The sequence below is a fragment of the Holophagales bacterium genome, assembly GCA_016719485.1.
Taxonomy (GTDB): domain Bacteria; phylum Acidobacteriota; class Thermoanaerobaculia; order UBA5066; family UBA5066; genus UBA5066.
Genome location: JADJZB010000020.1, coordinates 57,672 through 288,357 on the forward strand (window position 1 = coordinate 57,672; position 230,686 = coordinate 288,357).

Genomic DNA, 230,686 nt, shown 5'->3' on the forward strand with positions numbered 1-230,686 from the left:
GCTCACTTCCTGGTACCCGGTGGCCGCCGTGACGGACCTGGCCAGGGGGCTGTAGTCGATCGAACCGTGTATGTAGAGACCCCAGAGACAGTGGATCGCCTTGAAGCCCATCGAGTCCTCGTGGAGAGGGCCGAGCTTCGGGTTCCCGGGGCCTCCCCGGAGAAAGATCTCCGCGCCGTCCGCTCTCTTCCAGACGATGAAGAGGTGATGGGCGCCGGCGACCTCCGCGGCGCCTTTGATGGGTACCGCGCGGACGTCGATGCGAGTCTCCATGGTCGGTACTCCTTTTCGTGCGAGGTCTACCACGTCCGAAGCCGGCGGGCAGTGTCTCCCGTCACCGCCTTCAGAGGGACGCGGCGTCCTCGCAGATCGACTTGAGGGTCGCGAGCGCCTTCGGCCAGGTCTCGTTCATGAACGCCTCGAAGTCGGGGGGCATCTGCACCTCGACCGTCAGCTCGGTCGCTCCGTTCGTCTCTGCGAAGGCGTAGTTCTCGAACGAGGTCGCCCAGGCCGTGGCCGCCTCGCTCGTCGTGTCTTCGACCCCGTTCTTGACGATCCCGAGGTGCCGGATCGAGACGAACTCGGGGGGGCGACTTTCCGCGATGACGGACGACATCCCCTCCCCGTTCGACGCGAGAAACCGGATCCGGTCGCCCGTGTTCCACGAGCCCTCGTCGTACGAGCCCTCGCAGAACGGCGCGGTCCAGGCCCTGTAGGTGTCCGGGCCGAGCATCGCGGCCCAGACGGCCTCGCGCGGGGCGTGGATGGTGGTCGCGTAGCGAAGGGTCTTCATGGGCGCCTCCTTCGTCGGGGTCGGCCTCGGTACGTCCCGTCCGCTTCCTGTGCTTCCATTCATACCACGGCGCAGCGGGAAGGGGCCTCTCCGCGGGGTCTCGTCTTGACGCTCCCCTCGACGCAGCGCTACCGTTCGAACGCCTCGGACTCGATCCTCGGCTGGGGAGATGCGTATGCGCTGCTCACCTCGCGGATTCCGTTTCGTCGTGCTCGTCGCGGCGTCCCTTCTGCTCCCGGCCGGGAGCGCTCTCGCGCAGGTCCCAGCGTGCACGCCGCCGCCCCCGGGAATGGTGGCGTGGTGGCCGGGCGACGGGAACGCGAGCGACATCGCGGGGGTGCACCACGGCTCGGTCGTCGGAGGCGTGACGTACGCCGCAGGCAGGGTCGGCCAGGCTTTCCGCCTCGACGGCTCGACCGGCTGGGTGCAGGTGCCGGACTCGGCGGCGCTCTCCGTAACGGGCCAGATCACGATCGACGCCTGGATCAACCCGGCCACCACGGGGGGGCGCGTCGTCGACAAGATTACGGCCGGGGGAGCGGACGGCTACCTCCTCGACACGCACGGCGGCGTCGTCCGGCTGATCGTCGACGGACAATCGGTGAGCGGGGCGACGACCCTGCCGACCGGGGCCTGGTCGCACGTCGCGGGCGTTTACGACGGCGCCGAGATGCGCGTCTACCTCAACGGAACGCTGGACGGCTCGCTCGGCACGACCGTGGCGATTCCCGTGAACGCGCTTTCCGTCCGGATCGGCGCCGCGTCCGACGGAGGAAGCCTGTTCAACGGGCTGATCGACGAGGTCGAGGTCTTCGGCCGGGCGCTGTCGCAGCCCGAGATCCAGGCGATCGTGGCCGCGGGGAGCGCGGGGAAGTGCAAGCAGGCCGCCACCGCGGAGGTTCCGGCCGTGTCGATTCGGGGTCTCTCGGCCCTCGCCCTCCTGCTCGCGGCAGGCGCGCTCCGGGTCCTGCGGCTCCATCCGGTCTGAGTTCCGGCCCGGACACCGACCCTCGCTCTACGCGAACGGGGAGACGTGGCGGAAAAGGGCCACGTCCACGAGCCCCTTGTCCGTCAGCTTCAGCTCGGGGATGACGGGGAGGGCGAGGAAGGCCAGGGTCATGAAGGGGTGGTCGACCGAGGTGCCGAGGGCGCGGGCCGCCTCGTTGGCTCCGCGTTCGGCGAGGTCGACGTCTTCCATGCGCGCGTTCGACATGAGTCCCGCCACGGGGAGGGCGACCTCGGCGAGGACCTGGGCGCCGTCCGCGACGACGATGCCGCCGCCGATCTCGGCGGCGCGGCGGACCGCGGTCTCCATGGAGGTGTCGTCGCAGCCGCAGACGACGACGTTGTGCGAGTCGTGGGCGACCGAGGAGGCGATGGCGCCGCGGGCGAGGCCGAAGCCGCGCGCGAAGGAGACGCCGACGTTGCCGGTGCCGCGGTGCCGCTCGACGACGGCGAGCTTGGCGAGGTCGCGCGATGGGTCGGCGGCGGCGGCGCCGTCGACGGCGCGGGCCTCGGCGGTCGCGGAGCCGGTGGCGAGGGAACCGGGGTGGACCTCGATGACCCGGACGTGCGCACCGGGGGCCGCAGCGAGGCGCAGGCGCGTGGCGTCGAAGCCGTCGAGCCGGAACGAGGGTCCCTCGGAGATGCCGCGGGAGGGAACGTCGACGAGGAGCTCGCCGCCCTGCGCGACGCGCCTCCCGCCGAGGACGACGAGGTCGGGCCTGACGTCCTCGAGCGCGGCGAACGTGACGAGGTCGGCGCGGAAGCCGGGGGCGATGGCCCCCCGGTCGCGGAATCCGTAGTGCCGCGCGCACGACCACGACGCGAGCCGGAACGCGAGGACCGGGTCGAGGCCCATCGCGATGGCGCGGCGGACGTGGTGGTCGACGTGGCCGTGGGTGAGGAGGTCCCAGGGGTGGCGGTCGTCGGTGGCGAAGGCGAAGCGCTCGGAGTTCGTCGCGTTGACGAGCGGGAGCAGGTCGTCGAGGTTCTTGGCGGCGGTCCCCTCGCGGATCCAGATCGACATGCCGCGCCGCACCTTCTCGGTCGCCTCGTCGCGGCCGAGGCACTCGTGGTCGGTCCGGATCCCCGCGCCGACGTAGGCGTTGAGGTCGAGGCCGGTCAGGAGCGGCGAGTGGCCGTCGATGGGGAGCCCGCGGGAGACGGCGTCCTCGATCTTCGCGCGGACGCCGGGGTCGCCGAAGAGGAATCCGGGAACGTTCATCATCTCGGCGAGCCCGAGGACGTTCTTTCGCCCGTAGAAGGGGGCGAGGTCCTCCGCACCGAGGGTCGCCCCGGCCGTCTCGAGGTGCGTCGCCGGGACGCACGAGGGGAGCATGACGTGGATCTCGACGGGGAGGTCCGCCGCGGAGCTCAGGAACGCCTCGAGCCCCTCGGCGCCTCTCACGTTCGCGATCTCGTGCGGGTCGGTGACGACGGCGGCCGTGCCGTGCGCCGCGGCGAGGCGCGCGAAGACGGGGGGAGTCGTCATCGTCGACTCGATGTGGATGTGGGCGTCCCAGAAGGCCGGCGCGAGGAAAGCGCCCTTCAGGTCGATCTCGTCCTCGGGACGGGCCGCGCGGTAGGGGCCGAAGCCGAGGATCCGGTCGCCGGCGACGCCCACCGTCTCCTCGTGGATCTCGCCCGTCAGAACGTTGACGACCCGGGCGTTCCGGAAGACGAGGTCGGCGGGTACGGTGCCGCGGGCGGCATCGACGAACGCGGAGAGGGGGAGCTTTCCAGAGGGCATGGGAGCCTCCGACCCCTAGCCTAGACCGGGACGGGGCCGGAGGCGAATTGCCGGGTCGCATCGCGGGGAAGGCCGGACACTCGGAAGGTGATTCGCATAGGATCGGCACACATCTGAAGGAGGTTTCCCCATGTCCGAGCGCACGGAACTGCTGCCGGGTTCTTTCTGCTGGCCCGAGCTGGCCACCCCCGACTCCGCGAAGGCGAAGGCGTTTTATGCCGGTATCTTCGGCTGGACTGCCGTCGACGCCCCCTCGTCCGGCGGGACCTACACGTTCCTCCGGCTGCGCGGCCTCGACGTCGCGGCGTGCCGGACGCTGAGCGACCACGAGAAGGCCCAGGGGATCCCCTCGTACTTCATGACGTACATCTCGACAGCCTCGACGGATACGTCGGCCGCGAAGGCGGCCGAGCTCGGCGGAAAGGTCCTCTTCGGGCCGTTCGACGTCGAGGGGATCGGCCGGATGGCCGTCGTCCAGGACCCGGGCGGCGTCGTCTTCGCGCTCTGGGAGGCGCGGGGGCACATCGGGGCGCGCCTCGTCGGCGAGGAGAACACCCTCTGCTGGACCGAGCTCGTCACGAAGGACCCCGACGGGGCGAAGGCGTTCTACGGCGGCCTCTTCGGCTGGACCTGGAAGGAGTCGGAGGTCAGCGGTCCCTCCGAGTACCACGAGATTCATCGCGACGGACAGGCGATCGGCGGTCTCCTCCCGATGAAGGGGAAGTGGTGGGCCGACGTCCCGCCGCACTGGATGCCCTACATCTTCGTGTCGGACTGCGACGCGTCCGCCGCGAAGGCCACCGCGCTCGGCGGAGGAGCGGCCGTCCCGCCGATGGACATCCCGCACGTCGGCCGCTTCGCGGTCCTGCGCGACGACCAGGGGGCGCATTTCTCGGTCATCGCGATGGCGCCGATGCCTGTGACCGCCTGAGTTGACGGGAAGGAGGGGGACGGCGCTCCACCGTCCCCCTCCGCCGCCTCCACGCGCCGGTGCTACCGTCCCCCCCCGGAGGAGACACGGATGCGGGAGATCGACCTGAGGAGCGACACGGTGACGCGGCCGTCGGCCGCGATGCGGGTGGCGATGGCCGAGGCGGTGGTCGGCGACGACGTCTTCGGCGACGATCCGACGGTCCGGGAGCTGGAGGAGGTCGCGGCGGAGCTGCTCGGGAAGGCCGCGGGGCTCTTCGTTCCGTCGGGAACGATGTCGAACCAGGCGGCGCTCCTGGCGTGGACGGAGAGGGGCGACGAGGTCTTCCTCCACGAGCGGAGCCACATCCTCCTCTACGAGCGCGCGGGCGCCGCGGTCATCGGGTCGCTCCAGACGCACACCTTCGCCTCCGAGGACGGAATGCTCGACCCGGAGACGATGGAGGAGTTCGTCCACACGGGGGAGGACCCGCACAACGCGCCCACGCGCGTCGTCGCCCTCGAGAACACGCACAACCACTGCGGCGGCCGCGTCCTCGACCCGGCGGGAATCCTCGCGGTGCGCCTCTTCTGCGACCGGCACGGCCTCGCCCTCCACCTCGACGGTGCGCGGGTCGCGAACGCCGCGGTCGCGAGCGTCCGGTCGCTCGCCGAGCTGGCCGCGCCGTTCGACTCGGTGAGCCTCTGCCTCTCGAAGGGCCTCGGCGCGCCGGTCGGGTCGGTCCTCGCCGGGCCGGCGGAGTTCGTGAAGCGGGCCCGCCGCGCGCGGAAGATGCTCGGCGGCGGGATGCGCCAGGCAGGGATCCTCGCGGCGGCGGGGCTTTTCGCGCTCCGCAACAACGTCTCCCGCCTCGCCGAGGACCACCGCCGCGCCCGGGCGCTCGCGGAGCGGCTCGCGACGGTGCCCGGTCTCGCGGTCGAGCTTCGGACGGTGGAGACGAACATGGTCTTCGTCTCCACGCGGCCCTCGGGCCGCCGCGCCGCCGAGGTCGCGAAGCTCTTCTCCGAGGCGGGCGCTCTCTGCCTCGCCGAGTCGCCCTGGAGGATCCGGTTCGTCACGCACCTCGACGTCGACGACGCGGACGTGGCGGAAGCGGGCGAGACCGTCGCGCGGGCGATGGCCACCCTCGTGTGACGCGGGGCCGGCCGCTCGCGTGAGCCGGCCGGCTAGAACGCCCCGGAGTCGACGTCCCGAAGGAACCGGATCAGCCCCTCGAAGTAGCTCCTCTGGTCGTCGTAGATCGCCAGGTGGCTGCCGTCGGGGCAGTGGTGGTAGCGGCCGTGGGCGAAGGCCCCGGCCATCCACTCGAGGTGCGCCGGGTCCATCGTGTCGTGCCGGGCGCCGATGACGAGGGTCGGGACCGTGATCGACGCCAGGTCGGCCGTCCGGTCCCAGGCGACGAGCTTGCCGGAGGCGCCCAGCTCGCTCGGTCCCTGCATCGGCACGTAGACCTTCGGGTTCAGGTGACGGAACGCCCGGTTCACCGGCTCGGGCCACTCGGCGGCGGGCATCCGCAGGACGTGGTGCTCGTAGTGGTGGGGGACGAGGAGCTCCATGTAGCGCGGGTGCTCGTGGTTCCCCTCGGCCTCGAGCCGCTGGATCTCCTCGAGCGCCTCCGGGGGCATCGCCGGCATGAGGACGTCCCGCGCGTAGGCGTTGTAGGCCGGCACGCTCGCCATCATGTTGGACACGACGAGGCCGCGCAGGTGCTGCTGGTGCTTCAGCGCGTACTCGATGGCGAGGATGCCGCCCCACGACTGGCCTAGCAGAAAGAAGTCGTCGTGGTCGAGTCCCAGCGCCGTGCGCACCTGCTCCACTTCGTCCACGAACCGGGGGATCTCCCACAGGGCCGGGTCGTCGGGCTGGTCGCCGAAGTAGGAGCCGAGCTGGTCGTAGTAGTAGTACTCCACGCCGGCCGCCGGGAGCCAGCTGTCGCAGGCCTCGAAGTACTCGTGCGTGATGCCCGGCCCGCCGTGGAGGAGGAGGACCTTCACGCGCGGGTTGTTGCCGACCCGTTTCGTCCAGACGCGAAACGTCCCGGCGGGCGTCTCCACCGGGATCATCCGGGCGCCGCCGGTGAGCGCGTCGGTGCGGCCCGAGGAGTCGAGGTAACTCGCGAGGGATATGCCCCCGACGGGCTCGACTCCGTCAGCGCGCGACCCGTCCTTCGTCATGAAGCCTCCTGTGCCGGCGGAGAACGCCACCGGCCGGCTGGGCTGGCGGCGAGAGAGGGATGATGCGATTGGCCGGAGGGACGATACGGCAGGAACGGCCGAATTGCGATGGCCGCCTCGGCCGCAGGCGCGTCTGATCGCAGGACGGATCGCCTGCCCGTCCACTATCCTCGTGCGGCCGCGGGCGCTGGTGCCCGCGGCGCGGGAGGGCGGCATGAGCCACTTCTGGAGAGTCGCCGGGTTCGTTGCGCTGGCCACTCTGATCCTGGCCGGCTGCGCGACGGGGACGAGGAAGGCGGCGTCGTTCGCCGCGGCGCTGAAGGCCCGGCCCGAGGTGACGATCGTCGTCACCGACTCGGGCCTCGGCGGGCTCTCCGTCGTGGCCGACCTGGCGGCGCGGCTTCCGCAGAGCGGCATCGCCCGCTCGGCGCGCGTCGTCTTCGTGAACGCCCTCCTCGACGACGCCGTCGGTTACAACGACCTGAAGGACGAGGCCGACAGGATCCGCGTCTTCGACGCCGCCCTGGCGGCGATGGAGAGCCGCTACCGGCCCGACCTCGTCCTCGTTGCCTGCAATACGCTCTCGGTCTTCTACGGGAAGACGGAGCACGCCCGGCGGGGGACGACGGAGACCGTCAGCATCGTCCCGATGGGGGCGGACCTCATCGAGCGGACGTTGAAGGAAACGCCCGACGCCACGGCGATGATCTTTGCGACGAAGGGGACGATCGACTCGGGGGCCCACCGCCGGCTCCTCGTCGGGAAGGGCGTTCCCGACGCCAGGATCGTCGGGCAGGCGTGCCCGAAGCTCACCGGCGCGATCGAGCGGGGCGCCCACAGCGAGGAGACCGCCGGCCGGATACGCGGGCTTCGTCGAGGAGGCGCTCGCGCGGCTCCCGGGGAAGAGGGGCCCGCTGGTCGTGAGCCTCAACTGCACCCACTTCGGCTACGCCCGGCCGCTCTGGGAAGAGACCTTCGAGAAGCTCGGCTACCCGGCCGTGAAGGTCCTCGACCCGAACCCGCTCATGACGGATCTCGTCCTCGAAGGCGCGCCGCGCCGTTACCCGGAGACGCAGGTGACGGTCGAGGTCGTTTCGAAGACGCCGATTCCGTCCGGCGTGAAGTCCGCGCTCGGGGCGCTCCTCCGGACGACCTCGCCCGAAACCGCGGACGCTCTCGAGACGTACACGCACGCCCCGGACCTCTTCCACGTCGCGATCGAGCCGTCGGCGCTCGTGCGCTGAGGAGCCGGCCGGGTCTGGTGCGTCCGGTCCCCGGAGTCCTGGACGGTCGGGAGTGCAAACGGGCGTGATCGGCTAACCTCCGGGGACGATGTCGATGCCGTCCCGGGCCGTCCTCCTGCTCGGTCTCCTCGCGGGGCCGCTCGGCGCTGCCGAGCCCCCGTTCGCGACGGAGCTGTCGATCGGGTTCGGGTACGAGGGGAGCGCGACGGAGAGGCCCGTCGTCGTGCTCGACGGGACTCCCTCGGCGGCCTACGCGTACTCCGCCGACGGGAGGGCGCACACGGTCGACGTGGCGGCGACGCGCTGGCTGGCGCCGGTCGGTGACGACGGCCGGACTCCCCTCGCGCTTCTGCCGTACGTCGCGCGTTCCTCGAGCGTGACGGCGCGCTTCGCCCTGTCCGGGACGAGCCGCGACTCCCTGGGGAGCTTCACCGGTCGGGAGTCGAGCCTCGAGGTGCGCTTCGCGGGGGACGGGTCGCTTCGGGAGGCGGATCTCCACGCCGAGTGGTTCCTGGGCAGGGACCTCGCCGTGCGCGGGAGCTTCGAGTACGGCAACGAGCGAGAGACGGCCGCGTCGACCGGGGTGGAGCTTCCCTCGGGCCGGGCCGACGTCTCGACGGCGGGGACCCGCTCGTCGGCCGCGACGGGCTCGCTCGGCCTCGCCCTTCGCCTCGGCGAGCACGAGCTGAGCGCCAGGGGGAGCTACGGCGAGACGGACCTGACGCGCGAAGACGCGAGCGCCTTCACCGGGAGCGCGCAGCCCTTCTTTTCGGTCCTCACCTCGACGGGCAGCGTCTGGCGGGCGAGTCTCGGCACACGGCTACTCTTCCTCGAACGGCGCCTCGCCGTCGACGCCTCGGGGAGGTACGCCGAGACGACGTCCTCGTCGGATGTCACCACGTCCCTCTCGAGCCCCTTCGCGGAGGGGCGCGTGATCTCGCGGGACCTGGCCGTCGAGGCGACGTGGTTCGCGACGCGAACGCTCGGCTTCTCGGCCGGTTTCGGCTACCGGACGCAGGACGTCTCGTCCGGCTCACCCGGGCGGCTCCGGCCGGTCCGGTCGGAGACCGGACGCGCCTTTTCCGTGCGCGTGCAGTGGTTCGCGTCGGAACGCATCTCCGTCTCCCTCTCGGCGTCCCGTGCCGAGACCGGGGAGATCACCCCGCCCGATTCGAGCACCTGGCAGCGCTTCGACGAAACGGCCGACAGCGTGCTGCTGGGCGCGATGCTGAGGTTCTGACGTGCACGGGTCGGTCTTTCTCCGCGATCTCGCCTGGGTCCTCGCGGCCTCTCTCCCGGTGATCTTCCTCTTCCGCAAGCTGAAGGCGCCTTCCATCGCCGCGTTCCTCGTGACGGGGATGCTCATCGGCCCGCACGCGCTCGGCCTCGTGGAAGACCCGGCCCGCGTCAGCGGGATCGCCGAGCTGGGTGTGGCGCTGATCCTCTTCTTCGTCGGGCTGGAGTTCCCGCTCAGCCGCCTCAAGACGCTGGGACGGACGGCGTTCGTCGGAGGGGCGCTCCAGATGGTCTTCGCCGCCGGGGTGACGACGGCGGTCCTCCTCGCCTTTCAGGTGGTCGGACCCAGGGAGGCGCTCTTCGCGGGCCTTCTCGTCTCGGTCTCGTCCACGGCCGTCGTCCTGCCCGTCCTCGCGTCGCGGGACGAGCTCGGGTCGCCCTCCGGCAAGCAGTTCCTCGGCGTGGCCCTCTTCCAGGACCTCGCGGTCATTCCCCTCATCCTCCTCCTCCCCGCGCTCGCGCTCCAGGGGGCCGGGGCGCCCGGGACAGGGGCGGTCCTGACGAAGGTGGCCGTCGCAGTCGTCGGGTCGGCGCTCCTCATCGGCGTCGCCCGGTTCGTCGTGCCGAGGGTCCTCGACCGCTTCGTCCGCGTGGCGGGGCCCGAGACCTTCACGGCCGCGGCGCTCGTCGTCCTCCTCGGGATCGTCGCCCTCGTGGAGACCGCGGGCGCTTCGGCAGCGATGGGCGCCTTCGCGGCGGGGATCGTCCTGGCCGAGAGCGAGTCGATCGCGGACGTCTCCTCGACGTTCGCGCCGTTCCGCGACGTCCTTTCGAGCCTCTTCTTCGTCTCGGTCGGGATGCTGTTCGACGTCGGGTTCCTCGCGAAGCGCCCCTTCCTGGTCCTGGCTGGTGCGGTGTTCGTCATCGGTGCGAAGGGACTGACGGCCTACCCCGCGCTCCGGATCGCGCGGGCCGTGCCGAAGACCGCCGCGAGGGCCGCGCTCTCCCTGGCGAACGTCGGCGAGTTCTCGTTCGTCATCGCCCTCGCGGGCGGCAAGCTCGCGCTCCTCGCGGGCGAGGGGCAACAGCTCTTCGTCGCTGTCGCCGTCGTGACGATCCTCCTCGTCCCGTTCGTGATCTCTGCCGGTCCGGCCATCGCGGCCCGGCTCCCGGACGTCGCGACCGACCGTGAGCCGGTGACCTCGGAGCTGCGCCGCGGGCACGTCGTCGTCGTCGGCTACGGCCTGAACGGGAGCAACGTGTCGCGCGTCCTGGGAGAGACGGGGCTCAAGACGGTCGTCGTCGAGGCGGATGCCGACCGCGCCGACAACGCGCGGCGCGACGGGGTGCCGGTGCTCCTGGCCGACGCGACGGGAATCGAGGGGCTCCTGATGGCGGGCATCGTGCGGGCGCGCGCCGTGGTCGTGACGATTCCCGACCCGTCGGCCAGCCGGAAGGTCGTGCGGCTCTGCCGCTCCCGCAACGCCGACGTGCGGATCATCGTGAGGACGCGCTACATCCGCGAGGTGGAAGAGCTGCGCCGCGCCGGAGCGGACGAGGTGATCCCGGAGGAGTTCGAGACGTCGATCGAGATCGTCGCGCGCGTCCTCCGCTCGCTCCACGTTCCGGGCAACCTCATCGCGACCCAGATCCGGGTCCTGCGCGACGAGGCGTACCGCAAGCTTCGCGACCCGCAGGCGCGGCCCGAGGCGGGGCGGCGGCTCTCGGCGCTCATGGCGGCCGGCACCTCGGACCTCGTCCTCATCCTCCCGGAGATGGCGGCGGCGGGGAAGACGCTCGGGGAGATCCACCTCGAGGAGGAGCACGTCGCCGTCCCCGCGCTCCTGCGCGACGGCGTGCCCCTCGCCCCGCCCCCGCTCGACCTCACGATCGAGGCGGGGGACACGCTCCTGCTCGTCGGCGCCCACGAGGACCTCGTCCACGCCACGAAGCGGCTCGAGGGGTAGTGGGCCTCGGCCTTCTCGTCCTCCTCTACGCGGGCTCGGCGGCTCTGCTCCGTCTCGCGGCGGGCGGAATCGGCCGGCGGATCTCCCCGAGGACGGCGCTCGTCCTCGCGCTCCTTCCGCTCCCGTTCGTCGGCGGAGGCTTCCTCCCGGGGAAGGTCCTGGCCCCGACGAACGGGCTCGCGGGGAACGCGCCGTGGTGCTCGCCGGAGTTCCTCGAAGCGGCGCGCGGCGACTCCACGGCGCCGAACCCGCTCCTCTTCGACCCGCTGACCCAGGGCGAGCCCTGGCGGCGAGCGACACGAGAAGGGATCCTCTTCAACCCGTCGGCCGGCTCCGGGGCGGCGCTCCTGGGAAACGCGCAGGCGGCGCCTCTCTTCCTGCCGGAGCTCCTCGGACGACTCCTTCCTCCGACGCGGGCGGCGTCGTGGATCCAGGCGGCGAGGCTCCTGATCGCTGCCTTCGGGATGTTCCTCCTCGCGCGGACCCTGGGCATGAGGCGCGACGCCGCTCTCATCGCGGCAGCGTCCTTCGTGGCGGCCTCGTTCCTTCAGCTCTGGCGGACGCACGCCCTTTCATCCGTTGCGGCCATGACTCCCTGGGTCCTCGCGGCGGTCGTGCGCGTCGCGAGACGTCCTTCCCGCCGAAGCGCCGTCGCGCTCGGAATCGTGGGGGCGGTGGCCGTTTCGGCGGGACACCCGGAAACGCTCCTGCAGTCGGCCGGGTTGACGGCCTTCGCCGTCGCGCCGACGGTTCTCCTCGCTCTCGCGAGCCGGAGGCATCGGTCGCGCGGCCTCCGCGCGGTCTCATGGGGTGGTGTCGCGGCCCTGCTCGCCGGCCTTCTTGCGGCACCGGTTCTCTTGCCGTTCCTCGAGACGATGCGGGTATCGGAGTCGTGGGCTCTGCGGGAAGCGGGGAGCCTTCCTCCGGTCGAGGAGCCGTTCCGGAGAGCGGCGGGGCGCCTCGCGACGGCGGCCCAGCTCCTCGTGAGGGGCGACCCGATCAGCGGGACGTTCACAGGTTCCTCGAACATCGTCGAGTCGGGCGGCGCAGCGGCCGGGGCCGCGACACTCGTCCTGGCGGCGGCCGCGCTCTCCCTGCGTCGCCGCCGGCGTTTCGTTCTCGGATGGGTCGCGCTCGGGGTCGCGGGGCTGCTCGTGTCGGCGCACGTTCCCCTCGTCGCAAGGGTCGCGCTTCTCGTCCCGTGGCTCGGCCACTCGATCCTGGACCGGCTGGGCCTCTGGTGGGTCGTCTCTGCCTCGCTTCTCGCGGGGCTCGGCTCGATGGCGGTCGTCCGCCGGGTGGGCCGGCGGTGGGCGCTCGCCGGAGGCGCCGTCCTGCTTTCCCTCCTCGCCTTCCTCGCCGCGACGGCGCCGACCGCACGCCGGCCTCTCGCGCTCGGAATCGAGCTGGCCGGGCTCGCGGGGTTGGCCGCCGCGATCGGGCTCGGTCGCAGTCTCTCGCCGGCAGTCCGCACCGCGGCGATCCTGGCGGCCGTCGTCCTCCCGCGCGCGGCGTTCTTCGCCACCTGGGTCCCCGTATCGGCGGCCGCGACGTTCTACCCCGAGACGCCCGCGGTGCGATTCGTACGCGAGCGCGCGGCGGGCTTTCGCGTCGCCGGAATCGGGGCCGGGCTCTGGCCGTCGTCCGCCGCGTTCTTCGGGCTCGAGGATCCCCGAATCTGCGATCCGATGAACTTCGTCGACTACGCGCGCCTCACCCCGTGGATCGGGACGCCGCGAGTTGCGGCGTGGCCGGTCATCGAGGACCCGCTCGCGCCGGCCCTCGGGTTCCTCGGGGTTCGTTACCTTCTCGATGGGCCCGACGCACCGGCACGGCCCCCTCTCGTGGAGGTCTACCGGGGGAGCGATGCGACGGTTTACGAGAATCCCGCGGCCCAGCCGCGTGCCTTCGTTCCACGGCGCATCGTCGTCGCCCGAAGCACGGGGGCGGCCGCGGACGCAACGCGCCGCCTGGCGGATCCGGCCGTGGAAGCGATCCTGACGACGGACGCATACCCCGAGGGCACCGTCATCCCGAACGGCGAGGCGAGTCTTCGGGAGCTCGTCGTGGGAAGGGGGCGGGTCGGCTTCCAGGCCCGGGTGCATTCCCTCGCCCTCGTCGCGACGAGCCAGCCGGCGATCCCGGGGTGGAGGATGGAGGTGGACGGGCGCCAGGTGCAGCCCGTGCGCGTCGATACGGCCTTCCTCGGTGTCGTCCTGGCTCCGGGCGAACACCGCGTCACGGTTCGCTACGTGCCGTGGACCTTCGTGGCCGGCTTCGGGCTCTTCGCGGCGGGCCTTCTGGCGACCGTCGCGCTCTCCCTGCAGCGGAGCGCCTGGAGGGCGGTGGCCGCGCTGCTCCCCCGCGGCGGGGCGACCGCCTTCGGGGCGGTCGCGGCGGCCCTTACGGCCCTCTCGCTCTGGCTTCCGGCCGGACTTCCGCTCGTCGCGCTCTCCGACTTCATCTACGACGACGCCCTCTACGTGAGGCTTGCCGCTCACGTCGCCTCCGGGGAGTGGCTCGGGCCGTACGACGCCTCGACGCTCGCCAAGGGCCCGCTCTTCCCGATCTTCATCGCCGTGTCGTCGAGGCTGGGGATGCCCCTCCTCCTCGCGGGACGGCTTTTCTTCGCCGCCGCGGCTCTCCTCCTCGTCGCCGCGCTCGCACCGGTGGTCCGGGCGAAGCGGGTACGGCTCCTCCTCCTCGCCGTCCTCCTCCTGAACCCGGTCGTCGTCACGCGCGCCGCGCGCGAGGTGGTGTATCCGTCGGTCACGCTGCTCGCCCTCGCGGGAGCGTGTGGTGCGTTCTCGGCGCTTCCGTCGTCGCCGCGCCGGGCGTTCGCCTGGTCCGCGCTCTGTGGTGCGGCTCTCGGAGCGATCTGGCTCACGCGCGAAGAGGGCGTGTGGATCCTGCCCCCGGTGGCGCTCCTCCTGGCCGCCGCGGTCTTCCGCGAGACACACCGCAGCGGCCTGCTCGCGGGGCTGCGAAGGGCCGGAGGAGTCGCACTGCTCCCGTTCCTGGTCCTCGGCCTCGTGCTCTTCTGCGTCGCCCTCGCGAACCGGGGCGCCTACGGCGTCCTCTCGGTTCGGGAGTCGTCCGAGAGGCCATTCCTCTCTGCCTACGGTGCGCTCGTGCGCATCCGTCCCTCCGTGGCGCGACAGAGCGTCCCGGTGCCGGAAGACGTGCGCCGGCGGGCCTACGCAGAGAGCCCGGCCTTCGGCACGCTCGAACCCCTGCTCGAAGGCGAGGTCGGACGGGCTTTTTCTGCGCTGGGTGCGGAGCTCTCGCCCGAGGCCGGCGGGGACATCGCGGCCGGCTGGCTCCAGTTCGCGCTGCGCGACGCCGCGTCGCGGACGGGCCGTTACAGGGACGCCCGGACGGCCGCGGCGTTCTGGACGCGCGTCGCGGACGAGCTGAACGCCGCCTGCGAGGCAGGGCGGCTCGAGTGCCTGCCCGAGCGACACACGATGACGCCGCCCGGAGTCGGACGGTTCCTCCCGGAAGTCCTGCGCAGACTCCCCGGGGGGCTCGCCTTCCTCGCCTCTTCGGTCGATTCGTCACCGGCGCTGCGTGACCCGGGCTCGAGCAGCGGATCGGAGGCGGGCCGCGCCCTTTTCGCGAGGCTGACGCGCGAGCGGCTGGCGCCCGCCCCGGGCGAGCCGCGGTGGGTCGCCGTCTCCGGATGGGCCTTCCTCAGGGGAGGGGGCGCGCTCGGGTGGGCGGCGCGAGCGCCGGACGGGTCCCGCCTTCCGTCGGGCGTCACCTGGTCCCCCAGCGGGGACGTCGCGGCCCACCTTCGGGATCCCGAGGCCGGCCAGGCGCGCTTCGTCTTCCATGCGTCCTGCCCCGGGCCGTGCGTGCTCGAGCTCTCGGGCCCCTCGGGCACTCTCTTCACGTTCGACCCGGCCCACCCGGGGCGCCGGGTGGGGAGCTCTCCACCTGCACTCCTCGTCAGCCTCGACGAGGTCGCGATCACGCCGATCCCCGCGACACCCGGAGAGTGGGAGAGGAACGAAAGACGGCGGAAAGCGCAGCGGAGCCTCGCCCGCGGCTATCGCGTCGTTCTTCGCCTCGCGCTGCCGGCGGCCGTGGTCATCCTCGGCGTGGCGGCCGTCGCCGCGTTCGTGCGGCGGCAGGGCCGGTCCGCCGTCGTCGTCGCCGTCGCCTTCCTCGCGGTCATCTGCTCCCGCGTCGCGCTCCTCACCCTCATCGAGGTCACGTCCTTTCCGGCGCTCCACTACCTCTACCTTTCGGCGGCCTACCCGCCGCTCTACGCCTTCGTGGTCCTCTCTGGCGTGGCGGGATGGGAGGCGCTCGCCGCACGGACGCGGAGAGGTGCGACCGCCGGTACACTCGCGTCGTGACGCTGCTGGACAGGCTGGCGAGGCGCCTGGGGACGCGACCGCCGGAGGCGGGTGCGGTGACCGGTGCCGCGCGCTTCTGGGACGAGCGCGCGGGCGAGGCGCCCGTGTACTGGGCGTCGCTGCCGGACGTGAGGGAGTACGTCAACACGACGATCTGCGGCCTTCCGTGGCTCTTCCCGACCCACGCCTTCAAGAGCCTCCACGCGCTGCGCCCCCTGCGGAGGGCCCTCTCGATCGGGTGCGGAACGGGGGCGCTCGAGCGCGAGATCCGATTCCTGAGAATCGCCGAGGAGGTCGACGCATTCGACGTTTCTCCGGAATCGATCCGGATCGCCGTCGAGGAGGCCCGCAGCCAGGGAGTGGACGGCCTGCGCTACGAGGTCGCCGACTGTGACCGCCTCGCCCCGCCCGCAGGGACCTACGACGCCGTCTTCTTCCACCAGTCCCTCCACCACATTTCCGACCCCGACGCGCTTCTCGACCGCGTCCGGCTCGCGCTCCGGCCGGGCGGCTTCCTGTACGTCGACGAATATGTCGGGCCGTCACGCGACGAGTGGACGGACGAGCACCTCCAGGCCTCTCGCAGGGTCTTCGACGGGCTCGAACCGGCGCTGCGCCTGACCGAGGTGGCGGCTCCCGTCGACGCGCGCGACCCCTCCGAGATGATCCGGTCGAGCCGGATACTCCCCGCGATCCGGTCCCGCTTCGGGATTCTCTACGAGAGGCCCTACTGGGGAAACCTCCTCTTCCCGCTGATCTGTGCGCTTCGCGGCGAGGTCCTGTCGAGGCCCGAGAACAGACCGCTGGTGCGCGGTCTCGTCGAGGAAGAGCGCCGGCTGACGGCTGGCGGCCACTTCACGGAGCCTCTCTTCGCGGTCGTCGTCGCCACCCGCTCGCGGTGAGCCTACCTCTGGACGAAGGCCGCCACCTTCGGCTTCACGAGGCGCTCGAAGTCCGCGTAGGCGAGCTTCATCAGCTCGGTGTGCGACCCGGCGTTGAAGGCGATCTCGGCGTCCTCGGCGAGCTTCGGCGCGACGTAGACGTCCATCCCGTAGAGGTTGCCGAACGGCGGCATGGCGCCGGCCTCGCAGTCGGGGAAGAGCTCGCGGAACTCGGCCTCTCCCGAGAGGACGACGTTCTCGCCCCCCGTCACGTCGCGCAGGACCTGGAAGTCGACCCGCTGCGAGGCGGGCAGGACGACCATCACCGGCTTGCCGTCGACCTTCACCATGACGGTCTTGGCGAGCTCCTTCCCCTTGATGTGCGCGGAGGCGGCGATCTCCTGCGCCGTGTAGGCCGGCGAGTGGACGATCGATACCCAGCGGACGCCGTTCTGGTCGAGGAACTCCTTCAGCTTCCGGACGGGCATGGGGCCCTCCTTTCCGGCCGGACGGGGCACGCCCCTGCCGGCCCGTTCGCGGGCGCTCGGATCGTCTCGGTGTGGTGCGGCGCGCTCATGCCGTCACCTCCGAACCGGTGGGTGGCTCGTCCCGATTCTATTCCCGCGGCAAAGCCGACGCCCGCTGCGAAGCAGCGCAAGGAGGTTCAGTCCGCGCTCGCGAGTGTCTCGGCGTTCCTCACGAACCGCTCGAGCTGGATCTCCTCGAGAACGGCGGTGAGCTCGGGACGCTGGGCGAGGAGGGCGAGGAGGTCCGCACCGGCGAGCCAGAGGAGCTCCGTGTCGGTGACGGCGGTGACGCTCGCCGTGCGGGGGCGGGACCGCACGGTGGCGAGGTCGCCGAAGAAGTCGTGGGGCGTCAGGAGGGCGAGGGCCACGTCGCGGGCTCCCCGTTTCACCGTGACCCGGACGGCGCCGCGCCGGACGAGGTAGAGGCCGGCGTCGCTCGCCCCTTCGCGGATCAGGACCTCTCCCGGCTTCGCAGCGACGGGCTTCAGGCGCCGGGCGAGCGCGTCGCGGTCGGTGCGGGGCAGGCGGCCGAAGAGGCGCGACCGCGCGAGAACGCCGTCGAGGACCCTTTCGGCGTAGAGCCGCGACAAGGCGTCGGCGACGTGCCGGTGCTTCTTCACGAGCGGGGTGAGCGCATTCCGGTCGAGCTCGAGGAGATCGACGCGGGTCCGCGCGGAGACGGTGGCGGTCCGCGGGACGCCGCTGAGGAAGGAGATCTCCCCGGCGACGTCGCCCGGGCCGAGGAGCCCGAGGAGGACCAGTGCGCCGTCGTCGCCCTTTGCCGACACGACGAGCTCCCCCGCGGCGACGAAGGAGAGGGAGCTCCCGTCGTCGCCCTCGGCGAAGAGCGTCTGGCCGGGTGCGAGCGTCCGCAGGTGGATCTTCTCGAGGACGAGCTCGAAGAGAAACGGCGGGATGTCCTTGAGGAGCGGGATCTCTTTCCTCAGGGCGTGGACCCTTTCCGACTTCTTCCGCCGCTCGGCCACCCCGGCGGACGGAGGGGATGCCGGCCCGGGTGCAGGGGGCGCCGCCGCCAGCGCCTGCGCCTGGACCTTCGCCTGGGCTTTCGCCGTCGCCTCGAGGAGCTTCTTCAGCTCGATCTGCGAGAGGAAGCTGGACGTGACCTCGGCCTTCGGGTCGAGCTCTTCCACCTTCTTGTAGACGGCGATCGCCTCGACGAGCCGTCCGGCTTTCTGGAGCCGGGGCCCCGCACGGTTCAGCACCTGGACGGCCTCGCGGGGGTCGCCGCCCGATGCGAGGGCATCGGCGAGGCGCAGGACCGCGCCCGTGTCGGCCGGGTCGTCGCGCAGGCGGCGGCGGCACTCGTCGACGACTTCCTTCAGGCGTGCGTCACCGCTCGTCCGGCTTTCGAACAGGGTCACGACCTCATCGTACGACGGGAGCGGCCCGCCGGCAGTCCGCTCGGCCCGTACGCCGCATTGCTGCGTCGCAGTAGAATGGGGCTCGGACGGGCGTCCTCCCGCGGCGCCCGAGGAGGCCGACATGAGCGCCGATCCCCGCTCCCCCCGCCGCGCGAACCTCGTCCTGGTCGAGGAACCGGCTGCCACCTGCACCAGCTGCCCGGTCTGCGGAAGCGAGGAGTGCCTGATGCTCGAGGAGCTCGGGACCTACTGCAGGACGATGACGGCCGCGAGCCTCGCAACCCGGAAAGAGGAGGCCGAAAAGAAGCACTGAGGCGGCTCCCTCCGCGGGCGATGCAGGACGCGCCTATCATCGCCCCGTTGCTGTCCGTGTCCATTCTCCTGGAAGCCGCTCCCGGGTCGAGTGCGGTCTTCGAGGTCGCTGGTGGCCCTGCCCCCGGCGTGCCGGAACTCCTGCCGGCTCTCGTGGTACCGGCGGCGTCCGCCGTTGCCATCGCCACACTCGGCCTCGTCGCGCTCCTCTTCTTCGGCCGCGATCGGAGCCGGAGGGATCTCCTCCTCTACGCCCTCCTCGCCGCGGGCCTCGCAACCTACCTCGCCGCGGGTCTCCCGCTCTGGGAGGCGGGGTACCCACGGCTTCGGGGAGTTCTGGCCCTCGTGCTCCCGGCCCTCGCGTACCTCCTCCTCCTGCGTTTCCTCGAGCTGCCGCACACCGCGGCCCGTCTCGCGCTTCTCGTCTTTCCCGCCACGGGTCTCGTCTTCCTTCTCGCGGCTCCGGCGGAGGGGCGTCTGGCGGGTTGGTTCGACGCCGGGTCCCTCGTCCTCTTCGGCGGAGCGGCCCTCGTCGACCTTGCGAGGCTCCACCGGCCCGACGGCGCGCTTCTCTTCGCGGCGACGTCCGCGCTCCTGCTCGCGGCGCTCTTCGACGCCGCCGTCTCGAGCGACGTTCTCCTCCCCGGCCTGGCGCCTCCGCCGCTCGTCGGTCCTGCATTCCTCCTCTTCACGGCGCTCCTGCTCGTGGCCGTCGCGGACCAGGGGCGGCTGATCCTCGAGAGGGCGACGACCGACGCCCTGACCGGTCTTCCGAACCGCGTGACGTTCCTGGACCGGGCGCAGAGGGAGCTGGCGCGCGCGGAGCGGAGCGGGAGCTCGCTCGCCCTGGCGATGCTCGACATCGACCACTTCAAGCGCTTCAACGACCGCTACGGCCACCAGGCCGGGGACCGGGTCCTGTCGATGGCCGGCCGGGCGGTGGCGGGTGCGGTGCGCGGCATCGACATCGCGGGACGCTACGGGGGAGAGGAGCTCGTCCTCGTCCTCGTCGACGTGGAGGGAGACGCGGCCGTCGCCGCGGTCGAGCGAGTCCGCGCGGCCATCGCAGAGGTCCGTCTCCCGCACGTCCAGGAGAGCGTGACGGCGTCGGCGGGCGTGGCGCTGCACCACGGGGCCTTCGACAGCGCCGGCGTCTCCTCGCTGATCCGGAGGGCGGACGAGGCGCTCTACGCGAGCAAGGCGGCGGGACGGGACCGGACGACGGTGGAATCCCGCGGACCCGAGCGTCCGACGTCACCCGCCGAGGTCCGATACCGCTGACACCCCGTCAGGCGGCCTCCCGATCGCCGCTGATAAGATGCGGTTTCGATGTCTCCCGACACCGGAATTCGCGACGCGGTGACAGGGCTCTACGTCCGCGAGTACTTCGACGACGTCATCGCGCGAGACCTTGAGCGATCGCGCCGGCACGAGATCCCGCTGTCGGTCGTCTCGGTCGTCATCCGGGACTTCGACCGGCTCGCGGCGGCGGGCGAGGAGGCCACGGTCTCGGTTCTCGTGGAGATCGCGCGGGAGCTGGGACGCAACGTCCGCGAGACCGACCACCTCTTCCGCTGGGAGGACGACGAGTTCCTCCTCCTCCTGTTCGGCGCCGACGCCGCCGCCTGCGCGCAGAAGGTGCAGCAGCTCGACCAGCTCTTCAGGACGTGGCGCCAGGGGGGCGGGCCGATACCGGCCGCGGTCAGGATCCGGGTCGGAGGGGCCACGCACGAGAGCGACATCGTCTTCGCGTCGGTGCTCCAGGCCTCTCGCGCCATGGCGCGGCCCGGGGTCGCTTCGACGCCGGCAGCTCGGTCCTAGAGTAGAAAATCAAGACCTGACCCCAGGCTCCGGACGAGGCGGAGGGGGAGGCCGATGACGTTGGACGGCGTGCCGGAGATCCGTTCGACGAAGAGGCCGCCGAGGCCCTGGAGGGCGTAGGCGCCCGCCTTGTCGGAAGGCTCGCCGGAGGCGACGTAGGCGTCGACCTCCTCGTCGGTCATCGCGGCGAAGACGACCTCGGTCGTCTCGCGCCCGGAGACGAGCACCCCGTCCCGCGCGAGCGCCACGCCGGTGACGACGTCGTGCGCGCGGCCGCGGAGCGCGCGGAGCATCCGCCGGGCGTCCTCGTCGTCCCGGGGCTTTCCGAGAGCGGCGCCGTCGAGGACGACGATCGTGTCGGCGGCGAGGACGACCGCCCCCGGCGGCGCGGCGGGCGCCACGGCCGAGGCCTTGGCGCGGGCGAGCCGCTCGGCGGCGTCGTGCGGGTCCTCGCCCGGGAGGAGCGACTCGTCCACGTCGGCCGGGCGGACCTCGGGCTCGAGCCCGAGGGTGCGGAGGAGATCGAGGCGGCGGGGGGAGGAGGAGGCGAGGAGGAGCTGCGGCCGGCTCACGCGCGGAGCTAGGGGTAGTAGCCGCTTATGGTGCGCGCGTCGAGGTTCGTCGGGGTCATCTTCACCTCCACTTTCCTCCACGCCGATCCTTTTTTCACCGGGGGCGTGTAGGTGAGGAAGTACTGGCTCCGGAGCTCTTCGTCGATCTCCTTGTAGACGCCGGCGAGCCCCTTGGCCGAGTCGACGTAGTAGACGGCGCCGCCCGTCTCGCGGGCCATCCGGTTGAGCTTCGTCCGCACGTCGAACTGCGTTCCGCCGATCTTCAGCCCGATGAAGTAGATCGCCACGCCGGTCTTGCGCGCGTAGTCGAGGGAGGCCTCGAACGTGAACTTCGAGGCCCTGTCGGCTCCGTCGGACAGGATGACGTAGGCCTTGCGGCCCTTCGTCCCCTGGTACTGGTACAGGCCGTAGACGACCGCGTCCCAGAGGGAGGTCGAACCCTGGGCCCGGAGGCCGGCGAGCGCTTGCGCGAGCCGGTCGCGGTCCGTCGTGAAGCGCGACACGAGCTGCGGCTCGTTGTCGAACGTGACGAGGAAGGCGCGGTCGCGGGGCGTCATGATGCTCGCGAGGAAATCGTTCGCGGCCTTCTGAGCCTCGGGGAGGACCTCCTCCATCGAGCCCGACGTGTCGACGCCGATCCCGAGGGAGAGGGGGAGGTTCGTGACGACCTCGAAGCCGTCGATCGACTGCTCGACGCCGTCCTCCAGGACGCGGAAGTTCGTCTTCGCGAGCCCCGTGACGGGCCGACCCTTGTCGAAGACCGAGGTGTAGAGCTCGACGGCCTGGACGTCGACCTCGGAGAGGTACTTCGGCGCGTTGATGTAGCGCACGTCCTCGCTGACGTCCCCGTCCTCGAGCGTGGCCACGACGCGGAGGAACCCGATCTCCTCCTGGCGGGGCACGTCGACGATCTGCTGGAACGGAGGCTGGTAGAGGATCGCGGCACGGGTCTCGTTGACGTAGATCTCCAGCTTCTGGAGCTTCTTCGTCTCCGGGACGGCGAGGTCGGCGACGACGCGGACCGGGCCGAAGACGCTGATCCCCTTCTCCGGCGCGGTGATCTTGACCCGGAACGCTTCGCGCCCCTCGTTCAGGACGAGCTCGTCCTCGGAGAGCATCCGGCCGTCCTTCGAGAAACCGGCGACCTTGACGATCCGCTTGCGCGGGAGCTCGCCGAGGTCAAGGTCGGCCTCGAAAGGGGGCCGGCGGTCGGTGATGACCTTTCGGCCGTCGAGAAAGAACTCGGCGGAGGCGATGTCGTCGGAGCTGGCGCGCGTCTCGAACCGCACGACCCCGGTCGCGAACTCGCGCGCGATCGGCAGGAGCGTGAGGGCGCCCCGCTCGTTGGGGGAGGCGACGAGGCGGGCGAGGGCGGCCTTGGCCGCTTCCCGCGCCGCCTTCTCCTCGGGGGAGAGGCTCTGGTCGGGCGACTCGGGGACGACGACCTTCTCGTCGATGAGGGCGGCGCCGTTGCGGTTCGAGTCGGCGATCTTCACCTTCAGCCGGTACTCGCCGGGGTAGAGGTAGCGCTCGATGTTGAGGGGGAGGAACGCTCCCTTCACCGTCGAAGCCGGGAAGTCGAAGCGGTACCGGAAGTTGTCGACGAGCTTCCCTCCCTTCACGATCTCGCCGATGACGTCGAGGTCGTAGAAGGTCTCCTCGCCGAGCGCCTTCGTGCCGAGGGTCTCGCGCTCGAGGAGAACGGAGATTTCCATCCGGATCTTGCTCGCGACCATCTCGGGGAAGCGCAGGACGCGCTGGACCGGGAGCTTCGCCGCCGCCGGGTCGACGTCGGTCGTCATCAGGAGGATCTTGTCGACCCCCTCCACGTCCGGCTTCGGGCCCGTCTTGAGCTCGTCGACGATCTTCTGGGCGGTCATCGTCCCGAAGACGCCCGCGGCGGTCGCCATCGCGCCGTTGATCTCCCTCCACTCGGAGCAGCGCGTGACGTCGATCGTGCGGCCGGGGCCGATCCCCGAGAGGCCCGCGATGCCGCCGACGAGGAGGGCCTGGGGACCCTCGAGCGGCGTCCAGAGCCGGAAGTCGCCCGTCCCGAACGGCTGGTAGAAGAGGAGCGAGATCTTGCTCATCCGGAGCGTCTCGAGACGTTCGTAGTACCAGATCTCGATCGGGTTGTAGACGTCCTGGCAGTCGATCCGGCGGAAGCCGTCGGGGGGGCCGTTGATGAGGAAGATCCGTCCCTGGTCGGTGTTGACGTGCCGGAACCGCTGCTTGACGATCTGGAGCCTCAGCTCGTAGATGTCCTTGAAGGCGACCCTCTGCCCGTCGGCATCGACCGAGCGCCGCTTCCAGAAGTCCTCGACGAACTTGTCCCGCTGGTAGTCCGAGCCCAGGCGGAGAAGCGTCGCCTCTTCGACGTCGGTCAGGATCGGCTCGACATCGGACAGGAACTGGCGGTAGCGATCGGGCAGCGCCTCGATGGCCTGCTTGCGCTCCTTACCCGAGAGTTTCTTCGCCGAGAGGACGAGCGGCGCCGGCGCCCCGGACGGGGCCGAGACGGTGGGGCCTGAGAGGGGGACGGCCAGGGCGGCGCGCTCGCGGAGGCCCCCGGCCGTGTCCTGCTGGCGGGAGGAGATCGCCCGGTAGGCGGCCTGGACGAGGCCGGTGTCGGCGCATCCGAAGGCGCTCTCGGCGAGAGCGTCGAGCGGCTTGTCGGCCTGCGTCTTCGGTCCGAAGAGAACCGATTCGCCGTCGATGACGGTCCAGTAGCGGGAGATGCCGGTCCCGGGCTCGGGGAAGAACAGCATCCGGGTGTTCGTACCGAGGAGCCGGTGCGCCAGGTAGGTCCAGACCTCGATACGCGCGAAGAGGTTCGGGCAGGAGACGATGCGGCGGGCGTCGGGACCGCCGCCGGAGGCGACCCACACGGAGGCGCGGTCGTCGTCGAGGCGGCCAAAGAGGGTCAACGCCTCGGCGCGGAGCGCCTGGGTCGGGTCAGGGGCCTCCGCGGAGACGTCGACCCCCCTGGAGGGGTCGGCCGGAACGGCCGGCGGCGCCTGGGCCGGCGCTCCGGCAGCGAGGAGCGCCGAAGCCGCCATGGCGAGCCATCGAGCCTGGATCCGGGCCATCTCCGTCCTCCTTGGCATCCCTTCCCGACCTGGCAGGAAGCGGACCGTATCCGAAGTGTACGGCCCGCAACGGTCCGGGTTCGTGAGGAAGGACACCGGCGCCGGCGCGGGCCTCTCTAGAATCCCGGCGGATGCCTGTTCGACCGTCGGTCTACGTCGACCACCACGCAACGACACCGCTGCGGCCGGAGGCGCTCGAAGCGATGCTCCCGTGGCTCGCCTCCCTGGCCGCGAATCCGTCCTCCATCCACGGCCCGGGGCGGGCGGCGAGGGAGGCGGTCGAAGTGGCGCGCGAGGCGGTTGCGGCGGCCCTTGGCGCCCTTCCCGACGAGATCGTCTTCACCTCGGGCGGGACGGAATCGAACGCCCTCGCCGTGAGAGGCGCGGCCCTCGCTTGCCGGGAAAAGGTGCCGGGGAGAGGTCTCGTCGCCTTCTCCGGGGCCGAACACGCCGCGGTGCGCGAGGCGGGCCTCTCCCTGGCCGCGGATGGGTTCGATCCGGTCGAGCTGCCGGTCGACGGCGCGGGGCTACCCGATGAGGCCCGTCTCGCGCCCGCACTCGACGCGAGAACGGCGCTCGTCTCGCTCATCCTGGCCAGCAACGAAACGGGTGTCGTGAACGGGCGCCTGCCGGACGCGGCCAGGGCGGCGCACGAGGCCGGGGTCCTCGTCCACACCGATGCCGTCCAGGCGGTGGGGAAGATTCCCGTCGTGCCCGGGGCGCTCGGGGTCGACCTCCTCTCCTTCACGGCGCACAAGTTCGGCGGACCGAAAGGTGCCGGGGCCCTCTGGGTGAGAAAGGGCGTTCGCCTCCGGCCGCTCATGAGGGGCGGCGGGCAGGAACGGGGACGCCGGGGCGGGACGGAGAACGTGCCGGCCATCGTGGGCCTGGCGGCGGCCCTGAAGGCGGCTGTCGCCGGGATGGAGGCCGAGGCACGGCGACTCGGCGCCTTGAGGGACGCCTTCGAAGAAGGGCTCCTCTCCCACGTTCCCGGCGTCCGGATCAACGGGATCGTGGCGGGAACGGGAAGCCGCCTCCCCACGGCCAGCTCGGTCACCTTTCATGGCGCGGACGGCGAGACGCTCCTCGCCGCACTCGACCTCGAGGGGGTCGCGGCCTCTTCCGGGTCGGCGTGCGCCTCGGGAACTCCCTCGCCCAGCCGGGTTCTTCTCGCCTGCGGAATGCCGGTGGCCGAGGTCCGTGCGACGCTGAGGTTCTCCCTCGGGTGGACGAGCGTGGAGCGCGACGTCGCGGTGCTCCTCGAGCTCCTGCCGGGGCTCGTCGCCCGCGCCCGCAGCGCCTGAGATGACGCACGGCGCGCGATCCGGCGCCGGGCCGCCTTCGCGTGGCTTGATCCCCGGGACCGGGGAGTGTCTAATCGGGCAGGTTCCGGATCGGGTACGACCGCGGGGGAGATGCGTTGATCATCCAGTGCTCTGCCTGCAAGACGCGCTACCACTACGACGAGGCCCGCTTCGCGGGGGCCCCGGCGAAGAAAATTCGTTGCACCAAGTGCGCGACGGTCTTCGAGATCCGCAATCCGGCGCTGACGGCGCCTCCCCCGGCGGGATTCCAGCCCGAGGAGACGAGCTCCATCGGTCATCCGATGCCCGGCTCCGACGAGTTCAATTTCGACACCACGATCATGGGCTCTCACCGGAAGAAGCCGGCCGCGCCGCCGCCGGCCGGGCCCGGTGCGCCTCCCCCGCCCCCGCAGGCCCCGCAGCCCCGGACCGGCACGGCCGAGGTCCCCAAGCCTGCGGTGGCCGCGACCGCCGCAGCGGTCTCGGGTCGAAGGCTCAGGCTCCCCGACTGGGAGAAACTCTCGCTCGCCTGCATCGCCGGGCCGGAAGCCGGCCGGATCTTCGAGATCGACCGGGCGCGGATGGTGATCGGCAGGGCCGGGGTCGACATCCTCCTGAACGACCCGGAATGCTCGCGACAGCACGCCGCGATCGAGGTCTCCGACGACAAGGTCTTTCTCGTCGACCTCGGGTCGACGAACGGGACCTACGTCTCCGACAAGCGGATCTCGCAGCTCGAGCTCGAGAACCGCTCGGAGTTCGACGTCGGCTCCACGACGCTGATGCTCATCCGGACCCGGAAAGAGTAGGACCTACCCCTCCCCGAGCGCCCCGATCACCGCCTGGAGCGTGGCGGGAAGGCTCCGCGGCGGATTCGCGAGGCGAGCCCGGCTCCCGTGGTAGCGAACGGCGGACCCCGAGAACTTGATCGCGTGGGCCGTCGCGACGACGACGACCGTCTCGTCCCTTCCGATGGACCCCTCGCGCCGGAGCTTTCCGGCGGCCGCGAGGGCGACGGCGGAGTTGGGACAGATCGCGAGGCCGTGCCGGTTCGCGAGGGCGGCCGCCTCGAGGAGCTCGGCCTCCGTGACGCGGGCGACGAGGCCGCTGGAGAGCTCGATCTCGCGTCGCGCCCTCGGGTGCGAGACGGGGGCGCCGATCCGGATGGCCGACGCGTCCGTCTCGTCGGCCGTGCGGGTGACGTGCTCCGAGAAGCCGGTGAGCCACGAGCGGTAGAACGGGTCGGCCGCCTCGGCCTGCGCGCCCGCGATCCGCGGTCGCTTCCCGATGACGCCGAGGTCGAGCCACTCCCGGATTCCCTTGCCGATGGCCGAGACGTTTCCCGCGTTTCCGACCGGGACGACGAACCAGTCGGGGACCTCCCAGCCGAGGTCGTGGATGGCCTCCTGCCCGATCGTCTTCTGCCCCTCGATCCTCACCGGGTTCTTCGAGTTGAGGAGGTAGACCGGCCGCGTCCGCGCCAGTTCGGCGACGATCCGCATGCAGCCGTCGAAGTCCGTCGCGAGGCCGAGCGTGAGGGCGCCGTGGTGGAGCGCCTGCGACAGCTGCTCTCCGGTGATCTTCGCCTCGGGAAGGAGGACGACGGACCGCATGCCGGGAACCTCGGCGGCGTACGAGGCGAGCGCGGCCGAGGTGTCGCCCGTCGAGGCGCAGACGACGTCGGTTCGCCCGAGGTGGCGCGCCCACGAGACGCCGACGGTCATCCCGCGGTCCTTGAACGAGAGGGTCGGGTTCTCCCCCTCGTGCTTGACGAAGAGGCGCGTCAGGCCGAGCTCCTTGCCGAGCTCGACGCAGCGGTAGAGGTTCGTCGACCCTTCGGGCTTGCTGACGATCTCCGCCGGGGCGAGCGCGGGGAAGACGTGCTCGCGGTAGCGCCAGACGCCGCTTCGCTCGTACGCCGGGCTCTCGGCGTTCGGCAGCGCGCCCCGCCTGCGGTCGAAGAGGTCGCGCCACTCGCGTCCCGACAGGCCGAACGAGCCGAGGTCGTGCAGGACCTCGAGGAGGCCCCCGCAGGCGGGGCACTCGGTGAAGACCTCGCCGATGCCGTGCGAGGTCCCGCAGTCGAGGCAGGAGAAGCGGGAGAGGGGCGTCTTCACCTGCGCAGGCCCTACGCCTCCCGCGCCCCCCGCGGCGAGACCGCGTGGATGCTCGCGTCGGCCTCGACGCCGAGGGCCCTGAAGGCCCGCTCGGCCGCCTTTGCGATCTTCCCGGGGGCCGGCCCCTCCTCGGAGAGGGCGAGGATCGTCGGGCCGGCGCCGGAGAGCGCCCAGCCGAGGGCGCCCGCCTTCTTCATCGCGGCGGTCACCTCGTCCCAGCCCGGAACGAGGGCCCGGCGGCGCGGCTCGGCGATCCGGTCGCTGCCCATCCATCTTCCGGCAGCCGCCAGGTCTCCGCGATGGAGGGCGTCGACCAGGGCGGCCAGGGCAGCCGCCTGGCGCGTCGCGTCCGAGAGGGGTATCTCGCGCGGGAGGACGCGGCGGGCGTCCTTGGTCGGGAGCTCGGCGTCGGGGTGGACGAGGACGAGCCGGAGGCCGGGAGGGACGGGGAGAGAGATCGGAGAGACGAAGTCGGCGGGGTCGGACGACGGAACGAGGACGAGGCCTCCGAGGATCGAGGCGAACCCGTTGTCTCCGTGCCAGGAGCCGTCGGCGGCGTGCTCGCCCCTCAGGACCGCCTCGAGCAGGACCCGTTTGCGGGTCTCGCCGAGAAGGAGCGCGACGGCCTTCGCACCGGCCGCTGCCGAGGCCGCCGAGGAGCCGAGGCCGCTCGCCAGGGGGAGCCCCTTCTCGAGAGAGATCTCGATTCCCGTCCGCGGGGTGGCACGGCCGGCGACGATCGCCGCCTCGAGGACGTGGGTGGCGGCGACGGATGCGGTGTTCTTCTCGGAATCGAGGGGGAGCCGCCCCTGGTCGCCCGTGATCTCCACGATCCTCACGCCGGGCTTCTTCGAGCGCCACGCGGTGACGGTGTCGCCCGGCCCGTCCAGGGCGGCGCCGAGGACGTCGAACCCCGGACCGAGGTTCGCGACGGTCGCCGGGGCGAAGGCGCGGACGCGCGTCGTCACGGCGCCACCGCCGCGTGGAGCGCCTTTACGGCGGCCGCGCGGTCCTTCTCGTCGACGGCGAAGGAGATGTTGCACTCCGAGGAACCCTGTGCGATTGCTTCCACGTTCACTCCTGCGCGCGCGATGGCGGTGAAGACCGTCGCCGCGATGCCGACGGTCCCGCGCATGCCGTCTCCGACGGCGGCGACGACGGCGATCGGCGACTTCGCCGCCACGCCGTCGATCGCGCCGACGAGCTTCTCGTAACGGAATTCCTGCCCGAGCGCCGCCGCGGTCCGCGCGCGGTCGGCGTCGGGAAAGACGATGGCGATGTTCTGCTCGGAAGAGGCCTGCGAGAACATGACGACGGAGACGCCGAGCCGGGCCGTCGTGCCGAAGACGCGGGCCGCGATCCCCGGAATCCCGGACATCCCCTTGCCGTCGAGGGAGAGGAGGCAGAGGCCCGAGACCGCCGTCACGGCGCGGATTCCGGGCCTCGGGTCCCCCTTCTCCGAGATCGTCGTCCCGGGGCCTTCCGGTGCGAAGGAGTTCCGGATGACGAGCGGGATCTTCGCGGCGATGGCCGGGAGGACGGCGGGGAAGTGGAGGACCTTCGCGCCGAAGTAGGTCATCTCCGCCGCCTCGCGGTAGGAGAGCCGGGTCAGGAGCCGGGCCTCGGGGACGACGCGCGGGTCGGCGGTCAGGACGCCGTCGACGTCGGTCCAGATGACGACCTCCTTCGCGCCGAGCGCGGCGCCCAGGAGAGCGGCCGTCGTGTCGGAGCCGGAGCGTCCGAGCGTCGTCGTCTCGCCGGACGGGGCGCGCCCGATGAAGCCCGTGACGACCGGGACGATCCCCTTCGCGAGGAGCGCGCCGAGCGTGCGCCGCGCCCGCGGGTCGGTCTTCTTCCGGTCGCAGGTCGCGGTGCCGTGCGTCTCGTCGGTGACGAGGAACGTCCGCGCGTCGACGGCGCGCGCCGGGACCCCCGCGGCCGTGAGGGCCGCGGCGACGAGCGGGGCCGAGAGACGCTCGCCGAAGGAGGCGACGAGGTCGGTGACGCGCGGGGTCCGCTCGCGCAGGAGCGAGATGCCGGAGAGGGCGGTGTCGAGCTCGGCGAGCGCGGCGCTGTCGAAGGCCGTGCCCACACCGGTTGCGGCGGCGATGCCGGCGGCGGCCGCCTCGTGGCGCGCGCGCACCTCGGCCACGTTCTTCCGGGCCCGGGCGAGGTGGCCCCGTTCGGCTTCGTGCGCGGCGGCCAGGAGGAGGTCGGTGACCCCTCCCATCGCCGAGGCGACGGCGACGAGACGGCGGCGGCGCGACGCCGAGGCGAGGATCCGGGCCGCGCGAACGATCCGCCCGGCGTCGCCGAGCGAGGTGCCGCCGAACTTGTGGACGACGAGAGGTCTCTCACTCATTTTCGGCGAGGAGCCCTTTCTCCAGCTCGTCGAGCGCCGGACGGAGCGCTCTCCAGCGTCCCGTGCGGACGTCGCCGAGAACGTTGCTGACCCGGGCCTGTCTCACGCCGAACGCGGCGCCGACCTCGCTTCCCGACAGGCCCGTGAGGCGCCGGCAGAGCCAGATGGCCGCGACCTTGGCTTCGTGCGCACCCGGGTGCGCGAGCCGCGCCTCCGGAACGCCGAAGCGGGAGGCGACCGCCGTCCGCACCCTCGCGAGGTCGACGGCGCCTCGTATCGGCTTCTCTCCGGGTGCCGGCCCGGCGAGCAGGCGCAGCCGGACCTGCCGGGCGAATTCCGCGCTTCCGACGACGACCCGGGAGACGGCTCGCTCGCGGAGCGGGCGGATTCCGCGCGTATCCGACACGAGGCGGCGGAAGCGCTCACGGGCGCGTGGCCGGGCAGGAGATAGGCGGCGCAGCGTCGCTTCCACCGTGAGCCAGGCGGGGCGTTCGGCCAGGCCGGCCGTCGTCGGGGCGCTCGACCAGCGCCAGTCGAGGGCGGCCCGCGCGAGCCGGGCCCTCACGGGTGCGAGCGCGACGCTGCGGGCCGCTTCGAGGAACGCGCTCTCGGGGTCGACGAGGAGGGACCGGAACCGTCCGTCGAAGAGCGGCCCGGCCCGTCCGTGGCGACCGTTGAAGGCCTGCGCGTACCGCCCGCCGAGGGCCCGCATCCCGTCGGAGAGGTTCGGTGCCGGCGTCTCGAGGAGGAGCTCGAGGGAGCTTCCGAGGAGGGCGTAGGCGTGGACGAGCCAGCCCCGCTCCGCCGCGGTCCGCCCGAGCTCCACGAGGAAGCGCTCCCGGTCCGCGTCGTCGCGGAAGAGGGGGCTCCGCTCGATCGCCCTGAGCGAGACGTGGTGCAGCGCTCCCGGGAGGTCGATGCGGGGAGGTCGGGACATGCGCCGCGATTGTAGTGGCCCGCTACCGCGCCCCCCGCTCCTTCCATCTTTCGACGAGGGCCTGCGGGTCGTCGGTCCCCACGGCGTCGACGCCGACGGCCGCGAGGCGGTCCTGGTCGCGGGGGGCGTTGGCGGTCCAGGCGAAGACCTTTGCGCCCGCCCCGTGGACCGCCCCGACGGAAGCGGCGGTGAGAAGGCCGTGGCGGGCGCCGATCCAGGCGGCCTCCTCGCGCCGCGCCAGGGCGGCGAGGTCGGTTCCGGTGTCGACCAGAGGCATCGAGCGGAGCGCGGGCTCGAGCGACCGGACGGTGCGTAGCAGGGCATGGTCGAAGGAGAGGACGAGCGTCCTGTCCGCAAAGCCCCGCTCCTTCAGGAGGTCGACGACGAGGCGGGCGAAATGGTCCCGGCCGGGCGAAAGGGCCGGGGAGCCCTCCTCGCGCTTGAGCTCGAGAAAGAGCGTGGCCCGCCGCGCGGCCTCGGGCTCGGGGGCGGCGAGGAGATCGAGGACCTCGGCCAGCGTCGGGATCGGGGTTCCGCGGACGGCGCGCTGCGCGGGGAAGGCGGGGTCCGTGACGGCCCCGCAGTCGAAGCGGCGGAGGGCCTCCAGGGAGAGCCCTCGGATCGCGAGGCCCGTGGAGGCGCGGCGGCCGTCGAAGGTCCGGCAGCGGGCGGGCGGGAGGGTCGCGTCGTGAGAGAGGACGAGGACGTCGTCCGCGCTGACGCGCACGTCGATCTCGACGCCGTCGGCCCCGGCCGAAAGTGCGTGACTCACCGCCGGCAGCGTGTTCTCCGGGAAACGGGCGCGTGCGCCGCGGTGCCCGACGACGAGAGGGCGGGGCGAAGGGGGAGGGGCCGGCGCCGGGGCTCCGGCGAGGAGAACGAGGAGCGGAATCGGCATCCCGTCCATTCTGAACGAGCGCTTCGCGCTGGCGGTAGGATCCCGGGGCCGGGGGGCGATCCATGCCGGAGAAGCGCGCGATGGAAGTGCGGTGCGAGCCGCCGGTCGGCTGGAAGGAAGAGCCGCCGCGCAGGGCGGCGGAGCGCGACGCCCTGGCCGAACGGCTGGTGGCGGGGGGACGGCTCGTCCTCGCGCGGATCTTCCGGCTGTCGCCGCTTCGGGGCACGACCGAGGGGGGGACCGTCCGCATCGTCGTCCCCCAGCCCGGCGGAATGGACTTCGTCGTCGTCCTTCGCCAGCCCTCGGGAGCGCTTTCGATCCACCGTCCGGCCTCCCGGCCGGCGCGGCGCGCGGCCGGGCTCGTCCTGGAGCTGGCGCTGTCCGCCCCGGGTGTGGTGCGCGGGGCGGGAAGCGGAGCGGGCGCGGCGGTCGTCCTGGTCCTGCGCGCGGCCACGCGCATCGACGCGAGGGCCGCCCCTCTGCTCGGCCGTGCATTCGAAGAAGCCGCATTCCGGCACGCCGGACTGGCCGAGAGGCTCGTCCACGTCACCCCCGAGGGGCTCGGCGAGGGGCGGCTGCCGGGCGCCGCGCCCTCACTCCTCGCGCCTCCGCCGGAGCGGAACCTCCTGCTCCTCCACGGGACGTTCTCCCACACCGCCGCCGGCTTCGGCGACCTCGCCAGGGGCGGGTTCTTCGAGGCGCTCGCTCCCCTCTACGGCGGACGGGTCTTCGGCTTCGACCATTTCACCGTGAGCCGGACGCCCGAGGAGAACGCGCGGATGCTCGCCGAAGCGCTGCCGGGAGAGCTGCCGTTCCTCTTCGATGCCGTCGCCCACTCGCGCGGCGGCCTCGTCCTCAGGACGCTCCTCGAAAGGCCCGCCGAGGTGGGGCCCAGGGCGAGCCGCTTCGCCTGCGGCCGCGCCGTCCTCGCCGCCGTCCCGAACCTCGGGACGCCGCTGGCCTCCGCGGAACGCTGGGAGCTCGCGCTCTCCGGCTGGCTGAACCTCTTCGACCTTCTCCCACCCGCGCCCGCTCCGCTCCTCGGGGAGTTCGTCGTGGAGGCCCTCCTCTGGTTCGCGCGGCGTGTCACGACCTCGCTCGACGGTCTCTCGGCGATGGACGGGCGGAGCGCCACGGTCGCCGCGTTCGAGCAGAGCGCCCTGCCCGAGGCGTATTCGGCCCTGGCGGCGAGCCACCGCGCCAGCGGCCCGCTCGCGCTCCGCCTCCTCGAGTCGGGCGTCGACCGCTTCTTCGGCGAGCCGCACGACCTCGTCGTTCCGACGGAGGGGTGCTTCCTCCTCGACCGCAGGAGCGGTGCGCGGATTCCCGACGAACGGGTCGCGCTCTTCGGGGCGGGGGGACGGCTCGGCCGCTCGCTCCGCCGTCCGGCCCACCACCTCGACCTCTTCGCCCGCGAGGAGGCCGTGGCGTTCCTCGTCGCCTCGCTCGCCGGCGAGACGTTCGGGCACGCCGGGCGGGAGGCCCGGCGGGCCGGCCCGAAAGCGGCACGCACCGAAGCCGCTCTCCGCGCGGGCGAGCCCGGGAAGACGTCGCCCCGGGCTCGCCGGACGACGGCTCCCAGGCTGGGCGAGACGCGGCGGGAGGCGCTCGAGCTGACCCTCCTCCCGGGGGATCGGGGAGGGGGAACGGCCCTCCTCCTCGCGCGCTACGGGACGGCCCGCGTGGTGGCCGAGGTGCCGCGCAAGGGCGCGGCGTGGCGGGAGATCATCAGGGGGCACGAGCGGCTCCGTTCCGTGTTCGACGGCGACGGCCGGCCTCTGCCCTCGACGGCTTCGCTCGAGAGGTGGGGCGCGGTGCTCTTCGAGACGCTCCTGCCCGGTGAGACCCGGCGACTCTGGGATGCCGCGCGAGGCGCGTCGGGAGGCTCGGCCACCGACGTCGTCTTCACGTCGCTCCTCGACTGGGTGGCCGACAAGCCGTGGGAGCTGGCGTACGACCCGCACCGCCGCGCGTGGCTGGCCGCGACCGAGGCGAACTTCACGCGGAACGTCGTCACGGCGATTCCGTGCGAGTCGGCGCCGCCGCGGCGCCGGCCGCTCGCCATCCTCGTCGCCGCCGCGCAGCCGGCGGGCCTGTCGGCGCTCTCCTGGGAGGCGGAGGCCGAAGCCGTGGGCGCCGGCCTCGCGCCCCTCGTCGACCGGGGACTCGCGCGGGTGAGGGTCGAGAGGGCGGTGACGGTCGAAGCGCTTCACCGGCTCGTCGCCGACGGGCCGTGCGACGTGCTGCACTTCATCGGTCACGGGACCTGGGACGCCGAACGGCGTACGGGATCGCTCCTTCTGGAGTCGGCCTCGGGCGGCGTCGCGCCCGTCGAGGCGCCCGTCCTCAGGGCTCTCCTTTCCGGGCGCGGGCTCTCGCTCGTCGTTCTCAACGCGTGCCTGAGCGCGCGGGGAAGCCGTGGCGATCTCGCGCGCGGGGTCGCTCCGGCGCTCGTCGCCTCGGGAATCCCTGCCGTCGTCGCGAACCAGTTCAGCGTCCTGGATGCCGCGGCGCTCGTCTTCGCGCGCGAGCTCTACAGGTCCCTGGCCCTCGGCCGGCCACTCGGTGAGGCCACCCGCGAGGCCCGCCTCGCGGTGAGGTGCGACGCCGCCTGCGGTCCCGTCGACTGGGCCGTTCCGGTCGTCTATGCACGGGATCCGGGGGCCGTCCTCTGACGGACCGGACCAGATCGCGAGCCGGTGGCAAGATGGGCCCGGAGGGTCCGCCATGACGATCCAGGTCCGGCCGCTCCTGGAGAAGGAGCTCGGCGAGGCCGACGGGATCTACCGCCGCGCCTTCGGGACGTACCTTCACCTCCCCGATCCAGCCGCATTCGACGGCGACGCCCAGGTCCTGAGGTGCCGCTGGACCGCCGACCCCGAGGCGGCCGTCGCGCTCCTGGAGGACGGTGTTCTCGCCGGGTCGAACGTCGTCACGTCGTGGGGCAGCCTCGGCCTCTTCGGCCCGCTCACCGTCGATCCTCCGCGGCAGGGCCGGGGGCTCGCCCATCATCTCGTCGAGGCGGCCCTCCGGCTCCTCGAGGGGCCGCAGGTCGCGTTCCGGGGCCTCTTCACGTTCGGCGAGAGCCCCATGCACGTGGGCCTCTACCAGCGCTTCGGATACTGGCCGGCAGGCCTGGCGGCGGTGATGTCGAAACGGGTCCGGACGGGATCGAAGGCGCCCGAGGGCACCGCGTTCCTCCTGCGTCTCTCGCCCGACGACCAGGCCGAGGCGCTCTCGGCCTGCCGCGAGCTGACGGACTCGGTCTTCAGCGGCCTCGACGTGACGGGAGAAATCCTCACGGTCGGCGAGCAGGGGACGGGGGATACGGTCCTCGTCCGCGAGGGGTCGCACGTCTCCGGCCTGGCCGTCTGCCACTCGGGAGCCGGGAGCGAAGCGGGCTCGGGGCGGGCCGCCGTGAAGTTCGCGGCGGTTCGTTCGGGCGCGGGCGGAGAGGAACGGCTCCGGAATCTCCTCGGGGCGGTGGAGGCGTGGGCCGGTTCCGTCGGGGCATCGATCGTCGCCGCCGGAACCGGCTCCGGCCGGGTGGGGGCGTGGGAAACGCTGAGGGCCGCAGGGTACCGCCCCTTCCTTCAGGGGCTCGCGATGCACCGCGACCGGCACCCGGGCTACGACCGCGAGGACGTCTTCGTCCTCGACGACTGGCGGTAGGGGGCGGCCGCCGCCGCGGAAGCCGGCCTGGCGGAGGGCGCTACGCCCCGAGCGAGCCCTTCAGCGCGGCCAGCTCGGCCTCCACGGCGCCGAGCCTCTCCTCGAGCGCCAGGAGGCGACGCTCGATCGCCGAGGGCCCGGTCGGCGACGCCGTCCGTGGAGCGAAGGGTTCCTCCGCGGGCGCCCCGCCCGCGAGGTGCGTCCAGCGTGTCTCCTTCTGCCCCGGCCGGCGGGGCAGCTCGACGACGAGCGGCTCGGAGTGCGCGGCCAACGTCTCGAGGAGCTCCTCGGCCGCTTCGACCGAGGCGAAGTCGTGCATCCGCTCGGAGCGGGCCCTGAGCTCGGCCGCCGTCTGCGGCCCCCGGAGGAGGAGCAGGGCCACGAGCGCCTTCCCGGGCGTGCCCAGCTGCCACTTCGCGTCGAGGTTGTGCTCCCACTTGTCGGAGCGTCCTCCGGTCACCTTCCAGGCGAGAACGAGCTCGCGGAGGCGGTCGAGACCCCCCGTCACGTCGGCGGCGCTCAGGTCGGTCACCGGCTCGCGGGAGGTCCGCTGGTTGCAGGCCGCGACGAGCCCCTGCAACGTCATCGGATAGACGTCGGGGGTGAGGAGCTCCTTTTCCAGGAGCGCCCCGGCGATGCGGATCTCCACGGGGTCCAGGGGACGGGGGAGCTTCAAAGTCAGGCCCTTCGCGCGGCGACCGCGGAGACGAAGAAGCTGGAGTAGCTTCGGGCGATCGCCTCGGCGTCGGGCAGGAACGTCACGTCCGTGAAGCCCGCGCGGGCGAGCGACGCGCGCCACGCTGCGGGCGTCAGGAAGCCGTGTGTCGGGCGGGCGACGGGGTCGAGCTTCACCTGCGTGAAGCTCTCGAGGATGTCGAACACCAGCTCGACGTAGATCGGCTGGTCGTTCCCGAGCGGCCGCACGCACTCGGAGACGATGAGCCAGCCGCCCGGCGCCAGCGCGGTGCGCGCCTCGGCGAGGACGGCGTCGAGATCGGGGGCGACGTGGAAGCAGTTGACCGAGTAGACGGCATCGAACGCACCGGGCGCTCCCCCCTGCGCCTCCCACGGCTTCGTCATGTCGAGCTTCGCCGCATCGACCGTGACGCCGGGTGCGGCGGCGGCGCGGGCGGCTCTCTCGCCGCGGCGGAAGAACGTCGGCACGACCTCGGTGAAGAGGTACCGCGAAACGCGGGACCCGAGCCTCGCGAGGGCGGCCTCCGCCGCGCTCCCGGCCCCGCCGCCGATCTCGAGGACCCGCCCGCCCGTCTCCGGGAGGAGACGCGTCAGGGCGACGGCGCCCAGGTGGTTGTTGACCGAATAGAGGAGGTTGCGGTTCGAGAAGTAGCGGAACCAGAGCGGGAGCCGGTCCGGACGGAAGAGGATCTCCTCGCCCGTCCTCTCGCCCGAGAAGAAAAGCCCCGCCTCATCGACGAGGATCCGGACGGCCTCGCCCGCAACCGCGGCGTCGGGCTCGGCCGCGGCCAGCTCGGCTTCGAGGGCCTCGAGGTCGCCCGGCCCGGAGCCGGAGGGGCCGTAGGACCCCTCGGAGGCGACGAGGTGCCCCGCCGCGGCGAGCTTGGCGTGCACGAACGCGACGAGCGGCAGGCTCCTCGGAGCCCAGCCGCGTGCCGCGACGAGGCGTGCCGGATCGGTCCCGGCGACGACCGGCCAGGCCCCGGCCCTCCTCAGGATCTCGGCGGAGGCGGCGTCGACGAGCTCGTCGAAGATCTCGCTGACGCGCAGGAATGGCCAGGTGAAGAGCGCGCGGACCTCGGGATCCGGAATGCGCGCGGCGAGCGCGGGAAACTGCGCCTCGGTCGTCCTCGGCATGAAACCGGATGATACGGATTCGTAGAATCAGCGGAATGAAGATCTTCCTCGTTCGCCACGGAGAGAGCGAAGGGAACCTCGGCGGGACCCTCCAGGGCTGCCGCCTCGACACGCCGCTGACCCGGCGCGGCCGCCGTCAGGCCGAGGCCCTCGCCGTTCGCCTCGCCGAGGCCGAGTTCGACGACGTCGTGGCGAGCCCGATGGCCCGCGCCCGCGAAACGGCCGAGATCTGCGCCGCGCCGCACGGCCTCGGGGTGAGGCTCGACCTCGAGCTCGTCGAGTTCGACTGGGGCGTCTGGACGGGCCTGCCGCTGGACGACGAGATGGACCGCAGCGTCGCCGAGCTGCGCGCGAAGTGGCGTTCGGGCGACGTCGACGCCGGCCCGCCCCGGGGCGAGTCGCCCCTGACGGCGGGTGCCCGCGCGGCGCGCGTCCTCGGGCGGCTGAAGGCGGCACGTCCCGCGGCGCCGCTCGTCGTCGCCCACGGCCGGTTCAACCGGATCCTCATGGCGACCCTTCTCGGGCGGGACCTGGCGCGCATGGACGAGGTCCGCCAGAGGAACGGCTCGATCTCGGTCTTCGAGTGGGACGGCGAGAAGGCGGCGACGCCGCTCATTCTCGACGACGTCTCCCACCTCGGCGGGGACGTTTCGACGCCGACGGGCAAGGTCGACTGGGCGAGGGCCTGACCGGCGCCCGCTCGAGGGGAGGCGCCGCAGGCGCCGCGGGGAGGCTCGTGGCGAGCCTCCCCGATCCGATCAGGCCGAGAGGCGTGGGTTGAGCGCGATCGCCTTGTTGAGCGCCTCGATCGACGCCTCGAACTTCTTGAGCCCTTCGTACGTCGTCTTCATCGCGTACCAGGCCTCGGCGTAGTCGTGCTTGAGCGCGGTGGCCTTCTTCAGGTGGCCGAGAGCCTCGTCGAAGGCGAGGTTGCGGTTCGCGGCCAGGCCCAGGCCGCAGTGCGCATCCGCCCTGGAGGCGTCGCAGCCGAGGGCCGTCCGGAAGGACTCGGCCGCCTCGGGGAGCTTTCCCTCCTCGAGGAGGGCGAAGCCGTGGGCGATGTGGACGTCCGCGCTGCCCGGGTCGATCTCGAGCGCCTTCTCGAACGTCTTGTGCGCGTCGCGGAATCTCTTCATCTTCCCGTACGCCACGATCGCGCAGGCCGGCAGGAGCGGGTCCTTCGGGAACTTCCTCGAGGCGCCCTGGGCGACCTCGGTGGCCCGCTGGAAGTCTCCCGCTTCGAGGAGGGCGCGGGCCGTCAGCAGGTGGAGGCTGCCGTCTTCCTTGTGCTGCTCCAGGGCGACCAGCAGCGGTTTGACGGCGGCCGAGAAGTCCTTCGCGTCGAACAGGGCGAGCCCGAGCTTGCGGTGGACCGGCGAGGTCTCGGGGGCCGTCTTGGCGGCGATCTTGTAGTTCTCGAGAGCGGTCTTCACCTTCCCGTTGATGCGGGCCAGGTCGCCGAGGTTCTCGAAGAGGAGGGGATCGGTCGACGTGCGCGCCGCCTTGCGCAGGCGGAGCCTCGCCCTCTCGGCGTCGCCGCGGGAATAGTCGACGAGCGCGAGCGTGTGGAGCAGCGTGGCGTCCTCGACCCCTCCCTGCTCGGCCCACGATTCGACGTCCTTCAGGAGCTTGCGGGCCTCCTCTGTGAGCGTCTTCGGGTGCTCGCCGGTCAGCTCCTCGAGACGCTGGGGGAAGCCGTCCGCGACGAGACGCAGGCGGAGCGCCTCGAACCCTTCGCGTGCCTTGCGGCCGAAGAAGAAGCGCTGCGACGTCTGGTCCTGCTTCGCCTTGCTCGCGAGGGAGTCCCGCTCCGCGCTCGTGGCCTTCAGCTGGTCCTCGGCGGCGGCGAGACGGGTTTCGAGTTCGGCGGCCTTCTCCCGGAGCGCGTCCCGCTCCGTCGTCGCCGCCTCGAGCTCCCGGGCGAGTCGCGCTTTCTCTTCCTCGAGAGAGCCGGTCGCCTCCCTGAGGCGCGTCACCTCTTCCGCCGAGGAGGCTTTGAGGGCGGACAGGGAGCGGAAGAGGACGACGGCGGCGATCGCGGCAACGGCCGCAACGGCGAGGGCAACGAGCAGTCCTGTCGACAAGGGGGCTCCTCCGCGCGAAGGGAACGGCGCAGCGAGGGATTTTACCTCCGGGCGAGTCGGGGCAGAAATGAGACGCCTGTGGTCGGGTTCACCGCCTCGGCTCCGGTCCGCCGGGTCTCGCGAACGGGCATCGACCTGGAGGTGGAGCCCAGGGGCCGGGAGCGCCGGGAGGCCGCCGTTAGAATGTCGCGTGCCGCGCAATCGGATGAAGTCCAGCCGCCTCGTCCTGGCCGCCTTCGGAGCCCTCCTCCTGTCCGCCGTCGCCCCGCTCCGGGCCCAGGAGGTCAAGGGCCGCGTCGTCGTCCTCGGGTTCGACGGGGCCGACCACCGCCTGGTCTCGCAGTTCATCGCGGAAGGGAAGCTCCCGAACCTCCAGAAGCTCGCGACGGAAGGGAGCTTCTCCTCCCTGCGTCCCACGATCCCGGCCCAGACCCCCGTCTCGTGGTCCACGTTCTCCACGGGGCTCTCCCCGGGCCGGACGCAGATCTTCGACTTCCTGAAGCGCGACCCGAAGACCTACCGCCCGGAATTCGCCATCGCGACCGAGGGGAAGAAGAGCTTCCTTCTGGGCCGCTGGAATCGGGCCGGCTCGGCTGCGGGAGGCGCGCTCCTGGCGTTTCTCGTCGTGTTCGCCATCGGCCGGCTCACGGTGAAGAAGACCCTCCCGGCCGCCGTCGTGGCTCTCGTCCTCGCCGCACCCGCCGCCTTCTTCTCGTGGCGCTTCGGAGGCCTCCTCCCCGAATCGCTCCAGACGGTCCGGAGCAACCGTCGGGGGACGCCGTTCTGGGAAGTGGCTGGGGCGAAGGGGATCAAATCGGTCGTCCTGCACGTCCCGGTCACCTTTCCGGCCGAGGACTACGCCGAGGGGCGTCTCCTGGCGGGGCTGGGCGTCCCCGACGTGCGGGGACGGATCGGCACGCCGAGCTATTACACGTCGGACCCGTTCTTCGCGCCGAAGAACAAGAACGAGTTCTCCGTCGAGCTCGTCCGTCTCGAGTCGAACGTCGGGACGGTCCAGACCGAGGTCTTCGGCCCGTACAACAAGCTCTTCGGCGAGCCGCCGGTGATCAGGACTCCGATGACCCTCACGGTTCTCCCCGACGGCGGGCGCCTGAGGATCGCACCGAAGGGCAGCGAGCCCGTGACGCTGAAGCCGGGGGAGTGGTCCCCCTGGGTCACCTTCACGTTCGAGTTCAACGCCCTGGTGAAGCTCTCCGGCATCGGGCGTTTTCACCTGGCGGCCATCGCACCGGAGATCCAGCTCTACCTCTCGCCCATCAACTTCAATCCGCTGAAGCTCCCGCCGGGGATCAAGATCACCGCTCCGAACGGCCTCGCGAAGGACCTCGCGAAGCGGTTCGGCCTCTACAAGACGATGGGCTGGTCGATCGACACCTGGTCGATGAGCGAGGAGACGATCGACGAGCCGGCGTTCCTCGACGACGTGACGCACACCGTCCAGCAGTACCGGAAGATGATGGACGGCCTGCTCGCCGAAAAGGACGTGAGGCTCTTCGTCCAGGTCTACGAGTTCACGGACCGCGTCGGGCACGTCATGTGGCGATTCCTCGACCCGATGCATCCGGCCTACGACGCCCAGAAAGCGGCGAAGTTCGCCCCGTCGGTCGAGCGGAACTACGTCCAGATGGACAACATCGTGGGCGACGCCCTGAAGGAGCTCGGCCCCGACGATCTCCTCCTCGTCTGCTCCGACCACGGCTTCACCAGCTGGAGGCGGTCGATCAACTACAACACCTGGCTCGTCCAGCACGGCTTCATGGTGCTGAAGGGGGGCGACGAGAAGCAGGCCGATCTCGAGCAGCTCTTCGGCCAGGGAGAGTTCTGGCCGAACGTCGACTGGTCCCGGACGAAGGCCTATTCGATGGGTCTCGGCGAGATCTACGTCAACGTGAGGGGCCGCGAGGCGCAGGGCATCGTCGAGCCGGGGGCCGAGTACGACGCTCTGCGCCAGGAGATCCGGACGAAGCTGACGTCGCTGGTCGACGAGGCGACCGGGCGCAGCCCCATCGAAAGGGTCTACACGCGTGAGGAGGCGTACGGCTCCTTCGACCCGGACCTCATTCCCGACCTCTTCGTCGGCAACAGCGAGGGCTACCGGGTCTCCTGGCAGGCGAGCCTCGGCGTCGTGACGCCCGAGCTCTACGAGGAGAACAGCCAGGTCTGGTCGGGGGACCACTGCTCGGTCGACCCCGACGTCGTCCCCGGCATCCTCTTCTCGAGCCGGCCGCTCCGCAAGGAGCCCCGGCCGAACATGGCCGACGTTCCGGCGACGATCTACAAGGCGCTCGGCCTCACGCCGCCCGAGAAGCTGGACGGAGTGCCGCTCTTCTGAGGGCCCGAGCCGTCCTCCTTCTCGCGCTGCTCGCCGTCCCGCCGGCCGGGGCAGAGGAGGGGGCGTCGCCACCGCCTCCCGCCCGCCAGGCGGCGGACGCGGAGCGGCGCCGCGAGCTCGCCGTCCTGCGCCGCCGCCTCGCGAGCCTCAAGGCGCGATACGAAACGACCCGCCAGCGTGCGGTGGACACCCGCGAGCAGCTGGAGGCGGCGGAGGCGAACCTGGAGCTCCGGACGACCGAGAGGCGGGTCCTGGAGATCCGGGCTTACGAGGCCCAGCGCGACGCCGCGCGGGCGCAGGCCGACCGGGACGCAGCCCTGCGCCACAGCGGAGAGCTGCGGGGGGATCTCGCCCTCAGGCTCTCCGCCCTGTACCGGATGGGGCGGCTGGGGTACCTGCAGACCCTCGCCTCGGCCGACACGGAAGAGTCGTTCCTGCGGGGGCTCCAGCTCCTCTCGTTCCTCGCGGCCCGGGATGCCCGCCTCCTGCGCAGCTACGAGGGCTCCCTCGCCGAGCTCGCCGTGAAGGAGAAGAGCCTCGCGGCGCTCCGGGCTTCGATCGCCGTGGTGGCGGCCGAGACCCGCGAGGCCGAACGGGCGCTCCAGAGGGCCCGGGCCGAGAAGGCGGCCCTCCTGGCGAGGCTGGAGCGTTCCGCCGAGGAGCAGCGGACGAACGTGGCGGTCCTGGAAGACAAGACTTCGCGGCTCGCGGCGCTCCTCGAGCTCCTCGAGACGCGGGGCCGGTCCCTTCCGGCAGGGGCGGTGTCGATCCGGAGGTACAAGGGGGCCCTCGACTGGCCCGCACGCGGGAAGGTCGCCGTCCCTTTCGGCCGCATCGCGAATCCCCGGTTCCCCAGGACGTTCCTGCGCTCGAGCGGCTGGACGATCGACGTACCGACCGGGACCTCCGTGAAAGCCGTCTTCGCCGGGGACGTCGTCTACGCGCAGTGGCTCAAGGGGTACGGCAACCTCGTCGTCCTCGACCACGGGGACGGCGTCTTCACCCTGTACGGCCACCTGATGACCGGGACCGTTCCCCGGGGGACGCGCGTGGCCCTCGGGGAGGTCGTCGGACGCGTGGCCGATCCGCCCGAGGAGGAGGCGGCCGGGGTCTTCTTCGAGATCCGCGAGAGCCGGACCTCGGTCGATCCGCACGGGTGGCTCCGCTAGGCCCGGGAAACCGTCCTCTCGCGATCCCGTATCATCGACCCGTGACGAAGTCCCGGATCGCCCCGTTCCTCGCCTCCCTCGCCCTCCTCGGAACGCTCTTCTTCGTCCTTCCCGGCCTCGGGGCGGACGAGAAAAAGGAAAAGGGGGGGAAAGACGGCCTCTACCGGCCGCTCGGCCTGTTCACCGAGGTCCTCTCCCTCGTGAGGGGAAACTACGTCGAGAAGGTGGAGGTCAAGCCGCTCCTGGCAGGGGCCTTCTCGGGGATGACCGAGGCGATGGACCCCTTCTCCGAATACGTCCCGCCGGAGAAGCTGGCCGCCTTCGAGGCGGCGCGGGCGGCGCGCGAGAAAGCCGACTACGTGGATTCGGGTCTCGTTCTGGCCCGGCGGGCCGGTTACCCGGTCGTCGTGACGGCCGTTCCCGGGAGCCCGGCTGCAGCCGCTGGCCTCGAGACGGACGACCTCGTCGAGAAGGTCGGGACCGTCTCCGCCCGAAGCCTCGCCCTCTGGGAGGTCGAGGCGGCGTTGTCGGGAAAGCCGGGTGGCCGGACCAGCATCCTCGTCGTGCGCGAGGCCAAGCCGCGGCGGCGAACCCTCGAGATCGTCCGGGCGTCCTGGACGCCTTCCCTCCCGGCGGCCGAAAGGGTCTCCGGGGAGCTCGTCGTCAAGGTGCCCGCATTCGGCCCGGGTTCGGCAGACGCCCTCGCCGGGATCCTCGCCCCGCTCGACCGGTCCAAGGCCCTCGTTCTCGACCTTCGCGGGAACGCGTTCGGGTCCTGGGACGAAGCGGCCCGCGCCGCGGCGCTCTTTGGTCCGCCCGGGCTGATCGGCGAGCTGAAGGGACGCAAGATCGCATCGAAGAGCTGGCGGGCGGAGGCCGGACAGCGGATGCACCAGGGCAGCCTCGTCCTCCTCGTCGACAGTGGCACCGGCGGTCCGGCCGAGCTCTTCGCCGCGGCGCTGCGCGAGGGCGCGTCAAAGGAGCTGGGGGTCGACGTGGCGGCCGCGGTGCGGCGCGAGGAGAAGAAGGCGGAGCAGGACCTCGAGGACCAGGCTCCTCCGACTCCGGTCCCTTCGTTCGACCGCAAGAAGCTGCGCGTGCGCGTCGTCGGTGAGCCGACGTTCGGCATGGGCCTCACGCAGGAGGTCGTTCGCCTCGCGAGCGGCGGCGCGCTGAAGATCACGGTCGGGAAGGTCCGGACCGCCGCGGGGCGCTCGCTCTCCCCGCGCGGGCTCGAGCCCGACGACCGCGTCTTCCACGTCCAGCCCGAGGAGGGAGCGGAGGGCAAGCCCCCCGATCCGTTCCTGGAGCGGGCCCTCAAGGTCGTCGCCGAGCTCCCCGCCACGCCCGCCGCCGCCTCGTGACCGCTCTGCGGGCGCGCCGGCGCGGCGGTTGCGGCCGGACGGTCGGCCTGCTCGCCGGCCTCGTCGTCCTCTTCGCGCTCGCTTCCGGTGCGCTCTGGTATCTCCGCTCGCGGCCGCCGGCGCCCGCGCCCGCGGTCGCCGGGGCCCCTCCGGCGACGGCCGTGCCGTCGCCGACCGTCGCGCCCCTGCCGGCGGCGACGCCGCGGCCCTCGTCGGTTCCGTCCGACTTCGAGCCGGCCCGGGGGTCGGGCCGCGGCGCGATCGCCGTCGTCATCGACGACGTCGGGAACGCCGACGGTTCGCTCGAACGGCTCGCGCGGCTGGACGGGCCGCTTGCCATCGCCGTCCTGCCCGGCGCGCCGCGAGCAAGGGAGGCCGCGGCGCTCGCGAAGCGCAAAGGATGGGACCTCCTCGTCCACCTGCCGATGGAGGGGGCGAGGGGCCCTGCCGAGCCGGAGACGATCTCTTCCGGCGACGAGGATGCGGAGATCGCCAGGCGCGTCGCGGCCGCGATCGACCGCGTGCCCGGGGCTTCCGGCCTGAACAACCACCAGGGGTCCCTCGCCACGGCCGATCGCCGCGTCGTCCGCGCGGTCCTCTCCGTCGTCCGCGAGCGCGGGCTCTTCTTCCTCGACTCGAGGACGTCGGCCGCAAGCGTCGCCGCCGAGGAGGCGCGCGCGCTGCGCCTGGCGACGATCCCGCGGGACGTCTTCCTCGACGACGCCCGGGCCGAGGCGGCGGCCGAAGGGGGCGCCCCCGAGGCCCTCGCGGCCGCCTGGTCGCGCTCGCTCGCTCTCGCTGCCTCGAAGGGGCACGCCGTCGTCATCGGGCACCCGAGCGCTTCGACGGTCGACTTCCTCGCCGCGAGCCTCCCGGCGCTCGACGGGCGCGGGGTCCTCCGCGTGAAGGTCTCGGAGCTCGTCGACTGACGGCGCGCGACGCGGTGCGCCGCCCGCGCCGGTGGCGGGCTATCATCGCCTCGCTCCGCTGCACGGAAGAGACGATGGGGGTTGTCGCGATGGACCTTTTCACCGACGTGGACGTGACCGCTGGACAGGCAGAGGCGATGGGACGGGCGATGCTCGCCGTGGCGCGAGCCGACGGCGCGGCCGACCCGCGCGAGGTGGCGCTCATCGAGGAGCTCGCCCCCGTCGACGCGACGGCATCCGACCCGACCTCGGCGGAGCTCGCCACCGCTTTTCCCGACGCGGCCGGCCGGGACCTCGTCCTGAAGTCGGCCCTGCTCGTCGCCCTCGTCGACGGCGACTACAGCGAAGCGGAGAAGGCCGTCGTGGCGTCCTACGCCGAAGCCTTCGGCGTCACGCCGGACCGCCTCGAGGAGCTCGCGAGCTCGGTCAAGGCCTACCTCATGGCTCCGCTCCTCTCCCTCGCCAACACCGGCGCCGTCGTGGAGGTCTCCCGCAAGCTCAAGGTCTGAACTTGGGGTCAGGTCTTGATTTTCTAATATAGAGACCGTCGTCCGGCGCCCGTTTCGGGTCGGGAGTTTCCGGCCGGGGAGTCGCTCCCGGCTCGCGGCGGGAACGCGTTCGCGAGATTTCCCCGCGCGTAGACTCTCCGTCCATGCGCGTCCGCTCGTTCCTCCCCGTGCTCTTCCTCTCCGCGCTCCTCGTCCCGTCGCCCGCACCTGCGGCGACCGCACCCTCTCCGTCGGAGTTCCTGAAGCTGTCCGTCGGTGCGGACAGGACGCTCGCCGACTGGGGCCAGATCGTGTCGTACTTCCGCGCCCTCGACGCCGCGTCGGACCGCGTGGAGGTGTCGACGATCGGCAGGTCGACGCTCGGCGAGGAGATGATCCTCGCGGCGATCTCCTCCCCGGAGAACCTCGCGGGCAAGGACCGGATCCGCGAGGTGGCGCGGCGCCTCGCCGACCCGCGGGGCCTCTCCGAGGCCGACGCGGCCGCGCTCGTGAAGGACGGGAAGGTCGTCCTCCTCGTCACGTGCGCCATCCACGCGAGCGAGATCGCGTCGACGCAGATGGCGATGGAGTGGGCCCACGCCCTCGCCACGGCTGAAGACGCGGAGACGAAGCGGCGCCTCTCGGAGGTCGTCCTCCTCCTCGTTCCGTCCCTGAACCCGGACGGGCAGAGGATGGAGACCGACTGGTACAGGAAGAACCTCGGAACGCGGTGGGAGGGGAGCCGGATGCCGTGGCTCTACCACCACTACACGGGACACGACAACAACCGTGACTTCACCCAGCTGACGCAGGTCGAGACGAAGGCGATCAGCCGCGTCCTCTACCACGACTGGTTCCCGCAGGTGTTCCTCGACGAGCACCAGATGGGGGCGAGCGGCCCGCGGATGTTCGTGCCGCCCTACGCCGAGCCGCTCGACCCCGACATCCACCCGCTCGTCATCCGCGAGGTGAACCTGATCGGGTCGCTCATGTCGATGCGGCTCGAGCAGAAGGGGAAGAGCGGCGTCATCTCGGGCTGGGCCTTCGACGCCTCCTGGCCGGGCGGCTCGAAGAACACGGCGTGGTGGAAGAACGTGACGGGAATCCTGACCGAGGTCGCGTCGGTCCGCGTGGCGACGCCGGTCGAAGTTCCGGCCACGGAGCTGCGGGGCGGGGGGAAGGGCCTCGTCAGCTACGGGACCCAGGTGAACTTCCCGAACCCCTGGCGCGGCGGGGAGTGGCGGCTGCGCGACATCATGGACTACGAGCGCATCGCCTCCGACGCGATCCTCGAGTACTGCGCGACGCACCGCCAGGACGTCCTCTCGAACATGCTCGCCCGGGCGCGGGACTCGATCGCCGCGGCGGCCCCGGGTGAGGCGTACCGGATTCCGATGGGGCAGCGCGATCCGGCGACCGCCCGGGCGCTGGCCGCGCTCCTCGTCGAGCACGGCGTCGACGTGAAGGCGGACTCATCGGGCGACGTCTGGGTCCCGCTCGCCCAGCCGTACGGCCGCTTCGTCCGGGAGATGCTCGAGCCGCAGCGTTTTCCCGAAGTGAAGCTCGTCCCGGGGAAGGACATCGTCGCTCCCTACGACGTCACCGCCTGGAGCCTGCCGCTTTCCATGGGTGTGACGGTCGAAAAGGGAGCGCTCCCGCAGGGGCTCCGGCCCTGGGGCGCCGTGGGGCCCGTGGAGGCGCCGCCGGCCGGCACGGTGGCGTTCGCCCTCGGACCCTCGAGCCCGGAGCGGTGGAAGGTCGTGGCCGAGGCGCGGAAGGGGGGCGCGGTGTCGTTCCTCCCGAAGGCCGAGGGAGCGTTCGCGGCCGGCACCGTGTTCCTCGACGCCGCCGCGGCGCGGGCCGCGGCCCGAGTCGCCGCGGATCTCGGCCTCGACCTCGCGCCGCTCGCGGCGCTCCCGGAGGGTGCGACGAAGCTCGGTGCCCCGCGGGTCGGCCTCTACAAGCCGTGGCTCGCGTCCATGGACGAGGGCTGGACCCGCTTTCTCCTGGAGCGCTACGGCTTCGCGCCGGTGACGCTCGACAACGCGGCGATCCGTGCCGGGAAGCTCGCGGGGAAGGTCGACGTCATCGTCCTTCCCGACGTCGACAGGGAGGTCCTCGCGACCGGGACGCCGAAACGTGAAGAGGGCGAGATGAGGTACTTCCCGGAGCCGCGCCCCGAGTACGCGGGCGGTCTCGGGAAAGAAGGCGCCTCCGCCCTCCGCGAGTTCGTCGTCGGGGGCGGAACGCTCGTCGCCCTCTCCTCCTCGTCGGAGTACCTGATCGAGGAGCTCCAGCTGCCCGTGCGCAACGTCCTCTCACGGGTCAAGCCCGAGGAGTTCCTCTGCCCCGGAAGCCTCGTGCGGATCGAGGTCGACTCCACGCACCCGGTCACGTTCGGCATGCCGGCGACGACGCCGGCGTTCCTGAACGAGCCGCTCGCCTTCCAGACCGCCATGCCCGGCGCCGAGATGACGCGCCGGGTCCTCGCGTCGTACCCCTCCGAGGCGCGCGACGTCCTCGTCTCCGGCTGGATCCGCGGGGAAGAGAAGCTCGCGCGCAACGCGGCGGCGGTCGCCCTGACCTACGGGAAGGGGAAGCTCGTCCTCCTCGGATTCAGGGCCCAGCACCGTGCGCAGACGAACGCGACGTTCCCGTTCCTCTTCAACGCGCTCGCCTGGTCGGTCATGTAGCCGGGGAGCACGCCTGATCAGAATAGAAAATCAAGACCTGACCCCATGCTCAGAGGACCCCATGCTCAGAACCGGAGGGAGAGGCAGCTGAGGCCTCCGTCGAGCTTCCGGAATTCCGACATGTCGAGGGGGACGGTCGGGAGGCCGAGGGCTCGGACGGCCGCCTCGAATCGGGGGAAGCCGGCTGCGAGGAGAACACGCCCGTTCACGAGAACGGCGTTGGCGGCGTACTCCTCGCCGGGAGATACCGGGAGCGGCGTCCAGCCGGCGAACTCGGGGCGGCGCGCGAGGGCGTCGGTCAGGGCGAGAGTCCGTCCCCCGAGCCAGGCGATGCCGCTCTTGAGGTGCAGGAGGCCGGTCTCCTCGCGAATGTCGACGAGTGTCGACCCGAGGCCGCGGGAGAGAAGGAGCGCGGCGAGCTGGCGCGCCCCTTCCTCGTTCGTCCTCTCCGAGACACCGATGAAGACGTGGTCCCCCGCCTCGCAGACATCGCCGCCGTCTAGGGTGCCGGGGGCCCTGATGGCCGCGGGGGCGGGAAAGAAGGATGCGATCGCCGGGCGTATCGCCTCGACCTCGCCGGCGCGGCTCGGTGCCCCCGGCCGGCAGAGAACGGCGAGGCCCCGTGCGAGGACGGCCGTGTCTTCGACGAACGTCGCGTCGGGGAAGCCCTCCTCCGGCGGCAGGGGCGTGATCGCGAGGCCGCATGATTCGAGGGCGTCGACGTACGCCGCGTGCTGGGCGAGGGCGAGGGCGAGGTCCGGCAGGCCGAGGCCCGCCGTCGTCAGCCCATCGGCGAAGTTCGCGGCGGGGGGACGGACGATCGCGCGGGCGAAGCTCACGGCGCCTCGTCCTTCTTGACGTCGTCCCACGTCCGGTCGAGCTCGTCGAGCGGCGTCCCGGCGACGTCGCGCCCGGAAGCCTTCACCCGGCGGGCGACCTCCTCGAACCGCCTCACGAACTTCGCGTTCGTCGCCTGCAGGGCTGCCTCCGGGTCGACGCCGTGGCGGCGGGCGACGTTGACGACGGTGAAGAGGATGTCGCCGATCTCGTGCGCGACAGACTCTTTCGTCGCCCCCTCTGCCAGGAGCTCGGCCTTGAACTCGGCCACCTCCTCGTCGAGCTTGGCGAGGACGTCTTCGTCGCGCTGCCAGTCGAATCCGAGGTCGGCGGCGCGGGAGGTGACCCGGACGGCTTTCAGGAGGGCGGGCAGCGCCCGCGGGACACCCGCGAAGGGGGAGGGCGTTTCCTCGCCGGCGGCCTTTCCGGCCCGCTCCTTCTCCTTCAGCGCCTCCCACTGGACGCGTACGGCTTCGGCGTCCTTCACGGCGCTGTCCCCGAAGACGTGCGGGTGACGGGCGACCATCTTCGCGTGGACGCGGCCGGCGAGGGATGCGAGGTCGAAAGCGCCCCGCTCGCGGCCGAGTTCGGCGAGGAAGACGATCTCGAAGAGAAGGTCGCCCAGCTCCCCCTCGAGCTCGCCGAGGTCCTCCCGCGCGAGCGCGTCGAGCGCTTCGTAGCACTCCTCCAGCAGGTATCCGGAAAGGTCGGCGAAGGTCTGCTTGCGGTCCCAGGGGCATTCCGCCCTCAGGCGCCCCATGAGGCGGACGAGCTCGGAGGCCGCCTCGCCGGCGGCCTCGGGGCGCGGGGATCTCGTCTCGGACGGCACGCGACCTCCTTCTGCGGGCGGCGGCGGAAGGTTCCCTTTAGAATGAAGCGCCCGAACGAGGCCTTATGTCAGAAGCTTCAAAGACGATCAAGGTCGTCGACCGCAGGATGTTTACCGCCGAGGGAGACCTGCGGGACGACGTGATGGAAGAGCTCGCGAAGGCGCCCCCGGCGCCGGAGACGCCGCCGGAGGGAGCCGCGCCGGCTCCACCACCCGCGGAGGTGGTGCCGAGCAGCCCCGCGTTCCTGCGCCTCCTCGACATGCTCGCGCAGACGGCGTCCCTGTACCTGCAGGGGATCCCGGACCCGGCCACCGGGCGCCGCTCGGTGGACCTCGCCGCCTCGCGGGAGATCATCGACTCGCTGGTGGCCCTGCGCGAGAAGACGCGGGGCAGGCTCTCCTTCGAGGAGACCGACGCGCTCGAAGGCCTTCTCGGAGAGCTCCAGCTGGTCTTCACGCGACTTGCCGCGCAGGCCAAGGGGGCGCCGGGAATGCCCCCTCCGCCACGGCCGAGGGGCTGACCCTGCGAAAGCCGATGCACCGCGCGCCGGGGCTCGGCCGTTCCAGCCGCGGGCTGCGCCGCGGCGCGCTCGCGCTGCTTCTCCTGCTTCTCGTCCTGGCGGCGCCCTCGCCGGCTCAGGTCCTCCAGGCGCCGGGAGAAGCCACCGAGACCACTTTCCGGCGCGAGGTGCGGGGACAGTGGTTCGCGTGGCTCGCCGCCCACGAGGAAGGCGATCCGCTCCTCGCCGCCCAGAAGGTCGAGGAGATCGTCCGTCACGCCCACAAGATCGGCCTGAAACGCCTCACCGATCTCTCCCTCGCGGCCACGCTGATGGCGCGCAGGGAGATGACACAGGGGAGCCTGGAGAAGGCCCGCTGGGCGCTCGACTCGGCGATCCGCCTCGACCCCGACCTGCCCGAGGCGCGCTGGTCCCGCGTCGCGCTGGCGCTGAAGACCGACAAGCTCGGCGCGCCGCGCGAGCTCCTGGGCGCGGTGAGGGCCGTTTCCGTCGATCTCGAGGGCCGGCGTGTCCTGGTCGTCCGCTCGGCGCTCCTCGTCGTCCTGACCCTGGCCGCCGTGGGCGCCGCCTTCGTGATCCTGCTCGTGGCGAGCGAGGCCCGGCGGCTGTTGCACGACCTGACGGAGCTCGCGGGGCGCTGGATCACGAGGCCGGCCGATACGGTCCTCGCGGCCGCGGTCCTCGTCCTGCCCCTCTACGTCGCCCTGGACGTCGGGTGGCTCCTCCTCTGGCTCTTCGTCCTCACGTTCGGGTACGCGGAGCGCTACGTGAAGTGGGCGGCCCTCGCCGGGCTCGTCCCCCTCATGCTCGTCGCGCCGGCGCTGGACCGCGCTGCCGTGAGGCTGGCCGTCTCGGCGTCCCCGGTCCTGCGCGGGGCCGAGGCGCTCGAGGAGAAACGCTACGACCAGAGGGTCCTCGACGACCTCGAGGCCGTGAAGAACCTGTTCCCCGAGGATGCCGACCTGCGGTTCCTCCTCGGCTGCCTCTACCAGCAGCTCGGCCAGAACGACCGCGCCGTGGCCGAGTACACGGTCGCCGCTCAGGTTTCGACGGTGGAGGTGCGGGCGCTGATCAACCGGGGGGACATCCGTTTCGTGGACGGCGACTTCGGCGCCGCCCAGGAGGACTTCCAGGAGGCTCTCCGCCGCGACCCGCGGGACGTGCGGGCGCGCTACAACCTCTCCCTCGTCTACGGCGAGACGTTCCGGACCGTGGAGGCGCAGGAAAAGCTCGCCGAGTCCCGCGCGCTCGACAACGCCCTCGTCACCCAGTTCCTCGACAGTCCCACGCTCGTGAAGGTCGTCTCCGTCGGCTACACGCCCCGGGAGGCGCTGGAGAAGGTCCGTGCCCTGCAGGGTGACTCCCGCAGCCGCCGCGTCCTCGGGCACTTCCACGTCGGGAGCGAAACGCGCACCTGGGCCGTGCCCTTCGCCGTCGCCATCCCGTTCGCCGTGGCCGCGGCCTTCGGGCTCGACGCCTTCCGGAGGAGGAGGCGCGGCTACGCCCTCGCATGCGACAAGTGCGGGCGGACGTTCTGCCGCCTCTGCAAGCCGCCCGGCGAAAGCGCGCTTCTCTGCTCGCAGTGCATTCACGTCTACCTCAGGAAGGACGGCGTCTCGATCGAGACCAAGCTCCAGAAGGTCGAGGAGGTCCGGCGCCGGCAGGGATTCGAAGGGCGCCTGCGAGGGGCGTTGAACCTGGTCCTCCCCGGCGGCGAGTTCCTCTTCCAGGGACGGGCCGGGAGGGCGGCGGCGATTCTCCTCCCCTTCTTCCTCGGACTCTTCGCGGCGGTCCTCCGCCAGGACCTCGCTCTGTCGCCCCGGCCCGGGGGCGGGCCGCTCTTCCTCGGGACCGTCCTCTGGGCGACGCTGGCGCTCGCGGCCTGGATCGTGGGTCAGCTCACGGCGAGAAGGGGGTGACGGCGTGGCTCTCGAAGGGACCCTCCACGACTTCGCCCTTCCCGACATCCTCCAGCTCATCTCGCTGCAGAAGAAGACGGGCCTCCTGACGCTTCGCGGCCCCGAAGACACCGTCCTCCTCGGGTTCGACTCCGGGGCGCTCGTCTCGGCGGAGTCGCAGGCCCGGCGTCTCGACACGCGCCTCGGGACCCTTCTCGTGAAGACGAGGAGCCTCGCGCCCGAATCCCTGACGAAGGCGCTCGAAATCCAGGGCCAGACACTCCAGCGCCTCGGGTTCATCCTCCTCAAGAACGGCTTCTGCGACGCGGACCAGCTGCGGGCCGGTCTCGACGCCCAGGTGAAGAAGATCGCCTACGGCCTCTTCCGGTGGACCGACGGCGAGTACGTCTTCGACCAGCAGGACCGGATCGACTACGACCACGAGTATTTCCGGCCGATCCAGGTGGAGAGCCTCCTGATGGAGGGGGCGAGGATGGTCGACGAGTGGCCGATCATCCAGAAGGTCGTCCGCTCGCCCGAGCTCGTCTACCAGCGCGTGGCGGTCGGGCAGAGGGTGGAGCCGGCCGAGGTTGCCGACGACGCCGAGGAGATCGGGGACGCGACGCTCTCGAAAGCGCGCGATCGGCGCGACGGGTCGATCCGGATCTCGAAGGCCGAGTGGTCGGTCTACGAGCTCGTCGACGGGCGAAGAACGATCAGCGACATCGTCGACCGGACGTTCCTCTCCGATTTCGAAGGTGCGAAGGCGTTCTACGACCTCTTGAGCCGGGGGCTCATCGAGGAATCCCGGAGGACCGGCGTCGTGGACGAGACCGGGAGCATCTCGATCGAGATCCCCTCGGTCAGCCGGCGGCTGCCCGTGGGCGCGATCGTCCTCGGCCTCGTCCTGCTCGCGGCGCTCCTGGCGAGCCTGCGCCTGCAGCCGCGAAATCCTGCGAACACCTTTACGGTGCCGCGGCGGCGCGTGGCGGCGGTCGAGGGGTTCCAGAAGGCCGTCTCCCTGACCCGTCTTCGGCGACTGTCCGAGGCGATCGACGCCTACTACCTCACGCAGGGACGTTTCCCCGAATCTCCCGCGGCGATCGCGTCATCGGGTCTCCTGCCCCCCCGCGACCTCGACGACCCCTGGGGGCGACCCTACCGGTACATCCTCCAGAACGACACCGGGAAGTACTACCTCGCCGGGTTCGATGCGGAAGGGAAGACCGACACCGACCTCTTCTTCGCCCACGCCGCCCAGGGAACGGGGGCGGCCGGGGAGGTCCACACGAGCGGGAAGAAGGAAATCATTATTCTTAAATAGTTTGCGGAAAGTCTTCGCCGTTGATGAAGATTTCTGTAATCGACGACTTGACAATGTCGCGCTAATATTCTAGATTCCTCCCCGGGCCCGGTCAGGGTCCGGAGGGAATCAGGATGAGCAAGATCATCGGCATCGACCTCGGGACGACGAACAGCGTCGTCGCAGTTCTCGAGGGGGGCTCGGCGGAGGTCATCGCCAACTCCGAGGGAGGGCGGACCACCCCGTCCGTCGTGGCCGTCACGAAGTCGGGCGAGCGGCTCGTCGGGCAGGTCGCCAAGCGGCAGGGCGTCACGAATCCGGAGAACACCGTCTACTCGATCAAGCGGTTCATGGGCCGCCGCTTCGACGAGGTCAACGAAGAGATGAAGATGGTCCCCTACAAGGTCGTCCGGTCGGCCAACGGGGACGCTCGCGTGATCCAGGGCGGCAAGGAGATGTCGCCCCCGGAGATCTCCGCCCAGATTCTCACGAAGCTCAAGGAGGCCGCGGAGGCCCACCTCGGCGAGAAGGTGGACCGGGCGGTCATCACCGTCCCGGCCTACTTCAACGACGCCCAGCGCCAGGCGACCAAGGACGCCGGCCAGATCGCCGGCCTGAAGGTCGAGCGGCTCGTGAACGAGCCGACCGCCGCGGCCCTCGCCTACGGGCTCGACAAGAAGAACAACGAGACGATCGCCGTCTACGACTTCGGCGGCGGCACGTTCGACATCTCGATCCTCGAGGTGGGAGAGGGCGTCGTCGAGGTCAAGTCGACGAACGGCGACACGCACCTCGGCGGCGACAACATCGACCAGCGGATCGTCGACTGGCTTCTCGCCGAGTTCCGGAAGGACCAGGGGATCGACCTCGGCAAGGACCCGATGGCGACGCAGCGCCTGAAGGAAGCCGCCGAGAAGGCCAAGATCGAGCTCTCGACGACGATCGAGTCCGAGATCAACCTGCCGTTCATCACGGCCGACGCCTCGGGGCCGAAGCACCTGAGCCTGAAGCTCACGCGGGCCAAGCTCGAGCAGATGGTCGACGACCTGATCCAGCGCTCCGTCGGCCCGTGCCGGCAGGCGCTGAAGGACGCCGGCCTCGAGGCGAAGCAGATCGACGAGGTCGTCCTCGTGGGCGGCCAGACGCGGATGCCGAAGATCCAGCAGGTCGTGAAGGACTTCTTCGGCAAGGAGCCGCACAAGGGGGTCAACCCCGACGAGGTCGTCGCCATCGGCGCCGCGCTCCAGGGCGGGGTCCTCGCGGGCGACGTGAAGGACCTCCTCCTCCTCGACGTCACGCCGCTCTCCCTCGGCGTCGAGACGCTCGGCGGCGTCATGACGAAGCTCATCGAGCGGAACACGACGATTCCCGTGAAGAAGAGCGAGGTCTTCTCGACGGCGGCCGACGGCCAGACCTCGGTGGAGATCAAGGTCCTCCAGGGCGAGCGCGAGATGGCGGGGGACAACAAGCTCCTCGGTCTCTTCTCCCTCGTCGGGATCCCGCCCGCCCCGCGCGGGATGCCGCAGATCGAGGTGACGTTCGACATCGACGCGAACGGCATCCTCCACGTCACCGCGAAGGACCGCGGCACGGGCAAGGAGCAGAAGATCACGATCACCTCCTCCTCGGGCCTCGCCAAGGACGAGGTCGAGAAGGCGGTCAAGGAAGCCCAGTCGCACGGCGCGGAGGACAAGAAGCGGCGCGAGGCCGTCGAGGCGAAGAACCAGCTCGACTCGATCGTCTACGCGACGGAGAAGCTCCTCGCCGAGAACGCCGACAAGGTGCCCGCGGAGGACAAGACCGCCATCGAGGCGGCCGTGGCCGACGCGAAGAAGGTCCTCGAGACGAAGGCCGACGACGCCGACGCCCTGCGCAAGGCGGCGCAGGAGGTCCAGAAGGCGAGCTACAAGGTGGCCGAGGCGCTCTACAAGAACGCTCCGGCCCCGGAGTCGGGAACGGACCCGGCCGGGACGGCGTCCCAGGGTGGCGCGAGGCCGGCGGACGACGTGATCGACGCCGAGGTCGTCGACGAGAAGAAGTGACGTCGTGACGGGGGTGCGCGACGGATCCGGCCGCGGGAAGGCGCGGCGCGACGACTTCGTCCTCATCGGCGTCGTCGCCGACCGCTTCGGCGTCCACCCGCAGACGCTTCGCCTCTACGAGCGGGAGGGCCTCATCTGCCCTCCCCGCTCGTCGGGTAACACGCGGCTCTACGACCGCGAAACCGTCGAGCGGCTCGAGATCATCCTGACCCTGACGCGGGACCTCGGCGTGAACCTCGCCGGCGTGGAAGTCATCCTCGACCTGCGCGCACGGCTCTCCCGCATGGAAGGCGAGGTGGAGAGGCTGATGGACGCCTTCCGCTCCGTGGCGGCCGAGCACGCCTCCCGGGCGGCGGGGCGGCCCACCCCGCCGCAGAACGCCCTGGCGCTGCGCCCGGGGGCGCCGCTCGCCCGCCGCCCCGTCTAGGGGACGGGCCTGCACGCCGGCCGCCTGCCGGGATACGATGCACTCCAAGTGAACCGCAGGCGGACCGACGACGATTCGGGTCTTCTCCGGAGGTATCTCGAGGAGATCTCGAAGTACCAGCCTGTTCCGGCAGAGCGCGAGAAGGAGCTCGCCCGGATCATCCAGGATCGATGCGCGTCCGAAGGCAAGCGGAAAGAGGCGCTCGACGAGCTCGTGCGGGCGAATCTGCGTTTCGTCGTCTACCACGCCAAGGGATTCCACTCCCCCGACGTCCCGTTCATCGACCTGATCAACGAGGGCAACATCGGCCTGATCCAGGCCGCCAAGAGGTTCGACGCGAACCGCGGGGTCAAGTTCATCACCTACGCCGTCTGGTGGGTGAGGCAGGCCATCTCCCACGCGCTCGCCGAGCAGGCGGGGACGATCCGCATCCCTCACAAGCAGGCGGCCCACCAGCTGAAGGCGGTCCGCGCGCGGGCCGAGCTCCAGCGCGAGCTCGGCCGTGACCCGACCCACGAGGAGATTGCCGAGCGGACCGGCCTCGAGCCGGCCACGGTGGAGACACTCCTCGCGGTCTCGCGCACGGCCGAGTCCCTCTCCCAGGGAGTCGGCAACGACGAGCAGGAGCGGACGCTCGAGGACGTCCTCGAGCAGACGATGGTCGCCGCGGCCGACGACGACATGCTGCGTCGCGCGACGGTCGACCAGGCCCGGGAGATCCTGGGCGACCTGAAGCCGAAGGAGCGGGCGGTCCTCTGCCGCCGCTTCGGGATCCCGGAGGACGGGAGCGACGGTGAGCGGGAGCCGATGACCCTGCAGGAGATCGGCGCCGAGCTGAGCCTCTCGCGCGAGAGAGTCCGCCAGATCGAGGCCCAGGCGCTCCAGAGGCTCCGGCGCGGCACCAAGGCGCGCCGCCTCATGGCCGTCTTCCGCTGACGCCGCGCGCTTCGACCCCTACAATCGGCCGCGTGAGCGAGTCCGTCGAGACCGAGAAGTGCGCCCTCTGCCAGGGCTTCGGGAGGCTCGAACGCCCGAACGGCACCACCGTTCCCTGCGAGTGCCGGGCCGGAGAGATGGCCGAGGCGCGCCGGAGCGCCGCCCGGATCCCCGAGCGCTACCGGAACTGCCGGCTCAAGAATTTCGGGGACCTCCAGAACGACTCGTTGAAGAAGGCCAAGGCGATCGCGAAGCGTTTCGTCGACCACTGGCCGGCCGTCGACGCCGGCCTCCTCATCTCGGGTCCCGTAGGCGTCGGCAAGACGCACCTCGCCGTGGCCATCCTGAACGAGCTCGTCGACGCGAAAGGGGCGACCGCCCTGTTCTGCGACTTCTCCGACCTGCTCGACCGGATCCAGGCGAGCTTCGGGAAGGGGAGCGACGAGAACCAGGACGACATCGTCGCCCCGTACCGCGACGCGAACCTGCTCGTCCTCGACGAGCTCGGTGCGCGACGCCCCTCCGACTGGGTGCGGGAGATCCTCTACGGACTCCTGAACACGCGCTACAACCGGGGCCGGATCACGATCCTGACGACGAACTTCGGCGACGAGCCGGACGGGCGGGGCACGGAAACGCTCGAGATGCGCGTCGGTCCGCCGGTGAGGAGCCGCCTCTACGAGATGTGCCAGCTCGTCGTCATCGAGGCCGAGGACTTCCGCAAGAAGCACCGTGCGAAGGCGATCGGGTGAGCGCGTGAGGCGCGGCCCCGCAGCCGCCTTCCTGGCGGTCGCGCTCCTCCCCGCCTGCGCGCCGAGGCCGGCGCCGGTCACGGGCCGCCCTCCCGTGGAGACGCCCGCGCCCTCTCCGACCCCCACTCCGGCGCCGGCGCTCGCCCCGGCCCCCGTCCTCAGGGAGATCCCCGAGCCGCGACTCGACATCGGCGTCGCCGTGGACCGCGCCGAGTACCTGCTCCCCTCGGGCGACTGGATCGTCCGATCGGGAGCCGGGGCCCGGCGGCATCTCGGATCCCTCGCGATCCGGCCCGCGGCGGCCGCCGGTCCTGCCGCGGTGCCCGCCTTCCAGATCCAGGCGGGCTCATTCGCCCGGCGGGACCTCGCCGAGGCCGAGGCCGTGCGTCTCGGAGCCCTCCTCGCGCTCCCGGCGCTCGCGGCCGAGACGGGAGGGCGATGGGGAGTCCGGCTCGGCGAGCCAGGCGGCCGGGCGGCCCTGCAGCCTCTCCTGTCGCGCGTCCGGCGCGACGCCGTGCCCGATGCGTTTCTCGTCGGTCTTCCGGTTCCCGGAGCACCGGCCCGGACCCTCCTCGTCGTGGGCCCGGCCGGGGTGCAGGAGGTTCCTTCGCCCCTCGAGCTGCAGGCGGCGGACGGCTCGCTCCTCCCGGTGAACGACGCCCGCTATCGCGGCAACGTGCTCCTCGTCGCGACGCCGCGGGGAACGCTCCACGTCGTCAACCGGGTCGGCCTGGAGGAGTACCTCCTCGGCGTCGTCCCGCTCGAGATGGGGCCGCGCGTCTACGACGAGATCGAGGCCCTGAAAGCGCAGGCCGTCGCGGCGCGAACCTACGCCGTCAAGCGGCGCGGCGACTTCTCGGCCGAGGGCTACGACCTCTGCGCGACGGCCCGGTGCCAGGTCTACGGCGGCGCCACGGCCGAGCAGCCCCTCTCGAGCCAGGCGGTGAGCGCCACCGCCGGTCAGGTCCTCCTCTTCGCCGGGGCCCCCGCCGACACCCTTTTCACCTCGACGTGCGGAGGGCGGACCGAAGACGCACGGAACGTCTTCCCCTCGTACTCGCAGGCCGCGTTCCCCTACCTCCGGTCGGTGTCCTGCGCCGGGGAGGAGAAGCTTCCGATCGCGACGACGGCGCGCGCGCCGGCCCACGCCAACGCGCTCGGCGCGCTCGCGCTCAGGGGCCGCGCGCTGCTCCATGCGGCCGGGCGCCACGGGACCTCGTGGCCCGACCTTAAGTCCGCCCGCGCGCTCCTGACGGCGCGCCTCGGGCGGACCGCCGGCGCCCCGCCGCGGACGCTCGCCCCCGAGGCGGTCTACGCGAACCTCGCCGGGCTTCTCGGCGACGACGCGCTGCTGACCGAAGAGTCCGAACGCACCGCGGCGCCCCCGGCGTGGAGCGACGAGGCGCGTCGCGTCCACGCGGCGCTCGTTCGCTTCCAGATCGGTGGCCCGACACCGCTACCGACGACGCGCCCCTTCTCCGCCGAGGAGGCCGCGGGTCTCTGGGCCTCGCTTCTCCTGCGGGCCGGCGGACTCGAAGAAGTCGAGGGGCGGCTCGTCGCCGCGCCCGCCGGAAAGCTCGTCGTGAAGACTTCGAAGGGGCGCGAGGAGGAGACCCTTCCGGCCGACCCGCTCCTCTTCCGGGGCGGCGGCGAGGCGTGGACGCAGGTCGACGCGCTCGCGCCCTCGCCCGGAGACCGCGTGCGGCTCGTCCTGAGGGACGGGACGGTGATCGCCGTCGCGGCCGTCGTCCCTGCGGCGGAGGGAATCTACGAACGGGAGTCGTCGTGGATCCACTGGGTGCGGCGATTCACGGGCGCCGAGCTGATGGGAAAGCTCCTCGAGCGCGACGCCTCGAGGAAGGGGAGTGTCGTGAGGCGGCTCGACGTCCTCGCGCGAGGGACCTCCGGCCGCGCGGCGAAGGTCATGGTCACGACCGACCGCGAGGCGTTCGACCTCTCGGGCCTCGAGGTGCGGTTCGCCCTCGGCATCCCCGAGACGCTCTTTACGCTCGTCACCGGAAAGGACGAGACGGGAGCGCCCGTCCACACGTTCTTCGGCCGCGGCTGGGGGCACGGCGTCGGCCTCTGCCAGACGGGGACGTTCGGGATGGCGCTGGCCGGCCGGACACACGGCGAGATCCTCGCGGCCTACTACCCCGGGACCGTCCTCGGGCCCTGGCCCGTGCCCGCGCAGGTCCCCGAGCCAGGGCCGGGCGCGGCTCCGAGCCTGGCGCCAGCGCCGCCCGTCCCCGCCGGCGTGCCGCGCTAACGCGGTGTGCCGGTCCGGCGGATAGAATCGCCCCTCGCGGGCGATTTGCCCCAGGAGTCCCGACATGACGACGCTTCTCGAGAGCCCCGCGGCCGCCAGCGCCGCCTCTTCCGCCCCGTTCGGCTTCCAGCTCTCCGACGACCAGGTCGCCGTCCGGAAGATGGTCCGCGAGTTCGCCGAGTCGGAGATCGCGCCGCACGTCATGGAGTGGGACGAGGCCCAGGTCTTCCCCCGTGAGGTCGTCGCGCGCCTCGGGGACCTCGGGATGCTCGGCGTCATCATCCCGGAGGCGTACGGCGGTGCGGGTCTCTCGTACATCGACTACATCGGCGTCATCGAAGAGCTCTCGCGGGTCGACGGCTCGGTCGGCATCTCGATCGCGGCTCACAACAGCCTCTGCACGAACCACATCTTCATGTTCGGCACGGAGGAGCAGAAACGTCGCTGGGTCACGCCGCTCGCCCAGGGAAAAGCGATCGGCGCCTGGGGGCTGACGGAGTCCGAGGCCGGAAGCGACTCGAAAGGGACGAAGACGACGGCCGTCCTCGACGGAAACCAGTGGGTCCTGAACGGCTCGAAGAACTTCATCACCCACGGCTCCGTCGGCGACACGGCGGTCCTGATGGCCGTCACCGACAAGGCTGCCGGCACGCACGGCATCTCCGCCTTCGTCGTCGACCTCCACCAGCCGGGCATCCGCGCCGGGAAGAAGGAGAACAAGCTGGGGCTCAGGGCCTCCGACACGGCGACGCTCGTCATGGAAGACTGCCGGATTCCGAAGGAGAACCTCCTCGGTCCCCTCGGCACGGGCTTCAGCCAGGCGATGCAGGTCCTCGACGGAGGGCGGATCTCCATCGCCGCCCTCGCCCTCGGAATGGCGCAGGGGGCCTTCGACTGCGCCCTCGCCTACTCGCGGCAGCGGGAGCAGTTCGGCAAGCCGATCTCCGAGTTCCAGTCGATCCAGAACTACCTGGCCGACATGGCGACCGAGATCGACGCCGCCCGCCTCCTCACCTGGCGCGCCGGCTGGATGAAGGACCGCGGGATGAAGGTGACGAAGGAATCGGCCATGTGCAAGCTCCACGCGGCCGAGGTCTCGGTGCGGGTCGCGAACCTCGCCGTCCAGATCCACGGCGGCTACGGCTTCACGAAGGACTTCAAGGCCGAGAAGTTCTACCGCGACGTCAAGCTCTGCACGATCGGGGAGGGGACCTCGGAGATCCAGCGGATGGTCATCGCCCGGCAGCTCCTCAAGGGATGACGTTCCACGTCCCGCTCGAGACCCGGGTCCTTCCGAACGGACTCACGGTCGTCGTCTCCGAGAATCCCGCCGCCCCCGTCTTCGGCCTCTGCGTCCTCTACCGCATCGGCTCGCGCCTCGAGCCGCAGGGGCGCTCCGGCTTCGCGCACCTCTTCGAGCACCTGATGTTCGAGGGGACCCCGAACGCGGGCAAGGGTGTCTTCGACCGCGTCTGCGAGAGCTCCGGCGGGAGCAACAACGGCCAGACCCGTCCCGACGTGACGATCTACGTCGTCGACGCCCCGTCCTCGGCCCTCGACAGGATCCTCTTCCTCGAGGCCGACCGGATGGCCGCGCTCGCCTTCGGGCAGGAGTCGCTCGACAACCAGCGCGACGTCGTGAAGGAGGAGATCCGGGTCAACGTCCAGAACGATCCGTACGGCCTCTTCGAGTACGGCGAGCTGCCGCAGGCGCTCTTCGACAAGTGGGAGAACGCCCACGACGGCTACGGCGATTTCCACGACCTCGACGCGGCGACGCTCGGGGACGTCGAGAGCTTCTTCGCGGCCTTCTACCGCCCGAACAACGCGATCCTCGCGGTGGCGGGACACGTCGCGGCGGCCGACGTCTTCGAGAAGGCCGAGAGGCTCTTCGGCGGGATTCCGGCGGCGCGCCTGCCGCCGCGTCCCGACCTTTCCGAGCCGGCGCGTACGGGGCCGGTGCTCCTCGTGAAGGAGGCGCCGCTCGCGCGCACTCCCGCGATCGCCATGGCGTGGCGGATGCCGGAACGGACTCACGCCGACGCGATCCCGCTCCTCGTCCTGGGCGAGCTCCTCCACAACGGGCGCGCCTCGCGCCTGTACAGCGGCCTCGTCGAGGGACGCCAGATCGCCACCGACCTCTCGGGCGGCTTCAACCCGTTCCAGGGAGGGACCTGGTACGACGGGGCCACGCTGTTCCTCTCGCGGCTCGGCTACCGGCGCGACGTCTCCGAGACGACGGTCCTGGCCGCCTTCGACGAAGAGGTCGCGCGGATCGCGCGCGACGGTGTCGGCGAGGGCGAGCTCGCGCGCGTGAAGACGAAGGTCCTCACCGACTGGTATGCGGGTCTCGAGCCCCGCCTCGGCCTCGCCGTCGAGCTGGCGCAGGCGGTCGCCTTCTCCGACGCCCCCGAGTCGCTTCTCGAGTTTCCCGGACAGATCGAAGCCGTCACGAGCGAAGAGCTCCGGCGATCCGCCGCCTGGCTCGATCCACGGACGCGAGCTGCGATCGTGAAGGTCCCGCCGAGGGAAGACAAGGTGGCGAAGTGAGCTCCTTGGAGTGCCTTCCGCCCCTCGGGCCGCCGAGGCCCGTCCCGGCGCCACGCGTCGATAGGGCGGTGCTGCCGAACGGCCTCGCTGTGCAGGTCGTCCCGTACGCGGGGGTCCCGCTCGTGTCCGTCCGCCTCGTCACGCGCGGCGGACTGTCGGACGACCCAGCCGGATCTCCCGGCCTCGCGCGCCTCCTCGCCGCCAGCCTCCGCGAGGGGACGACGACGCGCACGAGCGCCGTCCTGGCCGAGCTCGCCCAGGAAGCGGGAGGCGACCTCTCGGCCGGAGCCGGGCCCGACTCCCTGTCGATCGGTGCGTCCGGCCTCGCGGCGAGAGTCCCCCTCCTCCTCGACCTCGTCGCCGACCTGGCGACGTGCCCCGCGTTTCCCGCGGACGGGGTCGCGCGGGTGAAAGACCTGGTTCACGAAGACCTCGAGACGAGCGAGTCGGAGCCTTCCTACCTCGCCGTCCGAGCTTTCGCCCGTGCGCTCTACGGGAGCCATCCCTACGGGACGATCTCGCCCACCTCGGCGTCGATCGACGCCGTCACGCCCGAGCTCCTCGCCGCCGAGGCCCTGCGGCGCCTTCGCCCCGAGAGGTCGCTCCTGCTCGTCGCGGGCGACGTCGACCCGGCCGCCGTCCACGCCGAGGCGGCACGCCTCTTCATCGGCTGGCGTGGCGCGGGTGAGCCGCCCGCCTCCGTTCCGGCCCCCGCCGCGCCCATCGGGCCGCGCCGCATCCTCGTACTCGACCGCCCCGGCTCCGTCCAGACGAACCTCCTCGTCGGAAACCTCGGCTTCCCGCGGACCGATCCCGACGCCCACCCGCTCGAGCTCGCCATGACGATCTACGGCGGCTCGTTCACGTCGCGCCTCGTCCAGAACCTGCGCGAGGAGAAGGGCTACACCTACTCGCCCGGCGCCGGCGCGAGCTGGCTCGCCGGCTGCGGCACGGTCCGTTCCTACGCGGCGGTGCGCACCGAGGTGACGGGCGCCGCCCTGAACGAGATCCTCTACGAGATGGAGAGGATGGCGACGACCCAGGCCACCGACGAGGAGATGGAGCGCGCCTTCCGGCGCGACGCCGGCTCCCTGGCGATCTCCCTCCAGACCGCCGCAGGCGTGGCCGACGAAGTCGCGCGCCTCTGGGTCCTCGGCCTCCCGCCGGAAGAGATCGGCCGCGAGGTGGACGAGCTCGCCAGGGTCACGAAGGCCGACGTGCGGCGCGCCTCCCGCCGCGTTTTCGGCACGGGCGCAGCCCGCATCGTCGCCGTCGGCGACGCTGCGGCGATCCGGGAAGAACTGGGGACGTTCGGGGAGCTCGAGGAGGTTTCGGCGGGGAAGTGAGGCGCGCCGCCGTCAGATCCAGCGCCGCCGCCGGAAGAAGTAGAGCATCCCCACCGTGATCAGGATCCAGAAGCCCCAGAGCGCCGGGTAGAACCAGCGGATCTTCAGCTCCGGGAGGAACTCGAAGTTCATTCCGTAGACGCCCGCGATGAAGGTGAGGGGCATCCAGATCGCCGAGAAGATCGTGAGGACCTTCACGATCTCGTTCAGCCGGTTCGAGGAGACGGAGAGCTGGGCCTCGAGGGCGCCGCTCGCGAGGTCCGTCAGGACCATCGTCGTCTCCTCCATCCGCGCCACGTGGTCGTAGACGTCGCGAAAGTAGTGCGACGTGCGCTCCTCGATGAAGGGGAGGTCGCGGCGGGCGAGGCGGCCCAGCATCTCGCGCTGCGGGGCGACGAGGCGCCGGATCGTCAGGAGGTGCCGCTTGAGCATCAGCAGCTCCTGCAGGACCTCGCTGGCCGGCTCGCCGGAGAAGACCGCCTCCTCCAGCGCCTCGAGACGCTCCTCGAAGCGGTCGAGGATGGGCAGGATCTCGTCCATCATCCGGTCGACGAGGGCGTGGAGGACCCGGTCCATCTGGCTCTCCATCGGCAGGTCCTTCTCGAGGACGAGCTTGCTGACCTCGCGGCAGGCCGCAACGGGGCGCCTGTGGACGGTGACGAGGAAGCCGGGCCCGAGGTAGACGGCGAGCTTGTAGCTGTCGAGCTCGAGTCCTTCCTCCGTGGGGCGCAGGCCCCGGAAGAGGAGGAAGAGGTATCCCCCGAACTCCTCCACCTTCGGCGGCTGGACGGGGGTCAGCGCGTCCTCCACGGTGAGGTGGTGGAAGCCGCAGACGTCGGCCAGCTCGCGCGCTTCCTCGTCCGTCGGGTTCTCCACGTCGACCCAGATGGAGCGTCCGGCGAGGCCGGGCCAGGCGGAGGCGAGGCTCGCGTGCTCGAGGAGGCAGAGCCCCTTCTCGTCCTCGTAGAGGTGTACGGTCATCATCGGGGCAAGTGTAGCCGCGCGGCGCACCCCGCGGCCGTCCGGAATAGGGGTGAGAATGCGGACGGGGCAGGGACCGGCGCGACGCGGCGCCCCGGATGCTCCAGAATCCGGCGGAGGCGCGACGTTTGAAGACGGGAACGAGGATCCTCCTGACGGGCGGCGGCACGGCCGGGCACGTGAACCCCGCGCTCGCCATCGGTGCCGCCCTCGCCGGGCCGGGGAGCGAGACGCTCTTCGTCGGCGTGAAGGGGCGGGCCGAGGAGCAGGTCGTCCCGCGCGAGGGAATCCCGATCCACTTCGTGAGGGCCTCGGGATTCCCCGGCGCGCGCCCTTCGCCCGCCTTCGCGCGCTTCCTCTTCGACCTCGCCGTCGGGACGGCGCAGGCGGCCGCGATCCTCCTCCGCTTCCGGCCCGACGTCCTCGTCGGGACCGGCGGTTTCGCCTCGGCGCCGGTCATCTTCGCCGCGACCATCCTGAAGAGGCTCCGGATGTCGAAGGCCCGGGTCTTCGTCCACGAGCAGAACGCGGTGCCGGGGAAGCTGAACCGGCTCGTCGGCCGCTACGCGGAGAAGGTCTTCGTCACGTTCCCGGAGACGCTCTCCCTCTTCCCGGGCAACGGCGCCCTCACGGGCTACCCGGTCCGCAAGAGGATCGGGCACGTGACGCCGGAAGAGGCCCGGGCGCGGCTCGACTTCACCGTGCCCGAGGGGCGGACGGTCGTCTTCGTTTTCGGCGGCTCCCAGGGCTCGCGTTCGCTCAACCGCGGCCTCGTCGACGCCCTCGGCGACCTGATGCCGCACGCCGGCCGGCTCTTCGTCGTCCACGGCACCGGCCTCTTCAAGGGGGGCGGATACGACGCGGAGGCCGACACCGCGGCGCGCCTCGCAACGCGCTACACCGAGGAGGAGCGGGCGAGGATCGCGACGTTCTACGCGTCGCGGTCCTACTTCCACGACATCGCCTCGGTCTACGCCCTGGCCGGCCTCGTCGTCATCCGCGGCGGCTCGGGGAGCCTCAACGAAGTGGCGCGGATGGGGATTCCCGCCCTCGTCGTCCCGAAGGCGAACCTGCCGGGCGACCACCAGGTCGCCAACGCCCGGGCCCTCGAGCGGGCCGGCGGTGCGGAGGTCCTCTACGAGGAGACGGTCCTCTCGGACGGGCACCTCGTCGAGGTCCTCGACGGCGCGCGCCTGGCGCGGCGCATCCTCGCCCTCGCGGAAGACCCGGAGCGGCTCGCCGACATGTCGAAGAGGGGCCGTGACGTCCTCGGGATCGACGCCGCGGGCGAGATCGCCCACCACGTCCGCCTCGGCCACGCGCGCAACGCCATCGATCCGACGCTCGTCCCGGCGCCCACGGTCGTCTCGAACGCAGCGCTCCTCACCCGCCTCGAGAAGGCGGCGGCGGCGGCGGGGCGAAGCTACCGCGTCGAGGACGTCGTCGAGCCGAGGGACCTCACCTGGTTTCGGAGCCGCGCGGCGTCGCTCCTCGTGAACGACGAGTGGGAGGCGCGCAACCGCGGCGTGAAGCTCCTCGGTCTCCTCGACGCGAGGGACAAGGTTCCCCTCCTCCTCGCCCTCCTGGCCGACCGGACGCCGGCCCCTCTTCTCCAGCGCGTGCTCGGCGGCGACTTCGCCCAGGTCGGCTTCGTCCGCCGGAACGTCTACACCGCCCTCGCGCGCCTCGACGTCCTCGACGCGGGCGTCGAGGAGGCCCTCCTCGCCGGGTTCTCCGACCCCTACTGGGAGGTGAGGGCGGAGGCGGCGCGGACGGCGGCGCGCTTCGCGGGCCGGCTCGCGAAGCACGCCGAGGTCGTCGCGGCGCTTCGCAAGGGGCTCTCGGACCGCAACCTCGAGGCCGCGGCTGCGGCGGCCGAGGCGCTCGGCATGATCGGCTCGGAGAAGGACGCGCTCCCGGCCCTCCTCGCCCTGGCCGACTACCGTTTCTGGAAAGTCCGTGCGGCGGCGCTGAGAGGGGTCCTCTCCCTCGTCGAGCGAGGCGAGGTACGCGATCGGGAGAGGCTGAAGAAGGCCCTTCCCGGATTTCTTCTGACCTCGACCGACTTCCGTCCCCAGTTCGAGATGAAGCTGTCGTACCGCCGCGTCGTCGAGGCCCTCTCGCGCGGCCAGGAGGCGGCCCGATGATCTTCTGGATCGGCAAGCTCCTCGCGCCGTCGCTCTCGTTCCTGCGCCTCGCCGAGTACCTCTCGGCGCGGTCCATCGGCGCGGCGCTCACGGCGGTCCTGCTGACGCTGTGGATCACGCCGAAGGTCATCTGGTGGCTCCAGCGGCGCGCCTTCGTCGACCAGGTGCGCGAGACGGGGATTCCCTCGGCGTTCGACAAGGCGGGGACGCCGGTGATGGGGGGCGTCGTCCTCGTCGGCGTCGTCACCGGCTCCAGTCTCCTCTGGTGCAACCTGGGGAGCGGCTATGCCCTCCTCGTCCTTCTCGGAATGGTCTGGTTCGGCGCGATCGGGTTCATCGACGACCGGGCCAAGATGATGGCGAGGTCCGGGGACAAGGGGATGTCGGAGCCGAAGAAGCTCCTCCTGCAGGGCACGTTCGCCGCGCTGCTCGTCGCGGTCCTGGCGAGCCCGTGGACGCCCCTGCCGGCGGCCGAGGCGGCCCGTCTCCATCTGCCGTTCCTGAAGACGGCGATCCTCGACAGCCCGTGGCTCTACCTCCCGTTCGTCTTTCTCTTCGTCCTCCTCGTCGGCAACTCGGTCAACATCACCGACGGGATGGACGGCCTCGCCATCGTTCCCTCGGTCTTCGCGATCTCCGTCCTCGGCGTCTTCGGCTACCTCCTCGGGAACGCCATCTGGTCGCGCTACCTCGTCTACCCGTTCCTGCCGGGTGCCGGGGAGCTCGCCGTCTTCGCCTCGGCGTTTGCCGGGGCGGGCATCGGCTTCCTCTGGTTCAACGCCTACCCGGCGCAGATCTTCATGGGCGACACCGGCTCGCTCTCCATCGGCGGAAGCCTCGCGGTGGCGTCGGTCCTCCTGAAGCAGGAGTTCCTCTTCGTCATCCTGGGCGGGCTCTTCGTCGCGGAGGCGTTCTCCTCCCAGGTGCAGGACAAGATCGGCATCAAGCTCCTGGGCCGGCGGCTCTTCGCGCGCGCGCCGCTCCACCACGCCATGGCGTACAACGGGCTGGCCGAGACGAAGGTCGTCGTGAGGCTCTGGATCGTGGCCGGCATCCTCGCCCTGGCCGCCCTCGCGACGCTGAAGCTCCGGTGACGGGGACGCGCAGGTCCTCGGCGGCGAACGCGCTTCTCGTCGGCGCGGGCGTCCTCCTGAGCCGGCTCGCCGGCTTCGTCCGCGAGAGGTTCTTCGCGCACTACCTCGGCAGCTCCATGGCGGCCGACGCGCTGCGGGCCGCGCTCCGGGCCCCGAACGTCCTCCAGAACCTCTTCGGTGAGGGCTCGCTCTCGGCCTCGCTCATCCCCGTCTACTCGCGCCTCCTGGCCGAGGGGAAGGAGGAGGAGGCGCGCCGCACGGCCCGCACGGTCGGCACGCTCCTGGCGCTGCTGGCGGTCCTCCTCTCGGCCCTGGGCGTCCTGGCGGCGCCGCTCCTCGTCGACGTCTTCACGCCGGGATTTTCCGGAGAGCGACGCGACCTGACGGTCCGTCTCGTGAGGATCCTCTTCCCCGGCACGGGACTCCTCGTCCTCTCGGCCTTCTGCCTCGGCATCCTCAACAGCCACCGCCGGTTCTTCCTGCCCTACGCCGCGCCCGTCCTCTGGAACGGCGCGATCATCGCGGCCCTCGTCGTGGCGGGTGCGAGAACGGGGGCGGGCGCAAGCAGCGTCGCCGTGTGGGCCGCCTGGGGCGCGGTGGCGGGGAGCCTGCTGCAGGTGGCGGTTCAGCTGCCGCAGGTGGCCAGCCTCGTCGGCTCGCTCCGGCCGTCGCTCGACACGCGCTCCACGCACGTGAGGACGATCTTCCGGAACTTCCTCCCGAGCGTCGGGAGCCGCGGCGTGACGCAGGTCTCGAGCTGGGTCGACCAGGTCATCGCGAGCTTCCTCCCGGCGGGGGCCGTCGCGCTCCTCGGTTACGCACAGACGCTCTACATCCTCCCGATCTCTCTGTTCGGGATGTCGGTCTCGAGCGCCGAGCTGCCGGAGCTCTCGAGCGGGCTCGGCGCGGAGAAGCTGCGCGAGCGCCTCGACACCGCGCTCCGGCGCGTCGCGTTCTTCGTCGTCCCCTCGGCGGTCGCCTTCGCCTCCCTCGGCGACCGGGTCGTCGCGCTCGTCTTCCAGACGGGCGCGTTCGGGGTGGAGGACGTCCGCATCGTCTGGGCGGTCCTCGCCGGCTCGGCGGTCGGCCTCCTCGCGATGACGCTCGGGAGGCTCTACGCGTCCGCGTTCTGGGCGCTCCACGACACGCGGACGCCGCTGAGGTTCGCGATGATCCGGGTCGCCTTGAGCGCCGCGCTCGGCGCGGGACTCGCCTTCGGGGGCCCTCGCCTCCTGGGTCTCGACCCGCGCCTCGGTCTCGCCGGGCTGACGCTCGGCTCGGGCGTCGCGGGCTGGCTCGAGATGCTGCTCCTGCGCCGCGCGTTGAACCGGCGCGTGGGTATGACGGGCCTGCCGGCCTCGTTCTCGATCCGGGTCTGGGGCGCCGCGCTCGGCGCCGCCGTGGCGGGCTTCGGCGTGAAGCTGGCGGCCGGACCGCTGGGACCGGTGCTCCTCGGTGTCCTCGTCTGTGGCGCGTTCGCCGTGGCCTACGGCGCTCTGGCCATCCTCTTCCGCGTCCCCGAAGCCTCGGCCCTCGCGGCAACGATCCGGCGCCGCCTGGGCGGCTCCTGATATGGGGTCAGGTCTACCTTCTACACTCTGCGCCGCAGCGCAGAGTGTAGAAGGTAGACCTGACCCCGTCGCGTGGGAGAATTGCGGCAACCCATGACGAAGGCTCTTCTCTTCGCCGTCGCGGCGCTCGTCTTCGGTGTCCTCGCAGTCGTCGTTCCCGACCGGCTCTTTCCGCCGGAGATGAACTACCGGACGATCAGCACGTTCGGCGAGGCGTTTCGCGGCTTCATCCTCGGTTCTTTCCGCTTCGCGATGGGCGCGTTCGCCGGCCTGGCGCTCGTCGCCGGGCTGGCCTCGCTCGGCGGAGCCGGTGCGAGGCGGCCTGTCGCGCTCGTCGTTTCGTCACTCTTCGCCATTGGCGTGATCGCGGTCTCGGGATTCGCCTTTCGCGGTTTCACGCACTTTCCCGCCGGCGGATCGCTCGAGGAGCGCCACCGCTGGGCCGAGATGAGACTCGATCGGCCCTACCGCGCGGTGGCGGTCTGGGTGGCGGCTTCACCGGCCTTGCGGGAGGCCCTCGGCGAGGCGCTCGGCTTCGGACCGGCGACGGACGCGAGAAACGTCGTCTTCGTCGGCAAGGAAGAGTGGAGCACGACGCTCACGCTCGACGTCGAGGGGGAAAAGGGGAGCGGGCGCCTCGTGCTGGAGGCGACGCTTCCGTTCTCGCCGGAGGATGCGCGGGCCGCCGTCGGCTCCGCCGTTCTCGAGGCTGCGGGCCGGCGCATCGTGCTCGATTCCTCGGGGAGCGCCGTCGGCCGCTGATCCCGGCTTCACACAACTTCACGTTCGGGAAGAACGCCGGAAACGGAGCGCGGCCATCTTTCCTCTCGACGGCAGGGAAACACCCCTCCCGTCCGAAGGAGAGAGAGATGAACGAGACCGCAACCCCCACCTCCTCCCAGAACGCGAATCGTCCGAAGTGCCGTCGCGGCCGGGGCCGCACGGTCCTTTTCGGCGCCCTCTTCCTCGGCGTCGCGGCCGTCCTCACGGCGGGAGGTCTCCAGGCGTTCGGCTTCGGACCGTTCCGGCACGGCTCCTGCGGCTCGATGGAGCCGGCGCAGGTGGAGAAGAAGATCGACCGGATCGCCGGCTGGATCGTCGAGGACCTGGGCGGTACGGCGGAGCAGCAGGCGAGGCTCGCCGCGATCGCGAAGGCGGCGGCAAAGGACCTCGCGCCGGTCCACGACGAGCTCGCCGCCGGCCGCAGGCAGGCCGTGGAGATCCTGACCGCGCCACAGGTCGACAGGGCGGCCCTCGAAGCGCACCGGGCCCGGCAGATGCAGCTCGTCACCACGGCCTCCGAGCGGCTGACGGTGGCCGTGGCCGACGCGGCGGAGGTCCTCACCCCCGAGCAGAGGGTGAAAGCCGCCGATCGCCTCGCCGGGCACATGGCACGCTTCGGTCACTGAGTCCGCGGCCGTCCCGTCAACGCTCCGGATGTCCGATGATGGGAGCATGTCGATCCGGATCCTGATGATCGAGGACGACGCGAGACTCGCCTCGATGGTCGCCGCGGACCTCGGTCGCAACGCCCTCGAGGTCCGGGTGGCCGCGACGGCCGAGGAAGGGCTCGCGCGCCTGGCGCGCGAGCCCTTCGACCTCGTTCTCCTCGACCTGATGCTCCCGGACGCCGACGGCCTCGACGTCTGCCGCCGCATCCGGGCCGCGGGCTCTGCCGTTCCGGTCATCATGCTGACGGCGAAGGGCGACCCGACCGACAGGGTCGTCGGTCTCGAGCTGGGTGCCGACGACTACGTCGGCAAGCCCTTCGACCCGCGCGAGCTTCTGGCGCGGATTCGCGCGGTCCTGCGGAGGCCCCCAGTCGCGTCCGGCAGCGCGCCGAGGGGCCTGCGCTTTGGCCGCCTCGAGGTGGATGCCGACGCCCGCGTGGCGCGCGTGGACGGAGTGGAGCGGCCGATGACGGCGCACCAGTTCAACATTCTCCTCGCGATGGCCGAGAGGGCGGGGCGGGTCCTCTCCCGCGAGCAGCTGATGGAGGCCGTGAAGGGCGAGGCGCTCGAGGCCTTCGACCGGTCGATCGACGTCCACGTGGCCCGCATCCGCGCCGCGATCGAGGACGATCCGAAGAGTCCCCGCCGCATCCTGACCGTCCGCGGCGCGGGCTACGTCTTCGCGAGAAGCCAGGACGCGTGAGGAGCGGCCGCTGGCACCCCGGCGTGCGCCTCCACGCGCGAATCTACCTCGCCGTCCTCGCGAGCGTCGGGATGGTCGCCCTCCTCTCCGGTCTCGCCTGGCACCTCTGGTACGGCCGAGAGCCCATCGAGAGCGGCCTCGAGCTCTCCGCCGAGATCGCGGGCGAGCTTCTGGTGCCCGCGAGCGCCCCGCCCGTCGAACAGGGGGCCGTCCTCGCCCGATGGGGTGCGAGGACGAACGCCCGGCTCACCCTCTTCACGCCGGCGCGCCAACGGATCGCCGCCTTCGGAGAGCCGCTCCCGCCGCCGCCGCTGGAGCGCACGGGAAGCGGGACCTGGCATGTCGGCCGGGGCGCGCCGGCGGTCATCCTCCGCCTGCCGGACGGACGCTGGCTCGTTGCCCGGCGGACGTTCCGTCGCGGCCCGCCGCTCGGCTTCCTCGGGATTCTCGTGCTCACGGCGGTCGCAGTCGCCATCGCGGCGTGGCCGATCTCGCGCCGGATCACGCGCCGCCTCGAGCGGCTCGAAGAAGGGGTGGAGGCGCTGGGGGCCGGGGAGCTGAGCTCCCGCGTGACGGTGGAGGGGAAGGACGAGGTCGCGCTCCTGGCCTCGAGCTTCAACCGGGCCGCGGGGCGGATCGAGGAGCTCGTCGGTGCGCAGCGCCGCCTCCTCGCGAACGCCTCGCACGAGCTGAGGAGCCCGCTCGGACGGTTGCGCGTGGCGGCCGGCCTGCTGCAGGGCGACGCGCACCTCAAGGAAGAGATCGCGCGCGACGTCGCCGAGCTGGACGATCTCGTGGAGGAGATCCTCCTCTCGAGCCGGCTCGAGGCGGGGGCCGGAGACGAGCCGTTCGAGGATGTCGACGTGACGGCGCTCGCCGCAGAGGAGGCCGCGCGCGCCGGGGCCTCGGTCGCGGGCGACGCCGTCACCGTGAAGGGGAGCCCGAGGCTCCTGCGCCGGCTGCTGCGCAACCTCCTCGAGAACGCCCGCGGGCACGGTGGCGCGGGCCCCGTCGAGGTGCATGTGCACCGGGGGACAGGGGGCAGCGCCGAGGTGGACGTCCTCGACAGGGGCCCTGGCGTTCCGCTCGACCTGGGGGAGCGGATCTTCGAGCCCTTCTTCCGCCTTCCCGGAGCCCCGAGCGGCGGAGCGGGCCTCGGCCTGTCGATTGCCCGGCAGATCGCCCGCCGCCACGGCGGCGGCATCGCCTGCCTCCCGCGCGACGGGGGCGGGACGCTCTTCCGTGTCACGCTCGAATAGATGGGGGTCTGGTCTACGCTCTACACTCTACGGACCCGTAGAGTGTAGAGCGTAGACCAGACCCCGGGGCGCAGGTCCTACTCGTTCATCCGGTAGGTGTCCCGCAGGGCGAGGACCTCGTCCTTCCAGATCCGCGAGAAGCGCCCAGCGTCGAAGACGGGTCGCTTCACGAGACGTAGGGCCATCGTCGCCTGCTTGTCCGTCGCGCCAGAGCGCTCGTGGAGCTTCAGGGCGTACGACGAGAAGTCGCGGACGAAGACGTCGAAGAGCTGATCGAGCGCATCGTCCGAGAGCGCGTGGTGCTCCGCCCCTTCGAGGACGAGGTGGGCGTAGACGGCGAGGGCGAAGAGATCGCCCACGGCGAGGACGAGGTCGACGTCCTTCGCCTGGCTCTCCGTCGGCGCCGCCGCGGCGACGAGCTCGCGGAATGCCCCGAGCTGCTCGCGGAAGAGGGCGACGTTCGGGATGCGCGCGTGTTTCTCGAAAGCCGGGGCCCAGTCGTGGAAGCGGATCTTCCCGAGGCCGCTCGCGGGTCCCTGGGTGAAGAGGAACGCGTCGTGCGCGGGCTCGGTCCTCCGCCCCACCTCCGGGCAGGACGTGGGCCGGAAGAGCCAGTTCGGGAGGAACTTGACGATGAGCGCGATGTTGACGTGGACCGTCCCCTCGAGCTTCGGCAGGGCGCGGATGTCGCGCGCGGCCATCTCGAAGACCATGTCCTTCTCGAAGCCCTTCGCCGCGATGACGTCCCAGAGGAGGTCGACGACCTTCTCTCCCTCCGTCGTCACCTTCATCTTCACGAGCGGGTTGTAGAGGAGGTAGCGCCGGTCTTCCAGGGAGGCGGCGCGCAGGTAGTCCGACGCGCGGAACGCGAAGACCTTCATGGCGACGAGCCGGGCCCAGGCGTCCACGAACATCCGCGCCACGTGCGGGAAGTCGGTCACGGCCATTCCGTAGAGGCGCCGCGACGCCGCGTGGTTCAGGGCCTCGTGGAAGGCGTGCTCGCAGATGCCGATCGAGGCCCAGCCGAGGTTGTACTTGCCGATGTTGACCGTGTTGAGCGCGGCGTCCCAGGCCTCTCGCCCGACCATCAGCATCTCGCCGGCCGCGACGGGGTATTCCGCCAGCTCGAACTCGGCCACGTAGGACTGGCTCGCGACGACGTTCTTCACGAGCCGGTAGCCGGGGCGCTTCGGGTCGGCCGCGAAGAAGACGTAGTCGTTCGACCCGGCCATCTTCCCGAAGACCGAGACGATGGCGGCCTCGTTCCCGTTGCCGATGTAGTACTTCGACCCGTTCGCCACGAACGAGCCGTCGTCCCGCGGGGTGAGCGTCATCGAGCTCGAATAGATGTCGGCCCCGTGCTCCTTCTCGGAGAGGCCGAACGCGAAGATGCCTCCGTCGGCGATCGCCGAAGCGGTCTTCTGCCGCATCTCTTCGTTCGCGCTCATCCAGAGCGGCCCGAGGCCGAGGATCGAGACCTGCCACGCGTACCAGTAGCAGAGGCCGTAGAACCCGAGGACCTCGTTGACGAAGCAGTTCCGAAACGTGTCCCACCGCCCATCGGGGCTGCCGAGCCCCGGAGGGGTGAGGAGGTCGGCGAAGACCTTCTCGCTCCTCACGAACTCGAGGAAGTCGGTGTACCAGACCCGGTCGATGTCGTCCTGGCGCAGCTTCCGCTTGCCCTTCGCCTCGAAGAATTCGATCGTCTTCGTCACGATCTCGCGAGAGCGGGCGTCGAGGGGGAGCTCACCGAGCCGCTTCGGGTTGAGCAGGAGCATGGCGTCCTCCGAGGATCCAGATTACCCTCTCGCGCCCCCGGCGGACCGCCGGAGATGCTCGAGGCGCCCGAAGCGCCATCCGGAGGATGCGACATGCCCTATCCCCCCGAGATCGTCCAGCCTGCACGCGACGAGCTGACCTGGGCCGGCTTCGCCCAGCTCCTCACCGTCGAGGCGGTGGAAGCGGAGCTCGCGAAGGATGGAACGCTTCTCGTGATCGTCAACTCCGTCTGCGGCTGTGCCGCCGGCTCGGCGAGGCCGGGAGCGGTGAGAGCCGTCTCCGGCACGGGCCCGAAGCCCCAGCGCCTCGCCACCGTCTTCGCGGGCGAGGACGTCGAGGCCGTCGGCCGCGTGCGGCGGCAGCTGGAAGGGTTCCCGCCGTCCTCTCCGTCGATCGCCCTCTTCGTCGACGGCGACCCCGTCTTCCTCATGGAGCGCCGGCACATCGAAGGTCTCCGCCCGGAGGACGTCGCCGCGGCCCTCGCCAACGCTTTCGCCACTCACTGCTGATCGCGCCGCCCTCCGGACGGGGTCTCTCAGGACGGGGTCTGGTCTACGCTCTACACTCTACGGGCCCGTAGAGTGTAGAGCGTAGACCAGACCCCGTCCCCGTGAACCTGGCGGCGCGCCGGGCGTATAACCCTGCGGCGGGAGGAACCGAATGAGCGAGCCCGGCCGGGGCGTGGAACGCGAGCTCGAGGAGAGCGTCCGGCGGGTTCTCGGGGCCCTCGAGAGGCTTCCGGTCGCGCGCGTCGGGGCGGTCACGGCCAGTGTCTCGGGCGCGTCGGGCTGGGTGGCCACGCGCGAACAGCGGCGGTTCGAGAAGCGGCTCCGCGAGGAGGACGAGGCGAGCGTGCCGCACGCCTTCGTGCTCGGCTTCGCGGCCGTCGTGGCGGCCGCCGTCGCGATCGCCCAGCCTCACCTCTTCTGGCTGCTGTTCGTGGCGCTCGGCTTCGGCACGGGGGCGGCCGACACGCTCGCGAAAGTGCGCCGTCGCGACAGGCGCCTCGCCGAAGAGGCGCAGGCCGCCTCTGCGGAGCGGGCGCGAACGGGCGTGGCGGGCTCGCAGCCGTCCGCGCTCCTCGGGCTCCCCAACCCGGACCAGGCGCCGGCTCCGCCCGAGAGCCCCGCGGTCGCCGCGATCAGCGCGCGGGAGTCGAGAGTCGACGGAATCTGTGCGCGGCTCCTCTCGGAGCTGAAGGGCGCGCCGCCGCTCGTGCGGGAGCTGCTGCGCCGTCCCGAGGAGGCGATCGAGGCGCTGCGCGCCGCCTCGAGAGAGCTCGCGCGCCGCGAGCGCAGCCTCCGGGCCACGCTGACCGACGAGGAAGGGGAGCGCCTCGACCGCGAGAGGGCCGCCCTCTCGGCTCGCGTCGCGTCGACGTCCGACGCGGTCGTGCGGGAGCGCCTCGCCGGAGCGCTCTCCGCGCTCGACGAGCAGCTCGCCCACCGCGCCCAGCTCGCGACGGCTGTCGCGCGGATCGAGGCGGAGGGAACGCGCATCCTCTACTCGCTCGAGAACCTCCGTGCCCAGGTGCTCCGCGCGCTCGCCGCCGACGCGGCATCGTCGGAGGTGACGCGCGAGAGCCTGAAGGGCGGCCTCGAGACGCTCAGCGCCGAGATCGACGCCGTCGCGACGGCCCTCGAGGAAGTCCACGGCGTCGGATCGGCCGCTTCGACGGGGACCTCGTCCGCAGGCGTTTCGCCCGGGGTCCGGGCCGCGTCGAGACAGGCCGGGACGACCTGACGCGCTGAGGTGTCGTTGCCGACGCTAGAATCGGGCTGTCTCGCGCCTCCCGCCGGGAACGGCGCCGGATCACAGATCCCTTCGCCATGCTTCGTCGCTGCTCGCTTCTGATAGCCCTGCTCCTCGTTCCTGCCGCTCCCGCGGAAGCCGAGCCGGTCACCGTGCCGGGCGGGCCGGAGAGCATCCGGCGGCTGGTCGGCCTCCGGGAGCACCCGGCGGGAGAGAACTTCATCCTGGAGGTCAGCCGCCTCCTTCACTCCGGATCGGATTCGAGCTCTTCGGCGGGAGGCTTCGACCGGAGGAGCGCCGTCGCCGCTTTCGCGAAGGACCTCGAGGAGTGGAGAGAACGTCAGGGCTGTCCCACGCTCCTGTCGACGAAGCCAGAGGCCTGGGACGGCACGCGCCGGGCGCTCCAGTGGCTCGGCTATCGGATCCGGGGTGAGGGCGCCGGATTCGAGGCGGAGCCGCTGGACAGCGCCGAAGCCCTGCGCCGGCAGGCCTTCCTCGACGTCCTCGGGTACTCGTCGTCCGAGACGCTGCGCCGGCTCGCGGCCGGGCAGGACGTCTCCGTGGCCTGCGGCGATGGAGAGGCCCAGCTTCCGTTCGGGCTCGCGGCGTGGAGGGAGACCCTCGACCTCGACGAGAAGCGCCTGAACTCCGGGAACGCCTTCCTTCACTTCGTGAAGAGCGAGCGGGCGTCGCGGATGATGGTGGCGCTCCACGCCGTCGATGCGCGCACCCGCGAGGCGCTCCGCGCGATCGCGCAGCCCGCCGGTGGTTATGCGGGCTGGAGGCTCCTCTACGACGAGGCCCTCGACGGGTTCGTTCTCTTTCCGGAGGTCCTCCGGATCCGGGATGGGCGTCTTCGTCTGCCGGGAGGCGACGCGGCCGATCCGGTGTGGGAAGCGGTCGTCGGCGAGCCGCCGTCCGACACGGCGAAGTTCGTCGTGAAGCTCTTCAACTCCGGAGGGGGGAAGGCCGCGTACGTCGTCGAAGCGCTTCGCCAGCTGCCGGAGCTGACGGCCCGTGCTCTCGTACTCGGTCGGTCGCGGGGCACCGACGAGAGCATCGAGCGGTTCCGCGGCCTCTACGACAGCATCGGCCCGGGTGGCCGGACGTTCTGGAGCAGTGCCCGCAATCCGTACGATTTCATTCATCTCACGGGTTTCCTGCCGAGCGCCACGGGCGGAGAGATCGTCCCTCCGGGCGGTCCAGATCTCTGGCTGGAGGCCCTTTCGAGGTCCCGGTTCCCGGCCGACGAACAGGATCTCTCCCGGATCCTCGCCGACGCTGCCGAGAGACGAGCGAGCCCGGACGAGTTCCTCGAGAAGCTCCTCCGCCGCGACGTGGCCGGAGCGGCGGGGTCGGTCCCGGCGGCGAAGCAGTTCATCGTCGTCTCCAGCCTGGTCCGGGGCAAGCCCGTCCTCGCCGACCCCGGCACGATCCTCCTCCTCACACGCGGCCTCGAACGTCTCCATGCGTTCTACGCGCCGCTCGAGGATCTCCCGCTCGACGACCCGGCGGTCGTCCGGAAGTACCTCTTCACCCTCGACCGCCTCGACACGAACGGGACCGACCGCGACGCCGAGCTCCGGGCCGGCCTGTTCCAGACGTCCGTGGAGCTTCTCTCGACGCTCTGCCGCAGCGGGTCGCTACCCGACGCGACGGCCCGGGAGCTCTTCCGCGCGTTCCTCGACCTCCCCCTGTTCGCGACGCCGAAGACGGATATCGCTGCGGGATTCGCCGACTTCGACGGCTGGCTCCGATCGGGGCTCCTCGGGGCGCTTCGCGAGGAGGAGGCCCGCTTCCTCGGGAAGATGCGCACGGCAGCGCTCGAGCGGGACCCCGAAGACGAAGGGCCACAGCCCTCCCGGACGGAGGACGGCCTGGTCGCTGCCGCGCTCGCGGGCTGGCGTCCGCCGGCCGTCTTCCCCTGGAGGGGCGGCTCGTACGTCTACGACCCGACGTCCGTCGGGGCCGCTCGCCGGCGCGCCTTCGCCGCGACCCAGGAGCACGTGCCGCTCGCGATCCTCGCGTACGTGGCTGCGCAGCGCGAGAAGGCGCTGGGCGCCGCACGCCAGGGAGACGTCGACGCGACCCGCGCGGCGCTCATGGAGCTCCTCGAGGGCCTCGCGGCGATGCCTCCCGACCGGGAGGCGGACGCGAGGGTTCGCGAGACCGCGGGCCGGGCCCGTCGCGTCCTCGCGGCGCTCCAGATCGCCTCTCCGGCCGACATCGGCCGTGTCGTCGAGGAGGGGTTGGCGCACCTCGATGCCCTGCGGGCCGAGCGGACCTTCGAGGCGCTGGCGGTCCACGTCTATTCGTCGAGCGTCCTCGACCCGGCAGACCTCGTCTTCACCGACTCCCTCCTCGTGAAGCGGCACTCCTTCTCCTGGGCGGGACGGACGGGTGTCGCCGCTCCATCCCCTTTCGAGACGGTCCGCATCGAGACGCCGGGGGACGGGGCGCCCCTCCGTCTGGCCGGGTCCTTCACCGGGCTCGCGGAGCCGCTCGGGCTGCTGCACGCCGAGGGCCTCGTCTACGAGGCGGGGAGCTTCATCGCGAACGACCGGGTGCGGGCCGGTCTCGTCGTCCCCGTTGCCCTCCTCACTCCGGCCCGGCTCCAGGACGACGCGCTGCACTTCGTCGCTCTCTCCTGCCGGGCGACCGAACAGCTTCCGGCGGCCCTCGCCAGCCTTCCAGACGCCGACCGGCACGAGGCGTGGAGAACGATCGCCGGCGATCTCGTCCCGGCGACGCGCTGGAACCGGCTGGTCGAAGAGAAAGCCCCACGGGCTGGCACGCACCTCTCCCCGTCGGACCTCTTCCGGATCGGCCGCCGCCTCGTCCTGCGGGCCGACGATGCGCTGCCCCGCGTCCCGGCCGCCCTCGAGGCCCGCGAGGCCTGGGGCCGGCTCGTCGGCCGCTTCGGCGAGGCCGGAGCGGTGGACCGGATCGCCGAGCTGGGTCCCCGGCCCTTCGACTGGACGGGTCGGGGCCGCCTGGCCGACGTCGACCTCCCCTCGTACGAGCGGCTCTCCGAGTACCGTCTGCCGCAGATCTTCGCCGATCGCCTCTACGACCTCAAGATCACCGTCGCGCGATCCATGACCGAGACGGGAGAGCCGGCCGAGCTCTTCCCGCTGTTCCTGGAGTCCGCCCTCGAGGGGCTCCTCCGCCGGGCGCGCATGGCCTTCGCTTTCGACTGGCGTCCTCTCGTGGACGGCGTGCCCGGCCCCTCTCCGGCGAGCCGGGACGAGCTGCTCGGCACGGCGCTCGAGAAGGGTAGGATCACGCGGTCGGAGGGGCCTGGAACGTGGTGAGGACGGTTCGGTTCGCGGTCGGTGTCATCGCCGCCGCCCTTCTCGCGGTGGGTGGGGGAGCTGCCCAGGCGGCGGACGGTACCGAGGTCCGGATCGTCGCTCCCGCTCCGAACGACATCCTCGTCGGAGTCACGACGATCGCGGTCCGCGCGACCGGGCTCGTCCCGGGAGACGTCGTGGAGATCTGGGTGGACGGCCGCCCCGCCGGGACGATCGCAGCCGAGCCGTGGACCCTCGTCTGGAACGCCGGAAGCCAGCCGCGGCCTCACAGCCTGCAGGCCGTCGTCCGGCGCGACGGCCGCGAAGTGGCGGTCTCCAGGGTTCGGACGCGGGGTCTCGGGTTCGCCGCGACCGCCGACGCCCGGGTCGTCTCGCTCTCTCCGATCGTGACCGACGCGAGCGGGGCCTACGTGAAGGGCCTCGTGCGCAAGGACTTCTCTCTCTTCGTCGACGGCCGGCCCCAGGAGATCGAGACCTTCGAGGCGGCGAACTCCGCTCTCTCGGTCGTCCTCGTCCTCGACGTGTCGACGTCCATGACGCTGAAGCTGCGGGAAGCGCGTGCGGCGGCGCTCGAGTTCCTCTCCGCGCTCAAGCCGGGCGACCGGGCGGCCGTCCTGACCTTCGGGACGAACGTCGTCGGCTTCACGCCCTTCTCGACGGACCGCGCGCCCGCGCAGAAGGCGCTGGAGGACGCGAGGGTGAGCGGCGAGACGGCGCTCTACGACGCGACGTCGGTGGCGCTGCGCCGGCTGCGGGAGGCGGGCGGAAGGCGGGCGGTCGTCCTCTTCACCGACGGCGAGGACAACCGGAGCCGGATGTCGATCGACCAGGTCATCGACCTGGCGCGCGCGACCGAGGCGAGCGTCTTCGCCGTCGCGCAGGTGAGCGCCGACGTGAAGGCCCTGCTCAGGGGGCTCGACCGCCTCGCGGAGGAGACCGGAGGGCGCGCCTGGACCATCTCGACGATCCGGAAGCTTCCCGGGGTCTTCCGCGAGGTCGTGGCGGAGCTGGAGAACCAGTACTTCCTCACCTTCACCCCGGCCGACCAGCGCCCGCGAACGTGGCACAAGGTGGAGGTCCGGATGAACCGGCCCGGCCTGACCGTCCGCGCGCGGAAGTCGTTCCGGATCGAGTGAGCAGGCGGCCCCGCGCCCAGGCGCGGCGCGGCCTCAGTCGAAGCGCACGCTCACGATTTTCGACACGCCCGGTTCTTCCTGCGTCACTCCGTAGAGGGCCTGGGCGGTCTCCATCGTCCTCTTGGAGTGGGTGATGAGGACGAACTGCGTCTCCTCGGAGAGCTCGTTGAGGAGCGCCGTGAAGCGGTCGATGTTCGCCTCGTCGAGCGGGGCGTCGACCTCGTCGAGGATGCAGAAGGGCGAGGGCTTGTAGCGGAAGATCGAGACGAGGAGCGCGACGGCGGTCAGCGCCTTCTCGCCCCCCGAGAGGAGGCCGATCGTCTGGTTCCGCTTGCCCGGGGGCTGCGCCATGATCTCGATCCCCGAGTCGAGCGGGTCGCTCTCGTCGAGGAGCTGCATCGAGGCGGTGCCGCCCCCGAAGAGCCGCTGGAACACCTGCGCGAAGCTCGCGTTGATGGCGACGAAGGCGTTCGTGAACCGCTCGGAGGAGGTGACGTTGATCGTCCGGATCGTCTCGAGGATCTGGTCGAGCGACTTCTCGAGGTCGAGCTTCTGCGTCGACATCTCCTGGTAGCGCTTGCTCTCGGCGTCGAACTCCTCGAGGGCCGCGTGGTTGACGGGGCCGAGCCGCTCGAGGGCGACCGTCTTCTGGACGACCTCCTCCTGGAGGGCGGCGAGGGCCTCGTCGTCGGGCTCGGGCTCTCCCTCGGCGCGGTCGACGGGCGGCAGCTCTTCGGGCGGGACGCCGAACTCGGCGCGGGAGGTCTCGGCGAGGTGCTCGCGGTCGCCGCGGCGCCTCTCGACGACGAGCTCGGCCTCGAAGCGGGCCCGGCGGGCGGCGTCGAGGGTCTCGCGCGAGGCGTGCGTCGCCTTGTCGAGCTCCTCGAGGGCGGTGCGCCGCTGCTCGGCCGACGCGTCCGCTCCCTTCAGCGCCACCTCGGCCTCCGAGACGAGCGCGACGGCGTATTCACGCCGCTCCCGGGCTTCCTCACCCGCGAGGAGAGCCCGCTCCTTCCGTTCGCCGAGGGAGGCCATCTGCTGCGAGAGCTCGGCGAGCCTGCGGGCGGCGGCGTCGGCACGGTTCCTGTGGGTCTGGAAGGCCTCCTGGGCGGCCCGGCGCCTCTCGCGCAGGACGTCGCGCGTCGTGCGCGCTTCGCCGTCCTTCTGCTGGGCCACGAGGCGCGCGGCGCGTGCCGACTCGAGTCCCGTCTCGAGGCCGGCGATCGAGGCCTCCATCGAGGTCATCTCGCCGGTCTTCAGGGCGGAGAGCTCGAGCGCCTTCGCCCGCTCCTCGCCCACGCGGGCCAGGTCGGCGCCCAGCTGCCTCTCCTCCTCCAGGATCGTCAGGACCTCGCGCTCGGCGCGGGTCGTCTCCTCGCGCGCGGCCGAGAGCCGGGCGAGGGCGTCGGAGTGCTCGCGCTCGGCGCGGCGGGAGGCGGCGACCTCGCGCTCCACGGCCTGGGCGGCCTCGCCGGCCTGCGCACCGGTGCCGGAGATCTCCTCCTCGAGCGCGGCGAGCCGCTCGCCGAGGGTGTCCTTCTGCGTGCCGACGGTCTTGAGGTCGCGCCGGACCGTGAAGAGCCCTTCTCCCGGGACCTCGGTCCCGGCGGCCTCGACGATCGATCCGCGGACGACGACACCGTCCTGGGTGACGAAGGTCCGCTCGGGAAGGAGCTGCGCGAGGGAGAGGGCGTCGTCGACGGAGCCGACGACGAGGGCATCGGGGAGGGCGGCGGAGAGCCCCTCGTCTCCGGGCCGGGCGGTCAGGAGGTCGCGGGCGAGACCGAGGACCCTTTCGTCGGCCGGCTTGAGGGGGAACGGCGTCTCGGGGATGGGGTGGACGAAGCGGGCCATCCCGAGGTGCGAGGAGCGGACCGTCGCAATCAGACGCTCGAGCGTGGCGCGGTCCTTGACGACCGGCGCCTCGAGCGCGCCGCCGAGCGCGGCGTCGAGCGCGTTCTCGAATCCTTCGGCCGCGTCGAAGTGGTCGGCGAGGACGCCGTCGGCGCCTCCTCCCGACGCCTGGAGCGCGCGGCGGGCCGCTTCGCCCCCCGCCTCGCGCGCGGCGAGGAGGGTCTCGAGACCGCCGAGCCGCTTGTCGAGGGCGTGGAACTCGCGCGTCGCGCGCTCCCGCTCCTCCTTCAGCTCGGCCAGACGCGTCTCGGCGCTCTTGCGGGAGACGCCGGCGTCCTCGAGGCGGCGGCGGGCCTCGGCGAGGCGGTCGTTCGTCTCGGCCTCGAGGTCGCGGGCGGCTTCCATGGCGGCGCGCCGCTCGGAGAGCTGCAGCTCGGCGCGGCCCTTGCGCTCCTCGACCTTCGTGAGGGCGAAGCCGAGGCGGTCGACGAGGAGGGCGGCCTCGCGCTCGCGGTTCGTCGCCTCGCTGGCGCGGGCGGCGGCGGCGAGGAGGTCGCGCCGGGAGGCTTCCCGGCGCGTCGTGGCGTCGCTCTCGTCGCGCGTGGCGGCGGCGAGCGCCTCGCCGGTTTCGCGCGCTCCCGCCTCGGCGGCGGTGAGCTCTTCCAGCGCCTCTGCGAGGAGCTGCTCGGCCTTCGTCGACTCCTCGACGGAGGAGACGTGGTCTTCCTCGGCCTCGGAGCGCTGCGAGGCGACGAGCTCCTTGCGGGCCTCGGTCTCCTCGGCCTCGCGGGCGGCGGCGGCAACGGCGGCCTCGGCGGAGAGCAGCGCCTCGCGCGCCCCGCCGAAGGCGTCGGCCCTCTCGCGGCGGATCCGCTCGATCTCCTCGTAGGCGTGCCGGGCCTCCTCGAAGGCGGCGTCGAGGCGGCCCGACTCGGCCAGGGCGGTTCCCTCCGCGTCGGTCGTCGTCTTCAGCGTGGTCTCGGCGGCGGCCAGCGCCGTTGCGAGCCTCTCGGACTTCAGGCGCAGGAGCCTCTTCTTCAGGCCCGAGAGGACGTCGGCCTGCTCCTTCCAGCGGGCCGCGCGGCCCGCCTGTCGCTTCAGCGAGGAGCAGGCGCGGTCGATCTCGGAAACGATGTCGGTGAGGCGCAGGAGGTTCGCCCGCGTCTCCTCGAGCTTCACCTCGGCCTGCTGCTTGCGGATCTTGTACTTCGAGATGCCCGCGGCCTCCTCGATGAGGCGCCGGCGGTCCTGCGGCTTGGCCGAGAGGATGAGGTCGATCTTCTGCTGCTCGATGATGGCGTAGGCGCGGACGCCGAGGCCGGTCCCGAGAAGGAGGTCCTGGACGTCCTTCAGGCGCGACTTGCGGCCGTTGACGATGTAGTCGCTCGTGCCGTCGCGCGTGACGCGGCGGGTGAGGACGACTTCTCCGCCCGTGTCGGCCCACTGGCCGCCCCGGGCCTCCAGCGTGAGCGACACCTCGGCCATGCCGAGGGGCCGGCGCCGGGCCGAGCCGTTGAAGATGACGTCTTCCATCGTCGTGCCGCGCAGGGCGCGGGCCGACTGCTCGCCGAGGACCCACATGACGGCGTCGCAGATGTTCGACTTGCCGGAGCCGTTCGGCCCGACGATGGCGGTGAGCCGCGAGGGGAGCGTGAGGGAGGTTCTGTCGACGAACGACTTGAACCCCTGGATCTCGAGTTTTTTCAGGCGAAACATGGTTACGTCCGGCGGGCGACCCTACCACGACGGCGGGGGGGCGTGCCGGAGGGGCGCTCGCGCCGCCGCATGCTCAGGAGACACGCGTCCTGGGTGGCTCGGGTACGGCGTGGAGGGTGCGCAGGAGCTCGCCGCGCGAGGCGACGGAGAGCTTGCGGAACGTGTGCTTGAGGTGGTCCTTCACGGTGTACTCGCTGATGAAGAGCTGGGCGGCGATCTCCGAGTTGCTGAGGCCCTGGAGGACGCCCGACACGACCTCGGCCTCGCGCCCGGAAACGCCGCGGGCGAGCAGGTGAGGGCGAACGTCGTCGATCGTCGGCGCGGCGCGCTCCTTCAGGAGGACGAGCTTCACCGGCGGGCGCGCGGGTGTCCCGTCGCCGCGAACCTCGACGACGCGGGCCTCGAGGCAGCGGCCGTCGGTGAGCGCGATCCGCTCGGCACGCGACGTCCCGGCCGTGGCGAGCTGCATCAGGTGGGACACGAGGGGTGTGGCGCGGCGGTCACCCGAGAGGACGGCGAGGCCTTCTTCGGTCTGCCGCGACATGAGGGTGTCGGCAGCCTCGTTGGCGAAGAGGATCGTTCCCGCGCGGTCGAAGAGGATCGCCGGCTCCTCGGTGGACTCCGCCAGGGCGAGGAGCCGCTCCTTCGCGCACTGGTCGGAGGTCGCCTGTACCAGGCGCGACAGGAGCTGGCCCGCGAGGGGGGCGAGGAGCGAGAACCGCGTCGTCTCGGCCCCTGTCCAGGGCCGCACGCGGCGACGGAGGAGGAAGAGGCGTCCTTCCCACGACCCTTTCTGGCCGAACGGCACCGTCAGGACGTTGCCAGTGGGGCTGTCGGCGGTGCGGGCGGCGGAGGCCGGGCGCAGGCCCGAGTCGCGGCCTGCGGCCACCCTCCGGCGGTAGCGGCGGCCGCTCTCGGGGCACCGGAAGAGGAGCTCGACGGCGTCGGGCGCCAGGGCGGCCTCGAGTGTCGCCACCAGCGCTTCGAGGTCGAGGTCGCGCGGTGCGCTGAACGGAATCGCGTCGATCAGGAGGCCGGGCATTTACTCACCGGGACGGCATTCTAGAGGCTCCGGGCCGTACAGAATTTGTCGACGGGGAGAGGACACTCGGCCTTCGGACGTGGTAGCCTTCCGTACGTTCGAGAGGCACTCCCTCACGAGCTGGAGGCTCAGAAACATGCTCAGCTTCGAGGTCCGCAAGCCGGGTGGCGAGTCGGAGGTCCGGAAGGTCCACCGCGACGTGATCCACCTCGGCGCATCTTCTGGAAACGACCTGGTCGTCAGGGCCCGAGGTGTTCTCGGCCGGCACGCCCGGATCTCCGTCGTCGGCGAAGAGCTACGGCTCGACGTGCTCGGAACGGCGCCCGGATCGGACGTGTACCTGAACGGCGCGATCGTCAGGACCGCTGCACTCGCCTCGGGCGATCGGATCCAGATTGGCGAGGCGACGATCACCCTCCTGAACGGTCCCGCTCCGAATCCGAACAGGATCTCCGCGCCCCCGCCTCGCGGACGCGACGCCCTCTCGGTCGCCGCCGCGGCCCTCGCCCCGCCGCCTCCGGTTCCGCCGCCGCCCGCCGCCGCGCGGACGCCGGAGCCGAAGTCGCGAACGTACGAGCCGGCGCACGCCGCCCGGCCGATGGAGAACCGCCCGACGTCGCTCTCGGCCGCGCAGGGCTTCCGCCTCGCCGACGTGTGGGGCGAGCTCTTCGGCCGTCTCCGCGCCTCCGCCTCGCTCGACGAGAGGCTCCAGGAGGTCGCGTCGTACCTTTCCTCCTCGACTCCCGTCCACAGCGTGGCATTCCTCTCGGTGGCCGAGTCGTCGGTCGGAGAAGCGGTGGCGGCGATCTGGAAAGGGACCCTGCCGCGCCTGACCCGCCGCTCGGTCGACGAGGTCTTCGCCGCGGGAGGACCGACGGACCTGTTCGAGTCGGGCATGCGCCTGAGGGTCTACCCGGTCGTGAGGCCGGGCGCCGAGGCGGTCGGGCTCCTGGTCCTGCCGATGGAGCTCGCCGCCGATCCGCTCCTGAACGACCTCGCCGTGGCCCTGGCGTCCGCCACCGGCTTCGTCCACGCCGAGAGGGCGGACGCCCCCTTCGGCGAGAGGGGTTCCTCGCACGCCCCTGCGGCCATCGTCATGGCCCCGCTGGACGATCCAGCCACCGCCGTCGTCGGCTCCTCGCTGACCATCCAGAACCTGCGAGTATCCCTCCAGCGCATCGCCTCGGCCCGCGCGCCCGTCCTCATCATCGGCGACGTCGGCACCGGAAAAACGCTCGCGGCCGAGACGCTCCACGCCCTCTCGCCGCGCCGGCCCCGCCCGCTGGTGAGGATCTCGGCGACCGCCTCGACGGCCGCGGCTCTCGAGGAAGACCTGCTCGGGAGCCCGGGCCCGGCCGATCGCCGCCGGCGCGCGGGCCGCCTCTTCGAGGCCGACGGCGGGACTCTCCTCATCGAGGAGGTGAGCGATCTCCCGGCGCCGACCCAGGCGCTCCTCTACCGCCTTCTCGAGGCGCGCGAGGTCGTGGCCCCCGGCGGACGCTCCGTCCCGCTCGACGTCCGCGTCATCGGCACCTCCTCCCGGTCGCTCACGCGCGCCGTCGAGGAGGGGACGTTCCGCGACGACCTCTACTACCGCCTCTCCGCGCTCACGCTCCGGCTCCCGACGCTGCGCGACCGCAAGGAGGACGTCCCCGCGCTCCTCGACGCCTTTGCCGTCCGCCATGGCGGTCCGATGGCGTCCAGCTTCGACGTGGAGGCGATGAACGCCCTCCTCGACTTCAACTACGCCGGAAACGTGCGCGAGCTGGAGAACGAGGTCCGGCGCCTCGCGGCACAGCTCGGGAAGGGCCCGGTGCGCCTTTCCGACCTCGACGCCAAGTTCGGCGACGAGCACGTCGAGCTGACGCTCGCCGAGAGCGACGACCTCAAGGAGATCGTCGAGAAGGTCGAGCGCCAGGTCATCGAGCGCGTCATGCGCAAGGTGCGCGGGAACCAGTCGCTCGGCGCGCGGCTCCTGAACATCTCGCGCGGCTCCCTCATCGCCAAGATGAAGGAGTACGACATCAAGGACTTCCGGTACCTGAAGCGCCAGGACTAGTCGACGGAACTCGATTCGTGATGGGGGGTCCGGGGGGCCGCGCGTAGCTCAGGCCCCCCGGGAAGCGGCAGGACTAGCCTCGGTCCGCGCCGTCTCCGGCGCGGGGCTCAGCCCTTCTTTTTCCGGCGCCGCCCCTTCGCGGGGGCGGCGTTCGGCTTTGCGGCCTCGTTCTCCTCTTCCCCGAGCCGGAGCGTGATCGCCCAGAAGACGAACGGGACGGCGTACTTGCCGATGATGTCGAAGAAGTAGCGCCCCGTCGCCACGACCTCCCGCTGCCACCGCGGCCAGGAGACGGCGCTCCAGGCACCGAGCTGCAGGGCGTAGAGCGTCTGGACGGTGAAGGAGAGGTGGAGGACCTGTGTCAGCAGGAGCGCGCCGAGCGCCGCCGCGGCCCGGGCCGGGAAGGCGGAAGCCCGGAGCGCCGGCGGGGTGGCGAACAGGAGGGCGAGGAGGAGGACGAGGTTCGCGGTGATCGGGGCCGCCGAGAACGCCGGGATCTCCGACCGGGTCGAGAGGTCGGACCGCTCCACGACGACGAGTCCGTCGTCGAAGGAGAGCCGCGTCACCTTCGTCCTCTCGGCGGCGCGGATCCACCACTCGGACACGTCGGTCACGAGGCTGCCCCACGGGTGGTCCACGACCGCGAACCACAGGAGGATCGCGAGGACCGCCGAGAGCGGCAGCCTAACGAGGAGCTTCTTGATCCGCGGGTCGAGTCGGTCTTGCATAGCGGTCGGCCCAGAAGAGGAAGAGGGCCACGCCGAAGAGGATGACGATCGCCTGCCAGATGACGATGTGCGAGTCCTCGAAGTGCTGGGGGAAGTAGACCCCGATGTAGAAGAGGCTGACGATCCTCACGTTGTTCAGGAGCTGGATGGCGAGGAAGCCGACGACGAGGCCCCAGAGCTTCCGGCTCCACGAAGCCGGGAAGGCGAGGACGCCGGCGAAGAAGATGTAGATCGTCTCGAGACCGTTGCAGCCGGTCCTCACGTTCACGGCGAAACGGGGCGAGATGATCGCCGTTCCGATCATCGTCACATCCTCGCCGAAGAGGCCTGCGGTGAAGCCCCCGACCTTCGCCACGCCCGTGGTGAAAGGCTCGACGAAGGCGTCGTTCATCGGTTTCGGGGCGGTGGCCACGAAGAAGACCACCAGGAAGAACGCGAACTTCAGGAGAAAGGCGACCTCCGGGCGGAGCCGTTTCCGGGGCGGGGCGTCGGGTTCGTTGGTGGCGTTCATCACGGCGCGGCGGGGAGGATAGCCTACGTCCCCTAAACTCCGTCCCGTGTCCGATCTCGAGGCGCGTCGCTTCCGTCGCAACCTCACCGCCGTCCTCTCGCTCGTCGGCTTGCTGACGGCAGGCTCCGTCTTCCTCTTCGGCCACCTCCTTTTCAAGACGCTCTCCAAGGACGTCGTCGACGAAGCGATCCTCTACTCGCGGCAGGACGCACAGCGCATCGCACGCGGCCTCGCCGAGCGTGCCGCCGGGGACGTCTACACGCTGAAGGTGCAGCAGAAGGACGTCGACGTCTTCGTCGGCTCGGCGCTCTCCGACCGCCAGGTCCTCTCGGAGGTGCGCGTCTACGATTCGAAGGGGCAGCTCGTCTACGCGTACACGGGGCTCCTCTCGCGCCCGGAGCGTGCCCGCATCCGCCACGAGGGCGAGCAGGGCCTTTCGCCCGACCCGCTCGAGCCGTCGTCGCGCTCGAGCGAGACGACCAGCCAGATCACGGACCCCTACGGCATCGAGGTCCCCATCGGGGATTTCGGGACGCTCAAGGTCGGCGTGTCCCAGAAAGAGCTCGAGGCCCGCGTCGAGGTGCTGCGCGGGAAGCTCTACAAGCGAATCTTCGCCGCGGCCGTCGTTTCGTTCCTCGGGATCCTGGCGGCGTCGTGGGCCGTCATGCTCCTCGTGCGCCGGACGCGGAAGGTGGAAGCGGCGCGCGTCGAGGCCGAGCGGCGCGCCGAGCTGGGCGAAGTGGCGACCGGCCTGGCACACGAGATCCGCAACCCGCTCAACGCGATGAGCCTCAACCTCGAGCTGCTCGAGGAGCAGCTGGCGAAGGGGAACTCGGCCGTCTCGGCCGCCGAGCTGGCCCAGGCGACCCGCGTCGAGACGGGCCGGCTCGCCAGGCTCCTCGCCGACTTCCTCTCCTACGCGCGCCCCTCGCCGCTCGTCACCGTCCCGTCCGACCTCAACGAGCCCGCTTCCGAGGCCGTCGCGTTCCTCAGGCCCGAGGCCAGGAGCCGCCGGATTGCCCTCGAGTTCCAGCCGTACGAGGGGGGAGCGCCCGCGCTCCTGGACGCCGCCCGCGTCAAGCAGGTCGTCCTGAACCTCGTCGGCAACGCGCTCGACGCCGTCGAGGCCGCCGGGGCGACGGCGCGGGAGGTGGACGTCGCGATCGAGGACGGTGGCCGCTTCTGGCTCCTGACGGTCTCCGACCGCGGCCCGGGTCTCCACGGGAAGGACGCCGACATCTTCCGCGTCTTCGTGTCGACGAAGCCCGCCGGAACGGGCATGGGCCTCCCCATTGCCGAGCGGATCGTCAGGGCCCACGGCGGCGAGCTGACGCTCGCCTCGAAGAAGGGCGAGCCGACCCGCGCCGTGGCGACGTTCCCGAAGGCGTGACGTGTGATGACCGTCACATTCCCGTCGATCTGGTAAACCAAACAGGACCGTTTGCGTCCGGATCGTTATCCGCAAGGAACCGGGGAGGAACCGCCATGGGAATCGCCGCCGAACCTGGTCAGGTCCCTCGGGCGCACGTGAGATCGCCACTCTGCCGGAAAGGGGCCGTCGTCCTCGCTCTCGTCGCTCTGGGTACGGCCGGGCACTCGCGGGCTTCAGACGCTCCGGGCGCACGCGTTGCAGGGACGGCCGCGGTGTCCCGGGGTCCGTCGACGGCCGACGTCGTCCGCTTCCTCGATCAGGCGACGATGGGGCCGACGGACGCGCTGATCGCGCACGTCTCGGCGGTCGGCTTCGAACGGTTCCTCGAGGAGCAGCTCGCGGCCCCGGCGTCCGGGTATCCCGACCTGCCGGCGATGCCGGGCAACCAACAGGTCGGCTGCCCGGAGGGGAGCCCGACGACCTGCGTGCGGGACAACTACACGATGTACCCCCTGCAGGTCCGTTTCTTCCAGAACGCGCTGAAGGAAGAGGACCAGCTGCGCCAGCGGGTCGCCCTCGCCCTCCACGAGATCCTCGTCGTCTCGGGCGTGAGCATCCGCCAGCCGAGCGCGATGGGCCCCTACCTGAACATGCTCCACCGCAGCGCGCTCGGGAACTACCGGACGCTTCTCGCCGAGCTGACGCTCAGCCCCGCGATGGGCGACTACCTCGACATGGTCAACAACCCGGCGGCGGTGCCGCCGGAGAACATCCCGCCGAACGAGAACTACGCCCGCGAGCTGCTCCAGCTCTTCTCGGTCGGCGTCGACATGCTGAACGAGGACGGGTCGCCGCAGCTGGACGTGATGGGCCGCCCCGTCCCGGCCTACGAGCAGGAGGCCATCGAGGAGCTCGCGCGCGTGTTCACCGGCTGGACGTACGCCACGCTGGCGGGCGCCGGTTCGCGGAAGAGCAACCCACCGAACTACAAGGCTTCGATGTGGCTCTACCGGGACGTACAGGGTCGCGACACCACGCACGACAAGGGGTCGAAGACGATTCTCCAGTACCCGGGTGCGCCGCACTCCGTCCTCCCGGCGAACCAGGACGGGGCCGTCGACCTGGACCAGGCGCTCGACAACGTCTTCTTCCACCCGAGCGTCGGGCCCTTCGTCTCGAAGCAGCTCATACAGCACCTCGTCACCTCGAACCCGAGCCCTGGCTACGTCGCGCGCGTCGCCCGCGTCTTCGCCGACGACGGGCGCGGCGTTCGCGGCAACCTCGCGGCCGTCGTCAGGGCGATCCTCCTCGACCCGGAAGCCCGCGGCGGAGAGAAGGCCGACCCCGCCTACGGGCGGCTTCGCGAGCCGGTCCTCTTCGTGACGAACCTCTGCCGGTCCCTGGGCGCGACGAGCGACGGCGTCCTCGCCGCACAGGCGACCGCGATGGGGCAGACGCTCTTCAACCCGCCGTCGGTCTTCAGCTACTTCCCGCCCGAGTACGCGATCCAGGACGGCGTCCTCGGGCCGGAGTTCGGGATCCAGTCGTCGACGACGACGATCGCCCGCATCAACTTCGTGTCGGCGCTCGTCTTCAACGGGGTCTTGAGGGGGTCGCCCACCGGGGGAACGTCTCTCGACCTCTCGAAGTGGTCCCCGCTCGCGGCCGACCCCGCGGCCCTCGTCTCCGCCGTCGACCGTCTCCTCCTCCACGGGACGATGACGGGAGAGGCGGCGCGGGAGATCACGGCCGCCGTCGCAGCGGTCCCGGCGACGAACGCGCTCGCGAGGGTGAGGACGGCCTTCGCCCTCGTCGCGAGCTCGTCCGCCTACCAGGTGGCGCAATGAGCGAGGACGCAGCCATGAAGACACGCCGTCAGTTCCTTTCGGACCTCGGCTGCGGCCTCGGAACCGCCGCCTTTCTCTCGACGTTCGACCGCTTCTCGCGCCTCGAGGCCGCGGCGGCGCCGTCCGGATACAAGGCCCTCGTCTGCGTCTTCCTCTTCGGGGGAAACGACGGCAACAACATGGTCGTGCCGTACGACGACTACGCCACGTACCAGAAGACCCGCGGCACGGCCCTCAACATCCCGAAGGACTCCCTACTTAAGGTCGCGGCAGCGAGCCAGAAGGCCGCCTTCGGCCTCCACCCGGCGCTGGCGGAGATCCACCCGCTCTACGACAAGGGTCGGCTCGCCGTCCTCGCGAACGTCGGCCCGCTCGCGGCGCCGCTCACGCGGGCCGGTTACGCCAGCGGCGGGCTCCGGCCCGAGAACCTCTTCTCGCACAACGATCAGCAGGGGCTCTGGCAGTCGTCCGCGACGTCGAAGGCGGACGCCTTCGCCCGCACTGGCTGGGGCGGACGGACGGCCGACGCCCTCGCAGGGCTCGACTCCGCGAGCTTCCCGGCCGTCGTGTCGACGAGCGGGCCGACCCTCTTCGGCACCGGCGCGGCCTCGAAGCCCCTCGTTCCCGGCACCACCCTCGCGGGCTTCGGCACCGACGCCGTCTCCAGGGCCCGCTACGCCGCCCTGCGCAACCTCCTGGCGGCCGAGACCGGCAACCTGCTCGCCGACGAGGCGGGCGCGATCGCCTCGGACGGCATCGACAACCTAGACACGCTCACCGCGGCTCTCGCGAAGGCGCCCGCGATGGCGACCGCGTTCCCGAACACCACTCTCGGGCGGCAGCTCCAGCAGATCGCCTCGATCGTCTCCGTGCGAGAGACGCTGAAGCGCAGCCGCCAGGTCTTCTTTGCTTCCCTCGGAGGCTTCGACACGCACTCGAACCAGCTGAACACCCAGCAGAACCTCCTGTCCCAGGCGAGCCAGGCCCTCGCCGCGTTCCACGCCGCGACCGTCGAGCTCGGCGTGGAAGACGCCGTGACGTCCTTCACCCTCTCCGACTTCGGCCGGACCTTCCAGCCGAACTCCGGGGGCGGCGCCGATCACGCCTGGGGAAGCCACCAGCTCGTCCTCGGCGGCGCCGTGAGGGGCGGGAACTTCTACGGCACGTTCCCGACGCTCGCGCTCGGCGGTCCCGACGACTCGGCGAACGAGGGGCGCTGGATCCCGACGACCTCCGTCGACCAGTACGGGGCGACTCTCGCGAAGTGGTTCGGGGTCGAGCCGACCGCGCTCCCGACAGTCTTCCCGAACCTCGGCCGCTTCGCGCCGGCCGATCTGGGATTTCTCCTGTAAGGGCACGCGCGACGACGCCTTCCGGGAGCAGGCGGACGTTCGGGCACGCCATTCGTCGTCGCCTCTTCCCGTCTGCGCCGTGTCGGTCCTCGACACATCCCCCCGCGGGATGGGAACATCCGCGGTTTTCGGGCCTGTCGCCCGAGCATCCCTCTCCAAGGATGGATCCCTTGAAAAAGCTCCTCGACTTCCTCGCCTCGCTCAAGCTCGCCGTCATCCTCCTGGTCGTCCTACTCGTCGGCCTGTCGGCCGGGACGATCCTCGAGTCGCGAACCGACGCCGCGACGGCGGGGCGCCTCGTCTACTACTCGTGGTGGTTCCTCGGCCTGCAGGCGCTCTTCGCGACCAACGTGGCGCTGTCGATCGCGAACCTCTTCCCGTGGGGCAGGAAGCGGATCGGCTTCCTCATGACGCACGCCTCGCTCCTCCTGATCCTCGCCGGCGCGGCGCTGACCTACTTCGGCAAGGTCGAAGGGCAGCTCGGCCTCTGGGAAGGGGAGAGCGGCTCGGTCCTGATCAACCAGGACGCAAACGGAAAGGTGACGTCGCGCGTCGAGCTCCCGTTCTCGGTGAAGCTCGAGGATTTCGTCCTGGAGACCTACCAGGGGACGATGCGCCCCTCCGGCTTCGCGAGCCAGGTCGTCGTGACCGACATCGACACCGGGAAGAGCTTCGAGTCGAGGATCTGGATGAACACTCCGCTCCACCACCGAGGATGGTCGCTCTTCCAGTCGAGCTACCAGCAGGACGGCGGACGCGAGGCGACGGTCCTCTCGGTGTCGAAGGACCCGGGGCAGCTCGTCGTCTTCGCCGGGTACATCACTCTCGTCCTCGGCATGATCCTCGTCCTCCTGACGCGCATCTCGCAGGCGCGCGAGCGAGAGGCGCTGGAGAGACAGGTCGGCGCCGGAGGGATGTCGCTTCCGACGATGGGGCGCACGCTCGCCGTCGCCCTCGCGCTCCTGCCGCTCGCCGTGTCCGCGCGGGCCGCAGGGCCCGCGAACGTCGAGGCCCTGAAGCGCCTGCCGGTCCAGCACGACGGGCGCGTCATGCCGCTCGACACGCTCGCACGCGAGACGGTGTGGAACGTGACGGGGTCGCATTCCTGGAACGGCGAGGACCCGGCCGCAACGTTCACGGGATGGCTCTTCGACCCGCGGGGCGCCGCCGCTCTGCCCGTCGTGAAGGTGGGCAGCAAGGCGCTCGCCGCCGCGGCGGGGCTCGCCCCCTCGGCAAAGCACGTCTCCTTCGAGCAGCTCGTCGGAAATCCGCGGCTCATGCAGCTCATCCGGGCTGCGGGCCTGGCGGCCCAGCAGGAGAAGCCTCGGACGGGCGTCCTCAAGGACGCCGAGAAGCTCGAACACCGCCTGACGTCTCTCTACGGCGTCCTCCAGCGTCAGGTCGTCCGGCCGGTCCCCGTGGCCGGGGACGTGAAGGCCCGCTGGAACCTGCCGCTGGAGGTCACGCCCGAGGCGCTCCTCGCCCACGCGAACGGGCCTCGACTGCCGGGCTGGCCGTCCGCGAAGAAGATCGACCGGGAGATCCTCTACAACCGGGTCAATCCCTCGAGACTCTCCTGGATCATTCTCCTGGCGGCGCTCGCCGTCTCGATCGCGGCGTGGGTGAAGGCGAGCCGCCTTCTCGACGGTGTCTCCTTCGCCCTCCTGGTCCTCGGCTTCGCGGCGATGTCGTGGGGGATCGGGATGAGGTGGGCGTCGGGAGAACGGATCCCCGCGGCGAACATGTACGAGTCGCTTCTCTTCCTCGCCTGGGGCGTCGGCCTCTTCGCCGTCATCGCCTTCGCGCTGATGAAGAACCGGACCGTCGTCCTGAACGCTGCCGCGATGGCGGCGCTGACGATGGCCCTGACCGACCTCCTCCCGATGGACCGGTTCATCCACCCGATCGCGCCGGTCCTCGCGGGAACTCCGTGGCTCGCGATCCACGTCCCGATCATCATGATCGGCTACGCCGTCCTCGCGCTGGGTGTCGTCGTCGCGCACATGCAGATCGGCTTCGCGGCGTTCGGCAGGGGGCGCGGCGCGCTCGTGGAGAAGCTCTACGAGCTCCTCTACTGGTACATGCACGTCGGGTCGATCTTCCTCCTCGCGGGGATCCTGACCGGCTCCGTCTGGGCCGCCTCGTCGTGGGGCCGCTACTGGGGCTGGGACCCGAAGGAAGTCTGGTCGCTCGTCGCGTTCCTCGCCTACATGGCGATCCTCCACCTGAAGGTCGACAAGGTGATCGGGACCTTCGGCGCCGCGGTCATCAGCATCCTCGCGTTCCAGACGATCCTGATGACCTACCTCGGCGTGAACTACGTCCTGAACGTCGGCATGCACTCCTACGGCATGGGGGACTCGCCGATCGTGAAGTGGATGGTCCTCGCGGGGCTCGCCGAGGTCGTCTTCCTCGTCGTCGCCGGTGTGGCGTGGCGGGACCGGAGAAGGATGCTCGCGGCCTGAGTCCGGAGGAGCGGGTCCCGGCCATCCGCCGGGGTTCCCGCTGCGGGCGAGGAGGCCTCAGCCCTTTTTCCGCTTCAGGTGGAAGACCAGCGACGCCTCCTCCGGCTTGCCGCCCTTCCAGCCGAACCAGCTCTCGCGCATCTCGTCCGGGCCGAGGAGCTCGATCTTCACGGCGTGGATGTGGACGTCCTTCGCGGGGTCGACGTTCGTGCCGCCGTCGAACTCCATCGCGATGACGTTCCCCGTCACGCTCTTCGTCCTCAGGCGCGGCTGGTTCTGCGCCGCGCAGTAGTGCGTCATCACGAGGTCGTTCCCGTCCCTGTGGTAGACGGAGACCATCTCGTGCGGCGTGCCGGGGCCGAGCGTCGAGACGACGGCCGACCCGGCGCCGGTCACCCGGTAGCTCTCGACGACGCTCCCTGCCGGCCCCATCTTCGGCTCCACCTCGACCCAGTCGCCCGCGAGGGCCTTCAGCTTCTCGAGGGCGGCGGCGCCGGAGCCGGCCGGGGCGGGCGCGGGGGTCGGGAGCGCGTCGGCCTTCTTCGGCTCCTCGGCAGCGAGGGGCGGCGCGAAGGCGGCGAGGCCGCTGATGGCGGCGGCGAGAAGGACGACCAGTGTGCGGGATGCAGGCGAGCTCATGTGGACCTCCTGTCGGGTGCGGCGAATCCTACCCGCATGGCGCCGAGAAACGGAAAGGCCGCGCGACGTCGGCGACCCTTCCCACCGCGAGCGCAGTCCCGGGCGTCGGCGCGCACCGTCACCGCCGTTCTCGCTCGAGGAGGCCGGTCGCCCGCTCAAGCGCCGGCTCCCGTGGCGCGCTGCTTCAGCCAGATGAGAAGCGAGGCGAGGTGGAAGGCTGCTGCGCCGGCCCGCGACTTCAGGCTCGGGCGAAACACCGCGCCGGCGAGGACGGTCGTGACGGCGCCAGTGATCAGGGGCACCGGCGACTCCGTGTAGAACGTCTCGAGGACATGCGGCTCGTAGAAACCGTGGACGAAGCGGCTGAAGCGGGCGATCGCCCGGCTGTAACGCCTCTCCATTCCTCGGAAATCCCTCGCGTCGACCCGGCCGCGGCGCGAGGCGCCCGGCCGATCGCCTCCGCGGCCATCTCCCCTGAGGACATCGCGAGGAGGACGCCGCTCGAGAAGACCGGGTCGAGGAAGCAGGCCGCGTCGCCGACGAGGCAGAAGCCGTCTCCCGAGGTCCGGGGTGTCCGGTAGGGTAGTCGGGAATCGCGCGGACCTCTCCGATCCGGCGGTTCCCTTCGAGGAGCTGCCGGACCTCGGGCGTCGCGGCGATTCGGCCATCGAAGAGCTCTTCGACCGTTCCCGTCCGCTTCGCGAAACGGGACGAGGGCATGACGACGCCGACCGAGACGGTGCCGTCCGAGAACGGAATGAGCCACCACCAGCCGTCGGGGGTCGTCACGACGACGATGTCGCCGCCGGCCGGCCCGTCCACCCTCTGGAAGCCGGAGAAGTGGGCGAACGCCGCCGACCGGTCGAGCGCCGGGTCCTTCTGACGCCCGCCCAGCCGCCGCGACATCAGGGCGTCCCGCCCGGTCGCGTCGACGACCGCTCTCGCCGTCACCGCCCGCGCCTCTTCCCCGCCGGACGCTTTCACCCGCACACCCGTCGCGCGCTCGCCGTCGAAGAGGACCTCCTCCACGCGCGTCCCCTCGCTCACCCGCACGCCCGACTCGCGGGCGTGCTCGAGGAGCAGCATGTCGAACTCCGCCCGCTTCACCTGGAAGGCCGATGCCGGGGCCCCGTCGAACGCCGCTGCGAACCTGACGAGGCGCGTGGTCCGTTCCCTGGTGGTAGAAGCGGGCGCCGTATTTCACCTGCGGGCCGGACACCTTCAGCTTCTCGGGCATCCCGAGCCGCTGGAAGAGCGGGACGTTGTACGGCAGGAGCGACTCGCCATGTGGAAGCGCGGAAGCGCTCCCGCTCGAACAGGGCGACGGAGAATCCCTGTCGCGCGAGAAACGTGGCTGCGGTGGACCCTCCCGGCCCCGCCGCAGACGACGACATCGAAGTCCCAGGCGGACGGCGCCTGCGGCGACGTGGGGCGCCCGGTCCGTCGTTGCGAGTTGCCGCAGCCCGTATCACGCCGTCCCGTCATCCGCCCGCCGGGCCGGTCGACCCGGCCCCCGCGGCGCGGGGCGCGGAGAAGTAGCGGGCGCGGTCCCTCGATCGGTTTCGGCTTCCGGACGTAGGTCAGGGCGTTCGCGGCCTCGGCCTTCGCCCACCGGAGAAGGCCGTGCCACAGCATCACGTGCGCTCCGGTCCGGGCGTGAATCCGACGAGCGCGGCCGGCGCCCGCCGTTGTGGTTCCCGTAGATTCCCAGAGCCATCTTCCGTTTCGCGATCGCGACGAGACGCCCCTGGTAGAACCGCATCGGGTAGAGGCCGAGCTCGGCTCCGTCACCGTAGAACGGGGGCATGCCGAGCCGGTCCGCGGACTCGTTGTAGACGGGCTGCACCGCGACGAGGTAGTAGAGGGCCGTGTCCATCAGGAAGGCGATCGTCATCAGGTCGTAGTCGCCCATGATGTGGTATTTGTCGCGATAGATCGACTCGTAGAAATAGCGGAAGAACCGGCCATAGCGCCTGTTGTGCTCCGCGTATTCCGCTCCATCTCCGCCGCGGGGCGCCCGCGAGCGCCTTCAGGATCAGGTTGACCCTCATGTGGACCGAGAAGGACATCTGGTCGAGCCCCGGCGAGTAGAACGGGTCGAGGACCCGCCGGCGTCGCCGACGCAGGTCCACCCGGGCCCGACGAACTGGTCGACGAAGTAGGGGAGGTGGCCGTAGGTGCGGCAGTCCCCGTCGACGGGCTCGGCGTGCTCCAGCAGCTCGCGCGTCAGCGGGTTCGCGTCCAGAAAGCGCCGCAGCTTCTCGAGTGGCGTCGTCCCTTCAGGCTGGACGAGGCGCTTGTCCCAGACGAGGCCGACGCTCGTCTCCCCGCCACGGAGCGGAATGAACCAGATCCAGTAGCCCCAGCCGGTGAGGTGGTTCGTGGCGAGGCGCCGGGCCGCGACGACGCCGCGGGCGAACGGGTCGGCCGGGTCCGTCCCGACGACTTCGGTACCGTCGAGGTCCTTCACACCCCGGTAGCGGACCCAGATGGCCGATGTCGGGTGCCCTCGATGGGCGTGACGCCGCCGCGGCGCGCAGGAGCGCAAGGCGCCCCGTGGCGTCGACGATCCACTTCGCCCGGACGACGACCCTCGTCCCGTCCGCCTTCTCGACCGTGACGGAGTTTCCGCTTTCGCCTTCGAGCGAGAAGTCGACGACTTTCGCCGGTCTCCAGACCTCGGCCCCTTCGGCCGCCGCGATCCCCAGGACGTGGCTGTCGAGAACGGCGCGGTCGAGCTGGAAGCTCGGCGTCCGCGCGAGCTGGGTCGGCCCCACCTCCGAAGCGTCGCGCAGCCGCGTGGCTTTCTCGTTGTGGAACCAGTAGCGGAATCCCTGCTTCGGCAGCTGCTCGCGGCTCAGGTGGTCGTAGAGTTTGAGGACGCGGATGAGGAAATACGACGAGATCTCGACTGTCGACTCTCCCACCTTCCAGTCGAACTCCTCGCTCTTCTCCACGACGAGGACGCGGAGATCCGGGTTGCGGCGACGGAGGAGAAGGGCGGCGGACGCCGGCGATCGCGCCTCCGATGACGACGACGTCGCAGGTCGCGGCCTCGGGCGCACCGGCCTGCCCCTCATATGGGACTGCGGCAGTCCTGTTCATGCGCGGATGATAGTGACGGAGGCGACAGAAAGGGGAGAGAGCAGTTTCGATGCCCGTTCCCTGCGGTGGACGTCGCGCCCCGTCCTCCTTATGCTTACCTGTTGGGCCGCTTCGATCCCGAGGCGCGCCCCACCCCGCACCGGACCGTGGCCCTGCCGCGGGTTCGAAGAGCCGGGGACGAGGAGCCTCATGTCGGGCTTTCGAATCCGAGAACACCCGATCCTCCCGGTGCCCGGCGAGGCGGTGGTCCCGTTCAGGTGGAGAGGCGAGACCTACAGGGCGCGGCCTGGGGAGACCATCGCGTCGGCCCTCTTCGCCAACGGGGTCCGGATTTTCGGGCACCACCACAAGGACGGATCGCCGCAGGGAATCTTCTGCGCGAACGGGCAGTGCGCGCAGTGCTCGGTCGTGGCGAACGGCCTCTCCGTCAAGTCGTGCATGGTGCCGGTGACGGAAGGGATGGCGGTCGAGCCGCTCGACGGCAAGGCGATGCTCCTCGATGCGGACGGCGACCTGCGCTTTCACGACGTGGAGACGGTCGAGACCGAGTGCCTGATCCTCGGCGGAGGGCCGGCGGGTCTCGCCGCGGCGATCGAGCTCGGCAAGGCGGGGGTGAACGTCGTCCTCGTCGACGACAAGGCCGCGCTGGGGGGCAAGCTCGTCCTCCAGACGCACAAGTTCTTCGGCTCCATCGAGGCGTGCCACGCCGGGACGCGCGGGATGGACATCGGCAGGAAGCTCGAGGCCGAGGTCCGCTCGTTCCCGAGCGTGAGGCTCTGGACCGAGACGACGGCCCTGGCGGTCTTCTCGGACCGCAAGGTCGGCGTCCTGCGGGGGAGCCACTACGTCCTCGTCCGCCCGCACGTCCTCCTCGTGGCGACCGGGGCCCGCGAGAAATCGCTCGTCTTCAAGGGGAACACGCTCCCCGGCGTCTACGGCGCGGGGGCGTTCCAGACTCTCGTGAACCGCGACCTCGTCCGCCCCGCCGAGCGGCTCTTCGTCGTCGGCGGCGGGAACGTCGGCCTCATCGGCGCCTACCACGCGCTCCAGGCGGGGATCCAGGTCGTGGGGCTCTGCGAGGCGCTCGACGACTGCGGCGGCTACAAGGTCCACAAGGACAAGCTCGTGAGGATGGGCGTGCCGATCCACACGCGCCACACGATCGTCTCGGCGAACGGGAAGGAGGAGGTCGAAAGCGTCACCATCGCGCGGCTCGACCCGGCCTGGAAAGCCGTTCCCGGGACGGAGAAGACGTTCAAGTGCGACACGCTCCTCGTCGCCGTCGGCCTCGACCCCGTCGACGAGTTCCTGAAAAAGGCGAAGGAGTTCGGCCTCCCCGTCCTCGGGGCAGGAGACGCCGAGGAGATCGCGGAGGCGAGCGCGGCGATGTTCACCGGGAAGATCAAGGGCACCGAGATCGCGCGGATGCTGGGGCGCGACGTCGGCGAGGTCCCCGCCGAGTGGCTGCGCACCGCCGAGGTCCTGAAGGCCCGGCCCGGGGCCGTCATCACCGAGGAGATCCCCGAGCACGAGGCGGGCGTCTTCCCGATCTTCCACTGCTCCCAGGAGATCCCCTGCAACCCGTGCACGTCGATCTGTCCCAAGGGGGCGATCCGGATCGAGGGGGACGACATCCTCGGCCTGCCGACGTTCGACGAGAGCGCCTGCATCGCCTGCGAGCAGTGTGTCGCCATCTGCCCCGGCCTCGCCGTGACGCTCGTCGATTACCGGAAGAAGGACGCCGAGGGGGTCCTCGTCTCGATCCCCTTCGAGTTCCCGAAGGTGTCGATCAGGGAAGGCGACATGGTGACGGTCCTGGACACGCTGGGCAAGGTGCTCGGGCACGTGCCGGTCGCGAAGGTCCGCTCGCCGAAGTTCGCGGACCACGCGCTCCTCGTGAAGGTGAAGGCCCCCAGGGAGATTGCCAAGCTGATCGCCGGCATCCAGGTCCAGGCGCCGTGGGTTTCTCAGGCGATGGAGGAAGAAGTGCAGCGGATCGACGACGACGACGTCGTCTGCCGCTGCGAGCGCGTGACGGCGGGGGAGATCCGCCGGCACATCCGCGAGGGGGTGCGCGACCTGAACCACCTCAAGGCCCTCACCCGCGCCGGCATGGGCGCCTGCGGCGGAAAGACGTGCCCCACGCTCATCGCGCGGGTCTTCCGCGAGGAGGGCGTGCCGCTCGCGCAGGTGACGCCGCTGACGCAGCGCCCGGTCTTCATGGAGGTCGCGCTCGGCGCGTTCGCGGGTGTCGTCACGGGAGAGGGGCCGACGAGGGACGCCGTCCACACCTCCGTCGGACCGCTCGTGGGAGGCGTGTGATGACGACCTCCGTCTACGACGCCGTCGTCGTCGGCGCGGGCAGCGTCGGCATGCCCACCGCGATGTACCTGGCGGAGAAGGGGCTGAAGGTCCTCTGCGTCGACCAGTTCGCCTCCGCAGGGCAAGGCAGCAACAAGGCGGCCATCGGAGGCCTGCGCGCCACGCACTCCTCGCCCGCCAAGATCCGCCTCTGCCTCGATTCGCTGAAGACGTTCTCCTCGTGGAAGGAGGCCCACGGTTTCGACATCGAGTGGCGCCAGGGCGGCTACCTGTTCGTCGCCTACCGGGCGAGCGAGGAGAAGACCCTCAAGGAGCTCCTCGTCGTCCAGAAGAAGGCCGGGCTCGACATCGACTGGTACGAGAAAGACGCGCTCCGCGCGCTCGTCCCCGGCATCGACTCCGAGGGGCTCCTCGGCGGGACGTTCTCGCCCGGGGACGGGTCGGCGTCTCCGATGCTCTCAGGCGCTGCCTTCCACAAGCGGGCCGTCGAGCTGGGCGTGGAGTGCCGTTTCAACGAGCGCGTCACGAGCATCATGCGGCGCAAGGGAACGGTCGTGGGCGTGCGGACCGACAAGGGCGGCTACGCGACGCCCTGCGTCGTCAACGCGGCGGGTCCCTGGGCGCGCGCTCTCGCGCAGTCGGGGGGGCTGGACGTCCCGGTGAACCCGGATTGCCACGAGGCGGGAATCACGGAACCGGCGCAGAGGTTCCTGGAGCCGATGGTCGTCGACATCCGGCGGACGCCGGGCGCCGCGAACTACTACTTCTACCAGGCGCACTCGGGCCAGGTGATCTTCTGCATCACGCCCGACCCGCCCCTCATCGGCACGGACCGCCGCGAGACGTCGGAGTTCCTGCCGATGGTGGCCCGCCGGATGGTGGGGCTCATGCCGAAGCTCGCGAACCTGAAGGTCCGGCGCACCTGGCGGGGCCTCTACCCGATGACCCCCGATGGCTCGCCCGTCGTCGGCCGGAGCGCGACGCTGGAGGGCTATCTCGACGCCGTCGGCATGTGCGGGCAGGGCTACATGCTCGGCCCCGGCGTGGGCGCCCTCGTTTCCCGGATCGTGACCAAGACCCTGACGGATGAGGACGGGGAGATCCTCCACGAGCTGCGCCCGGGACGGGAGTTCGGGGGAGTGGAGAAGCTGAAGTGAGGCGGACGGAGGGGCGCTGCTTCCGGGTGTGGTATCCAGTGAGCCCATGAGCGAGAAACCGAAGGGCCGGGGAGAGAGCTTCCTCTGCCAGCAGTGCGGCGGTTCGTTCACCGTGAGCGAACAGATCCTGGGCAAGTATCCCGGGTGGAAGCCGAAGACCTGCTTCAAGTGCAAGAACGGGAAGGGGAAGGCCGGGTCGCGGGAGGAGAACCTCCCCGTCGCCTCTGTCCTCGCCCGCCACACGGCGGGCCCGAAGGACGGGGTCTTCACGGACGGCGCCGCCGACCCGAATCCCGGGCCGGGCGGCTGGGGGGCGGTTCACGTCGTCGGGGACCGGGTCCTCGCCGAGGAGTGCGGCCACGAGAAACACACGACCAACAACCGGATGGAGCTCGTCGCGCTCATCGCCGGGTGCCGGCTCGTTCCCGCTGGCACGGCGGCGATTCTCTACACCGACAGCATGCTCTGCGTGAACACCCTCACGAAGTGGGCGAAAGGCTGGGAAGCCCGGGGCTGGAGACGCAAGGACGGACCGATCGCGAACCTCGAGCTCGTCCAGGAGCTCTACCTGACCCTCCGGTCCCGCCCCGAGCTGGACGTCCGCTGGGTCGCCGCGCACTCCGGCATCCGCTGGAACGAGTACGCGGACGCGCTCGCCACGGCGTACCGGCGAAAGGTGCGCTGACGGGACGCCTGCTCGGATTCGCATAATACACGATTTCATGCCTGGCACGAAATCGGGTAAAATCGGGTGAGGGACACTCCCTACTTCCCCTTCGGTTTCGGCGGCGACGCCGAAGGGACCGATGCGGCGTCGAGGCGCCAGACGCCGCCGCCGTCGAAACCGACGAGGAGCGACCCGGGCGCTTCGAGGGCGAGGGCGACGACGTCGGGGTGAGGTGGGGAGCCGCCGACGCGGGTCCACGTCTTCCCTCCGTCCGCGGAGCGCAGGACGCCCTCCTTCCACGCACCGGCCCAGATCGTCTCCGAGGACGGATCCACGAGGAGCCGCCGGACGTTCAGGCTCTCGGTGCCGCTGCCCGCGGCGGCCCAGCTCTTCCCGCCGTCGGCGGAGCGGTACACCCCCTTGTTCGTCGCCGCGAACAGTTCGTCGGCGACCTTCCCGGTGACGATCGCCTGGATGCGCGACGTCGGAGGGATTCCCGTCGCCTCGCTCCACGTCGTGCCGCCGTCGCCCGAGAGGTGGAGTCGCCGGTCGGTGCTGAACGAGACCACCTCGGGTGACCCGGCGCCGACGTGGAGGGCGAAGTGACCGAGGAGCGAGCTGTCGTGCCCCGGGGTCTTCAGCTCGCGCCAGGTGAGGCCGCCGTCGTCGCTCCGGTAGAGCGACCCGAAGGAGCGCGCCGCGGAGGCATAGACCCGCTTCGGGTCCGTGGGCGCGAAGGCGAGTCCCGAGACCTCGGGCTCGATCCCTCCCTTCAGCACCGGGCTCCAGGTCGCCCCGGCGTCGGTCGAACGGAAGACCCCCTTGCGCGTTCCGGCGAGGAACGTGGCGGGCGCGGAGGGATCGGCCGCGAGAGAGAGTACGGCGCGATTCGTCATCCCCTCGTTGGAGAGTGCCCACGTGGACCCGCCGTCCTCGGATCGGTAGACGCCCCCCTGCGTCGTCCCTGCGAAGAGCCGCTTCGGCGAACTGCGGTCGACGAGAAGTGACGTGACCTCGAGTGAAAGAAAGCCCGTCCCGGTCGTCCAGGACGCCCCGGCGTCCGTCGTCCTCACAACCCCGTCGCGCCCGCTGCCGGCCCATACGGTGCCGGCCTTCTCGTCGAGGGCGAGCGAACGGAAGTTCACCCAGTTGAAGCCGCGCGAGAAGGTCGTCCAGGTGGAGCCGCCGTCGGTCGAGCGGAGGACCCGGTTCGGGATGGCCGCGTAGAGGAGGCCCGGTGTCGCCGTCGAGGCGAGGAGAGCGTAGACGGTGTTGCCGGACATCTTCGTGTCGCTCTTCGCCTCGGTCCAGGTGGCGCCCGCGTCGCTCGACCGGAGGATCCCGTCGCCGAGCGTTCCCGCGACGACGGTGCCGTCGGCGAGGGCGGCCAGGCTGCGGACGTTCTTACCCGGGAGCACGGTCTCCCACGTGGCCCCGGCGTCGCCGGAGCGGTGGACGCCGTCGGAAGAGCCCGCCCAGACGGACTTCGCGTCTCGCGCGACCGTGACCGCGTAAACGCGCGAGTTGCCGGAGAGACCCGTGTTCGCGGGCTTCCAGGTTGCGCCGGCGTCGGTCGACTTGAAGATCCCCGCGGGGGACCCGTCCGAATCGGAGCTCGCGTAGACGGTCGTGGGCCCTGCCGGGTCGAAGGCGAAGGCCGTCATTTCGGGCTGGCTCCGTCCCTGGTCGAGAACCTTCTTCCACGTCGCGCCTGCGTCGGTCGATCGGTAGAGACCGGCAAAGCCCGCCGCGAGGACCGTCCGGGGCTGCGCCGGGCTGACGGAAACGGCGTTCACCGTCTCTTCCGCCGGGACACCCGCGAGCCGGGCCCAGCTGGTACCGCCGTCCGTCGACTTCCAGATGCCGCCGCCGAACGCCCCGGCGTAGAGGACGCCCGGGTCCTTCGGGTCGACGGCGAGGCCACAGGCCGCGCCCCCGGGTGGGCCGACGGGCGTCCATGGCCCCGCGGCGAGGGCTCCGGTCGCGAGGGCGAGAAGAGCAACGAGGCAGAACGCAGGAACGGCGTTGCGCGAGACCATGTGGACCTCCGAGATTGCGAGAAGTTGTCGCAGGATCTCGGAATTTCCCCCGGGTGGCAAGGGCGGCGCGTCGCCCGCCTACCCGATCGGAATCTTCTCCCCCGTCAGCTCCCGCTCCCCGCGCTGGTAGGCGAGGATCCTCTCGACGAGGAGGCGGACCGGCTTCGGGAACGTGAGGAGGAGCTCGTCCTTCGGGCTGAGGAGGACCTGCTGCGTGAAGCCGGTCGCCAGGAGCAGGCGGTCGGGAAGGCGACGGACCTCGTAGTCCATCTCGAGCTTTGCCGTCTCCGGGGGCCGGAGCGTGCAGGAGACCTCGAGGCGGTCGTCGAGGCGGGCCGGGCGCCTCACGGCGATCTCGAACTTCGTGATCGGAACGCGGTAGCCGTAAGCCAGCGCCTCGGCGGGAGTGAAACCGGCGGCGCCGCAGAGGGCGTTGCGGGCGAGCTCGCAGTAGAGGACGTAGTTGCCGTGCCAGACGACGCGGTAGGCGTCGACCTCGGGGAAACGAACCTCGAAGTCGACGCGGAAGGCGCGGAGCGCAGCGGCGTTCGCGGGAGCCGTCACGGCGCGGTGAGAACGACGGCGATCTGGTTGCCCCCCGCGCCGAGGGAATTGACGAGGACCGCACCGAACGAAGGCTCGTCGCGCAGGGCCCGCGCGGCGAGGGCGAGCTGGAGGGCGCCGGAACAGGGGTTCTCGCCCGCCTGCAGCTTGACCCGCTCGATGCGGGGCGACGCACCGAAGACCTCGGCGAGGGCGGCCTCCTCGGCCGCGTCGACCCAAGGGACGCCATTGGCCGAGGCGTGGACGAGTCCGACGCGCGTGGGCGGAATTCCTGCGTCGGCGAGCGCGGCCCGGATCGTCGCGGCGATCTCCTCGGGGCGGGCGCGGCGCTGCTGCGGCGAGACGGGAGATCCGGCGGAGGCGGTGCCCGCGAGGCGCGCCCAGGCGCGGGCCCCGCGCGAGCGCGCCGAGGCCCCGTCCTCCAGCAGGACCACGGAGCACCCCTCGGCGAGGACGTAGCCGGGCTTCGTGAGGGTCTTCAGGACGCGCAGTCGCTCGTACGTGAGGTGGTAGGTCAGGTTCCACTCGTCGACGGCCCCGACGACGATCGCTTTCGCACGCGCGTCCGCGATCAGGAGCCGGCCGTAGAAGAGGGCGTTGAGGCCCGCCGGGTCCTTCTGCGTGATCGTGACGTTCGGGCCCTTGATCTTCAGCTCGATCGCGGCGACGGAGGCCGGGGCGTTGGCGACGGTGCTGGGGAAGAGGAAGGGCGAGGCCGCCTCGGGGGACTCGACGGCCATCTGCCGCTCGAGCTCGACGAGGGGGCTGGCGCCGGCCGAGCCGGTGCCGAGGAGAATGCCGGTCTCCTCCTCGTTCCCCGCCATCGTCCAGCCCGCCTCGGCGAGGCAGCGCGTGACGGCGACGACGGCGAACTGGCTCGCGCGGTCGAGCCGGCGGGCCTTCGCCTTCGGCATCTCGGGCTCGGTCGTGAAGGCGCCGATCCGGGCGGCGTAGGCGGCACCCTTGCGATCTCCGCCCTCGGACACGGGGACCTCCGCGATGCCGCTCTCGCCCGCGGCGAGGCGGGTGGCGGTCGTCTCGAGGTCTCTCCCGAGAGGCGTGACGGCGGCGGCGCCGGTGACGAGGATCTCTCTCACGGCGTTTCCTCAGGCCCTTCCAAATGCGACGACCGTCGAGTTGCCGCCGAAGGCGAAGGAGTTCGACAGGGCGACCCGGACGTCGACCTCGCGGGACACGTTCGGGACGACGTCGAGGTCGCACTCGGGGTCGGGCTCGACGTAGCTGATGGTGGGCGGGACGATCCCGGTCTCGATCGTCCTGACGGTCGCCACGGCCTCGATCGCGCCGGCCGAGCAGAGGCAGTGGCCGAGCATCGACTTGTTCGACGAGATGCAGATCTCCCGCGCCCGCTCGCCGAGGGCGAGCTTGATGGAGAGGGTCTCCGCGGGGTCGTTCTGGACGGTGGCGGTGCCGTGGGCGTTCACGTAGTCGACGTCGCCGGGATTCAGCTTCGCCGACTTCAGGCAGGCGCGCATCGTCCTCGCGCACGCCTCGCCCGAGGGCTCGGGCTGCGTCATGTGGTGCGCGTCGCTCGTGAGGCCGTACCCCAGGAAGCGGGCGCGGATCGTCGCGCCGCGGCGCCGGGCGCGTCCCTCCTCCTCGAAGACGAGAATTCCCGACGCCTCGCCGATCGTCAGCCCCTTGCGGTTGCGGTCGAAGGGGCGGCACGGCTCGGAGTCGGAGGCGCGCAGGGAGTTGAAGCCGCCGTGCGTGAGGCGGGCGAACGTGTCGGCCCCGCCGGTCACGACGACGTCGGCGAGGCCTGCGCGGATCAGGTCCGACGCGTAGCCGAGCGACGTGGACGAGGAGGAGCAGGCGGTCGTGATCGTCGCCCGCGGGCCGAGGAAGCCCCAGACCTCGGCGATCCGGTCGGTCGTCTGGTCGGGGGGGTGGTTCAGGATGCGCGTCGGGCGCGCCCCGCGAGGGCCCTTCTCGAGAAGGTCGCGGAAGTAGTTCTCGCTGTCGAGGAGGCCCGAGACGCCGCCGCCCAGAACGACGGCGATCCGGCTCGGGTCCTCGCGTTCGAGGTCGAGCCCCGAGTCGGCGAGCGCCTCGCGGGCCGCGGTCAGGCCGATGACGTCGGTGCGGGAGAGGCGGCGGAGGAGGCGCGGCGAAACCCCGGGGTCGGGCAGCTCGCGCACCTCGGCCGCGAGCTTCGTCCGGAAGCCGCTCGCGTCGAAGAGGGTGATGGGGCCGATTCCGCTCCTTCCGGCGACGAGGCCCGCCCAGGTGGAGGCGAGGTCGTTCCCCAGGGAGCTGACGGCGCCGAGGCCGGTGACGACGACGGTCCTGTCGGGCATGGGCCGAATCCTACACGGGCCCCGCCGCGACGCAGCAGCCAGCTGCGCCGAACCGCATAATCGGGCGATGGGCGATCGCGTCGACTGGAACCGCTACTTCATGAACATCGCCGCCGAGGTGGCGAGCCGGTCCACCTGCCCCCGCAAGCACGTGGGGGCCGTCGTCGTGCGCGACCGGCGGATCCTCTCCACCGGCTACAACGGCTCGCTGAGGGGCCTGCCGCACTGCGACGAGGACGGCTGCCTCATGGAAGACGGTCACTGCATCGCGACGGTCCACGCCGAAGCGAACGCGATCCTCCAGGCCGCGATGAATGGCGTACGCATAGAGGGGGGCGAGATCTACACGACCGCCTCGCCCTGCTGGAACTGCTTCAAGCTGATCGGGAACGCCGGCCTCGTCGGGATCTACTTCTCGGAGTTCTATCGCGAGCCGCGGATCCTCGACTACGCGGAGCGGATGGGGATCCGCCTCGTCGACCTCGGGCCGGGGAAGAGCTGACGCTCTAGCGTCCCGCCGCCACGCGCTCGACCCAGTCTTCGACGACGAGGCGGACGCCGGAAGAGACCTGCCGGAACCGGCAGCCGAAGCCGGGCGGGTCGTCTCCGTGCCTCACGACGAGGGCCTCTCCGGTGATGAGCTTGCCGGAAGGGTCCTCGGGCAGGGAGAAGGAGACCTCGAGCCGGGCACCGATCGGATGGCGCTGGCCGGTCTCGACGTAGAAGCCGGTCCGCGAGAGGTTCACGAGGCGGACTTCGAAGGTGTCGCCGTCGCGCCAGAGGGTGACCGGGGCGTCGAGGGAGACGCGTGTCTCGGTCCGCTCGACGATCGGGAGGAACCGCTTCACCTCGGCCAGGAACGTCGGCTCGTCGATCGGTTTCCTCAGGAAGTGGTCCGCGCCGGCGCGCCGGGCCTCGTCCTCCATCTGCATCGAGGTGAGGACGATGACCGGGATGTGCGACGTGACGGCTTCCGACTTCAGGATGCGGCAGGCCTGGATGCCGTTCATCTCGGGCATCTCGATGTCGAGGACGATGAGGTCGGGCTTCTCGGCGCGGGCCACCCGGATCGCCTCGAGGCCGGTCGAGGCGGTCAGGAGGTGGCACTCGGCGCGCGAGAGGAACGTGGCTTCCAGGTCGAGGAAGCTCCTCATGTCGTCCACGAGCAGGATCTTGTGCATCGAACCGGTACGACCTCGCTCCACGGAGTCTACCCTCCGGCTCACCAGGTGAGGCGCAGGCCTCCGGCCAGGGTCCGGCCCGGGAGAGGAACCCCCGGCACTTCCTCGTAGCGGACGTCGCCGAGGTTGTCGCCCTCGACGTACACCTCGAGGATGTCCCCCTCCAGGAGGTCGTGGCCGAGACGGGCGTCGAGGAGGAGGACCCCCTCGTCGAACGACGGGCGGTCGAAGTACGAGAGGCGGACGAGCGTGTCGACGCGGAAGGGGAGCCGGGCCTCGGCCAGGAAATCCCACTTCACGCGGAGCGGGTCGAGGACGTATCGCCCCTCGCTCGCGCCCGATGCGGACTTCAGCTTCTCGAGATCTGCGGAGTAGAAGGCGGCGCCGAGCGAGAGTCGCGTCAGAGGCGTGCGCGCGAGACGGGACGGGGCGAGAGAGACGGTCCCCTCGATCCCTCGCGTATCGACGGTCCTGAGGTTCGTCGCCCGGTACGGGTCGAGCGGCGACGACCTCACGAAGTCGATCAGGTCGGTCCCGTGGCGGTAGAAGAGGGCGGCGTCGAGGGTCACCGCCCCGGCGTCCCACGTCAGCCCGGTTTCGACGTTCACGGCCTGCTCGGGGCGCAGGTCCGGGTTGCCGATCGTCTGCGGGTCGACGTAGTAGAGCTCGGTGAACGTCGGGACCCGGAAGGCGGTGCCGATCGACGCCCGGGCCCTCAATCCCGCGCCGAGCGCGACCCAGGCTGCGAGCTGGGGCGAGACCCTCGACCCGTAGGTTTCGTACGTGTCGACGCGCAGTCCGGCGCGGAACCCTCCGGCGGAGGGCGTCGCCGTCGAGAACGGCCGCCCCAGCTCGACGAAGGCGGCGCTGCGCGCACGGGCGTGGTCGCCGAGGTTCGTGGAGTCGATCGTGTCGCGCCCCGTCTCGCCGCCGACGGCGAGCGTTCCGCCGAGGAGCGGCCGGCGTGCCACGAGCCGGAAAGCCGTGCGGTCGGTCTCGTGCTGGTTGCGGTAGAAATCCGGGTCGGTCCTTTCGAGGACGAAGTCGTCCCGGTGGTCCCGGACGGAGGCGGAAGGCGCCAGCGACCAGCCCGCGCCGAGGGCGAGGTCGGCCCAGAGGCGAAGGCTCCGCGTCCTCGTCCATTCCTGCTGGTTCGGGAATCGCGTCCCGTAGAAGGCGTACGCACCGAAGGCCCTGTCCGCCGCGCCCCCGGCGAGGGTGACGGGGCCGAGGGCCGTGTCGACGCGGACCGATGCCCTCAGCGCCCCGATCGCGTGCTCGCGGTCGTCGCGGAACCCGCTCGACTCGGAGCGCGAGCCGTCGAGGGAGAGCGTGACGGCGTCGGTGATCTTCGTCGCGATCCGAAGGCTCCCCGCGTCGAGGGAGTGGGAGCCGTGGACGTAGCGCCCCTCGAGCTGGGCCCGGGCCTTTCCGAGGCTCCCGCCACGCGTGACGACGTTGATGACGCCGCCGATCGCCTCCGATCCGTAGAGCGCGGAGGCGGCCCCGTAGAGAACCTCGACCCGCTCGATCGCGTCTGCGGGGACGTCCAGGTCCAGGGTGTGGTGGTTCGTCTGGGGGTCGTTCACCGGCTCGCCGTCGACGAGGACGAGCGTGCCGTTGTAGTCGGCACCGCGGAGCGAGACGTCGGCCTGGACGCCTTCCGGGCCGCGTCGCCTCACGTCGACCGCGGGAAGGTAGCGGAGGAGCTCCGAGAGGGAGCGGGCCGGGAGCCGTTCGATCTGCTTCCGCGTCAGGACCGCGACCGTCGACGCCTCGGCCTCGGCGCCGGAGAGCGAGGCGACGACGGCGACCTCCGCCTTCACGGGCGCCGGAGCCTCGTCGTCGTCCGGCTGCTGGGCAGCGGCCAGCGGCGCGACGAGGAGAAGGGCGATCGCGAACCGCAGCGGGCGTCTCATGCGGGGGGGAGGATAGCCGGGCGGGCGAGGATGCGCCCGCGCTAATCTCCCGCCATGCGTGCCGCCCGCCTCGCTCCCGTCCTGATGCTCCTCGCCCTCGTCTCCGCCTCCGGCGCCGCCGCGGCAGAGAAGCCGAAGCCGCGGATCGTCCTCGTCGAAGCCGATGGGAGCGAGGAAGAGCTGTCTGCCTTCGTCGCCCGTTTCGAGTCGGAGCTCTCGGACGGCGGAAAGGTGTCGTTCTCCGACGCGCGCCTTTCGGGAGCGACGCTCGGCGCGATGGTGGCAGAGCCCGACGGCGAGGCGGCGCGCGCGTTCCGGGCGGAGTGGCCCGGGGAGACGTGGCTCGCGATCTCCCTGTCTCAGTGCCGCGTCGAGGTGAGCCGGATGCACTACACCGACACGACGCCCGAGGGCTACCGCGTCGAGCGCGTCGTCCAGAACGTCCGGGTCGACTGCCCGACGTCGCTCCGCCTCGTCGACGCGGCGACGGGGAAGGAGGGGAAGCCCCTCGCCGTCACCGGCACCGCGAACTACCGGCGAACGGAAGGTGAGGAAGAGGAGTCGTCGGAGCTCGAAGGGACGCGCGACGCGGCGGAGAAGGCGGCAAAGAAGCTCCCGGCTCTCCTGAAGAAGTGACCGTCCGACGGCCCGGCGATCGCCGAGTGCGTTGACCCCCCGCCGGGGCGGGGGTCCTGAGACGACGTGTCGTACAAACGGTTTTCACCTTTGCAGGACTATCCTTCCCTGTTCGGCCGCCCGGCACACGGCGGCCGCAAGGGAAGACCCCATGCGCAACCTTCTCCTTCGAACCGTCCCGGTCCTCGTCTTCCTTCTCGCGCCCCGCGGCGCGTTCTCGCTCGACGTGGTGACGCTCCCGGCCGGAACCGGGGTCGCCGCGCTGGCGGTGGCGGCCGACGGGACCGCATGGTTCTCGGCCCAGTTCTCGGGGGCCGTCGGGAGCGTGAGCCCTTCCGGGAGGATCGCCCTCTTCGAGTTCCCTTCGCGGGGCACGCAGCCCCTGGGGCTGGCCCTCCAGCCTGACGGCACCGCCTGGGCAGCCGACCTCGCCGGCGAGCGATTCGGACACGTTGGCCTCGACGGGACGCTGACCGAGATCGCGCTCGCCCGGCCGGGCGGCGAGCCGACCGGCCTGGCGGTGGCGGCCGACGGTGTCGTCTGGTTCACGCTCCCTGCGGTCGGCCGCGTGGGCCGACGCGCGCTGGACGGGACGATCCGCGAGTTCGGCCTGCCGGAAGGAAGCGAGCCGACGGCCATCGCGGTGGCCCGGGACGGTGTGGCGTGGGTCGTGGAGCGTCGAGGGAACCGCGTCGTGAGGATCGCTGCCGAGGGCGGGCTCTCCGCCTGGCCGATTCCGTCGCCCAACGCGCAGCCCGACGCCGTGGCGTTCGCGCCGGACGGGAGCCTCTGGATCGCCCTCCCGAACGTGAGCCGCGTTGCCCGGGTGACTCAGGACGGTGTCGTGAAGGAGTACGAAGTCCAGAACGCCCCTCTCGGCATCGCGGTGGCCGCGGACGGCGGCGTCTGGTTCGGGGCCGCAAGCGCCCGAAAGATCGGCCGGCTCGATCCGGCGACGGGCAAGGTCGGGTGGACGTCCCTGCCGGAATCCCCCGTGGCCGTCGCCACGGGATCCGACGGCACCGTCTGGGTCGCCCTCGGCGCGGGCGACAAGCTCGCGAGGGTTCCGCCCGGGAGCTGAATCCAGGACGGCGAGCTCGGGAGGGCTAAGGATTTTCGGCCAGACCCTTGACGACGGAGTTTCCGGGGACTAGATTACCTACCGGTCGGTAGCTCCCATAAGGCACAAGGGGACGGCGATCCGGAGGTTCAGTCCAGATGCTCGATCATGTAGGTGAAGTCTCTGTAAGACAGAGACTTATGGACTCAGCTGTCCTGCTCTTCACGACCCGTGGCTACGCGGCGACTTCGGTCAGGGAGATCGTCGAAATGGCGGGAGTCACGAAGCCGGCCCTCTATTACCACTTCGAGAGCAAGGAAGGGATCTACCTCGCGATTCTCGACGATCTCGTGAGGATTGCCGACGAAGGGATCGCCGCGAGCCGGGTCGCGACCGGCACGGCAAGGGAGCGTCTCGAGGGGTTCCTCCTCGGGATCTACGGCTCTTCGAGACGAAGAAGGCGTGGGTCCGGATGATCAACGCCGTCTTCTGGGGACCGGCCCAGGGGGTCCCGCCATTCGACTTCGAGACCTTCCACCAGAAGCTGATGGCCGTCATCTCGGAGATCGTCGGTGAAGGGATCGCCGCGGGCGAGCTCCGTGACGCGGATCCCGGCGACGTGACCCTCGCCCTGATGGGCGTCCTCTCCTTCAACATGGACCTCGACCTCGCGCACCCGGAGCTCGGCCTCGGCAGGGACGGTCTCCGCCGCGTGCTGGATCTGATCTTCTCGGGCCTCGCAGCGCCCGCCCGCATCCTCACGAACCAGGAGACTTTGCGATGAATCGCTCGCTCGCCGCCCTCCTTCCGGTCGCCCTCGTCCTCGCCCTCACTGGCTGCGGCAAGTCCGCCGACGGGAAGTCCGCGCCAGACGGGGGCCGGCCCCCCGTGGCCGTCGAGACGGCAAAGGCCACAGCATCCGAGCTCGAAGAGACCGTCGACGTCGTCGGCACCCTGACGGCCCGGAGCGAGGCCGACGTGAAGACCGAGTATTCCGGAACGGTCGTCGAGGTCTTCGTCACCCAGTGGGTCCGCGTGAAGGCGGGGACGCCTCTGGCGCGCCTCGATTCGAGCGAGATCGACGCGGCGGTCCAGGCGGCCCGCGCCACGGCGCTGCAGGCGGAGGTCGCCTCGAAGCGAGCGGCACGCGAGCTGGAGCGGACCGTGAAGCTGAAGGAGGCGGGCCTCGCGACGCAGCAGGGCCTCGACGAGGCCAGGTCGGTCGAGGAGGCTGCCCGGGCCGGCGCCGCCGCAGCAAAGGCGCAGCTCGCCATGGCCCAGACCCGCCTGGCGAAAGCCGTGGTCCGCGCCCCGATCGACGGCGTCGTCGCCCTCCGGAACGTGAACGTCGGCGACTACGTGGAGAACATGGGGAACCCGCCGCCGATGTTCCGGGTCGTCGACAACCGGGTGCTCGAGCTGACCGCGAACGTCCCGTCGGCCCGGATGTCCGCCCTGAAGGTGGGCCAGCCGTTCGCCTTCACGAGCGACGCCCTGCAGGGCCGGACGTTCTCGGGAAAGGTCTCGTTCATCAACCCCGCCGCCGACGAGGCGAGCCGGACGGTGAAGGTGAAGGCCGAGGTCCCGAACACGGACCAGGCGCTGAAGACGGGGCTCTTCGTGAAGGGACGGATCGTCACGGGCACCCGGGCCGGCGTCCTCGTCGTTCCGCGGTCGGCGCTCGTCTCCTGGGACACCCTGACGGGGAAGGGCTCCGTCTTCGTCGTGGACGGGGGCGTCGCCAGGCGCGTCGACGTCGAGACGGGGGCGGCCCCCGGCGACCGCGTCGAGGTCGTGAAGGGGCTCGGGGCGGGGCAGGAGGTCGTGACCCGCGGCGGCTTCAACCTCCGCGAGGGCGACAAGGTCCTCGTCTCGAAGGAGGCCTGAGCCGTGTTCCTGTCCGACCTGTCCATCAAGAGGCCCGTCTTCGCGACGGTCCTCATGCTCACGCTCGTCACGCTCGGCGTCTTCTCGTACAGGCGCCTCGCGATCGACATGTTCCCCGACGTCGAGATCCCGGTCCTCTCCGTCATCACGCAGTTCCCGGGCGCCTCGCCCGAGACGGTCGAGCGCGAGGTGACGAAGAAGCTCGAGCAGGCGGTCAACCCGATCTCGGGCGTCAAGCACGTCTACTCGACGTCGCGCGAAGGGCTCTCCACCGTCATCGTCGAGTTCAACCTCGAGGTCAAGATCAACGACGCCGCGCAGGACGCGCGCTCGAAGATCTCGGCCATCCGCAACGACCTCCCCGCGGGGATCCAGGAGCCCGTCATCCAGAAGCTCGACATCGGCGGGATGGCGATCGTCTCCCTCGCGGTGCGCTCCGACCAGATGACCCCCCGCGAGCTGACGACGCTCGTCGACCGGAAGGTCAAGCGGCGCATCGAGAACCTCCCCGGCGTCGGAAAGGTGGACCTCGTCGGCGAGAGCCAGCGCGAGGTCGCCGTCGAGCTCGACCCGTCGCGGCTCGACGCCCTCGGCCTCGGCGTCGACGAGGTGGTCGCCGGGCTCTCCGGCGAGAACGTGAACACGCCCCTGGGCCGGCTCGACCGGGGCGGGCAGGAGATGCCGGTGCGCGTCTCGGGCAAGCCGAAGGAGGTCGCCGGCTTCCGGTCGATGGTCGTCGCGAGCCGCGGGGGCGTCCCCGTGACGCTCGGCGAGATCGCGGAGGTCAAGGACACGATCGAGGAACGGCGCAAGCTCGCCCTCGTGAACGGCGTCCCGGCCGTCGCGATCGACGTCTTCAAGCAGAGCAAGGCGAACACGGTCGGGGTCGTCGAGGCGGTGACGAAGGAGATCGAGAAGCTCCGGGGCGAGCTTCCGCCCTCCGTCGAGATCCAGCTCGTGCGGGACGGCTCCGTCATGATCAAGGAGTCCGTCCACGACGTGACGACCACCTGATCATCGGCGCGATCCTGACGGTCCTCATCGTCTTCCTCTTCCTGAACTCCTGGCGCTCGACCGTCATCACGGGGCTGACGCTCCCCATCTCGGTCATCTCCTCGTTCATCGTCATGTACTTCCTCGGGATGACGCTGAACGTCATGACGCTCATGGCGCTCTCGCTCGCGATCGGCCTCCTCATCGACGACGCGATCGTCGTCCGGGAGAACATCGTGAGGCACCTCGAGGAAGGGCAGGACCACATGACGGCGGCCCGGGTCGGCACCGCCGAGATCGGCCTCGCCGTCCTCGCGACGACGCTCTCCATCGTCGCCGTCTTCGTCCCGGTCGCCTTCATGAAGGGGATCATGGGGCGCTTCTTCTTCCAGTTCGGGATCACGGTCGCCTTCGCGGTCCTCGTCTCCCTCTTCGTCTCCTTCACCCTCGACCCGATGCTCTCCTCGCGCTGGGTCGACCCCGACGTCGAGCGGATCGGCAACCGGCACGCCGTCGCGCGGGCCCTCGACCGCTTCAACGACTGGTTCGACCGGACGGCGGACGGTTACAAGGGGCTCATCGCCTGGGCGCTCGACCACCGGAAGTCGGTCCTCGCGTTCGCGACGGTCGCCTTCGTTGCGGGGATCGGGCTCTTCGGGACGCTGCAGTCGGAGTTCATGGCGAACCCCGACCAGGCCGAGTTCCAGGTCAAGTTCAAGACGGCGCCCGACGCCTCGTTCGACGAGACGCGCGGGCGGATGGAGGCGGTCCTCGCCGAGCTGAAGAAGATGCCCGAGGTGCAGCACACGTACGCCTCGATCGGCGCCGGCGACATGGGGACCGTCCGCGACGCGCGCGTCTACGTGAAGCTCGTCGACAAGTCGGAGAGAAAGAAGCACGCGAGCGTCCTCGCCGCCGAAGCGCGCAAGCGGATCGCCTCTGTCGCCGGGATCATCCCGTCGGTCGAGATGCAGAGCGACGAGATGGCCGAGAAGCCGGTCATGGTCTCGATCCGCGGCGAGGAGATCCCGCTCCTGAAGAAGTACGCCGCCGAGCTGAAGAAGGCCGTCTACGGGATCCCCGGGATCGTCGACGTCGAGACGACGCTCGAGCTCGATCTCCCCGAGTATCGCGTCGTCGTCGACCGCGAGCGGGCGGCCGACGCCGGCCTCTCGACGCCGGCCATCGCCCGGACGATCGGCGCCCTCGTCGGCGGCCAGGCCGTCACGACCTACGAGGACGAGGAGGGCGAGGCCGTCGACGTCCGCGTCCGCCTCCCGCTCGAGATGCGGCGCGACATCGCCCAGATCGGGGACCTGCGCATCGCCGTCCCGCGCGGCAGCGGCGCGCCGGCGCTCGTGCCGCTCTCCGAGCTCGTGAAGCCGGAGCGGGCCACGACGCCGTCGGAGATCTCCCGGCGCGACCTCGCCCGCGAGGTCCTCATGACCGCGAATCTCGACGGCCTGCCGCTCGGCACGGCGGCGGAGAAGATCAAGGAAGCCGCCGCGAAGATCGACATGGCGCCGGGCTACCAGGTCTACTTCCCGGGCGAGGCCGAGCGGATGGAGGAGAGCTTCGGCTACATGGCCGAGGCGCTCCTCCTGGCCGTCGTCTTCGTCTACCTCATCCTCGCGGCCCAGTTCGAGTCGTTCATCGACCCGCTCTCGATCATGCTCTCGCTCCCCCTGTCGATCGTCGGCATGGCGGGAATGCTCGCCCTGACGGGCGACACGCTGAGCATCATGTCGCTCATCGGCCTCATCCTCCTGATGGGGCTCGTCACGAAGAACGCGATCCTCCTCGTCGACTACACGAAGGTCCTCCGCAAGGGCGGGATGGGGCGCCGCGAGGCGCTCATCACGGCGGGCCGCACCCGGCTCCGGCCGATCATGATGACGACGCTCGCGATGATCTTCGGCATGCTCCCGCTCGCCCTCGGGCTCGGCCAGGGGGCCGAGATGAGGGCGCCGCTCGGACGCGCCGTCATCGGCGGCCTCATCACCTCCACGGTCCTCACGCTCCTCGTCGTCCCGGTCGTCTACGCGCTCTTCGACGACTTCGCCGCGTGGATCCACCGCCGCTGGTCGAAGGCGAACGCCCTCGAGCAGGAGGCGCTCGGCCACACCGGGAAGGCGGCGGCGCACACGGCGGTCGGCGCGGTCGTGCTCTTCGCCCTCCTCCTCCCCGCGGCGGCGCTCGCGGTCGAGCCGCCGGCGGCTCCGACAGCCCCCGCGGCCTCCCCGCGCGTCCTGACGCTCGCCGACGCGGTGGCGATCGCCGCGGAGAAGAACCACGACGTCGAGAAGGCGCGCAGCTACCAGGACTGGGTGCGCGGCAAGTACGTGGAGGAGCGCGCCGCGGCGCTCCCGAACCTCTCGGCCGACGCGTCGTACGGGCGCTCCTGGGACGGGACGTTCGCGGCCCTCACGGGCGGGCTCTTCCCCTCCGGGCAGACGACGGGGGCGGCCGGCCTCGGCCTCACCCAGACCCTCTACGCCTGGGGGAAGGTGGGCGCCGCCGTCCGGGCGGCCAAGGACGGTATCGCCGCCGCGGAGGACCAGCTGAACCACTACAGGCAGGCGGCCATCCGGGACGTGACCGAGGCGTTCTACGACGTCCTCCTCGCGCGGCAGCTGGAGTCCATCGCGAAGGAGACCCTCAGGCAGCGCGAGAAGCAGCTCGCGGAGGCCGAGAAGAGGTACGCCCTCGGCACCGCGACCGACTACGACGTCCTCGCCGCGCGTGTCGCCCTCGACAACCAGCGGCCCGAGCTGATCCGGACCGCGAACCTCGTTCTCATCGCCCTCGACCGCCTCAAGCTCGTCCTGGCCGAGGAGAAGCTGGCCGTCGACGTCGAGGGGACGCTCGAGGCGGAAGCGGTCGACACGCCGACGTTCGACGAGGCCGTGCGGACGGCGCTCGAGCAGCGGCCCGACGTGAAGGGCCTCGCGCGTGCCGTCGGCATCTACCGCGAGTTCGTGAAGATCCGCAACGCCGACGACAAGCCCCGCCTCGACCTGCGGGCCAACGCCGGGTGGTCCTGGTACGACGCCGGCTCCTTCAAGGCCGACGGGAAGGTCTGGGGGACGGGCGTCTACCTCTCGTTCCCCTTCTTCGACGGCCTCGCCACGCGTGGCCGGGTCGTCCAGGCGAAGAGCGACCTGACCCGCGCCGAGCTCGACCTCGCCAAGGCGCGCGACGGCCTTTACGTCGAGGTGCGCACGGCCCTCGACCAGGTGAAGGTCGCGTCCGGCATCGTGACGGCGCTCTCGGGAAACGTCTCGCAGGCCCGCCGCCTTCTCGAGATGTCCGAGAAGGGGAGCGAGCTCGGGGTGAAGACGAGGCTCGAGGTGGACGACGCGCTCGTCAACGCGCGGCAGGCCGAAGGGAACCTCGCCCGGGCGAAGCGGGACTACCTCGTCGCGCTCACGAACCTGAGGTACGTACAGGGAACGCTCTAACATCGCCTCCGTGGCACCGCACGCGCCCGGGCGCCTCTCCGCCCTCCTCACCGCGGTCTTCGTCACCTTCCTCTGGTCGACGTCCTGGGTCCTCATCAAGGTCGGGCTCGCGGCGAGCCTTCCGCCCCTTCCCTTCGCCGGGCTCCGGTACGGCCTCGCGGCGCTCTGCCTCGCCCCGTTCGCGCTCGGCCCGGCGGAAGGACGACGGCGCCTGCGCGAGGCCCCGCGCGCGACGGTCGGCTGGCTGGTTCTCCTCGGGCTCGTCTACATCGCCGTGGCGCAGGGGGCCCAGTTCGCCGCCCTCGCGCTCCTCCCGGCGGCGACCGTCAGCATCTTCCTGGCGATGACGCCCGCCCTCGTGGCTCTGGCGAGCGCCCTCGCGCGGAGCGAGCCGCCGACGCCGCTTCAGGGGGCGGGCGTCGCGATGGCGGCCGCGGGCGCCGTCCTCTACTTCTGGCCCGGATCGCTCGCCGTTCCGGGTGCGGCGGGCGTCGCGGTCGCGCTCGTGGCGCTCTCGGCCAACGCCGCGGGGGCGCTCCTCGGTCGAAAGGTGAACCGCGAGTCGTCCCTGCCGCCTCTCTCCGTGACGTTCGTGAGCCTGTCCGTGGGCGCCCTCGCCCTCCTCTCGGGGGGCGTCGCCCTCCAGGGTCTCCCGCCGCTCGACCTGCGTACGGCCGCCGTCGTCGCGTGGCTCGCGGTCGTGAACACCGCCGTCGCGTTCACGCTCTGGAACCGCTCGCTGAAGACCCTGACCGCGGTCGAGTCGAGCGTCGTGAACGGCCTGATGCTCCCGCAGATCGCGCTCCTGGCGGTCGCCTTCCTCGGTGAAGAGCTCGGATTTCGCGAGATCGCAGGCCTCCTGCTCGTGGGGGCCGGGACGCTCGTGGTCCAGCTGCCCAGGACGCGATGAGGGCCGGCCCCCCTCGCGGGACCGCGGACCGGCGAGAATGGACGCTCATGAGACGCGGCCGTCACCCCCACCTCGAGGTCGACGCGCCGAAGGCGCCGCCGACGGAAGAAGAGATCGCCGCCATCGAGGGAGCGGTCGGCGAAAAGCTCCCTTCCGAGCTGGTCGACTTCCTGGCCGTCGCGAACGGCGGGAAGCTCGACTACATCTTCGAGCTCCCGACGGAATCCGGGCCGTTCTTGCTCTGCTTCTACTCGCTCTACTCGACCCGGCATCCGTATCCCGGCCGGTCGCCCGGCGGACTGATCCTCCACGAGCTGGAGGTCGAACGGCGGCTCAAGGACCTGCGCCCCGGCCTCCTTCCGATCGCGGCCGACGGCGGGACCTCCGTCCTCTACGTCGATCTCGCTCCTGGGCGCTACGGGCGGATCGTCGCGTACGTCGAAGGGCTCCCGGACTGGGACGGAACGCCCGAAGGGTGCTTCGTCGACCTCGCCCCGAGCCTCGACGAGTACCTCTCGGCCCTCTACCTGAACACCGTCGAGGAATCGAAGCGGGGGGGCTGATGGTTGAAGCCAGTTACGATTCGCCCATGGCGCGCTTCCTTCCGGCCTTCCTCGCCCTTGCGCTCGTCGCTTCGACCGCCATGTCCGAGCCACCAATCGGCCCGAAGCGGGTCCCGGCTCCAGCGGCGGTCGCAACGGAGGCGCGGACCCTCCTCGAGACGCAGGCCGCCGCCTGGAACCGGGGCGACCTCGACGCCTTCTGCGCCGTCTACGCCGACGACGCCCTCTTCCTGACGGCGTTCGGCCTGACGAAGGGTCGTGAGCAGGTCCTCGCGCGCTACAAGGCCCGTTACCCCGACGCGGCTGCGCGCGGGATCCTCTCGTTCGAGGTGCTGTCGGTCGACGTTCTCGCACCCGTGCCCTCGAAGAAGCCGATCGACGCGATCGGCCTCGTCGCACGATGGAAGATCTCTCACGCCGACAAGCCCGCGGCGGAGGGACTCACCCTCCTGAACCTGGTGAGGTTCAAGGGCGGCTGGCGCATCGTCCACGACGCGTCGATGTGACGCCGCCGGGCGCGCGAGTGGCGCGCCCGGCGGGTCGGTGGCTCAGGGCCTCTTGCGCTGCGCGACGGCGAGCGGGTCCTGGGTGACGTTGTCGATCACGTAGGCAACGCTCCCGACGACGCAGCCCGAGGTGGCGTTCGTCACGAGCACGGAGCCCGACGGGAGGTTGTTTCCCGTGGCGTCTCCGAGCGACTGTTGCACGTAGCGCGTGGCGGGGACCGTGAGGACGAGCTGGGATCCGACGCGCCGGCCATCCTCGCCGCGGGCCTCGACCTCGACGACGCACTCCTTCTCGCTCAGGTTGTAGACGCCGACGTTGGTCCTGAAGGCCGAATCCTGCCTCACACCGGTGAGAACGCCGATCTCGCCCGTGAGCAGGATGGCCGCGGACGACGGGTTCTTGACGTCACCGGCGAGCGCGAACTGGCCGTTCGTACCCCCGCCCGCGACGGGCGCCCACGTCCTCGCGCCCGCCGTGACGTATCCGGTGGAGAAGACGAGCAGGGAACCGAAGGTCTGCTCCAGGCCGAAGGCCGTCTTCACGACGTCACGAATCGTCTTCGAGCCGTAGGGGGAAAGGCGGATCAGGGAGGACTCGCGCCGACCGGCCGACGTCCAGAGCTCGATCCCGACGACGGACTCCGTCGATTGCATGTTCGAGACCGAGAAGTCGGAGACGTAGGGGATACCGGCGGCGTTGGTGACGTTGGCGACCGAAGGGACGATGCTCGTGTATCGCCATACGGGCGCGTCGCGCTGGACGAGGAGCCTCAGGACTCCGCCGGAGGTCGGAAGCGTGGCGGTCTCCCCGGCAGCGAGCGGAAACGGTCCGTCAGGCGTGCGATCAAGCGAAGCGACGCCGGAGGCGCCGGTGACGATCATCGTCGCCTGGCGGGTGATCGGGCTCTGGCCCGGGGGAGTCCACGTCAGGTCGACGGTCGTCGAAGCCACGGGAGCGGTGTACGCGAAGGCGGCCGAGGGGCCCGTGGCGGTGGCCGGATTCGCGTTCGTTCCGAGGGTCCAGGCGAACGCACCGGTCGTCAGAAGGGTCTCGTTGAGACCGTTGTAGGCGCGGGCGGAAATCTGCTCGCCGACATGCACGTCGAAAGTGGACCCGCAGCCGCCGCCGCCGGGCCCCGGCCCGCTGGGGCAAAGGTCGACGCCGTTCACGGCGATCCGGATCTCCGGGTCGACGACGACGGCCGCCCCGGCGACGAGAAGCGTGTAGGTCGTGCCGGCGGTGAGCGAGGCGACGATGCGGCCGCGGTCGCAGGCGTTCGCGACGGGAGTCAGCCCGCCGCAGCTGCCCGTGAAGAGGGTGAGGACGGGCTGGTAGCCGGCGGGCGTGCTGCCAGCGGTGTCGAAGGCATAGGAATCCGACGTTTCGGGACGAAAGGTGAACCAGACGGACTTGCCCGGAGCCGGCGTGACGCAGGCGACGGCAGGATCGCCCTCGGACGTCGCCTGGGTCGTGTCGAGCGACTGATTGAAGGGGAGCTCGAGGGCGGGAATCGAGGTTGCGGCGTTGCAGGCGTCGTTGGCGGGGGGGGCCGCGGCCGCGGGTGGGACGAGTGCGAGAAACAGGACTGCGATCAGCGATGAGCTCGGTTTCGACATCCGGGGACCTCCTGTGCCGAGGGGACGGTAACGTTCCCGGTAGTGTCCCATGACGTCCTCACCCCACGCGCGGCTATCATGGGCGCCGATGCGCCGGGCCGCACGGGGCGCGTTCGCCCTCTCTCTCCTCCTCGCCGCGTCCCCCTCGCCGGCCGAAACCCCGAAGAGGCCGCGCGTCGGTCTCGTGCTTTCCGGAGGCTCGGCCCACGGTTTCGCACATGTCGGCGTTCTCAAGGTGCTCGAGGAGCTGCGGGTCCCCGTCGACGTCGTCGCGGGGACGAGCATGGGCTCCATCGTCGGCGGCCTCTACGCCTCCGGGATGTCGCCGGCGGAGATGGAGCGTCTCCTCCTGACGACCGACTGGGAGGACCTCCTCGACGACCGGCCGTCCCGCGACCGCCTCTCGTACCGGCGCAAGCAGGACGACGTCCTCAACTACGTGGACCTCGAAATGGGCCTGACGAAGAAGGGGATCGCGTTTCCGTCGGGCCTCGTCGCGGGCCAGAAGCTGAGCTTCCTCCTGAAGTCGCTCACGCTCGGCACCGTCGGGGTCGAGAGCTTCGACGCGCTTCCGATCCCCTTCCGGTGCGTCGCCACCGACATCACGACCGGCGAGAAGGTCGTCCTCTCGGACGGGAGCCTGGCCGAGGCGATCCGGGCCAGCATGTCGCTGCCGGCCGTCTTCTCGCCGGTTCCCCGCGGGAGCCGGCTCCTCGTCGACGGCGGCCTCGTCGAGAACCTCCCCGTGGCCGAGGCGGAGGCGATGGGTGCCCAGGTCGTCGTCGCCGTCGACGTCTCGAGCGACAAGCTCGACCCCGAGAAGCTCCTGTCGTTCGGCGGAGTCCTCAGCCGGACGATCAGCCTCCCGATCCGGCAGAACGTGTCGGCTGCCCTCCTGAGGGCGAGCGTCGTCGTAAGGCCCCGGGTCGGGGACATCCCGTCGATGGACTTCGCCCGCGCCGCCGATCTCGTGGCGCGCGGGGAGGCGGCGGGACGCGCCCTCGCGAAGGAGCTGTCGGCCCTCTCCGTCACCGAGGAGGAGTACAGCGCGTTTCGCGAGAGGGTGAGGGGGCGCCGACCCGAGTCTCCCGTCGTCGACGCGATCCAGACCGTCAGCGCCGGGGTCGACACCCGCCAGATCACGTCACGGCTCGAGACGCGGGTGGGGAGCCCGCTCGACGTGGCGGTCCTCAGGCGCGACCTGGACCGGATCTACGAGATGGGCGTCTTCGAGACGGTCGATTTCCGGCTCCTGCGCGACGAGGGCCGGAACGTCCTCCTGATCGACGCGCGACCCAAGTCGTGGGGCCCGACGTTTCTCCGCGTCGGCGGCGCCTTCGAGGCGAACTTCGACGGGAATGCCACGCTCGCGCTCCGCGCCACCCTCCACTCCATGCAGCTGAACGGGCGCGGCGGCGAGCTGAAGACGACCATCGAGCTCGGGACGGTCCCGGGCGCGAACCTCGAGTACTACCAGCCGCTCGACTACCGCGGCCGGTTCTTCGTCAGCGCCAGCGTCCTCTACCAGCGGTCGCTCGCCCGCGTCAGCGTTCCCGGCGGACCGGTCGGGGAGGCACAGGTGTCGGTCCTCCAGGCGGCGTTCGACGGAGGGGTGTCGCTCGGGTCGTACGGGCAGATTCACGCCGGCGTCTTCCGCGGCACGGGCGGCGCGGACATCGTTCTCGCGGAGGCGCCGCAGGAAGACCTGAGCTTCGACCACGGGGGCCTCTTCGGCTACGTCGGATACGACACGCTCGACGACCTCGCCTTCCCGCGCCGCGGGACTCTCGCCGCCGGCCGGCTGGAGGCCTTCCGCGAGGACATGGGCTCGGATTCGTCGTTCTACCGGCTCTTCGCGCGCGGCGTCCAGGTGCTGCCGCTCGGAGCGCGAACGACCGTGATCGGCTCGGCGGGCTGGGAGGACACGCTCGGCAGCGACCCGCCTTACTACATGCTCTTCACGCTCGCCGACTTCAGCAGGGTCTCCGCCCTCTCCCGCGAGAACGTCGCAGGAGAGCGGGCGGCGTCGCTCTCGGCCTCGGTCTCCCACCGGATCGCGAGCCTCCCGACGCGCATCGGCCGCGGTGTCTACGTCGGGGGGACGTTCGAGCTGGCGCGCGTCTGGACGCGCCGCGAGGAGACGAGCCTCTCGGGCCTGCGCCCCGCGGGGGGGATCTACGCCGGGGCCGACACCGTCCTCGGCCCGATCTACGCCGGAATCGTCTCCGGCTACGGCGGGAGCACGAACTTCTTCGTATTCCTCGGCCGGCCGTTCTGAAAAGGGAAAGGGGCAGGGACTGGGTCCCTGCCCCGAGCCGCCGGCGAGCAGCGTGGATGGTCGGGGCCGGGGGCCTACTGTGCGGCCTGGTAGACGCCGTCGTTCGTCTTGTTGTCGACGACGGTGGAGTAGACGAGAAGCCCACCCCCCTGCACCTCGAACGTCACGAGGAAGTCGTCGTGCACGGTGTTCCCGGCCGTCGTGGGCGGGACGAGGTCGAAGACCGGCTGCTGCACCTGGCTCCAGGCGGGGATCGAGCGAACCTCTTCCCCGATCAGGGTGGCATTCGAGGTCCAGGCGCGGAACGTCACGGTCTTCGTGTCGAAGCTCGGATTGAAGTAGCCGACGTTCGTCCGCTTGCCCTTGCCCATCGCGCGGTCCTCGGCGCTCGCGTTCGCGAGCTGCAGGAGGCTCCCGCCCGAGAGAACGTTCTCGCCCCGGGCGTTGTCGACCTTCAGCAGCGTCTGGCCATTGCCCGCGGCGGTCTGGTCGTTCACGACGGAGTGAAAGAAGGTGGCCGGCCCGCTCGCGGTGATGCGCGCGGCCGCGAGACCCTCGAGTCCGCCGAAGAGAGCGGCGAGGACGTTCGGGATGGTGGCGTGAGTCGCGGCGGGGACGGTGGCCGTCACCGTCGCGGTCGGGGCGGAGAGGCCCGAGGTGTTCGAGACGAAACCGTCCACCGTGAGGGTGATCTCGGTGGCGGCTGGATTCCAGACGCTCAGGACCGAGTAGTACTTGGCGCCGCCCAGGCCCTCCGTATTCACTACGGACGGGTACCAGACCACGGTGTCGGCGGCGGGCGCGGCCGAGGCGCTGACGAGGAGCGCGGTGAGGGACGCGGCTGTGACGAGGTGCTTCATGTCTCTTCTCCTGTCGTGGCTTCGATTCCGAGGACACGCGTACTACGGCGGCCGGGCGCGGGCCGGATCTCGTCGCGGACGGGTCTGTGAGCGCCGTCACGGCCGGGACGGTACGATCCCGCGTCCCGGGCTTTCGGGGGAGGAACCGTGAACGTTCGATCGATGGAATGCACGCACCTGATCGCCGCCGTTCTTCTGTCTGCCGCGCTCTCTGCCGCGGGCGCGCCGCCGGCCGTTCCGAACGGCGGCTTCGAGGAGGCCTCGGGCCCGCTCGCGGTCTCGTGGAGCGTCGAGGGCTCGCTCGGGACGGATGCCACCGTGTCGCGCGACGCCGCGGTCGCGCGGGGTGGGTCCGCCAGCCTGCGACTCCAGGCCCCGGCCCCGGCGTCGGTCGCCGTGTCCTCGGCCGAGGTCCTGCTCGAGGTCGGCCACGTCTATCGCCTCTCGGCGTTCGTGAGGACCGAGAAGGCCGTCTCCGACCCGACCGGCCGCTACCCGACGCCCGTCGCCGCGGCGCTGACGATGGCGTCGTTTCCCTTCACGAACCACTCGCCCGCTTCTGGCGCGACGCGCCCCTTCGAGAAGGTCGAGACGCTCTTCGTCGCGACGACCGCGAAGGACCGGGTCCGCCTGCACCTCGGCCTGAACGGCACGGCGACCGGGACCGCCTGGTTCGATGACGTGACGCTCGAGGAAGTGACCGACGTCCGCGAGCTCGTCCCGATGGAGACGGTCCGCTGGCACGGGCCGGCGTTCCGCTACGACGAGAAGGGGTGGATCTACGTCCACGTCGAGGGGGAGCCGTACGCACGCGGCTTCCAGTACGGGACGCTCCTCTCCGAGGAGATCGCCGGCTACGCGAAGAAGCTCGGCATCCAGGAGAACCCGAAGGACGGGCCGGGCGCCTGGGCCGAGATGCGCTTCATGGCCGACGCCGTCTTCCTGCGGAAGTACGAGGAGGAGTACCTCCTCGAGATGAAGGGGATCGCCGACGGCGCCGCGAAGGCGGGAGCGAAGATCGACGGACGTGCCGTCGACTTCCTCGACGTCGTGACGATGAACTCCTCCATCGACCTCGACTACGTCAGGTCGGCCCTGCGCACGACGCCCCATCCCCTGACCGGTCGCAGCTTCCTGACGTCGGAAGACGAGGCGAAGATCCCCGAGCGGGCGCACAAGTGCTCCTCGTTCGTGGCCACGGGGCCGGCGACGAAGGACGGCCGCCCCGTGTTCGGCCAGATCTTCATGTGGGCCGGATACACGGGCGTCCACTTCAACGTCATCGCCGACGTCGTCCCGTCGAAGGGCCACCGCCTCGTCTACCAGACCTTCCCCGGTGGCATCCACTCCGGGACGGACTACTACATGAACGCGGCCGGCATCCTCATCGGCGAGACGACGGTCGCGCAGACGCCGTGGAACCTCGACGGCACCCCGATGTCGAACCGGATCCGCAAGGCCGCGCAGTACGCGAGCTCGATCGACGACGTCGCGCGCATCCTCCGGGAGAACAACAACGGGATGTACACGAACGACTGGCCGATCGCGGACGTCAAGACGAACGAGGTCGCCATCCTCCTCCTCGGGACGAAGACGTCGAAGCTCTGGCGGACGAAGGAGGACCTCGCGCCGTTCGGGACGCCCGGCTTCCTCTGGGCGAACAACAACGCCCGCGACCCGGAAGTGCGCAAGGAATACGGGGTCCAGCCCGACGACGCGCCGTTCGACCCCGTCTACGGGCCGTGGGATCGCGACGTCGCATTCCGGAAGTGGTACGACCGGGTGAAGGGGAAGATCGACGCGATCGAGGCGGTGAACCTCTGGGCCTCCTCCCCGATCAACCGGCCGCACGCCTGCGACGGGAAGGTCACGACGGCCGAGATGGCCGAGAAGCTCGTCTTCCTCGCCCACTACGGCAAGGTCACCCTGCGCGAGAAGTTCCCGGTGGCGGGGAATCGCCGGATGCCCGATCACCCGGGCGCCATCCCTCACCTCACCCTCGGCTACGCCGTCTTCAGTCCCGTCTTCATCGCCCAGAAGCTGAAGGAGGCGAAGGCGCAGGAGGCGGCCGCCACGACGCCGGTCGCGAAGGAGCCCTCCCTCGACCTCGCCGGCGTGGAGGCGTTCTTCAAGCTCGACAAGCCGAAGCTCTGGAAGGGGAGCGTCTTCCCGAAGACCGAAGCCGAGAACGGCCTCGTCTCGGGCTCGGCCGCTTACTGGCAGATCCTGAAGGGCCTCCCCGACGACGCGGCGAAGGCGCACGTCGCGCTCCGCGACCAGCTCGCCGGCCTGAACGCGAGGGCCGCGTACTTCGCGGCGGCGGAGGGCGACGTGGCGATCCGCGAGGCCAGGCGCGAGTACGGCCGCCGCTCGCCCTACCAGATCCCCCGCATCAAGGGGACCTTCGCGCTCCACCAGCTCCGGCTCCTCCTCGGTAACGACACCTTCCTGAAGGCGATGGACGCCGCCTTCACCGCCAGCAGGAACCGCGACGTGACGACCGCGGGGCTCGTCGCCGCCCTCTCCGGGGCGGCCGGGCGCGACGTCGCGCCGTTCCTGGCCCCGTGGATCGAGGCGAAGGGCTTTCCCGACCCGAAGGTCGAGGCGCGGGCCGAGCCGGACGGCGAGGAGTGGAAGGTGACCCTCGTCGTGACACAGGCGGGATCGCCGTACCACTTCCTCGGGAGCGTCGCGATCGACGCCGGCGGAAAGCGCCTCGTGAGGCCGTACGAGGTGAAGGGCGAGCGGACGGAGCTGACGTTCGCCGTTCCGCAGAAGCCCGGGCGGGTCGTCTTCGACGCGGGGCGGGACATCCCGGTTCCCCTCGCGAACCCTCATTCCTTCGTCAACTTCTCCGACGACTTCGAGCGGACGAAGATCGTCTACGGGACGACGCGGCAAGTCGAGGCGAACCACACGCTCGCCCTCCGTTTCCAGGCCACGCTCGCCGACGCCTACAGCGAGGAGCTGCCGCCCGTCGTGAAGGACGCCGAGATTACCGAGGACGAGCTCGCCGCGAGCGACCTCTTCCTCCTCGGCCCGCCCTCGGACAACGCGCTCGTCGCCCGGGTCCTGGAGAAGCTGCCCGTCACCTTCGGAAAGGGCTTCTTCACGTACGACGGGGTGACGTACCCGCGCCCCGACGACGGTCTCTACCTCTGCGTCCCGAGCCCCTGGAGTCCCGGGCGGGTCGTCTGGCTCTTCGCCGCCAACTCGGCGCTCCAGCTCCACCAGATGACGAAGAGCTATACCGGGAGCCTCCCGCAGTGGGCGGTCTGGCGCGGCGACGAGGTCAAGTCCCAGGGCTGGGCGCCGGTCGAAAGGTTCGTCTTCGAGCTCTAGCTCCGGGAGCCCCTCGGCTTCTTCTCGCGCGCGAGAAGCGCGAGAAGAAGCCCGAACGCGCCGAGGATCAGTGCACTGACGAACACGGAGCGGTCGTCTTCCCAGCGGAAGAGGAGCGGCGCCGCGCAGGTCGCCGCGGCGAGGAGCGAGGTGACGACTCCCGCCTCTTCCCGCTCGAGCGAGAGGAGCCCGAGCAGCAGCAGGACCGACGCGTAGTAGCAGGTCAGGTCTGCCAGGACGAAGACGAGGCCTGCCCCTGCGGCGGCCGTGGCCCAGGCGGGCCGCCTGCGAAGGGCGAAGACCACCGCCGCGAGCGACGCGGCGGCGAGGAGCATCCGGAGCGGGCGTGAGTCCCCCAGCGCCGATCGCTTGGTCTCCTTCCAGGCCGCCAGAGGCTCCCGCTCCCCGTTCTTCACGAGAGCCTCGGCGCGGGTCGCGGTGCGCCACGTCACGAGCGTGCCGAGCCCCACGTTGTTCGCCAGGGGCGTGGCGAGGTGCTTGCGGCTGTTGTCGGCGAACTCGGCCCACGCCGTCCATCGGACGCTCGAGAAGCCGCCCGACGCCAGGAGCGAGAGCGGAACCGCGACCAGGACCGTAAGCAGTGCCCCCTCTGCCACGAGAAGCTCCTCGCGGACGGCGCTCCGGTTGCGCTCCCGCGCCCAGCGCCACGCCGCTGCGGCCCCGAGTGCGAGAAGGAGCGCGCCCGGGAAGATGCGGAGGAGCGCCGAGCAGGCCAGGGCCGATCCCGCGAGGCGCGGCCGGCCGAGCTTGAGCAGCGCCACGCCGGCCATGGCGGCGGCGAGCCAGTCCATCCGGAGGAAGGAGCCGCCGTTCCAGAAGAACCGGCCGGGGAAGTTCGTCCCCCAGAAGACGAGGGCGACGCACGCGGCCCGCCACCCGAAGGCCCTCCACAGGAGCAGCCAGGCGCCCAGGAGAAGAGCCGGATCGAGGAGCGAGAGGAGGCCGACGGAGCGGTCGGTCACCGGTCCGGCGGCCCGGGCGAATGCGCCGCCGAGGATGCCCCACGCGGGGGTCGCGTTGTAGCCGTGGTCGACCAGGATCCGGCGGAAGTGCTCCGGGGTCGTCCGGGTCCGGAACCAGAGGACGTCGGAGACGAACGCTTCCCAGCGCGCGCCGAAGCGGGGCCGCCAGGTCGCGAGCGCGTCGTCGGCCTTCGACGTCCCGATGGCGTTCGTCGCGAGGTCGCGCACCGGGAGCACGGTACCGGGTGGCAGGAGTCCCGCGGCGCGCTCGGCGGCCAGGGTCGCCTCGTAGAGACCCGTGTATCCGAGCTCGGGAAAGTACTTCGCCCCGAGCACGTAGTGGTAGGCGTCCCAGACGTGGACGAACCGTCCGAAATGGAAGAGGCCGAAGTTGAAGAAGGCGGCGGCCGACAGGAGGCCGAGCGTGGCGAGCGCCCTGTCGCGGAGCTTCTCGTGGCGCGCGGGGGCCCCTCTTCGACGAAGGACGACGCCCCACGCGAGGAGGAGGGCGGCGGCGAGCGCGATGAGCCCTCTCCCCACGACGAGGAGCTCATCCTCCGGGATCGGCTTCTCGGTGACGGCCGTGGCCACGGGCTCCCGCCAGTATCCCGGGGCCTCTGCGAATGCGGCGAGCTCGCCTACGGCGTACGTCCCATCGCCCCCCTCGGCGTGAACGAGGAGGAACCTCGCCTCCCTCGGGTCCGGCAGCTCGGCCCGGCGGGTCCTCATCCCGTACAGGGCGTCGCCCGCCTCGACCCTCAGGATGCCGGTCCAGGTCCGGCCGTCGACGGACGCCTCGACGAGGTAGGTGTCGCCGGCATCCGCCTGGAGAAGGAGCGCGCCTACCGGGCGGGGCGCTCCGAGGTCGACGGCCAGGAATGCCTCCGGGTCGACGAGCCGGACCACCCGCCGGGCGGCCAGGGCCGCGGCCGCCGCGGCGCCCTCCGGCGCGAGGAGTCCGTCCGTGGCCGCCGGGGCGCCGGAGAGCCCCCGCCCCTGCGCCTCGCGGCCGAGGAGCATGTTGCCGTCCGGGACGGCCATGGAGGCGGCGAAGAGGAGCGTCGCGAGCATGTGCGGCGGAGCCGGAAACCCGGCGCCGCCGGCAGCGTATCTCGAAGCGGAATTCACGACGACCGGCACGAGCGGGGCCCGCCCGGGGTCCGGTGTGTCGGCGTCCGAGGAGGCCCTGATGACCCGAACTCCGCTCCGGCTCGCGCCGGCCCTCATCCCTGCCCTCGCCCTGGCCCTGGCCGCCCCCGCCGCCGCCGAGCGGCTCGCCGGTCCGCCGAGCGGCGACAACCAGAAGGCGTCGGTCTCCCAGTGGATCGGCCCCGTCGAGGTCGGAATCACCTACAACAGCCCGAAGGTGACGGCTCCCGACGGCACCGACCGCCGCGGAAAAATCTGGGGAGGCCTCGTCCCGTACGGGATGTCGAAGGATTCGTTCGGCAGCTGCGGCGACGAATGCCCCTGGCGGGCCGGCGCCAACGAGAACACCGTCTTTCGCGTGTCGCACGACGTGCAGGTCGAGGGTCAGCCGCTCGCGGCCGGCTCCTACGGCCTCTTCATGGTCCCCGGTCCCGAGGAGTTCACGATCATCTTCTCGAAGAACTCCACGTCGTGGGGACACTACTTCTACACCTCGAAGGAAGATGCCCTGCGCGTGAAGGTCAAGCCCCGCAAGGCCCCGTACACGCACTGGATGACCTTCGACTTCGTCGAGAGGAAGCCGGAGGAGGCCACCGTCGTCCTCCGCTGGGACGAGCTGGAGATTCCGATCCGGGTCCAGGTGTCCGACGTGAATGAGGTCTACCTGGGACAGATGCGGAACCAGCTGCGCAACGCGACCGGCTTCGACTGGCAGTCGTGGGAGCAGGCGGCGCAGTTCTGCCTCGGAAAGAAGATCAACCTCGCCGAGGCGCTGAAGTGGGCCGAGCACGCGGCGACCCCGGGCTTCACCGGCCAGGAGAACTTCCGGACGCTCTCCACGCTCTCCCAGGCGCAGGCGGCCAACGGCCGGGCCGACGCGGCGAAGGCGACGATGCAGAAGGCGCTCGAGCACCCGACGGCGACCGTCATCGATCTCCACATGTACGGCCGGCAGCTCCAGGCGCAGAAGAAGACCGACGAGGCCGTCGCCGTCTACCTCCTCAACGCGAAGAGGCACCCGGACGTGTGGCCGGTGAACGTCGGCCTCGCCCGCGCCTACTCCGCCCAGGGGAAGACGAAGGAAGCCCTCGCGGCGGCGAAGAAGGCCCTCGCCCAGGCGCCGGACGACGGGAACCGCAACAACCTGAAGAACCTCATCGCCACCCTCGAGGCGGGCAAACCCGTCAACTGAACCGGGCCGCCGTCCGCGTCTCCCGTCCGCTCGCGCAGCGGACGGACGGTGAGACGGTGCCAGGCGTGAAACCGTGTATTGTTGAAAACAATACACGGTTTCACGCCTGGCACGGAATCGTGCTAGCGGAAGACTCCCGCCACGTCGACGATGAGGTGGGCGGTTCCGGCGGAGCCGTTGAACGCGCTGAACGTGGCCCCGGGGCCGACGGAGACGACGGACGAGCAGGCGCGCGTGCCCCCCTGCCGGAAGTGCACGTTGCTCGTGCCGGGCGCGACGCCTCGTCCCGGGAAGAGCGTTACGAACCCCGCGGCCAGAGGCTCGGTGACCGTGACGTTCACCGCGAGGGCGGCGGCGTCGGACGGGATGCCGCACACCGTGCCGACGGTGAAGGCGCGCGTCTGGCCCGCGGCCAGCGCGGGAGGTCCGAGCGTCGCCGGGCGCGAGGACTCGCGCGTGTCGAGGACCCGGCAGGGAGTGAGGGGGTAGAAGGCCGTCCCCTGGGTCGCCAGGACGCCGAGGTGCGCCGTGGTGGCGACGGACGCTTTCACGAAGTTCGCGAAGTAGGGGATGTTGAGCGTCGCGAGGGTGTCCGCCGTCGTGTGGTAGTGAGGGGTGAAGTCGTTCACGTCGTCCTCGATCGCGAGGAGGGCGGGCCAGCCCCGGGACCAGAAGGAGTAGTGGTCGCTCGCCGCGTTCCAGTCGGGGTCGTCGACGGGAGCCAGGGCGTTCCCGACGTAGAGGCTCACCGCGGCGCGGAACGTGTCGGCAATGGCCCGATCCGCCGCGTAGCCGGAGCTGCCCGGGGTGCGGGTGTGGAGCCTCAGCGTCGGAGCGCCGCCGCCGTCCCACGAGATCATGTCGAGGTTGAGGACGGCGACCACGTTGGCGTCCTGCGCCGCGAGAGAGGCCGCGTAGGCGGAACTCCCGTAGAGCCCCTGCTCTTCGCCGGTGAAGAGGACGAAGCGGATCGTCCGCTGGAAGCGATGATCACTCAGGATCCGTGCGGCGAGGAGGACACCGGTCGACCCGCTCGCGTTGTCGTCGGCGCCGGGAGCGACGCTTCCGTAAGGCATGTCGTCGAGGTGTGCGCAGAGGATGACGATCTCGGAGGGGCGCGACACGCCGGGGAGGTCGGCGACGACGTTCCGGCCGGCCACGGAACCCCGCTGCCAGGCGTGATACGAGGGAGCGAGGCCGAACGACTCCAGCCTCTCGTATGCAAACTGCGTCGCACGGCCGATCTGCTGGCCCGAGTTCGTGTGACGGCTGGCGATCGTGACGAGAGAGCCGCCGACCGAGACGGGCCGCCCCCCGCTCAATCCGCCGGCCAGCTCGGTCACCCCGGCTTCGGTCACCTGCTCCACCATTCCCGCCACGGCCCCGTCCCAGGCCGCTTCTGCGAGCGGGACCCGCGTCTCGCGTGAAGACGTGTCCATCGGGACGGGCGGGAGCCGGGTGAGGTCGAAGCCCGCGACCGCGAGCGCTTCCGCCTGGGCTTCGTCGGCTCTCGCGACGACGTGCCGTCCGTCGTCCATGACGACGTCGGCGATCTCCCTCGCCTTCGCCCGTGCACCCCGTCGGCGGCCGAGCGCGATGACGAACTCCTCCGGGCTCCCGGCCGTCGCCAGGACCCGGGCGTCCCGGGCGAGAGCGACTCTCTCCGCCGGGACGAACGTGAGCGCGTACGCGACACCGTCCGGGCCCGTCAGTATCGCGTAGACGGGAAGAGAAGAGTCGGCGAGGCCGTCGCCGACGGGGACGCGCGCGAGGACCCGGGGAGAGCCGGGGACCGCCGCAGGGACCGCGCCGGACCGGGCCATGGAAGAGCCTGCCGAGATCGCGAGGAGCGCGGCGACACGCAGGAGGCGGAAGAGAAGTCTCGGGTTCACGGCGACTTCCTCGAGACTACACTCCTGCGACCGGATTTCAGCCGGGGGAGGCTGCGCCCCCCCTCGTCCGGAATCCTGCGAATCCCGCTAAAATGCGCTCCCGGGCGTTGCCACTGTTCCTGCCTGCGGGTCCCCGCCGGGCGGTTCGAACGGGCGAGTCCGGCAGGAGGATTCCAGATGAAGAAGTTCCGTGTGGTCCAGTGGGGCCTCGGCGCCATGGGCAGCGGCATGGCCCGCCTCGTCCTCGAGAAGGACGGCCTCGAGCTCGTCGGGGGCATCGACATGCGTCCCGACTACGTCGGCAAGGACCTGGGAGAGGTCCTCGGCGGCGGCCGGCGCCTCGGCGTCACCGTGACGAACGACCCGTCGTCGGTCCTCGACAAGGCGAAGGTCGACCTCGTCGTCATCGCGACGACCTCCTGGACGAAGGAGCAGATGCCGGACCTGAAGAAGATTCTCTCGGCCGGGATCAACTGCATCTCCATCGCCGAGGAGATGGCGGCTCCCGAGGCGCAGAGCCCCGAGCTCGCGGCCGAGATCGACGCCCTCGCGAAGAGGCACGGCGTCACGATCCTCGGGACCGGCGTCAATCCCGGCTTCGTCCTCGACCTCCTCGTGGTCGTCCTCTCCGGCGTCTGCCACCAGGTGGAGCGGATCGAGGCGAGCCGCGTGAACGACCTCTCCCCCTACGGCCCGACCGTCATGAAGACGCAGGGCGTCGGGACGACCCCCGAGCAGTTCGCGGCGGGCGTTGCCGACGGATCGATCGTCGGGCACGTCGGGTTCCCCGAGAGCATCCGGATGATCAGCGACGCGCTCGGCCTCGGGGTGACCCGCATCGAGGAGAGCCGCGAGCCGATCATCAGCACGGTCTACCGCGAGACGCCGCACGTGAAAGTCGCGCCCGGCATGGTCGCCGGCTGCGCGCACGTCGCCATCGGCTACGCGGGCGAGAAGCCCGTGGTCAAGCTCGTTCACCCGCAGCAGATCCATCCGCACCTCGAGGGGCAGGGGACGGGCGACTACATCAACATCTACGGAAAGCCCGAGATCCACATGTCGACCGGCCCCGAGATCGCCGGCGGCATCGCGACGATGGGCGTCGCCGTGAACATGATCCCGCACGTCGTCGCGGCGACGCCGGGCCTCAAGAGCATGGTCGACCTGCCGGTCCCCGCCGCCCTCATGGGCGAGCGCGCCTACAGCCGCCGGATCTGAGCGCCATGAGTGTCGCCAGGGGGACCTGGGTCGAGATCGAGTCGACCGTCCTGCAGCCTGCGGAGCGTGCCCCGGGCCTGCCGGAGGACACGGCGCGAACGCCGTACGTCCTGCGCCTCTCGGGCTTCCTCGAGGAGGAGTCCGAGGTCGGCCAGGTGGCCTCCGTTACGAGCCTGATCGGGCGGACGCACCGCGGCGTCCTGCGCGCCGTCAACCCGGGCTACGACCACAGCTTCGGGGCGACGGTGCCAGAGCTCCTCCACATCGGCCTTCGGGAGAGCTGAGATGAAGGGCACGAGCTACGCCGCCGTCCTCTCCCGCAAGAACGAGATCATGAAGGCGAGCCTCGGGATCGACTTCGACACCTACGTGTCGAGCCCGGTCGCCTTCGACTACGAGCGGATGATGGCCGAGACCGGCTACACCCTCGATGACATCGTCCGGATCCAGTCCGAGACGAAGGTCGGCGGGACGCCTCTCCACGAGCTGACGCGCCTCACCGAGGCCGTCCGCGCCTTCGCCGGGCCCGGCAAGGGAGCGCGGATCTTCGTCAAGGACGAGGCGGCGAACGCGTCCGGCTCCTTCAAGGCCCGCCGGGCCTCGATCAGTGCATACGAGGCGAAGAAGAGAGGTTACGCGGGGGTCATCGCCGCGACGAGCGGCAACTACGGCGCGGGTGTCGCGAGCCAGGCGGCGATGCGCGACCTGAAGTGCATCATCCTGCAGGAGGTCTTCGACAGCCGCGGCGTCGGCCAGCCGGAGATCCTCGAGAAGTCGCGGGCCTGCGAGGCCTACGGAGCCGAGGTCCAGCGCCTCTCGGTCGGGCCGGAGCTCTTCTACGTCCTTCTGCGGACGCTCGAGGAGACCGGCTTCTTCAACGCGAGCCTCTACACGCCGTTCGGCATCCGCGGGGTCGAGACGCTCGGCGTCGAGATCGCCCGGCAGGTGCGCGAACGCGCCGGGAAGGACCCGGACGCCGTCGTCATCACCCACGCCGGCGGCGGGAACCTCACCGGCACGGCGCGCGGCCTCCTGGCCGAGGGGTGCACGGACACCCGCATCGTCGCCTGCTCGGTCGACCTCGCGGGCCTGCACATGGCCTCCGACGGCGACTTCAACCGCAAGAGCTTCACCACCGGGCACACCGGCTTCGGCGTCCCCTTCGCCACGTGGCCCGACCGCGTCGACGTCCCGCGCAACGCGGCGCGGAGCCTGCGCTACATGGACGAGTACCAGCTCGTCAGCCAGGGCGAGGTCTTCTACGTCACCGAGCTGATGACGAAGCTCGAGGGGCTCGAGCGCGGCCCCGCGGGAAACACGAGCCTCACGGCGGCCGTGACCCTCGCGAGGCAGATGGACCGCGACCAGATCGTCGTCGTCCAGGAGACCGAGTACACGGGCGCCGGCAAGCACCACAACCGCCAGCTCTCCTTCGCGCGGGAGAACGGCATCGAGGTGCGCGTCGGCGACCCGGCGGAGAACGTGCCGGGGAAGACGATCGTCCTTCCCGAGAGGCTGGAGCAGGTACGGGGCCGGGTCCAGGACATGGACAAGCTCCGGACCTCTTACCTGAAGAACGCCGCGAAGCTGTACCCGGCGGAGAAGTGGACCGACGGCGACGTCGCCTTCCTTGCCGCCGACCTCAAGAAGGACCCGGCCTGGGTTCGCCAGGCGGTCCCGGCCCTCGCCTGAACGGAGAAGACGACGATGACCGACGACAGGATTTCCCGCTTCGAAACGCGCCGTGAGGCGCTCGCGAAGCTGAGCGACGAAGAGCTGAAGGCCCGCTTCTGGGAGCTGACGAACAGGGTCGTCGAGCCGATCGTCGACCTCGCGAAGGGGCACACGAGCCCCTCCATCGAGCGGTCGGTCCTCCTCCGGATGGGGATCGACTCGGTCTCGAGCCAGGGGGTCGTGAAGCGGATCCTCGACGCCGGTCTCCTGGGCAAGGGGGCGGGGCACGTCGTCCTGAAGGTCTCGCGGAAGACCGGGACGGACGTCCGCGCCGCGGCGCAGGCGATCCTCGACGACCGCACCGTCCTCGACGGGCTCTTCCAGGCCGGGAGCGAGGGGGGAAATGACGAAGCCGACTCCCCCGAACCAGAAGCTCGACATCGAGAGGATCCTCGAGGGTCTCGAGAGCTATCACCCGCCCCGGAAAGGGTGGACCTGGCGCGACGTGCCGAAAGGCGGCGTCGACATGGGCCCCTTCCACTTCCGCGACATGTCGACGCCGCTCGAGAGATCGATCGGACTCCCGGCGAGCAAGTATTTCGACCACATCGACCCTCAGCCCTCCTGCGTCGTGACGACCGAGATCGCCTCGGGCCGCTTCGAGGACGACATTCGCCGGATGCGGATGGCCGCCTGGCACGGCGCCGACCACATCATGGTGATCCGGACGACGGGGCAGAGCCACATCGACGGCCTCCTCGAGGGGACCCCCGAGGGGATCGGCGGCGTGCCGATCACGCGCAAGCAGATCCGCGCGAGCCGCAAGGCGTGCGACGAGATCGAGAAGGAGGTCGGGCGCCCGATCAACTTCCACTCGTACGTCTCCGGCGTCGCCGGGCCCGAGGTCGCCGTCCTCTTCGCCGAGGAGGGGATCAACGGCGCCCACCAGGACCCGCAGTACAACGTCCTCTACCGCAACGTGAACATGTACCGCTCCTTCGTCGACGCGGCGGAGGCGAAGAAGGTCATGGCGGGGGCGCGGATCTTCCAGATCGACGGTGCGCACAACGCGAACGCCACGGCGAAGGCCGGCTGGCTCGTCATGCCCGAGCTGATGGTCCAGCACGGCTTCAACTGCGCGTTCTCCGTCGCCGTCGGGATGGACAAGGACCTCATCGGCCTCTCCACGGTCCCGCCGAACTCCCCGCCGGCGCCGAAGCTCTGGTACGACCTGCCGTATGCCGTCGCCCTGCGCGACTTCTTCAGCGACTTCAAGATGCGGGCGCAGCAGAACACCCGCTACATCGAGGCCGACATCGAGGAGGCCGTGAGGACCCACACGGTCGACACCCTCATCTCGATGCTCACGCGCGCCGACATCCAGAGCACGATCACCCCCGACGAGGGGCGGAACGTGCCGTGGCACTACAACAACATCCGTGGCGTCCAGACGGTGAAGCAGACGTGGGCCGCCCTCGACGGCATCAAGGAGCTCGTCAGCCTCAACCACGACGGGCCGCTCGGCGAGATGGCGCGCGACCTGAAGGAGCGCGCCGTCGCCTTCCTCGAGGAGGTCCTCGAGGTGGGCGGCTACTTCGCGGCCGTGGAGAAGGGCTTCTTCGTCGACTCGGCCAAGTACCCCGAGCGCAGCGGCGACGGCATCGCGCGCGACGGCAACGGCGGCGTCGGCGCGGGCTCCCTCGTCGTCCGCGACGCGGACTACCTGGCCCCCGTCTGCGACCACTTCGGGACGAACCACGTCCCGGCGGGCGCGTCGAAGCCGTGCGACCCGATCGGCGGCTGCACGCTCTGCCGCCCGGAGAAGATCGTCTTCATCGACGAGCTCGACCCCGAGGACAACTGCGACAGGCGCCTCGAGAAGACTCTTCCTTACCGGAAGGGAAATGCAATCAAGCCCGAGGCCGAGTGGGCGGGCGACGGGACGGTCCTCGTCCAGCTCTTCGTCCCCGAGAACGAGGAGATCGCTCCCGTCTACGCCGTCGAGATGGCGAAGAAGATGGGCCTCGTCGACCCCGAGGTCATCAACACGATGGTCCTCCACCCGGCGGAGGGGTGCTTCGTCGAGGTGAAGGGGAAGGTCGCGTTCGACATCGACCGGACGACGCTGAAGATTCCGGAGAAAGAAGTGATCCTCCCCGAGCAGGAGCTCCGAGATGCCGTGAAGGCCGTCGGCCTCAAGGTCGTCGCCGGGACCGTCGGCGAGGACGAGCACAGCGTTGGCCTGCGCGAGATCCTCGACATCAAGCACGGCGGCATCGAGAAGTACGGCGTGAAGTACCACTACCTCGGGACGTCGGTGCCCATCGGCAAGCTCGTCGACGCCGCCATCGAGACGGGCGCGCACGCCATCCTGATCTCCACGATCATCAGTCACAACGACGTCCACCGGGGCCAGATGAGGAAGCTCGCCGAGCTCTGCCGCGAGAAGGGGATCCGCGACCGCGTCGTCCTCGTCGCCGGCGGTACCCAGGTGAACCGCGACATGGCCAGGGAGACCGGCCTCGACGCGACGTTCGGCCGCGGGACGAAGGGAATCCACGTCGTGAACGCCATGGTCAAGGCGCTCCGGGCGCGGGGCGCCGCCTGAAGAGGGAACCGGGAGGCGAGACGCGAGGCCGCTCGGACCGATGAGACGGATCGAGATCCTGACGCTCGAGGTCGGCTCGACGATCACGAAGGCGAACGGCTTCGTGCGCCTCCCCGGCGGCGGCTTCGACCACGTCGCCCAGGGCTTCGCCCCGACGAGCGTCGCCGAGGGGGACGTCGGTGTCGGCGTCGATGCGGCGCTCGCCCATCTCGCCACGACCTCCGGTCTCGACCCGGCCGGGGCCGAGACCTTCGTGAACAGCTCGGCGGCCGGGGGCCTCCGGATGACCGTCCACGGCCTGACGCTCTCGATGACGGCGCGCGCGGCGCGCGAGGCGGCCCTCGGCGCCGGCGGCATCGTGAAGATGGTGACGGCGGGGGAGCTCGACGACTTCGAGCTGGACGAGATCCGCGAGATCCGCCCGAACCTCATCCTCCTCGCAGGCGGTGTCGATTTCGGCGAGAAGGGAATCGTCCTCAGGAACGCCGAGAAGCTCGCGAGCCTCGCCCGAGGCGGTTTCTCCGTGCCCGTCCTCTACGCCGGCAATGCCGCGCTCCGAAAGCCGGTCGAAGAGCTCTTCCGCGCGGCGGGCGTCGAGCTCCACGTCGCCGAGAACGTCTTCCCCGACGTCGACGTCCTCAACGTCGAGCCGCTCCGCCGCCTCGTCCACGAGGCCTTCAACCGCCACATCGTCCACGCGCCCGGTATGGCGCGGCTCGGCAGCCTCACGCGGCACGGGATCCTCCCGACGCCCGGTGCGGTCCTTCGGGCCGCCGAGCTCTTCGCCGAGGTCGCGGGCGACTGCCTCGTCTTCGACGTCGGCGGCGCCACGACCGACGTCCACAGCGTGACGGAAGGGGGCGCCGAGTGGCACTCCCGCCTCGTCGAGCCGGAGCCCCGCGCCAAGCGGACCGTCGAGGGAGACCTCGGCGTCTACGTCAACGCCCGGCACGTCGTCGAGCTGTCGGGCGAGCTGATGGCCGAAGCGCACCTCGACGACCTCGCGGCGCTGCCCGCCACCGAGCGCGAGAAGGCGCTCACCCGCTGGCTCTGCGAGAAGGCGGTCGCCATCGGCGCGCGCCGGCACGCCGGCGTCGTCTCCGACATCTACACCCCCACCGGCCGCCGGCAGGTCGTGAAGGGAAAGGACCTGACCGCCGTGAAGTGGGTCGTCGCGACCGGTGGCGCGCTCACGAAGGTGGAGCGGGCCGCCGAGTGCCTGCGCGCCGTCTGCACCGGTGCCGGGAAGCACCTGCTTCCCGACTCGTCGGCCACGATCCTCGTCGACGCCGAGTACCGCTTCAGCGCTCTCGGCACGCTCGCCCACGCCTACCCCGACGACGTCCGCGCGACCTTCCGCCGGTGGATCGACGCGCAGGCGGCATCGGCATAGCAGGCATCAGGAGCCCCGCCCCATGTACATCCGAACGCCCCGCCTCGAGATCTACCCCGACCGGATCACCCAGAACGCCCGTTCCGTCATCAACCTCTGCCACTTCCACGGCGTGCAGGTCGCGGCGGTGACGAAGGTCGCCTGCGCGCACCCGGCGGTCGTGAGTGCGCTCGTGGCCGGCGGGGCCGACATGGTGGCCGACAGCCGGATCAAGAACCTCCTGTCGATGGCCGACGCCGGCGTCGACCGTCCCCTCATGCTCCTCAGAATCCCGGCTCCGAGCCGGTGCACCGACGTCGTCCGCTGCGCGAACGTCACCCTCAACAGCAACCTGCGCACCATCGAGCTCCTCTCCGAGGCGGCGGTGATGCACGACTGCCGGCACCAGATCATCGTGATGGTCGACGTCGGCGACCTGCGCGAAGGGGTCTGGCCCGACCGCGCCATCGAGATCGTCCGCGGGGCCGGCAAGCTCCGGAACATCGAGGTCGTCGGCCTGGGCTGCAACCTCGCGTGCTACGGGGGGGTCATCCCGACGGTGGCGAACATGAAGGCTCTCATCGAGGTGCGCGACCGCTGTCGCGAGGCGACGGGCCTCGACCTGAACGTCCTCTCGGGCGGCAACAGCGCGAACCTGCCGCTCCTGGCGAGCGGGGAGATGCCGCGGGAGATCAACCATTTCCGCATCGGCGAGGCGATCGTCCTCGGCCGCAACGTCATCGACCGGAGCCCGTGGCCCGGCACCCGTCAGGACACGTTCCGGATCGTCGCCGAGGTCGTCGAGGTGGAGCGGAAGCCCTCGATGCCGATCGGCGATCGCGGGCAGGACGCCTTCGGCGACATGCCCCGGTTCGAGGACCGGGGGGTCCACCTGCGCGCCATCTGCAACCTCGGCCGGCAGGACTGCGTCGTGGACGGCATCGAGCCGCTGATGCCGGGAATCACGGTCCTCGGAGGGTCGAGCGACCACCTCATCCTCGACGTCGAGGACGCGGAGGAGAATGTGAAGGTGGGAGACGAGCTCGCGTTCTGGCCCGGCTACGGAGCGCTCCTGGCGGCGAGCACGAGCCCCTACGTCCAGAAGGTCGTGATTCGCGGATGAGCCTCCTCTATGCCACGCACGCGCGCATCCACCTCGGGAACATCCGGGACAACCTCCGGGCCATCCGTGCCGCCGTCGGTCCGGAGCGGAAGGTCCTCGTCGCCGTGAAGGCGAACGGCTACGGCCACGGTGCCGTCGAGGTCTCGCGGATGGCGGAAGCGACCGGCACGGCCGATTGGCTCGGCGTGGCGAACGTGCCCGAGGGGCTCCAGCTTCGCGAGGCGGGACTCAGGCTCCCGATCCTCAAGCTCGGAGTCACGTTTCCGTGGGAGATGAGGACCGCGATCGAGGCGGGCCTCACGCTCGCCGTCTGTTCGCGGGAAGAGGCCGAGGCGCTCGCCGCAGTGGTGGCCGAAGCGAACCGGCCGGCCTCGGTCCACCTGAAGGTCGACACGGGAATGGGTCGCATCGGCGTCAGCCCCGCGGAGGCTCCCGAGCTGGCGCGGCTCATCGTCGGCCTGCCCGGCGTCGTCCTCGATGGGGTATTCACCCATCTCCCCGTGAGCGACGCGGCGGACGTCACCTGGACGCGCGAGCAGATCCTCCGCTTCCGCACCACGGCGGGCCTCGTCCAGGAGGCCGCCGGGCGGCGGCTCCTCGTCCACTGCGCGAACTCCGGCGCCGTCCTCGGCCACGACTCCGCCTGGCTCGACATGGTGCGGCCCGGAATCATGGTCTACGGTTTCCGCCCCGACCCCGAGACGCCCGCGACCATCCCCCTGAAGCCGGGGATGAGCCTCCTCACCCGCGTCTCGTTCGTGAAGCCGGTCGCGCGCGGCACCTCCATCGGCTACGGCCGCACCTGGGTCGCTCCCGCCGACACGAACGTCGCCACGATCCCCGCGGGCTACGCGGACGGTTTCAACCGACTCTTCTCGAACCGCGGCCGCGTCCTCATCGGCGGCCGGAGCTACCCCCTCGTCGGCCGCGTCTGCATGGACCAGAGCATGGTCGACCTCGGGCCCGAGACGGACGTGAAGGTCGGCGACGAGGTCGTCCTGATGGGCCCCAGCGGCGAGCTGGAGATCCCCTGCGAGGAGTGGGCCGCCAAGCTCGGAACCATCACCTACGAGGTCACCTGCCAGGTGAACCCCAGGGTTGTCCGGGTCTTCGACCCTTACTGAGCCAGGAAAACACCTCTCCGGGCGATTTCCCCGAAAAAGTTGGCCGGGCCTGTTGGAAAATCAGGCTTCTCGCGGAGCTTTACCTATGGATGCCGAACCCCGGACACCCCGGACCCGGCTGGAGCTTGCCGAAACCATCGCGGCGAAGGGCGACCTCCGCCGACGGATGGAGGCGCACCTCCGCTACAGGTTCCGGCTCTCGGCGCCAGAGGTGGAAGACGTGATGCAGGACGTAGTCCTCGAGCTGATGCGATACGACGAGCCCCTTCGCGAGGCCGAAGGGCTCTCGTTTCGCATACTTCACCTCCGGACCCTCCAGTTCCTCCGAAACCGGGGGGTGAGACGCGAGGAGCCCATCGAGGACGACGCGCGGACCGCAGACGACTGGCCGGCTCCCGACTCGCAGAACGACAACTACGTTCTTCTCCGCCAGACGCTCGCGCAGGCCTCTCCCGCCTGCCGGAGGCTCATCCGCGCCCACTACCTCGAGGGGAAGACCCTCAAGGAGACGGCCGAAGCGCTCTCCTACGCCTCGACCAACGTCGTCTGGGTCCTTCTGGATCGCTGCATCCGGCGCCTTCGCGCGGTCTTCGGAGCGACCCGATGACCGCCCCCCATCCCGACGACTTCACCCTCCTCGTCCTCCTCGAGGGCGAAATGTCGGAGATGGACGCCGCGCGGCTGAAGCGGCACCTCTCCACCTGCCCGGCCTGCACTTCGGCCTTCCGCGAGATCGAGAAGCTCGACCGGACGCTCAAGTCGACTCTCCCCACGCTCGAGGAGGCGCTGGCCGAGCCCGAGCTCCCGGAGGGCGACCCGTTTCGCTGCCGTCCCGACTGCACCCGCCTCGGGCGGCGCCCGCCGATCGCCGGTGACGACGCCATTCACGAGGTCTTCGCGGCAAGCCGCGACGCCGCCGAGGTCAAGAGCCGCCTCCTGGGCGCGGCGGCCGCTCCGGAAGAGGACCTCCGCGAGGCCCTCGCCGACCTCGATCTCCTCGCCCTGCGCGACCGCTACGGCCTCGGCTACGCTCTCGACGACGCCCTCTACAACATGGTCGAAGGCCCCGCCCGCTGGGCCCGCTTCGGCCGTGCCTCCGCCGACACCGTCCTGGCCGCCCGGGCCGAAGGCCGTGCCCTCGACGCCCCCGCCGAGCGCGCCTTTCCCCTCGACGACCTGCTGGGCCTCTCCCTCCTCGTCCAGGGCACCGCCTGCAACTGGACCGGCGAGTTCTTGCGAGGAGGCCGCGACCTCCGCCGGGCCTACGGAGCCTTCGCCCGAGGCTCCGTCTCCGAACGGCGCCTCGCCTCCGTCGAGCTGGTCGAGGCCCAGCGGCGAGCCTTCCTCGACCGGGCCGAGGAGGCGCTGCACCTGGCGGACCGGGCGAGGGGGACGTTTCAGGCTCTGGGGCTGGAGGACGAGGCGGCAAAGGCGGGTGGTGCACATGCCACTGCCCTCTCGTACCTGGATCGTGACGAGGAGGCGATCGCGGAGTTCCGAGCACTCCTGCCGGTGCTTTCAAGTCATGAGCGGTGGAACACTTACGTCTCGACGCTGAACGGGATTGGCGCGTGCCTGCTCCGCCTGGGGGCCCGGAAGCTCCGGCGTGAGTATGCCCGTGCCCTTCGTCTCGTGAATCGCGAGGCCCGGCCGGCCGTGCACTCGTTCATCCGCGCCAATCTCGCCAGGACCCTCTATCAGGGAGGCCGCTTCGCCGAGGCTGCACGGGCCTTCGGAGCAGCGGCAACGCTTTTCGCAACGCAAGGCGCCACGGCGGATGAGCTGCAGATGAGCCTCTTCCAGGTAGAGGCGCTGTCGCACCCGGCGCCCCGCGGCGCGGCAAGACGCTTCGAGGACGTCGGCGAAGTCCTTCGTGCCTCGAATGCAGTGGATTCCGACATCCTCCGGTCTCTCGAGGCCGCGCTCGCCGGCGACATCCCTGATGTGGACCTCGTCGCGACGTTGAGGTCCCGGGCTGAGCGGCAGATCGCCACGCGTCTCCGACGAGCCGTCTGAAAGAAAGTTCGCCGACCCTGTTGTAAAAAACCCCTCCTCGCGCAGCCTAGTCTCACAAGGCAAATCGGAGAGCGCTCCCCGACGCCTTCACCGAGCCCCGGAAGGGCTGGAGGAGGATGTCGTGAAAAAGACCTTTGCTATCGATCATTCTGGGCGGCGCCCTGCTCGTCGCGAGCGGAGTCGCCCGTGCAGACTCACCGCGACCCGCCGAGCCGCGCTGGGGAATCAGGCCCGAACGGGCAGCCCCGAGCTCCACGTTCGATCTTGCGCGGTGGATGGCCCGCAGACTGATCGAGGCCGTCGGCGTCTCACTGCCGGAACCGTCGGATCCGGTGCCGGCGCCCGAGACGACGACGCCGACGCCGATCGAACTGGACTCGGCCTGTCCGCCCGAGCGGGTGCACTGCCCGGTGGGGTGAACGCTCGGAAGACTCGAAGACACGCCCTGCAAAAGGGCGTGTCTTCGGTTTGGCCCGGCCGGATCATCTCGTCGGCAGGGCCGGGGCTGAAACGGGCCGCCGGGCTCGATCGCGACCGTGGAAGGCGCTTGTGGGGAGCCCGTTCGCGTGCGCGAGGCGAGTCAGACCTTGCCGCGCCTCTCCTGGCTCGACACCCGGTTCTTCGGGGCGTCGCCGCCAGTTCCATCGGACCAGCGGGGCGTCTTCGAGGTCCACGTCCGGAGGTACTTCAGGTAGTCCTCCGTGTGATTGATCGCCAGCTCTGACCTTGCCCCGTTCTCACGTCCATTTTACGAGGGAGGAATTCCCTGGCAGTAGCGCTGTGGGAACGGAGGGAATCGCGCAGCGATTTCCTCGGTTTCCACAGTCGGGGGTGTGCCCGCGAGTAGGCGGGCGTAGGCCGCCGGGGGACGCCTTCCCACGGAGCTGTGCGGCCTGACCTCGTTGTAGTCGACGCGCCATTCCTCGATGGTGTTCCGGGCGTCGTCCAGATCGATGAACCAGTGCAGATTCAGGCACGTTTCGCGAAGCTTGCCGTTGAAGCTCTCAACGAAGGCGTTCTGGGTGGGCTTGCCCGGATCTATGAAGTGAAGCCGAACACCGTTCAGCCGTGCCCACCGGTGCATGGCCTTCGACGTGAACTCCGGGCCGTTGTCCATGACGATGACGGCCGGAAGTCCCCGCGTTTCCTTCAGTTTGTCGAGGACTCTCGTGACCCTCACGCCGGAGATCGAGGTGTCCGTCAGGACATCCGGGCTCTCGCGCGTGCCTTCATCGACGATCGTCAGGCAGCGGAAACGGCGGCCCGTGGCCAGCGCGTCGCTGACGAAGTCCATCGACCAGCGCTCGTTGGCGCGCTGCACCGGCTCGAGCTTCGGCTGCCGCGGCCGTGGGCCTTTCCGGGGCCGGCGTCGCGGGAGAGAAAGACCCTCCGACTTGTAAATGCGGTAGAGCCGCTTGTGATTCACCACGCACCCTTCATCGCGCAGGAGGTCACCCAGGAGTCGATAGCCGCCTCGTGGCCGGGCCAGCGCGAGCTCGCGAAGGCGAGCGACCAGCGGCGCAGGGTCCTTTCGACGAGACTCGTACCTCGCCGTCGAACGCCACGCCCCCACGAGGGCACAGGCACGGCGCTGGCTGATGCGGACTTCGCTTGTCATGACGCCCACGGCGATCCGCCGGGCTGCGGGCGTCACCATTTTTTTGAGAGCACCGCCTTCAGCGCCTGGTTGTCCAGCGTCAGGTCCGCGACAAGGTGCTTCAGTCGCCGGTTTTCATCCTCGAGGCCATGCAGCCGGCGCGCATCGCTGATCTCCATCCCGCCGTACTTCGCCTTCCACCGGTGGAAGCTCTGCTCGCTGACTCCGTGCCGTCGGCAGACGTCCTTCACCGCGGCGCCGGCCTCAGCCTCCTTGAGCACCGCGATGATCTGCGCCTCCGTAAACCGCTTTCCCTTCATGACCGCCCCTTTCCGGCCCCCAGATTCTCAACCTGGTGGACCGATTTCGTGGGGCAAGGTCAGCGAAGTCCAAGAGGACCGATGCGGGAGAGAATGAAGGAGAGCAGCCAAGCCTACCGAGTAGCGGTCAGCAGCGAGTGCTTGCGCGAGGCCGGTGCACTGCCGCGTTAGCAGGCTGCTGACAAAGAGACCGCCGAGAGCGGGTTTCGGCGTCTGATGAGGACGACAGGCATCAGATCGACTTCCGTGATTGCCCGGCTTCGAGGCTCACGGGCAGCGGAATGGAGGACCTCACCGGTCTCATGCTGGTTCGGTCCTCGTTTCCAGGGCCCTGGCGAGGCGTTTGAGGTTGAGGACCCAGCCGATGAGCAGCGTTTCCTGCCGTACTCGGTCCAGCCCGCGACGGCGGAATCGTCGGAGCCCGTGCCAGTCCTTGGCCTCGCCGAAGAGTTCCTCGATCTTCTTTCGCGCCCGCTGCGAGAGGGCGTATCCGACGCCTCGGACACGCATCCGGATACGGGAGTGTTCCGGCTGTCGGCCTCGTGGGTCGGCGGCGATGTGTGGGGCGATCTGGCGATCGAGCAGGGTTCGAATCAGGCCGGTGCTGAAGAAGCCCTTGTCGGCGCCGAAGGTCTTCGGCTCGTACCGGAGCCGGCGGTGAGCGCGATCCAGAAGCTTCACGCTCCCCTCGGTCTCCGAGGCGGAGGACCGGAAGACTTCGACGCCCAGGCCGAGAAGGAAACGATGGCGGTTCTCCATCAGGGCATTCACGGTGTAGCCGGGATGGGCGCCCGTTCCCGAGGACCCCTTCGAGACGAAGCGACAATCAGGGTCCGTCAGCGATCTATGCGTCGCGTTCGACCGCTTCTGGCCCCGGAAGTCCACGGCGCGATTCCCGGGATCCTGGGGTCCCTCCGGTCCCTTCTCGTCCTCGGCCCTCAGCCGCTTCTTGTACTCCTCGGGGTCCATCGCCAGCTCGATCGGCACGAAGCTCTTGAAGCTCGCGTTGGCCCGGACGAGAGTCCCGTCGGCACTCACGTGCCGGCTGACGAGCCCCTCGTCCATGGCCCGCTTGATCGTCTGATCGAACAGCTTCTCGAGCACTCCCGATGCGTCGAAGCGCCGCCGGCGGTTCTGGCTGAAGGTCGATGCGTCCCAGGCGTTCTGGTCCAGGTTCAGCCCGACGAACCACCTCAACGCCATGTTGCACTGCAGTTCCATCACCAGGCGCCGCTCGCTCGTGACGCCGAGCAGGTATCCGCCAACGAGCGCCAGGAACAACTGCTCGGGCGGGATCGAGGGACGGCCGATCGTCGAGTACAGGTCCCGGCAGGCCTTCCGAATCGCCTTGCCGTCCACCAGAGGCCGAATCCTCCGCAGCGGGTGCTCCTGCGGCACGAATGTCTCCAGCGAGATGTTGTAGAAGAACGTCGCCTGCGGATCCGAATCGCCCATCATCTGGCCGCCCCTCCCGACGTTGGTCTCGACAGAGAAAACGACCTTACGTCTCGGGTATTCCCGCTTTCCGGGCCTTTGTCAGCAGCCTGTTAGGTGGCGGGACGTGTCGGAACGCGGATGCGGTAGAGAAAGCGGGGGTTCGCGGCCTCTCTTTAGCAGTGAAATAGGGAATGGGAGGGCCGTGCTCTCTGTCGCGCGCGAGCCGTGCCCTCCCGTTAGAGGAGGACTCGACTCTATCTACGGCCTCTTAGACAGCTCGACTCTGTGGAGAAGACCGAGCGCCGCGAGAGTGGCCTCTCCGACCGACTGCTTTGGGCCAAGAACGAGGCTGCAGTGCACAACGCATTCTCCAGGACCGACGCCGTCTTGGTTGGTTAGAGTCTTGGGTGGCTCATTGGGAACGGTAACTACCGCGGCGAGAAAGTACTGAAAGACGCACTGGTTCGGGTCATTACTGACAAACGTCGCGCTTTGTCCAGACGAGAGGTGGACGTTTCGGGGGCCGTCTGTGTAGTCGGCGCCGCTGCGATAGAAGAACTTTACTCCTGCTGAGACGATGACGACACCCCAACTGGAGGGGCAGTTGTTGATCAGCGTGATTTGCGCCTGATAACCAGTGGGCGCCGCCTGCGCCAACCGCTCGACACCAGCAACTAGCTCAGGCGCTTCGAGGCTCACACTCATGAGAATCTCCTTTTGAATTGCAACGCGGGCGGTGAACGTTCTGGGTGCCAGGGGACGCAATCGGGGGTGTGAGGCGGACCTCGGATCGAAGGCCGTGACGTGTGAAGCACGACGTGCCGGCAGAGAGATGCCGCGCGGCGGCGCGGGGCCGAAGCGGCGGTGGCACTCGTCGATGGCAGCTCAACCGTCCGCTCGACCCATCGGTCTCCTTCGATCCAGGAGACGACGACGTGGAGGACGGGGCCGTCGGGACGGTCGACGCGTGTCACGGAGGCGATGTGGATGCCGTCGTCGCCGTCGGCCGCGCCGAACTCGACGTGGGTTTCTCCGCCGGGCTTGAAGGCGGGGAGCGGGTCGCTGATGCACGTCTCGATGGCGGGTGCGGTCGAAGAGGCGACCGAGGCGACCGCAAGGGGCGGGACGAGAGTGAGGAGGCCGTGGCGCGACGTCACGGGTCGATCCTCCACCACCACCGCCGCCTCCCGCTCCCCGCGAACGCGACCCTGACCCGTCTCTCGATGTCGGGGTCCGCGGGGGTCCAGCCCGGGTCGGGGAGCTGGAGGCGGGGGACGAGGCGGGGGAGGAGCTGGGAGGTGTGGGTGCGGAGGGCGGCGTCGGCGGTGAGGTAGCCGTGGTTGAGGAGGACGGCGGCCTCCGCTTCCGTGACCGGGTCGAGGCTCGCGCGCATGGTGCAGAGGACGTCGCGGGCGAGGCTCTTCGAATAGCCGAATGGGATGCGATAGCTCGACGGCGCGCTGGAGAGGCTCCAGAAGGTGCCGGAGATCTGGCCTCCGACGAAACCCGAGACGAGGCGGCGCCGGCGGATCTCCTGCCCCTCGCTGTCGACGGCGGTGAGGAACGGGTCGGGGCGGGGGAAGACGCGTCTCTTCCGTCGGGCGTTCGGATACGCACCGGCTTCGGAGACGAGGACGGTGGTGTGGGTCTTCCAGACGGGGTCGAGGCCGAGGTGCGCGTGGCTCGCGCCGTCACCGAGCGCGAGGTGCCGGATGGCGGCGTCGCGGTCCGGGCCGGACGGCGCCGCGCCGCCCGAGAGGAGGGCGGGGTCGAGCGGCGCCGGGAGGGGACCGATGGAGCGCGGAAAGCAGGACGAGGCCGCGACGGCGCGCGCGAGGGTGACACCGTCGGGAGGAGCCACCCAGCCGAGCTGGCGGTCTCCCATCCGGTCTTGCTCGAAGTACCAGGGAACGCTCCTGAGGAAGTCGGTGGCGCAGAAGACGAAGCGGGGGGCGGGAGGGAGGTCGCGGAGCTTCAGCGGCGTCAGGATCTCCTCGTACCGCTGCGCGAGGGCTTCGACGCGCGCGTTTGGCCCTAAGAGGTTTCGGGCGAGGAGCCCGAGCGTGCGGAACCCGCGCCCCAGGTCTTCGCGCGTGAGAGCGAGAAGCGGGGCCTCCACGAACTCCTCCCACGCTTCGGGAGTGAAGGCGGCCTTCTTCGCCGGGTCCTTCGCGATGAGGGTGGCGAGGTGGGCCGCCAGGATGCTGCCGCCGGAGGTCGCGGAGAAGGTGTCGACTTTCGGGAGGATGCCCAGCTCGTTCAGGCGGCGGAGGGCTCCGAGGTGGAAGAGGAGCGCCCGGAACCCCCCGCCCGAAAGGCACAGGGCGAGGCCCCTGGCGGGGACGGCGGACGGCGCGGGCTCGGTGTCCGGAGCCGGATGAGAGGCCATGGCCGTGCTCATAACACTCCTGAAATCAATGGTTTGAGAATCCAGATCTCGGGAAACGCCGACACTCCGCGCCTTTCGGTGGCGGGGCCGAAAGGAGCTCGGCATGCCTTGCCGGGGGGGCCTGGGCGACGCGCCTCACGAGAAGGAACGGGTCCTTTAGCCAAGCTCCGCGAGAGGCCCGGATTTACAACAGGGGAAGTGAAAAAAAGTGCCGGGCCCGGGATCAGCCCACGCCGTCCGTCCCCGCGCGGTACCGCCCCGTCACCAGGAGGTTCACCGCCGCGAGGACGAAGAGCACCGCGAAGACCGGCAGGAGCGACCGCTCGATGGCCAGGCGCAGCGCGGGCGAGGTGGCGGCGCCACCGTCGAGGAGGTGCCCGGCCGTGTCGGCCGCGGGGCCGAGCCTCTGGGCGAGGCCGGCGGCGAGGATGCCGCCCAGCGCGCCGACGCCGATCGAGCCGCCGACCGTCCGCGAGAAGGGGACGAGGCTGGTGGCGATGCCGCGCCGCTTCTCCGGCACGACGTGCTGGATGACGAGGACCTGGCTCAGCGACGACGGCCCGAGGCCGAGGCCGACGAGCCCGCAGGCGAGGCTGATCCAGCCGACACCGGCGCCGAGGAGGGCGGCGAGGCCCAGCCCGGCGAAGCCGGCGAGGATGAGGAGCGCGCCGGCGCGGGCCGTTCTGCGGAAGCCGGCCCGCACGATGAACCGCGCGGCGATCGCGGCCGAGAGCGACCAGCCGAAGACGAGCGGCGTGACGACGGCGCCCGCGGCACCGGCGCTCCCGCCCCGCGCCCCCTGGACGAAGAGCGGCACGAACGTGTCGACGCCGTAGATGCTCGTGCCGATCAGGACCCCGGAGAGGTAGGGCGCGGCCGTCTCCACGCGCGTGAAGAGGTCCGGGGGGATGAGCGGGTGCTCGCGTCGGCCCTGCAGGCGGGCGAAAGCGGCGAGGAAGGCGACGGCCAGGAGCAACAGGCCTCCGCGGGCGAGGAGCCCGAGGGAGCCGGGGCCCGCCCGATGGAGGACCGCGAAGAGAAGCGCGGTGACGCCGACGGCGAGCGTGGCCGCGCCCGCCAGGTCGAGCGGGTCGCGCCGCTTCTCCCGCGTCTCGACCATCTGCGTCGCCACGAGAGCGAAGGCCAGGAGGCCGAGCGGGAGGTTGATGGTGAAGATCGACCGCCAGCCGAACGAGACGGTGAGGAACGCCCCGAGGAGCGGGCCGATGAGGCTGGCGACGCCCCACACGCCGCTGAAGAGGCCCTGGACCTTCGCGCGTTCCTGGATCGAGTAGAGGTCTCCCGTGACGGTGAGCGCGACGGGCATGAGGCCGCCCGCCCCGAGGCCCTGGAGCGCCCTGGCCGCGATGAGCTGCGGCATCGAGCGGGCGAGAGCGCAGACGAGCGCGCCGCCGAGGAAGAGGGCGGTCGCGACGAGGAGGACCCGCCGGCGGCCGTAGAGGTCGGCGAGGCGCCCGAAGAGCGGCATCGAGATCGTGGAGGTGAGGAGGTAGACGGAGAAGACCCACGAGTAGAGGGAGAGGCCGTGGAGGTCGCCGATGATCGTGGGCATCGCCGTCGAGACGACCGTCGACTCGAAGGAGGCGAGCGCCGTGACGAGGAGCAGCGCGAAGGTCACCGCGCGGCGGCGTTTCGGGTCGAAGCGGGGGGAGACGGGGGACGTCACGGCTTCACCGGAGGCCCGACGCGAAGGCCGCGTTCAATCCTGCTGCCGCGAGAACCGGCAGAGTGGCCGACACCGACGGGAGTATAGGGGCGGCCTCTCCGGAGGGCCGGCGTCGTACGATAAGCAGCGCGTGACGGCTCACGAGGTCGAGGAACGGCGGTCCCCTCCCGGGGAGGTGCTGGCAGCGCTCTACAGGCGGCGTTTCCCGCCGGCGGAGCTCGAGGCCATGCGCGCGGTCTGGCGCGTCCTCGTTCACGAGTTCTTCGGTCCGAGAATCCCGGAGCAGGGGACGGTCGTCGACGTCGGCGCGGGGCCGTGCCTCTTCATCAACGAGGTGAGGGCGGCGCGCCGCATCGCGGTCGATGCGAACCCGACGCTCGCGCAGTCGGCCGGCCCCGGCGTCGAGGCCGTCGTCGACGGCGACGTCGACCTGCCGTCGATTCCCGACGGCACGGCCGACACGGTCTTCATGAGCAACTTCCTCGAGCATCTGGCCTCGCCGGCCGAGGTGCTCCGGGCCCTCTCCGCCGCCCGGCGCATCCTGCGACCGGGTGGAGAGATCCTGGTCCTTCAGCCGAATTTCCGGCTGAGTCCCGCCCGCTACTTCGACTTCGTCGACCACGTCGTCATCCTGACCGACCGGAGCCTCGTCGAGGGGCTCGAGGCGACGGGTTTCACGATCCGCGAGCTGCGCGTCCGCTTCCTCCCCTTCACGTCGAAGTCCCGGATCCCGAAGTGGCCCTGGGCCGTGTCGGCCTACCTGAGACTGCGGCCCCTTCAGTGGCTGCTCGGAGGGCAGACGTTCGTGCGTGCCCGGAGAGCGACGCCGTGAACGCGTCCGCCTCCGACAGGATCAGCCTCTTCTTCCCGGTCTACCGGGACGAGCGGACGATCGAGCGTGTCGCGGCGAAGGCGCACCGGGTCCTCGCGGAGCTGACGTCCGACTACGAGATCATCGTCGTCAACGACGGCTCGCCCGACCGGGCCGGCGAGATCGCCGACGAGCTGGCCCGCCAGAGCCCGCGTGTGAGGGTCATCCACCACGGCGGGAACCTGGGCTACGGAAAGGCCCTCCGGACCGGTCTCGAGGCGGCGCGGTACGAGTGGATCGCGTTCACCGACGGGGACGACGAGTACGAGGTGGACGATCTGCGCAAGCTCTGGCGGCTGCGCGAGCACTACGACCTGATCCTGACCTTCCGCTACGCGAAGAGGTACGGGAGCGCGCGGATCTTCATCTCGTTCGTCTACAACAACCTCCTCCGGTCGGTCTTCCGGACGCGTTACCGCGACATCAGCTGCGGCCTGCGCCTCGTCCGGAAGGAGGTGGCCGCCGAGCTCCCGCTCCGTTCGTCCAGCCCCTTCATCGGTGCGGAGATCGCGATCAAGACGATGCTCAAGGGGTTCCGCGTCGGGGAAGTGGGGATCCAGACGTTCCCGCGGGAGTTCGGCCGCGGATCCTCGACGAGCCTCGCGAACATCCTCGCCACGCTGCGCGACATGCGCCTCGTCTACCGGGAAGTCTTCTCGCCCGGGTACGACCGTCCCCTGAACCACTGACCGGCAGCGGTCGGAGAGGCCCTCGGGCGTCGGACCCCGATGCTAGACTTTCTGCATGTTTCTGAAGCGTTTCACGAACGATCCCATCCACGACTACAGCCGCGAAGACAGCGTCCGGGGCGTCGCCCGCGCCGTGGAGGCCGTCCGGGCTCGTTTCGGAGAAACGTACCCGGCCATCATCGACGGAAAGCCGGTCGTCACGGCGAAGTCGATCGCCTCGCTCTGCCCCTCGAACCCCGAGATCGTCGTCGGGCGGATCTCGAGCTGCTCGCGCGAGGACGTCGACCGGGCGATGGCCGCGGCGAAGGCCGCCTTCGCCACCTGGTCGCGGACGAATCCCGAGGAACGCGCCGAGACGCTCCTGCGCCTCGCCGCCCTCATGCGCGAGCGGCGGTTCGAGCTCCTCGCGCTGCTGGCGTTCGAGATCGGGAAGGACTGGTACGAAGCCGACGCCGAGATCGCGGAGGCGATCGACTTCTGCGAGTACTACGCGCGGCTCGCCCTGACCCACTTCCAGTACCACCCGCTCACGCGTCTCTCGACCGAGGACAACTGCTACTACTACATCCCCCTCGGCGTCGGTGCGGTCGTCACGCCGTGGAACTTCCCGCTCGCGATCCTCGGCGGGATGACGATGGCCGCGGTCGTCGCAGGAAACACCGTCGTCCTCAAGCCGAGCTCCGACACGCCGATCCTGGCGCACCGACTCGTCGAGATGGCCCACGAGGCCGGCGTCCCGGCGGGCGTCATCAACCTCGTGCCCGGCTCGGGCGGCGAGATCGGCGACTACATGGTGACGCACCCCGACGTGCGGTTCGTGTCGTTCACCGGGTCGGCCGAGGTGGGCCTCAGGATCAACGAGATCATCGCCAGGCCCGCCGCGGGGAAGAAGTGGATGACCCGCTACGTCTCCGAGATGGGCGGCAAGAACGCGATCATCGTCGACGAGACGGCCGACCTCGACTCTGCCTCGACCGGCGCCGTCCGGTCGGCGTTCGGCTTCCAGGGGCAGAAGTGCTCCGCCTGCTCACGCCTGATCGTCGACCGGCGCGTTCACGGCAAGCTCGTCGAGATGGTCCTCGCGAAGGCGAAGCTGATCCCCGTCGGCGACCCCTGGGAAGACCCCTGCGTTTTCACCGGCCCCGTCGCGAACGCCTCGGCCCACAAGAGCATCCTCGCGGCCATCGAGACAGGCAAGGGCGAAGGGAGGCTCCTCCTCGGCGGTCATGCGCTCGACCGCGCGGGCTGGTACATCGCCCCGACGATCTTCGACGGCGTGAAGGCCGGCTCGTTCCTCGAGCAGGAGGAGATCTTCGGACCGGTCCTCGCGATCATCCCGGTCGACGGGTTCGACGAAGCGCTCGCCGTCGCGAACGACACGCTGTACGGCCTGACCGGCGCGGTCTACTCCACCTCCATCGACCGCATCGACCGGGCCAAGCGCGAGTACCACGCCGGCAACCTCTACCTGAACCGGGGCTGCACGGGCGCGCTCGTCGGCGTCCACCCCTTCGGCGGCTTCAACCTCTCGGGAACCGACTCGAAGGCGGGAGGTCCCGACTACCTGATGAACTTCACGCAGGGAAAGACGACCTCCGAGAGGATCACGATCGCCCGCCTCGCGGGAATCGGCGTCTGAAAGAGCTCCTCTTCCCCTGGCCGCCGCGCCGCCTCGCATGGGCCCGACCCTGGCAGGTGGCGCTGCGGACCGTCCACATCGTGTCGATGGCAATCGTCCTCGGGGGCGTGGCCTGGGGGGTTCCCGAGGAGAAGTTCCAGCACTCCTTCGTGCTGACGGCCGTCAGCGGCGTCCTCCTCCTCGCGATCGACCTGTTCAGGAGCTGCGTCTTCCTCTACCAGGGGGCCGGCGTCGCGTCGGTCGTGAAGCTCGCCCTCGTCGGCCTCGGGTACCACATCCCCGAGTCGCGTCTCGCCTTCTATCTCGCGGCCACGGTCGTCGGCTCGGTCGGGTCGCACATGACCGGCTCGTGGCGGCACTGGTCGTTCCTCGACCGGAAGGTGCTGAAGCAGGACTGAGGGCGCAAGGACAGCAGGACCGGCCGGGTGGCAGCCGGTTCGTGGGAAGCCTCAGACCCCGAACGTCCGCGCCACGAGGCTCCGCGCCCGCGCCGGGTCGGTCGTCCCCTTCACGATCGCGCGGCCGTCGGAGAAGAGCGTCAGCTCGACCTCCTCGGTCCGGAAGCGGAGGAGGTGCTCGTTCGCGAGGACCGTCCCGAGCGGACGCAGCCGTTCGGCCAGCGACGCGAAATCGGGGCGGGAGGGGACCAGGGGTCGGACCTGGACCGAATCGCGGCCACAGAGCGCCGCCGTCTGCGGGGTCTCCACGGAGAGGAAGTCGAACCGGCGCTCCACGCAGCAGGGGCAGCGGCTTTCGCCGGGCCGGTACGGGAGGGCGACGCGCGTGAAGCGCCCCTCCCAGACGTCGGCGTAGACGACCTCGGCCTCGGAAGGGGCTTCGCGGGTCGCGAGCCAGCGGAGGGCGCGGCCGACCTGCATCGAGGCGGCGAGGTGCGCTGCCGGCCCGAGGATTCCCGCCGTGTCGCAGGTGGGAGAGGTGCCGGGCTCGGGGATCTCGGGCATCAGGCAGCGCAGGCACGGGGTGTGGCCCGGGACGAGGAGCGCCGCGAGTCCCGTCGAGCCGATGCAGGCTCCGTAGACCCACGGGAGCCCCTTCTCGACGCAGGCGTCGTTCAGGAGGAAGCGCGCCTCGAAGCTGTCGAAGCCGTCCACGACGAGGTCGACGCCGTCGATCAGCTCGCGGACGTTTCTGGGGCCCATGTCGACGACGACGGGCTCCACCTCGACGTCCGTGTTTACGCGCGCCAGGCGCCGGGCGGCCGCGACGGCCTTCGGGAGTCCCTCGCGGACGTCGGCCTCCTCGAAGAGCGCCTGGCGCTGGAGGTTCGAGAGCTCGACGACGTCGCGGTCGACGATCCGGAGGAACCCGACTCCCGCCCGGGCGAGGAGGCTGGCCGACTCGGCCCCCAGCCCGCCGCAGCCGGCGACGAGGACGCGGGCTGCGCGGATCCGGGCCTGTCCCTCCTCGCCGAGCGGGCGGAAGAGCACCTGGCGGGAATACCGGTCATCCGCTTTCCAGGGCATGAAACCTCCGGGGGACGGCCTTCCCTTGCCCCCTATCTCCGTCGGATGTTACTGTCCCAAGGGCGGTTTGGCTCTCGCGACGTCTCCTTCCGGAGACGCGCCGGCCGGCCGCAAGAGGCGAGCATGTCCACGACGACGCCCGACTACACCGTCCGCACGAACTACACCGACAACCTCGAGGAGATGAGGGCCGCCCACAAGGTCCTCCTCGAGGTGCCGTTCACCCCCAGCGAACCGTACCGCGGCTACAACATGCGCTCGCTCCACATCGACCTGACGACCCTGACGGTGACCGAGAAGAAGGTCACGCAGGAGATGGTCGACACCTTCGTCGGCGGGCGCGGCTTCGGCCTCTGGTACCTCTGGAACGCCACGACGCCGACGACGAAGTGGAACGACCCGGAGAACGAGATCGTCATCAGCCCCGGGCCGATCGCGGGGATCACGCAGTACCCCGGCACCGGCAAGTCGCTCGTCGTCGCGATCTCGCCCCTCACCGACATCCCGATCGACTGCAACGTCGGCGGCTACTACGGGCCGCTCCTGAAGTTCTGCGGCTTCGACGCCCTCGAGCTCCAGGGGAAGGCCGACCGCGAGGTCGTGATCCTCGTCGACGGGCCGCGCGGCGTCATCCGGATCGAGGAGGCCCCGCTCGAGCCGGCCGACAGCCACATCTGCTCCGAGATCTTCACGCACATGTACGCCGACGGGCCGACCGACCTCAAGAACGTCTCGGTCGTCTCGGCGGGGAAGGGCTCGGACCACAGCCTCATCGGCTGCCTGAACTTCTCCTTCTACGACGCCAAGCGCAAGGCGGCGCGCCTCAAGCAGGCGGGACGCGGCGGCGTCGGGACCGTCTTCCGCGACAAGAACCTGAAGGCGCTCGTCGTCCGCGGCCCGGTCATCAAGGCCGACCTGAACCACGTGGCGGACCGGGCGCGGATCCAGAAGGTCGGGAGCGTCATCAACAAGGAGATCCACGACCTCGACGCCGAGCAGTGCAACATGAAGCGCCAGGGGACGGCGCACCTCGTCGAGGTCATGGACGCCTACGACCTCCTCCCGGTGAAGAACTTTCAGTACGGCAACCACCCCGACACGAAGAACATCGCCTCTCCGGTATGGGACGCTCGCTTCACGCAGGGGATCCCCGACGGCTGCTGGTACGGCTGCACGATGTCGTGCTCGAAGGGAGCCGACGGCCACGTCGTGAAGACGGGCCCCTACAAGGGCGACATCGTCACGGTGGACGGGCCCGAGTACGAGAACGCCGCCGGCCTCGCGGCCAACTGCGGCATCTTCGACCCCGACTGGCTCCTCGAGGTCAACTTCTACTGCGACACCTACGGGGTCGACACGATCTCGTACGGCACGCTCTGCGCCTTCGCGATGGAGTGCTGGCAGCGCGGCATCCTGAACGCCGAGCGGACGGGCGGCCTCGACCTGAGCTGGGGGAACGCCGAGTCGCAGATGGAGATCCTCCACCAGATCGCCCGCGGCGAGGGCTTCGGCCTCATCGCCGGGCAGGGCGTCAGGAAGATGAAGCAGATCTTCGCCGAGCGCGGCTGGGGCGACATGCAGCTCATGACCGACATCGGCATGGAGGTCAAGGGGCTCGAGTACTCGCAGTACCAGTCGAAGGAGTCGCTCGCGCAGCAGGGGGGCTACGCCCTGACGAACAAGGGCCCCCAGCACGACGAGGCCTGGCTCATCTTCATGGACATGGTCAACAAGCACCTGCCGACCTTCGAGGCCAAGGCGGAGGCGCTCCACTACTTCCCGCTCTTCCGGACGTGGTTCGGCCTGCACGGCCTCTGCAAGCTCCCCTGGAACGACATCGAGCCGGCGAACAACGCCGAGCAGGCCGAGCCGGCCAAGGTGCCCGAGCACGTCCACAACTACTGCGAGATCGCCTCCGGCGTGACGGGCCTCGAGGTCACGAAGGAGAAGATCATCGAGCAGTCGGAGAAGGTCTACAACTTCCAGCGCGTCTTCAACCTCCGGCGCGGCTACGGCCGGCGCGAGCACGACTGGCCGCCGTACCGCTCCGTCGGCCCGGTGACGGTCGAGGAGTACGAGTCGCGCGCGGAGCGCTACGACAAGCAGATGCTCGAGGAGATCGGCGTCGACCCGGCCGGCAAGCCGGTCGAGGAGAAGATCGCCATCACCCGGAAGTACCGCGAGGACCGCTACTCCAAGCTCTGCGACGCGGTCTACAAGCGCCGCGGCTGGACGACGGACGGCGTCCCGACGATGGAGACGATCACGAAGCTCGGGATCGCCTTCCCCGAGGTCGTCGAGCTCGTGCAGAAGAACGGGGGCTGACGCGGTGGATCCGAACCCGGGTGCTCCGGCTGCCGGCCACGGCCGATCGGGGCACCCGGCTCGTCGTGAACGGCGACCCGCTCGACTGGCACGAGGGGATGACCGTCCGCGACGTCCTGAAGGCGAAGAACTACATCTTCAAGCTCCTGATCATCACGGTGAACGGGACTCTGATCCCGCGCGGGTCGTACGACGAGGCGCCGGTCCCCGCCGGCGCCGACGTCAAGGTCGTCCACCTCATCAGCGGGGGCTGAGGCTCCCGTCGTATTCCCGTTTCGCACGGAGTCGGCCGGGCCGCCTCGAAGGAGATCCGTGAGTCGTCGGAACCTGCTCCCCGCCGCGTCCTGGCCCCCTGGCCGGTTTCGCCGCCGCGCTCGCCTCCCGCAGGAGGCGAAGGAGCCGCCGAAGGGGATCGCCCTCTCCGGCTCCGTGAAGAAGCCGCAGGCCGTCGACGCCGCGCGCTCGCCTCCCTTCCGCGGCAGCCGCGCTGGCGAAAGTTGGCCGGGCGGCGCCTACCGGGCGACCGTCGAGGCCGAAGGGGTCGCGCTGAAGGACCTCCTCGAGAAGGCCGAGGTCGCCAAGGCGACGAACGACAACTTCGACCGGCCGCTCGACCTCGCCGTCGTCGTGACGGGCCGCGACGGGAAGAAGGCCCTCTTCTCCTGGGGCGAGCTCTTCCTCGCGGGCGACACCGGCGCGGCGGTCCTCGCCGACCGGATCCGCCTGTTCATGCCGCACCACCACGAGCCGGTCGAGGACGCGCGTCTTCGCCCCCGGCTCCTGGCTCGGTGAGCAGGAGCGCGCGAGAAGCTCGACGTCACGGGCTGCGCCGGCTGCCACGACAGCGGCAAGCTCGGCAAGATCGACGTCCCCCGCGGCATCTGCCTCGTGCCGACGCGCGACGCGACGGGCCGCCGCTTCGTCGAGGACGTCGTCTCCATCGAGGTGCGGCAGGCCGGCTTCCCGGCTCCGCCGCGGAAGAAGGACCAGGCCGACCCGTGGGTCGAGGCGCCGCCGCTCGTCCTTCCCGACGGCACGTCGACGCCGCTCGACGTGAAGGCGACGAAGGGCCTCGCCCGCGTCGAGGGCGAGGACGACGGGATCGGCCTCGGGCGCGGCTTCCACGGCCACCGGGCCTTCGCGGGGCCGAGCCTCGCGGCGCTCCTCCGCGGCAGGCGCTGCCGGCCGGGACCGACCCCGGCCTCCTCTTCGTCGTCGTCACGGCGAGCGACGGCTACCGCTCGCTCTACTCCGGCGGCGAGATCCTCCTCTCGCGCCTGCCGGAGAACGTCCTCCTCGTCGACACCGAGGGGGGCAAGCCGCTCCTCCGCCGGTCCGGACGCCTCGAGTCCTATGCGCGGGCCGACTTCTTCGTCGACCGGTCGGTGCGGAACCTGGCCGAGGTGCGCGTGCTGCTCGCTCCCTGAGGTCGCTGAAGGCCGAGCGCGGCCGTCCGTCAGGCAGAGGACTTCGTGAAGCGTCCCCGGTCGAAGCTCAGCGGGCCTCCTCCTCGACAGGCGACGAAGAGAAAGAGCACCGAGTAGAGGAGCGCCAGCTCCCCCTTGTTCACGGCCGGAAAGAACTCCGCACCGAAGGCGAGCTTCCAGTGGAACTGCGTGTACGCGACGGCCATGGTCCCGCTCGCGAGGAAGGCGGCCCAGCTCGTGAAGGCGCCTGCCGCGATGGCGAGGCCCGCAACGAGCTCGATGATGCCGCCGAGCCAGAGCTGCGACCCGATCGGCGGCTGGAAGTCGCTCATCACGCCGAAGACCTTCTGGACGCCGTGGAAGGCGAACAGGAGTCCCGAGACGATTCGGAGGAGGACGTACGCGGCGTCCGTCTTCGGTTCCAGGAGGCGTTCCAGCATCGGCGATCTCCCTCGCAGGCGTCTTTCGTCGGGTGTGCCGGGAGCCTGTCGTCCCCGGCTCTCTGCCCATCTTCATTTACGACGGGCGAGCGGCTCCGGATCGTGGCGCGCGGGCCGACCGCCCTCAGTGGTCTTCCGGTTCCTCGACGAGGTGGACCTGGACCTCGTCGCCCGGCTTCAGCGCGAGGGCATCCGCCGGGACGAGCGCGAGCGCGTTCGAGCGGAGCATCGACGAGAGGATCCCGGAGCCCTGGGGGCCGGAAGGGACGACGATGAGCCGGCCGTCTTCGCGGCGGGCGCGGACGCGGACGAGGTGGACCTTCCCGTCCTGGACGGTCTTGCGGAAGCTCCCCTCGAACGTGCCGGTCACCTCGGGCCTGAGGAGCCGGGTGTGTCCCATCAGCTTCCGGAGCGCGGGCCTCACGTACTCCTCCATGCAGACCATGGCGGCGACGGTATTCCCCGGGATGCCGAAAACGGGGATCCCGTCGAGGAGCCAGAAGCCGAGCGGGCCGCCGGGTTTCTGCTTCACCTTCCAGAAGACCTCTCGTGCGCCGAGCTCGCCGAGGACGGCCTTGATGAAGTCGTAGTCGCCGACGGAGATCCCGCCGTTCGTGACGATGACGTCGGCCTCGGCGCGAGCCCTCGCGAGGGCCGCCGTCACCGCCTCGCGCGTGTCGGGGACGCGCGGGAATGGGGACGGGCACGGCCCCGAACGCGGCGGCCTGCCCGCACATCGTCTGGACGTTCGAGTCGCGGATCTGCCCGGGACCCGGCTTCGTGGCGGCGTCGACGAGCTCGTCGCCCGTCGTCAGGACCGCCACGCGGACGCGCGGGTGGACCGGGATCCCGGCGAGGCCGACGGACGCGAGGATGCCGAGGGCGGCGGGAGTCAGCGCGAAGCCCTTCGGAAGAAGCTCCTCCCCCTCGCGCAGGTCCTCGCCGGCGAGGCGGACGTTCGCGCCGCGCTTCACGGGCGCGGCGATGCGGACGCGGTTCCCTTCGGACGTCGTCGCCTCGACCGGGACGACGCTGTCGGCCCCGGCCGGGAGCGGCGCGCCGGTCATGATCCGGATCGCGGTGCCGGGGCGCACGGCCTCCGTCGCGACGCTCCCGGCGGGGAGGTCGGCGAGGACGTCGAGGGAGACGGGGGAGCCGGGCCCGGCCGCGGCGCAATCGTCGGCGCGGACCGCGTAGCCGTCCATCGCGGAGTTCGTGAACGGAGGGACCGTCTCCGGCGAGACGACGCGGTCGGCCGTGACGAGGCCGAGGGCATCGAAGAGGGGCGTCGACCTCGCGGGAAGCGGGGCGACGGAGTCGAGGATCAGGTCAAGCGCTTCCCGGCACGTCGTCATCGGTTTCGGTCCCTTCGCGCGGAATGAGGTGGACGGAGGCCGCCGAGAACGTCGCGAGGACCTCGCCGCCAGGCTTCAGCGAAAGATCGTGCGCGACGCGGCGCGTGATGAGGGCCTGGAGCGGATACCCGGGGAAGCCGGCGTCGATGCGCACCTGCATCGTGGAGCCGAGGTCGACGACGGCCTCGACGGTCCCGCGGAAACGGTTCAGGCCCGGGGCGGGGGAGGTCTCGCCCGGGGCCTCGACGAGGATCTCCTCGCGGCGGACGCAGGCGTCGACGGGCGTTCCCTCGGGGAGGGCGGTGCGGGAGAAGAGGAGGCGTGGGCCGACCCTCACCTCGGAGATCGCGTCATCGAGCGTCGAGACGACGCCGGGAAGGATGTTCCCGGTCTGCATGAAGCGGGCAACGGCGCGGCTGGCCGGCCGGAGGAGGACCTCCTCCGGCGTCCCGGCCTGGAGGAGCCTGCCGCGGCGGAGGACGGCGATCCGGTCGGCGATGGAGAACGCCTCCGACTGCTCGTGCGTCACGTAGACGCAGCTGATCCCGCGCGCGCGGACGGCCTGCCTCAGCTCCTCGAGGAGGTGCTTGCGGATCGGGGCGTCGAGCGCGGCGAACGGCTCGTCGAGGAGGAGGAGCTCGGGCGAGAGGACGAGGGCCCGCGCCAGCGCCGTCCGCTGAGCCTCGCCGCCGGAAAGGGTCCGCGCGCGCTGGTCGGCGAGGTGCTCGACGCGGAGGAGGCGCAGGGCGGCCATCACCCGCTCCCGCGCGTCGTGGCCGTTCTGGCCGCGCAGCTGGAGGCCGTAGAAGACGTTGTCGTACGTCGTCCCGGACAGGAGGAGCGGGTCCTGGAACGTCATGGAGATCCGGCGGCGCAGCGCGAGCGGCGCCGGCCACGGCACCCGTTCGCCGCGCCATTCGAGGACGCCGGCTTCGGGCCTGTCGAGGAAGTGGAGAACGCGCAGGAGGGTGCTCTTGCCGGCGCCGGTCGGGCCGACGACGGCGAGGACCTCCTTCTCGCGGACCTCGAGCCGCGGAAGGGAGAGGATCGTCCTTCCCTCGCGAACGACCTCGACGCCCTCGAGAGAGAGGAGGCTCACGCCTTCTGCCTCTGCTGGACCCACGTGAAGAGCCAGTTGATGCCGAGCGCGAGCGCGAGGAGGATCGCGCCGAGGACGATCGCGTTCGCGAACTCCCCCTGCCGGGTCTGGAGGACGATCGCCGTCGTCATGACGCGCGTCTGCCCCTTGATGTTCCCGCCGACCATCATGACGGCCCCGACTTCCGAGATGATCGACCCGAAGCCGGCGGCGAGGGCCGCGACGAGCGAGAGGCGGGCCTCCTTCACGAGCTTCCAGTAGAGCTGCCCGGTCGAGGCTCCGAGCGAGAGGATCTGGAGGTGGAGGCGCGCGTCGAGACCCTGGATCGCCGCGAGCGTGATGCCGACGACGAGGGGCGTCGCGATGACGACCTGCGCGAGGACCATCGCCCAGGGCGTGTAGAGAAGGTCGAGGCTCCCGAGCGGCCCCGAGCGGGCGAGGAGCAGGAAGACGAAGAGGCCGACGACGACGGGGGGGAGCCCCATCCCGGTGTTGACGAGCGTGACGAGGAAGCCGCGGCCCGGGAACCTGTGGAGGCCGAGGAAGATCCCCGCCGGGACGCCGAGGAGCATCGAGACGAGGATCGCGACGCCCGAGACGAAGAGCGAGAGGAGGAGGATGCCCGCGAGCTCCCCGGGCATCGGGAGGAGAGCGGAGAGGGAGGAGAGGAGCCCGGTCATTCCTTCTTCGCGTCGGGGACGAAGAGGGGCTGGCCGTACTTCTGACGGCCGAAGGCGCCGATCGCCTTCTGCGCTTCCGGCGTGACGAGCCACTCGGCGAAGCGCCGCGCTTCCTTCGCCCGCACCTTCGGGTGCTTCTCGGGGCTCACGACGATGACGCGGTACGAATTCCGGAGCTCCTCCCCGCCTTCCACGAGGATGGCGAGGTCGAGGCTCCTCCTGAGGGCGAGGAACGTGCCGCGGTCGGCGAGCGTGCAGGCTCTCTTCTCGGAAGCGACGCGCGCGGTCTCGCCCATCCCCTGGCCGGTGGCGACGTACCAGGGTTTCCCGGCGGGGTCGATCCCGGCCTGCTTCCAGAGGCCGAGCTCGCGCGCGTGCGTCCCCGAGCGGTCGTCGCGCGAGACGAAGAGGGCGCCCTTGTCCGCCACTCGCTTCAGCGCGTCCGCGGCCGGGAGGCCCCGGATCCCGGCGGGGTCGGCCGGCGGCCCGACGAGGACGAAGTCGTTGTACATGACGTCGAGGCGGAGAGACCCGAACCCCTGGGCCATGAACTCGTCCTCGGCCGCCCTCGAGTGGACGAGGAGGACGTCGGCGTCGCCGCGACGGCCCATGGCGAGCGCCTCGCCCGAGCCGACGGCGATCGTCTTGACCCGGATGCCCGTGGCGGCCTCGAAGCGGGGGAGGAGGTCGTCGAGGAGGCCGCTGTCCTGCGTGCTCGTCGTCGTGGCGAGGATGAGCGAGGGCTGCGCGGAGAGCGGAGCCGCGCCGCCGAGGAGGGCGAGGGCGAGGGCGGCGGTCGGCAGGTACATCGGGCTTCTGTTCGTCGTCCCGGGGGCGCGGGAAGCGGCATCGTACTTCACGGGCCCAGGTGCGCTGCGCCGCCCCGGCCGGGGCGGCGCAGAATAGAAAATCAAGACCTGACCCCAGACCTCAGGGCGTCGCCGGGACTTCCTCGAGGGTTTCGGACCGCTCCATCTCCTTCACGACGGCGCTCGCGAGACGGCGGACGCCTTCGCGGATCCTCTCGACCGGCATGTTCGAGTAGTTGAGGCGGAGCGTGTTCTCGTGGCCGCCGTTCGGGTAGAAGGCGCCGCCGGGGACGAAGGCGACGTTCTGGCGGACGCATTCGTCGAGGAGCGTCCGGGCGTTCAGCCTGTCGGGAAGCGTCATCCAGAGGAAGAGGCCGCCCGCGGGGCGAGTCCAGGAGACTCCGGCGGGCATTTCCACGTCCAGCGCGGCGAGCATCGCGTCGCGCCGCTCGCGGTAGACGGGGAGGATCCGGGCGATGTCGGCGTCGAGGTCGTTCTCCTCGAGGTAGCGGTTCACCTGGAGCTGGCCCAGCGTCGACGTCTGCAGGTCGGCCCCCTGCTTCAGGATGACGAGCTTCTCGTAGGCCGGGTTCTCGGCGGCGATCCAGGCGATGCGCAGCCCGGGGCAGAAGACCTTCGAGAACGTGCCGAGCGCGAGGACGCGGCCCCTGCGGTCCATGGACTTGAGGGACGGGATCGGGGTCCCTTCGAGGCGCAGCTCGCCGTAGGGGTTGTCCTCGACGACCCAGACGTCGTGCTTCTCGACGATCTCCATGAACCGGCGGCGGCGCTCGAGCGACCAGGTGCGGCCCGACGGGTTCTGGAAGTTCGGGATGACGTAGATGGCCTTCGCGGCCGGGTAGGCGCGCAGGGTCTCTTCGAGGGCGACGGGGTCCATCCCGTCGTCGTCGGTCGACACCTCGACCCAGCGGGGGCGGACGACGTTCCAGGCGGAGATCGCACCGAGGTAGGTCGGGCTCTCGCAGAGGACGACGTCCCCCTCGTCGAGGAGGAGCTTCCCGGTGAGGTCGAGGCCCTGCTGCGAGCCCGACGTGACGAGGATCTGGTCGGGGGTGACGTGGGCGTCCCACGTCGCCTGCATCCGCTCGGCGATCTTCCGCCGAAGCGGCGCGTGGCCCTCGGTCGTCGAGTACTGGAGGGCCCGCATCCCGTCTTCCTCGAAGACCTTCTGCGTCGCGGCGGCGAGCGTCTTCACGGGGAAGAGCTCGGGCGCGGGAAGCCCCCCGGCGAAGGAGATGACCTCGGGCCGCTGGGTCACCTTGAGGATCTCGCGGATCTCGGATGCCTTCAGGGCTTCCATCCGTCGTGCGAAGCGGGTCGTCATCGGGTCCCCCTTGTCGCCGTCGGCCTCGCGGCCCCCGGCGTGGTCTGTCAGACGATGGGCGGTGTTCCCACCAGCGTGTGGTTTCCGCGGCGCGGCTCCGCCTGCGCGGCACGGAGGGCCCGGCCGAGTCGCCGGACGCCCTCCCGGAGCTGCTCTTCCGGGGCGAAGGTGAAGTTGAGGCGGATCGAGTTCACCGGCGGCTCCTCGACGAACGACGCGCCGCCCGGGAGGTACGCGACCCGCTCGGTGGCAGCCTGTGCGAGCAGCCGGGAGGGAGGGACGTCGTCGGGGAGGCGGCACCAGACGTAGAAGCCTCCCTCGGGCCTGTTCCAGGTGAAGCCGGCGGGCGCCTCCTCCTCGAGGGCCGCGAGGAGGACGTCGCGCCGCCGCCGGTAGGCCGCGCGGGTCGCCCCGAGGTGCTTTGCGAAGAGTCCCCCCGAGAGGAACCCCTCGACGATCCACTGGCCGAGCGTTCCGGAGTGGAGGTCGACCGTCTGCTTCACGAGCGCGAGCTGCCTCACGAGGGGCCGGGGCGCGGCGATCCATCCGAGCCGGAGACCGGGGAAGAGGACCTTCGAGAAAGAGCTCAGGTGGATGACGTGACCGTGCGGGTCGAGCGCCTTGAGCGATGGCAGGGCCTCTCCCTCGTAGCGCAGGTCCGAGTACGGGTCGTCCTCGAGGATCGGCACCTGGTGGCGCCACGCGAGCTCCAGGAGGTGCCGCCGGCGCGCCGGGGAGAGGACGCAGCCGGAGGGATTCTGGAACGTCGGCAGCGTGTAGATGAGGCGCGGCTGCTGGCGCGCGAGGAGAGCCTCCAGGACGTCGGTCCGCATCCCGTCCGCGTCGGTCGGGACGCCGAGCAGGCGGACGCGCGCGGAACGAAACACCTCGAGGGCGCCGAAGTAGGACGGCTCCTCGACGACCACGAGGTCGCCGGGAGAGAGGAGCGTGCGGGCGACGAGGTCCAGCCCCTGCTGCGAACCGGATGTGACGAGGACCTCTTCCGGGCTCGAGCGGATACCGCGCGGAACCATGTGCCGGCAGAGCGCCTCGCGGAACGCCGTGACACCCTCCGTCGGGCTGTGCAGGAGGGCCTCGGGCCCCTTTCGGACGAGGATCTCTTCCTGCACGCGGCGGAGGTCCTCCAGGGGCAGGAGCTCGGCGGCGGGGAGGCCCGCCTGGAGGCTGATGACGTCGTGCCGCTCGGTGAGGGCGAGAACGTCGCGGACGAGCGGGTCGGGCTCGCGGACGCTCCCGTCACGCGCGAGCTGCCGCCACGGGAGCGGCCCGGCCGGCTCGACGGCGCTCTTGCCGATCCTCTGCGAGACGACCTCCGTGCCGCGGCCGACGTGCGCCTCCAGGAGCCCGTCGGCCTTCAGCTCGCGATAGGCGGAGAGGACGGTCGTGCGGTTGACGCCGAGGGCCGTCGCGAGCTGGCGTTCGGGAGGCAGGCGGAAGCCGTCGGGGAGCCGGCCGGACAGGATCAGTTCGCGGATTCCGCCGCGAATCTGCAGATAGACGGGGACGGCGCTTTCGCGATCGATCCGGATGTCCACGTCCCCGTCCCCCTTCTAAGCACGTCCAATCCTAGGATTGGACTGGTACAAGGGAGAGTATGAGGCCGTGGGTGGCCCTTTCAAGCTCCAATTGGTGGACAACGAGGCCAACCAATGTGGGCCTGAATGGGGGTCTGGTCTACGCTCTACACTCTGCGGCCCCACAGAGTGTAGAGCGTAGACCAGACCCCGGACCCGGGGCGATCCGCGCGCAGACGAGGGTGACGTAAAGGTCGCCGCCGACCTGTCGCGCCGGCTCGAGGCGCGCGGCCACGTCGAGGCCGGTCTCGCGGGTGACGGGCGAGAGGTCGCGCGGGAGGATTCCCATCTGGATGCTGCGGGCGATGGCGAGCTCGCTCTCCAGCACCTTCGCCAGGAGCTGGACGTTCGCCCTCAGGTCGTCGACGACGAGGACGCGGCGGTCGGAGAGAGCCTTCACGCAGTGCCCCTGGAAGGCGGAGGATTCGCCTTCTTCACGAGCTCCAGTCCATCGAAAGGCCCCCGGTCGGCGTGTCGACCGGGGGCCGCTGTGCTGGTCGGATCGGTGGGCCTATCGGGTCACTTGACGGCCGGTGCGGCGTCGCTCCTGCCCTTGAGGTGCTTGTCGAACCAGAGGATCGTGTGCCCCGTCTGCAGGACGCGGTTCTCGCGCTTCTGCGCGCCGTGGCCCTCGTCGGGGAAGATGATGAGACCCGTCGGGACGCCCTTCTTCGTCGTCGCCTCGTACATCTGGATCGCCTCGCCCACGGGGACCCGCGGGTCGGAAGCGCCCTGGATGAGAAGGAGAGGGCCCTTGAGGTTGTCGATGTACGTCGTGGCAGAGAGCTTGACGAGGGCGTCCTTGTCCTTCTCGAGGTCGCCGTACTCCGACGCCCGGAGGATGCGGCGGTAGGGCGCCGTGTTCTGCAGGAACGAGACGAGGCTCGAGATGCCGACGTTCGAGACGCCGGCGTCGTAGGCCCCTGCGTACTTCGTCATCGCGATGAGCGTCGCGTAGCCGCCGTAGCTGCCGCCCATGACGCCCACCTTCGGGGCCTTGCCGCCGGTGGCGAAGGCGGTGCGCGCCCACTTCGCCGCGTCCTCGATGTCGGTCAGGACGTCGAGCCGCTTCGGGCCGTTGTCGGCGTCGAGCCAGGTCTTGCCGTAGCCGTCGCTGCCGCGGACGTTCGGCTCGACGAGGACGTAGCCCTCGTCGAGCCAGAGCTGCGCGCTGGGGGAGAAGCCGGGGGTCGCCTGCCCCTCGGGGCCGCCGTGGAAGATCACGACGACGGGGCACGGGGCCGGGTCGCAGCTCTTCGGGCGGCGGACGAACGCCGGGATCTTCGTCCCGTCACGCGCCGGGTAGTGCTCGAGCGTCGCGACGGCGAACGACTTCGTGTCGACCTCGGGGGCGCTCGGGACGACCCACTGGGTCAGCTTCTTCGTCGTCCAGTCGTAGACCCAGCTCTGCGGCGGCGCGGTCGGGGTGCCGACGGCGAAGGCCGTGTAGCGGCCGTCCGGCGTGGTGGATCCGTAGGTGGTCTGGTCCGCGGCGGGGAGCTTCGGCATCTCGAGGGGCTTCCAGCTCCTCGCGTCGAGGCCGAAGACCTTCGAGTAGCCCCCCTCGTTGACCATGTAGAGGGCCTTCTCCTTCCTCTCGTCGAGGCTCGCGCGGGAGACGTCCCACTTCAGCTCGGGGGTGATCGGGGTCCACTTGCCCCCTTCGTAGAGGTAGCCGCGCCGGAACTCTCCGAGCTCGGGGGTCACGACGACGAGCTGCCCCTCCTTCGGTCCGTACTGGGCGCGGTAGTCGGCGGGCTTGTCGGTGCCGAGGAGCGGGGTCTTCGCCTTCTTCGCCGGATCCCACTCCCAGTACTCGATCGCCTGGGAGCCGGTCGCCTTCGCGAGGAGGATGCGTCCGTCGGGCCTCTTGTCGGCGACGAACCAGAGGCCCGGCTCGTCGAAAACCGTTTCCTTCTTCCCGGTCGCCAGCTCGTAGCGGTAGATCGCGTACGAGTTCGGCTTGACGTCGTTGGCGCGGAAGTAGAGCCACTTCCCGTCGTCGCTGACGAACGCGAACGCCGTCTGGATCTTCGGCAGGTGCTGGACGACCTTCATCGGGCCGCCGTCGGCCGGCATCAGGTAGAGGCCGGGGTTCTCCTCACCCTTGCGGTCGCGGGAGAGGACGAGCGTTTTCCCGTCGGGAGTGATGTCGGCGAGCGAGGTGCGGTCCTCGCCTCCCGTCATCTGGATCGGAAAGGTATTCGGGCCGTCGAGGCGCCAGACCTGCGCCGTGCCGGTGACGGCCCACCCGAAGAAGAGCCGCTTTCCGTCGGGCGAGAGCTGGCCGCCGCTGGGCGAGCGGACGTCCATCAGGTTCTGGATCTTCCTCGACAGCTCCGACGGAAGCGGGGGCGCGACGAATTTCGCGATCACCTCCGGCGGGACGCTGTCGGCGCCGTGCCCCTGATAGACCGTCTGCTGGGCAGCGGCCGGACCGGCGAGAAGGACCACGAGAGCAAGGGCGGTCGAGGAGCGCTTCACCATCAATCCTCCAAGAAATGCGTAACGCCAGGGGTCAGTTCCGTTTTTCGTGTTTCTCGCGGGATTGCTCCCGCGTGCTCAGACGGGAACGCCCTCACGCCTTCGGCTCCCAGGTGTCGGGGACCTGGACGAGGACGGCTTCGCCGCGGGCGCAGACGGCGCCGCGGGAGGAGAGAAGCGTTGCGATGGTCACCTTCCGGCCCTTCACCTCGACGATCGTCGAACGGAGCTCGACGGGAGAGTCGATCGGGGTCGGCTTGAGGTACTCGACCTTGAGCGTCCCGGTCAGGAAGCGCGGGTACGGGCCCACGGCGGGGTCTCCGCCCACGGCCCGGTGGGCCGCTGCCGCGGCGCTTCCCGTGGAGTGGCAGTCGATGACCGAAGCGATGTATCCGCCGTAGACGAAGCCCGGGATCGCCGTGTGGTGCGGCCGGGGGACGAGCGTCGCGACGGTCTCGTCGCCGTCCCAGAAGCTCCGGATGTGCAGGCCGTGCTCGTTGAGCCGTCCGCAGCCGTAACAGTGGGCCCAGTGATCGGGGTAGAGGTCCTGGAAGGCGGGCCTCTCCATCACGCTCTCCCCGGCATGAGGGCGCGAGTGGCGTGGGCGAGGGCACCGCCCAGCTCCATGAGGGCCTTGCGCCGCCCCGGGTCGACGACGTTGCCGTCGGAGTCGAATGCGTCCGCCGCCTTTGGGAGGGAGACCTGGTCCGGGAGTACGACGACGCCGATGTTCCCGAGGATCATGCGGACGGACGCCAGCCCCCGGATCCCGCCGAGGGCCCCCGTCGAGGCGGAGCAGAGGGCGGCGACCTTGCCCTTGAAGCATTCCAGGGGCTTCTCTCCCGGTGCGGGGCGCGAGACCCAGTCGAGGACGTTCTTCAGCGTCCCGCTGATGGCCGAGTTGTACTCGGGGCTCGCGACGAGGAGGCCGTCGGCCGCCTTGAAGAGCTCTTTCAGCTTCAGGGCGCTGGCGGGAATGCCCCCGGCCGTTTCGAGATCGCCGTCGTAGGGCGGGACGGGGAAGTCGCGCAGGTCGATACGCGTGACGTCCGCGCCGGCGGCACGTGCGCCATCGGCCGCGATCGCCAGGATCTTCCCGTTGTAGGAGCCGGACCTGAGGCTTCCGGCGAAGGCGAGGATGCGGGGGACGTCGCTCATGGGCCCTCCGGACGAAGCGGATGATATCGGCGGGTTTCTCAGTGACGGCTCTTCGACCGCTCCCGCTGCCGCGTCGCGGAACGCGGTGGCGGCGTCTTCTCCTTGTTGGGCCCACCGCCCTCGGCCGGGCGCGTGAAGCCCCGCAGACGAAGGAGCTCCCAGATCCGCTCCTCGAGGAGCGCCTGCGGTACCGGCTTCGGGAGGAGGTCGGCGGCGCCCGACTGGAGGGCGAAGGCGAGCAGTGCCCGGTCGGGACGGGACGCGAGAAGGAGGACCGGGAGGAGCGCCGTGCGCGGGCTCGACTTCAGGATCCTCGCCACGTCGAAGCCGTCCAGCTTGGAGAGGCGGGAATCCATCAGGACGAGATCCACCTGCCGCGAGAGGGCCGTCTCCAGGGCCTCCTCGGCGCTCGTCGCCTCCAGCGTCCGGCAGCCGGTCATGCAGAGGGCCGTGGCGAGCTTGAGGAGGTCGCGGACCTCCTCGTCGACGACGAGTACGACGGGCGGCCTGCGGCGCGGCCGCGGGGCCACGATCGTGCGTGGCGCCTCGGTCCTCTGCGTCGCGCGGGAGTCGCGCGGCAGGATGATGGAGTCGATGGCGACCTCCACCTCGTGCAGGAACGCCTCGGTCTCCGGGAGAAGGCGCCCCTCCGACAACGGAGCGGCCGGGCCCGTGCCGCAGAGGGCGAGCGCGTCGTCGAGCTCGAGCGCCGAGGCGAAACGGTCCTCGCGCCTTCTCGCGAGGACGCGCGACAGGACCGCGTAGAGGTCGGCTGGAAGGTCCGGAACCAGCTCCCGGATGTCGGGGAAGGGATCGTGAACGTGCTTCATCGCCGTCGCGACGGGGGACTCACCCTGGAAGGGGGTCCGGCCAGCGAGCATTTCCCAGGCGATGATTCCGATGGAGTAGAGGTCGGCCCTTTCGTCGAGCTCCTCCCCGAGCGCCTGCTCGGGGGACATGTACTGGGGCGTTCCGAGGAGGACCGAGGCCAGCGTCAGTCCCGGCTCCCACGACCCGCGCGCCAGGCCGAAGTCGAGGATGACCGCCGCGCCCTGCCGGTCGATGATGACGTTCTGGGACTTGAGGTCCCGGTGGAGGATCTTGAGCCGGTGGATCGCCGCTGTGCCGCGTGCGATCTGCCGCACGATCGGAACGGCTTCGGCCGCCAGGAATCGCTGGCGCTGTCCGATCATCGTCCAGAGGTCCACCCCGTCGACCAGCTCCATCGTGATGTACGGGTAGTCGCCCGCGATGCCGTAGTCGTACATCCGGGCGACGTTCGGGTGCTTGATCTTCCGGTTGAGGGCGACCTCGCGCTTGAAGCGCGCCAGGAGCGCGTTCTCGTCCCGTCCGAGGTTCGGGGAAAGGACCTTGATGGCCACGGTTTCCTCGAGCTCCCGGTCGAACGCCTTGAAGACGACGCCGATCCCGCCGTGGCCGAGCGTCCCGGTCCAGTCGTAGCGCGGGAGAAGCTCGAAGAAGCGCCTTCGGAACGACTCGAGCTTCACACGGTCCTCTGGCCGGGGTCAGGGCGACGAAGGGGTCGGCCGGCCGCCATCGAGGAGAAAGACCTGCCCGCGCGTCTCGGCCTGCTCGTAGACGATCCGGTCACCCTTCGGAGACCAGGAGGGATACCGGATGTAGACGTCGAGCCGCGTGTTGCCGGTCAGCCGCTTCTCCTCGCGCGTCCCCCTGTCGATCCACCAGAGGTTCCACGTGTCGTCGCGGTAGCCGGCGAAGGCGATCCTGCGGCCGTCAGGGGAATAGCTGAAGGCCCAGGAGAGGCCGCGTTTCTCGGTCAGGAGCTCCGGGGTACCTCCCGCCGAAGGCATGACGCCGATGAAGATGTCGTCCCCCCGGCGGACCTCGAGGGCGAGCTCCCTGCCGTCCGGAGACCAGCACGGGTAGCCGACGAACTCCCGGTCGAAGGTCAGCTTGTGCTGGGTCCGCGTCGTCAGGTCGGCCATCCAGGTGTTGATCGTGATGCTGTCCCGCTTGCTGTGGTAGGCGATGCGCTTCCCGTCGGGGGAGAGGCGGATCGAGATCGCGTCGGAGAGGTCGACCGGGAGCTTCCGGAACGTCCGGGTGGCGATCTCGAACTCGTAGGCGTTGAACTTTCCGCCGTCCCGATCGGAGAAGGTGAGAATCCGCTTGCCGTCGGGGTAGAAGTCGTTGCCGTACTCGACGGCTGGTCCCTCTATCACGGGCCGCTGGCGCCCGCCGTCGGGGTCCATGAGCCAGACGTCGTTCGACCCGCCGGGGGGAATCCAGCCGAACGCGATGGTGCTGCCGTCCGGCGAGAAGACCGGCCACGTCGCGCGCCCGTCACCCGCCGTGAGCGGCGTCGGTTCGCCGGACGCGAGGCCGGTGGCCGCGTGGATGGGCAGGCTCCAGATCGCCGCGGTCGTCGTCAGCTCGCTCCACGCGACCTTTCGTCCGTCGGCCGAGAAGCTCGGGCTCCGGGGAACCTCGGCGCGGACTGCCGTGGCCGCTTCGGCGGGGCCCGTCACGGTCCGCCCGCCGTCGCCGAGCGGCAGGCGGTAGAGGGCGTAGCTTCCCTGCTCGTTCTGCGCGCCGAACCAGAGCACCTTCCCGTCAGGAGAGACGCGCGGCTCGTAGAGCCGCGTCCCGGCGTGGAGCCTCACGAGGTCGGCCCCGTCGGGCTGGACCGACCAGATCTCCGCCTGCGAGAGGCGCGGCTCGGAGGTGACGAAGTAGAGGCGGCCGCCGTCGGGTGACCAGGTGGGCGCGCCGTGCCCGCCCCTCGGGTTGCCTGCGGTCGTCACGCTGAGGGCCGATCCGCCGTTGGCGCCGACGATCCAGATCGTCGATGGAGCCAGCCCCGGCGCCGCGGTGGCGGCGACGTCGGTCAGGGGTGTCGACTGGAAGGCGACCCGCTTTCCGTCGGGCGAGAAGGAAGGCCGCGACCCGAACGCCGCGAGAAGACGCGGCGTTCCGCCGGCGGCCGGGACGACCCAGAGGCCGCCCCGGTCCTTGGAGTGGAACGCGATGAGGCTGCCGTCGGGGGACCAGGCCGGCTGAACGTTGTTCCTTCCGTCCCGTGTCAGGGGGCGACCGGGACCGCCCTGGAGGGGTCGCACGAGGATCTCCAGCTTCCCGCCCGACATGACCGCCGTGGCCAGCTCGTTGCCGAGCGGGGAGAGCGCCGGGAAGAGCTCGAGGGCGCTCGCGCTGCCGAGGGGCTTCGGCGTGCCGGAGGGCGGAGGGACGGGCTGGGTCGGGCGGGCGCCGCACCCGGCCGCCGCGGCGACGACGGCGACGGCGAAAGCCGCGAGGCAAGACCCCTTCCCGCCCGGGGCGGCGGCACGATTCTTCATCAGCGTCCCTTGCCGGGATCTTAGCCCGATGCCGCAAGCGCGGCGGGTCTGCCGGGCCCGGCACGAACCTTGTATGGTCGGGTCTCCGTGACGCTCCGCCTGAAGCTCTTCGTCCTGATCGGCGGTCTCCTCGCCCTGATGGTGGGGGCCGAGTGGCTCCTCATCGAGACCCTCACGAAGGACCTCCGCGTCGAGGTGACAGCGGTCGCCACTTCGGTGGGGAAAGACATCGTGCGGATTCTCCATCCAGCCCACGAGAAGGGCCCGGGATTACCGGCTCCCCACGCCCCTGCGAACGAGGACGAACCGGCGAAGCGAATCGTCGTCACGACGGTTCAGACGACCGGGGACGGGGCGATCTCGTCGACGAAGAGCTGGACGACGGCTGGAGGGACGGGTTTCCTCTTCATCGAGGGACCTGACGCCCGGGCCCGCGTCCGAATTCCGGAAACCGGCGTGAAGGACGCCGTCACCCGCTTCCGGACCCGCCTCGTCCTCGGTTCGCTGGGAATCGTCGCCGTCGGCCTCCTGGCGGCTGCGTTCGTCGCGCACCGGGTGGCGCGTCCGCTCGTCGAGCTGTCCCGCGCAGCGCGAACTCTCGGGGAGGGGGGCTTCGGCGCGCACGTGTCCACGCGCGAGGGGGGAGAGGTGGGCGAGGCGATCGCCGCCTTCAACCAGATGTCCTCCCGGCTCGAGGCCCTCGAGCGCGAGGCGCTCGCCCTGAAGGAGCGCGAGCACCTCGGAGAGATGGGCGAGGTCGCTCGCGGCATGGCGCACGCCCTGCGCAACCCGCTCCACGCCGTCGGCCTCTCGGTGGACGAGCTCGCGGCCCGCCTCCCGGACGACCCCGGAGCGGCCGAGATGGCGGCCGCCGCCCGCCGCCAGATCGCGGGAGTCGACGGGACGATCCGGTCCTTTCTCGCGCTGGCGGCAGAGGGCGGAACGGTGGAGAACGTCGACGTGCGGGAGCTCGCCGAGGAAGTCGCCCTCTCCGTACTCCAGGGCGCGCGCGGCAGGGTCCGCGTGGCCGTCGAAGCGGGAGAGGCCCGGCCACGGTTCAGCGCGGTGGTGCCCGAGCTGCGCGCCGCGCTCCACGCGCTCGTCGTGAACGCCGTCGAGGCGAGCCCCGAGGGTGCCCGGATCGCCGTCCGGGTCGAGGCGAGGGACGGGGGCGGCGCACGGGTGACGGTCGACGACGAGGGGCCAGGCCTGCCGGGCGAGGTTCGCTCGCGCCTCTTCACCCCGCACGTGACGACGAAGCCGAGCGGCTCGGGAATGGGCCTCTTCCTCGCCCACCGGATTGCGACCACGCGCTACGGCGGCGGCCTCGCGCTCGAGGACCGCCTCCCGCGCGGGACGCGGGCCGTCCTCGATCTCGGGCCGCGGACGGGAGGGCGCCCTGGCTGAAGCCCGGATTCTTCTCGTGGAAGACGAGATCGACCAGCGCAGGCTGGTGGCCGGGATCCTGCGGGGCGAGGGGTACGCCGTGGCCGAGACGGGCTCCGTCGACGCCGCGCTCGCGGATCTCGCGGCGGCCCCCGTCGACCTCGTCATGTCCGACTGGAAGCTCCCGGGCCGCGACGGCATGGAGCTCCTGACCGAGGTGAAGGCGCGCTTTCCCGAGACCGCGTTCCTGATGGCGACGGCCTACGGGACGATCGCCCACGCCGTTGCGGCTGTGAGGGCAGGGGCCGACGACTACCTGACGAAGCCGTTCGAGCGGGCCGCGCTCCTTCTCGCCGTCGAGAGGACCCTTCGTTCGCGACGCCTCGTCGACGAGAACCGGCGCCTTTCCGAAGAGGTGCGCGACCGGGACCGGCTCGTCGACCTCGTCGGCAAGAGCCCCTCGATGGAGCGGCTCTACCGGCAGGTGGAGAAGCTCGCCGGGACCGACGCGACGGTCCTCCTCGCGGGTGAGAGCGGGACGGGCAAGGAGCTCGCCGCGCGGGCGCTTCACGCACTGTCCCGCCGGCGCACGGGGCCCTTCGTGGCCGTGAACGCCGCGGCGATCCCCGAGACGCTCGTCGAGTCCGAGTTCTTCGGGGCCGAGAAGGGGTCGTACACCGGCGCCGACCGGCTGCGGAAAGGGAAGCTCGAGCAGGCGCAGGGCGGGACGCTCTTCCTCGACGAGCTGGGCGAGCTGCCGCTGTCGATGCAGCCGAAGCTCCTGCGCGCGCTGCAGGAAGGTGTCGTCACGCGGATCGGCGGCGCGGCGGAGATCGCGACCGACGCGCGGATCCTCGCCGCCACGAACCGCGACCTCGCGCAGGAGGTGGCCGCGGGGCGGTTCCGCGAGGACCTCTACTACCGCCTCAACGTCGTCTCGGTCACGCTGCCGCCGCTGCGCGAGCGGCGCGAGGACATCCCGCTCCTCGTCCGGCACTTCGTCGCGCGGACCGAGCGGCGCTACGGCATCCGCGTCGAGCCATTTCCGCCGGCGCTCCTCTCCCGGCTCGTCGACCACGCCTGGCCCGGGAACGTCCGCGAGCTGTCGAACGTCGTCGAGAGGCTCGTCCTCCTCTCCGAAGGGGGGCGGGTCTCGGAAGGCGACCTCCCTCTGCCGCTCGGCGGCAAAGCCCCGGCAGACGCCGGGTGGAAGCTTCCTCCCGGGGGGGTCTCCTGGGAGGAGCACGAGAAGGACGCCCTCCGCCAGGCGCTCGAGCTCTCCGGCGGCAATCGAGCGCGCGCCGCGCGCCTTCTCGACCTTCCCTACAAGGCATTCCTCTACAGGCTCGAGAAGTTCGGTCTCGCGCCAGCGGAGGAGTAGGGCGCGAGGCACCCCGTTTTCGGGAGCGGGTTCCCGATATGGGGAGATCCGGGCCGGCCTCGCGGCGCACGCCAGCTGGCCTGTCCCTTGCGAAGAGGGAAACGAAAACGGCTGACGCCGACAAACAGCAATCGGAGGTCCACGATGTCGCTCTCACGCATTGTTCCCCGCGCCGCCTTCGGCGCCCTCACGCTCGGCGCCGCCTTCACCCTCGCCGCGCCCCTCCTTCCTTTCTCCCAGACCGCCCAGGCGGGCGAGGAGAAGGAGGAGACGACGGTCACGATCTCCACCTCGAAGGACAAGGAGGCGACCGTTCTCAAGCTCGAGCCGATGAAGGCGGGCGAGACGAAGACGGTGACGTCCGAGTCGGGCAAGCCGGTCACCGTGACCCGGACCGAGGAGGGCTACACGATCAAGACCGGCGAGCGCGAGATCAAGGTGAAGACGATGGGCGACGGGGAAGGACCGCATGTCCTCCTCCCGGGAGGGAAGGAAGTCCACGTCGTGAAGGGGCATCACTGCGGCGACGGCGACGAGAACGTGAACATGGTCTTTACCGGCGACGACGGGAAGAAGGTCGTCGTGAAGAAGCACGCCTACGCGTACAGGATCGGAGACGACGCGCCGAAGGCCACCGCGGGAGACGTCCTGAAGAAGGCGGCGCCGAAGAGTCTCGAGAGCCTCGACCGCCCCACCCGCGACGCCGTGGAGAGGGTCCTCCAGGAGATGCTCGACACGGGTTCCGTCTTCGCGCCAGGAGCGATGGAGATGTCGTGGCACGCGAAGGAGGGCGGAGACGGTGACGGAGAGAGGGTGAAGGTGATGGTCATCCAGGAGAAGAAGAGCGACGCGAAGAAGTAGCGTTCGCCCTGCCGGCGTTCTCCGTGCGAAGCTCTGCTCGACGGGGGACGCCGGCATGACCCGCCTCAACCGCACGAAACGCACACTCCTCGGCGTCCTCGGGATCGCCGGCACGACGACCCTCGGAGGTGCCGCTCCCCCCGAAGCCGAGGCGCCGCTGATCGGGACGAAGGACTACGTCGCCCGCGCGGCGGTCCCCGCCGACGAGCGCTTTGCTTACGGCGCCGGGCCCTCCCGTTTCGCCGACCTTTATCTTCCGAAAGGGACTCGTCCGTACAGGCTGGTCGTCTTCTTTCACGGCGGCTGCTGGATGGCGCAGTACGGCCTCGAGCCGGTTGGCGGCTTCTGCCGGGCACTCGCGGACGAGACGGGCCTCGCCGTCCTGAGCGTCGAATACCGCAGGGTCGGGGAGGAGGGCGGAGGCTGGCCGGGAACGTTCCTCGACGCGGCTGCGGCCCTCGACTTCGTCGACGAGCTCGCGACGAGGGCTCCTGTCTCCCGGCAGCGCGTGATCGTCGCGGGGCACTCGGCGGGGGCTCACCTCGCTCTCTGGCTCGCCGCGAGGCCGGGCCTCCCGTTCGACGACCCTCTCCGGACGCCGGTCCGCATCCGTCCGTCCCGCGTCGTCGCCCTCGGCCCGCTCGCGGACCTCGCCGACGTCCCGGGTACGCCGTGCGGCGGGGCGCTGGACGGCCTTCTCGGTCCTCCCTCGCTGCGCGATCTCCGCCTCCGCTCGGCTTCTCCGGCGGCGCGCCTCCCCCTCGGGGTGCCGCAGGTCCTCGTCGCGGGAGCCCGCGACCGGATCGCCCCCGTCGCCCTGGCGAAGGCCTACGCGGAGAAGGCCCGCGCGGCCGGTGACGCGGCCGAGCTCGTGGAGATTCCCTCGGCCGGGCACTTCGAGCTCGTCACGCCGGGCTCCGCCGCCTGGCCGGCTGTGCTGGAGGCCTTCCGCCGGGAACGCTGACCGCCGTCCGGCGGAAGGCGCGGTCCCTTGACTCTTCCGCAGCGCAGCACCACCTTCTGAAGTATCGGAGGGTGTGTGGTGCGTCTCCGTACCCGGTACGGAGATGCTGTCTCCTCGGGAGGCGGAAATGATCGTCGGGATCGGTACCGATCTCCTCGACGTCGGTCGTATGGCGCGCGAGCTGGCCCGCGAAGGTGCGGGATTTCGCGACGACGTCTTCACTCCTGCCGAGGTTGCCTACTGCGAGGCCCACGCCCACCCCGCCCAGCACTTCGCCGTCCGCTTCGCGGCGAAAGAAGCGTGCTGGAAGGCGCTCGGAGCCCCGGAGAAGAGCGTTTCCCTGAGGGACGTCGAGGTGGTGAAGCCAGAGGCCGGCCCTCCGCGCCTCGTCATGGCGGGCCGGGCGAGGGATGAGGCCGAGCGGCTCGGGGTGAAGCGCGCCCTCGTCTCCCTGACGCACACGTCCACGCTCGCCCAGGCGACCGTGCTGCTCGAAGACTGAACGATGCCCGAAAGGAGACCCGGATGAGGAACGGAGAAACGGTCGGCCCGGCGCTCCTCGAGCTCCCTCGAACCGGGACCCGTCCCCCGAACATCGGCTCGTGGGAGGCGGCGCGGGAGGGCTTCGACTGGCCACTCGCCGAACGCGAGCTCGGCTGGGAGCGGGAAGGCCCGGTCAACATCGGCTGGAACCTCGCGGACCGGATCTGCCGGCGCGGGCTGGCGGCCAAGCCGGCGCTCCTCTGGGAAGCGGCCGACGGGGGCGAGCGCCGCTACACCTTCGACGACCTTCGCGTCCTCTCGAACACGATCGCCGCGTGGCTGGCCGGAAGGGGAATCGCGCCCGGCGAGCGGGTCTGCCTCTTCATGGACCGCGTCCCAGAGCTCTACCTCGCCTTCGTCGGAATCCTGAAGCTCGGGGCGGTCGTCCAGCCGCTCTTCTCGGCCTTCGGCGAGGAGTCGCTCGCGACGCGCCTCGTCGACGCCGGGACGTGCTGCGTCCTGACGCAGAGGAAGCACCTCCCGAAGGTCCGGCGCGCCCGCGCTCTGCTGCCGGACCTGCGCCTCGTCGTCGTCGTCGACGCCGGGGCGGCACCGCTCGGGGAGGGGGAGGTCGCGCTCGACCTCGACGCAGAGCCTCGCGTCGAGAGCTACGAGGTCTTCCCTGCGAAGCCCGAGACGCCGTCGGTTCTCCACTACACCTCGGGGACGACGGGACAGCCGAAAGGCGCGCAGCACGTCCATCGCTCGCTCATCGCCCAGTACCTGACGACGAAGTGGGTCCTCGACCTGAAGGAGGACGACGTCTACTGGTGCAACGCCGACCCGGGCTGGGTGACGGGGACCTCGTACGGGATCATCGGTCCCTGGGCCTGCGGCGTCACCCAGGTCGTCCTCGACGCCGGGTTCGGCGCCGAGCGCTGGTACGCGTTCCTCGAGAAGCGGCGGGTCACCGTCTGGTACTCGGCGCCGACCGCGATCCGCCTGCTGATGAAGGAGGGGCTCGAGGTCGTGAAACGGCACGACCTCTCGGCGCTCCGGCACCTCGCGAGCGTCGGCGAGCCCCTGAACCCCGAGGCCGTCCACTGGTCGCGCGAGGCGTTCGGCCTCCCGTTCCACGACACGTTCTGGCAGACGGAGACGGGCTGCATCGTCGTCTCGAACTATCCCGGCATGCCGATCAAGGCGGGCTCGATGGGGAAGCCGTTCCCCGGTATCACCGCGGCGATCCTCGACCTGAAGACGTACGAGCCGCTCTCAGAGCCGGGACGCGTCGGGATGATCGGCCTCCTCCCGGGCTGGCCCTCGATGATCCGCGAGTACAGGGGCAACCCCGCGGGCTACGCGAAGAAGTTCGCGAACGGCTGGTACCTCACGGGCGACCGCGGGACCGTCGACGCCGACGGCTACTTCTGGTTCGTCGGGCGCGACGACGACGTCATCAACACCGGCGGGCACCTCGTGGGGCCTTTCGAGATCGAGTCGGCCCTCCTCGAGCACGCCGCCGTCGCCGAGTCGGCCGCCGTGGCGAAGCCCGACCCGGTGAACATGGAGGTCGTCAAGGCCTTCGTCACGCTCAAGCCGGGCTTTACGGCCTCTCCCGATCTCGAGCTCGAGATCATGAACTTCGTCCGCAAGCGCCTCTCCCCGATCGCCATGCCGCAGGAGATCGCCTTCGTCCCCTCGCTCCCGAGGACGCGGAGCGGAAAGATCGTCCGGCGGGTCCTGCGCGCACAGGAGTTCGGCGAGCCGCTCGGCGACGTCTCGACTTTGATGGAGGACTGACCATGGACGACCTTCGGATCGCCATCCTGGAATACGTCCGCCGCGAGTACCTCGAGGAGGACGACGACCGGACCCTGACGGCTTCCACCCGTCTCATTTCGGGCGGCATCGTCGACTCGTTCTCGATGGTCTCGCTCAAGCGCTTCCTCGAGCGCAAGTGCGACCTGAAGATCCCCGACGCAGACGCCACCCCGGAGGCGTTCGACACGGTCGACTCCATCGCCGCCCTCGTCGAGCGCCTGTCGGCAGTGAAGGCCTGACCGTGGACGCGGCCGTCATTCCTGCCGTCGCCTCCTTCCGCGACGTTTACGGCTCCGAGCTCGAGGCGATCCGCGCGGCCGGTCTCTACAAGGACGAACGCTTCATCCACGACCCCCAGGGGGCCGAGATCGAGGTCGAGTTCCCCGTCGGGGCCGCGCCGAAGAGGGTCCTCAACCTCTGCGCGAACAACTACCTCGGACTCTCCTCGCACCCCCGCGTCGTCGCGGCCGCGCACGCGGGCCTCGAGAAACGGGGCTACGGGATGTCCTCGGTCCGCTTCATCTGCGGCACGCAGGACATCCACCGGACGCTCGAGCGCCGGCTCTCGGAGTTCCTCGGGACCGAGGAGACGATCCTCTTCTCTTCCTGCCTCGACGCGAATGCCGGCGTCTTCGAGGCGCTCTTCGGCGAGAAGGACGTCCTCATCGCCGACCGCCTCGTCCACGCGTCGATCGTCGACGGGATGCGGCTCTGCAAGGCGATGACCGACACCTACAAGCACTCGGACATGGGGCACCTCGAGGAGAAGCTCGTCGAGCACGCCGACAAGCGGTTCCGGGTCGTCATCACCGACGGCGTCTTCTCGATGGACGGCGACCTGGCGAAGCTCGACGAGATCGTCGCCCTCGCCGGGAAGTACGGCGCGCTCACCTTCGTCGATGACTCGCACGCCACGGGGTTCATCGGGAGGACCGGTCGAGGGACGCCCGAGCACTGCGGCGTCCACGGTCGCGTCGACCTCGTCACCACGACGTTCGGCAAGGCGCTCGGCGGCGCCTCCGGGGGTTGCGTCAGCGGGCGCAAGGAGCTCGTCGACATGTGCCGCCAGCGGGCGCGGCCGTACCTCTTCTCGAACACGCTCGCCTCGGTCATCGTCTCGGGAACGCTCGAGGTCCTCGACCTCGTCTCGGAGACCACCGAACGGCGGGACCATCTCGAGGAGAACACGCTCTTCTGGCGGAAGGGCCTGACCGAGGCCGGCTTCGACATCAAGGCCGGCGCGAGCCCGATCGTCCCGGTGATGCTCTACGACGCCAGGCTCGCGCAGGACGTGGCCCGGGATCTCTTCGCCGAGGGGGTCTACGTGGTCGGCTTCTTCTTCCCGGTCGTGGCGAAGGGGCAGGCGCGCATCCGGACGCAGCTCTCGGCGGCCCACACGCGCGAGCACCTCGAGCGCGCTCTCGACGCGTTCGTGAAGGTCGGGAAGAAGCACGACATCCTCGGGAAGACGAAGGCCGAGATCGTGGCCCGGTACGGGCTCTGACGGAGAGGAGGCAGCGATGCAGCCGAGACGGATCCTCGAGGTCCCCATTCCCGACGGGGTCGACCCGAAGGGAGACGACCTGGAGCTCCTGAAGGCGGTCTTCCAGGCGCTCACCGCCCTGCGCGTCTCGCAGGGGCGGGACTGGCTGAAGAAGGTCAGCGATCTCGAGAGCGACGGCTGGACCGTCCGCTGGGGCCTCACCTGGCGTGCCGAGGCCAAGCGGGGAGAGGAGTACGAGGAGGCGACGGGGAAGACGCTCGACGAGGCGCTGAACGGAGTCGCCCAGATGGTCGTCGCCGAGTACGCCGGGCACGTGCCCTGAGGCGACGGGGCACCGCCGAGGCGGGCAGGGCCGCTACACGACGGTCGCAGGCGGGGCGGTGATCCTGATGGCCTCCTCCAGCGTGCCGGGGCCGAGGTCCAGGTCCACGAGGTCGAGGTTGGCCTTCACGTGCTCGGTGCGCCTCGTTCCCGCGAGGACGGACGTAACGTGGGGGTTCCGATACAGGAATTGCAACGCCAGCGCCGTCAGTTTCCGGCCGTCGCCACCGACCAGATCGAGCAGGGCTTTCGTCAGTGACCTTTCTGGCTCGTTCAGGCTCTCGAGGTGGGGAAGGACCCGCGTCGTGAGCCGGCCATAGGCCAGGCCGCCCCGGACGAGAACGCCGATGCCCCGTTCTCCACAGAGCCGGACGACGCCCTCGTCACCCCGGTTCGTCAGGCTGTAGTCCAGCTGGAGAACGTCGAAGTCGCCGGACGCGATGCACCTGGGCGCGATGCACCTGCGCGCGATCTCTCCCCCGGTAGAGGCGCCGAGGAACCGGATCTTGCCCTCGGCCCGCGCCGGCAAGCCATCCGGACCGGTGCCTGCCGGGAGAGAATCCTCCCTGGGCCTGGGCGTGCGCCAGGAAGAGGACGGGGGGATCGATGACGAGCCGATTCGAAAAGCCGGGGCTGACTCGGGACGTGGCGAGACGGCCGGGCTCCGGCTCTTGCCGGGCGGGACTCGGGAGGGCCCTCACTTCGTTGGCGCTCGTCCTCGCTGTCTCAGCGGCGTCGGCAGATCCGGAGCCCGGCGTTCCGTCGGCGGCCGAGGCCGCGAAGATCTCGCCGTGGGTCCTGGCGGCCACCGAGCGGGCGGGCGAGGCGCCAATCCTGGTCCTGCTCTCGACGCAGGCCGATCTTTCCGGCGCGGCCGCGCTCGCGTCGAAGGGGGAGAAGGGGCGGTTCGTCACCGAGGCGCTTCGCCGGACGGCCCGCGAGTCGCAAGCCTCTCTTCTCGAGCGCCTTCGCCAGCTCGGGGTTCCCCACCGCTCCTTCTTTGCCGCAAACGCCGTGGCGATGACCGTGGGCCGCAAGGTCGTCCTCGAGCTGGCCTCCCGCGCCGACGTGGGGCGGGTCGAAGGAGACGCCCGGGTCGCGGTCGACCTGCCGAAACCCGGTCCCGGGACATCCCGCGGCGATTCCGTGGCCGCCGTCGAGCCGGGAATCGCTCAGACCCGCGCGCCGGAGGTCTGGGCCGCCGGACACACCGGCGTCGGGATCGTCGTCGGCGGGCAGGACACGGGAATCTCGTGGACCCACCCGGCGCTGCAGGCGGCGTACCGGGGATGGAACGGCGTAACGGCCAGCCACGATTACAACTGGCACGACTCCATCCACTCCTCGACCGGGCCGTGCGGCGCGAACGCCGTCGCTCCCTGCGACGACGACGTGCACGGAACCCACACTCTCGGCACGGTGGCCGGCCTCGGCGGAGCCAACCAGATCGGGATGGCGCCGGGATCGCGTTGGATCGGCTGCCGCAACATGGACGGCGGAAACGGGACGCCCTCGACCTACCTCGAGTGCCTCGAGTTCTTCCTCGCGCCGTACCCGGTCGGGGGGACTCCGGCGCAGGGCGACCCTGCTAAGGCCCCGCACGTGACGAACAACTCGTGGGCCTGTCCGTCCTACGAAGGGTGTGCCGCCGATACCCTGAGGCTCGCCGTCGCGGCGCAGCGCGCGGCCGGGATCTTTACGTCGGTCTCGGCGGGGAACTCGGGATCCGCCTGCTCCACCGTCGCCGACCCTCCGGCGATCTACGCCGAGAGCTGGGTCGTCGGGGCGCTGGTGACGGGCACGACGTCGATCGCCTCCTTCAGCAGCCGGGGCCCGGTGACGCTCGACGGGAGCGGACGGACGAAGCCGGACATCGCGGCACCCGGAACGAGCACCCGTTCGAGCGTTCCCGGCGGAGGTTATGGATCGCTCTCGGGAACCTCGATGGCCTCGCCGCACGTCGCCGGCGCCGTCGCGCTCATCTGGTCCGCCCAGCCCGCCCTCGTGGGCCAGGTCGCACAGACCGAGAGGATCCTGGCCGACTCGGCAGTCGCCGTCAGCTCGTCGGCGTGCGGTTCCGTTGCGGGCGTGCGGCCGAACAACGTCTTCGGCTGGGGGAGCCTCGACGTGAAGGCCGCCGTGGATCTCGCCTTCGTCCGGCCGATCGTCTCGGGCGTCTCTCCGGCAGACGGCCCGTCCGCAGGAGGGACCGCGGTCACGATCCTCGGTGCCAACTTCTCGACCTCCACGCCGCCGGCCGTCTCGTTTGGCGGAGTGGCGGCCTCGTCGGTGACCGTCGGCTCGGCGGGGAGCCTCGTCGCGGTCGCACCTCCCCGAGCGCCCGGCGCAGTCGACGTCACGGTCACGAACCCCGGCGGGGCTTCGGGGACGATCGGCGCCGCGTACACCTACCTGGCGCCGCCGGGGACGTCGTTCCACACGCTCGTCCCCTGCCGTGTCCTCGACACGCGATGGGCCGACGGACCGCTCGGTGGGCCAGTTCTCGCCGCCGGACAGGCGCGGACGTTCGTCCTGGCGGGCGCCTGCGGCGTCCCGGCGGACGCCGTCGCCGTGGCGGTCAACGTGACCGCGACCGAAGCGGAGTCCACGGGAGCCCTGACCCTCTTCTCCCCGGACGGCCCCCTGCCTCCCGACCGGCACGCTCCATTTCAGGCCCGGCCAGACGCGCGCGAACTGGGCCTTCGTCCTGCTCGGGGTCGGGCCGAGCCTCGGCGTGTCGAACGGCTCCACCGGCTCGGTGCACGCCATCGTCGACGTGAGCGGCTACTTCAGGTAGTGGACCTGGCTCTCTACTGCGGCAGGATCAGCTCCGTCCGCCGGTTGTTTCCCCGGCCGGCGGGCGTGTCGTTCGTGTCGTTCGGGTATTCCTTTCCGAAGCCCTGGACCTTCAGGCGTTCCTTCGGGACGCCGCGGCCGACGAGGAAGTCGGAGACGACACGGGCGCGATCGAGGGAGAGCTTCAGGTTGAGGTCGTCGCCGCCCGTCGAGTCCGTGTGGCCGCAGACGTAGACGTCGACGTTGGGGAAGTAGGCCTTCAGGATGTCGGCCTGCTTGTTCAGGACCGGCAGGCCGTCGGGCTTCAGCTCGCTGCGGCCGCTGTCGAAGGAGACCTTCTCCGAGTAGTCGAAGACGAGGACCTGCGCCAGCCCGAGCTTCTTGGCGACGGCCGAGGCGTCGGTGCCGAAGCGGAAGACGAGCTGGGCCTTGTCGGGGGCGATGATCCGGACGCGCTTCTCGGAGACGGGCGCCCCGTCGCGGCGCGCCGCGATCGACATCAGCTCGTCGAACGTCGTGACCTGGACGGCGGCCGGGGTCGATCCGACGTCCTTCCCCTTGAACGTCACCGTCGCCTCTCCCGGGTCGGAGACGACTTCGACGGCCATCTTCAGGTCGACTTTCGGGCCGCACGCGGAGGCGAAAGCGACAGAGGCGACGACGAGGGCAAGGGCCCGGGCACGGTTCAGCATGTTGTCCCCCTTCGGTGTATTCGGGGCGAATGATACCGGGAGCCGGTCAGGGGAGCTGGACGTAGACCATGAGGCGCGCGGACAGGGCCGGTGCGCCGGCGGCGTCGACCGCGGGCCGCCATTTCCAGCGGGGCAGGGCCTCCATCACGAACCGGCCGCATTCGGGGGGGGCATCCGACGGGAACAGGCGCGGGGCGACGACGTTGCCGTCCGGGTCGATGGCGAAGCCGACGGTCACCGCGGCGCCGGAGCAGCCGCCGGGAGTCGCGCCGGCGAACGGCGGATCGGGCGTCAGGCGCTCGGGAAGCGTGACCGCCCTGCGCACCGGAGGAGGGGCCGGATCGGGAGGGCGCGTGGGACGCAGGACGCGGAGCGTCGCTGCCGTCGGCTCGGGGACGGCCGCCGGAGCGGATTCCGGAGGCGTCGCCGGGGTCGTCACCAGGGTCGGCGACGGCGGGAGGGCGGTCGGCGCCGCCTCCGGCTGCGCGTGGGTCGGGAGAGCCGTCGGCCGGGGTGCGGACGGCTTCTCCGCGGGCTTCCCGCCGGTCCGGAGAACGACGAGCCCCGTTCCGGCCACCGCGAAAAGGAGGATGACGAACACCGCCGCCATGGGGACGACGTACGAACGGCGCGACGGCGCGCTCAGGACGGAGGTCGCGACGACGCGCGGCGCCTGCGTGTCCGCGTGAGCGGGAACCTGAGGCGTTACGGGCCCGAGGACGGTCGGATCGGGCGACATGGGAGGCGGCGCCGGCGCCGCGCCGTCCTGGACCTCCCCGAAACCCAGAACCCGGGTCGCCGCGGTCTCCGCCGGGCGACCCGCGAGATAGGCGTCCATCGCGTCCCGCATGGAACGGGCGGAAGGGAAGCGCCGGTCCGGCTCGCGCTCGAGCGCGCGCATGACGATCCCGGCGAAACCGGGGTCGACCCCGGGACGGGCTTCACCGAGCGGTCGGGGTGGCTGCGTCAGCCTCAGGATCACCGCCTGGAGCGGATCCTCCGCTTCGAACGGATAGGCTCCCGACACGGTCTTGTAGAGCGTCACGCCGAGGGCGTAGAGGTCCGCTCGCCCGTCGAGCTTCTTTCCCTGGGCCTGCTCCGGAGCGACGTAGGCCGGCGTCCCGAGGAGGAAACCGGTCTGCGTCTTGACGAGCGAGCCGGAAGACTTCGCGATCCCGAAGTCCATCAGGAAGGGCCGGCCGTCGCGGTCGAGGATGACGTTCTCGGGTTTGATGTCGCGGTGGACGATCCCGCGGCCGTGGCTGTACTCGAGCGCCTCGAGGAGGGGAATCGCGATGCGCGCCGTCTCTCTCTCGCGAAGGGGACCTCGCTCCCGGACCTCTCCCGAGAGGGTCCGCCCCTCGACGAGCTGCATCGAGTACCAGTAGATCCCGCGGGTCTCCCCGAAGTCGTAGACCTTGACGATCGAGGGGTGCTCGAGAGCCGCCGCGAGACGGACCTCCTGCGTGAAGCGCCGGGAAAAGTCCTCGTCGGCCTGGTGCCCCGGCGCGAGGACCTTGAGCGCCTCGGCCCGCTCCAGGCGCGGGTTCCATATCTGGTAGACCGTCGCGAACCCGCCCCGCCCGAGCTCCCGGTCGATCCGGTACCGCCCGGCGAGAAGCTCCTGCAGGGGCGCGAAGGCGTCCGTCTCCATCGCGGGGTCCAGAGCCCGACCCGTCAGGCCCGTAGGGCTGCGGTCAGGAGCTCGCGGAGCTTTCCGAACCTCTTGTCGTAGTCGGCGCGGCTCCGGCGGATCACCTCGTGGGCCTCCTCGCGCCCGTAGACGTGGGTGATCTCCACCCGGTGCGGCTGCAGCGAGTCGGGCGCCTGCTTGTAGGTGAGGAAGTAGTGCTTGAGCCGGTCGACGAGCGCCGGGGGAAGCTGGTAGATCTCGCGCAGCTGGCCGAAGACGGCGTCGCCCTCGAGGACGGCGACGATCTTGTCGTCGGCCTCGTTGTTGTCGAGCATCCGGAGGCCGCCGATCGGGATCACGTCCATCAGGACGTCGCCGTGGGAGATGTCCTTCTCGGAAAGGACGCAGACGTCGAGCGGGTCGCCGTCGCCGACGATTCCCTCGCGCTTCGTCTTCTGGGCGCAGAACGCGGCGTTCTCCTCCCCGCAGTACGTCTGCGGGATGAAGCCGTAGAGCGAGGGGTAGACGTTCGAGAACTTCTGGGGGCGGTCGATCTTCAGGTACCCGGTGGTCTTGTCGAGCTCGTACTTCACGGGGTCCGTCGGCACGATCTCGATGAAGGCGGTCACCTTGTCGGGAGCCTCGTCGCCGACCGAGATGCCGTGCCACGGGTGGGGCCGGAAGAGGAGGGGAAGGAGCTCCCAGAGGCCCTCGGGAATCGGCTTGCTCATGCGTCAACGCTACCAGAAACGTCCGGAGGCGGCTCCCTGGTCGCGAGATACTCCGGGCCGATGCCGACCCCGGGTCCGCCTCCCGCCCCGAAACGCTACGTCCTCCGCAGGCCTGCGCCCGCGAAGAGCTACCGGATCGACTACTACCGGGAGCTGAACGCCGAGCAGCAGGCCGTCGTCTTCGCCCCGGACGGCCCGACCGTCGTCGTGGCGGGCGCCGGCTCCGGAAAGACCCGGACCCTCGTCTACCGCGTCTCCCGCCTCGTCGAGGACGGCATCGCCCCCGAGGCGCTCCTCCTCCTCACGTTCACGAACCGGGCGGCGAAGGAGATGACCCGGCGGGTCGAGGGCCTCCTCGGCGCCGACCTCGCGCGGATGACGGCCGGCACGTTCCACTCGGTCGGGGCACGGCTCCTCAGGCCCCACGCCGAGCTCCTCGGCTATCGGCCGAACTTCTCGATCCTCGACGCCGAGGACAGCAAGGACCTCCTCGAGTCGGCCACGTCCGACCTCGGGATACCGATCACCGAGCGGCGCTTCCCCAAGGGGGACCTCCTTCGCGCGATCGTCTCCTTCGCGGCGAACACGGGCCAGAAGGTCGACACCATCGTCGGGCGCGACTACCCCCACCTCCTCTCACAGCTCGAGGCCGTGAGGGCGGTGATCCGCCGCTACCTCGAGCGGAAGGTCCTGGCGAACGCAATGGACTACGACGACCTCCTCCTGAACTGGAAGCGCCTCCTCGAGACGCACCCCGAGGTGAGGAAGGCTCTCGCACTGAGGTTCCGCACCGTCCTCGTCGACGAGTTCCAGGACGTGAACCACCTCCAGTCCGAGATCGTCGACCTCCTCGCGAAGGACTCGGAGCAGCGGAACGTCATGGTCGTCGGCGACGACGCGCAGTCGATCTACTCGTTTCGCGGCGCCGACGCCGAGGCGCTCCTCGGCTTCCCCGACCGCTACCCGGGCGCCACGGTCTACCGGCTCGAGACGAACTACCGCTCGACGCCCGAGATCCTGAAGCTCGCCGACGCCTCCATCGCAAACAACTCCCGCCGCTACGAGAAGACGCTGGTGGCGACGCGGGAGTCCGGTGTCCCCGTGGCTGTCGTCGGGGCGCGGGATCTGGCGCAACAGGCCGAGTTCGTCGCGCAGCGGGTGCTCGAGCTGCGCGACGAGGGGACGCCGCTCTCCGAGATCGGCGTCCTCTACCGCGCCCACTTCCAGGCGCTGGAGCTGCAGATCGAGCTGACCCGCCGCGGCATCCCATACGAGGTCCGCTCGGGCCTGCGCTTCTTCGAGCAGGCGCACGTCAAGGACGTCCTCGCCCATCTGCGGCTCCTCGTGAACCCGAAGGACGAGATGTCGTTCAAGCGAGCGCTGAAGCTCCTGCCGAAGGTGGGGGAGCGGACGGCGGCGGTCCTCTGGGAGGCCGTCTCCGAGTCGCCGGAGCCGCTCGCCGCGTTCCTCGCCCTCGAGCTGGGAAAGGCGCCGGCCGGCGCGCGGGCGGGCCTGCTGCGCTTCCGCGAGACGATGAAGACCCTGAAGAAGCCGTCGTACTTCTCCTCCCCGGCCGAGGCGATCCGCTACGTCGTCGACGACGGCGGCTACGGCGACGTGGCGAAGGGGAAGTTCCCGAACCACTCCGCGCGCCTCGACGACCTCGAGGCCCTCGCGCAGTTCGCCCTCGCCTACGACGACTGCGGCCACTTCCTCGAGGAGGTGACTCTCTTCGGCGACCCGGTCGGCGAGGACCAGGTGGCGGGAGAGGAGGACGACGAGCGGCTCGTCCTCTCCTCCGTCCACCAGGCCAAGGGCCTCGAGTGGAAGGCCGTCTTCGTCCTCGGCCTGCAGGAAGACCGCTTCCCGAACCTGCGCGCCGCGCGCACGCCCGAGGGGCTCGAGGAAGAGCGTCGGCTCTTCTACGTCGCCGTCACCCGTGCAAAGGACGAGCTGTTGCTCGTCCACCCGCTCTCGGCCTACGACCGCTACGGCGTCGTCGTCGTCACCGAACCGAGCCAGTTCCTGCGCGAGCTGCCCGAAACCCTCTACGAGCGCTGGGTCCTCGACGAAACGGTCGACACCGCCCTCACGCCCGCTCCCGACCGACCCCGCCTCGCCGCCGATCCGACCCTCGCCCCCGACGACGACGACCCCGTCAATTAAGGTGAATTAGGGGTCAGGTCTTGATTTTCTACTATGGCGGCCGGATTCAGGAGATCCCGAGGAGCTCCGCGACCTGTTCGGGCGGGGCCATGTACGCCCCTGCCTGGCGTTTCCTGATCTTCCCGGTGGGCGTCGTGACGAGAAAGTGCGGGACTCCGCGGACGCCGGCCGCTTTGGCCCACGTCCCGTGGACGTCGAGGCGCGTGGGGCGGCCGATCGACTTCGTCATGTCGAGACAGGCTCCGGTTTCGTCCATCCCGACGACGAAGACGGTCTCGTAGCCCTTGGTGCGAATGTGGTCGGCGAGTGCGACGTCCCCGGGCAGCGACGAGCGGCAGGGGCCGCACCACGGCGCGACGTAGACGACGAGACAGCCGCTGGCCCCGGTGCAGTGGATGGGTGAGGCGGAGGAATCGGACGCGGTCCCGCCTGCGGTGGCCGATGTGAGGGCGAGGTCGGGAAGGTAGCTGGGCCGGCGGAAGTAGAGGACGGCCGCGATGGCCCCGAGCGCGAAGAGGGCGAGCGTCCAGGGGGACCGGCCGGCAGGCGCCGGAGCCGAGGACGTGGGTACGGTGGAGCGCAGCTGTCCGGGAGGCGGCGAGATCGTGCCCATCGGCGCGAATCGTAGCGCGCGGCGAGCGCGTTACCGCTGCGCCGCACCGGGCGCAGCGGGGAGGAGGCCCTCGATCTCGCGGTGGAGGAGATCCGCGAGGCCCGGGAAGTCGTTGTGCGTCGCCTCGGGCACCTCGACCCAGCGGGAGCCCGGTCGCGCGGCGGCGAGGCGCCGCCCCATCTCCACGGAGACGACGTCGTCCCGGGTCCCGTGGAGAAGGGCGACGGGCGAGGCGACGCGCCCGACCTTCGAGAGCGAGTCGAAGCGGTCCCGGATGACGAGCGGTGCCAGCGCGCCTGCGACGGTGCGTCCCACGTCGACGATCGACGTGTAGGCCGAGACCAGGACGACCGCGGCGACGCGGTGGCGCGTCGCGAGCTCCACGGCGACACCCGACCCGAGCGAGCGCCCGGCGAGGACGACGCGCGACGGTGGGACGCCGAGCCGTCCGAGCTCGGCGAGGGCCGCCTCGCCGTCGGCGTAGAGGCCCTGCTCGCTCGGCGAGCCGGCGAGCCCGCCGTACCCGCGGTACTCGGCGAGGAAGACGCCGAGGCCGCGCGCGTGGAGCGATCCGGCGAGCGACAGGTTCTGCGCCGCCGCCTCGGCGTTCCCGTGAAAGTAGAGGACGACGGGGCGGTCGGGCACGAGCGGCGGGAAGCTCGCGCCCGCGAGGCGGACGCCGTCTGCGGTCTCGTAGCGAACGACGGTCCACCCCTCGCCCGGGCCCGGCTCGGGGAACGGCGCCTGCGAGGCGGGGAAGATCATCGAGCGGACGAGCGAGGTCAGCATGACGGCGGGAAGAGCGACGGAGGCGAAGAGCGTTACGCCGCAGCCCATTCTGGCAGCGCGGGTCCGAAATCGGATCACCCGCAGATTGTAGGGATGGAGGCCAGCGACACGCGTGTCCTGGGACCTCCTTCGCGCCGTTGGCTGCAGCGGCGGGCTGGTACGATCGAATCGTCCCTTCCGGAGATGTCGATGAGCGGAGACGAACGGCAGCCTGACCATTCCGCGCACCCGGGGGGCCTGTCGGCAGAGACGAAGGTCCAGCTCCTCCTTGACCTCTCGCGGAAGGTCCGCGGCACGCTCGACCTCGGCGAGACGCTCGACCGCCTCCTCGACGCGGTGCGTCCCATCGTCGGGTACGACGCGGCGGGGATCTTCGTCCTGAACGAGGACGTCTTCGCGGGCCACCGCCGGAGAGAGCTGATCGCGGGCGTCGCACGGCGCGGCTTCGAGGAGAGGCCGCCTGAGACCGACCCGATGCTCTCCCACGGGGCAGGCATAACCGGGCACGTGATCCGGACCGGGGAGAGCGTCGTGGCTCCCGACGTGCGGCTCGACCCCCGGTACGTCGTTGGCCGCGAGTCGACGCTTTCCGAGATCGCGGTGCCGATCACGATCGGGGAGAGGACGATCGGCGCCCTGAACCTCGAGAGCGACCGCTGCGGCGCGTTCGGCGACGACCACCTCGACGCCCTCCGGTTCTTCGCAGAGGCCGCGGCCGTCGCCGTGGACAAGGCGATGCTCCACAGGAGCCTCCTCGAGAAGCAGGAGCTCGAGGCGCAGCTCCGCGTCGCCCACCAGGTGCAGTCGCGGCTCCTCCCCCAGGGGCCGCCCTCGGTCGAGGGCTACGACGTCGCGGCCATCTACATCCCGAGCTGGGAGCTGGCGGGCGACTACTACGACTTCTTCCGCCTCCCGGGAGGCAGGCTCGGGGTGGTCGTCGCCGACGTCGCAGGCAAGGGCGTGCCGGCGGCGCTCATCATGGCGACGTTCCGGGCCCTGCTGAGGGCTCACGTGGCGTCGGGGGCCGCTCTCGCCCAGATTGCCGCCCGGCTGAACCGGCTCCTGCGCGACGACTGCCGGCCGCACGGCTTCGTGACCTGCTTCCTCGCCGAGCTCGAGCCGGCGACCGGGCGGCTGACGTACGTCAACTGCGGTCACGTACCTCCGCTTCTCGTCGGGGCAGACGTCAGCGAGGAGGAGCTGAGCGAGGGAGGCCCGGTCCTGGGCGTCTTCGAGAAGGCCTCCTATGTCGCGCGGGAGGCGACGCTGGAGCCGGGGCAGACCCTCGTGCTCCTCACGGACGGCGTCAGCGAGGCCCGCCGGCCCGACGGCGAGGAGCTCGGGGCCGGGAGAATTCGCGCCATCGTGCGCGAAGGCTCGTCGCGCGGCGCGGCCGCGGTCGCCGACGAGATCGTGAGGCTGGCGCGCGAGTTCACCGGGTCGACCGGGTTCGAGGACGACTTCACGCTCGTCCTCCTGGCGCGGCGCGCGGGCGACTGACGGCCCGCCGTGGCATCGTCCGCGGAAATGTCGACCCTGCTCGCTCCGACCGACACGTTCGGCCTCTGGGCCTTCCTCGCCGTCGGCGCGGCCGTCGCCATCTGGCTCGAGCAGCGCTACCGCTGGGCGGCCGCCGTCACCGGGGTCCTCCTCGCCCTCTTCTGGGGAATGCTCGGGGTGAACCTCCGTATCGTCCCACCCGAGTCGCCGGTCTGGGACGCGGTCTGGAGCCACCTCGTCCCGCTCGCGATCGCCCTCCTCCTCTTCGACGCCGACCTGCGCCGCATCTGGCGCGAATCGGGTCGCATGTTCTGGATCTTCAACCTCAGCGCTCTGGGGACCTGCCTCGGCACCGTCCTCGCCGTCCTCGTCGTCGGAAACGGCATCCCGGACGTCGCTGCCGCCGCGGCGCTCATGACGGGGACGTACATTGGCGGCACGGTCAACCTCGTCGCGCTCTCGGCCGCGCTGTCGCCCCCGAAGGAGCTCGTGGGAGGTCTCCTCGTCGCCGACAACGTGACGATGGCGCTCGCCTTCGCTCTCCTCGTCGCCCTCCCGGGGCTCGCCCTCGTGAGGAAGCTCTTCGCCCATCCCTTCGAGGACGCGGTCGACGCGATGGGCGCGGGGGCGGACGAGTCCGGTACGGCTGCGGGCTCCGGGAAGGGGACGCGCGCGGCCACGTTCTGGAAGCCGAAGGAGATCTCCCTCGCCGACCTCGCGACGGCGCTCGCCATGGCGCTCGGGGCGGTCGCGGTCTCGGTGGCGATCGCCGACGCGGTGAGGGCGATTCCCGGCGCCCCCGAGCTCGTCAGGCAGACGCTCGGCCAGAAGTACCTCGTCCTGCCGCTCGTGATGGCGGGCCTCGCGACGGTATTCCCGGCACGGCTCGCGGCGATCCGCGGTGCGCACGAGCTCGGCACGCTCGTGATGTACCTCTTCTTCGTCGTCGTCGGCGTCCCGGCGAGCGCGGCCGCACTCCTCCAGAGGGGACCGATCCTCTTCCTCTTCACGGGGATCATCGCCGCCGTCAACGTCGTCGTGACACTCGGTGCGGCGAGGCTCTTCCGTTTCACGATCGAGGAGGCCGTCCTCGCCTCGAACGCGACGCTCGGCGGGCCGACGACGGCGGCCGGGATGGCCGTCGCGAAGGGGTGGGACGGGCTCGTTCTCCCGGGGATCCTCGTCGGCGTCTGGGGCTACGCCATCGGGAACTGGGTCGGACTGCTCGTGGGCCGCCTCGTCGCCCACCTATAATATAAAATCAAGACCTGACCCCGATTCTCGTTGACATTCCGCGGGCGGGCGCGCAGAACGCCGTGGTGAATCTCCGGCTCCTCGGCACCCTCCTCCTCGGGCACCTCACGACCGATCTCGCGCAGGGGATGATCCCCGCCCTCCTCCCGTTCTTCATCGCCGAGCGGGGCCTCAGCTATGCCGCCGCGGGCGGGCTCGTCCTCGCCGCGACGGTCGCGTCCTCGATCGTCCAGCCGGTTTTCGGCTACTTCGCCGATCGCCGGCCGTCCCCCTGGCTCGTCCCGGGGACGCGGATGGGCGGGGGCGTCGCGCCGACCTACCCACGGGCGCGTCGCCTTCCACGGTCTCGGCGTCGCGGCCTTCCACCCGGAGGGGGCCCGGGCTGCGGCGTTCGCCTCGGGCGAGAAGCGCGCGACGGGGATGAGCTTCTTTTCGACGGGCGGAAATCTCGGCATGGCGACCGGGCCTCTCGTCATCACGCCGCTCGTCCTCGCGCTCGGCCTGAGGGCGACGCTCGCGCCGCTCCTCCCGATCCTCCTCGTCGCCGCGTTCCTCTCGACCCAGCTGGGCCGGCTGGCGGCGCTCCGGGCTCACGGGCACGGGACGGCCGCCGCCGCCCGATGCGGACCGGTGGGGACCGTTCGGTCGCCTCGCCGTCGTCGTCATGAGCCGGTCGGTCGTCTACACCGGGCTCTCGTCGTTCCTGCCGCTCTTCTTCGCGGGAGTCCTCGGACGGACGAAGGCGGAAGGGGCGACGGCGCTCTCGATCCTCCTCGGCACGGGCGTCGTCGGGACGCTCGCCGGCGGCCGGCTCGCCGACCGCTTCGGCAGGCGAGTCGTCATCCTCGTCTCGATGACCGCCCTGGCGCCTCTCCTCTACGCCCTCGCCTCCGCGCGCGACCCGCGCGTCGCCACGGCGCTCCTCGTCCCGCTCTCTCTCGCTCTCTACCTCCCCTTCAGCGTCCTCGTCGTGATGGGGCAGGAGTACCTGCCGAACCACGTCGGGACGGCCTCGGGCGTGACGGTCGGCCTCGCGGTCACCGCGGGCGGTCTCGCGGCTCCGCTCCTCGGTCTCGTCGCGGATCGCTGGGGGGTCGCGGGCCCGCTCTTCGTCGTCTCGGCGCTGCCTCTCCTCGCCGTCGCCCTCACGCTGACGCTGCCCGACTCGCGGACCGTCCGGGCGCCGGGCGCCGCCGCGGCCTGATCGACGCGGGTCGCCGGAGCGTCAGTCGGCGATCCCGGAGCGCGCCGGGCCGCCCTCGTTCGTCCACCCCAGCCGGTCGAAGAGCGCAAAGAGGAGGCTGAGGGCGACGGCGACGAAGGTGCCCAGGGCCATTCCCTTCAGCTCGACGGCACCGAGCTTCACGGCGGCGCCGCTCGCGCCGCTGACGAGGACGACGGAGGTGAGGACGAGGTTGCGGGGCCGGGTGTAGTCGACCTTCTTCTCGACGAGCATCCTGATACCCGCGGCGGCGATGACGCCGAAGAGGAGGATGCAGACGCCGCCCATGACGGGCGTCGGAATGCTCCGGATCGCGGCCGCGAGCTTGCCGACGAAGGAGATGACGATCGCCAGGACCGCGGCGCCGCCGATGACCCACACGCTGAAGACGCGCGTGATGGCCATGACGCCGATGTTCTCGCCGTACGTCGTGTTCGGCGTGGCGCCGGCGAATCCGGAGAGGACGTTCGAGAGGCCGTCGCCGAGGAGGGAGCGGTGGAGGCCGGGGTCCTTCACGAAGTCGCGTCCGACGACGTTCCCCGTGACGACGAGGTGGCCTATGTGCTCGGCGAGGACGACGAGACCTGCGGGGAGAATCATCAAGATCGCCTGCGGCGAGAACGTCGGCGCGTAGACGTGGGGCATCTCGAGCCAGGGTGCGCCTGCGACGGCCGAGAGGTCGACGATTCCGGCGACGAGCGCGGCTCCGTAGCCGACGACGACTCCGACGAGGACGGGGATGACCCCGAGAAAGCCCCGGAAAAGGACCGACCCGAGGATGGTGACGCCGAGCGTCACCATCGCCACCGCGACGACGGTTCCGCGGCCGGGCTGGGTCGCACCCTCGCCGGTGAGACCGGCCATGCTCGTGGCCACGGGGGCGAGCTCGAGGCCGATGACGGCGACGATCGCCCCCATGGCGGCGGGCGGGAAGACGACGTCGAGCCAGCGGGTTCCCGCGACCCGGACCACCTGCGAGACCAGGATGAAGAAGACGCCGAATGCGATGAAGCCCCCCTGGGCGGCGGCATAGCCCCCCAGCTCCGGGTGCGCCAGGACGGCGAAGACCGGCGAGAGGAACGCGAAGCTCGACCCGAGGTAGGCCGGGACCTTCCCGCGGCAGACCGCGAGGTAGACGAGCGTCCCGATGCCGTTCATCAGGAGCGACGTCGCGGGGCTCACCTTGAAGAGGAAGGGGACGAGGACCGTCGCCCCGAACATCGCGAAGAGGTGCTGGAGGGAAAGAGGGAGCGTTTGAAGGAGCGGGAGCCGCTCGTCGACGTCGATGATCCGTCGCTCCATGGAGCGTCCTCCTCGGAGCCGGCCCGCCGTCCGGCTATATTGGAAAATCAAGACCTGACCCCTTCGGGGAACCGTCCATTGTAGTTCCGTCGAGGCGAATTCGTGCCGATTCCTCGGCGCATTCCGACGTTTCCCTCGCGGCGCGTCGAAGACTAGGATGCCAAGGTCATGCCCGCTGGGCGCCGCTCCGGACGGAGCGCTTTGAGACCCGTTTCTCTTTCGAACGCCGTCGATCACGCAGCGGGAGCCGGGACCCGACCGGGTTTCGCTCTCGCGGGAGGGATCGCCTGATGTCCACAGATCTCGACTACCTCGCCCCCACGACCGTCGACGAGGCCATCGCGCTGAAAGCCACGCCGGGGACCGCGTGGCTCCTGGGCGGGACCGATCTCCTCCCCCAGATGAGGGCGGGCCGGAAGGCTCCGGAACGCCTCGTCGACCTGAAGCGAATCCCTGGCCTTCACGAGATCCGCAAAACTGCGGACGGGGGCCTCTCGATCGGGGCCGCGGTGCCGCTCGCCGACATCGAGGTCCACCCGGACGTCCTCGACCGCTTTCCGCTCCTGGCCGAGTGTGCGAAGACGGTGGGCGCGTGGCCGCTGCGCCAGCGGGCGACTCTCGCCGGAAACCTCTGCAACGCCTCTCCCGCGGCCGACACGGCGGTCGCGCTCCTGGCCCTCGACGCGGAGGTGAAGGTCGCCTCCTCCGCCGGACGCCGCTCGATTCCCATCCGCGAGTTCTTCCTCGGGCCCGGCCTCGCCGCGCTCAGCCCGGGGGACCTGGTGACGGAGATCGTCCTTCCAGGTGCCTCCGCCGGCTTCCGGGGCTCGTACCTTCGGCTTTCGAGGCGGAACGGCATGGACCTGGCGACCGTCGGCGTCCTGGTAGGAAAGTCGAACGGCACTCTCCCGGCGCGCTGGCGCGTGGCGCTCGCGGCCGTCGCTCCGACTCCGCTGCGCCTGCGCGCGGTGGAAGAGCTGCTCGAAGCGAAGGGGGCGGCCGCCGCGGACGAGGCGTCGGAAGCGGCGAGGGTCGCCTGCCGTCCGATCACCGACCTGCGCGGGAGCGCGGAATACCGGCGCGAGATGGTGGGCGTCCTCGTCCGCCGCGGCGTCGAGGGCCTGGGCTGAAGGGGGCGCCGATGAAGAAGACGATCTCGCTCGAGGTGAACGGCGTTCCCGAGACGGCCGACGTGGAGGTCGGCACGACGCTCCTGCGCTTCCTGCGCGACGGGCTGGACCTGACCGGGGCCAAGGAGGGGTGCAACGAGGGGGAGTGCGGGTCGTGCATGGTCCTCATGGACGGGCGCCCCGTGAACAGCTGTCTCGTCCTCGCCGTCGAGGCCGACGGCCGGTCGGTGACGACGATCGAGGGGCTCGGCAAGGACGACGTCCTTCACCCTCTCCAGAAGGCGTTCCTCTCCCACGCGGCCATCCAGTGCGGCTTCTGCACGCCGGGGATGATCGTGAGCGCGGCGGCCCTCCTGCGCGAGAAGCCCGACCCGTCCGAGGACGACGTGCGCAAGGCCCTCGCCGGGAACCTCTGCCGCTGCACCGGCTATCGCCAGATCGTCGACGCCGTGCACGCCGCGGCGGCCGAGATGAGGGCCGCTTCCAGCGTCGACGACGAGGCCGGCGCGGGGAAGGCCGCGGCGCCCGCGGGAGGTGACGGCGTGACCGCCGCCCGTTCCGTCGGCACGGACGTCCCCCGCGTCGAAGGCCTCGAGAAGGTGACGGGCGCGGCGCAGTACACCGCCGACCTGAAGTTCCCGCGGCTCCTGCACGTCGCCGTCGTCCGCTCGCCCCACCCGCACGCGCGGGTCCTCGACGTGAGGACGGAGAAGGCGGCGCGGATGCCGGGTGTCCGCGCGGTCGTCTCCGGCCGCGACTTCCCGCTCCACACCGGCATCTACCTGAAGGACCAGACGGTCTTCGCGACCGACCGCGTCCGCTTCGTCGGCGACCCCGTGGCCGCCGTCGCCGCCGAGACGCCCGAGGCGGCCGCCGAGGCGGCCGCCGTCGTCGCGGTCGACTACGAGCCGCTCCCGCCGATCTTCGACGTGGAGGAGGGGTTCGCCCCGGGGGCGCCGCTCGTCCACCCCGACCTCGGGAGCTACGAGGTCGTCCCGTGGATCCAGCCGAAGGCGGGGACGAACGTCTGCAACCACCTGAAGATCCGGAAGGGCGACTACGCAAAGGCGCTGGGCGGCGCGTGGCGCGTCTTCGAGAACGTCTTCCGCGTCCCGCAGGTCCAGCACGTCCCGATGGAGCCGCACGTCTCCGTCGCGCGCGTCGACCTCGCGGGGAAGGTCGAGGTCCACACCTCGGCGCAGAGCCCGTTCACGGTGCGCCACCTCCTCTCGGCCTGCTTCGGCCTTTCCCACGGCGACGTCAGGGTCCACGTGCCCTACGTCGGGGGCGGCTTCGGCGGGAAGGCGGGAATCAACCTCGAGCCGATCGCCGTCGCGCTCGCCATGCGCTGCCGCGGCCGCTGGGTCCGGCTCATGGTCGACCGGCACGAGGAGTTCTTCGCGACGGTCGTGAGGCAGGGGCTGACGGCGACCCTCGTCACGGGCGTCGACCGGAGCGGCAAGGTGCAGGCCCAGAAGATGCACTACCTCTGGAACTGCGGCGGCTACGGCGGCTACGGCGTGAACATCGTCCGCGCGGCGGGTTACACCTGCGGCGGGGCGTACGAGTTCCCCAACGTGGAGGGCGACAGCATCGGCGTCTACACGAACCGCCCGGTCGGCAGCGCCTACCGGGGCTTCGGGATGCAGGAGATCCACTGGGCCCTCGAGCAGCAGATGGACAAGGTCGCCCTGGAGATCGGGATGGACCCGGTCGCGTTCCGGCTCCTCAACGCGCTCGGCGCCGGAAAGTCGACGGTGACGGGGCAGGTTCTCGACGAGCACGCCGGACGCGTCGACCTCTGTATCCGCAGGGTCGCGGACGAGATCGGGATGGATCCCGGCCGCGAGAAGACGCCGTACCGCGGAAAAGGCATCGCCTGCGCGGTGAAGGCGCCCGCCATGCCGAACGACGCCGCGTCGTCGGTCGTGATGAAGTTCGCCGAGGACGCCACGCTCGAGATCCTCATCGCGGGAATCGACTACGGGCAGGGCCTGATGACGGTCGTCGCACAGTTCGCGGCGGAAGCTCTCGACATTCCCGTCGAGACGGTTCGCGTGCGGGGCTGCCCCGACACCGACCTCTCGCCCTACGACTGGCAGACGGTCGCGTCCCGCCAGACCTGGGCGACGGGGAACGCCGTCCTCCGCGGGGCGGAGGAGATCCGGCGGAAGCTCTGCGACACGGCGGGCGAGGCGCTCGGAGTGCCTGCCGCGGAGCTGACCCTCCGGGGCGGCGCCGTCGTCCACGAGGCGACGGGACGGTCGCTTCCGCTCGCGCGCCTCGTCATGGGCTACCAGTTCCCCGACGGCCACGCCATCGGGGGCCCGGTCGCCGCGGCCACGTCGTACCTTCCCGAGGGGCTCCTCTTCCTCGACCCGGCGACGAGCCAGAGCGCCAAGCCGGTGGCGAAGTGGACGTTCGGGGCGCAGGCGGTGGAGATCTCGGTCGACCCGGAGACGGGGCAGGTGACGGTGGAGAAGATCGCGGCCTGCTACGACGTCGGCCGCGTCGTGAACCCCGGCCTCATCAAGGGCCAGACGTACGGCGGCATCGTCCAGGGGATCGGCACCGGGACGATGGAGGAGCTCGTCCTCGACACGAAGACGGGCCGCGCGCTGAACGCCTCCCTCATGGACTACAAGATCCCGTCCACCGAGGACGTGCCGGCGGTGATGTCGGTCGACTTCGTCGAGACGCCGCAGAAGGACGGGCCGATGGGGGCGCGCGGCATCGGCGAGCACACGATGATCCCGACGCCGGCCGCCATCGCCAACGCCCTCTTCGACGCGTGCGGCGTCCGGATCTCCGAGATGCCGATCACGGCCGAGAAGGTCTGGCGGGCGCTGAGGGAGAAGGAGAGCGCGGCGAAGGGGGCGAACGCCGAGGCGGCCGTCCCGTCGAGCGTGACCGCGTGAGGAGTGCCGCGATCGACACCTTCCTGGACGACGCGATGAACCCGGTGCGCGTTCTGAAGCCGCTCCCGTGCCGCGAGCTCGATCCGCTTCCGGGACCGGTCTCGAGGGCGTCGCTCGTCCTCGACCTCGCCTGCATCTTCGTCCCCGCACGTACCCGCGCGCTCCTCTCGGGGCAGGGCGGGGAGCCGGGCTCCATCGAGGAGACGGTCGTGAAGTGGGCCCATGCCCGCGTCCGGTCGCTCGTCCGCACTCTTCTCTCGGGGGACGTGCGCGTCGTCGCCTACCGCCCCGACGCCGCGGCGCTCACCGGCCTCGGGCCGGGGCTCACCCCGACAGGGGACGACCTCCTCGTCGGTCTCGCGGCCATGTCGCAGCGCCTCGTCGGGGGAGGGCTCGTCGAGGCGCGCGCGGCGGTCGCATTCTCCACCTCGCTCGCGGGCCTTCCTTCGGAGGAGACGACCCCGGCGGCGCACCGTCTCCTCCAGAACGCCTCCAGGGGACAGTTCCCTTCCGTCCTCGCCTCGGCCGTCGAAATGCTCGGCAACCCTCATGCAGACCCGGAGTCGCTCCGGACCCTGACGGTCCGGCTCGCCGCCACCGGGGCTCATTCGGGCGCGGACCTTTTCGCGGGGGCGCTCACGCTCGTTCACGGCGTCATCGATGGCGAGGAGAAGCCATGAGCACCGGCGTCTTCGTCCACCCGGGCTGCTACCAGGACTCCGCCCGTCTCATGCAGGTGAGCCGGGAGCTCGCCGCCCTCCCCGGCGTCTCCGAGGCCGTCGCGATGATGGGGACCGAGACGAACCGCCGGCTCCTCGCGGAAGCGGGCTTTCCCGAGTCGGAGCTGGCGCGTGCGACACCGCTCGACATGATCGTCGCGCTGCGGACGGATTCGCCCGAGGCGCTCTGCGCCGTGCAGGCCGCGCTCGGCCGCCTGCTCGAGGGCAAGGGCGCCAGCGCTTCCGCGGGCGGCGGGTCCGCGGCGGCACGGCGTCCCGGAACCGTGGCGGAGGCGCTCGAGACCCACCCGGAGGCGAACCTGGTATCGGTCGCGGTCCCCGGCCCGTACGCCGCCTTCGTTGCGCACCGGGCGCTCGACGCGGGGCGGAGTGTCTTCCTCTTCTCCGACAACGTCTCGCTGGCCGACGAGGTCGCCCTCAAACGCCGGGCCGCGGGGCTCGGCCTCCTCGTCATGGGCCCCGACTGCGGAACGGCGATCCTCTCCGGGGTCGGCCTCGGCTTCGCGAACCGCGTCGAACACGGAGCGGTCGGAATCGTCGGGGCCTCCGGCACCGGCATCCAGGAGCTCTCGTGTCTCCTCGACCGCAGGGGCGTGGGCATCTCCCACGCCATCGGCACCGGCAGCCGCGACCTTTCGGAAGCAGTGGGCGGCACGATGACCGAGGCGGGACTGGCGCTCCTGGCGCGAGACCCGGAGACGAAGTGCGTCCTCCTCGTCGCCAAGCACCCGGCCGAGAGCGTGGCAAGGCGGCTTCACGGCATCCTCGCGACGCTCGGCAAGCCGGTCGCGGTCCGGTACCTCGGCGAGCCGGCACGGGGCGCCGTGGACGGGGTGGTGTACGCCGGCTCCCTCGACGAAGCGGCGGAAGCGGCGGCGAAGTGGGCGGGCGCCCGGGCTGCGCCCGAGGTGTCGGCGTCGGTGGAGCCGGACGAGGGCCCCGGACCGGGCCAGGCCATCGGAGAAGCTCGGCTCGTCGGCCTCTTTGGCGGCGGCTCGCTCGCGGCGGAGGCGCGCTGCGTCCTCGCGGCGCGCGGCGTCGAGACGGTCGTTCCCGCCGAGAAACTGTCGGCCCACGTGCCGCTCCCTGCCGGAAACCTCGTGGTAGATACCGGGGACGACGCCTACACCGTCGGCCGGCCGCACCCGATGGTCGACCAGACCGTCCGATGCGAGCTGATCCGCGCGGCCGGCGCCGACCTCTCGGTCCGCGTCCTCCTCCTCGACCTCGTCCTCGGAGACGGCGCGCACCCGGACCCTGCGCCAGAGCTCGTCCGGTGCGTCGTCGCTGCCCGCGCGGCGCGCGGGGGGCGACCCCTCGCCGTCGTCGTCTCCGTCTGCGGCTCGCAGCGCGACCCGCAGGGGACCGCCCGGCAGGAGGACGTCCTGCGCCACGCCGGGATCCACGTCGAATCCTCGGCCTCTCTGGCGGCCGCGGAAGCCGCGACGCTCCTCCCTCTCGTCCGCGAGGAGGTGGCGCGGTGAGTCCGAACGCAGCGAGCGCAAAGACGGAGTCCGGTGAGATGGCGGGTGGAGCGCATCCGCCCTTCTCGACGGACGGCTCGAGGTCGTCCACGCCGGAATCGATGCCGTCGCCGAAGCCCCACGGTCCACCGGCGCGACGGTGACGCTCGTCGACTTCGAGCCTCCTTCGGGCGGTGACCCGCGGCGGATGGCGCTTCTCTCCGAGGTCCTCTCCGGCCCGAAGGCCCCGGAGATCGACGCGGCGAACGCGCGCGCCCTGGCCCGCCTCCTCGCGAGCCGTCCGCACCTCGTCGGCATCGGCATCGCGCGCGACGTCATCCCCGGCATGGCCGAAGACCTCTTCCTCCACGCCGGCCCGCCCGTGACGTGGGAGCGGATGTGCGGCCCGCTGCGCGGGGCCGTGATCGGCGGCCTCCTGCACGAGGGGCGCGCGAAGAGCGTGGAGGAGGCGACGGCGCTCGCCGCCTCCGGGGCCGTCCGCTTCGACCCGTGCCACCACCACGACGCCGTCGGCCCGATGGCAGGCCTCGTCACGCCGTCGATGCCGGTCTTCATCGTGGAGGACCGCGGCGGCGAGAGAGCCGGAACGCGGACGTTCTGCACCCTGAACGAGGGGCTCGGCAAGGTCCTTCGCTACGGGGCGTTCTCGCCGGAGGTCCTCGCGCGCCTCGACTTCATGCGCGACGAGCTGGCCCCGGTCCTCGCCGCCGCCCTCGCACTCCGCGGGCCGATCGACCTCAAGCACCTGATGGCCCAGGCGCTCCAGATGGGCGACGAGGGGCACAACCGCAACCGCGCGGGCACGTCGCTCTTCTTCCGCGAGCTGACTCCGGCGATCGTGAGGGCGACCGAGGACCGCGAGAAGGCGGCGCGGGTCCTCGAGTTCGTCAACGGCAACGACCACTTCTTCCTCAACCTCTCGATGCCGATGGGCAAGTGCATGCTGAAGGCGGCCGAGGGGGAGCGGCTCTCCTCGCTCGTCACCGTGATGGCCCGCAACGGGACCGACTTCGGCATCCAGGTCGCGTCGATGCCGGGACGCTGGTTCACGGGACCGGCGCAGATGGTGCGCGGCCTCTACTTCCCGGGCAGGACCGCGGCCGACGCGAACCCCGACATCGGCGACAGCGCCATCACGGAGACGGCCGGCTTCGGCGGCTTCGCGATGGGGGCCGCGCCGGCGATCGTCCAGTTCGTCGGCGGGACTGCCGAGGACGCCCTCGCAGCCACCCGCGCCATGCGCCGCATCACTCTCGGCGCGAACTCCGGCTTCGCGATTCCCGCCCTCGGGTTCGCCGGCACTCCGACCGGCATCGACCTGCGCCTCGTGGAGGAGAGGAACCTCCTCCCCCAGATCAACACCGGCATCGCCCACAGGGACCCCGGCGTGGGGCAGGTGGGAGCCGGCCTCGTCAACCCGCCCTGGGAGGCGTTCCACGCCGCCCTCGAGGCGCTCGCCGAACACGTCCGCGCGGCGGCCGCGTCGCCCCGCGTCTGAAAACGAAGGAGTCGTCCATGCGTCCGATCGAGCTCTCCATCCCCCTCGGCATCGGCACCCCGGCCTGGCCCACCTACGAGCCGCTCCAGATGAAGTACTTCAAGCGGCTCGCGCCGAACGGCGCGAACGGGCAGATCCTGACGCACAGCAACCACCTCGGGACGCACATGGACGGCGAGATCCACTTCTACTCGCCCGGCAAGGACATGGCGGCCCTCCAGCTCGACTTCCTGATGCACGAAGGGGCCATCGTCGACCTCTCCGACGCCGTCGGCGACTACGACGTCTACACGTCGAAGATGGTCGAGGACCGGGTCGAGGTGAAGGACGGCGACATCCTCATCATCCACACCGGCTACCACCACTACGGGTGGGACCAGCCCGAGGCGGACGAGATCCGTTACATGGTCAAGCACCCCGGCCCCGACCGGGAGTTCGCCGAGTGGTGCAAGAAGAGGAAGCTTCGCTGGCTGGGCGTCGACTGCGGCAGCGCGGACCACCCGATGAACACGATCATCCGGACCTGGATGCCGCGGCAGGCCAAGGAAGCCGACGCCCACTTCCGCGCGAAGTACGGCAAGCCGCTCGACGAGTTCTACGACGACGGCAAGTACCAGCTCATGCACCTCGAGCTCTTCAACCACGGGATCATCCACGCCGAGTGCCTCGGCGGAGACATCGACCTCCTCCTCAACCAGCGCGCGGTCATCGGCGCCTTCCCGTGGCGCCTCGTCGACGGCGAGTCGTGCATCTGCCGCATCGTCGCGTTCGTCGACGACGACCGGCACGCCGCGCTGATGGAGAAGAAGTCGAAGGCCGTGATGACGAAGTGGAACGACGTGTCGGGGGCCCCGAACGCCTGGCTCCACGAAGAGGCCCGGAAGAAGGGCTGAGGCCGAAGCGGGAACGGCTCGTCGTGCTTTCACGCCGCCTCGTCACGCCATGAACGACCTCGCCTTCCGCTCTGCCACCGCGCTCCTGACCGCGCTCGAGACGAGAGAAACGAGCAGCGAGGAGCTCCTGAAGCTCTTCCTCTCGCGCATCGAGCGGCTCGCCGGAAAGGTGAACGCCGTCGTCACGATCGACGCGGAACGCGCGCTCGAAGAGGCCCGTCGCTGCGACGAGGAGCGCTCTCGTGGCGACCTGCGTGGCCTGCTTCACGGTCTCCCGGTCACGGTAAAGGACTCCTTCGAGACGGCGGGGCTGAGGACGACCTCGGGAGGTGCGCCGGGGCTCGAGTCCTACGTACCTGAGAAGGACGCGAAGGCCGTTGCGCGCCTGAAGGCCGCGGGGGCGATCGTCTTCGGCAAGACGAACCTCTCGACGCTCGCGATGGACATCCAGACCTACAACGCCGCGTTCGGCACGACGAACAACCCGTGGGACGCGTCGAAGACCGCTGGCGGCTCCTCGGGCGGCTCGGCCGTCGCGATGAGCGCGGGGCTCTCCGCGCTCGAGCTGGGCAGCGACCTGGGTGGCTCCATCCGGATCCCCGCGGCGTTCTGCGGCGTCTTCGGCCACCGCCCGAGCTTCGGGATCGTTCCGACGCGCGGGCACATACCGGGTCCTCCCGGCACGCTCGCCGCGCCCGGACCTCGAGACGGCCGGGCCGATCGCCCGCTCGGCCGAGGACCTCGACCTCGCACTCCGAGTCGTGGCCCGAGCCGACGAGAAAGACGCCGTCGGCTGGCACCTGAAGCTCCCGCCGCCGCGCCGCCGCGGCTTGTCCGACTATCGGCTCGCCGCCTGGCTCGACGACCCCGCGGCGCCCGTCGACACGGCCCTGCGCGAACGCCTCGAGGCCGTGGTCACAGAGTTGCGCGCAGCCGGTGCCGAGGTCGATACCGAGGCCCGCCCCGGATTCGCCCTCGCCGACAACGCGCGCCTCTTCATGCGCGTGATGTACGGGAGCATGGCGTCGGGCCTCCCCGAGGGGCAGTTCGAGAAGCTGAGGGCCCGCGCCGCGGGCCTCGCCCCCGACGACGACTCCTTCCGCGCCCGCCTGACGCGCGACACCGTCCAGACGCACCGCGAGTTCGAGATCGCCCGGGAGGCGCGCGAGCACATCCGCGCCCTCTGGATGAAGTTCTTCACCCGCTACGACGCCCTTCTCTGCCCGGTCTTCCCGACGCCCGCCTTCCCGCACGACCAGAGTCCCGACTTCGCGAAGCGGACGCTCGCCGTCAACGGCGTCCCGGAGCCCTACCTCGGAACCCTTCTCGGCTGGCCGGCTCTCGCGGGCCTCGCGTCGCTCCCCGGGACGTCAGCGCCCGTCGGCTTCACGAGGAACGGGCTACCGGCCGGCATCCAGGTCGTCGGGCCCTATCTCGAGGATCGGACCTCGATCCACGTCGCGAAGCTCGTCGCGGAGGTCTCGGGAGGCTACGCTCCGCCGCCGTCCGTAGAATAGAAAATCAAGACCTGACCCCTTTCCCGAGGAGCTCGAGCACGGAGAGCGTGAGGGCCGAGATTCCGGTGCGGATCGTCGGCTCGCGGTCGGGCGCGAACCGTGAGTTGTGGGGCCCGGGGACGAAGCGGCCCTCTTTCGCCGCAGCGGCGAGCTCGCCCGGTGCGATCGCACCGACGCGGAGCTGGACGGAGGGGACGCCGGCGACCCGGCCGTAGACGCCGAAGTCCTCGGAAGAGCTCGCGGGCTCGTGCGGGACGACGTTCGCGTCGCCGAGTCCGCGACGAAGCGCCGACGAGAGGCGAGCCGCGAGGGCGGGGTCGTTGACGACGACCTCGGACGCCTCCCGAGGATCGATCACGATTTCCGGCGGTCGCGGCGCGCCGGCCGCCGCCGCCTCGGCCTTTGCGATCCGCTCGATCGCCGCGAGGAGCTGCTTCTGCACCTCGGGCTTGTAGGAGCGGACGGTCAGCTCGAGCTTCGCCTCGTCGGGGATGATGTTCCGCTTGGTCCCCGCGTGGATCGTGCCGACCGTGACGACAGCCGGGTCGAACGGGTTGACCTCGCGCGACACGATGCTCTGGAGCGTCACCACGGCGCGGGCCGCGATCAGGACGGGGTCGATCGTCCTCTGCGGGGAGGCCCCGTGGCCGCCGCGCCCGTAGAAGGTGATGTCGACGGCGTTCGAGGCGGCAGAGGCCGGCCCTGACGGAACACCGACACTGCCGGAGGGGATGAGGTTGCTGACGTGGAGGCCCACGACGAAATCCGGCTTCGGGAACCGCGTGAAGAGCCCGTCCCGGATCATCCGCTCGGCGCCCTGGAGCACCTCCTCCGCGGGCTGCCCCACGAAGACGAGAGTGCCGCTCCACCGCGCCTTCGCGCGTGCGAGGAGCGTGGCCGCGCCGACCCAGGACGTCATGTGGACGTCGTGGCCGCAGGCGTGCATCACGGGGACGGTCTCGCCCGCGTCGTTCGTCGTCGAGACGGTGCTCGCGTAGGGGAGCCCCGTCTGCTCTTTCATCGGCAGGGCATCCAGGTCGGTCCTCACGAGGACGGTCGGACCGGGGCCGTTCGCGAGGACGCCGACGACGCCGGTCCCTCCGACGTGCTCGGTGACCTCGAACCCGGCCACGCGCAGCCGCGCCGCCATCTCGGCGGCGGTGCGCTTCTCGCGCAGGGAGAGCTCCGGGTTCCGGTGGAGGTCGAGGTAGAGGGCGTCGAGCGAAGGGTAGAGCGCGTCGAGCCCGACGAGGCCGGGCGGCTCGGCCCCTCGCGCTTGATTCGAGCCGAGCAGGAGGATCGCGAGCAGTGTGACCAGTGGGGCCGCTGCCTGGGCGACCGAGCGGGAGACACTATAATAGAAAATCAAGACCTGACCCCTTTCCCCGGAACTCCCGCTTCGGCGTGACGGGGCTGATCCGGCCCGGAAGGGGGCCCCGGGGGGGGGGGGGGGGGGGGGGGGGGGGGGGGGGGGGGGGGGGGTGGGGGGGGGGGGGGGGGGGGGGGGGGGGGCGCGGGGCGGGGGGGGGGGGGGGGGGGGGGGGGGCCGCCGGGGGGGGGGGGGGGGACGCGCCCGGCGTCTTCGTCTTCTCTTCGACCTTCAGCGCTTCGAAGCCTTCCGGCGCGCCGCGGGCCGCTTTTCCGCCGCGGTACGCGAGCGTGGCGACGGTGTGGCGGAGGAGGTCGCGGGCGGGGTCTTTCTCCATGGCGTCTTCCTTCTCTCGGGCACGGCCGGCCGGAGCTCGTCCAGGATCGAGAACGGGCCGGAGCGCAGGGAGTCCAGCTCGTCCTCGAAGAACGTGGCGATCCGCTCGGGGTCGGGGACGAGGCCTGCGTCGGTGGCGACGCCGACGACGACGTGGCCGTCGTAGCTGAAGATGGAGACGCCGAGGCCCATGCGGCCCGACTGCGGAACCCAGAACATCATGTCGGACATGCGGACGCCGGCGAAATAGACCGGCTGCTTCGGGCCCACGACGTTCGTCATGACGGCCGTCGACTTGCTGCCGAACATGTCGACGACGAAGGAGGCCACCTCGGCGGGCGCCAGGCCGAGGGCGTTCAGGATCTGGAACGCCACGAACGGCTCCGGCGTCTTCTTGATGGCGTCCATCCTCCGCTTCACGAGCTGGAGCCGTTCGGCCGGGTCGCGCTCGCCGATGGGGAGGGCGAGGTAGATGAGCCCGAAGCGGTTCCCGAGCTCGTCGGCTTGCGACGGCGGCCTGAGGTTGACCGGCACCATGGCGTTGACGTCCTTGCCGTCGGGCTTGTCGCCGCGAAAGAGGAGGTAGCGGCGGAGGGCGCCGGTGACGGCCGTGAGAAGGACGTCGTTGACGGTGCCGCCGATGCGCCGCGAGATCGCCTTGACGTCGTCCACGGCGATCCTGCGCGACCAGGCGGCCCGTTTGGCGACGCCGAGAGGGCCCTTGAGGACCGTCGGCGGGTCAGCGGGGCGGACGAGCATCTTCGCGAGGATTCCGGCCCCTTCCATCGCCGTCTGGGCGACCTCCAGGACGTGCGAGGGGTGGAGGAGCGATTCGACCGTCTGCGTCGCGATCGCGTCGGCCGCCTGTCGCGTGCTCACGACCAGGCGCTGGACCCCTTCGAAGAGCGACGTGATCCGGCTCCCGACGCTCTTCTCGTGAAGGGCCTTCGGCGCCGACTTCGGCCACGGGGCGTCCGCCACCGTGTCGGTGGAGGACAGGAGGACGTGGACGAGGGCGATGCCGTCCCCGATGCAGTGGTGAAACCGCAGGAGGACGACCGCGCCGCCGCAGTAGTTCTCGATGAGGTGGATCTGCCAGAGGGGCTTGCTGAAGTCGAGCGGCGTCGACATCAGGTCGCTCACGGTGTCGCGGAGAGCCCGGTCGTCGCACGGCCCGGGAAGCGCGATCCGGTGGATGTGGGCGTCGAGGGCGAAGGTCGGGTCCTTCACCCAGCGCGCCGAGGCCCCCGACTGCTTCACCCTGTGGCGAAGCCGCGGGAAGCGTTCGACCATCCTCACCTTCACGGTGTCCTTCAGCCGGGCGAAGTCGAGCGGCTCGTCGAAGACGTAGATCCCCGTCACCATCATCAGGTTCGTGGGGTCTTCCATGTGGAGCCATGCGGTATCGACGGGAGTCAGGGGGGTGCCGTCCGCCACGTTGTCGCCCATGTGGCGAATCGTAGCGTCAGCACGCCCGAAGTCCGCGCTGAAAACGCCTCGCGCGGCGCCGGGGCGCCGCGCGAGGGACGGACCGCGAGGTACTGGGGCGCTACTGCCCGACGGGCTCGTCGACGAGGTCTTCGACGTCGACCGCCGGGTCGGGCGGGAGCTTGTCGAGCTCGGCCTGGACGAGCTCCTTGTGGTGGACCTCGTCTCCCTGCAGCTCGACGAAGAGGGCCTTGACCTCGGGGTCGGTGATCGACGGGATCGCCGCGGTGAAGTAGGCGTGGGCCTTGATCTCGGACTCGAGGGCGACCTCGAGGGCCCGGCGGGGCGACATGAACGCCCGCGCCTGGTCGTAGTCGGGGGCCTCGACGCCCCAGAGCATCGAGCGGCTCATCCGGGAAGGGGCGTCGCCGAAGAGCTCCTTGCGCCGGACGGCGATCTCCTCGCCGTGCTTGGCCTCGTACTGGGCCATCAGCCGGTAGAACTTCGCGGCGTCGGCGGTGTGGTGGACCTCCATCTGGTCCGCGAACTCTCCGTAGCGCTCCCGGGCCTCGTCCTCGATCAGGATGGCGAGGTCGAGGGCGTCTTTCAGGTCGAGGCGGGTGAAGTCGACTGTCTGGCTCATCGCAGCACTCCCAGGGCCATTCCGATGGCCCCGCACCGATGGATCTTAGCCCGTGAGCCGGCGCCCGGCGCAGCGTAAGATCGACGATCGCGATGGAAGAAGAAACGCTCGTAACGCTCCTCGAGCGGTCCGTCCGCCGGAACGTCGATCTTCCCGCCTTTTCCGACTTCCCGGGCCCCACCCTGACCTACGGCGAGGTCGCGGGACGCGTCGCCCGGCTCCACGCGGCGTTCCGTGAGCTGCACGTGAAGGCCGGGACGAAAGTGGCGCTCCTCGGTCGGAACTCCTCGGGCTGGGCGACGGCCTACCTCGCGATCCTCTCTCACGGGGCCGTCGCGGTGCCGATCCTCCCGGATTTCCGGGAGGAGGACATCCACCACATCCTGAACCACTCCGAATCGGCCCTCCTCCTGACGACCGAGGCGTTCCTGGAGCGGCTCGATCCCGGGAAGATGCCGGGGGTGAAGGCGGTCCTTTCGACGAAAGACCTTTCGCCCCTCTTCGCGAGGCGCGAAGGGCTGGCGGCGTGCCTGCGGAAGGCCGACGATGTCGCGCGCTCCCTCCCGGCCCCCGGTTCGGGATCGATCTCCTGGGCCCGGCCGAGCCCCGAAGACCTCGCCTCCATCGTCTACACGTCGGGGACGACCGGCTTCTCGAAGGGAGTCATGCTCCCTCACCGGAGCCTCCTCGAGAACGTCCTCTTCGCGCAGAAGCACATGCCGCTCGAGGCGGGAGACGCCCTCGTCTCGTTCCTTCCGCTCGCTCACGCCTTCGGCTGCGCGTTCGAGTTCCTCTTCCCGGTCTCCGTCGGCTGCCGGATCGCCTTCCTCGACAAGACCCCCTCGCCCCAGGTCATCCTGAAGGCGTTCGGCGCCGAGAAGCCGCGTCTCGTCCTCACGGTCCCGCTCGTCCTCGAGAAGATCTACGCCAAGCGGGTCCGCCCCTTCCTCGAGAAGCCGGCCGTGAAGCTGCTGACGAGGGTCCCGGCGCTGCGGCGGAGGATCGACGCCCTCCTCCGAAAGAAGCTCGTCGACGCGTTCGGCGGGCGGGTCCTGGAGGTCGTCGTCGGCGGGGCGGCGCTGAACCCGACCGTCGAGGAGTTCCTGCTGCGGATCGGCTTTCCGGTCACCGTCGGCTACGGCATGACCGAGTGCGGACCCCTCCTGACGTACGCCGGATGGCGCGAGCACAAGGCCCAGGGAGTGGGCCGCGTCGTCGACGGGATGGAGCTCGTCGTCGACTCTCCCGACCCGTCCCGCGTGCCGGGAGAGGTGAAGGTCCGCGGGCCGCACGTCATGGCGGGCTACTACAAGAGCCCGGAAGCGACCCGGGAGGTCCTCGACGAGGCCGGCTGGCTGAGGACCGGAGATCTCGGCCTCCTCGACGCCGACGGCTTCCTGACGCTGCGCGGCCGGTCGAAGACGATGTTCCTGGGCGCGACGGGCCAGAACGTCTACCCCGAGGAGATCGAGGCCCGGTTGAACGCGCTGCCGTTCGTGGCCGAGTCGCTCGTCGTCGAGCGGGACCACCGCCTTCACGCCCTGGTCTATCCCGACCTCGAGGCCGCGGATGCCGCGCACGTGGGGCACGAGGGGATCCTCAGGGAGATGGAGCGGAACCGGCAGAAGCTCAACGGCAGGCTGCCTCCTTTCTGCCAGGTCGGGGCGATCGAGATCGTCCCGGAGGAGTTCCAGAAGACCCCGACTCGGAAGATCAAGCGCTTCCTCTACGCCGGGCGCGCGAGTTGAGGCCGGGTCTGGTCTAATTCCGCTCCATGAAAGAGCGGTCGTGGAAACGCGCCGGCTGACCTCGGAGCTGGGCCTTCCCGGCGGGATCGTCCGGATCGAGATGGACGTCCCGATGGGTGACGTGCCGATGGAGCGGCTCCTCCCGGCCCTGCAGGCGACGGCGGACGCCCTCGTCTCGCACGCGGCCGCGCAGTCGGTCGCCGAAGGGAAGCCGGTCTCCTGTGCCGCCGCGTGCGGCGCCTGCTGCCGGCAGCTCGTCCCCATCGCGCCGGCCGAGGCCCGGCAGCTGGCGGTCCTCGTCGAAGGGCTTCCCGAGCCGCGCCGCGCGGTCGTGAAGGAGCGATTCGCCGAGGCACTGCGGCGAGCCGGAGAAGCGGGGCTCCTTCCCGGGCTCGAGGCAAGGGAGGCGTCCGGGGGCGGTACCGCCAGAGAGACCGCCCTTGCATACTTCCGCCTCGGAATCCCCTGCCCGTTCCTCGAGTCCGAGAGCTGCTCGATCTACGAGGACAGGCCCATCGCCTGCCGCGAGTACCTCGTGACCTCTCCGCCCGCCAACTGCGCTGCGCCGACCCGCGAGTCCATAGACACCGTCCACCTCCCGACGCGCGTCTGGGCGGCCGTCGCATGGGAGGAGGAGGGGAGCGAGGACTTCGCGAAGGCCACCTGGCTGCCGCTCGTTCTCTCCCTCGTCTGGGCGGCGAAGAACCCTCGCGGTCAGGCTCCCAAACCGGGGCCCGAGCTCCTCCGCAGCGTCTACGCGCGCTTCTCGCGTGACCGGACGAGAGAGGGGAAACGGGGATGACGGTCGAGGCGGGGCGGAAGCTGGGGCGCTACGTCCTCTCGCGCAAGCTGGGCGCAGGGGGAATGGCCGAGGTCTGGGAGGCGTTCGACGAGGGGCTCCACCGCAGCGTCGCCGTGAAGGTCGTCCGCGACGAGATCGCGGGGGAGGCCGAGTTCCGCGAGCGCTTCATCCGCGAGGCACGCCTCGCGGCGCAGCTCGAGCACCCCCGCATCCTCCCGATCTACGACTTCGGGACGGAGGCGGGCGTCACCTACCTCGTCATGCCGCTCCTGCCGGGCGGAAGCCTGAAGGAGAGGATCAGCGGGCCGATGCCGGCCGACGAGGCCGTGGAGGCGCTCGCCGCCATCGCCGCGGCGCTCGACCACGCGCACGCGCGCGGCGTCCTCCACCGCGACGTGAAGCCGGCGAACGTCCTCGTCGACGCCTCGGGAAGCCTCCTCCTCGCCGACTTCGGCCTCGCCAAGAACACCGCGGTCTCCTCCGAGCTGACGGCGGCCGGAATGGTCATCGGTACGCCTGCGTACATGGCCCCGGAGCAGGCGATCGGCCGGCCGGTCGACTCCCGGGCCGACCAGTACGCCCTCGGCATCGTGGCGTTCGAGCTGCTCACCGGCCGGACGCCGTTTCGGAGCGAGTCGCCCTTCGCCATCCTCGACAAGCACCTGCGCGAGGCGCCTCCGCCGCCCTCCGCCTTCGTCCCGGGCCTCTCGCCCGCGGTCGACGCCATCCTCGCGAAGGCGCTGGCCAAGAAGCCGGAGGACCGCTTCGGGACCTGTCGCCAGATGGTCGAGGGGCTTGCCGCGGCGCTCGGCGCCTCGATGCCGTTGCGGGCCTCCACGGCCATGAGGGCCGCGCCGCTCCTCGACCCGACGTGGATCTCGGGCTCGGCGACGCCCCCTCCGGGGACCCCTCCGCCCGCGCCGCGTCCGGCGCACCTGACGCTGCCTGCCCCGAATACGGCGGTCACGGTCAGGCGTTCGGCGACTTCCGCTCCCGCGACGGGAGCGGTCATCGCCGCGATCGTCGTCGTCGCGCTCCTCTTCATCGGCGTTGCGGGAGGCGTCGGCTGGATGCTCTTCGGGTCGAAGGGAGCTCCCGTCGGGCCCGTCGCAGGGGGCGCGGACCTGCCGACGCCGATGCCGGCCGGGGCGGTACCCTCTCCAGTTTCGGAACCGGCGGGGACCGGTGACACGACGGCGGAAGGCCTTCCTCCCGGTGAGACACCGGCTCCGGCCGACGATGCGGGGAGGATCACCATCGAGGAGCTCGGCGTGCCGACGGCGCCGCCGACGGCTGCTTCGGGTCCGACGCCGGTTCCCGTCCGGAGCGTGGCGCCGGCCTCGTCAGCGGCCGCTCCCACCCCCGTGCCGCTGCCCGTCGTCGTCCCGTCCCCGGTGGAGCCGCAGAGGCCAGCGGAACCCGCGGGCACCGCGAGCTCCGCTGGGAAGCTCGAGCGCGTCGTCCCCTTCCGGACGAACGAGTCGGTACCCGTCGGGATCGAGGACCGTTTCATCACGATCGAGGCGGTCGAGGTGACGAGCTGGCCGAAGCCGGACGAGGTCCGGAAGGCCGAGGGAAAGCCGGGCGAGACGACGAAGCTGACGGTGAAGTTCACGTACGCGAACCGCGACGACGACGACTGGAAGTGCATCTATCGCGTCCAGGTCCTCGACGAGAAGGGGACGGAAATCGGCTCCGGCGTCCAGGAGCGGACGCTGAACGGAACCGAGGCGGGAGACACGAACCGCGTCTCCGTGCAGATGAAGACGCTCGACTTTCCGAGGGCCGCCAGGCTCCGGGTGAGGATCATCGCCCGTCCCGATTGAAGGCGACCGGGGGTCCCGCACCGCCGGGTGTGGATAATCGCGGTACCCGATCATGTCGCTCCCTTCAGGGTCCCGCCTGGGCCCATTCGAGGTCGTTCTCCCCCTCGGCTCCGGGGGGATGGGAGAGGTGTACCTCGCGCGCGACCCGAGGATCGGCCGGGAGGTCGCGCTCAAGGTCCTCTCGACGGGCGTGGCGGCCGATCCGCAGAAGGTCGCCCGTTTCGGGCGCGAGGCGCATCTCCTCGCCCAGCTGAACCACCCGAACATCGCGGCGCTCTACGAGTTCGACGAGGACGGCGCCACGCGCTTCCTCGTTCTCGAGTACGTTCCCGGAGAGACGCTGGCGGAGAGGATCCGGCGCGGACGGCCGCCGGTGAGGGAGGCGCTCGAGACCGGCCGGCAGATGGCGGTCGCGCTGGAGGCCGCCCACCGCAGCGGGATCATCCACCGTGACCTGAAGCCCGCGAACGTGAAGGTGACGCCCGACGGACGGCTGAAGCTCCTCGACTTCGGCCTCGCGAAGGCCCTCGAAGGGGAGAGCGCGCCCGCGACGCCTCCCGACGGCATCTCGGCGGCCGACACGCACGAGGGTCTCGTCGTCGGCACGGCGGCCTACATGAGCCCCGAGCAGGCGCGGGGTCTCACGCTCGACGCGAAGACGGACCTCTGGTCGTTCGGCTGCGTCCTCTTCGAGCTGCTCACCGGCCGCCAGGCGTTCTCGGGGAGCTCGATCTCGGACGTCCTGGCTTCGATCCTGGTGCGCGAGCCCGACTGGAACGCCCTGCCCGAAGACACCCCTGTCGGCGCCCGGCTTCTGCTCCAGCGATGCCTGCACAAAGACGCGGCCCGCCGACCTGCGGACGCCGGGCTCATCGCGACCGAGATCGAGGAGATCCTCTCGGGCCGTTCCGCGGGCGCGGAGACGAAGGCTCTACACGGGGCCGCCTGGCCGCGCCGGCGCCGTCTGTTCCGGAGGGCCGCGTTCGTCTGTCTCGGACTTGCCGTGATGGCCGCCGCCGCGCTCGTGGCTCTCCGCTCGTGGCGGGAAATACCGGCGGCCCAGCGGCCGCTCCCGGACGCGAAAGTCCTCGCCGTCCTTCCGTTCCGGGACCTGACCGGAAGGGCGGACGGCCCGCTGGTCGCGGATGGCCTCGCGGAAACCCTCTCGGCACAGCTCGCCCGCGCCCCGGGTGTCCAGGTCCTCACACCGCTGGCGACGGCCGCCTTTCGCGACGACGCCGACGGGGCGCGGCTCTCGCGGCAGCTCGGGGCGACACTCGTCCTCCGGGGCTCCGTCCAGCGTGCGGGAGAGCTCGTCCGCGTGAGCTGGCTCCTGGTCGCGGGGTCCGGAGGGGCTCCGCTCGGGGGCGACACGCAGACCGGTCCCGCGGACGACCTCTTCGCGCTGCAGGACCGGGTCGCCGCGGGCGTCGCCGCGGCCCTGGGCCTGGCGACGGCGCCCGGTGCCGCCCCCTCGGGGCCGAAGGGTGAGGTATCGCAGGAGAGGTATCTCGCCGCGCTCGGGCACCTGCAGAAGTACCAGGACGCGGCGTCGGTCGACGCCGCCATCGTGCTGCTCGAGAAGCTCTGCGCCGAAGAGGCGGCGTGGGCCCCGGCTCACGCCGCGCTCGCGCGGGCCTACCTCGCGAAGAGGTTCCTCACGCGCGAGCCGGTCTGGCTGGACCGGGCGCGCGAGGCGGGACTTCGGGCGGAGCGGATCGACGGCGCGCTCCCCGAGGTGCAGCTGACGATGGGGCGGGTCGCCACGGAGTCGGGTGATCCCGAGGGCGCGGCCGCCGCGTTCCGGAAGGTCCTCGACCGCCAGAGTGCCGACGTGGAGGCGCTCCTCGGCCTCGCCGATGCCCTCGTCCTGGCGGGGAAAGCCGGCGACGCGGAGGGGGCGGCCCGGCGCGCTCTCGTCGCGAGCCCCTCGTACTGGGCGGTGCACAACAAGCTCGGCATCGTCCTCGTCTCGTCGGGGCGGGTCGAGGAGGCGGTGGCGGCCTTCCGCCGCGCGGTGGAGCTGGCCCCGGAGAACGCGCTCTCCCTCGTGAACCTCGGCTCCGCGCTCGTCCTGGCGGGGCGTCTCGAAGACGCCTCCCGCGCTCTGGGGCGGAGCATCGACGTCGAGCCGACGGCGCAGGCCCTCTCGGCCCTCGGCACGGTCGAGTACTACAGGGGCCGGTTCGACGAGGCGGTGGCCCGCTGCGAGGAGGCCGTCGCCCTCCTGCCGGGGTTCTCGACGCTGTGGGTCAACCTGGGCGACGCTCGCCGCTGGTCGGCCTCGTCCCGGCACAGAGCGGCCGAGGCCTACGCTCGGGCGATCGCGGCGGCCGGCCAGGACCTGCGCGTCAACCCGAGGGACGTCGACGCCCACCTCGCCCTCGCGGCGTCCTACGCCAAGACGGGCCGGACAGCCGAGGCCGCCCCCCACGTTGCTGCCGCGGTCGCGGCGGACCCCGAGAACCCCGACGTCCTGTACCAGGCGGCCGTCTGCGAGGCCGCTGCCGGGCGGAACCCCGAGGCGGCCGACCTGCTGGCCCGCGCCGTCGCGCGCGGAGCCCCCCGCTGGCAGGTCGATGCGGACCCCGAGCTGGGCGCCGTCCGTGCGTCGGCGGCGTATCGGGAGAAGGCTGCCCGAGTGGGAACGGCGAGACCAGGAAAGCGCTGAATCGGAACAGAGAATTGGAAGGAGACGTCACATGAGACACCGGCACCCTCGCACCGCCCCCCTCGCCCTCGCGCTCCTCGCGGCCGCCGCGACGGCTGCGTGCGCCACGCCGGGCTCCCCGGACCGCCCTCGCGGGGAGAACGAGGCCCCCGTCGCACGAGATCCTCGTCCGAACGAAGGTCGACGCGAGCGGGGGCATCGTCATCACCCCCGACCCGGCGATCGTGCGCGCCGGGCAGAAGCTCGTCTTCGACAGCTGCTGCGAGAGCCTCAAGATCACCTGGAAGACGCCGGTGGCCGGGATCCCGGAGCCGCGCTGCGAGGGGGGCGAGTGCACGCTCGTCGCGCCGCGGGTGAACGAGCCGACGGAAGTCCTCTACGACGTCTCCGGGAAGTGCGGGGGGAGGGAGTTCCACGTCGACCCGAGGCTGATCTTCACGCGGTGAAGAGCGGAGTCGTCGTCCTCGCGCTCCTCGCGAGCCCGATCGCCGGCGAGGCGCCGGCCGGTCGATCGGCCGCGTCGAGGCGCCGGACAGCTCCGAGGTCCGGGCGTCCGTCCGGAGAGGAGTGCTTTGCCGATTGCGTCGATCCTGCGCCGGACCGCCCGACTAGCTTCGCTGCGGGGAGACGGCCGCCGTGAGCGGTTCGGAAGGTTGGTCGCTGGTCGAAGGTGACCGAGACTGAGGGGCGGCGGTCAGCCCGGCGCGGGAGCTAGGGCCGTCCCGAGGCGAAGGCTTCGTTGCGGGAGAACGGACGTCAGTGCGAGGAATGCCGGCGAAGCGCCTATGGCCGAGCTGTTTTTTCGGATGGGCTAGACGGCTCGTCAAGTGGTCAAGACTGCAAGGCCGGCGAGGGGGCGAAAGACCTTAGGCCGGGCGAACGGCGAGGAGTTTTTAGATGTCGCCCGGACGCTGGGCGGTGAGGACAGCCGGGTGGGCGTTTGCTTACGAAGAGTAAGTGACGGAGAAGACCGTGCGCTAAACCGGTCGGGGAGCGTGATGGTGCCGGGAGCCGATTGCGCGAGGTGCGAATGGGGGCTTTGCAAGACGAAGAGCCGCAGGCCGATTCCAGGTCCGCAGATTGTTAGAAATTGATACGAGCGGCCGAGGGCGGAGTCACTTATCGAAGAGCATGCCGTACGGGCCCGGTCGCCGACGGACGGTGCGCTCGCTCGGGACCTTCCATCGTCTGGTCACGGAGAGCTTCGAGTTCCCGCTCCTCGGCCGGGGGGCGAGAGTCCACGCCAATCGTGCCGGCTATCGCGAGTCGGAGCCGGCGTTCGTCGAGGTCGGGGACGGGCCGCTCGAGACCGTTCTGACGATGACGCCGATCCCCGCCCTTCGGGGCCGGCTCCTCCTGGCGGAGGAGCCCCGCCGTCGGCCAGCTCGTGCGTCCGTGGAAGGCTCGGGGAACCTCTCGAGTCGGACGCACGGACGCCGCGGGTCGCTTGAGCTTCGAGGAGAGCAGGCGTCCGGCTGGATTCTCGCCGGTGGCCCGGCCTGCGCATTGACGCCGCTGCGGCCGCTTCCGGGAGACGAGGAGCACGACTACCGTTGTGCCTTCGGCCCGGCGACGCTTTCGCTCGTCCTGGCGCCGCCGACGGTGCCGCTCTCGCCGGAGAGTGGCTCTTCCTGCGGATGAACGGCGCCCCCGTCCCGGTCCCGTTCCTCCGCCAGCACCTCTGCCCTCGGCCTGCGTCCGCGACGGACGGCAGGCCGGATCGACTCGTCGGCCTGCGCCGTCTCTCGTGGAAGGTTCGCGGCGCGGGCGGCGTCTTCGCGTCCGTCGCCTCGGGCAGACGGAGGCCTCCTGACGACGAGAGCCCTGCAGCCCGGAGAACGCGCGGAGGAGATCGTCACGCTGCGCGCCGTCTCGCGAGTCACACCCTAGAATCGGGCGTGCGATTTCCGCGTCTCGCCCTCGCTCTTTCCATCCCGCTCCTCGCCGCGGCGACGGGCGCGGCGCGCCCGGCTTCGACGGAGGCGGTTGCCCCCGCGGTCGCCGCCGCCCTCGACGAGGCGGCCGCCGGCCGCTTCGCGCGCCTCGCGCTCGACTGCGTCCACCGGGAGTACCCGAACAAGATCGCCCACGTGATGAACGCCGACGCCGACGCGAAGCCGCCGCGCGCGCTGACGCCGGCGTTCTACGGCTGCTTCGACTGGCACTCCTCCGTCCACGGCCACTGGCTCCTCGCCCGGCTCGCGAGACTCCACCCGACGGCGCCTTTCGCCGCCGAGGCCCGCGCGGCGCTCGCCAGGAGCCTGACCGAGGCGAACGTCGCAGGGGAGGTCGCCTACCTCTCGGCGCCGGGGCGGGTCGGCTTCGAGAGGCCCTACGGCCTCGCCTGGCTCCTGGCGCTCGCCGCCGAGCTGCGCGAGTGGGACGACCCCGAGGCGCGGGCGTGGTCGAAGGCGCTCGCGCCGCTCGAGGCGAAGGGCGCAGAGCAGCTCTTCGCGTGGGTCCCGAAGCTCGCCTACCCGATCCGCGAGGGAGAGCACCCGCAGACGGCGTTCGCTTTCGGCCTCGTCCTCGACTGGGCGCGCGGCGCCAGCGAGACGGCGAAGGCGGACCTCCTCGCACGCCGCGTCGTCGAGCTCTACGGCAAGGACACGGGCTGCCCGATCGGCTACGAGCCCTCCGGGCAGGACTTCCTCTCGCCCTGCATCGCCGAGGCCGACCTGATGCGGCGGGTGTTGCCGCCGGACCGGTTCGCCGCGTGGCTCTCGGCCTTCCTTCCGGGTCTCCCGAAGGACGGCTCCGCGAAGTGGCTCGCGCCCGGCATCGTGACCGATCGCACCGACGGCAAGCTCATCCACCTCGACGGCCTCAACCTCTCGCGTGCCTGGATGCTGCAGGGGATCGCCGCCGGGCTGCCGAAGGGCGACGCGCGCCTCCCCGCCCTCCGGGCCACCGCCGACGCCCACGCGAAGGCGAGCCTTCCGAGCGTCACCTCCGAGCACTACGAAGGCAGCCACTGGCTCGGGACGTTCGCCGTCTATCTCCTGACGGAGAGGGGGCTTCCGGCGTCCCTCCCGCGCTGAGCCGGCCGAATCGCCCTCCGGGATGACGTCCGTCATCCCGGTCCGGCCTCCGGCGCGTGCTACGGTTCCTGCCATGACGATGCACGCCCACGACCATGACCACGGACACGATCACTCCCATGAGGGCGACGGCTTCGTCTTCGGCCACGAGGTCCTCGGGATTCTCGCGGACCGCGGCGGGCGGCTCCCGGTCGCCGAGCTGAAGAGCGCCGCGAGCGCGGCCTTCGGCGAGCAGGCCGTGTACGGGAACTGCCACGGCGACCGGTTCGACTTCGAGGGGCTCCTCGCCTTCCTCTCCTCGGCGGGGAAGCTCTCCCTCGACGGAGACCACGCCGCCCTCGGGCGCAACCCCGGCTGCTCCGGGCACTGACGGGATCGGTCCGTCCCCTCGCCGGACTGCCGGGTCCGCGCGGATCGATGGACGCTGGCGCGCGCGGAAGGGAATAGACTTCTCCACCGGTCCACCAGCGTCCGTATCTTTCCCGGCGTAAGCCGGAGAGGGGGACAGAAGATGATCACTTCGTGGGCGATCCGCCGCGGTCTCCAGCGTGGTCTCCTGCCCGTTCTCGCCGTCTCGATCGCGGTCTCGTCCTCCGAAGCGGCCGCTCAGACGTCGACCGTCACACGCCTCTTCTCCGGTGTCGCCTCGGCCGGCGGTGCGAACGGCACGCTCTGGCGCTCCGAGGTCGTCCTCTCGAACACGAGGGCGGTCTCGACCGACGTCACGCTCCGGATCGTCCCGCGCAACGCGACGAACGTCGTCGCGACGAAGGCGCTGACACTGGCCGCCGGGCAGACGCAAAGGCTCCCGGACCTCTACGCGGCGATGGGGGCGTCCTCGGGCGCCGGGACGCTGCGCGTCACGGGCGACGTGCTCGTCTGGGTCCGGACGTACAACCAGGGTGCGAGCGGGACGTTCGGGATGGACGTGCCGGGCGTCACGGAAGACGAAGGCTTCGCGGCGGGTGCGCCGGTCCTGTTTCCCATCCAGACGCCCGTGAACGCTTTGCGGGAGTTCCGCTCGAACCTCCTCGTCACGAACCTCGAGGCGACGCGGGTGACCCTCACCCTCCAGGCGGGGGCGGCGGTCAGGACGTACGATGTGGAGCCCGGCACCTTTCAGCAGATCGACGGCGTCGGCGCCTGGCTCGGCGCCCCGAACGGCCCGTCGATGCTCACCGTCGTCTCGACGGGGCGCTGGTTCGGCCTCGTCACCTCGATCGACCCCGTCCTCGGCGACCCGACGGGAATACGCGGGCTGACGGGCGAGACGCGCGCGACGACGGTCTTCCCCGGCGTCGCCTCGGCGTCGGGGATGAACGGGACCCTCTGGCGCTCGGAGGCCCGCATCTACAACCCGGGGCTCACGGCCCGGACGGTTGGGCTCGAGATCCTCCCGCGGGGAGGGTCGAGCGTCGCGGCCTCGACCGTCCTGAGCCTGGGTCCTCTCGAGCTGAGAAGCCTCGCCGACGTCTACGCTGCGGTCGGAGCGCCGACCGGCGCCGGGACCCTCCGCGTCACGGGCGACGTCGTGACCTGGGTGAGGACGTTCAACAAGGGGCCCGAGGCGACGTTCGGGACGGACGTTCCCCAGGTCGTGCCGGGCGTCGCGTTCGGCGCCGGGGCGCGCGTCGCCTTCCCGGTCCACACCGCGGCGAACGTGGCGACGGGGTTCCGTTCCAACTTCCTCGTCTTCAACCACGAAGCGCGAGAGATCACGTGCACCTTCAAGGGCGCCGGAGTGTCCGCGACCCTCGCCGTCCCGTCGGGGAGCTTCGTCCAGAAGGACAACCTCGGGGCCTTCCTCGGCCTCGCACCCGGTACTGCGACGGTTTCGGTGAGCGCGAATGGCCGCTGGTCCGCGATCGTCACCGCCATCGACCCGTTCCTCGGCGACCCGACGACGGTCCTCGGGCTCCTCACGACGCCGAACCCTGTGCCGACGGGCGAGGGAATCCCGGACGGGGCGGCCGCGACCGCCACGATCGGCACGGGTGGAGGGTCCGTCTCCTCGCCCGACGGAAGGCTCACGCTCACCGTCCCGGCCGGCGCGCTCTCCGGGCCCGTCTCGTTCACGGTGCAGCCGGTCACGAACCTCGCCTGGGGCGGCCTCGGGAGGGCGTACCGGCTCACGCCGGAGAGGACCGTCTTCGCCAAGCCCGCGACGCTCACGTTCGCCCTGACCGCGGACGACACCTCCGTCGTCAGCACCGGTGGGCTGGGGGTCGGCTTCCAGGACGCGGACGGCTACTGGCACTGGGTCCCGGGGGCGACCCGCGACCTCGCGGCAAAGAGGGTCAGCCTCCCGCTGTCGAGCCTCTCGCCCGTCCCGGCGTCGGCGGGATGGACGGCGCCACCCCTGGCGAGCCTCGGGAAGGCGTTCGTATTCCGCGGAGACTTCACGCTCCTCGAGGGGTTCGTCCTCCGGCCCGAAAGTGCCACGGTCAAGGCGAACGGGATCGTCCCGTTCACCGTCTCCTGGTGCTACATGTCGAGCGACGAGGACGTCTCCGCGGGCGGCGGCTCGCCCGGCCGCTGGCCCGGCTCGACGTGCGCGCCGTACTTTCTCAAGGAGCGGATCCTCCCGCTCTGGTACGTCAACGCGATCTTCAGGGGCGACGCGCGCGTCGGCACGGTTGTGATGGAGGACGACATCCACGCGAAGTACACGGCGCCTGACAAGGCCCCGACCCCCGACGTCGTCGCCGTCGCCGCAGAGGTCGGCGACTGGTACGACCTCAGGGAGGTGACGGTCACCTCGCGGGTGAAGGTCCTCGGCGACGACTATCGTGGGACGTTCACGTTGAGGAGGAGCGGCCTCGACAAGGCGAGCTACGCGGTCCGCGGCGAGGCCGAGCTCGAGACGTTCCTCGAGAACGAGAACGGCGTGTCCTACAACATGACTGGGACGCTGACGATCGATGGCTCCTTCGACTGGATGGGGATGACCTGTACGTGTGCGGACTCCGTCACGAAGCCGATCCCCGCCGACGCGGTCTTCGCGGTCCAGCGCAAGCCGTCGCTCGCCCAGCGGTGGGTGATGCCGGGCGTGCAGTGGACGTTCCGGTGCGGGCCGCCGCCGGGGTCGCCGATCCCGTTCGCGATCCAGTACTTCGTCGCCCCCGCGGGAGACTGCAGCGTGCAGTCCTGGGTGCCGCTCGGGGACGAGAGCCACCTCGCCGGGAGCTTCACCTCCGCCTGCAATCTCGCGGTCACGATCAACGGCAGCTGGGACTTCCAGGCGGAGTGAGACGAGTGCGGCGGCCCGACGAGGGCCGCCGCACGCCCTGCCCATAGAATGGCCGGTCGTGAGGCCGCGTATCGGAAGCACGCCCCGCCGGTTCGAGGCGGGAGGCCGGTCCTTCACCCTCCGCCGCGACGCGCACGGCGTGATGCACGCCGCCGCCGTGGACGACCTCGCGCTCGCCACGGCGTACGGATTCGCCCATGCCCACGACCGGGCCCTCCAGATGCTCCTGGTCAGGGTCATCGGCCAGGGGCGGCTCTGCGAGCTGCTCGACGACTCGCCCGCCTCCCTTGCGATCGACCTCTTCATGCGTCGAAACCTCTTCGCGGCCTGCTCGGCGGAGGAGGCCGCGGCTCTCGGCGGACGGGCGCGCGACCTGGCCGAGGCCTACGCCGTGGGCGTGAACGCCCGCCTCGCTCGCGGCCGGCCCTGGGAGCTGCGGCTCCTCGGAGTCCCGGACGAACCGTGGCGCCCTGCCGACACTCTCCTCACGCTCCGGCTCATGAGCTTCGTCGGCCTCGCGCAGGCGCAGGGAGACGCGGAGATCGTCCTCCTCCAGGCGCTGCGTGCGGGGGTCGACGCCGCGAAGCTCACCCGCCTCTTCCGCCCCCACCTCGAGGGCCTCGACGAGGGGCTCATTGAGGCGATCCGGGCCGTGCGCCACGTGCCGTCCCTCGTCCCCGGGCTCCCGCCACTTCCCGGCCTGCGCGCGAGCAACAACGTCGCCGTGGCGGGGCGCCTGTCGGCCTCGGGCTCCGCGCTCTACGCCAGCGACCCGCACCTCGAGGTGAACCGTCTGCCGGCCATCTGGTACGAGGTCGTCGGCGAGCTGCCCGACGGTGACTTCCGGACCGGCGTCACCGTGCCGGGTGTCCCGGGCCTCGTGATGGGGCGGACCCGCGCGATCGCGGGCGGATTCACCTACGGGTTCGCCGACACGATCGACTTCGTGATCGAGGACGTGCAGGGCGGGCGGTACCGGCGGGCGGGGGAGTGGCGCCCTCTGCAGGAACGTCGCGAGAGGGTCCTGCGGAAAAGGGGCGCGCCCGTCGAGGTCGGAATCTTCGAGACGGACGCGGGTGTCCTCGAGACGCCCGACGGCGTGACGGGCGTCGAAGACGGCCTCTGGCTCGCCCGCGCCTGGACCTGCCGCCGCGACGGCGGCGGCGCGTCGCTCGAGGCGATCCTCGACCTCTGGTCAGCCCAGGACGTCGAGCGCGCGTCCGAGGCCGCGTCGCGCATCGCGATACCCGCGAACTGGCTCTTCTCCGGCAGGGACGGCAGGGTCGCCGCGCAGCAGTCGGGCCTCCTCCCGCGTCGCCGGCGCGGAACGGGACTCCTGCCGCTCCGGGGCTGGGAGCCGGGGGACCTCGCCGACGGCACGCTCCCTCCGGCCTCCCTCGCCCGCGTCCTCGACCCGCCCGAGGGGCTTCTCGTCACCGCGAACGACGGCGGTCACGGCGCGTGGACGCCCGTCGGCGTCACGCTCTCGATGGGGAGCGACCGGGCCGATCGCCTCCGCGAGCTCCTCTGCGCGAAGCTGTCGTCTGGTCACGCGCTCGTGGCCGAGGACCTCGGCGACCTGCAGTCCGACCTCGTCTCCGGCCAGGCCCGGCGCCTTCTGGCGGCGCTCGACGCGGACCTGCCCGATCTCCCCGCGGTCCGCTTCCTGCGCGCCTGGGACCGGCGCTACGACGCTTCGTCGACGGGTGCCGTCCTCTTCGAGAGGCTCTACGTGGCTTTCTGCGAGGAGCTCTTCGGCGAAGGCCTCTTCGGCGCCGAGGCGTGGAGGGCCCTGCGCGACGCCTCCCTCGTCCACCCGTTCTTCTTTCGCCTCTTCGACGACGTCCTCGCCCGCGAGGAAGGTCCCGAGTGGTTCGGCGCGTGTGGGAAGAAGGCGTTCGTCTCCCGCGTCGCCCGCGCGGCGCTCGACGGCGTCGACCCGGCCTCGCTCCCCGCCTGGGGCGACACGCGCCCCGTCACCATGCGCCACCTCCTCTTCGGCGGAAAGCTCCCGGCGCTCCTCGGCTTCGACCGCGGACCCTTCCCGGTCGTCGGCGGCCGCGCGACCGTCGTCCAGGGTCAGGTCCTCCACCTCGCGGGGCGCGAGGCGGCCTTCTGCCCGTCCTGGCGCTTCGTCGCCGACCTCGCGACCGACACGGCCGAGACCGCCCTGGCCGGCGGCCCCTCCGACCGCCGCTTCTCGCGCTGGTACGCGAGCGACGTCGCGCGCTGGCTCGCCTTCGAGCGGAAGACGCTGATGCCCGGGACAGGGAGCAGGGCGCTCGCTGGCGCGGGCGGGAACGCCTCCCTACAATCGCAGCGTGAGCAGCCGTGAGGAGAGGGCGAGCTGGCCGGTCCGGCGGTATGCCCTCGGCGAGGAGCCGGAGGGAATCGGCCCCGACGTGGCTGCGCTCACGGTCTCGCAGCGAATCGCCCTCGTCGAGCGCCTGACCCGGAACGCCTGGGCGTTGGATGGGGAGCCCGCCGATGGAGCGCGACTTCGTCGAGATGTTGTCCGCACGGAGCGCGGCCGGAGCTGAGTACCTCGTCGTCGGGGCCCACGCCCTCGCGGCTCACGGCGTACCGAGGGCCACGGGCGATCTCGACATCTGGGTCCGGGCGACCCCCGACGTGCGGGAGGGTCCTCGAGGCCCTCCGCAGCTTCGGCGAGCCGCCCTTCGACCTCGATCGAGGACCGGCGCGGAGGTCGTCATCCATGGCGTCGGCCCGTGAGGATCGACTCTCACCAGCACAGCGGCGTCGCATGAGCAGGCGGGGGAGAGGGGGGGTCCTGGGGGGAGGAGCTCCTGAAACAAGGGGACCGACGCCAAGGACCTCCTCGACGCCAGTACGCTCGAAGGCCCGGACCGCAGCCCCTGAGCCATTCCGAAGCCCGGTGCCACGAACCCCGGTGCCAGGCGTGAAACCGTGTATTGTTTTCAACAATACACGGTTTCACGCCTGGCACGATCTCGGGGTGTCGGACGATCTCGGGCGATCGCGGGCGCGCCGTCCGGCGACGGACCCGGTCCGGTCCGTGGTCTCGCCTCGCGATACCATCGTCCGCCGGAGGATCCGATGAATTCACGTTCCCGGCGCTTCGCGCGCCTCTCGGCCCCCCTCACTCTCGCCGCCGCGGCCCTCGCCCTCGCTCTCCCGGCCGCGGCCCAGACGAAGCTCCTCCGGTTCCCCGACGTTCATGGGAACCGCGTGGCCTTCTGCTATGGCGGCGACATCTGGACGGCGTCCACGGGCGGCGGCCTCGCCTCCCGCGTGACGGCGCACCCGGGGCAGGAGCTCTTCCCGAAGTTCTCGCCCGACGGGAAGTGGATC

Annotated in this window: 178 protein-coding genes and 5 pseudogenes (2 of these 183 only partly in view); 117 read left to right on the forward strand and 66 right to left on the reverse strand. The window is 70.9% G+C overall.

The window, feature by feature from the left end; translation table 11 throughout:
* On the reverse strand, positions 1–273 hold the 5' portion of the coding sequence (locus IPN03_10640; GenBank protein ID MBK9374159.1) for a hypothetical protein. 174 nt of this gene lie to the left of the window's left edge; 273 of the gene's 447 nt are visible here — the first part of the coding sequence; the start codon lies at positions 271–273; its stop codon lies off the left edge, out of view.
* A gap of 70 nt (positions 274–343) precedes the next feature.
* Positions 344–793: an SRPBCC domain-containing protein gene (locus tag IPN03_10645; protein ID MBK9374160.1), complete on the reverse strand. Its 450-nt coding sequence runs from the start codon at positions 791–793 to the stop codon at positions 344–346.
* A 175-nt stretch (positions 794–968) separates the two neighbouring features.
* Here IPN03_10645 and IPN03_10650 point away from each other — a divergent pair, with 175 nt between their 5' ends.
* Positions 969–1,781, forward strand: coding sequence for a LamG domain-containing protein (locus tag IPN03_10650; protein MBK9374161.1), 813 nt, complete (start codon positions 969–971; stop codon positions 1,779–1,781).
* A gap of 27 nt (positions 1,782–1,808) precedes the next feature.
* On the opposite strand, the gene ade is transcribed toward IPN03_10650, so the two are convergent.
* Entirely contained in the window at positions 1,809–3,545 is a 1,737-nt protein-coding gene (ade, locus tag IPN03_10655) for an adenine deaminase (protein ID MBK9374162.1), read from the reverse strand.
* A gap of 130 nt (positions 3,546–3,675) precedes the next feature.
* Between ade and IPN03_10660 the strand changes: the two genes are divergently transcribed.
* A complete protein-coding gene (locus tag IPN03_10660; GenBank protein ID MBK9374163.1) occupies positions 3,676–4,476 on the forward strand; it encodes a VOC family protein in 801 nt (266 codons plus the stop codon).
* Between the two features lie 90 nt (positions 4,477–4,566).
* Positions 4,567–5,610: a low-specificity L-threonine aldolase gene (gene ltaE / locus IPN03_10665; GenBank protein ID MBK9374164.1), complete on the forward strand. Its 1,044-nt coding sequence runs from the start codon at positions 4,567–4,569 to the stop codon at positions 5,608–5,610.
* Between the two features lie 32 nt (positions 5,611–5,642).
* Here the strand turns inward: ltaE and IPN03_10670 are convergent, their stop codons facing one another.
* The gene (locus IPN03_10670; GenBank protein MBK9374165.1) at positions 5,643–6,650 is read right to left on the reverse strand and encodes a proline iminopeptidase-family hydrolase; all 1,008 of its coding nucleotides are present in this window, start codon (positions 6,648–6,650) and stop codon (positions 5,643–5,645) included.
* A 214-nt stretch (positions 6,651–6,864) separates the two neighbouring features.
* Between IPN03_10670 and IPN03_10675 the strand changes: the two genes are divergently transcribed.
* From IPN03_10675 to IPN03_10695, 5 genes are read left to right on the forward strand one after another with little or no spacing between them, the layout of a single operon-like run.
* On the forward strand, positions 6,865–7,962 hold the full coding sequence (locus IPN03_10675) for an aspartate/glutamate racemase family protein (protein ID MBK9374166.1): 1,098 nt from the start codon (positions 6,865–6,867) through the stop codon (positions 7,960–7,962).
* Between the two features lie 20 nt (positions 7,963–7,982).
* Positions 7,983–9,134: a hypothetical protein gene (locus IPN03_10680; protein MBK9374167.1), complete on the forward strand. Its 1,152-nt coding sequence runs from the start codon at positions 7,983–7,985 to the stop codon at positions 9,132–9,134.
* 1 nt (position 9,135) lies between these two features.
* Entirely contained in the window at positions 9,136–11,097 is a 1,962-nt protein-coding gene (locus tag IPN03_10685) for a cation:proton antiporter (protein MBK9374168.1), read from the forward strand.
* A complete protein-coding gene (locus IPN03_10690; protein ID MBK9374169.1) occupies positions 11,097–15,461 on the forward strand; it encodes a YfhO family protein in 4,365 nt (1,454 codons plus the stop codon). The genes IPN03_10685 and IPN03_10690 overlap by 1 nt, the downstream gene beginning before the upstream one ends.
* A complete protein-coding gene (locus IPN03_10695) occupies positions 15,458–16,363 on the forward strand; it encodes a class I SAM-dependent methyltransferase (GenBank protein ID MBK9374170.1) in 906 nt (301 codons plus the stop codon). Before IPN03_10690 ends, IPN03_10695 begins: the two co-directional genes overlap by 4 nt.
* Positions 16,364–16,365: 2 nt before the next feature.
* On the opposite strand, the gene IPN03_10700 is transcribed toward IPN03_10695, so the two are convergent.
* Both IPN03_10700 and IPN03_10705 read right to left on the reverse strand, forming a co-directional pair.
* Positions 16,366–16,830 (reverse strand): YbaK/EbsC family protein, encoded by a 465-nt coding sequence (locus tag IPN03_10700; GenBank protein MBK9374171.1) that lies wholly within the window; start codon positions 16,828–16,830, stop codon positions 16,366–16,368.
* 176 nt (positions 16,831–17,006) lie between these two features.
* On the reverse strand, positions 17,007–18,251 hold the full coding sequence (locus IPN03_10705) for a cyclic nucleotide-binding domain-containing protein (protein ID MBK9374172.1): 1,245 nt from the start codon (positions 18,249–18,251) through the stop codon (positions 17,007–17,009).
* 121 nt (positions 18,252–18,372) lie between these two features.
* On the opposite strand from IPN03_10705, the gene IPN03_10710 reads away from it, so the two are divergent.
* Genes IPN03_10710 through IPN03_10720 form a run of 3 tightly spaced genes read left to right on the forward strand, consistent with a single transcriptional unit; the run spans position 18,373 to position 20,384 of the window.
* Complete coding sequence (locus IPN03_10710) at positions 18,373–18,564, forward strand: hypothetical protein (protein MBK9374173.1); 192 nt, start codon at positions 18,373–18,375, stop codon at positions 18,562–18,564.
* A 47-nt stretch (positions 18,565–18,611) separates the two neighbouring features.
* Positions 18,612–19,844: a GGDEF domain-containing protein gene (locus IPN03_10715; GenBank protein MBK9374174.1), complete on the forward strand. Its 1,233-nt coding sequence runs from the start codon at positions 18,612–18,614 to the stop codon at positions 19,842–19,844.
* 48 nt (positions 19,845–19,892) lie between these two features.
* Positions 19,893–20,384 (forward strand): GGDEF domain-containing protein, encoded by a 492-nt coding sequence (locus tag IPN03_10720; GenBank protein MBK9374175.1) that lies wholly within the window; start codon positions 19,893–19,895, stop codon positions 20,382–20,384.
* Here IPN03_10720 and maf read toward each other — a convergent pair.
* On the reverse strand, positions 20,381–20,956 hold the full coding sequence (gene maf / locus IPN03_10725; GenBank protein MBK9374176.1) for a septum formation inhibitor Maf: 576 nt from the start codon (positions 20,954–20,956) through the stop codon (positions 20,381–20,383). The two genes, IPN03_10720 and maf, sit on opposite strands and share 4 nt — an antisense overlap.
* A gap of 8 nt (positions 20,957–20,964) precedes the next feature.
* The gene (locus IPN03_10730) at positions 20,965–24,045 is read right to left on the reverse strand and encodes a VWA domain-containing protein (protein ID MBK9374177.1); all 3,081 of its coding nucleotides are present in this window, start codon (positions 24,043–24,045) and stop codon (positions 20,965–20,967) included.
* A gap of 131 nt (positions 24,046–24,176) precedes the next feature.
* Between IPN03_10730 and IPN03_10735 the strand changes: the two genes are divergently transcribed.
* Together IPN03_10735 and IPN03_10740 are read left to right on the forward strand one after the other, a co-directional pair.
* A complete protein-coding gene (locus IPN03_10735; GenBank protein ID MBK9374178.1) occupies positions 24,177–25,349 on the forward strand; it encodes a cysteine desulfurase in 1,173 nt (390 codons plus the stop codon).
* Positions 25,350–25,465: 116 nt separating this feature from the next.
* Positions 25,466–26,158 (forward strand): zinc-ribbon domain-containing protein, encoded by a 693-nt coding sequence (locus tag IPN03_10740; GenBank protein ID MBK9374179.1) that lies wholly within the window; start codon positions 25,466–25,468, stop codon positions 26,156–26,158.
* 3 nt (positions 26,159–26,161) lie between these two features.
* Here the strand turns inward: IPN03_10740 and thrC are convergent, their stop codons facing one another.
* From thrC to IPN03_10765, 5 genes are read right to left on the reverse strand one after another with little or no spacing between them, the layout of a single operon-like run.
* Positions 26,162–27,466 (reverse strand): threonine synthase, encoded by a 1,305-nt coding sequence (gene thrC / locus IPN03_10745; GenBank protein ID MBK9374180.1) that lies wholly within the window; start codon positions 27,464–27,466, stop codon positions 26,162–26,164.
* An 11-nt stretch (positions 27,467–27,477) separates the two neighbouring features.
* Positions 27,478–28,434: a homoserine kinase gene (locus IPN03_10750; GenBank protein ID MBK9374181.1), complete on the reverse strand. Its 957-nt coding sequence runs from the start codon at positions 28,432–28,434 to the stop codon at positions 27,478–27,480.
* The gene (locus IPN03_10755; protein MBK9374182.1) at positions 28,431–29,828 is read right to left on the reverse strand and encodes an aspartate kinase; all 1,398 of its coding nucleotides are present in this window, start codon (positions 29,826–29,828) and stop codon (positions 28,431–28,433) included. The genes IPN03_10750 and IPN03_10755 overlap by 4 nt, the downstream gene beginning before the upstream one ends.
* Positions 29,821–30,765 (reverse strand): hypothetical protein, encoded by a 945-nt coding sequence (locus IPN03_10760; protein MBK9374183.1) that lies wholly within the window; start codon positions 30,763–30,765, stop codon positions 29,821–29,823. Before IPN03_10760 ends, IPN03_10755 begins: the two co-directional genes overlap by 8 nt.
* Before the next feature lie 22 nt (positions 30,766–30,787).
* Complete coding sequence (locus tag IPN03_10765; protein MBK9374184.1) at positions 30,788–31,663, reverse strand: hypothetical protein; 876 nt, start codon at positions 31,661–31,663, stop codon at positions 30,788–30,790.
* 80 nt (positions 31,664–31,743) lie between these two features.
* Between IPN03_10765 and IPN03_10770 the strand changes: the two genes are divergently transcribed.
* Together IPN03_10770 and IPN03_10775 are read left to right on the forward strand one after the other, a co-directional pair.
* Positions 31,744–34,338, forward strand: a complete 2,595-nt coding sequence (locus tag IPN03_10770; protein MBK9374185.1) for a CHAT domain-containing protein — start codon at positions 31,744–31,746, stop codon at positions 34,336–34,338.
* A gap of 52 nt (positions 34,339–34,390) precedes the next feature.
* Positions 34,391–35,335, forward strand: a complete 945-nt coding sequence (locus IPN03_10775) for a GNAT family N-acetyltransferase (GenBank protein ID MBK9374186.1) — start codon at positions 34,391–34,393, stop codon at positions 35,333–35,335.
* A 40-nt stretch (positions 35,336–35,375) separates the two neighbouring features.
* Here IPN03_10775 and IPN03_10780 read toward each other — a convergent pair whose 3' ends face one another.
* Positions 35,376–36,011 carry a YceH family protein gene (locus IPN03_10780; GenBank protein ID MBK9374187.1) on the reverse strand — a complete coding sequence of 212 codons (636 nt, stop codon included), beginning with the start codon at positions 36,009–36,011 and terminating at the stop codon, positions 35,376–35,378.
* A gap of 2 nt (positions 36,012–36,013) precedes the next feature.
* Positions 36,014–37,168 (reverse strand): methyltransferase, encoded by a 1,155-nt coding sequence (locus IPN03_10785; protein ID MBK9374188.1) that lies wholly within the window; start codon positions 37,166–37,168, stop codon positions 36,014–36,016.
* 35 nt (positions 37,169–37,203) lie between these two features.
* Here IPN03_10785 and IPN03_10790 point away from each other — a divergent pair, with 35 nt between their 5' ends.
* Positions 37,204–37,857 carry a histidine phosphatase family protein gene (locus IPN03_10790; protein ID MBK9374189.1) on the forward strand — a complete coding sequence of 218 codons (654 nt, stop codon included), beginning with the start codon at positions 37,204–37,206 and terminating at the stop codon, positions 37,855–37,857.
* Positions 37,858–37,926: 69 nt separating this feature from the next.
* Here IPN03_10790 and IPN03_10795 read toward each other — a convergent pair whose 3' ends face one another.
* Positions 37,927–39,252 carry a tetratricopeptide repeat protein gene (locus IPN03_10795; GenBank protein ID MBK9374190.1) on the reverse strand — a complete coding sequence of 442 codons (1,326 nt, stop codon included), beginning with the start codon at positions 39,250–39,252 and terminating at the stop codon, positions 37,927–37,929.
* Between the two features lie 190 nt (positions 39,253–39,442).
* On the opposite strand from IPN03_10795, the gene IPN03_10800 reads away from it, so the two are divergent.
* The 6 genes from IPN03_10800 (at position 39,443) to IPN03_10825 (ending at position 48,248) form a co-directional block, all read left to right on the forward strand.
* Complete coding sequence (locus tag IPN03_10800) at positions 39,443–41,605, forward strand: alkaline phosphatase family protein (protein ID MBK9374191.1); 2,163 nt, start codon at positions 39,443–39,445, stop codon at positions 41,603–41,605.
* Positions 41,606–41,787: 182 nt separating this feature from the next.
* Complete coding sequence (locus IPN03_10805) at positions 41,788–42,774, forward strand: peptidoglycan DD-metalloendopeptidase family protein (GenBank protein MBK9374192.1); 987 nt, start codon at positions 41,788–41,790, stop codon at positions 42,772–42,774.
* 41 nt (positions 42,775–42,815) lie between these two features.
* The gene (locus IPN03_10810) at positions 42,816–44,138 is read left to right on the forward strand and encodes a hypothetical protein (protein ID MBK9374193.1); all 1,323 of its coding nucleotides are present in this window, start codon (positions 42,816–42,818) and stop codon (positions 44,136–44,138) included.
* Positions 44,135–45,067, forward strand: a complete 933-nt coding sequence (locus IPN03_10815) for a divergent polysaccharide deacetylase family protein (protein ID MBK9374194.1) — start codon at positions 44,135–44,137, stop codon at positions 45,065–45,067. The genes IPN03_10810 and IPN03_10815 overlap by 4 nt, the downstream gene beginning before the upstream one ends.
* A gap of 89 nt (positions 45,068–45,156) precedes the next feature.
* Positions 45,157–45,576, forward strand: a complete 420-nt coding sequence (locus IPN03_10820) for a hypothetical protein (GenBank protein ID MBK9374195.1) — start codon at positions 45,157–45,159, stop codon at positions 45,574–45,576.
* A 143-nt stretch (positions 45,577–45,719) separates the two neighbouring features.
* Positions 45,720–48,248 (forward strand): hypothetical protein, encoded by a 2,529-nt coding sequence (locus tag IPN03_10825; GenBank protein MBK9374196.1) that lies wholly within the window; start codon positions 45,720–45,722, stop codon positions 48,246–48,248.
* Between the two features lie 65 nt (positions 48,249–48,313).
* On the opposite strand, the gene IPN03_10830 is transcribed toward IPN03_10825, so the two are convergent.
* Both IPN03_10830 and mazG read right to left on the reverse strand, forming a co-directional pair.
* Positions 48,314–49,087 carry an amidinotransferase gene (locus IPN03_10830; protein MBK9374197.1) on the reverse strand — a complete coding sequence of 258 codons (774 nt, stop codon included), beginning with the start codon at positions 49,085–49,087 and terminating at the stop codon, positions 48,314–48,316.
* Entirely contained in the window at positions 49,084–49,914 is an 831-nt protein-coding gene (gene mazG, locus IPN03_10835) for a nucleoside triphosphate pyrophosphohydrolase (protein MBK9374198.1), read from the reverse strand. The genes IPN03_10830 and mazG overlap by 4 nt, the downstream gene beginning before the upstream one ends.
* A 65-nt stretch (positions 49,915–49,979) precedes the next feature.
* Here mazG and IPN03_10840 point away from each other — a divergent pair, with 65 nt between their 5' ends.
* The 11 genes from IPN03_10840 (at position 49,980) to IPN03_10890 (ending at position 63,958) form a co-directional block, all read left to right on the forward strand.
* Complete coding sequence (locus IPN03_10840) at positions 49,980–50,435, forward strand: DUF1844 domain-containing protein (GenBank protein MBK9374199.1); 456 nt, start codon at positions 49,980–49,982, stop codon at positions 50,433–50,435.
* 14 nt (positions 50,436–50,449) lie between these two features.
* A complete protein-coding gene (locus IPN03_10845) occupies positions 50,450–52,354 on the forward strand; it encodes a tetratricopeptide repeat protein (GenBank protein MBK9374200.1) in 1,905 nt (634 codons plus the stop codon).
* Between the two features lie 4 nt (positions 52,355–52,358).
* Positions 52,359–53,657, forward strand: coding sequence for a DUF4388 domain-containing protein (locus tag IPN03_10850; protein ID MBK9374201.1), 1,299 nt, complete (start codon positions 52,359–52,361; stop codon positions 53,655–53,657).
* A 113-nt stretch (positions 53,658–53,770) separates the two neighbouring features.
* Complete coding sequence (gene dnaK / locus IPN03_10855) at positions 53,771–55,678, forward strand: molecular chaperone DnaK (GenBank protein ID MBK9374202.1); 1,908 nt, start codon at positions 53,771–53,773, stop codon at positions 55,676–55,678.
* 13 nt (positions 55,679–55,691) lie between these two features.
* Positions 55,692–56,105, forward strand: coding sequence for a MerR family transcriptional regulator (locus IPN03_10860; GenBank protein ID MBK9374203.1), 414 nt, complete (start codon positions 55,692–55,694; stop codon positions 56,103–56,105).
* 48 nt (positions 56,106–56,153) lie between these two features.
* Complete coding sequence (locus IPN03_10865) at positions 56,154–57,041, forward strand: sigma-70 family RNA polymerase sigma factor (GenBank protein ID MBK9374204.1); 888 nt, start codon at positions 56,154–56,156, stop codon at positions 57,039–57,041.
* Positions 57,042–57,073: 32 nt separating this feature from the next.
* Entirely contained in the window at positions 57,074–57,793 is a 720-nt protein-coding gene (locus IPN03_10870) for an ATP-binding protein (protein ID MBK9374205.1), read from the forward strand.
* A 4-nt stretch (positions 57,794–57,797) separates the two neighbouring features.
* On the forward strand, positions 57,798–60,062 hold the full coding sequence (locus tag IPN03_10875) for a SpoIID/LytB domain-containing protein (protein ID MBK9374206.1): 2,265 nt from the start codon (positions 57,798–57,800) through the stop codon (positions 60,060–60,062).
* Between the two features lie 64 nt (positions 60,063–60,126).
* Positions 60,127–61,323: an acyl-CoA dehydrogenase gene (locus IPN03_10880; protein ID MBK9374207.1), complete on the forward strand. Its 1,197-nt coding sequence runs from the start codon at positions 60,127–60,129 to the stop codon at positions 61,321–61,323.
* Entirely contained in the window at positions 61,320–62,612 is a 1,293-nt protein-coding gene (locus IPN03_10885) for an insulinase family protein (GenBank protein MBK9374208.1), read from the forward strand. Before IPN03_10880 ends, IPN03_10885 begins: the two co-directional genes overlap by 4 nt.
* A gap of 68 nt (positions 62,613–62,680) precedes the next feature.
* Positions 62,681–63,958 (forward strand): insulinase family protein, encoded by a 1,278-nt coding sequence (locus tag IPN03_10890; GenBank protein ID MBK9374209.1) that lies wholly within the window; start codon positions 62,681–62,683, stop codon positions 63,956–63,958.
* Between the two features lie 12 nt (positions 63,959–63,970).
* On the opposite strand, the gene corA is transcribed toward IPN03_10890, so the two are convergent.
* Positions 63,971–64,942: a magnesium/cobalt transporter CorA gene (gene corA, locus IPN03_10895; protein MBK9374210.1), complete on the reverse strand. Its 972-nt coding sequence runs from the start codon at positions 64,940–64,942 to the stop codon at positions 63,971–63,973.
* Between the two features lie 95 nt (positions 64,943–65,037).
* On the opposite strand from corA, the gene IPN03_10900 reads away from it, so the two are divergent.
* From IPN03_10900 to IPN03_10930, 7 genes are all read left to right on the forward strand, one after another.
* Entirely contained in the window at positions 65,038–67,086 is a 2,049-nt protein-coding gene (locus tag IPN03_10900) for a UDP-N-acetylglucosamine--N-acetylmuramyl-(pentapeptide) pyrophosphoryl-undecaprenol N-acetylglucosamine transferase (protein ID MBK9374211.1), read from the forward strand.
* The gene (gene mraY / locus IPN03_10905) at positions 67,083–68,180 is read left to right on the forward strand and encodes a phospho-N-acetylmuramoyl-pentapeptide-transferase (protein MBK9374212.1); all 1,098 of its coding nucleotides are present in this window, start codon (positions 67,083–67,085) and stop codon (positions 68,178–68,180) included. The genes IPN03_10900 and mraY overlap by 4 nt, the downstream gene beginning before the upstream one ends.
* On the forward strand, positions 68,177–69,751 hold the full coding sequence (gene murJ / locus IPN03_10910; protein ID MBK9374213.1) for a murein biosynthesis integral membrane protein MurJ: 1,575 nt from the start codon (positions 68,177–68,179) through the stop codon (positions 69,749–69,751). The genes mraY and murJ overlap by 4 nt, the downstream gene beginning before the upstream one ends.
* A gap of 93 nt (positions 69,752–69,844) precedes the next feature.
* Complete coding sequence (locus IPN03_10915; GenBank protein ID MBK9374214.1) at positions 69,845–70,513, forward strand: hypothetical protein; 669 nt, start codon at positions 69,845–69,847, stop codon at positions 70,511–70,513.
* A 107-nt stretch (positions 70,514–70,620) separates the two neighbouring features.
* A complete protein-coding gene (locus IPN03_10920) occupies positions 70,621–71,160 on the forward strand; it encodes a periplasmic heavy metal sensor (protein MBK9374215.1) in 540 nt (179 codons plus the stop codon).
* A gap of 46 nt (positions 71,161–71,206) precedes the next feature.
* Positions 71,207–71,905 (forward strand): response regulator transcription factor, encoded by a 699-nt coding sequence (locus IPN03_10925; GenBank protein ID MBK9374216.1) that lies wholly within the window; start codon positions 71,207–71,209, stop codon positions 71,903–71,905.
* A 71-nt stretch (positions 71,906–71,976) separates the two neighbouring features.
* Positions 71,977–73,164: a HAMP domain-containing histidine kinase gene (locus IPN03_10930; protein ID MBK9374217.1), complete on the forward strand. Its 1,188-nt coding sequence runs from the start codon at positions 71,977–71,979 to the stop codon at positions 73,162–73,164.
* Positions 73,165–73,241: 77 nt separating this feature from the next.
* Here the strand turns inward: IPN03_10930 and IPN03_10935 are convergent, their stop codons facing one another.
* Positions 73,242–74,942 carry an acyl-CoA dehydrogenase gene (locus IPN03_10935; GenBank protein MBK9374218.1) on the reverse strand — a complete coding sequence of 567 codons (1,701 nt, stop codon included), beginning with the start codon at positions 74,940–74,942 and terminating at the stop codon, positions 73,242–73,244.
* A gap of 93 nt (positions 74,943–75,035) precedes the next feature.
* Here IPN03_10935 and IPN03_10940 point away from each other — a divergent pair, with 93 nt between their 5' ends.
* The 4 genes from IPN03_10940 to IPN03_10955 all read left to right on the forward strand — a co-directional run bounded on the left by IPN03_10940 (position 75,036) and on the right by IPN03_10955 (position 81,145).
* The gene (locus IPN03_10940; protein ID MBK9374219.1) at positions 75,036–75,452 is read left to right on the forward strand and encodes a BrxA/BrxB family bacilliredoxin; all 417 of its coding nucleotides are present in this window, start codon (positions 75,036–75,038) and stop codon (positions 75,450–75,452) included.
* 151 nt (positions 75,453–75,603) lie between these two features.
* On the forward strand, positions 75,604–76,686 hold the full coding sequence (locus IPN03_10945; protein ID MBK9374220.1) for a hypothetical protein: 1,083 nt from the start codon (positions 75,604–75,606) through the stop codon (positions 76,684–76,686).
* Positions 76,687–76,772: 86 nt separating this feature from the next.
* Positions 76,773–80,009: a hypothetical protein gene (locus IPN03_10950; protein ID MBK9374221.1), complete on the forward strand. Its 3,237-nt coding sequence runs from the start codon at positions 76,773–76,775 to the stop codon at positions 80,007–80,009.
* Positions 80,003–81,145 carry a VWA domain-containing protein gene (locus IPN03_10955; protein MBK9374222.1) on the forward strand — a complete coding sequence of 381 codons (1,143 nt, stop codon included), beginning with the start codon at positions 80,003–80,005 and terminating at the stop codon, positions 81,143–81,145. Before IPN03_10950 ends, IPN03_10955 begins: the two co-directional genes overlap by 7 nt.
* 33 nt (positions 81,146–81,178) lie before the next feature.
* Here the strand turns inward: IPN03_10955 and smc are convergent, their stop codons facing one another.
* Both smc and IPN03_10965 read right to left on the reverse strand, forming a co-directional pair.
* Entirely contained in the window at positions 81,179–84,715 is a 3,537-nt protein-coding gene (gene smc / locus IPN03_10960; GenBank protein ID MBK9374223.1) for a chromosome segregation protein SMC, read from the reverse strand.
* Positions 84,716–84,788: 73 nt separating this feature from the next.
* A complete protein-coding gene (locus IPN03_10965; GenBank protein ID MBK9374224.1) occupies positions 84,789–85,757 on the reverse strand; it encodes a helix-turn-helix transcriptional regulator in 969 nt (322 codons plus the stop codon).
* Positions 85,758–85,893: 136 nt separating this feature from the next.
* Here IPN03_10965 and IPN03_10970 point away from each other — a divergent pair, with 136 nt between their 5' ends.
* The gene (locus IPN03_10970; GenBank protein MBK9374225.1) at positions 85,894–87,816 is read left to right on the forward strand and encodes a sigma 54-interacting transcriptional regulator; all 1,923 of its coding nucleotides are present in this window, start codon (positions 85,894–85,896) and stop codon (positions 87,814–87,816) included.
* Positions 87,817–87,923: 107 nt separating this feature from the next.
* Here IPN03_10970 and IPN03_10975 read toward each other — a convergent pair whose 3' ends face one another.
* Positions 87,924–88,544, reverse strand: a complete 621-nt coding sequence (locus IPN03_10975) for a hypothetical protein (protein ID MBK9374226.1) — start codon at positions 88,542–88,544, stop codon at positions 87,924–87,926.
* Positions 88,501–89,055: an exosortase H gene (gene xrtH, locus IPN03_10980; GenBank protein MBK9374227.1), complete on the reverse strand. Its 555-nt coding sequence runs from the start codon at positions 89,053–89,055 to the stop codon at positions 88,501–88,503. Before xrtH ends, IPN03_10975 begins: the two co-directional genes overlap by 44 nt.
* Positions 89,056–89,101: 46 nt before the next feature.
* On the opposite strand from xrtH, the gene IPN03_10985 reads away from it, so the two are divergent.
* The 4 genes from IPN03_10985 to ccsA all read left to right on the forward strand — a co-directional run bounded on the left by IPN03_10985 (position 89,102) and on the right by ccsA (position 96,091).
* On the forward strand, positions 89,102–90,445 hold the full coding sequence (locus IPN03_10985; protein MBK9374228.1) for a HAMP domain-containing histidine kinase: 1,344 nt from the start codon (positions 89,102–89,104) through the stop codon (positions 90,443–90,445).
* A gap of 254 nt (positions 90,446–90,699) precedes the next feature.
* Entirely contained in the window at positions 90,700–92,274 is a 1,575-nt protein-coding gene (locus IPN03_10990; protein MBK9374229.1) for a DUF1800 domain-containing protein, read from the forward strand.
* 14 nt (positions 92,275–92,288) lie between these two features.
* A complete protein-coding gene (locus IPN03_10995; GenBank protein ID MBK9374230.1) occupies positions 92,289–93,626 on the forward strand; it encodes a DUF1501 domain-containing protein in 1,338 nt (445 codons plus the stop codon).
* A 170-nt stretch (positions 93,627–93,796) separates the two neighbouring features.
* On the forward strand, positions 93,797–96,091 hold the full coding sequence (ccsA, locus tag IPN03_11000) for a cytochrome c biogenesis protein CcsA (protein ID MBK9374231.1): 2,295 nt from the start codon (positions 93,797–93,799) through the stop codon (positions 96,089–96,091).
* Between the two features lie 57 nt (positions 96,092–96,148).
* On the opposite strand, the gene IPN03_11005 is transcribed toward ccsA, so the two are convergent.
* From IPN03_11005 to IPN03_11015, 3 genes are all read right to left on the reverse strand, one after another.
* Positions 96,149–97,837 carry a tryptophan 7-halogenase gene (locus IPN03_11005; GenBank protein MBK9374232.1) on the reverse strand — a complete coding sequence of 563 codons (1,689 nt, stop codon included), beginning with the start codon at positions 97,835–97,837 and terminating at the stop codon, positions 96,149–96,151.
* A gap of 361 nt (positions 97,838–98,198) precedes the next feature.
* Entirely contained in the window at positions 98,199–98,642 is a 444-nt protein-coding gene (locus IPN03_11010; GenBank protein ID MBK9374233.1) for a hypothetical protein, read from the reverse strand.
* Between the two features lie 135 nt (positions 98,643–98,777).
* Positions 98,778–99,200 (reverse strand): hypothetical protein, encoded by a 423-nt coding sequence (locus tag IPN03_11015; GenBank protein ID MBK9374234.1) that lies wholly within the window; start codon positions 99,198–99,200, stop codon positions 98,778–98,780.
* 86 nt (positions 99,201–99,286) lie between these two features.
* Here IPN03_11015 and IPN03_11020 point away from each other — a divergent pair, with 86 nt between their 5' ends.
* The 4 genes from IPN03_11020 to IPN03_11035 all read left to right on the forward strand — a co-directional run bounded on the left by IPN03_11020 (position 99,287) and on the right by IPN03_11035 (position 103,999).
* Complete coding sequence (locus IPN03_11020) at positions 99,287–99,556, forward strand: hypothetical protein (GenBank protein ID MBK9374235.1); 270 nt, start codon at positions 99,287–99,289, stop codon at positions 99,554–99,556.
* A 468-nt stretch (positions 99,557–100,024) separates the two neighbouring features.
* Positions 100,025–102,157, forward strand: coding sequence for an FAD-dependent oxidoreductase (locus tag IPN03_11025; protein MBK9374236.1), 2,133 nt, complete (start codon positions 100,025–100,027; stop codon positions 102,155–102,157).
* Positions 102,157–103,314: an FAD-binding oxidoreductase gene (locus IPN03_11030; protein MBK9374237.1), complete on the forward strand. Its 1,158-nt coding sequence runs from the start codon at positions 102,157–102,159 to the stop codon at positions 103,312–103,314. The genes IPN03_11025 and IPN03_11030 overlap by 1 nt, the downstream gene beginning before the upstream one ends.
* A gap of 46 nt (positions 103,315–103,360) precedes the next feature.
* Positions 103,361–103,999: a ribonuclease HI gene (locus IPN03_11035; GenBank protein MBK9374238.1), complete on the forward strand. Its 639-nt coding sequence runs from the start codon at positions 103,361–103,363 to the stop codon at positions 103,997–103,999.
* Positions 104,000–104,079: 80 nt separating this feature from the next.
* Here the strand turns inward: IPN03_11035 and IPN03_11040 are convergent, their stop codons facing one another.
* From IPN03_11040 to IPN03_11055, 4 genes are all read right to left on the reverse strand, one after another.
* A complete protein-coding gene (locus IPN03_11040) occupies positions 104,080–106,020 on the reverse strand; it encodes a hypothetical protein (protein MBK9374239.1) in 1,941 nt (646 codons plus the stop codon).
* 78 nt (positions 106,021–106,098) lie between these two features.
* Positions 106,099–106,584, reverse strand: coding sequence for an acyl-CoA thioesterase (locus IPN03_11045; GenBank protein ID MBK9374240.1), 486 nt, complete (start codon positions 106,582–106,584; stop codon positions 106,099–106,101).
* Positions 106,581–107,681, reverse strand: coding sequence for a hypothetical protein (locus IPN03_11050; protein MBK9374241.1), 1,101 nt, complete (start codon positions 107,679–107,681; stop codon positions 106,581–106,583). The genes IPN03_11045 and IPN03_11050 overlap by 4 nt, the downstream gene beginning before the upstream one ends.
* 9 nt (positions 107,682–107,690) lie before the next feature.
* Positions 107,691–108,905, reverse strand: a complete 1,215-nt coding sequence (locus IPN03_11055) for a beta-ketoacyl-[acyl-carrier-protein] synthase family protein (protein ID MBK9374242.1) — start codon at positions 108,903–108,905, stop codon at positions 107,691–107,693.
* Between the two features lie 67 nt (positions 108,906–108,972).
* On the opposite strand from IPN03_11055, the gene IPN03_11060 reads away from it, so the two are divergent.
* Entirely contained in the window at positions 108,973–109,407 is a 435-nt protein-coding gene (locus IPN03_11060) for a dCMP deaminase family protein (GenBank protein ID MBK9374243.1), read from the forward strand.
* A 4-nt stretch (positions 109,408–109,411) separates the two neighbouring features.
* On the opposite strand, the gene IPN03_11065 is transcribed toward IPN03_11060, so the two are convergent.
* Together IPN03_11065 and IPN03_11070 are read right to left on the reverse strand one after the other, a co-directional pair.
* Positions 109,412–110,110 (reverse strand): response regulator, encoded by a 699-nt coding sequence (locus IPN03_11065; GenBank protein MBK9374244.1) that lies wholly within the window; start codon positions 110,108–110,110, stop codon positions 109,412–109,414.
* A gap of 17 nt (positions 110,111–110,127) precedes the next feature.
* Entirely contained in the window at positions 110,128–112,005 is a 1,878-nt protein-coding gene (locus IPN03_11070; protein MBK9374245.1) for a TonB-dependent receptor, read from the reverse strand.
* A gap of 54 nt (positions 112,006–112,059) precedes the next feature.
* Between IPN03_11070 and IPN03_11075 the strand changes: the two genes are divergently transcribed.
* The 9 genes and pseudogenes from IPN03_11075 (at position 112,060) to IPN03_11115 (ending at position 122,021) form a co-directional block, all read left to right on the forward strand.
* A complete protein-coding gene (locus IPN03_11075) occupies positions 112,060–112,641 on the forward strand; it encodes a hypothetical protein (protein ID MBK9374246.1) in 582 nt (193 codons plus the stop codon).
* Positions 112,642–112,792: 151 nt separating this feature from the next.
* The gene (locus IPN03_11080) at positions 112,793–113,722 is read left to right on the forward strand and encodes a hypothetical protein (GenBank protein ID MBK9374247.1); all 930 of its coding nucleotides are present in this window, start codon (positions 112,793–112,795) and stop codon (positions 113,720–113,722) included.
* A gap of 179 nt (positions 113,723–113,901) precedes the next feature.
* Entirely contained in the window at positions 113,902–114,177 is a 276-nt protein-coding gene (locus IPN03_11085) for a helix-turn-helix transcriptional regulator (GenBank protein ID MBK9374248.1), read from the forward strand.
* Positions 114,174–114,485, forward strand: a complete 312-nt coding sequence (locus tag IPN03_11090; protein MBK9374249.1) for a hypothetical protein — start codon at positions 114,174–114,176, stop codon at positions 114,483–114,485. The genes IPN03_11085 and IPN03_11090 overlap by 4 nt, the downstream gene beginning before the upstream one ends.
* Entirely contained in the window at positions 114,482–115,588 is a 1,107-nt protein-coding gene (locus IPN03_11095; GenBank protein ID MBK9374250.1) for an efflux RND transporter periplasmic adaptor subunit, read from the forward strand. The genes IPN03_11090 and IPN03_11095 overlap by 4 nt, the downstream gene beginning before the upstream one ends.
* 3 nt (positions 115,589–115,591) lie before the next feature.
* Positions 115,592–120,042, forward strand: a pseudogene (locus IPN03_11100) (efflux RND transporter permease subunit).
* Positions 120,043–120,052: 10 nt separating this feature from the next.
* Positions 120,053–120,952 (forward strand): EamA family transporter, encoded by a 900-nt coding sequence (locus IPN03_11105; GenBank protein MBK9374251.1) that lies wholly within the window; start codon positions 120,053–120,055, stop codon positions 120,950–120,952.
* A gap of 47 nt (positions 120,953–120,999) precedes the next feature.
* Positions 121,000–121,515 (forward strand): SMI1/KNR4 family protein, encoded by a 516-nt coding sequence (locus tag IPN03_11110; GenBank protein ID MBK9374252.1) that lies wholly within the window; start codon positions 121,000–121,002, stop codon positions 121,513–121,515.
* A gap of 26 nt (positions 121,516–121,541) precedes the next feature.
* Positions 121,542–122,021 (forward strand): nuclear transport factor 2 family protein, encoded by a 480-nt coding sequence (locus tag IPN03_11115; GenBank protein ID MBK9374253.1) that lies wholly within the window; start codon positions 121,542–121,544, stop codon positions 122,019–122,021.
* A gap of 42 nt (positions 122,022–122,063) precedes the next feature.
* Here IPN03_11115 and IPN03_11120 read toward each other — a convergent pair whose 3' ends face one another.
* Complete coding sequence (locus IPN03_11120; GenBank protein MBK9374254.1) at positions 122,064–123,638, reverse strand: hypothetical protein; 1,575 nt, start codon at positions 123,636–123,638, stop codon at positions 122,064–122,066.
* A gap of 88 nt (positions 123,639–123,726) precedes the next feature.
* On the opposite strand from IPN03_11120, the gene IPN03_11125 reads away from it, so the two are divergent.
* A complete protein-coding gene (locus IPN03_11125) occupies positions 123,727–125,916 on the forward strand; it encodes a patatin-like phospholipase family protein (GenBank protein MBK9374255.1) in 2,190 nt (729 codons plus the stop codon).
* Positions 125,917–125,990: 74 nt separating this feature from the next.
* Here the strand turns inward: IPN03_11125 and IPN03_11130 are convergent, their stop codons facing one another.
* Positions 125,991–126,776 carry a hypothetical protein gene (locus tag IPN03_11130; GenBank protein MBK9374256.1) on the reverse strand — a complete coding sequence of 262 codons (786 nt, stop codon included), beginning with the start codon at positions 126,774–126,776 and terminating at the stop codon, positions 125,991–125,993.
* Positions 126,777–126,923: 147 nt separating this feature from the next.
* Here IPN03_11130 and IPN03_11135 point away from each other — a divergent pair, with 147 nt between their 5' ends.
* A complete protein-coding gene (locus tag IPN03_11135; protein MBK9374257.1) occupies positions 126,924–130,118 on the forward strand; it encodes a hypothetical protein in 3,195 nt (1,064 codons plus the stop codon).
* Here IPN03_11135 and IPN03_11140 read toward each other — a convergent pair.
* Positions 130,115–132,172 carry a discoidin domain-containing protein gene (locus IPN03_11140; protein ID MBK9374258.1) on the reverse strand — a complete coding sequence of 686 codons (2,058 nt, stop codon included), beginning with the start codon at positions 132,170–132,172 and terminating at the stop codon, positions 130,115–130,117. The genes IPN03_11135 and IPN03_11140 overlap by 4 nt on opposite strands.
* 118 nt (positions 132,173–132,290) lie before the next feature.
* On the opposite strand from IPN03_11140, the gene IPN03_11145 reads away from it, so the two are divergent.
* Positions 132,291–133,442: a DUF2911 domain-containing protein gene (locus tag IPN03_11145; protein ID MBK9374259.1), complete on the forward strand. Its 1,152-nt coding sequence runs from the start codon at positions 132,291–132,293 to the stop codon at positions 133,440–133,442.
* 122 nt (positions 133,443–133,564) lie between these two features.
* Here IPN03_11145 and IPN03_11150 read toward each other — a convergent pair whose 3' ends face one another.
* Positions 133,565–135,334, reverse strand: a complete 1,770-nt coding sequence (locus IPN03_11150; protein ID MBK9374260.1) for a Zn-dependent exopeptidase M28 — start codon at positions 135,332–135,334, stop codon at positions 133,565–133,567.
* Between the two features lie 177 nt (positions 135,335–135,511).
* Between IPN03_11150 and IPN03_11155 the strand changes: the two genes are divergently transcribed.
* The 10 genes and pseudogenes from IPN03_11155 to IPN03_11200 all read left to right on the forward strand — a co-directional run bounded on the left by IPN03_11155 (position 135,512) and on the right by IPN03_11200 (position 146,469).
* Entirely contained in the window at positions 135,512–136,552 is a 1,041-nt protein-coding gene (locus IPN03_11155) for a dihydrodipicolinate reductase (protein MBK9374261.1), read from the forward strand.
* Between the two features lie 5 nt (positions 136,553–136,557).
* A complete protein-coding gene (locus IPN03_11160; GenBank protein ID MBK9374262.1) occupies positions 136,558–136,836 on the forward strand; it encodes a hypothetical protein in 279 nt (92 codons plus the stop codon).
* 1 nt (position 136,837) lies between these two features.
* Positions 136,838–138,244, forward strand: a complete 1,407-nt coding sequence (locus IPN03_11165) for a pyridoxal-phosphate dependent enzyme (protein MBK9374263.1) — start codon at positions 136,838–136,840, stop codon at positions 138,242–138,244.
* Between the two features lie 15 nt (positions 138,245–138,259).
* Positions 138,260–138,607, forward strand: a pseudogene (locus IPN03_11170) (ornithine aminomutase subunit alpha).
* Positions 138,608–138,629: 22 nt separating this feature from the next.
* Positions 138,630–140,834, forward strand: a complete 2,205-nt coding sequence (locus tag IPN03_11175; protein MBK9374264.1) for a cobalamin-dependent protein — start codon at positions 138,630–138,632, stop codon at positions 140,832–140,834.
* Between the two features lie 40 nt (positions 140,835–140,874).
* A complete protein-coding gene (locus IPN03_11180; protein ID MBK9374265.1) occupies positions 140,875–142,227 on the forward strand; it encodes a glutamate mutase L in 1,353 nt (450 codons plus the stop codon).
* A gap of 22 nt (positions 142,228–142,249) precedes the next feature.
* Positions 142,250–143,329: an alanine/ornithine racemase family PLP-dependent enzyme gene (locus tag IPN03_11185; GenBank protein MBK9374266.1), complete on the forward strand. Its 1,080-nt coding sequence runs from the start codon at positions 142,250–142,252 to the stop codon at positions 143,327–143,329.
* Positions 143,326–144,453: an alanine racemase gene (gene alr, locus IPN03_11190; GenBank protein ID MBK9374267.1), complete on the forward strand. Its 1,128-nt coding sequence runs from the start codon at positions 143,326–143,328 to the stop codon at positions 144,451–144,453. Before IPN03_11185 ends, alr begins: the two co-directional genes overlap by 4 nt.
* Positions 144,454–144,538: 85 nt before the next feature.
* Positions 144,539–145,060: a hypothetical protein gene (locus IPN03_11195; protein ID MBK9374268.1), complete on the forward strand. Its 522-nt coding sequence runs from the start codon at positions 144,539–144,541 to the stop codon at positions 145,058–145,060.
* Positions 145,057–146,469, forward strand: a complete 1,413-nt coding sequence (locus IPN03_11200) for a zf-HC2 domain-containing protein (protein ID MBK9374269.1) — start codon at positions 145,057–145,059, stop codon at positions 146,467–146,469. Before IPN03_11195 ends, IPN03_11200 begins: the two co-directional genes overlap by 4 nt.
* Positions 146,470–147,217: 748 nt before the next feature.
* On the opposite strand, the gene IPN03_11205 is transcribed toward IPN03_11200, so the two are convergent.
* The 5 genes from IPN03_11205 to IPN03_11225 all read right to left on the reverse strand — a co-directional run bounded on the left by IPN03_11205 (position 147,218) and on the right by IPN03_11225 (position 153,899).
* Positions 147,218–148,386, reverse strand: a protein-coding gene (locus IPN03_11205) for an IS3 family transposase (GenBank protein MBK9374270.1) whose coding sequence is annotated in 2 segments (ribosomal slippage) — positions 147,218–148,134 and positions 148,134–148,386 — 1,170 coding nt in all. Because the reading frame shifts where the segments join, the coding sequence is not laid out codon by codon here.
* 300 nt (positions 148,387–148,686) lie between these two features.
* Positions 148,687–149,844, reverse strand: a complete 1,158-nt coding sequence (locus IPN03_11210) for a transposase (GenBank protein ID MBK9374271.1) — start codon at positions 149,842–149,844, stop codon at positions 148,687–148,689.
* Positions 149,845–150,081: 237 nt separating this feature from the next.
* The gene (locus IPN03_11215) at positions 150,082–150,528 is read right to left on the reverse strand and encodes a hypothetical protein (GenBank protein ID MBK9374272.1); all 447 of its coding nucleotides are present in this window, start codon (positions 150,526–150,528) and stop codon (positions 150,082–150,084) included.
* A 448-nt stretch (positions 150,529–150,976) separates the two neighbouring features.
* The gene (locus IPN03_11220; protein ID MBK9374273.1) at positions 150,977–152,212 is read right to left on the reverse strand and encodes a patatin-like phospholipase family protein; all 1,236 of its coding nucleotides are present in this window, start codon (positions 152,210–152,212) and stop codon (positions 150,977–150,979) included.
* A gap of 223 nt (positions 152,213–152,435) precedes the next feature.
* Positions 152,436–153,899, reverse strand: coding sequence for an MFS transporter (locus IPN03_11225; GenBank protein MBK9374274.1), 1,464 nt, complete (start codon positions 153,897–153,899; stop codon positions 152,436–152,438).
* A gap of 226 nt (positions 153,900–154,125) precedes the next feature.
* Between IPN03_11225 and IPN03_11230 the strand changes: the two genes are divergently transcribed.
* From IPN03_11230 to IPN03_11245, 4 genes are all read left to right on the forward strand, one after another.
* Positions 154,126–154,731 (forward strand): class I SAM-dependent methyltransferase, encoded by a 606-nt coding sequence (locus tag IPN03_11230; GenBank protein ID MBK9374275.1) that lies wholly within the window; start codon positions 154,126–154,128, stop codon positions 154,729–154,731.
* Positions 154,728–155,459, forward strand: coding sequence for a glycosyltransferase family 2 protein (locus IPN03_11235; GenBank protein MBK9374276.1), 732 nt, complete (start codon positions 154,728–154,730; stop codon positions 155,457–155,459). Before IPN03_11230 ends, IPN03_11235 begins: the two co-directional genes overlap by 4 nt.
* Before the next feature lie 55 nt (positions 155,460–155,514).
* Positions 155,515–157,098, forward strand: coding sequence for an L-glutamate gamma-semialdehyde dehydrogenase (locus tag IPN03_11240; GenBank protein ID MBK9374277.1), 1,584 nt, complete (start codon positions 155,515–155,517; stop codon positions 157,096–157,098).
* A gap of 86 nt (positions 157,099–157,184) precedes the next feature.
* The gene (locus tag IPN03_11245; protein MBK9374278.1) at positions 157,185–157,496 is read left to right on the forward strand and encodes a hypothetical protein; all 312 of its coding nucleotides are present in this window, start codon (positions 157,185–157,187) and stop codon (positions 157,494–157,496) included.
* Between the two features lie 51 nt (positions 157,497–157,547).
* On the opposite strand, the gene IPN03_11250 is transcribed toward IPN03_11245, so the two are convergent.
* Positions 157,548–158,582 carry a ThiF family adenylyltransferase gene (locus tag IPN03_11250; protein MBK9374279.1) on the reverse strand — a complete coding sequence of 345 codons (1,035 nt, stop codon included), beginning with the start codon at positions 158,580–158,582 and terminating at the stop codon, positions 157,548–157,550.
* Positions 158,583–158,765: 183 nt separating this feature from the next.
* On the opposite strand from IPN03_11250, the gene IPN03_11255 reads away from it, so the two are divergent.
* The 4 genes from IPN03_11255 to IPN03_11270 all read left to right on the forward strand — a co-directional run bounded on the left by IPN03_11255 (position 158,766) and on the right by IPN03_11270 (position 162,334).
* The gene (locus IPN03_11255) at positions 158,766–160,907 is read left to right on the forward strand and encodes an aldehyde:ferredoxin oxidoreductase (protein MBK9374280.1); all 2,142 of its coding nucleotides are present in this window, start codon (positions 158,766–158,768) and stop codon (positions 160,905–160,907) included.
* A 98-nt stretch (positions 160,908–161,005) separates the two neighbouring features.
* Positions 161,006–161,161 (forward strand): sulfur carrier protein ThiS, encoded by a 156-nt coding sequence (locus IPN03_11260; GenBank protein MBK9374281.1) that lies wholly within the window; start codon positions 161,006–161,008, stop codon positions 161,159–161,161.
* A 58-nt stretch (positions 161,162–161,219) separates the two neighbouring features.
* Positions 161,220–161,699, forward strand: a complete 480-nt coding sequence (locus IPN03_11265) for a hypothetical protein (GenBank protein MBK9374282.1) — start codon at positions 161,220–161,222, stop codon at positions 161,697–161,699.
* Between the two features lie 206 nt (positions 161,700–161,905).
* A complete protein-coding gene (locus IPN03_11270) occupies positions 161,906–162,334 on the forward strand; it encodes a hypothetical protein (protein MBK9374283.1) in 429 nt (142 codons plus the stop codon).
* A gap of 29 nt (positions 162,335–162,363) precedes the next feature.
* Here the strand turns inward: IPN03_11270 and IPN03_11275 are convergent, their stop codons facing one another.
* The 14 genes and pseudogenes from IPN03_11275 to IPN03_11340 all read right to left on the reverse strand — a co-directional run bounded on the left by IPN03_11275 (position 162,364) and on the right by IPN03_11340 (position 176,637).
* Positions 162,364–162,774: a DoxX family protein gene (locus IPN03_11275; protein MBK9374284.1), complete on the reverse strand. Its 411-nt coding sequence runs from the start codon at positions 162,772–162,774 to the stop codon at positions 162,364–162,366.
* A gap of 124 nt (positions 162,775–162,898) precedes the next feature.
* Entirely contained in the window at positions 162,899–163,438 is a 540-nt protein-coding gene (locus IPN03_11280) for a hypothetical protein (GenBank protein ID MBK9374285.1), read from the reverse strand.
* Between the two features lie 193 nt (positions 163,439–163,631).
* Positions 163,632–164,129 (reverse strand): annotated as a pseudogene (locus IPN03_11285) (molybdopterin molybdenumtransferase MoeA).
* Positions 164,104–165,228, reverse strand: coding sequence for an ABC transporter ATP-binding protein (locus IPN03_11290; GenBank protein MBK9374286.1), 1,125 nt, complete (start codon positions 165,226–165,228; stop codon positions 164,104–164,106). Before IPN03_11290 ends, IPN03_11285 begins: the two are co-directional and overlap by 26 nt.
* Entirely contained in the window at positions 165,225–165,908 is a 684-nt protein-coding gene (locus IPN03_11295) for an ABC transporter permease (GenBank protein MBK9374287.1), read from the reverse strand. The genes IPN03_11290 and IPN03_11295 overlap by 4 nt, the downstream gene beginning before the upstream one ends.
* Positions 165,905–166,717: a substrate-binding domain-containing protein gene (locus IPN03_11300; GenBank protein MBK9374288.1), complete on the reverse strand. Its 813-nt coding sequence runs from the start codon at positions 166,715–166,717 to the stop codon at positions 165,905–165,907. The genes IPN03_11295 and IPN03_11300 overlap by 4 nt, the downstream gene beginning before the upstream one ends.
* Positions 166,718–166,838: 121 nt before the next feature.
* The gene (locus IPN03_11305) at positions 166,839–168,062 is read right to left on the reverse strand and encodes a PLP-dependent aminotransferase family protein (GenBank protein MBK9374289.1); all 1,224 of its coding nucleotides are present in this window, start codon (positions 168,060–168,062) and stop codon (positions 166,839–166,841) included.
* A 47-nt stretch (positions 168,063–168,109) separates the two neighbouring features.
* On the reverse strand, positions 168,110–169,618 hold the full coding sequence (locus tag IPN03_11310) for a PLP-dependent aminotransferase family protein (protein ID MBK9374290.1): 1,509 nt from the start codon (positions 169,616–169,618) through the stop codon (positions 168,110–168,112).
* A gap of 139 nt (positions 169,619–169,757) precedes the next feature.
* Complete coding sequence (locus IPN03_11315) at positions 169,758–170,057, reverse strand: hypothetical protein (GenBank protein ID MBK9374291.1); 300 nt, start codon at positions 170,055–170,057, stop codon at positions 169,758–169,760.
* 119 nt (positions 170,058–170,176) lie between these two features.
* Entirely contained in the window at positions 170,177–172,144 is a 1,968-nt protein-coding gene (locus IPN03_11320) for a S9 family peptidase (protein MBK9374292.1), read from the reverse strand.
* A gap of 91 nt (positions 172,145–172,235) precedes the next feature.
* Positions 172,236–172,709, reverse strand: coding sequence for a PaaI family thioesterase (locus tag IPN03_11325; GenBank protein ID MBK9374293.1), 474 nt, complete (start codon positions 172,707–172,709; stop codon positions 172,236–172,238).
* Positions 172,709–173,299, reverse strand: coding sequence for an NAD(P)H-dependent oxidoreductase (locus IPN03_11330; protein MBK9374294.1), 591 nt, complete (start codon positions 173,297–173,299; stop codon positions 172,709–172,711). The genes IPN03_11325 and IPN03_11330 overlap by 1 nt, the downstream gene beginning before the upstream one ends.
* A gap of 38 nt (positions 173,300–173,337) precedes the next feature.
* Positions 173,338–174,807: a protein kinase gene (locus IPN03_11335; protein MBK9374295.1), complete on the reverse strand. Its 1,470-nt coding sequence runs from the start codon at positions 174,805–174,807 to the stop codon at positions 173,338–173,340.
* 18 nt (positions 174,808–174,825) lie between these two features.
* Positions 174,826–176,637 carry a PD40 domain-containing protein gene (locus IPN03_11340; GenBank protein MBK9374296.1) on the reverse strand — a complete coding sequence of 604 codons (1,812 nt, stop codon included), beginning with the start codon at positions 176,635–176,637 and terminating at the stop codon, positions 174,826–174,828.
* Positions 176,638–176,724: 87 nt separating this feature from the next.
* Between IPN03_11340 and IPN03_11345 the strand changes: the two genes are divergently transcribed.
* The 9 genes from IPN03_11345 (at position 176,725) to IPN03_11385 (ending at position 185,362) form a co-directional block, all read left to right on the forward strand.
* Positions 176,725–178,044 carry a HAMP domain-containing histidine kinase gene (locus IPN03_11345; protein ID MBK9374297.1) on the forward strand — a complete coding sequence of 440 codons (1,320 nt, stop codon included), beginning with the start codon at positions 176,725–176,727 and terminating at the stop codon, positions 178,042–178,044.
* Positions 178,037–179,404 (forward strand): sigma-54-dependent Fis family transcriptional regulator, encoded by a 1,368-nt coding sequence (locus IPN03_11350; protein MBK9374298.1) that lies wholly within the window; start codon positions 178,037–178,039, stop codon positions 179,402–179,404. Before IPN03_11345 ends, IPN03_11350 begins: the two co-directional genes overlap by 8 nt.
* Before the next feature lie 144 nt (positions 179,405–179,548).
* Positions 179,549–180,265 carry a hypothetical protein gene (locus tag IPN03_11355; protein ID MBK9374299.1) on the forward strand — a complete coding sequence of 239 codons (717 nt, stop codon included), beginning with the start codon at positions 179,549–179,551 and terminating at the stop codon, positions 180,263–180,265.
* Positions 180,266–180,320: 55 nt separating this feature from the next.
* Complete coding sequence (locus IPN03_11360) at positions 180,321–181,229, forward strand: alpha/beta hydrolase (protein ID MBK9374300.1); 909 nt, start codon at positions 180,321–180,323, stop codon at positions 181,227–181,229.
* A gap of 127 nt (positions 181,230–181,356) precedes the next feature.
* Positions 181,357–181,731, forward strand: coding sequence for a holo-ACP synthase (acpS, locus tag IPN03_11365; GenBank protein MBK9374301.1), 375 nt, complete (start codon positions 181,357–181,359; stop codon positions 181,729–181,731).
* 23 nt (positions 181,732–181,754) lie between these two features.
* Complete coding sequence (acsA, locus tag IPN03_11370; GenBank protein ID MBK9374302.1) at positions 181,755–183,515, forward strand: acetate--CoA ligase; 1,761 nt, start codon at positions 181,755–181,757, stop codon at positions 183,513–183,515.
* Positions 183,516–183,517: 2 nt separating this feature from the next.
* Positions 183,518–183,775 (forward strand): acyl carrier protein, encoded by a 258-nt coding sequence (locus tag IPN03_11375; GenBank protein ID MBK9374303.1) that lies wholly within the window; start codon positions 183,518–183,520, stop codon positions 183,773–183,775.
* Positions 183,776–183,792: 17 nt separating this feature from the next.
* Positions 183,793–185,040, forward strand: a complete 1,248-nt coding sequence (gene kbl / locus IPN03_11380; protein ID MBK9374304.1) for a glycine C-acetyltransferase — start codon at positions 183,793–183,795, stop codon at positions 185,038–185,040.
* Positions 185,041–185,056: 16 nt separating this feature from the next.
* Entirely contained in the window at positions 185,057–185,362 is a 306-nt protein-coding gene (locus IPN03_11385; protein MBK9374305.1) for a hypothetical protein, read from the forward strand.
* Between the two features lie 33 nt (positions 185,363–185,395).
* Here the strand turns inward: IPN03_11385 and IPN03_11390 are convergent, their stop codons facing one another.
* On the reverse strand, positions 185,396–185,890 hold the full coding sequence (locus IPN03_11390; protein ID MBK9374306.1) for an aldo/keto reductase: 495 nt from the start codon (positions 185,888–185,890) through the stop codon (positions 185,396–185,398).
* Between the two features lie 176 nt (positions 185,891–186,066).
* On the opposite strand from IPN03_11390, the gene IPN03_11395 reads away from it, so the two are divergent.
* Positions 186,067–188,391 (forward strand): S8 family serine peptidase, encoded by a 2,325-nt coding sequence (locus IPN03_11395; protein ID MBK9374307.1) that lies wholly within the window; start codon positions 186,067–186,069, stop codon positions 188,389–188,391.
* Positions 188,392–188,895: 504 nt separating this feature from the next.
* Here IPN03_11395 and IPN03_11400 read toward each other — a convergent pair.
* Together IPN03_11400 and IPN03_11405 are read right to left on the reverse strand one after the other, a co-directional pair.
* Positions 188,896–190,503, reverse strand: a complete 1,608-nt coding sequence (locus tag IPN03_11400) for a protein kinase (GenBank protein MBK9374308.1) — start codon at positions 190,501–190,503, stop codon at positions 188,896–188,898.
* A 23-nt stretch (positions 190,504–190,526) separates the two neighbouring features.
* A complete protein-coding gene (locus IPN03_11405; GenBank protein ID MBK9374309.1) occupies positions 190,527–191,213 on the reverse strand; it encodes an inorganic pyrophosphatase in 687 nt (228 codons plus the stop codon).
* Positions 191,214–191,273: 60 nt separating this feature from the next.
* On the opposite strand from IPN03_11405, the gene IPN03_11410 reads away from it, so the two are divergent.
* On the forward strand, positions 191,274–193,379 hold the full coding sequence (locus IPN03_11410; protein ID MBK9374310.1) for an ATP-dependent helicase: 2,106 nt from the start codon (positions 191,274–191,276) through the stop codon (positions 193,377–193,379).
* 46 nt (positions 193,380–193,425) lie between these two features.
* On the opposite strand, the gene IPN03_11415 is transcribed toward IPN03_11410, so the two are convergent.
* Positions 193,426–193,992, reverse strand: coding sequence for a hypothetical protein (locus IPN03_11415; GenBank protein MBK9374311.1), 567 nt, complete (start codon positions 193,990–193,992; stop codon positions 193,426–193,428).
* A gap of 30 nt (positions 193,993–194,022) precedes the next feature.
* Positions 194,023–194,859 carry an alpha/beta hydrolase gene (locus IPN03_11420; protein MBK9374312.1) on the reverse strand — a complete coding sequence of 279 codons (837 nt, stop codon included), beginning with the start codon at positions 194,857–194,859 and terminating at the stop codon, positions 194,023–194,025.
* A gap of 111 nt (positions 194,860–194,970) precedes the next feature.
* On the opposite strand from IPN03_11420, the gene IPN03_11425 reads away from it, so the two are divergent.
* The 3 genes and pseudogenes from IPN03_11425 to IPN03_11435 all read left to right on the forward strand — a co-directional run bounded on the left by IPN03_11425 (position 194,971) and on the right by IPN03_11435 (position 198,739).
* Positions 194,971–196,281 (forward strand): SpoIIE family protein phosphatase, encoded by a 1,311-nt coding sequence (locus IPN03_11425; GenBank protein ID MBK9374313.1) that lies wholly within the window; start codon positions 194,971–194,973, stop codon positions 196,279–196,281.
* A gap of 27 nt (positions 196,282–196,308) precedes the next feature.
* Positions 196,309–197,535 carry a DUF819 domain-containing protein gene (locus IPN03_11430; GenBank protein MBK9374314.1) on the forward strand — a complete coding sequence of 409 codons (1,227 nt, stop codon included), beginning with the start codon at positions 196,309–196,311 and terminating at the stop codon, positions 197,533–197,535.
* A gap of 604 nt (positions 197,536–198,139) precedes the next feature.
* Positions 198,140–198,739 (forward strand): annotated as a pseudogene (locus IPN03_11435) (MFS transporter).
* A 21-nt stretch (positions 198,740–198,760) separates the two neighbouring features.
* Here the strand turns inward: IPN03_11435 and uraA are convergent.
* Positions 198,761–200,059 carry a uracil permease gene (gene uraA / locus IPN03_11440; GenBank protein MBK9374315.1) on the reverse strand — a complete coding sequence of 433 codons (1,299 nt, stop codon included), beginning with the start codon at positions 200,057–200,059 and terminating at the stop codon, positions 198,761–198,763.
* Positions 200,060–200,349: 290 nt separating this feature from the next.
* On the opposite strand from uraA, the gene IPN03_11445 reads away from it, so the two are divergent.
* The 7 genes and pseudogenes from IPN03_11445 to IPN03_11475 all read left to right on the forward strand — a co-directional run bounded on the left by IPN03_11445 (position 200,350) and on the right by IPN03_11475 (position 210,239).
* Positions 200,350–201,189, forward strand: coding sequence for a xanthine dehydrogenase family protein subunit M (locus IPN03_11445; GenBank protein MBK9374316.1), 840 nt, complete (start codon positions 200,350–200,352; stop codon positions 201,187–201,189).
* Positions 201,190–201,200: 11 nt separating this feature from the next.
* On the forward strand, positions 201,201–204,107 hold the full coding sequence (locus tag IPN03_11450; GenBank protein ID MBK9374317.1) for a molybdopterin-dependent oxidoreductase: 2,907 nt from the start codon (positions 201,201–201,203) through the stop codon (positions 204,105–204,107).
* On the forward strand, positions 204,104–204,787 hold the full coding sequence (locus IPN03_11455; GenBank protein MBK9374318.1) for a DUF2877 domain-containing protein: 684 nt from the start codon (positions 204,104–204,106) through the stop codon (positions 204,785–204,787). Before IPN03_11450 ends, IPN03_11455 begins: the two co-directional genes overlap by 4 nt.
* Complete coding sequence (fdrA, locus tag IPN03_11460; protein ID MBK9374319.1) at positions 204,784–206,331, forward strand: acyl-CoA synthetase FdrA; 1,548 nt, start codon at positions 204,784–204,786, stop codon at positions 206,329–206,331. Before IPN03_11455 ends, fdrA begins: the two co-directional genes overlap by 4 nt.
* A gap of 187 nt (positions 206,332–206,518) precedes the next feature.
* Positions 206,519–207,829 (forward strand): DUF1116 domain-containing protein, encoded by a 1,311-nt coding sequence (locus IPN03_11465; GenBank protein MBK9374320.1) that lies wholly within the window; start codon positions 206,519–206,521, stop codon positions 207,827–207,829.
* A gap of 17 nt (positions 207,830–207,846) precedes the next feature.
* Complete coding sequence (locus tag IPN03_11470) at positions 207,847–208,722, forward strand: cyclase family protein (GenBank protein ID MBK9374321.1); 876 nt, start codon at positions 207,847–207,849, stop codon at positions 208,720–208,722.
* A gap of 49 nt (positions 208,723–208,771) precedes the next feature.
* A pseudogene (locus IPN03_11475) lies at positions 208,772–210,239 on the forward strand (amidase).
* Between the two features lie 4 nt (positions 210,240–210,243).
* Here IPN03_11475 and IPN03_11480 read toward each other — a convergent pair.
* The 3 genes from IPN03_11480 to IPN03_11490 all read right to left on the reverse strand — a co-directional run bounded on the left by IPN03_11480 (position 210,244) and on the right by IPN03_11490 (position 214,015).
* Positions 210,244–211,557, reverse strand: coding sequence for an amidohydrolase (locus IPN03_11480; GenBank protein ID MBK9374322.1), 1,314 nt, complete (start codon positions 211,555–211,557; stop codon positions 210,244–210,246).
* 282 nt (positions 211,558–211,839) lie between these two features.
* Positions 211,840–213,393 carry a wax ester/triacylglycerol synthase family O-acyltransferase gene (locus IPN03_11485; GenBank protein MBK9374323.1) on the reverse strand — a complete coding sequence of 518 codons (1,554 nt, stop codon included), beginning with the start codon at positions 213,391–213,393 and terminating at the stop codon, positions 211,840–211,842.
* A 100-nt stretch (positions 213,394–213,493) separates the two neighbouring features.
* Entirely contained in the window at positions 213,494–214,015 is a 522-nt protein-coding gene (locus tag IPN03_11490; protein MBK9374324.1) for a ferritin family protein, read from the reverse strand.
* A gap of 92 nt (positions 214,016–214,107) precedes the next feature.
* Here IPN03_11490 and IPN03_11495 point away from each other — a divergent pair, with 92 nt between their 5' ends.
* From IPN03_11495 to IPN03_11550, 12 genes are all read left to right on the forward strand, one after another.
* The gene (locus IPN03_11495; protein MBK9374325.1) at positions 214,108–215,763 is read left to right on the forward strand and encodes an AMP-binding protein; all 1,656 of its coding nucleotides are present in this window, start codon (positions 214,108–214,110) and stop codon (positions 215,761–215,763) included.
* Between the two features lie 40 nt (positions 215,764–215,803).
* Positions 215,804–216,565, forward strand: a complete 762-nt coding sequence (locus IPN03_11500) for a YkgJ family cysteine cluster protein (GenBank protein ID MBK9374326.1) — start codon at positions 215,804–215,806, stop codon at positions 216,563–216,565.
* Entirely contained in the window at positions 216,562–218,391 is a 1,830-nt protein-coding gene (locus IPN03_11505; GenBank protein MBK9374327.1) for a protein kinase, read from the forward strand. The genes IPN03_11500 and IPN03_11505 overlap by 4 nt, the downstream gene beginning before the upstream one ends.
* A gap of 52 nt (positions 218,392–218,443) precedes the next feature.
* Positions 218,444–221,062 carry a protein kinase gene (locus IPN03_11510; protein ID MBK9374328.1) on the forward strand — a complete coding sequence of 873 codons (2,619 nt, stop codon included), beginning with the start codon at positions 218,444–218,446 and terminating at the stop codon, positions 221,060–221,062.
* 224 nt (positions 221,063–221,286) lie between these two features.
* Positions 221,287–221,508: a hypothetical protein gene (locus tag IPN03_11515; protein MBK9374329.1), complete on the forward strand. Its 222-nt coding sequence runs from the start codon at positions 221,287–221,289 to the stop codon at positions 221,506–221,508.
* 685 nt (positions 221,509–222,193) lie between these two features.
* Positions 222,194–222,703, forward strand: a complete 510-nt coding sequence (locus IPN03_11520; GenBank protein MBK9374330.1) for a hypothetical protein — start codon at positions 222,194–222,196, stop codon at positions 222,701–222,703.
* Positions 222,700–224,103 (forward strand): DUF2891 domain-containing protein, encoded by a 1,404-nt coding sequence (locus IPN03_11525; GenBank protein MBK9374331.1) that lies wholly within the window; start codon positions 222,700–222,702, stop codon positions 224,101–224,103. Before IPN03_11520 ends, IPN03_11525 begins: the two co-directional genes overlap by 4 nt.
* Before the next feature lie 73 nt (positions 224,104–224,176).
* On the forward strand, positions 224,177–224,473 hold the full coding sequence (locus IPN03_11530) for a DUF2492 family protein (GenBank protein ID MBK9374332.1): 297 nt from the start codon (positions 224,177–224,179) through the stop codon (positions 224,471–224,473).
* 141 nt (positions 224,474–224,614) lie between these two features.
* On the forward strand, positions 224,615–227,353 hold the full coding sequence (locus tag IPN03_11535) for a hypothetical protein (protein MBK9374333.1): 2,739 nt from the start codon (positions 224,615–224,617) through the stop codon (positions 227,351–227,353).
* A gap of 58 nt (positions 227,354–227,411) precedes the next feature.
* Positions 227,412–229,688, forward strand: a complete 2,277-nt coding sequence (locus IPN03_11540) for a penicillin acylase family protein (protein ID MBK9374334.1) — start codon at positions 227,412–227,414, stop codon at positions 229,686–229,688.
* Entirely contained in the window at positions 229,675–229,893 is a 219-nt protein-coding gene (locus tag IPN03_11545; GenBank protein MBK9374335.1) for a hypothetical protein, read from the forward strand. The genes IPN03_11540 and IPN03_11545 overlap by 14 nt, the downstream gene beginning before the upstream one ends.
* Before the next feature lie 538 nt (positions 229,894–230,431).
* Positions 230,432–230,686 carry the beginning of a PD40 domain-containing protein gene (locus tag IPN03_11550; protein ID MBK9374336.1) on the forward strand. The gene runs 3,108 nt beyond the window's last position, so 255 of the gene's 3,363 nt are visible here — the first part of the coding sequence; the start codon lies at positions 230,432–230,434; its stop codon lies beyond the right edge, outside the window.

Coding starts and splice junctions, on each gene's coding strand:
- IPN03_11185 (MBK9374266.1), top strand. CDS start 142,250: ATGTACATCCGAACGCCCCGCCTCGAGATCTACCCCGACCGGATCACC.
- IPN03_11125 (MBK9374255.1), top strand. CDS start 123,727: ATGCGCCGGGCCGCACGGGGCGCGTTCGCCCTCTCTCTCCTCCTCGCC.
- IPN03_10920 (MBK9374215.1), top strand. CDS start 70,621: ATGAACGAGACCGCAACCCCCACCTCCTCCCAGAACGCGAATCGTCCG.
- IPN03_11490 (MBK9374324.1), bottom strand. CDS start 214,015: ATGAGCCAGACAGTCGACTTCACCCGCCTCGACCTGAAAGACGCCCTC.
- IPN03_11450 (MBK9374317.1), top strand. CDS start 201,201: ATGAAGAAGACGATCTCGCTCGAGGTGAACGGCGTTCCCGAGACGGCC.
- IPN03_10785 (MBK9374188.1), bottom strand. CDS start 37,168: ATGCCGAGGACGACCGAGGCGCAGTTTCCCGCGCTCGCCGCGCGCATT.
- IPN03_10930 (MBK9374217.1), top strand. CDS start 71,977: ATGGTCGCCCTCCTCTCCGGTCTCGCCTGGCACCTCTGGTACGGCCGA.
- IPN03_11535 (MBK9374333.1), top strand. CDS start 224,615: ATGATCACTTCGTGGGCGATCCGCCGCGGTCTCCAGCGTGGTCTCCTG.
- IPN03_10735 (MBK9374178.1), top strand. CDS start 24,177: ATGCCTGTTCGACCGTCGGTCTACGTCGACCACCACGCAACGACACCG.
- IPN03_11140 (MBK9374258.1), bottom strand. CDS start 132,172: ATGCTCGCGACGCTCCTCTTCGCCGCCTCCATGGCCGTCCCGGACGGC.
- IPN03_11010 (MBK9374233.1), bottom strand. CDS start 98,642: ATGGGCGACTACGACCTGATGACGATCGCCTTCCTGATGGACACGGCC.
- IPN03_11110 (MBK9374252.1), top strand. CDS start 121,000: ATGAGACGCGGCCGTCACCCCCACCTCGAGGTCGACGCGCCGAAGGCG.
- acpS (MBK9374301.1), top strand. CDS start 181,357: ATGATCGTCGGGATCGGTACCGATCTCCTCGACGTCGGTCGTATGGCG.
- IPN03_11090 (MBK9374249.1), top strand. CDS start 114,174: ATGATCAACGCCGTCTTCTGGGGACCGGCCCAGGGGGTCCCGCCATTC.
- IPN03_11245 (MBK9374278.1), top strand. CDS start 157,185: ATGGCAATCGTCCTCGGGGGCGTGGCCTGGGGGGTTCCCGAGGAGAAG.
- IPN03_10970 (MBK9374225.1), top strand. CDS start 85,894: ATGCTCAGCTTCGAGGTCCGCAAGCCGGGTGGCGAGTCGGAGGTCCGG.
- alr (MBK9374267.1), top strand. CDS start 143,326: ATGAGCCTCCTCTATGCCACGCACGCGCGCATCCACCTCGGGAACATC.
- IPN03_11520 (MBK9374330.1), top strand. CDS start 222,194: ATGCCGTACGGGCCCGGTCGCCGACGGACGGTGCGCTCGCTCGGGACC.
- ltaE (MBK9374164.1), top strand. CDS start 4,567: ATGCGGGAGATCGACCTGAGGAGCGACACGGTGACGCGGCCGTCGGCC.
- IPN03_11040 (MBK9374239.1), bottom strand. CDS start 106,020: ATGGTCTCGCGCAACGCCGTTCCTGCGTTCTGCCTCGTTGCTCTTCTC.
- IPN03_11300 (MBK9374288.1), bottom strand. CDS start 166,717: ATGTACCTGCCGACCGCCGCCCTCGCCCTCGCCCTCCTCGGCGGCGCG.
- IPN03_10770 (MBK9374185.1), top strand. CDS start 31,744: ATGGAAGTGCGGTGCGAGCCGCCGGTCGGCTGGAAGGAAGAGCCGCCG.
- IPN03_10755 (MBK9374182.1), bottom strand. CDS start 29,828: ATGAGTGAGAGACCTCTCGTCGTCCACAAGTTCGGCGGCACCTCGCTC.
- IPN03_11115 (MBK9374253.1), top strand. CDS start 121,542: ATGGCGCGCTTCCTTCCGGCCTTCCTCGCCCTTGCGCTCGTCGCTTCG.
- IPN03_11255 (MBK9374280.1), top strand. CDS start 158,766: ATGAGGGCCGCCCACAAGGTCCTCCTCGAGGTGCCGTTCACCCCCAGC.
- IPN03_10900 (MBK9374211.1), top strand. CDS start 65,038: ATGCTCCAGAATCCGGCGGAGGCGCGACGTTTGAAGACGGGAACGAGG.
- IPN03_11385 (MBK9374305.1), top strand. CDS start 185,057: ATGCAGCCGAGACGGATCCTCGAGGTCCCCATTCCCGACGGGGTCGAC.
- xrtH (MBK9374227.1), bottom strand. CDS start 89,055: ATGAACGCCACCAACGAACCCGACGCCCCGCCCCGGAAACGGCTCCGC.
- mraY (MBK9374212.1), top strand. CDS start 67,083: ATGATCTTCTGGATCGGCAAGCTCCTCGCGCCGTCGCTCTCGTTCCTG.
- IPN03_10650 (MBK9374161.1), top strand. CDS start 969: ATGCGCTGCTCACCTCGCGGATTCCGTTTCGTCGTGCTCGTCGCGGCG.
- IPN03_10840 (MBK9374199.1), top strand. CDS start 49,980: ATGTCAGAAGCTTCAAAGACGATCAAGGTCGTCGACCGCAGGATGTTT.
- IPN03_10925 (MBK9374216.1), top strand. CDS start 71,207: ATGTCGATCCGGATCCTGATGATCGAGGACGACGCGAGACTCGCCTCG.
- IPN03_11260 (MBK9374281.1), top strand. CDS start 161,006: ATGACCGTCCGCGACGTCCTGAAGGCGAAGAACTACATCTTCAAGCTC.
- IPN03_11445 (MBK9374316.1), top strand. CDS start 200,350: ATGTCCACAGATCTCGACTACCTCGCCCCCACGACCGTCGACGAGGCC.
- IPN03_11325 (MBK9374293.1), bottom strand. CDS start 172,709: ATGGAGAGGCCCGCCTTCCAGGACCTCTACCCCGATCACTGGGCCCAC.
- IPN03_11320 (MBK9374292.1), bottom strand. CDS start 172,144: ATGGTGAAGCGCTCCTCGACCGCCCTTGCTCTCGTGGTCCTTCTCGCC.
- IPN03_10995 (MBK9374230.1), top strand. CDS start 92,289: ATGAAGACACGCCGTCAGTTCCTTTCGGACCTCGGCTGCGGCCTCGGA.
- IPN03_11215 (MBK9374272.1), bottom strand. CDS start 150,528: ATGAGTGTGAGCCTCGAAGCGCCTGAGCTAGTTGCTGGTGTCGAGCGG.
- IPN03_11525 (MBK9374331.1), top strand. CDS start 222,700: ATGAACGGCGCCCCCGTCCCGGTCCCGTTCCTCCGCCAGCACCTCTGC.
- dnaK (MBK9374202.1), top strand. CDS start 53,771: ATGAGCAAGATCATCGGCATCGACCTCGGGACGACGAACAGCGTCGTC.
- IPN03_11405 (MBK9374309.1), bottom strand. CDS start 191,213: ATGAGCAAGCCGATTCCCGAGGGCCTCTGGGAGCTCCTTCCCCTCCTC.
- IPN03_11095 (MBK9374250.1), top strand. CDS start 114,482: ATGAATCGCTCGCTCGCCGCCCTCCTTCCGGTCGCCCTCGTCCTCGCC.
- IPN03_11120 (MBK9374254.1), bottom strand. CDS start 123,638: ATGTCGAAACCGAGCTCATCGCTGATCGCAGTCCTGTTTCTCGCACTC.
- IPN03_11230 (MBK9374275.1), top strand. CDS start 154,126: ATGCGCGCGGTCTGGCGCGTCCTCGTTCACGAGTTCTTCGGTCCGAGA.
- IPN03_11165 (MBK9374263.1), top strand. CDS start 136,838: ATGAAGGGCACGAGCTACGCCGCCGTCCTCTCCCGCAAGAACGAGATC.
- IPN03_11495 (MBK9374325.1), top strand. CDS start 214,108: ATGGAAGAAGAAACGCTCGTAACGCTCCTCGAGCGGTCCGTCCGCCGG.
- IPN03_11425 (MBK9374313.1), top strand. CDS start 194,971: ATGAGCGGAGACGAACGGCAGCCTGACCATTCCGCGCACCCGGGGGGC.
- IPN03_11295 (MBK9374287.1), bottom strand. CDS start 165,908: ATGACCGGGCTCCTCTCCTCCCTCTCCGCTCTCCTCCCGATGCCCGGG.
- IPN03_11470 (MBK9374321.1), top strand. CDS start 207,847: ATGCGTCCGATCGAGCTCTCCATCCCCCTCGGCATCGGCACCCCGGCC.
- acsA (MBK9374302.1), top strand. CDS start 181,755: ATGAGGAACGGAGAAACGGTCGGCCCGGCGCTCCTCGAGCTCCCTCGA.
- IPN03_11195 (MBK9374268.1), top strand. CDS start 144,539: ATGGATGCCGAACCCCGGACACCCCGGACCCGGCTGGAGCTTGCCGAA.
- IPN03_11375 (MBK9374303.1), top strand. CDS start 183,518: ATGGACGACCTTCGGATCGCCATCCTGGAATACGTCCGCCGCGAGTAC.
- IPN03_10820 (MBK9374195.1), top strand. CDS start 45,157: ATGGACCTTTTCACCGACGTGGACGTGACCGCTGGACAGGCAGAGGCG.
- IPN03_10940 (MBK9374219.1), top strand. CDS start 75,036: ATGCCCTATCCCCCCGAGATCGTCCAGCCTGCACGCGACGAGCTGACC.
- IPN03_11155 (MBK9374261.1), top strand. CDS start 135,512: ATGAAGAAGTTCCGTGTGGTCCAGTGGGGCCTCGGCGCCATGGGCAGC.
- smc (MBK9374223.1), bottom strand. CDS start 84,715: ATGTTTCGCCTGAAAAAACTCGAGATCCAGGGGTTCAAGTCGTTCGTC.
- IPN03_11210 (MBK9374271.1), bottom strand. CDS start 149,844: ATGATGGGCGATTCGGATCCGCAGGCGACGTTCTTCTACAACATCTCG.
- IPN03_10760 (MBK9374183.1), bottom strand. CDS start 30,765: ATGTCCCGACCTCCCCGCATCGACCTCCCGGGAGCGCTGCACCACGTC.
- IPN03_11330 (MBK9374294.1), bottom strand. CDS start 173,299: ATGAGCGACGTCCCCCGCATCCTCGCCTTCGCCGGAAGCCTCAGGTCC.
- IPN03_11180 (MBK9374265.1), top strand. CDS start 140,875: ATGAGACGGATCGAGATCCTGACGCTCGAGGTCGGCTCGACGATCACG.
- IPN03_11075 (MBK9374246.1), top strand. CDS start 112,060: ATGCGTGCCGCCCGCCTCGCTCCCGTCCTGATGCTCCTCGCCCTCGTC.
- IPN03_11030 (MBK9374237.1), top strand. CDS start 102,157: ATGACGACCTCCGTCTACGACGCCGTCGTCGTCGGCGCGGGCAGCGTC.
- IPN03_10880 (MBK9374207.1), top strand. CDS start 60,127: ATGACGACGCTTCTCGAGAGCCCCGCGGCCGCCAGCGCCGCCTCTTCC.
- IPN03_11355 (MBK9374299.1), top strand. CDS start 179,549: ATGTCGCTCTCACGCATTGTTCCCCGCGCCGCCTTCGGCGCCCTCACG.
- IPN03_11055 (MBK9374242.1), bottom strand. CDS start 108,905: ATGCCCGACAGGACCGTCGTCGTCACCGGCCTCGGCGCCGTCAGCTCC.
- IPN03_10945 (MBK9374220.1), top strand. CDS start 75,604: ATGAGCGAGCCCGGCCGGGGCGTGGAACGCGAGCTCGAGGAGAGCGTC.
- IPN03_10660 (MBK9374163.1), top strand. CDS start 3,676: ATGTCCGAGCGCACGGAACTGCTGCCGGGTTCTTTCTGCTGGCCCGAG.
- IPN03_11035 (MBK9374238.1), top strand. CDS start 103,361: ATGAGCGAGAAACCGAAGGGCCGGGGAGAGAGCTTCCTCTGCCAGCAG.
- IPN03_11415 (MBK9374311.1), bottom strand. CDS start 193,992: ATGGGCACGATCTCGCCGCCTCCCGGACAGCTGCGCTCCACCGTACCC.
- IPN03_11130 (MBK9374256.1), bottom strand. CDS start 126,776: ATGAAGCACCTCGTCACAGCCGCGTCCCTCACCGCGCTCCTCGTCAGC.
- IPN03_11200 (MBK9374269.1), top strand. CDS start 145,057: ATGACCGCCCCCCATCCCGACGACTTCACCCTCCTCGTCCTCCTCGAG.
- IPN03_10710 (MBK9374173.1), top strand. CDS start 18,373: ATGAGCGCCGATCCCCGCTCCCCCCGCCGCGCGAACCTCGTCCTGGTC.
- IPN03_11305 (MBK9374289.1), bottom strand. CDS start 168,062: ATGACGACCCGCTTCGCACGACGGATGGAAGCCCTGAAGGCATCCGAG.
- IPN03_11465 (MBK9374320.1), top strand. CDS start 206,519: ATGGCGCTTCTCTCCGAGGTCCTCTCCGGCCCGAAGGCCCCGGAGATC.
- IPN03_10775 (MBK9374186.1), top strand. CDS start 34,391: ATGACGATCCAGGTCCGGCCGCTCCTGGAGAAGGAGCTCGGCGAGGCC.
- IPN03_10965 (MBK9374224.1), bottom strand. CDS start 85,757: ATGCCCGGCCTCCTGATCGACGCGATTCCGTTCAGCGCACCGCGCGAC.
- fdrA (MBK9374319.1), top strand. CDS start 204,784: ATGAGCACCGGCGTCTTCGTCCACCCGGGCTGCTACCAGGACTCCGCC.
- IPN03_11240 (MBK9374277.1), top strand. CDS start 155,515: ATGTTTCTGAAGCGTTTCACGAACGATCCCATCCACGACTACAGCCGC.
- IPN03_11340 (MBK9374296.1), bottom strand. CDS start 176,637: ATGAAGAATCGTGCCGCCGCCCCGGGCGGGAAGGGGTCTTGCCTCGCG.
- IPN03_11085 (MBK9374248.1), top strand. CDS start 113,902: ATGGACTCAGCTGTCCTGCTCTTCACGACCCGTGGCTACGCGGCGACT.
- IPN03_10765 (MBK9374184.1), bottom strand. CDS start 31,663: ATGCCGATTCCGCTCCTCGTTCTCCTCGCCGGAGCCCCGGCGCCGGCC.
- IPN03_11400 (MBK9374308.1), bottom strand. CDS start 190,503: ATGGAGACGGACGCCTTCGCGCCCCTGCAGGAGCTTCTCGCCGGGCGG.
- IPN03_11250 (MBK9374279.1), bottom strand. CDS start 158,582: ATGCCCTGGAAAGCGGATGACCGGTATTCCCGCCAGGTGCTCTTCCGC.
- IPN03_11530 (MBK9374332.1), top strand. CDS start 224,177: ATGACGATGCACGCCCACGACCATGACCACGGACACGATCACTCCCAT.
- IPN03_11275 (MBK9374284.1), bottom strand. CDS start 162,774: ATGCTGGAACGCCTCCTGGAACCGAAGACGGACGCCGCGTACGTCCTC.
- IPN03_10915 (MBK9374214.1), top strand. CDS start 69,845: ATGACGAAGGCTCTTCTCTTCGCCGTCGCGGCGCTCGTCTTCGGTGTC.
- IPN03_11510 (MBK9374328.1), top strand. CDS start 218,444: ATGTCGCTCCCTTCAGGGTCCCGCCTGGGCCCATTCGAGGTCGTTCTC.
- IPN03_11485 (MBK9374323.1), bottom strand. CDS start 213,393: ATGGGCGACAACGTGGCGGACGGCACCCCCCTGACTCCCGTCGATACC.
- IPN03_11175 (MBK9374264.1), top strand. CDS start 138,630: ATGACGAAGCCGACTCCCCCGAACCAGAAGCTCGACATCGAGAGGATC.
- IPN03_10730 (MBK9374177.1), bottom strand. CDS start 24,045: ATGGCCCGGATCCAGGCTCGATGGCTCGCCATGGCGGCTTCGGCGCTC.
- IPN03_10700 (MBK9374171.1), bottom strand. CDS start 16,830: ATGCCCGTCCGGAAGCTGAAGGAGTTCCTCGACCAGAACGGCGTCCGC.
- IPN03_10680 (MBK9374167.1), top strand. CDS start 7,983: ATGTCGATGCCGTCCCGGGCCGTCCTCCTGCTCGGTCTCCTCGCGGGG.
- IPN03_10675 (MBK9374166.1), top strand. CDS start 6,865: ATGAGCCACTTCTGGAGAGTCGCCGGGTTCGTTGCGCTGGCCACTCTG.
- IPN03_11160 (MBK9374262.1), top strand. CDS start 136,558: ATGAGTGTCGCCAGGGGGACCTGGGTCGAGATCGAGTCGACCGTCCTG.
- IPN03_11410 (MBK9374310.1), top strand. CDS start 191,274: ATGCCGACCCCGGGTCCGCCTCCCGCCCCGAAACGCTACGTCCTCCGC.
- IPN03_10935 (MBK9374218.1), bottom strand. CDS start 74,942: ATGCTCCTGCTCAACCCGAAGCGGCTCGGTGAGCTCCCCCTCGACGCC.
- IPN03_11145 (MBK9374259.1), top strand. CDS start 132,291: ATGACCCGAACTCCGCTCCGGCTCGCGCCGGCCCTCATCCCTGCCCTC.
- ade (MBK9374162.1), bottom strand. CDS start 3,545: ATGCCCTCTGGAAAGCTCCCCCTCTCCGCGTTCGTCGATGCCGCCCGC.
- IPN03_11080 (MBK9374247.1), top strand. CDS start 112,793: ATGCGCAACCTTCTCCTTCGAACCGTCCCGGTCCTCGTCTTCCTTCTC.
- IPN03_10790 (MBK9374189.1), top strand. CDS start 37,204: ATGAAGATCTTCCTCGTTCGCCACGGAGAGAGCGAAGGGAACCTCGGC.
- IPN03_11360 (MBK9374300.1), top strand. CDS start 180,321: ATGACCCGCCTCAACCGCACGAAACGCACACTCCTCGGCGTCCTCGGG.
- IPN03_11060 (MBK9374243.1), top strand. CDS start 108,973: ATGGGCGATCGCGTCGACTGGAACCGCTACTTCATGAACATCGCCGCC.
- IPN03_10885 (MBK9374208.1), top strand. CDS start 61,320: ATGACGTTCCACGTCCCGCTCGAGACCCGGGTCCTTCCGAACGGACTC.
- IPN03_11220 (MBK9374273.1), bottom strand. CDS start 152,212: ATGGCCTCTCATCCGGCTCCGGACACCGAGCCCGCGCCGTCCGCCGTC.
- IPN03_10845 (MBK9374200.1), top strand. CDS start 50,450: ATGCACCGCGCGCCGGGGCTCGGCCGTTCCAGCCGCGGGCTGCGCCGC.
- IPN03_11025 (MBK9374236.1), top strand. CDS start 100,025: ATGTCGGGCTTTCGAATCCGAGAACACCCGATCCTCCCGGTGCCCGGC.
- IPN03_11070 (MBK9374245.1), bottom strand. CDS start 112,005: ATGAGACGCCCGCTGCGGTTCGCGATCGCCCTTCTCCTCGTCGCGCCG.
- IPN03_10720 (MBK9374175.1), top strand. CDS start 19,893: ATGTCTCCCGACACCGGAATTCGCGACGCGGTGACAGGGCTCTACGTC.
- IPN03_11505 (MBK9374327.1), top strand. CDS start 216,562: ATGACGGTCGAGGCGGGGCGGAAGCTGGGGCGCTACGTCCTCTCGCGC.
- IPN03_10975 (MBK9374226.1), bottom strand. CDS start 88,544: ATGCAAGACCGACTCGACCCGCGGATCAAGAAGCTCCTCGTTAGGCTG.
- IPN03_11430 (MBK9374314.1), top strand. CDS start 196,309: ATGTCGACCCTGCTCGCTCCGACCGACACGTTCGGCCTCTGGGCCTTC.
- IPN03_10825 (MBK9374196.1), top strand. CDS start 45,720: ATGCGCGTCCGCTCGTTCCTCCCCGTGCTCTTCCTCTCCGCGCTCCTC.
- IPN03_10645 (MBK9374160.1), bottom strand. CDS start 793: ATGAAGACCCTTCGCTACGCGACCACCATCCACGCCCCGCGCGAGGCC.
- corA (MBK9374210.1), bottom strand. CDS start 64,942: ATGATGACCGTACACCTCTACGAGGACGAGAAGGGGCTCTGCCTCCTC.
- uraA (MBK9374315.1), bottom strand. CDS start 200,059: ATGGAGCGACGGATCATCGACGTCGACGAGCGGCTCCCGCTCCTTCAA.
- IPN03_10950 (MBK9374221.1), top strand. CDS start 76,773: ATGCTTCGTCGCTGCTCGCTTCTGATAGCCCTGCTCCTCGTTCCTGCC.
- IPN03_10670 (MBK9374165.1), bottom strand. CDS start 6,650: ATGACGAAGGACGGGTCGCGCGCTGACGGAGTCGAGCCCGTCGGGGGC.